The sequence below is a fragment of the Halomonas pelophila genome (assembly GCF_040196315.1).
Classification (GTDB): Bacteria; Pseudomonadota; Gammaproteobacteria; order Pseudomonadales; family Halomonadaceae; genus Halomonas; species Halomonas pelophila.
Window position 1 is genome coordinate 1 of the sequence record NZ_JBEGCI010000001.1, and the last position, 227,651, is coordinate 227,651.

General features: G+C 68.1%; 206 protein-coding genes, 1 tRNA gene, 1 other RNA gene and 1 pseudogene (1 of these 209 running past the window's edge). 111 read left to right on the plus strand and 98 right to left on the minus strand.

Annotation, left to right across the window (positions count from 1 at the left end; all coding sequences use genetic code 11):
* Both ABE957_RS00005 and ABE957_RS00010 read left to right on the plus strand, forming a co-directional pair.
* On the plus strand, window positions 1–439 hold a 439-nt coding region (locus ABE957_RS00005; protein WP_349756587.1), incomplete at its 5' end, for a transposase.
* 159 nt (window positions 440–598) lie between these two features.
* Window positions 599–1,906 (plus strand): S41 family peptidase, encoded by a 1,308-nt coding sequence (locus tag ABE957_RS00010; RefSeq protein WP_349756588.1) that lies wholly within the window; start codon window positions 599–601, stop codon window positions 1,904–1,906.
* Here the strand turns inward: ABE957_RS00010 and ABE957_RS00015 are convergent.
* The 4 genes from ABE957_RS00015 to ABE957_RS00030 form a co-directional block, all read right to left on the minus strand.
* Window positions 1,884–3,167: a UbiH/UbiF/VisC/COQ6 family ubiquinone biosynthesis hydroxylase gene (locus ABE957_RS00015; protein ID WP_349756589.1), complete on the minus strand. Its 1,284-nt coding sequence runs from the start codon at window positions 3,165–3,167 to the stop codon at window positions 1,884–1,886. The genes ABE957_RS00010 and ABE957_RS00015 overlap by 23 nt on opposite strands.
* A gap of 64 nt (window positions 3,168–3,231) precedes the next feature.
* The gene (gene ubiH, locus ABE957_RS00020) at window positions 3,232–4,476 is read right to left on the minus strand and encodes a 2-octaprenyl-6-methoxyphenyl hydroxylase (RefSeq protein WP_349756590.1); all 1,245 of its coding nucleotides are present in this window, start codon (window positions 4,474–4,476) and stop codon (window positions 3,232–3,234) included.
* A gap of 65 nt (window positions 4,477–4,541) precedes the next feature.
* Entirely contained in the window at window positions 4,542–5,879 is a 1,338-nt protein-coding gene (gene pepP, locus ABE957_RS00025) for a Xaa-Pro aminopeptidase (RefSeq protein ID WP_349756591.1), read from the minus strand.
* Between the two features lie 34 nt (window positions 5,880–5,913).
* Entirely contained in the window at window positions 5,914–6,492 is a 579-nt protein-coding gene (locus tag ABE957_RS00030) for a UPF0149 family protein (protein ID WP_349756592.1), read from the minus strand.
* 160 nt (window positions 6,493–6,652) lie between these two features.
* On the opposite strand from ABE957_RS00030, the gene ABE957_RS00035 reads away from it, so the two are divergent.
* From ABE957_RS00035 to ABE957_RS00045, 3 genes are all read left to right on the plus strand, one after another.
* Window positions 6,653–6,952, plus strand: coding sequence for a cell division protein ZapA (locus tag ABE957_RS00035; RefSeq protein WP_349756593.1), 300 nt, complete (start codon window positions 6,653–6,655; stop codon window positions 6,950–6,952).
* A gap of 53 nt (window positions 6,953–7,005) precedes the next feature.
* Window positions 7,006–7,189, plus strand: a non-coding RNA gene (gene ssrS / locus ABE957_RS00040) — 6S RNA.
* 9 nt (window positions 7,190–7,198) lie between these two features.
* Window positions 7,199–7,831 carry a 5-formyltetrahydrofolate cyclo-ligase gene (locus ABE957_RS00045; RefSeq protein WP_349756594.1) on the plus strand — a complete coding sequence of 211 codons (633 nt, stop codon included), beginning with the start codon at window positions 7,199–7,201 and terminating at the stop codon, window positions 7,829–7,831.
* 509 nt (window positions 7,832–8,340) lie between these two features.
* Here ABE957_RS00045 and ilvA read toward each other — a convergent pair.
* A complete protein-coding gene (gene ilvA / locus ABE957_RS00050; protein ID WP_349756595.1) occupies window positions 8,341–9,855 on the minus strand; it encodes a threonine ammonia-lyase, biosynthetic in 1,515 nt (504 codons plus the stop codon).
* Window positions 9,856–10,008: 153 nt separating this feature from the next.
* On the opposite strand from ilvA, the gene rpiA reads away from it, so the two are divergent.
* Entirely contained in the window at window positions 10,009–10,683 is a 675-nt protein-coding gene (gene rpiA, locus ABE957_RS00055) for a ribose-5-phosphate isomerase RpiA (protein ID WP_349756597.1), read from the plus strand.
* Between the two features lie 39 nt (window positions 10,684–10,722).
* Here rpiA and waaA read toward each other — a convergent pair whose 3' ends face one another.
* The 3 genes from waaA to ABE957_RS00070 are packed head-to-tail and all read right to left on the minus strand — an operon-like array spanning window position 10,723 to window position 14,541.
* Window positions 10,723–12,024 (minus strand): lipid IV(A) 3-deoxy-D-manno-octulosonic acid transferase, encoded by a 1,302-nt coding sequence (gene waaA, locus ABE957_RS00060; protein WP_349756598.1) that lies wholly within the window; start codon window positions 12,022–12,024, stop codon window positions 10,723–10,725.
* Complete coding sequence (gene hldE / locus ABE957_RS00065) at window positions 12,024–13,454, minus strand: bifunctional D-glycero-beta-D-manno-heptose-7-phosphate kinase/D-glycero-beta-D-manno-heptose 1-phosphate adenylyltransferase HldE (protein ID WP_349756599.1); 1,431 nt, start codon at window positions 13,452–13,454, stop codon at window positions 12,024–12,026. The genes waaA and hldE overlap by 1 nt, the downstream gene beginning before the upstream one ends.
* Complete coding sequence (locus ABE957_RS00070) at window positions 13,444–14,541, minus strand: glycosyltransferase family 9 protein (RefSeq protein ID WP_349756600.1); 1,098 nt, start codon at window positions 14,539–14,541, stop codon at window positions 13,444–13,446. Before ABE957_RS00070 ends, hldE begins: the two co-directional genes overlap by 11 nt.
* Here ABE957_RS00070 and ABE957_RS00075 point away from each other — a divergent pair.
* The gene (locus ABE957_RS00075; RefSeq protein WP_349756601.1) at window positions 14,540–15,265 is read left to right on the plus strand and encodes a 3-deoxy-D-manno-octulosonic acid kinase; all 726 of its coding nucleotides are present in this window, start codon (window positions 14,540–14,542) and stop codon (window positions 15,263–15,265) included. The two genes, ABE957_RS00070 and ABE957_RS00075, sit on opposite strands and share 2 nt — an antisense overlap.
* On the opposite strand, the gene ABE957_RS00080 is transcribed toward ABE957_RS00075, so the two are convergent.
* A complete protein-coding gene (locus ABE957_RS00080) occupies window positions 15,247–16,374 on the minus strand; it encodes a glycosyltransferase family 4 protein (RefSeq protein ID WP_349756602.1) in 1,128 nt (375 codons plus the stop codon). The genes ABE957_RS00075 and ABE957_RS00080 overlap by 19 nt on opposite strands.
* A 44-nt stretch (window positions 16,375–16,418) precedes the next feature.
* On the opposite strand from ABE957_RS00080, the gene ABE957_RS00085 reads away from it, so the two are divergent.
* From ABE957_RS00085 to ABE957_RS00095, 3 genes are read left to right on the plus strand one after another with little or no spacing between them, the layout of a single operon-like run.
* Window positions 16,419–17,516 (plus strand): glycosyltransferase family 9 protein, encoded by a 1,098-nt coding sequence (locus ABE957_RS00085; protein ID WP_349756603.1) that lies wholly within the window; start codon window positions 16,419–16,421, stop codon window positions 17,514–17,516.
* A complete protein-coding gene (locus ABE957_RS00090) occupies window positions 17,513–18,286 on the plus strand; it encodes a glycosyltransferase family 2 protein (protein WP_349756604.1) in 774 nt (257 codons plus the stop codon). Before ABE957_RS00085 ends, ABE957_RS00090 begins: the two co-directional genes overlap by 4 nt.
* Window positions 18,279–19,901: a sulfatase-like hydrolase/transferase gene (locus ABE957_RS00095; RefSeq protein ID WP_349756935.1), complete on the plus strand. Its 1,623-nt coding sequence runs from the start codon at window positions 18,279–18,281 to the stop codon at window positions 19,899–19,901. Before ABE957_RS00090 ends, ABE957_RS00095 begins: the two co-directional genes overlap by 8 nt.
* A gap of 50 nt (window positions 19,902–19,951) precedes the next feature.
* On the opposite strand, the gene waaF is transcribed toward ABE957_RS00095, so the two are convergent.
* Window positions 19,952–20,989, minus strand: a complete 1,038-nt coding sequence (gene waaF, locus ABE957_RS00100) for a lipopolysaccharide heptosyltransferase II (RefSeq protein WP_349756605.1) — start codon at window positions 20,987–20,989, stop codon at window positions 19,952–19,954.
* Window positions 20,982–21,938: an ADP-glyceromanno-heptose 6-epimerase gene (rfaD, locus tag ABE957_RS00105; protein ID WP_349756606.1), complete on the minus strand. Its 957-nt coding sequence runs from the start codon at window positions 21,936–21,938 to the stop codon at window positions 20,982–20,984. The genes waaF and rfaD overlap by 8 nt, the downstream gene beginning before the upstream one ends.
* A 92-nt stretch (window positions 21,939–22,030) precedes the next feature.
* Here rfaD and glyQ point away from each other — a divergent pair, with 92 nt between their 5' ends.
* The 3 genes from glyQ to gmhB all read left to right on the plus strand — a co-directional run bounded on the left by glyQ (window position 22,031) and on the right by gmhB (window position 26,141).
* Complete coding sequence (gene glyQ, locus ABE957_RS00110) at window positions 22,031–22,993, plus strand: glycine--tRNA ligase subunit alpha (RefSeq protein ID WP_349756607.1); 963 nt, start codon at window positions 22,031–22,033, stop codon at window positions 22,991–22,993.
* The gene (glyS, locus tag ABE957_RS00115) at window positions 22,993–25,059 is read left to right on the plus strand and encodes a glycine--tRNA ligase subunit beta (protein ID WP_349756608.1); all 2,067 of its coding nucleotides are present in this window, start codon (window positions 22,993–22,995) and stop codon (window positions 25,057–25,059) included. Before glyQ ends, glyS begins: the two co-directional genes overlap by 1 nt.
* A 512-nt stretch (window positions 25,060–25,571) precedes the next feature.
* Complete coding sequence (gmhB, locus tag ABE957_RS00120; RefSeq protein ID WP_349756609.1) at window positions 25,572–26,141, plus strand: D-glycero-beta-D-manno-heptose 1,7-bisphosphate 7-phosphatase; 570 nt, start codon at window positions 25,572–25,574, stop codon at window positions 26,139–26,141.
* Between the two features lie 113 nt (window positions 26,142–26,254).
* On the opposite strand, the gene gyrB is transcribed toward gmhB, so the two are convergent.
* The 4 genes from gyrB to dnaA form a co-directional block, all read right to left on the minus strand.
* Window positions 26,255–28,675 carry a DNA topoisomerase (ATP-hydrolyzing) subunit B gene (gene gyrB, locus ABE957_RS00125; RefSeq protein WP_349756610.1) on the minus strand — a complete coding sequence of 807 codons (2,421 nt, stop codon included), beginning with the start codon at window positions 28,673–28,675 and terminating at the stop codon, window positions 26,255–26,257.
* An 11-nt stretch (window positions 28,676–28,686) separates the two neighbouring features.
* Complete coding sequence (gene recF / locus ABE957_RS00130) at window positions 28,687–29,802, minus strand: DNA replication/repair protein RecF (RefSeq protein WP_349756611.1); 1,116 nt, start codon at window positions 29,800–29,802, stop codon at window positions 28,687–28,689.
* 55 nt (window positions 29,803–29,857) lie between these two features.
* Window positions 29,858–30,961, minus strand: coding sequence for a DNA polymerase III subunit beta (gene dnaN, locus ABE957_RS00135; protein ID WP_349756612.1), 1,104 nt, complete (start codon window positions 30,959–30,961; stop codon window positions 29,858–29,860).
* 61 nt (window positions 30,962–31,022) lie between these two features.
* On the minus strand, window positions 31,023–32,492 hold the full coding sequence (dnaA, locus tag ABE957_RS00140; protein WP_349756613.1) for a chromosomal replication initiator protein DnaA: 1,470 nt from the start codon (window positions 32,490–32,492) through the stop codon (window positions 31,023–31,025).
* A gap of 573 nt (window positions 32,493–33,065) precedes the next feature.
* Between dnaA and rpmH the strand changes: the two genes are divergently transcribed.
* The 4 genes from rpmH (at window position 33,066) to mnmE (ending at window position 37,052) form a co-directional block, all read left to right on the plus strand.
* Window positions 33,066–33,200: a 50S ribosomal protein L34 gene (gene rpmH / locus ABE957_RS00145; protein ID WP_008959105.1), complete on the plus strand. Its 135-nt coding sequence runs from the start codon at window positions 33,066–33,068 to the stop codon at window positions 33,198–33,200.
* A gap of 13 nt (window positions 33,201–33,213) precedes the next feature.
* On the plus strand, window positions 33,214–33,627 hold the full coding sequence (gene rnpA / locus ABE957_RS00150) for a ribonuclease P protein component (protein ID WP_349756614.1): 414 nt from the start codon (window positions 33,214–33,216) through the stop codon (window positions 33,625–33,627).
* Between the two features lie 207 nt (window positions 33,628–33,834).
* On the plus strand, window positions 33,835–35,526 hold the full coding sequence (gene yidC, locus ABE957_RS00155; RefSeq protein WP_349756615.1) for a membrane protein insertase YidC: 1,692 nt from the start codon (window positions 33,835–33,837) through the stop codon (window positions 35,524–35,526).
* Window positions 35,527–35,681: 155 nt separating this feature from the next.
* Window positions 35,682–37,052 carry a tRNA uridine-5-carboxymethylaminomethyl(34) synthesis GTPase MnmE gene (mnmE, locus tag ABE957_RS00160; RefSeq protein ID WP_349756616.1) on the plus strand — a complete coding sequence of 457 codons (1,371 nt, stop codon included), beginning with the start codon at window positions 35,682–35,684 and terminating at the stop codon, window positions 37,050–37,052.
* A 78-nt stretch (window positions 37,053–37,130) separates the two neighbouring features.
* Here mnmE and ABE957_RS00165 read toward each other — a convergent pair whose 3' ends face one another.
* The 4 genes from ABE957_RS00165 to rdgB all read right to left on the minus strand — a co-directional run bounded on the left by ABE957_RS00165 (window position 37,131) and on the right by rdgB (window position 40,586).
* Window positions 37,131–37,979 carry a 23S rRNA (adenine(2030)-N(6))-methyltransferase RlmJ gene (locus ABE957_RS00165; protein ID WP_349756617.1) on the minus strand — a complete coding sequence of 283 codons (849 nt, stop codon included), beginning with the start codon at window positions 37,977–37,979 and terminating at the stop codon, window positions 37,131–37,133.
* Between the two features lie 87 nt (window positions 37,980–38,066).
* Entirely contained in the window at window positions 38,067–38,747 is a 681-nt protein-coding gene (locus ABE957_RS00170; RefSeq protein WP_349756618.1) for a YiaD family glycine zipper/OmpA-like lipoprotein, read from the minus strand.
* A gap of 37 nt (window positions 38,748–38,784) precedes the next feature.
* The gene (gene hemW, locus ABE957_RS00175) at window positions 38,785–39,978 is read right to left on the minus strand and encodes a radical SAM family heme chaperone HemW (protein ID WP_349756619.1); all 1,194 of its coding nucleotides are present in this window, start codon (window positions 39,976–39,978) and stop codon (window positions 38,785–38,787) included.
* Window positions 39,975–40,586, minus strand: a complete 612-nt coding sequence (gene rdgB, locus ABE957_RS00180; protein ID WP_349756620.1) for an RdgB/HAM1 family non-canonical purine NTP pyrophosphatase — start codon at window positions 40,584–40,586, stop codon at window positions 39,975–39,977. Before rdgB ends, hemW begins: the two co-directional genes overlap by 4 nt.
* A 404-nt stretch (window positions 40,587–40,990) precedes the next feature.
* On the opposite strand from rdgB, the gene ABE957_RS00185 reads away from it, so the two are divergent.
* Window positions 40,991–41,692: a LuxR C-terminal-related transcriptional regulator gene (locus ABE957_RS00185; protein ID WP_349756621.1), complete on the plus strand. Its 702-nt coding sequence runs from the start codon at window positions 40,991–40,993 to the stop codon at window positions 41,690–41,692.
* Window positions 41,693–41,798: 106 nt separating this feature from the next.
* On the opposite strand, the gene ABE957_RS00190 is transcribed toward ABE957_RS00185, so the two are convergent.
* The 5 genes from ABE957_RS00190 to ABE957_RS00210 all read right to left on the minus strand — a co-directional run bounded on the left by ABE957_RS00190 (window position 41,799) and on the right by ABE957_RS00210 (window position 47,617).
* A complete protein-coding gene (locus ABE957_RS00190; RefSeq protein WP_349756622.1) occupies window positions 41,799–43,055 on the minus strand; it encodes a P-loop nucleotide/nucleoside kinase family protein in 1,257 nt (418 codons plus the stop codon).
* A gap of 27 nt (window positions 43,056–43,082) precedes the next feature.
* The gene (hemL, locus tag ABE957_RS00195) at window positions 43,083–44,372 is read right to left on the minus strand and encodes a glutamate-1-semialdehyde 2,1-aminomutase (RefSeq protein WP_349756623.1); all 1,290 of its coding nucleotides are present in this window, start codon (window positions 44,370–44,372) and stop codon (window positions 43,083–43,085) included.
* A gap of 177 nt (window positions 44,373–44,549) precedes the next feature.
* Window positions 44,550–45,407, minus strand: coding sequence for a bifunctional hydroxymethylpyrimidine kinase/phosphomethylpyrimidine kinase (gene thiD, locus ABE957_RS00200; protein ID WP_349756624.1), 858 nt, complete (start codon window positions 45,405–45,407; stop codon window positions 44,550–44,552).
* Window positions 45,407–45,838, minus strand: coding sequence for a protoporphyrinogen oxidase HemJ (gene hemJ / locus ABE957_RS00205; protein ID WP_349756625.1), 432 nt, complete (start codon window positions 45,836–45,838; stop codon window positions 45,407–45,409). Before hemJ ends, thiD begins: the two co-directional genes overlap by 1 nt.
* 9 nt (window positions 45,839–45,847) lie before the next feature.
* Window positions 45,848–47,617: a chloride channel protein gene (locus ABE957_RS00210; protein WP_349756626.1), complete on the minus strand. Its 1,770-nt coding sequence runs from the start codon at window positions 47,615–47,617 to the stop codon at window positions 45,848–45,850.
* A 127-nt stretch (window positions 47,618–47,744) separates the two neighbouring features.
* On the opposite strand from ABE957_RS00210, the gene argC reads away from it, so the two are divergent.
* From argC to ABE957_RS00335, 25 genes are all read left to right on the plus strand, one after another.
* A complete protein-coding gene (gene argC, locus ABE957_RS00215; RefSeq protein ID WP_349756628.1) occupies window positions 47,745–48,779 on the plus strand; it encodes an N-acetyl-gamma-glutamyl-phosphate reductase in 1,035 nt (344 codons plus the stop codon).
* A gap of 346 nt (window positions 48,780–49,125) precedes the next feature.
* Window positions 49,126–49,479: an iron-sulfur cluster insertion protein ErpA gene (gene erpA / locus ABE957_RS00220; RefSeq protein WP_349756629.1), complete on the plus strand. Its 354-nt coding sequence runs from the start codon at window positions 49,126–49,128 to the stop codon at window positions 49,477–49,479.
* A gap of 115 nt (window positions 49,480–49,594) precedes the next feature.
* The gene (locus ABE957_RS00225; protein WP_349756630.1) at window positions 49,595–50,362 is read left to right on the plus strand and encodes a transporter substrate-binding domain-containing protein; all 768 of its coding nucleotides are present in this window, start codon (window positions 49,595–49,597) and stop codon (window positions 50,360–50,362) included.
* A gap of 110 nt (window positions 50,363–50,472) precedes the next feature.
* On the plus strand, window positions 50,473–51,144 hold the full coding sequence (locus tag ABE957_RS00230) for an amino acid ABC transporter permease (RefSeq protein WP_349756631.1): 672 nt from the start codon (window positions 50,473–50,475) through the stop codon (window positions 51,142–51,144).
* 12 nt (window positions 51,145–51,156) lie between these two features.
* Window positions 51,157–51,930: an amino acid ABC transporter ATP-binding protein gene (locus ABE957_RS00235; protein WP_349756632.1), complete on the plus strand. Its 774-nt coding sequence runs from the start codon at window positions 51,157–51,159 to the stop codon at window positions 51,928–51,930.
* Window positions 51,931–52,495: 565 nt separating this feature from the next.
* Window positions 52,496–54,400: a tRNA uridine-5-carboxymethylaminomethyl(34) synthesis enzyme MnmG gene (gene mnmG, locus ABE957_RS00240; protein ID WP_349756633.1), complete on the plus strand. Its 1,905-nt coding sequence runs from the start codon at window positions 52,496–52,498 to the stop codon at window positions 54,398–54,400.
* Window positions 54,397–55,059, plus strand: a complete 663-nt coding sequence (gene rsmG, locus ABE957_RS00245; protein WP_349756634.1) for a 16S rRNA (guanine(527)-N(7))-methyltransferase RsmG — start codon at window positions 54,397–54,399, stop codon at window positions 55,057–55,059. Before mnmG ends, rsmG begins: the two co-directional genes overlap by 4 nt.
* Window positions 55,060–55,090: 31 nt before the next feature.
* Window positions 55,091–55,861: a ParA family protein gene (locus tag ABE957_RS00250; RefSeq protein ID WP_349756635.1), complete on the plus strand. Its 771-nt coding sequence runs from the start codon at window positions 55,091–55,093 to the stop codon at window positions 55,859–55,861.
* 41 nt (window positions 55,862–55,902) lie between these two features.
* Entirely contained in the window at window positions 55,903–56,817 is a 915-nt protein-coding gene (locus ABE957_RS00255) for a ParB/RepB/Spo0J family partition protein (RefSeq protein WP_349756636.1), read from the plus strand.
* A 229-nt stretch (window positions 56,818–57,046) separates the two neighbouring features.
* The gene (locus ABE957_RS00260; protein ID WP_349756637.1) at window positions 57,047–57,433 is read left to right on the plus strand and encodes an ATP synthase subunit I; all 387 of its coding nucleotides are present in this window, start codon (window positions 57,047–57,049) and stop codon (window positions 57,431–57,433) included.
* Between the two features lie 14 nt (window positions 57,434–57,447).
* Window positions 57,448–58,275, plus strand: a complete 828-nt coding sequence (gene atpB / locus ABE957_RS00265) for a F0F1 ATP synthase subunit A (protein WP_349756638.1) — start codon at window positions 57,448–57,450, stop codon at window positions 58,273–58,275.
* 58 nt (window positions 58,276–58,333) lie between these two features.
* Window positions 58,334–58,561, plus strand: coding sequence for a F0F1 ATP synthase subunit C (gene atpE, locus ABE957_RS00270; protein ID WP_138178816.1), 228 nt, complete (start codon window positions 58,334–58,336; stop codon window positions 58,559–58,561).
* A gap of 75 nt (window positions 58,562–58,636) precedes the next feature.
* Window positions 58,637–59,107: a F0F1 ATP synthase subunit B gene (locus ABE957_RS00275; protein WP_349756639.1), complete on the plus strand. Its 471-nt coding sequence runs from the start codon at window positions 58,637–58,639 to the stop codon at window positions 59,105–59,107.
* A gap of 11 nt (window positions 59,108–59,118) precedes the next feature.
* Entirely contained in the window at window positions 59,119–59,658 is a 540-nt protein-coding gene (locus ABE957_RS00280) for a F0F1 ATP synthase subunit delta (protein ID WP_349756640.1), read from the plus strand.
* A 16-nt stretch (window positions 59,659–59,674) separates the two neighbouring features.
* On the plus strand, window positions 59,675–61,219 hold the full coding sequence (atpA, locus tag ABE957_RS00285) for a F0F1 ATP synthase subunit alpha (protein WP_349756641.1): 1,545 nt from the start codon (window positions 59,675–59,677) through the stop codon (window positions 61,217–61,219).
* Between the two features lie 71 nt (window positions 61,220–61,290).
* Complete coding sequence (gene atpG / locus ABE957_RS00290) at window positions 61,291–62,172, plus strand: F0F1 ATP synthase subunit gamma (protein WP_349756642.1); 882 nt, start codon at window positions 61,291–61,293, stop codon at window positions 62,170–62,172.
* Between the two features lie 65 nt (window positions 62,173–62,237).
* A complete protein-coding gene (atpD, locus tag ABE957_RS00295) occupies window positions 62,238–63,614 on the plus strand; it encodes a F0F1 ATP synthase subunit beta (RefSeq protein WP_349756643.1) in 1,377 nt (458 codons plus the stop codon).
* A gap of 24 nt (window positions 63,615–63,638) precedes the next feature.
* Window positions 63,639–64,067 (plus strand): F0F1 ATP synthase subunit epsilon, encoded by a 429-nt coding sequence (locus tag ABE957_RS00300; RefSeq protein ID WP_349756644.1) that lies wholly within the window; start codon window positions 63,639–63,641, stop codon window positions 64,065–64,067.
* Between the two features lie 132 nt (window positions 64,068–64,199).
* Window positions 64,200–65,570, plus strand: coding sequence for a magnesium transporter (gene mgtE / locus ABE957_RS00305; protein WP_349756645.1), 1,371 nt, complete (start codon window positions 64,200–64,202; stop codon window positions 65,568–65,570).
* Window positions 65,571–65,654: 84 nt separating this feature from the next.
* Complete coding sequence (locus tag ABE957_RS00310) at window positions 65,655–66,458, plus strand: undecaprenyl-diphosphate phosphatase (RefSeq protein ID WP_349756646.1); 804 nt, start codon at window positions 65,655–65,657, stop codon at window positions 66,456–66,458.
* A gap of 1 nt (window position 66,459) precedes the next feature.
* Entirely contained in the window at window positions 66,460–67,572 is a 1,113-nt protein-coding gene (locus ABE957_RS00315; protein WP_349756647.1) for an FAD:protein FMN transferase, read from the plus strand.
* Between the two features lie 33 nt (window positions 67,573–67,605).
* Window positions 67,606–68,985, plus strand: coding sequence for a bifunctional UDP-N-acetylglucosamine diphosphorylase/glucosamine-1-phosphate N-acetyltransferase GlmU (glmU, locus tag ABE957_RS00320; RefSeq protein WP_349756936.1), 1,380 nt, complete (start codon window positions 67,606–67,608; stop codon window positions 68,983–68,985).
* Window positions 68,986–68,996: 11 nt separating this feature from the next.
* Window positions 68,997–70,832, plus strand: a complete 1,836-nt coding sequence (gene glmS, locus ABE957_RS00325; RefSeq protein ID WP_349756648.1) for a glutamine--fructose-6-phosphate transaminase (isomerizing) — start codon at window positions 68,997–68,999, stop codon at window positions 70,830–70,832.
* Window positions 70,833–70,834: 2 nt separating this feature from the next.
* Entirely contained in the window at window positions 70,835–71,698 is an 864-nt protein-coding gene (locus tag ABE957_RS00330) for a DUF72 domain-containing protein (RefSeq protein ID WP_349756649.1), read from the plus strand.
* Between the two features lie 344 nt (window positions 71,699–72,042).
* The gene (locus ABE957_RS00335; protein WP_349756650.1) at window positions 72,043–73,383 is read left to right on the plus strand and encodes a sodium-dependent transporter; all 1,341 of its coding nucleotides are present in this window, start codon (window positions 72,043–72,045) and stop codon (window positions 73,381–73,383) included.
* 95 nt (window positions 73,384–73,478) lie between these two features.
* Here the strand turns inward: ABE957_RS00335 and ABE957_RS00340 are convergent, their stop codons facing one another.
* On the minus strand, window positions 73,479–73,694 hold the full coding sequence (locus ABE957_RS00340; RefSeq protein WP_349756651.1) for a PA3496 family putative envelope integrity protein: 216 nt from the start codon (window positions 73,692–73,694) through the stop codon (window positions 73,479–73,481).
* 275 nt (window positions 73,695–73,969) lie between these two features.
* Between ABE957_RS00340 and hexR the strand changes: the two genes are divergently transcribed.
* From hexR to ABE957_RS00355, 3 genes are all read left to right on the plus strand, one after another.
* Complete coding sequence (gene hexR, locus ABE957_RS00345; RefSeq protein WP_349756653.1) at window positions 73,970–74,833, plus strand: transcriptional regulator HexR; 864 nt, start codon at window positions 73,970–73,972, stop codon at window positions 74,831–74,833.
* Between the two features lie 193 nt (window positions 74,834–75,026).
* On the plus strand, window positions 75,027–77,225 hold the full coding sequence (uvrD, locus tag ABE957_RS00350) for a DNA helicase II (RefSeq protein ID WP_349756654.1): 2,199 nt from the start codon (window positions 75,027–75,029) through the stop codon (window positions 77,223–77,225).
* Between the two features lie 181 nt (window positions 77,226–77,406).
* On the plus strand, window positions 77,407–78,495 hold the full coding sequence (locus ABE957_RS00355) for a TRAP transporter substrate-binding protein (protein ID WP_349756655.1): 1,089 nt from the start codon (window positions 77,407–77,409) through the stop codon (window positions 78,493–78,495).
* A 114-nt stretch (window positions 78,496–78,609) separates the two neighbouring features.
* Here ABE957_RS00355 and ABE957_RS00360 read toward each other — a convergent pair whose 3' ends face one another.
* Complete coding sequence (locus ABE957_RS00360; protein ID WP_349756656.1) at window positions 78,610–79,017, minus strand: acyl-CoA thioesterase; 408 nt, start codon at window positions 79,015–79,017, stop codon at window positions 78,610–78,612.
* Window positions 79,018–79,189: 172 nt separating this feature from the next.
* On the opposite strand from ABE957_RS00360, the gene ABE957_RS00365 reads away from it, so the two are divergent.
* The 6 genes from ABE957_RS00365 (at window position 79,190) to cysZ (ending at window position 85,463) form a co-directional block, all read left to right on the plus strand.
* Window positions 79,190–80,191 (plus strand): phosphate ABC transporter substrate-binding protein, encoded by a 1,002-nt coding sequence (locus tag ABE957_RS00365; RefSeq protein ID WP_349756657.1) that lies wholly within the window; start codon window positions 79,190–79,192, stop codon window positions 80,189–80,191.
* A 68-nt stretch (window positions 80,192–80,259) separates the two neighbouring features.
* Window positions 80,260–81,483, plus strand: coding sequence for an ABC transporter permease subunit (locus ABE957_RS00370; protein WP_349756658.1), 1,224 nt, complete (start codon window positions 80,260–80,262; stop codon window positions 81,481–81,483).
* A gap of 10 nt (window positions 81,484–81,493) precedes the next feature.
* On the plus strand, window positions 81,494–83,038 hold the full coding sequence (pstA, locus tag ABE957_RS00375) for a phosphate ABC transporter permease PstA (protein ID WP_349756659.1): 1,545 nt from the start codon (window positions 81,494–81,496) through the stop codon (window positions 83,036–83,038).
* A 32-nt stretch (window positions 83,039–83,070) separates the two neighbouring features.
* Window positions 83,071–83,889, plus strand: coding sequence for a phosphate ABC transporter ATP-binding protein PstB (pstB, locus tag ABE957_RS00380; RefSeq protein WP_349756660.1), 819 nt, complete (start codon window positions 83,071–83,073; stop codon window positions 83,887–83,889).
* A gap of 23 nt (window positions 83,890–83,912) precedes the next feature.
* Window positions 83,913–84,641 carry a phosphate signaling complex protein PhoU gene (gene phoU / locus ABE957_RS00385; protein ID WP_349756661.1) on the plus strand — a complete coding sequence of 243 codons (729 nt, stop codon included), beginning with the start codon at window positions 83,913–83,915 and terminating at the stop codon, window positions 84,639–84,641.
* A gap of 81 nt (window positions 84,642–84,722) precedes the next feature.
* On the plus strand, window positions 84,723–85,463 hold the full coding sequence (gene cysZ / locus ABE957_RS00390) for a sulfate transporter CysZ (RefSeq protein ID WP_349756662.1): 741 nt from the start codon (window positions 84,723–84,725) through the stop codon (window positions 85,461–85,463).
* Here the strand turns inward: cysZ and phoR are convergent.
* The 4 genes from phoR to ABE957_RS00410 form a co-directional block, all read right to left on the minus strand.
* A complete protein-coding gene (phoR, locus tag ABE957_RS00395) occupies window positions 85,451–86,761 on the minus strand; it encodes a phosphate regulon sensor histidine kinase PhoR (protein WP_349756663.1) in 1,311 nt (436 codons plus the stop codon). The two genes, cysZ and phoR, sit on opposite strands and share 13 nt — an antisense overlap.
* A 1-nt stretch (window position 86,762) precedes the next feature.
* On the minus strand, window positions 86,763–87,452 hold the full coding sequence (phoB, locus tag ABE957_RS00400; RefSeq protein ID WP_349756664.1) for a phosphate regulon transcriptional regulator PhoB: 690 nt from the start codon (window positions 87,450–87,452) through the stop codon (window positions 86,763–86,765).
* Window positions 87,453–87,539: 87 nt separating this feature from the next.
* Window positions 87,540–88,436, minus strand: a complete 897-nt coding sequence (gene ubiA, locus ABE957_RS00405; protein ID WP_349756665.1) for a 4-hydroxybenzoate octaprenyltransferase — start codon at window positions 88,434–88,436, stop codon at window positions 87,540–87,542.
* 174 nt (window positions 88,437–88,610) lie between these two features.
* On the minus strand, window positions 88,611–89,087 hold the full coding sequence (locus ABE957_RS00410) for a chorismate--pyruvate lyase family protein (RefSeq protein WP_349756937.1): 477 nt from the start codon (window positions 89,085–89,087) through the stop codon (window positions 88,611–88,613).
* A gap of 160 nt (window positions 89,088–89,247) precedes the next feature.
* On the opposite strand from ABE957_RS00410, the gene ABE957_RS00415 reads away from it, so the two are divergent.
* From ABE957_RS00415 to ABE957_RS00425, 3 genes are all read left to right on the plus strand, one after another.
* Window positions 89,248–90,408, plus strand: a complete 1,161-nt coding sequence (locus tag ABE957_RS00415; RefSeq protein WP_349756666.1) for an FAD-dependent oxidoreductase — start codon at window positions 89,248–89,250, stop codon at window positions 90,406–90,408.
* 158 nt (window positions 90,409–90,566) lie between these two features.
* Window positions 90,567–90,842, plus strand: a complete 276-nt coding sequence (locus ABE957_RS00420) for an HU family DNA-binding protein (RefSeq protein WP_089851221.1) — start codon at window positions 90,567–90,569, stop codon at window positions 90,840–90,842.
* Window positions 90,843–90,905: 63 nt separating this feature from the next.
* The gene (locus ABE957_RS00425) at window positions 90,906–91,262 is read left to right on the plus strand and encodes a hypothetical protein (RefSeq protein ID WP_349756667.1); all 357 of its coding nucleotides are present in this window, start codon (window positions 90,906–90,908) and stop codon (window positions 91,260–91,262) included.
* A 47-nt stretch (window positions 91,263–91,309) separates the two neighbouring features.
* Here ABE957_RS00425 and ABE957_RS00430 read toward each other — a convergent pair whose 3' ends face one another.
* The 3 genes from ABE957_RS00430 to ABE957_RS00440 all read right to left on the minus strand — a co-directional run bounded on the left by ABE957_RS00430 (window position 91,310) and on the right by ABE957_RS00440 (window position 95,195).
* Window positions 91,310–92,008: a pirin family protein gene (locus ABE957_RS00430; protein ID WP_349756668.1), complete on the minus strand. Its 699-nt coding sequence runs from the start codon at window positions 92,006–92,008 to the stop codon at window positions 91,310–91,312.
* Window positions 92,009–92,196: 188 nt separating this feature from the next.
* On the minus strand, window positions 92,197–94,278 hold the full coding sequence (gene recG / locus ABE957_RS00435; protein ID WP_349756669.1) for an ATP-dependent DNA helicase RecG: 2,082 nt from the start codon (window positions 94,276–94,278) through the stop codon (window positions 92,197–92,199).
* A complete protein-coding gene (locus ABE957_RS00440; protein ID WP_349756670.1) occupies window positions 94,275–95,195 on the minus strand; it encodes a hydrogen peroxide-inducible genes activator in 921 nt (306 codons plus the stop codon). Before ABE957_RS00440 ends, recG begins: the two co-directional genes overlap by 4 nt.
* Window positions 95,196–95,309: 114 nt before the next feature.
* Between ABE957_RS00440 and ABE957_RS00445 the strand changes: the two genes are divergently transcribed.
* A complete protein-coding gene (locus tag ABE957_RS00445; RefSeq protein ID WP_349756671.1) occupies window positions 95,310–96,182 on the plus strand; it encodes an SDR family oxidoreductase in 873 nt (290 codons plus the stop codon).
* Window positions 96,183–96,210: 28 nt separating this feature from the next.
* Here ABE957_RS00445 and thpR read toward each other — a convergent pair whose 3' ends face one another.
* The 5 genes from thpR to gmk form a co-directional block, all read right to left on the minus strand.
* Complete coding sequence (thpR, locus tag ABE957_RS00450) at window positions 96,211–96,726, minus strand: RNA 2',3'-cyclic phosphodiesterase (RefSeq protein ID WP_349756672.1); 516 nt, start codon at window positions 96,724–96,726, stop codon at window positions 96,211–96,213.
* A gap of 24 nt (window positions 96,727–96,750) precedes the next feature.
* Entirely contained in the window at window positions 96,751–97,140 is a 390-nt protein-coding gene (locus ABE957_RS00455; RefSeq protein ID WP_349756673.1) for a RidA family protein, read from the minus strand.
* 93 nt (window positions 97,141–97,233) lie between these two features.
* Window positions 97,234–99,378 carry a RelA/SpoT family protein gene (locus tag ABE957_RS00460; RefSeq protein ID WP_349756674.1) on the minus strand — a complete coding sequence of 715 codons (2,145 nt, stop codon included), beginning with the start codon at window positions 99,376–99,378 and terminating at the stop codon, window positions 97,234–97,236.
* 72 nt (window positions 99,379–99,450) lie between these two features.
* A complete protein-coding gene (rpoZ, locus tag ABE957_RS00465; RefSeq protein ID WP_089851239.1) occupies window positions 99,451–99,714 on the minus strand; it encodes a DNA-directed RNA polymerase subunit omega in 264 nt (87 codons plus the stop codon).
* Between the two features lie 168 nt (window positions 99,715–99,882).
* Window positions 99,883–100,497 carry a guanylate kinase gene (gmk, locus tag ABE957_RS00470; RefSeq protein ID WP_349756675.1) on the minus strand — a complete coding sequence of 205 codons (615 nt, stop codon included), beginning with the start codon at window positions 100,495–100,497 and terminating at the stop codon, window positions 99,883–99,885.
* Window positions 100,498–100,744: 247 nt separating this feature from the next.
* Here gmk and ABE957_RS00475 point away from each other — a divergent pair, with 247 nt between their 5' ends.
* Complete coding sequence (locus tag ABE957_RS00475; protein WP_349756676.1) at window positions 100,745–101,932, plus strand: MFS transporter; 1,188 nt, start codon at window positions 100,745–100,747, stop codon at window positions 101,930–101,932.
* Window positions 101,933–101,988: 56 nt separating this feature from the next.
* The gene (locus ABE957_RS00480; RefSeq protein WP_349756677.1) at window positions 101,989–103,212 is read left to right on the plus strand and encodes an MFS transporter; all 1,224 of its coding nucleotides are present in this window, start codon (window positions 101,989–101,991) and stop codon (window positions 103,210–103,212) included.
* A 73-nt stretch (window positions 103,213–103,285) separates the two neighbouring features.
* On the opposite strand, the gene ABE957_RS00485 is transcribed toward ABE957_RS00480, so the two are convergent.
* Window positions 103,286–104,149 (minus strand): YicC/YloC family endoribonuclease, encoded by an 864-nt coding sequence (locus ABE957_RS00485; protein ID WP_349756678.1) that lies wholly within the window; start codon window positions 104,147–104,149, stop codon window positions 103,286–103,288.
* A 139-nt stretch (window positions 104,150–104,288) separates the two neighbouring features.
* On the opposite strand from ABE957_RS00485, the gene rph reads away from it, so the two are divergent.
* Entirely contained in the window at window positions 104,289–105,026 is a 738-nt protein-coding gene (gene rph / locus ABE957_RS00490) for a ribonuclease PH (protein ID WP_349756679.1), read from the plus strand.
* Between the two features lie 105 nt (window positions 105,027–105,131).
* Here the strand turns inward: rph and ABE957_RS00495 are convergent, their stop codons facing one another.
* A complete protein-coding gene (locus tag ABE957_RS00495; protein ID WP_349756680.1) occupies window positions 105,132–105,899 on the minus strand; it encodes an exodeoxyribonuclease III in 768 nt (255 codons plus the stop codon).
* Between the two features lie 91 nt (window positions 105,900–105,990).
* Between ABE957_RS00495 and pyrE the strand changes: the two genes are divergently transcribed.
* From pyrE to rep, 3 genes and pseudogenes are all read left to right on the plus strand, one after another.
* A complete protein-coding gene (pyrE, locus tag ABE957_RS00500) occupies window positions 105,991–106,683 on the plus strand; it encodes an orotate phosphoribosyltransferase (protein WP_349756681.1) in 693 nt (230 codons plus the stop codon).
* Between the two features lie 121 nt (window positions 106,684–106,804).
* A pseudogene (trmL, locus tag ABE957_RS00505) lies at window positions 106,805–107,269 on the plus strand (tRNA (uridine(34)/cytosine(34)/5-carboxymethylaminomethyluridine(34)-2'-O)-methyltransferase TrmL); the annotation flags it as partial.
* A gap of 128 nt (window positions 107,270–107,397) precedes the next feature.
* Window positions 107,398–109,464 (plus strand): DNA helicase Rep, encoded by a 2,067-nt coding sequence (rep, locus tag ABE957_RS00510; RefSeq protein ID WP_349756682.1) that lies wholly within the window; start codon window positions 107,398–107,400, stop codon window positions 109,462–109,464.
* A 98-nt stretch (window positions 109,465–109,562) separates the two neighbouring features.
* Here the strand turns inward: rep and ABE957_RS00515 are convergent, their stop codons facing one another.
* Window positions 109,563–110,345, minus strand: coding sequence for a c-type cytochrome (locus ABE957_RS00515; RefSeq protein WP_349756683.1), 783 nt, complete (start codon window positions 110,343–110,345; stop codon window positions 109,563–109,565).
* Window positions 110,346–110,570: 225 nt separating this feature from the next.
* Here ABE957_RS00515 and ABE957_RS00520 point away from each other — a divergent pair.
* From ABE957_RS00520 to purU, 8 genes are all read left to right on the plus strand, one after another.
* Window positions 110,571–110,647, plus strand: a tRNA-Arg gene (locus tag ABE957_RS00520).
* 393 nt (window positions 110,648–111,040) lie between these two features.
* The gene (locus ABE957_RS00525) at window positions 111,041–112,096 is read left to right on the plus strand and encodes a GlxA family transcriptional regulator (protein WP_349756684.1); all 1,056 of its coding nucleotides are present in this window, start codon (window positions 111,041–111,043) and stop codon (window positions 112,094–112,096) included.
* 270 nt (window positions 112,097–112,366) lie between these two features.
* Window positions 112,367–113,665: a serine hydroxymethyltransferase gene (gene glyA, locus ABE957_RS00530; RefSeq protein WP_349756685.1), complete on the plus strand. Its 1,299-nt coding sequence runs from the start codon at window positions 112,367–112,369 to the stop codon at window positions 113,663–113,665.
* A gap of 48 nt (window positions 113,666–113,713) precedes the next feature.
* Complete coding sequence (locus ABE957_RS00535; protein ID WP_349756686.1) at window positions 113,714–114,964, plus strand: sarcosine oxidase subunit beta family protein; 1,251 nt, start codon at window positions 113,714–113,716, stop codon at window positions 114,962–114,964.
* 12 nt (window positions 114,965–114,976) lie between these two features.
* Entirely contained in the window at window positions 114,977–115,327 is a 351-nt protein-coding gene (locus ABE957_RS00540; protein WP_349756687.1) for a sarcosine oxidase subunit delta, read from the plus strand.
* Window positions 115,324–118,362 carry a sarcosine oxidase subunit alpha family protein gene (locus tag ABE957_RS00545; protein ID WP_349756688.1) on the plus strand — a complete coding sequence of 1,013 codons (3,039 nt, stop codon included), beginning with the start codon at window positions 115,324–115,326 and terminating at the stop codon, window positions 118,360–118,362. Before ABE957_RS00540 ends, ABE957_RS00545 begins: the two co-directional genes overlap by 4 nt.
* Window positions 118,355–119,002 (plus strand): sarcosine oxidase subunit gamma, encoded by a 648-nt coding sequence (locus tag ABE957_RS00550; protein ID WP_349756689.1) that lies wholly within the window; start codon window positions 118,355–118,357, stop codon window positions 119,000–119,002. The genes ABE957_RS00545 and ABE957_RS00550 overlap by 8 nt, the downstream gene beginning before the upstream one ends.
* Window positions 119,003–119,082: 80 nt before the next feature.
* Window positions 119,083–119,961, plus strand: a complete 879-nt coding sequence (purU, locus tag ABE957_RS00555) for a formyltetrahydrofolate deformylase (protein ID WP_349756938.1) — start codon at window positions 119,083–119,085, stop codon at window positions 119,959–119,961.
* A gap of 87 nt (window positions 119,962–120,048) precedes the next feature.
* Here the strand turns inward: purU and ABE957_RS00560 are convergent, their stop codons facing one another.
* The 3 genes from ABE957_RS00560 to ABE957_RS00570 are packed head-to-tail and all read right to left on the minus strand — an operon-like array spanning window position 120,049 to window position 122,425.
* A complete protein-coding gene (locus ABE957_RS00560) occupies window positions 120,049–120,867 on the minus strand; it encodes an EAL domain-containing protein (RefSeq protein ID WP_349756690.1) in 819 nt (272 codons plus the stop codon).
* 42 nt (window positions 120,868–120,909) lie between these two features.
* Window positions 120,910–121,596, minus strand: a complete 687-nt coding sequence (locus ABE957_RS00565; RefSeq protein ID WP_349756691.1) for an OmpA/MotB family protein — start codon at window positions 121,594–121,596, stop codon at window positions 120,910–120,912.
* On the minus strand, window positions 121,589–122,425 hold the full coding sequence (locus tag ABE957_RS00570) for a motility protein A (RefSeq protein WP_349756692.1): 837 nt from the start codon (window positions 122,423–122,425) through the stop codon (window positions 121,589–121,591). Before ABE957_RS00570 ends, ABE957_RS00565 begins: the two co-directional genes overlap by 8 nt.
* A 190-nt stretch (window positions 122,426–122,615) precedes the next feature.
* Between ABE957_RS00570 and ABE957_RS00575 the strand changes: the two genes are divergently transcribed.
* Window positions 122,616–123,824 carry an EAL and HDOD domain-containing protein gene (locus ABE957_RS00575; protein ID WP_349756693.1) on the plus strand — a complete coding sequence of 403 codons (1,209 nt, stop codon included), beginning with the start codon at window positions 122,616–122,618 and terminating at the stop codon, window positions 123,822–123,824.
* A gap of 112 nt (window positions 123,825–123,936) precedes the next feature.
* Here the strand turns inward: ABE957_RS00575 and ABE957_RS00580 are convergent, their stop codons facing one another.
* The 25 genes from ABE957_RS00580 to ABE957_RS00700 all read right to left on the minus strand — a co-directional run bounded on the left by ABE957_RS00580 (window position 123,937) and on the right by ABE957_RS00700 (window position 152,122).
* A complete protein-coding gene (locus ABE957_RS00580) occupies window positions 123,937–124,641 on the minus strand; it encodes an RNA polymerase sigma factor FliA (RefSeq protein ID WP_349756694.1) in 705 nt (234 codons plus the stop codon).
* A gap of 63 nt (window positions 124,642–124,704) precedes the next feature.
* Window positions 124,705–125,130 carry a flagellar protein FlhE gene (locus ABE957_RS00585; protein ID WP_349756695.1) on the minus strand — a complete coding sequence of 142 codons (426 nt, stop codon included), beginning with the start codon at window positions 125,128–125,130 and terminating at the stop codon, window positions 124,705–124,707.
* Window positions 125,127–125,624, minus strand: a complete 498-nt coding sequence (locus tag ABE957_RS00590; RefSeq protein ID WP_349756696.1) for a hypothetical protein — start codon at window positions 125,622–125,624, stop codon at window positions 125,127–125,129. The genes ABE957_RS00585 and ABE957_RS00590 overlap by 4 nt, the downstream gene beginning before the upstream one ends.
* Window positions 125,621–127,906 (minus strand): flagellar biosynthesis GTPase FlhF, encoded by a 2,286-nt coding sequence (gene flhF, locus ABE957_RS00595; RefSeq protein WP_349756697.1) that lies wholly within the window; start codon window positions 127,904–127,906, stop codon window positions 125,621–125,623. Before flhF ends, ABE957_RS00590 begins: the two co-directional genes overlap by 4 nt.
* A 3-nt stretch (window positions 127,907–127,909) precedes the next feature.
* Window positions 127,910–129,994 (minus strand): flagellar biosynthesis protein FlhA, encoded by a 2,085-nt coding sequence (gene flhA / locus ABE957_RS00600; protein ID WP_349756698.1) that lies wholly within the window; start codon window positions 129,992–129,994, stop codon window positions 127,910–127,912.
* Window positions 129,991–131,157 carry a flagellar biosynthesis protein FlhB gene (flhB, locus tag ABE957_RS00605; RefSeq protein ID WP_349756699.1) on the minus strand — a complete coding sequence of 389 codons (1,167 nt, stop codon included), beginning with the start codon at window positions 131,155–131,157 and terminating at the stop codon, window positions 129,991–129,993. The genes flhA and flhB overlap by 4 nt, the downstream gene beginning before the upstream one ends.
* Window positions 131,158–131,293: 136 nt before the next feature.
* A complete protein-coding gene (gene cheZ, locus ABE957_RS00610) occupies window positions 131,294–131,983 on the minus strand; it encodes a protein phosphatase CheZ (RefSeq protein WP_432765379.1) in 690 nt (229 codons plus the stop codon).
* Between the two features lie 36 nt (window positions 131,984–132,019).
* On the minus strand, window positions 132,020–132,409 hold the full coding sequence (gene cheY / locus ABE957_RS00615; protein WP_349756701.1) for a chemotaxis response regulator CheY: 390 nt from the start codon (window positions 132,407–132,409) through the stop codon (window positions 132,020–132,022).
* Window positions 132,410–132,481: 72 nt separating this feature from the next.
* Window positions 132,482–134,173 (minus strand): methyl-accepting chemotaxis protein, encoded by a 1,692-nt coding sequence (locus tag ABE957_RS00620; RefSeq protein WP_349756702.1) that lies wholly within the window; start codon window positions 134,171–134,173, stop codon window positions 132,482–132,484.
* Between the two features lie 63 nt (window positions 134,174–134,236).
* A complete protein-coding gene (locus ABE957_RS00625) occupies window positions 134,237–135,298 on the minus strand; it encodes a protein-glutamate methylesterase/protein-glutamine glutaminase (RefSeq protein WP_349756703.1) in 1,062 nt (353 codons plus the stop codon).
* 93 nt (window positions 135,299–135,391) lie between these two features.
* Complete coding sequence (locus ABE957_RS00630) at window positions 135,392–136,246, minus strand: CheR family methyltransferase (RefSeq protein WP_349756939.1); 855 nt, start codon at window positions 136,244–136,246, stop codon at window positions 135,392–135,394.
* 20 nt (window positions 136,247–136,266) lie between these two features.
* Window positions 136,267–138,453 carry a methyl-accepting chemotaxis protein gene (locus ABE957_RS00635; RefSeq protein WP_349756704.1) on the minus strand — a complete coding sequence of 729 codons (2,187 nt, stop codon included), beginning with the start codon at window positions 138,451–138,453 and terminating at the stop codon, window positions 136,267–136,269.
* A 133-nt stretch (window positions 138,454–138,586) separates the two neighbouring features.
* Complete coding sequence (locus ABE957_RS00640; protein WP_349756705.1) at window positions 138,587–140,320, minus strand: methyl-accepting chemotaxis protein; 1,734 nt, start codon at window positions 140,318–140,320, stop codon at window positions 138,587–138,589.
* 53 nt (window positions 140,321–140,373) lie between these two features.
* A complete protein-coding gene (locus tag ABE957_RS00645; protein WP_349756706.1) occupies window positions 140,374–141,993 on the minus strand; it encodes a methyl-accepting chemotaxis protein in 1,620 nt (539 codons plus the stop codon).
* A gap of 61 nt (window positions 141,994–142,054) precedes the next feature.
* Window positions 142,055–142,552 (minus strand): chemotaxis protein CheW, encoded by a 498-nt coding sequence (cheW, locus tag ABE957_RS00650; protein WP_349756707.1) that lies wholly within the window; start codon window positions 142,550–142,552, stop codon window positions 142,055–142,057.
* Window positions 142,549–144,669 carry a chemotaxis protein CheA gene (gene cheA / locus ABE957_RS00655; RefSeq protein ID WP_349756708.1) on the minus strand — a complete coding sequence of 707 codons (2,121 nt, stop codon included), beginning with the start codon at window positions 144,667–144,669 and terminating at the stop codon, window positions 142,549–142,551. The genes cheW and cheA overlap by 4 nt, the downstream gene beginning before the upstream one ends.
* A gap of 34 nt (window positions 144,670–144,703) precedes the next feature.
* On the minus strand, window positions 144,704–145,660 hold the full coding sequence (gene motB / locus ABE957_RS00660; protein WP_349756709.1) for a flagellar motor protein MotB: 957 nt from the start codon (window positions 145,658–145,660) through the stop codon (window positions 144,704–144,706).
* On the minus strand, window positions 145,657–146,529 hold the full coding sequence (gene motA / locus ABE957_RS00665; RefSeq protein ID WP_349756710.1) for a flagellar motor stator protein MotA: 873 nt from the start codon (window positions 146,527–146,529) through the stop codon (window positions 145,657–145,659). Before motA ends, motB begins: the two co-directional genes overlap by 4 nt.
* Before the next feature lie 144 nt (window positions 146,530–146,673).
* Entirely contained in the window at window positions 146,674–147,258 is a 585-nt protein-coding gene (flhC, locus tag ABE957_RS00670; RefSeq protein WP_349756711.1) for a flagellar transcriptional regulator FlhC, read from the minus strand.
* Between the two features lie 3 nt (window positions 147,259–147,261).
* A complete protein-coding gene (flhD, locus tag ABE957_RS00675) occupies window positions 147,262–147,588 on the minus strand; it encodes a flagellar transcriptional regulator FlhD (RefSeq protein ID WP_349756712.1) in 327 nt (108 codons plus the stop codon).
* A 317-nt stretch (window positions 147,589–147,905) separates the two neighbouring features.
* Window positions 147,906–148,199: an EscU/YscU/HrcU family type III secretion system export apparatus switch protein gene (locus tag ABE957_RS00680; RefSeq protein ID WP_349756713.1), complete on the minus strand. Its 294-nt coding sequence runs from the start codon at window positions 148,197–148,199 to the stop codon at window positions 147,906–147,908.
* Window positions 148,196–149,428: a flagellar hook-length control protein FliK gene (gene fliK / locus ABE957_RS00685; RefSeq protein ID WP_349756714.1), complete on the minus strand. Its 1,233-nt coding sequence runs from the start codon at window positions 149,426–149,428 to the stop codon at window positions 148,196–148,198. The genes ABE957_RS00680 and fliK overlap by 4 nt, the downstream gene beginning before the upstream one ends.
* Window positions 149,425–149,823, minus strand: coding sequence for a flagellar protein FliT (locus tag ABE957_RS00690; protein ID WP_349756715.1), 399 nt, complete (start codon window positions 149,821–149,823; stop codon window positions 149,425–149,427). Before ABE957_RS00690 ends, fliK begins: the two co-directional genes overlap by 4 nt.
* 2 nt (window positions 149,824–149,825) lie before the next feature.
* Window positions 149,826–150,245, minus strand: a complete 420-nt coding sequence (gene fliS / locus ABE957_RS00695; RefSeq protein ID WP_349756716.1) for a flagellar export chaperone FliS — start codon at window positions 150,243–150,245, stop codon at window positions 149,826–149,828.
* 194 nt (window positions 150,246–150,439) lie between these two features.
* Window positions 150,440–152,122, minus strand: a complete 1,683-nt coding sequence (locus tag ABE957_RS00700) for an HD domain-containing phosphohydrolase (RefSeq protein ID WP_349756717.1) — start codon at window positions 152,120–152,122, stop codon at window positions 150,440–150,442.
* A 267-nt stretch (window positions 152,123–152,389) separates the two neighbouring features.
* Between ABE957_RS00700 and ABE957_RS00705 the strand changes: the two genes are divergently transcribed.
* A complete protein-coding gene (locus ABE957_RS00705; protein WP_349756940.1) occupies window positions 152,390–154,078 on the plus strand; it encodes an EAL domain-containing protein in 1,689 nt (562 codons plus the stop codon).
* 42 nt (window positions 154,079–154,120) lie between these two features.
* Here the strand turns inward: ABE957_RS00705 and ABE957_RS00710 are convergent, their stop codons facing one another.
* From ABE957_RS00710 to flgA, 3 genes are all read right to left on the minus strand, one after another.
* A complete protein-coding gene (locus tag ABE957_RS00710) occupies window positions 154,121–154,570 on the minus strand; it encodes a flagella synthesis protein FlgN (protein WP_349756718.1) in 450 nt (149 codons plus the stop codon).
* On the minus strand, window positions 154,567–154,860 hold the full coding sequence (gene flgM / locus ABE957_RS00715; protein ID WP_349756719.1) for a flagellar biosynthesis anti-sigma factor FlgM: 294 nt from the start codon (window positions 154,858–154,860) through the stop codon (window positions 154,567–154,569). Before flgM ends, ABE957_RS00710 begins: the two co-directional genes overlap by 4 nt.
* A gap of 102 nt (window positions 154,861–154,962) precedes the next feature.
* Window positions 154,963–155,670 carry a flagellar basal body P-ring formation chaperone FlgA gene (flgA, locus tag ABE957_RS00720; RefSeq protein WP_349756720.1) on the minus strand — a complete coding sequence of 236 codons (708 nt, stop codon included), beginning with the start codon at window positions 155,668–155,670 and terminating at the stop codon, window positions 154,963–154,965.
* Window positions 155,671–155,830: 160 nt separating this feature from the next.
* On the opposite strand from flgA, the gene flgB reads away from it, so the two are divergent.
* From flgB to flgL, 11 genes are all read left to right on the plus strand, one after another.
* The gene (gene flgB, locus ABE957_RS00725) at window positions 155,831–156,238 is read left to right on the plus strand and encodes a flagellar basal body rod protein FlgB (RefSeq protein WP_349756721.1); all 408 of its coding nucleotides are present in this window, start codon (window positions 155,831–155,833) and stop codon (window positions 156,236–156,238) included.
* Between the two features lie 15 nt (window positions 156,239–156,253).
* Window positions 156,254–156,661: a flagellar basal body rod protein FlgC gene (gene flgC / locus ABE957_RS00730; protein ID WP_349756722.1), complete on the plus strand. Its 408-nt coding sequence runs from the start codon at window positions 156,254–156,256 to the stop codon at window positions 156,659–156,661.
* Window positions 156,662–156,665: 4 nt separating this feature from the next.
* Window positions 156,666–157,379 (plus strand): flagellar hook assembly protein FlgD, encoded by a 714-nt coding sequence (locus ABE957_RS00735; protein ID WP_349756723.1) that lies wholly within the window; start codon window positions 156,666–156,668, stop codon window positions 157,377–157,379.
* A 63-nt stretch (window positions 157,380–157,442) separates the two neighbouring features.
* Window positions 157,443–158,687: a flagellar hook protein FlgE gene (flgE, locus tag ABE957_RS00740; RefSeq protein ID WP_349756724.1), complete on the plus strand. Its 1,245-nt coding sequence runs from the start codon at window positions 157,443–157,445 to the stop codon at window positions 158,685–158,687.
* Window positions 158,688–158,702: 15 nt separating this feature from the next.
* Complete coding sequence (locus ABE957_RS00745; protein ID WP_349756725.1) at window positions 158,703–159,458, plus strand: flagellar basal body rod protein FlgF; 756 nt, start codon at window positions 158,703–158,705, stop codon at window positions 159,456–159,458.
* Between the two features lie 27 nt (window positions 159,459–159,485).
* The gene (gene flgG / locus ABE957_RS00750; RefSeq protein ID WP_349756726.1) at window positions 159,486–160,268 is read left to right on the plus strand and encodes a flagellar basal-body rod protein FlgG; all 783 of its coding nucleotides are present in this window, start codon (window positions 159,486–159,488) and stop codon (window positions 160,266–160,268) included.
* A gap of 39 nt (window positions 160,269–160,307) precedes the next feature.
* Window positions 160,308–161,003, plus strand: a complete 696-nt coding sequence (locus ABE957_RS00755) for a flagellar basal body L-ring protein FlgH (RefSeq protein ID WP_349756727.1) — start codon at window positions 160,308–160,310, stop codon at window positions 161,001–161,003.
* 34 nt (window positions 161,004–161,037) lie between these two features.
* Complete coding sequence (locus ABE957_RS00760) at window positions 161,038–162,153, plus strand: flagellar basal body P-ring protein FlgI (RefSeq protein ID WP_349756941.1); 1,116 nt, start codon at window positions 161,038–161,040, stop codon at window positions 162,151–162,153.
* Complete coding sequence (flgJ, locus tag ABE957_RS00765; protein WP_349756728.1) at window positions 162,153–163,178, plus strand: flagellar assembly peptidoglycan hydrolase FlgJ; 1,026 nt, start codon at window positions 162,153–162,155, stop codon at window positions 163,176–163,178. The genes ABE957_RS00760 and flgJ overlap by 1 nt, the downstream gene beginning before the upstream one ends.
* Before the next feature lie 63 nt (window positions 163,179–163,241).
* Window positions 163,242–165,227 (plus strand): flagellar hook-associated protein FlgK, encoded by a 1,986-nt coding sequence (gene flgK, locus ABE957_RS00770; protein WP_349756729.1) that lies wholly within the window; start codon window positions 163,242–163,244, stop codon window positions 165,225–165,227.
* 17 nt (window positions 165,228–165,244) lie between these two features.
* A complete protein-coding gene (flgL, locus tag ABE957_RS00775) occupies window positions 165,245–166,477 on the plus strand; it encodes a flagellar hook-associated protein FlgL (RefSeq protein ID WP_349756730.1) in 1,233 nt (410 codons plus the stop codon).
* A 63-nt stretch (window positions 166,478–166,540) separates the two neighbouring features.
* On the opposite strand, the gene fliR is transcribed toward flgL, so the two are convergent.
* From fliR to fliF, 13 genes are all read right to left on the minus strand, one after another.
* Window positions 166,541–167,341, minus strand: a complete 801-nt coding sequence (fliR, locus tag ABE957_RS00780) for a flagellar biosynthetic protein FliR (protein WP_349756731.1) — start codon at window positions 167,339–167,341, stop codon at window positions 166,541–166,543.
* A 64-nt stretch (window positions 167,342–167,405) separates the two neighbouring features.
* Window positions 167,406–167,675: a flagellar biosynthesis protein FliQ gene (gene fliQ, locus ABE957_RS00785; protein WP_089848004.1), complete on the minus strand. Its 270-nt coding sequence runs from the start codon at window positions 167,673–167,675 to the stop codon at window positions 167,406–167,408.
* Between the two features lie 40 nt (window positions 167,676–167,715).
* Window positions 167,716–168,444 (minus strand): flagellar type III secretion system pore protein FliP, encoded by a 729-nt coding sequence (fliP, locus tag ABE957_RS00790; protein ID WP_349756733.1) that lies wholly within the window; start codon window positions 168,442–168,444, stop codon window positions 167,716–167,718.
* 26 nt (window positions 168,445–168,470) lie between these two features.
* Window positions 168,471–168,911 (minus strand): flagellar biosynthetic protein FliO, encoded by a 441-nt coding sequence (gene fliO / locus ABE957_RS00795; RefSeq protein WP_349756734.1) that lies wholly within the window; start codon window positions 168,909–168,911, stop codon window positions 168,471–168,473.
* Complete coding sequence (gene fliN, locus ABE957_RS00800) at window positions 168,908–169,411, minus strand: flagellar motor switch protein FliN (RefSeq protein ID WP_349756735.1); 504 nt, start codon at window positions 169,409–169,411, stop codon at window positions 168,908–168,910. The genes fliO and fliN overlap by 4 nt, the downstream gene beginning before the upstream one ends.
* Window positions 169,404–170,447, minus strand: a complete 1,044-nt coding sequence (gene fliM, locus ABE957_RS00805) for a flagellar motor switch protein FliM (RefSeq protein ID WP_349756736.1) — start codon at window positions 170,445–170,447, stop codon at window positions 169,404–169,406. The genes fliN and fliM overlap by 8 nt, the downstream gene beginning before the upstream one ends.
* Window positions 170,448–170,468: 21 nt before the next feature.
* On the minus strand, window positions 170,469–170,948 hold the full coding sequence (fliL, locus tag ABE957_RS00810) for a flagellar basal body-associated protein FliL (RefSeq protein ID WP_349756737.1): 480 nt from the start codon (window positions 170,946–170,948) through the stop codon (window positions 170,469–170,471).
* Window positions 170,949–171,080: 132 nt separating this feature from the next.
* The gene (locus ABE957_RS00815) at window positions 171,081–172,496 is read right to left on the minus strand and encodes a flagellar hook-length control protein FliK (RefSeq protein ID WP_349756738.1); all 1,416 of its coding nucleotides are present in this window, start codon (window positions 172,494–172,496) and stop codon (window positions 171,081–171,083) included.
* A gap of 19 nt (window positions 172,497–172,515) precedes the next feature.
* Entirely contained in the window at window positions 172,516–172,977 is a 462-nt protein-coding gene (gene fliJ / locus ABE957_RS00820) for a flagellar export protein FliJ (protein WP_349756739.1), read from the minus strand.
* A complete protein-coding gene (gene fliI, locus ABE957_RS00825; protein ID WP_349756740.1) occupies window positions 172,974–174,365 on the minus strand; it encodes a flagellar protein export ATPase FliI in 1,392 nt (463 codons plus the stop codon). The genes fliJ and fliI overlap by 4 nt, the downstream gene beginning before the upstream one ends.
* Window positions 174,365–175,171, minus strand: a complete 807-nt coding sequence (locus tag ABE957_RS00830) for a flagellar assembly protein FliH (protein ID WP_349756741.1) — start codon at window positions 175,169–175,171, stop codon at window positions 174,365–174,367. Before ABE957_RS00830 ends, fliI begins: the two co-directional genes overlap by 1 nt.
* Window positions 175,164–176,168: a flagellar motor switch protein FliG gene (fliG, locus tag ABE957_RS00835; protein ID WP_349756742.1), complete on the minus strand. Its 1,005-nt coding sequence runs from the start codon at window positions 176,166–176,168 to the stop codon at window positions 175,164–175,166. The genes ABE957_RS00830 and fliG overlap by 8 nt, the downstream gene beginning before the upstream one ends.
* A complete protein-coding gene (gene fliF / locus ABE957_RS00840) occupies window positions 176,161–177,882 on the minus strand; it encodes a flagellar basal-body MS-ring/collar protein FliF (RefSeq protein ID WP_349756743.1) in 1,722 nt (573 codons plus the stop codon). Before fliF ends, fliG begins: the two co-directional genes overlap by 8 nt.
* 252 nt (window positions 177,883–178,134) lie before the next feature.
* Between fliF and fliE the strand changes: the two genes are divergently transcribed.
* Together fliE and ABE957_RS00850 are read left to right on the plus strand one after the other, a co-directional pair.
* Window positions 178,135–178,461 (plus strand): flagellar hook-basal body complex protein FliE, encoded by a 327-nt coding sequence (gene fliE, locus ABE957_RS00845; protein WP_349756744.1) that lies wholly within the window; start codon window positions 178,135–178,137, stop codon window positions 178,459–178,461.
* Between the two features lie 188 nt (window positions 178,462–178,649).
* Window positions 178,650–181,157 carry an EAL domain-containing protein gene (locus ABE957_RS00850; protein WP_349756745.1) on the plus strand — a complete coding sequence of 836 codons (2,508 nt, stop codon included), beginning with the start codon at window positions 178,650–178,652 and terminating at the stop codon, window positions 181,155–181,157.
* Window positions 181,158–181,249: 92 nt separating this feature from the next.
* Here the strand turns inward: ABE957_RS00850 and ABE957_RS00855 are convergent, their stop codons facing one another.
* The gene (locus ABE957_RS00855) at window positions 181,250–183,253 is read right to left on the minus strand and encodes a sensor domain-containing diguanylate cyclase (protein ID WP_349756746.1); all 2,004 of its coding nucleotides are present in this window, start codon (window positions 183,251–183,253) and stop codon (window positions 181,250–181,252) included.
* Window positions 183,254–183,479: 226 nt separating this feature from the next.
* Here ABE957_RS00855 and ABE957_RS00860 point away from each other — a divergent pair, with 226 nt between their 5' ends.
* On the plus strand, window positions 183,480–185,345 hold the full coding sequence (locus ABE957_RS00860) for a methyl-accepting chemotaxis protein (RefSeq protein WP_349756747.1): 1,866 nt from the start codon (window positions 183,480–183,482) through the stop codon (window positions 185,343–185,345).
* Window positions 185,346–185,600: 255 nt separating this feature from the next.
* Here ABE957_RS00860 and ABE957_RS00865 read toward each other — a convergent pair whose 3' ends face one another.
* The 6 genes from ABE957_RS00865 to ABE957_RS00890 all read right to left on the minus strand — a co-directional run bounded on the left by ABE957_RS00865 (window position 185,601) and on the right by ABE957_RS00890 (window position 191,130).
* Window positions 185,601–185,864: a DUF4282 domain-containing protein gene (locus ABE957_RS00865; RefSeq protein WP_349756748.1), complete on the minus strand. Its 264-nt coding sequence runs from the start codon at window positions 185,862–185,864 to the stop codon at window positions 185,601–185,603.
* 113 nt (window positions 185,865–185,977) lie between these two features.
* Complete coding sequence (locus ABE957_RS00870) at window positions 185,978–186,571, minus strand: YMGG-like glycine zipper-containing protein (RefSeq protein WP_349756749.1); 594 nt, start codon at window positions 186,569–186,571, stop codon at window positions 185,978–185,980.
* Between the two features lie 48 nt (window positions 186,572–186,619).
* The gene (locus tag ABE957_RS00875) at window positions 186,620–187,849 is read right to left on the minus strand and encodes a hypothetical protein (protein WP_349756750.1); all 1,230 of its coding nucleotides are present in this window, start codon (window positions 187,847–187,849) and stop codon (window positions 186,620–186,622) included.
* Window positions 187,846–189,273 carry a hypothetical protein gene (locus ABE957_RS00880; RefSeq protein WP_349756751.1) on the minus strand — a complete coding sequence of 476 codons (1,428 nt, stop codon included), beginning with the start codon at window positions 189,271–189,273 and terminating at the stop codon, window positions 187,846–187,848. Before ABE957_RS00880 ends, ABE957_RS00875 begins: the two co-directional genes overlap by 4 nt.
* A 38-nt stretch (window positions 189,274–189,311) precedes the next feature.
* On the minus strand, window positions 189,312–190,241 hold the full coding sequence (locus tag ABE957_RS00885) for an OmpA family protein (RefSeq protein ID WP_349756752.1): 930 nt from the start codon (window positions 190,239–190,241) through the stop codon (window positions 189,312–189,314).
* A 520-nt stretch (window positions 190,242–190,761) separates the two neighbouring features.
* Window positions 190,762–191,130 (minus strand): hypothetical protein, encoded by a 369-nt coding sequence (locus ABE957_RS00890; RefSeq protein ID WP_349756754.1) that lies wholly within the window; start codon window positions 191,128–191,130, stop codon window positions 190,762–190,764.
* A 204-nt stretch (window positions 191,131–191,334) separates the two neighbouring features.
* Here ABE957_RS00890 and fliD point away from each other — a divergent pair, with 204 nt between their 5' ends.
* From fliD to ABE957_RS00930, 8 genes are all read left to right on the plus strand, one after another.
* Entirely contained in the window at window positions 191,335–192,741 is a 1,407-nt protein-coding gene (gene fliD / locus ABE957_RS00895; protein WP_349756755.1) for a flagellar filament capping protein FliD, read from the plus strand.
* Between the two features lie 270 nt (window positions 192,742–193,011).
* Complete coding sequence (locus ABE957_RS00900) at window positions 193,012–194,586, plus strand: flagellin N-terminal helical domain-containing protein (protein WP_349756756.1); 1,575 nt, start codon at window positions 193,012–193,014, stop codon at window positions 194,584–194,586.
* An 88-nt stretch (window positions 194,587–194,674) separates the two neighbouring features.
* Complete coding sequence (locus ABE957_RS00905) at window positions 194,675–194,869, plus strand: hypothetical protein (protein ID WP_349756757.1); 195 nt, start codon at window positions 194,675–194,677, stop codon at window positions 194,867–194,869.
* Window positions 194,870–195,077: 208 nt separating this feature from the next.
* Window positions 195,078–196,043 carry an ABC transporter substrate-binding protein gene (locus tag ABE957_RS00910; RefSeq protein WP_349756758.1) on the plus strand — a complete coding sequence of 322 codons (966 nt, stop codon included), beginning with the start codon at window positions 195,078–195,080 and terminating at the stop codon, window positions 196,041–196,043.
* Window positions 196,040–197,974, plus strand: a complete 1,935-nt coding sequence (locus ABE957_RS00915; RefSeq protein ID WP_349756759.1) for a PhnD/SsuA/transferrin family substrate-binding protein — start codon at window positions 196,040–196,042, stop codon at window positions 197,972–197,974. The genes ABE957_RS00910 and ABE957_RS00915 overlap by 4 nt, the downstream gene beginning before the upstream one ends.
* 129 nt (window positions 197,975–198,103) lie before the next feature.
* On the plus strand, window positions 198,104–198,487 hold the full coding sequence (locus ABE957_RS00920) for a hypothetical protein (RefSeq protein WP_349756760.1): 384 nt from the start codon (window positions 198,104–198,106) through the stop codon (window positions 198,485–198,487).
* A gap of 117 nt (window positions 198,488–198,604) precedes the next feature.
* Entirely contained in the window at window positions 198,605–199,282 is a 678-nt protein-coding gene (locus ABE957_RS00925; protein ID WP_349756761.1) for a transglycosylase SLT domain-containing protein, read from the plus strand.
* Between the two features lie 87 nt (window positions 199,283–199,369).
* Window positions 199,370–200,368, plus strand: coding sequence for an OmpA family protein (locus ABE957_RS00930; protein ID WP_349756762.1), 999 nt, complete (start codon window positions 199,370–199,372; stop codon window positions 200,366–200,368).
* Window positions 200,369–200,419: 51 nt separating this feature from the next.
* On the opposite strand, the gene ABE957_RS00935 is transcribed toward ABE957_RS00930, so the two are convergent.
* On the minus strand, window positions 200,420–200,962 hold the full coding sequence (locus ABE957_RS00935) for a FlgO family outer membrane protein (protein ID WP_349756763.1): 543 nt from the start codon (window positions 200,960–200,962) through the stop codon (window positions 200,420–200,422).
* Between the two features lie 201 nt (window positions 200,963–201,163).
* Between ABE957_RS00935 and ABE957_RS00940 the strand changes: the two genes are divergently transcribed.
* From ABE957_RS00940 to putA, 3 genes are all read left to right on the plus strand, one after another.
* Window positions 201,164–201,391 (plus strand): DUF2835 domain-containing protein, encoded by a 228-nt coding sequence (locus ABE957_RS00940; RefSeq protein ID WP_349756764.1) that lies wholly within the window; start codon window positions 201,164–201,166, stop codon window positions 201,389–201,391.
* A gap of 160 nt (window positions 201,392–201,551) precedes the next feature.
* On the plus strand, window positions 201,552–205,535 hold the full coding sequence (locus ABE957_RS00945) for an EAL domain-containing protein (RefSeq protein ID WP_349756765.1): 3,984 nt from the start codon (window positions 201,552–201,554) through the stop codon (window positions 205,533–205,535).
* 179 nt (window positions 205,536–205,714) lie between these two features.
* Window positions 205,715–209,395, plus strand: a complete 3,681-nt coding sequence (putA, locus tag ABE957_RS00950; protein WP_349756766.1) for a bifunctional proline dehydrogenase/L-glutamate gamma-semialdehyde dehydrogenase PutA — start codon at window positions 205,715–205,717, stop codon at window positions 209,393–209,395.
* A 163-nt stretch (window positions 209,396–209,558) separates the two neighbouring features.
* Here the strand turns inward: putA and ABE957_RS00955 are convergent, their stop codons facing one another.
* Window positions 209,559–210,362 carry a ribonuclease H family protein gene (locus tag ABE957_RS00955; RefSeq protein ID WP_349756767.1) on the minus strand — a complete coding sequence of 268 codons (804 nt, stop codon included), beginning with the start codon at window positions 210,360–210,362 and terminating at the stop codon, window positions 209,559–209,561.
* Between the two features lie 312 nt (window positions 210,363–210,674).
* Here ABE957_RS00955 and ABE957_RS00960 point away from each other — a divergent pair, with 312 nt between their 5' ends.
* From ABE957_RS00960 to ABE957_RS00985, 6 genes are all read left to right on the plus strand, one after another.
* Complete coding sequence (locus tag ABE957_RS00960; RefSeq protein ID WP_349756768.1) at window positions 210,675–211,583, plus strand: beta-keto acid cleavage family enzyme; 909 nt, start codon at window positions 210,675–210,677, stop codon at window positions 211,581–211,583.
* The gene (locus tag ABE957_RS00965; protein ID WP_349756770.1) at window positions 211,580–212,536 is read left to right on the plus strand and encodes an L-carnitine dehydrogenase; all 957 of its coding nucleotides are present in this window, start codon (window positions 211,580–211,582) and stop codon (window positions 212,534–212,536) included. Before ABE957_RS00960 ends, ABE957_RS00965 begins: the two co-directional genes overlap by 4 nt.
* Complete coding sequence (locus ABE957_RS00970) at window positions 212,536–212,997, plus strand: thioesterase family protein (RefSeq protein ID WP_349756771.1); 462 nt, start codon at window positions 212,536–212,538, stop codon at window positions 212,995–212,997. The genes ABE957_RS00965 and ABE957_RS00970 overlap by 1 nt, the downstream gene beginning before the upstream one ends.
* Window positions 212,998–213,174: 177 nt before the next feature.
* On the plus strand, window positions 213,175–214,782 hold the full coding sequence (locus tag ABE957_RS00975) for a BCCT family transporter (RefSeq protein WP_349756773.1): 1,608 nt from the start codon (window positions 213,175–213,177) through the stop codon (window positions 214,780–214,782).
* A gap of 130 nt (window positions 214,783–214,912) precedes the next feature.
* On the plus strand, window positions 214,913–215,878 hold the full coding sequence (locus ABE957_RS00980) for a GlxA family transcriptional regulator (protein ID WP_349756774.1): 966 nt from the start codon (window positions 214,913–214,915) through the stop codon (window positions 215,876–215,878).
* A gap of 98 nt (window positions 215,879–215,976) precedes the next feature.
* On the plus strand, window positions 215,977–217,197 hold the full coding sequence (locus tag ABE957_RS00985; protein WP_349756775.1) for a TauD/TfdA family dioxygenase: 1,221 nt from the start codon (window positions 215,977–215,979) through the stop codon (window positions 217,195–217,197).
* A gap of 90 nt (window positions 217,198–217,287) precedes the next feature.
* Here ABE957_RS00985 and ABE957_RS00990 read toward each other — a convergent pair whose 3' ends face one another.
* From ABE957_RS00990 to ABE957_RS01005, 4 genes are all read right to left on the minus strand, one after another.
* Window positions 217,288–217,728, minus strand: a complete 441-nt coding sequence (locus ABE957_RS00990; RefSeq protein WP_349756776.1) for a DUF411 domain-containing protein — start codon at window positions 217,726–217,728, stop codon at window positions 217,288–217,290.
* Window positions 217,725–217,877, minus strand: coding sequence for a hypothetical protein (locus ABE957_RS00995; RefSeq protein ID WP_349756777.1), 153 nt, complete (start codon window positions 217,875–217,877; stop codon window positions 217,725–217,727). Before ABE957_RS00995 ends, ABE957_RS00990 begins: the two co-directional genes overlap by 4 nt.
* A gap of 77 nt (window positions 217,878–217,954) precedes the next feature.
* Entirely contained in the window at window positions 217,955–218,257 is a 303-nt protein-coding gene (locus ABE957_RS01000; protein WP_349756778.1) for a hypothetical protein, read from the minus strand.
* A 108-nt stretch (window positions 218,258–218,365) separates the two neighbouring features.
* On the minus strand, window positions 218,366–218,983 hold the full coding sequence (locus tag ABE957_RS01005; protein WP_349756779.1) for a Spy/CpxP family protein refolding chaperone: 618 nt from the start codon (window positions 218,981–218,983) through the stop codon (window positions 218,366–218,368).
* 208 nt (window positions 218,984–219,191) lie between these two features.
* On the opposite strand from ABE957_RS01005, the gene ABE957_RS01010 reads away from it, so the two are divergent.
* The 8 genes from ABE957_RS01010 to ABE957_RS01045 all read left to right on the plus strand — a co-directional run.
* Window positions 219,192–219,680 (plus strand): cupredoxin domain-containing protein, encoded by a 489-nt coding sequence (locus ABE957_RS01010; protein WP_349756780.1) that lies wholly within the window; start codon window positions 219,192–219,194, stop codon window positions 219,678–219,680.
* A 10-nt stretch (window positions 219,681–219,690) separates the two neighbouring features.
* Window positions 219,691–220,356: a response regulator transcription factor gene (locus ABE957_RS01015; protein ID WP_349756781.1), complete on the plus strand. Its 666-nt coding sequence runs from the start codon at window positions 219,691–219,693 to the stop codon at window positions 220,354–220,356.
* The gene (locus ABE957_RS01020) at window positions 220,337–221,671 is read left to right on the plus strand and encodes an ATP-binding protein (RefSeq protein ID WP_349756782.1); all 1,335 of its coding nucleotides are present in this window, start codon (window positions 220,337–220,339) and stop codon (window positions 221,669–221,671) included. Before ABE957_RS01015 ends, ABE957_RS01020 begins: the two co-directional genes overlap by 20 nt.
* 82 nt (window positions 221,672–221,753) lie before the next feature.
* Complete coding sequence (locus ABE957_RS01025) at window positions 221,754–223,577, plus strand: copper resistance system multicopper oxidase (RefSeq protein WP_349756783.1); 1,824 nt, start codon at window positions 221,754–221,756, stop codon at window positions 223,575–223,577.
* A 37-nt stretch (window positions 223,578–223,614) separates the two neighbouring features.
* On the plus strand, window positions 223,615–224,385 hold the full coding sequence (locus ABE957_RS01030) for a copper resistance protein B (RefSeq protein WP_349756784.1): 771 nt from the start codon (window positions 223,615–223,617) through the stop codon (window positions 224,383–224,385).
* A 161-nt stretch (window positions 224,386–224,546) separates the two neighbouring features.
* Window positions 224,547–225,320, plus strand: a complete 774-nt coding sequence (locus ABE957_RS01035) for a glutaredoxin family protein (protein ID WP_349756785.1) — start codon at window positions 224,547–224,549, stop codon at window positions 225,318–225,320.
* Between the two features lie 133 nt (window positions 225,321–225,453).
* Window positions 225,454–225,711, plus strand: coding sequence for a hypothetical protein (locus tag ABE957_RS01040; protein WP_349756786.1), 258 nt, complete (start codon window positions 225,454–225,456; stop codon window positions 225,709–225,711).
* A protein-coding gene (locus ABE957_RS01045; protein ID WP_349756787.1) for a heavy metal translocating P-type ATPase crosses the window boundary here: on the plus strand, window positions 225,708–227,651 show its 5' portion. It continues 372 nt past the right edge of the window; only the first 1,944 of its 2,316 coding nucleotides appear in the window; its start codon is at window positions 225,708–225,710; its stop codon lies beyond the right edge, outside the window. The genes ABE957_RS01040 and ABE957_RS01045 overlap by 4 nt, the downstream gene beginning before the upstream one ends.

Here is a 227,651-nt window from a genome sequence, read left to right on the forward strand (position 1 = left end):
CCTCCAGCAGGCGATAGAGGAGCACCTCGACCAACACGATCATCTGAAGCGTGACCGTCGGTTACTGGCCAGCATCCCCGGGATCGGTCCCTTGCTGTCCACTCGGCTGGTGGCTGCCCTGCGAAGCAGAGCGTTCAAGAGCGCTCGGCAGGCAGCAGCCTTCGTAGGCCTGGTACCCATGCACCACGCTTCAGGTCACTCGGTCGAGAAGAAGCCGCGCCTCACGAAGATGGGTAGCGCCAAATTGCGGCAGCAGCTCTACATGGGGGCTGTGGTGGCCCTACGGCACAACCCGGACATTGAAGCGCAGTACGCGAGATTACTCAGAGCGGGCAAGCCGACGATGACAGCCTTGGGGGCCGCCATGCGCAAATTGGTGCATATCGCTTTCGGCGTCTTGAAGTCACAAACCGAATATCGGCCACAACCAACTCAATGAGGGTTGCGGCCGGTCAGGAGAGACGGTATCTCCTCTTCGGCTTGTCCCCAGCGCCCCTTGATTCCCGTAACGGCGATAGCCCTGCGAACCCAGGCTATTCCATCGACGCCGGGGCGCGGGCTATGCTGGGCCGCCCGCCCCGCAACCGCGAGAGTCTGCATGCCCCTACGTCCCGCCGCCCTGCCTACCGTGTCGCGCCGCCTGGTGTCGGTGCTGCTGCCGATCGCCCTGCTGGCCATCGCGCCGCTGCCCGCCGCCGCCCAGAGCGCGCCGGAGACGGACGATGACCTGCCGGTGGCCGAGATCCAGGCCTTCGCCGAGGTGTTCGAACGCATCAAGCGCGCCTACGTGGAGGAGGTCGAGGACGAGGACCTGCTGCGCAACGCCATGCGCGGCATGCTCAGCGAGCTCGATCCCCACTCCGCCTACCTGGACAGCGAGGAGTTCGAGAGCCTGCGCGAATCCACCCAGGGCGAGTTCGGCGGCGTGGGCATCGAGGTGGGCATGGAAGACGGCCAGCTGACGGTGATCACCCCCATCGACGACACCCCGGCCTTCCGTGCCGGCCTGCAGTCACGCGACCGGATCCTGCGCATCGACGACACCCCCACTGACCGGCTCTCGCTGCAGGAGGCGGTCAACCTGATGCGCGGCGAGCCTGGCACCCAGCTGCGGCTGACCATCCTCCACCAGAACGCCAACGCGCCGCTGGAGGTCACCCTGACCCGCGAGATCATCCGCACCCGGAGCGTCAAGCACGAGCTGCTGGAGGACGGCTACGGCTACCTGCGCGTCAGCCAGTTCCAGAGCCGCACCGGGGAGCAGGTCGACGAGGCCCTGGAAAGCCTGGAGGGCGACGGGCCCCTCCAGGGCCTGGTGCTCGACCTGCGCAACAACCCCGGCGGGGTGCTGCAGGCGGCGGTGGACGTCGCCGACGCCTTCCTCGACAGCGGCCTGATCGTCTACACCGAGGGGCGCCTGGCCGACAGCGCGATGCGCTTCTCCGCGGGTCGCGAGACCGCGGCACCCGAGGTGCCGCTGGTGGTGCTGATCAATGGCGGCAGCGCCTCGGCGGCGGAGATCGTCGCCGGCGCCCTGCAGGACCAGCGCCGCGGCGTGGTGATGGGCACCCAGAGCTTCGGCAAGGGCTCGGTGCAGCAGATCATGTCGCTGGGCAACGACGAGGGGCTCAAGCTGACCACGGCGCTCTACTTCACCCCCGACGGCCGCTCGATCCAGGCCCAGGGCATCGAGCCCGACGTGGAGGTGATCCGCGGCCGCCTGGAGGTCGCCGAGGGCAATAGCCTGGACGTGCGCGAGGCGGATCTCCAGGGCCACCTGGGCGCCTCGGGAGATCCGCAGGAACGCAGCGAGATGAGCCAGCGACTGCGCGAGGACTACCAGCTCGGCGAGGCCCTGAACCTGCTCAAGGCCCTCGACGTGCTCAGCCGGCGTCGCGCCGGCTGAGCGGGCGACAGGCGGCGGGCAGCCGGCCGCGATGGCCGGTGGCCTGCTGCATCAGCAGCCGCTTGAGCGGCCCGAGCCGATCCACCCCGGAGAGCCCCAGGTTGCGCGCCAGGGTCAGGGCCGGATGGCGCGCCCCGAACAGCAGGCGAAAGCCGTCCATCAGCGCCAGCATGGCGGCGTTGTCGCCGCGGCGCCGCCGGGCATAGCGGGCCAGCACGTGCGCATCGCCGGGCGCGAGTCCCCGCCGGCGCCCCTCGACCACCTCCTCGGCCAGCACCGCGGCATCCATCAGCCCCAGATTCACCCCCTGGCCCGCCAGGGGGTGAATGCTGTGCGCCGCATCGCCCACCAGGGCGAAACCCGGGCGCACGTAGTGCTCGGCGTGGCGCTGAATGAGCGGCACCGCCAGCGCCCGGTCGACCACCGTCACCTCCCCGAGGCGATGCTCGATGGCCGCGCCCAGCGCCTGACCCAGCGCCTCCGGGGAGAGCGCCGTCAGGCGCGCGGCCTCCTCCGGCGTCGTCGACCAGACGATGGAGCAGTGGCGAGCATCGCCCTCGACGCAGAGCGGCAGGAAGGCCAGCGGCCCCGTCGACAGGAAGACCTGACGCGCCACGCCGCCGTGGTCGCGCGCCGTGCGCACCGTGGTGACCACCGCCACCTGGCCGGTATCGCGCTCGCTGGCAGCGATGCCGGCTAGCTCACGCAGCGGCGAACGGGCGCCGTCCGCGGCCACGATCAGCGGGGCCTGGAGCCGCTCGCCGTCCTCCAGCACCACCGTGCGCTGCTGGCCATCGCCCTCGATCTCGGTCTGGAGCTCGGCCACCCGGGCGCCGAAGCGCACGGCCACCGAGGGCAGCTCGGCCAGGCGCGCCTCCAGGGCCGCCAGGGTCACGTCGTTCTCGACGATGTGACCGAGCAGGGGCACCCCGGCCTGTTCCGCGGAGAAGTTCACCTCCCCGCTGCCCTCGCCGTCCCACACCTGCATGAAGCGATAGGGACTGACGCGGCGAGCGGCCATCGCCGGCCAGGCGCCCAGCCCTTCCAGCAACCGCCGGGACACCGGCGTCAGGGCGCTGACCCGCATGGAGGGCGCCCCTGTGCCCGCGGCCTGCCCGTCGAGCGGCACCTCGCGAGCGTCCAGCAGGGCCACCGAGAGCCCGGCCTGGCCCAGCAGGCAGGCCAGGGTCGCGCCCACCATGCCGCCGCCGACGACGATCGCCTCGAAAGGTCCCGTCGCGGATTGCGGTTCTGCGCTCATGGCGTCTTCTCCTCATGCTGGCCCGGATGGCCGTGACGTCTGTTCATCGTGCTCGTTTCTTCCTCTATCGTTCCAGGCCCATGGCCCGCCGCGCCAGGGTGCGGCGTAGCGGCCCCACCAGGTTCAGCCCGACGAGACCCGCCGCCCGCGCATGGGAGAGCAGCGGGTGGTCGAGGCCGAACAGCCGGATCAGGCCGTCGCTGAAGCGGATAACGTCCTGGCGATCGCCCTCGCGACGCGCCTCGAAGTCCTGCAGCACCACCGCGCTCCCCGGCGCCTCGCCGCGTTCGTCGCCGGCCTCGATGGCCGCCACCAGGTCCATCACCCCGCGCAGCGCCAGGTTGAAGCCCTGACCGGCCACCGGGTGCAGCGAGTGGGCGGCGTTGCCGAGCACGGCCAGCCCCGGGCGCACCGTCTCCCGCGCCGTGACCAGTGAGAGCGGGTAGGCGTGGCGGCGCCCGACCCGGCGGAAATGCCCGGCGCGGTCGCCGAAGGCGCGCTGCAGCTCGGCCAGGAAGTCGCCATCACAGAGCGCCAGGCGCCGCGCCTCCTCGCCGCGCGCGTGGGTCCAGACCAGCTCCATGGCCTGCCCGGGGAGGGGCAGCAGGGCGATGGGCCCCTCGGCGGTGAAGCGCTCATAGGCGATGCCGTCATGGGGGCGGCTGACCTCGACGCTGGCGATCAGCGCCACCTGGTCGTAAGGCCGTTCGCGGCTTTCGATGCCCAGCCGCTCCTTGAGCCCCGAGCGCCCGCCGTCGGCGAGCACCGTCAGGCCCGCCTGCAGCTCGCCGCCGTCGGAAAGCCGCAGCCGATGCCCCTCGGCGACGGGCTCGATCGCCTCTACGCTCGCCGGGCAGTGCCAGTCCACCGGCAGCTCGTCCAACCGGCCGTGCAGGACGCGGCCCATCCAGGCGTTGGGGACCACGTGACCCAGCGCCTCGACGCCCAGCTCCGCGGCGCGCAGCCGGGTCACGCCCAGCCGGCCCCGCTCGCTGACGTGGATGGTGCGGATCGGAGCCGCCTGGTCGGCCATCATCGCCCAGACGCCCAGGCGCTCGAAGTGCCGAGCCGAGCCGCAGGCGATGGCGCTGGCCCTCGCATCGAAGCTCGGCTGCCAGGGCTCGGCCAGCTGGCGATCCAGCGGCGCCGCCTCGATCACCGCGACCCTGAGCCCCGTCCGCTCGACCCGGGAGGCCAGGGCACAGCCCAGGCTGGCCCCCACCAGGCCGCCGCCGATGATGGCGATATCGACCCGCTCGCCCTTTTTGTCCTCTACACCCTCTACCCGCGCTTCCCGCGTCGACGTCATGCTCACCGCCTCTTTATTTCATAACGTACATTACATAAAGGAACTACTTCCCTCTCGCCGACTGATCACTCGGTGATCATCAAGGCCTCGATATCGGCCACCCGCTTGGGCACGGCCGAGGTCAGCACCTCGCTCCCCTCGGGGGTGACCACCACATCGTCCTCGATGCGAATGCCGATTCCCCGAAAGGCCTCGGGCAGGTCATCATCGGCGGGCACGTAGAGCCCGGGCTCCACGGTGAGCACCATGCCGGGGCAGAGGGGGCGAGACTCACCCTCGCGGCGATAGGCGCCGACGTCGTGCACGTCGAGGCCCAGCCAGTGGGAGGTCGAGTGCAGATAGAAGCGTCGGTAGCTGCCGTCGTCGATGCGCGCCTGGACGTCACCGGCCAGCAGCCCCAACTCGACGAGCCCGGCGGTGAGGTCGTGCACCACGCCCGCGTGGATCGTCGCCAGGGTGGCACCCGGGCGCACCGCCGCGATGGCGCGTTCCTGGGCCGCCAGCACCACCTCGTAGAGGGCCCGCTGGGCCGCCGTGAAGCGACCGTTCACCGGGAAGGTACGGGTGATGTCACCGGCATAGAGGTCGAACTCGGCGCCGGCGTCGATCAGCACCAGCTCGCCGTCCCGCAGGGGAGCGTGATTCTCGATGTAGTGCAGCACACAGGCATGGCGGCCGCCACCGACGATGCTGGCGTAGGCCGGCCCGCTGCCGCCCTGCCAGCGAAACTCGTGCTCGAGCTCCGCCTGCAGCTGGTACTCCGAGAGCCCCGGGCGACAGGCTCGCATGGCGCGCGCGTGGGCCCGGGCGGAGATCTCCCCGGCGTGGCGCATCAGCGCGAGCTCCGCCGCGCTCTTGATCAGGCGCTGCTCGTGGATCAGCCCGCTGACATCGGCGAAGGCGGCCGGGGCCTGCGCCCCACGGCGAGCGAGTGCCGTCAGCTCGCCACGCACCTCCTCGGCGAGCGCCAGGGCGTCGGCATCGTCCAGCGGCAGGTAGAGCACCTCGCGGCCCTCCAGCAGCGTAGCCAGGCGCTCGTCGCGTTCGGCATTCTCGAAGGCCTGATCGAGACCGTGGTCGCGCACCGCGCCCTCGGCGCCCAGGCGCATGCCGGTCCAGATCTCCAGCGCCGGGTCGCGATCCTGGCAGAACAGCACGCTCTCACCGGCCTCGCGGCCGGGCAGCAGCACCAGCAGCGCCTCCGGCTCGGGGAAGCCGGTCAGATAGTGGAAGTCGCTGTCCTGGCGGAAGCCAAACTCGCTGTCACGCGAGCGGGTGACCAGCGCGGCGCCGGGCAGCAGCACGGCGCTACCAGCGGGCAGCTGGGCCATCAGGGCGCCGCGCCTCGCGCGGTATTCGTCATGGGTGATCGGCGCGGGGCGGGGCAGGCTCACGGGAGGCATCGCGGCTCCTGGGTAGAAAGGTGAGGCCATCGGCTCAGTGATGGGTCGGTTCGTCGACCTGCTCGACCTGGGGCTTGCCGGGATGCTGCTCGGTGTAGAGCAGCATGGCGGCCATGCGCGCATGCTCGGTGAGGGCGAAGAGGTCGTTCTCGTTCTCGGCGCTGTCCTCGAGGTCGGTCTCGATGGAGGTCAGGCCCGCCAGGTCCTCCAGGGCCTCGCGCAGGGCCGGCGACCAGTCGCGTCGCGGGGCGTCGCCGGCATCGGCCACCACCTCGAGAAAGCCCAGGGTCCACTCCTGCAGGCCCTGGGCCCGCTCGGCCAGCGAGAACAGCTCGTCGGGCAGCAGTGGCTCGAGGTTGAGCTCGGCCGCCGACAGTGCCTCGAGGGCCTGGCGCCGCCAGCCCAGCAGGCGCTCGGCGCTGGCTTCGTCGCGGGGCTGCTCGACGCCCAGGCTCAGGCAGACTTCCTCCAGCCAGGCCTCGGGGGTGATGTCGTGCAGGGCGAGGGAGGCGCAGAGGCGACCGTCGAGGAAGGCCGGCGACTGCATGCTGCCGTGCAGCAGGAAGGTGTCGGCGATGGTCGAGAAGTCCTGGCGCTCATTGATCAGTGACATGGCAAGTTCCGCTGGTGGAGCCGGCGGGCGCGTTGACCGCCCGCGAACGGCTCTCTTATAGTGACTGGGTTTCGCTTCAGGCCTTGATGTTAACGCATCGACCCTGCATGACGCGCACCCGCTGCGCCCCCTCTGCCACTGGCCCTTGCCGGAGCCTGCCATGACCGAGCCGACACGGCCGACCACCGAGATCACCCTCCTGGAGCGCTCCTACTCCATCGCCTGCCCGCCGGAGGAACAGGACAAGCTCGAGCGGGCCGCCCGCTACCTGGACCGCGCCATGCAGGGCATCCACGCCCAGGGCCGGGTGGTCGACCGCGAGAGGATCGCCATCATGGCGGCCCTCAACATCGCCCATGAACTGCTCGAGACCCTCGACGACCAGCGCGTCGGCGAAGAGAACCTCAACGCGCTCACCGCCCGCCTCGAGAAGGCGCTGGACGCCGTCCCCACCCGCTGAGCCGAGACGCAATCGCCCCTTTGGCCCGGCCCCGGCCTCTGGTAGGATAAAGGGGTTCCCTGGGGTGTTGGCCAGTCGTTATAGTCCCTCGAGCCTATGCGCAGTACCCAGGGGGCCAATGCTAGCCGAACCCGTGTGCACGTCCGTGCGTCGGAAAGCCTGACGGTTCGGCTGCGGCCACCCACCTTGAACCACTGGGTTCAAGGGCCAGAACGACAGCGGCACTCTGGGGAACTCTGATCCGACATGACCACCATGCAGGATACCGCCGCACCCACCCCGTCCGACGATGATCGTCGCCGGCTGAGACGCGAACTGCGTCATCGCCGACGCGAGCTGTCACCCCGACAGCGCCGCGAGGCCTCCGAACGACTCTGCCGGCGCCTTCGCCGCCTCCCCGAGCTCCAGCGCGCCCGCCGCGTGGCCCTCTATCTGCCCAACGACGGCGAGATCGACCCGACCCGCCTGATCGACTGGCTCGAGCGCCGCGGCTGCCGTGTCTACCTGCCGGTCCTGAAGCCGCTCTGTGACAACCAGCTGTGGTTCGTCCACTACCATGCCGGCACGCCCATGGTGGCCAACCGCTACGGCATCCCCGAACCCGAGACCCGCCATGGGGCGCACCGCGCCCGGCGCACGCCGACCTGGGCGCTGGACCTGATCCTGCTGCCCCTGGTGGGCTTCGACGAGCAGGGACAGCGCATCGGCATGGGCGGGGGCTTCTACGACCGCACCCTGGCCTTCACCCGGCGCCCGGGACCGCGTCCGCGGCTGATCGGCCTGGCCCATGACTGTCAACGGGTGGCGCGCCTGCCCGCGGCGCCCTGGGACGTGCCGCTGGACGCCATCGTCAGCGATGCCCGCCTGATTCGCCCCTGATACGGCCACCAGGGCCACTCGCCGCACTCGCCAGGGTCAGAAACGACGACGGCCGATGCATTCGCATCGGCCGTCATCATGAGGCGGGGTCGGGCAGGGCGAGGGCCGCCGTCCTGCACGGGCTCAGCCCCCCGCCAGCGCCTGGGCATAGCCGGTGGCCACGATCCCGATGCCGAAGACCAGCACCAGTGCCATGACCAGATCGGGCTTGCGCTTCATTGTGATGGACTCCATGGGAGACAGGGACCGCGTGGGTCCGATGTAAAGAGAATAACGGCGTCACCACGGCGGCGATGACACCGCGATGACTATAGAGCCTCGTGCTTACGCATGACAACCGGCATTCTCAGTACGTTACATATCTAAACACTTGCGTGACCGAGACTGCAGGGTGAGTCAGCGCTTACTCTAGGTTCTTTTCCGAAACCCTTTCTCGAAGCCCATTCTCGGGTCCCTTATGCCAAGTCCTCTTGCTAAGCCCTCTGAAGGCCTCCGCGGCGACTCGCCCCTCAGGCCATGAACAGGCGGTAAGCCGGGTTGTCACTCTCCTTCCAGTAGCGATAGCCGATCTCATCGAAGTAGCCCTCGACGTGACTGCGATCACCGTTGGGCACCTGCATGCCGACCAACACCCGGCCATAGGCCGCGCCGTGGTTGCGGTAGTGGAACAGCGAGATGTTCCAGTCCTGGGGCAGGTGGGTGAGGAAGTTCATCAGCGCGCCGGGGCGCTCCGGGAACTCAAAGCGATAGACCTCTTCCTCGAAGTGCTCCTTGGGGCGGCCGCCGCCCAGGTGGCGGATGTGCAGCTTGGCCAGCTCGTTGTCGGTCAGATCCTCCACCGGGTACCCGGCGTCGCGGAGCCGGTCGATGACCGCCTGGCGGTCCTCGCCGCCGGGCTTCACCTGCACGCCGACGAAGATGTGGGCCTGCTCGGGCTCCGCATAGCGGTAGTTGAACTCGGTGACCATGCGCTTGCCGATGGTGCGGCAGAACTTCTTGAAGCTGCCCGGCTTCTCGGGGATGGTCACGGCGAGGATCGCCTCGCGCTGCTCGCCAAGCTCGGTGCGCTCGGCGATGTGCTGCAGCCGATCGAAGTTGGTGTTGGCCCCGGAGTTGATGCAGACCAGGGTCTCGTTCTCGGCACCGGTCTGCTGGATGTACTTCTTCAGTCCGGCCAGCGACAGCGCCCCGGAGGTCTCGGAGACCGCGCGGGTGTCCTCGAAGATGTCCTTCACCGCGGCACACATCTCGTCGGTGTTGACGGTGATGACGTCATCCACCAGGCCGCGCATCACGGCGAAGGGCGCCTCGCCGATCTGCGCCACGGCGACGCCCTCGGCGAACACCCCGACCTGGTCCAGCACCACGCGCTCGCCCGCCGCCAGCGCCGCCTTGAGGCAGGCGCTGTCCTCGGACTCCACGCCGATCACCTTGATCTCGGGGCGCAGGTACTTGATGTAGGCCGCCATGCCGGCGATCAGGCCGCCGCCGCCGACCGGCACGAAGATGGCGTCGATGGGGCCACTGTGCTGGCGCAGGATCTCCACGGCGATGGTGCCCTGGCCGGCGATGACGTCGAGGTCGTCGAAGGGCGGGATGTAGGTGTAGCCGTGCTCGGCGATCAGCTCCTGGGCATGCGCCGCCGCCTCGGCGAAGGCATCGCCCTTGAGCACCACCTTGGCGCCCCGGGCCCGCACCGCGGCGACCTTGATCTCCGGGGTGATGCGCGGCATGACGATCACCGCCTTGACGCCCATCAGCTTCGCCGCCATGGCCAGGCCCTGGGCATGGTTGCCCGCCGAGGCGGCGATCACGCCCTTGGCCTTCTGCGCCTCGTCGAGCTGGGCCATCTTGTTGTAGGCGCCGCGAATCTTGAAGGAGTAGACCGGCTGGAGGTCTTCGCGCTTGATCAGGATCTGGTTGTTGAAGCGACGGGAAAGGAAGGGGGCCGGCGAGATGGGGGTTTCCCGGGCGGCCTCGTAGACCCGGGCCTGGAGAATCTTCTTGACGGTAGCTTCGAGCATCCTGATATCCCAGAAGTGACGCGAGGGGCACCGTGACCGGCGCCGCGAGGAACCCTTATTGGTAGCATTCCCGCGACCGCGGCGTCCAGCATCCATCGGCGCCATGGCCTATAATGGCGCCGCATTTGCCCCTCATCAGACAGCGAGCACGACATGACCCAGGACGAACTCAAGGACGCCGTGGCCGCCGCCGCCATCGACGAGATCCGCCCGAACCTCGGGAACGATATCGTCATCGGCGTCGGCACCGGCTCCACCGCGAATCGCTTCATCGACCGGCTGGCCGAGCTGCGCGGCGACTTCCGCGGTGCAGTGGCGAGCTCCGAGGCCAGCGCCAAGCGCCTGCGCGGCCACGGCATCGATCTCTTCGAGCTCAACGAGGTGGGCACCTTGCCCGTCTATGTCGACGGTGCCGACGAAGTGAATGCTCACCTTCACATGATCAAGGGCGGCGGCGCGGCCCTGACCCGCGAGAAGATCGTCGCCGCCTGCGCCGAGCGCTTCATCTGCATCGCCGACGCCTCGAAGCAGGTCGCCACGCTGGGCGATTTCCCGCTGCCGGTCGAGGTGATCCCCATGGCGCGCTCCTACGTGGCTCGCGAGCTGGTCAAGCTGGGCGCCGACCCGGTCTACCGCCAGGGCGTGATCACCGACAACGGCAACCAGATCCTCGACTGCTACGAGTTCATGATCGAGGATCCGATCGCCATTGAGGCGCGGATCAATGCCATCGTCGGGGTGGTCACCAATGGGCTCTTCGCCGCCCGGGGCGCGGACCTGCTGCTGCTCGGCGGCGAGCAGGGCGTGGAGCGACTGATGCCCGCCTGACGTTCGAGGGGGCAGGGAGAAGGGGGGCGGAGTGAACGCCTACTCCGCCGGTAGAAGCCTTTCCAGGCCGACCAGAGTGCCCTCGAGGGCGCCGCGATTGGCCGCCACCACGCCGCGCCCGGCCTCGGCCAGGCGCCGGCGCTCGGGTTCGTCGTCGAAGAGTCGCCCCAGGGCCTCGCTCAGCGCCTCGCCATCGGCCACCTCGATCAGCGCCTCGGCCTCGCGCATCACCTCGGCCACATCGAGGAAGTTGGCAAGCTCAGGCCCGGTGAGCACCGGCACGCCCAGCGCCGCCGGCTCCAACAGGTTGTGGCCGCCGATGGGCACCAGGCTGCCGCCCACGAAGGCCAGATCCGCCGCGCCGTAGAGCGCCAGCAGTTCGCCCATGGTGTCGCCGAGATAGACGGCCGTGTCATCGCCGGGCCATTCGCCGCGGGAGCGACGCGACACCGAAAGACCCGCCCGGGCACTGAGCTCGGCCACGGCCTCGAAGCGCCGGGGATGGCGCGGCACCAGCACCAGCAGCGCCCCGGGAAGATGCGTCCTCAGCCGCGCGTGGGCCGCCAGCAGCTGCTCGTCCTCCCCGGGATGGGTGGAACCGGCGACCCAGACGGGCCGGCGCCCCAGACGGGCACGCAAGCGCTCACTCACCTCGCGGGTCTCGTCATCGACGGCGAGGTCGAACTTCAGGCTGCCCACCACCTCGCTGCACTCGGCGGGCATGCCCAGGGCGTGGAAGCGCTCGGCATCCGCCGCGGACTTGGCCGCCAGCCAGCGCACATGGCTCAGGGCGTCGCGCATCAGCGGCCCCAGGCGGCGATAGCCGCGGAAGGCGCCGGGCGAGAGCCGGCCGTTGACCACCGCCACCGGCACCGCGGCCCGGTCGCAGGCGGCCAGCAGGTTGGGCCACAGCTCGGTCTCGAAGAAGATCGCCAGCGCCGGACGCAGCCGGTCGACGAAGCGACGCGCGGCGCCGGGGAAGTCCAGCGGCACGAAGTGATGACTCACTTCGCCTGCAGTCCTTTCTTTACCTGGGCTGCCTGCCAGCGCCAGCACCCGCTCGGCGCCGGTGGCGGTCATGGTGGTGACCACTAGGCGGTAGTCGGGCCAGCGCTCGCCCAGCGCCGCGATCAACGGACGGGCGGCCTGCACCTCCCCTACCGAGGCGCAGTGCAGCCAGATGACCCTCTCTTCCCCGCGGGTGGGCGGAATGAGTCCCAGCCGCTCGCGGCGAGGGCGGCCGGAGAGCTGCTCGCGCCAGACGCGTTTCCAGATCAGCGGGGCGAGCAGGTAGAGGGCCACCGTGTAGGCGCGGCGGGCCCAGGCGAGAGAGCGCCCCATCAGGTCTCGCGATCGAGGATGGTGGAGATCATCGCGGTGGTGGAGACGCCGTCCTCGAAGCCCAGCACCCTCACCTCGCCGCCGGCCTCGCGCACGGCGGCGCCGCCGGCGATCTCCTCGGGCCGGTAGTCGCCGCCCTTGACCAGCACGTCCGGCAACACTGTCTCGATCAGCCGCTGGGGGGTGTTCTCGCCGAAGGGCACCACCCAATCGACGGCGCCGAGGCCGGCCAGCACCTGCATGCGCCGCGCCAGGGGATTGATCGGGCGCTTGGGACCCTTGAGACGACCGATGGAGGCGTCGTCGTTGACCGCCACCACCAGACGGTCGCCGAGCCGGCGCGCCTGCTCCAGGTAGGCGACGTGGCCGGCATGCAGGATGTCGAAGCAGCCATTGGTCATAACCACCCGTTCGCCGCGGGCCTGGGCGGCGCGCACCGCCTCGACCAGGGGCGCCTCTTCGATGACGCCGAACTCGGCCAGCTTGTCGCCGTGCAGGGCGGTGTAGAGCTCGGCGATGGAGAGGGTCGCGGTGCCGGGCTTGGCCACCACCAGGCCGGCGGCCAGGTTGGCCAGGGTCATCGCCTCGGCGAAGCCGTGCCCGGCGGCGAGCGCCAGGCCCAGCACGCCGATCACGGTGTCGCCGGCGCCGGTGACGTCGTAGACCTCGCGGGCCCGGGTCGGCAGGTGCAGCGGCTCATGATCCTCACGAATCAGCGTCATGCCCTTCTCGCTGCGGGTGATCAGCAGCGCCTCCAGCTCGAGCTCGGCGCGCAGGGTCTCGCCCTTGGCGGCAAGCTCGGCGTCGTCGCGGCAGTGGCCCATGACCGCCTCGAACTCGCCGAGGTTGGGCGTGATCACGCTGGCCCCGCGGTAGCGGCCAAAGTCGCTGCCCTTGGGGTCGACCAGCACCCGCTTTCCGGCGCCGCGGATCATGCGGATCAGTTCCTCGACGCGATTCAGGGTGCCCTTGCCGTAGTCGGAGAGGATCACCAGGTCACAGCCGGGCAGGGCCGCCTCGACCTGCGCCAGCAGCCCCGAGGTATCCACCTCGCCGAGCCCCTCCTCGAAGTCCAGGCGGATCAGCTGCTGGTTGCGGCTCATCACGCGCAGCTTGGTAATGGTCGGAATGCCGGGGCTGCGCGCGAAGCGAGTGCTCACTCCGACATCTTCGAGCCGGGTCACCAGCCGGTCGGCGTTGTCGTCGTCTCCCACCAGGCCGGCCAGGGCGGCATGGGCCCCAAGGGAGGCGATATTGAGGGCCACGTTGGCGGCGCCGCCTGGACGGTCCTCGGACTCGTCGACCCTGACCACCGGCACCGGGGCCTCCGGCGAGATACGCGAGGTGCCGCCATGCCAGTAGCGGTCGAGCATCACATCACCCACTACCAGCAGGCGGGAATGCTCCAGGGCGGTCAGGTCAAGCTTCATCGGGGGACTCCGTCTCGATGGGGGACTCGGGGTGGGTCAGCAGTGCCTCGAGGCGATCGATCACGTCCTCGGCACGAATCAGCGACATGGCATCGGGATGGCGGACCCGCTGGCCCCAGGGCAGCGTCTCGGGATCCTTGTGCAGGTAGGTGCGCACGGCGTCCGGGTAGCGGTCGACCACGAACTCCCGCCACCGATAGGGGCCCGCCCGATCGGGATTGGTGGTGGCGTAGAGCCCGACCACCGGGGCGCCCAGGGCGTTGGCCATGTGCACCGGCCCCGAATCCGGGGCGATCACCGCCCGGGCGCCCCGGATCAGGGCCAGCAGGCCCTTGAGCGAGGTCTCGCCGATGACGTCGATCACCACCTCGTCGGGGCAGAGGGCCTGGATGCGCTCGCCGAGCTCGCGCTCCTGGGTGCTGCCGCCGCCGGTCAGCACCGTCTTCAGGCCGCGCTGGCGCCAGGCGTGCTCGATCACCGCCGCATAGCCCTCGGCGGACCAGTTGCGGAAGTTGCGCAGCCGGGGATTGGCGCAGGGGCTGATCAACAGATAAGGCGCCTCGCCCGTGATGCCGCGCGCCTCCTCGACGGCGGCCTCGGGCACCGGCAGGTCCCAGCTCAGCGAGAGATCCTCGACGCCCAGCAGGCGCGCGAAGTCGAGGTAGGACTCGAGCACGTGGGCGCGGGGATGTGGTGTCAGCTGACGCTGGGTGAACCAGTGCTGCGCATCCTTGGCGCGCGCCTTGTCATAGCCCACCCGCAGGTCGGCCTTGAGGCCCAGCGAGAGCACGCTGGCGCGCAGCGCCTGCTGCATGTGCAGCAGCACATCGAAGCGCGTATCAGACAGCTGCCGCCACAGGGCCCGCATGCCCGCCAGGCCCGTCGCCTTGTCGTAGACGACGAACTCGACCCCGGAGAGGCCCGCCAGTAGACTGTGCTCGCCCTTGCCGACGATCCAGGTGATCCGCGCCGCGGGCCACTGACGCTGCAGGGCACGGACTGTCGGCACCAGGTTACAGACATCGCCCAGGGCGGAGAGTCGCAGCACGCAGATGTGCTGGGGTCGATCGGGCAGAGGATGCTTCATGCGGTTGGCAACGTATCGAGCGGGAAAGAGTTGCATTCTATATGATGCGGACAGTTTATGTGACGCCGACCGGGCGCCACAAACCGCGCCGCGGCTCACGCTCGAGGGCTTCGACCCCGCCTGGTGGCGCGACGCCGGCCGGGTTACCGGCGAGGCGCCGGGGCGCGGCGCCAGCCTCTTCCTGGACGCCGGCGAGAACCTCGAGTGGGTGCTGCGCCCCTATCGCCGCGGCGGCCTGATCGCCAGGGCGAGCGACGTCCGCTACCTCTGGACCGGCCTGGAGCGGACCCGCGCCTATCGCGAGCTGCGCCTTACTGCCCGCCTGCACGACCTCGGACTGCCGGTACCCCGCCCGGTGGCCGCCCAAGTGACCCGCCACGGCCTCAGCTACGAGGCGGCGCTTATCACCGTGCGCATTCCCGGCGCTCGCGCCCTGGCCGATCTGATCACCCGGCAGCAGGCCGATGACGCCCTGCTCGAGCGGGTCGGCGCCACCGTGCGTCGCTTCCACGACGCCGGCCTCGACCACGTCGACCTCAACGCCCGCAACCTGCTGATCGACCCCGAGGGCCGGGTCTGGCTGATCGATCTCGACCGCTGCCGGCTGCGCCGTCGCGGACGCTGGCAGGCGGCCAACCTGGCGCGCCTGCAGCGCTCCTTCGAGAAGTTCGGCGCCCCCGACGCCATGGCGGCCGTGCGTCGCGGCTACGACGCCTCGGCGTAGGCGGCCACGAGCCCCGTCACATGCTTCTCGAGGGTGAAGTCGCGCTCGACGCGCCGGCGAGCCGCCTCTCCCAGCGCCTCCCTCAGGACCGCATCGTCCGCCAGCTCGGCCAGGGCCCGGCCCCAGGCCGCGGGATCGTCGGGGGCGGCGAGACGCCCCGTGGCGGGCTCGATCAGCTCGGGAAGGGCGCCGCTATCGCTGCCGACCACCGCCTTGCCGGCCGCCATGGCCTCGATCACCGTCAGCCCGAAGGCCTCGTTGCGCGACGGCACGCAGACGATATCCATCGCCTCGAACAGTCGCGGCAGGTCGCGGCGAAAGCCGACAAAGGCGATCCGCCCCTCCAGGCCGAGCGCGCGGACCCGCTCGTGCAGCTCGGCCACGAAGGCCTCGTTACTGCCCTCGGCGGCGGTCAGCCCACCGACCAGCAGGCCCTGCCAGGCCAGGTCCGGCCGCTGCTCGGCCAGCCAGGCCAGCGCCTCGATCCATACCCGCTGCCCCTTTCCCGGGGTCAATCGCCCCGCCAGGCCGATCGCCACGGCGCCCGGCGCCACGCCGAGCTCCTCGCGCAGCGCCGACCGCTCGGCGCTCATGAGACGCGGCACGTAGGGCGCCGGGTCGATGCCCAGATAGAGCCGCTGGATGCGCTCGGCAGGCAGGGGGAAGGCCGCCAGGTTGCGCCGGCGGGTCGTCTCGCTGATGGAGAACACCCGGGTGACGCGGCCGTAGGCCCAGCGGTGGTAGGGATCCTTCTTGGGGCGGGTGACGCCCATGTGGTCGGTGAAGAAGAGCAGCAGCGACGGTCGCAAGCTCACCAGCAGGGCGCCCAGGCGCAGGTCGCTGGACTTGTGGCAGTGCAGCACGCGGATCTCGTGGGTCTTCAGGTAGGCCAGCAGCCGGCCGAGCCCCAGCAGCGCGCGGCCTCGCGAGGGCACCGTCAGCGGCGTGATGCCGGCCTCGGTGAGGCTCTCGGCCACCCGGGAGCCGGCCAGGGCCAGGCCGTGGGCCTCCCACCCCTGTCGGCTCAGCTCGGGTATAATGCGCGACGGATACATTTCCAGTCCGCCCCAGCCGTTCGAGAGGCAGATATGCAGGACCTTGCGAGACAAGGCGCTCTCCTTACTTGCGATTGCGGGGCCCGGGAGCCCGGATGATGACACTTTCTCCTGCCAGGGACGGCGGCCGCCCTCGCCTGCTGGTCGTTCGCAACGACAAGCTCGGCGACTTCATGCTGGCCTGGCCGGCGCTGGCCTGCCTCAAGGCGGCCGACCCGGCCCCGCATGTCAGCGTGCTGGTGCCGGCCTACACCGCGCCGCTGGCCCGGCAGTGCCCATGGATCGACGAGGTGCTGCTCGACCCCGGCGCAGACACCGGCCGCGAGGCGCAGCGCGAGCTGCTGAGCACCCTGCGCGCAGGCCGCTTCGATGCGCTGCTGACGCTCTTCTCCACCCCGCGCATCGGCTGGCTGGGCTGGCGAGCCGGTATCCCGCTGCGCCTGGCCCCGGCCACCAAGTGGGCGCAACTATTCTACAACCGCCGGGTCACCCAGCGCAGATCGCGCTCCGAAAAACCCGAGTACGTCTATAACATGGAGCTGGCCGAGGCCCTGCTCGACGCGCTGAGCCTCGCCGTACCGCCGCGCCCCGAGCCGCCCTACTGGCCGCTGCCGGCCGGCACCCGGGACGCCGAGCGGGCGCGACTCGTCGACGAGCTCGGCCTGGACGCCTCGTCGCCCTGGGTTTTCCTGCACCCCGGGAGCGGCGGCTCGGCGGTCAATCTCACTCTCGAGCAGTATGCGGGCCTGGTGCGCGACGTCGACGCGCGCCTCGACGCCGCCGGCGCCGCCCCGCCGCGCTGGGTGCTGACCGCGGGCCCCGGCGAGGAGGCCGCGGCTGACCGTCTTCGGCAGCGGCTCGCCGAGGCTTCGATCACCGCCCACCGGCTGCCCGCCCGTCGCGGCATCAACGACTTCGCCCGAAGCCTCTCGGCCGCCGACCTGTTCATCGCCGGCTCCACCGGCCCGCTGCACATCGCCGGCGCCCTGGACCGGCCGACGGCGGGCTTCTATCCCTCGCGCCGCTCGGCCACCCCGCTGCGCTGGGAGACCTGCAACGCCGAGGCTCATCGCCTGGCCTTCTGCCCCCCGGAAGGGGCGGATGAGCGCGACATGTCGAGCATCGACCTCAACGCCGCGGCGCGTTGCATCGCCGAGTGCCTGTTGCCCCTCACGATCCGCGAGACGACCCCATGACGCCCATCACCGGAATCATCATCACCCTCGACGAGGCACAGAACATTGCCGACTGCATCGCCTCGCTGCGACCGGTCTGCGATGAGATCATCGTCGTCGACTCGGGCAGCCGAGACGATACCGTGGCCCTCGCCGACTCGCTGGGCGCCCGAGTCATCCACCAGCCCTATCTCGGTGACGGGCCCCAGAAGGCCTTCGCCGTGCCCCAGGCGCGGCACGACTGGATCCTCGCCCTCGATGCCGACGAGCGCCTGGACGAGGATGCGGTCGCGGCGATCCGCGCGCTGCCCCTGGACGACCCGAGCCAGGCGTACCGCTTCAATCGCCGCAACTTTGCCGGGCACCACTGGATCAAGGCCGCCGGGTTCTACCCTGACCCCGTCACGCGACTCTACAACCGTACCACCTCGGGTTACCTGCCGAAGAAGGCGCACTCCTCGGTGCAGGCCCCGACCGTCGTGGATACCCACAGCCATATCCGGCACTTCACCTATCGCGACCTGTCGCACTGGATCACCCGCATCGACCAGCTCTCGAGCCGCGATGCCTGGGCGATGAAGGAGCGGGGCAAGGGCCCCTCGCGCTGGCGCCCCACCCTGCATGCCACCAGCGCCATGCTGCGCAAGCTGATTCTCAAGGGCGGACTCTTCCAGGGCGCGGACGGCATGACGGTGGCGATCACCACGGCGTTCCATGCCTACATGAAGTACGCCAAGCTGAACGAACTCCATGAGAACGAACGAGCCGACGCGCCCTCACGCCATGCTTAGGGCGGCGCGCCGACTCCATCATCCGCGCTGGTGGGCCCTGCTGGTGCTGGGCCTGTGGCTGGGCTATGCCCTGGCCATGCTGACCCGGCTGCCCACCTGGGCTTTCCCCGTCGTCACCGGTGCCTGGCTGCTCCTGGCGCGCTGGCGGCGCTGGGGGGCCCCCGCAAATCCCCGGCCGACGACCCGGGTATGGCCCTGGTCGCTCGCTCCCCTGGCCCTGTGGGGCTTCTATGTCTACCTGGCCGCCAGCTTCGGAGAGGTCGACCTCGGGGCGGTGTTCTTCCACCTCCAGGCCGGCATCTCGGAGCACGGCGGCAGCGGGCGGATCGTCTCCGCCCTCCTCCACACCCTGGGCATGCTGCTGCTGCTCGCCGCCTTCACCTGGCTGGTGCGGGTCGATCGCCGCTGGCGCACGACGGAGCGCCTGCTGGCCGTGATGCTGCTGGCCGGCAATCCCATGCTCTACGGCCTCGGCCAGCGGGGCGCCGCCATCGTCACCGATGACGGCGCCTGGCTCGATCGGCAGTACGTGGAACCGGTGATCCTCGATGCGCCCCGCTCACCGCCCAACCTGCTGCTGCTCTACCTGGAGAGCCTCGAGCGCACCTACGCCGACCCGGAGCGCTTCGGCAATGCCTACGAGCCCCTGGCGGCGCTGGGCGAGCGGGCCATGGTCGTCGAGGGCGTGCGCCAGCTCGACAACACCGGCTGGACCATGGCCGGCATGATCGCCAGCCAGTGCGGCACGCCCCTGATGCCGGCCGGCCTGCTCCACGACAGCCAGTTCGAGCCGCTCGGCCGAGTCGTGCCGGGGGTCGACTGCCTGGGTGACCTGCTCGCCGAGCGCGGCTATGCCCTCTCCTACCTGGGCGGGGCCAGTACCCGCTTCGCCGGCAAGGGCGTCTTCTACCGCGATCACGGCTTCGCGCGGGTGATGGGGCGCGAGGAGCTGGAGCCGCGGCTTCCGGATCCCGACTACGTCAACAGCTGGGGCCTCTTTGATGACACCCTCTATGACCTCACGGTCGAGGAGATACGCCGCCTGGAGCGCCAGGGCGAGCCCTGGGGGCTGGTCAACCTGAACCTCGCCGCCCACGCCCCCCACGGCTATCCCGCGCGCGCCTGCCGCGAGCGTCAGGGCGAATTCGACGGCACCGACATCCTCTATTCGGTGGAGTGCTCGGCCTGGCTGGCGCGCCGCCTGGTGGAGCGGCTCGAGGCGGAGGGGCTCTTGGAGAACACCCTGGTAGTGGTCGCCAGCGACCACCTGACCATGCGCGTCTCGGCCTGGGAGCAGCTGGTCGCGGGCGAGCGGGAGAACACCCTCATGCTGCTGGGCGAAGGCATCGAGCCGCGCCGGCTCAGGGTCGAGGCATCGACCATGGACGTCCTGCCGACGGTGCTCGAGGCCATGGGGTTCGTCATCGACTGGCACCGGGCGGGGCTCGGCGTCTCGCTGCTCTCCGACCAGCCGACGCTGATCGAGGCGCACGGGCTGGAGACCCTGAACGCCCGCCTGCGGGAAGAGACGGCCCTCCAGGAGCGGCTGTGGGAGGGCCTGGCGCCCTCGCAGCGCACCTCGGCGCCCGACGCCGTCGTCGCGCCTCGGGGCTGATCCGCCAGGCCCCGAGACGCAACTCTGACGCTCGACTCTGAGGCGCGGCCCTAGGGCGTCGCCGCCAGCACCGCCTTGAGGACACGCTCGGGGGCGAGTCGCTTCAGGCAGTCGGTGTGCCCCAGCGGACAGGTGCGCTGGAAGCAGGGCGAGCAGTCCAGGGCCAGATGATGGATCTCGGCGTTCTCGGTCAGCGGCGGCGTGTAGGCCGGCGACGAGGAGCCATAGAGCGCCTGGACGCGGGTTCCCACCGCCGCGGCCACGTGCATTAGCCCGGAGTCGTTGGTCACCACCTGTCGACAGTCACCCAGCAGGTCGACGGCATCCGCCAGCCGGGTCCTGCCGCAGAGGTTGTGGGTGTGGGGCAGCCCGTCGGCGATCACCTCGCCGGCGTCGACATCCTTGGGCCCGCCCAGCACCCGCACCTCGAACCCCTCCACCACCAGAGCCCGGGCCAGCTCGCGGAAGTGAGCGAGGGGCCACTGCTTGGCGGGGCCGTACTCGGCGCCCGGCATCATGCCGATGGCCGGGCGAGACGACAGCCCCAGCGCGACCCGCTGCTCGACCAGGTTGTCGATATCCAGGCGCAGCGAGGGCCGCGGAAGCGCGAAGTCGCCGGCCTCGGCCTCCTCGCGGGACAGGCCCAGCGCCACGAAGCGCTTGACGGTCTGATTCAGCGTCGCCTTGTCGAGGGCGCGGCGATCGTTGAGCAGACCGAAGCGCTGCTCGCCGGTGAAGCCGGTGCGCCGGGGGATGCGCGCCAGGAAGGGCACCAGCGCGGACTTCCAGGAGCGCGGCAGCACGATCGCCCGATCGAAGCGCCCCCTGAGAGAGGCGGCCAGCTGCCGACGGGTCGCCAGACCGAACTCACCGTGGCCCACCTCGAGCCCCGCGATCTCATCGACCTCGTCCATGCGCTCGAGGATCGGCCGCGACCAGCCGGGCGCCACCACGCCGATGCGACAGCCCGGGCGACGCGCCTTGAGGGTCTTGAACAGGCTCTGGGCCATGACCATGTCGCCGACCCAGGAGGGGCCCACCACCAGGAAGCGCTCCCCCGCACCGCCGAGCCCTGCGGCCTTAGCCATTCAGCCACTCCAGGTAGGCACTCACGCCCTGGGCCACGGTGCGGAACTCGCGGTCGTAGCCGGCGTTGCGCAGCCGCGAGATGTCGGCCCGCGTATAGCTCTGGTAACGGCCCTTGAGCTCGTCGGGAAAGTCGATGTACTCGATTTCGCCCTTGCCATAATGCTCGATGACCGCCTCGCCGATGGCCTTGAAGGGCTCGGCCCGGCCGGTGCCCAGGTTGAAGATGCCGGAGGCCTCGGGGTGGTCGAGGAACCACAGGTTCACATCCACCACGTCGCCCACGTAGACGAAGTCGCGACTCTGCATGCCGGCCTCGTAGCCGTCCCAGGCGCCGAACAGCTTGAGGTCATGGCCATCGCGAATCTGGGTATGGTGATGGTAGGCGACGCTGGCCATCTTGCCCTTGTGCTGCTCGCGGGGCCCGTAGACGTTGAAGTAGCGAAAGCCCACTACCTGGCTCTCGAACTCGTCGTGACGGGCCCGCACGTACTGGTCGAACAGCAGCTTGGAGTAGCCGTAGACGTTGAGCGGCTTCTCGTGCTCCGGCGCCTCATAGAACACCTCACTGCCGCCATAGGTGGCGGCCGAGGAGGCGTAGATGAAGGGGATGCCCTCGCGCTGGCAGAAGTGCAGCAGCACCTTGGAGTACTCGAAGTTGTTCTCGAGCATAAAGCGGCCGTCCCACTCGGTGGTGTCCGAGCAGGCGCCCTCGTGGAAGATCGCCTCGATGGGCGGCAGATGCGACTCCTCGCCGTTCATCGCCGCCTTCACCCGGGCCAGGAAGTCATCCTTGTCCAGGTAGTCGCCCAGCGTGCAGTCGGCCAGGTTGACGAACTTGGTGCCGTCACTGAGGTCGTCGACCACCAGGACGTCGTCGCGGCCACGGGCATTGAGCGCCTTGACCAGATTCGAGCCGATGAAGCCGGCTCCGCCTGTTACTACGATCATGGGAATCCTCTTCTCCGGGCCTGCGCCTATAACCGATCTGCCAGTAATTGTATACTTGACGGCTCGTGAATTCATGGCCAACGGTGCTTCCAATGACACAGTCGACGCCAGACGTGACAACCTTCCAGGGCCTGATCCTCGCCCTGCAGCAGTACTGGGCCGAACAGGGTTGCGTGATCCTCCAGCCCCTGGACATGGAGGTCGGTGCCGGCACCTTCCATACCGCCACCTTCCTGCGCTCCATCGGGCCCGAGACCTGGAACGCAGCCTACGTGCAGCCCTCCCGCCGCCCCACCGATGGCCGCTACGGCGAGAACCCCAACCGCCTGCAGCACTACTACCAGTTCCAGGTGGTGATGAAGCCCTCCCCCGCCGAGTTCCAGGAGCTCTATCTGGGATCGCTCAAGCGCCTGGGGCTCGACCCGCTGGTCCATGATATCCGCTTCGTCGAGGACAACTGGGAGTCGCCGACCCTGGGCGCCTGGGGACTCGGGTGGGAGATCTGGCTCAACGGCATGGAGGTGACCCAGTTCACCTACTTCCAGCAGGCCGGCGGCCTGGAGTGCTACCCGGTCACCGGCGAGCTGACCTACGGCCTCGAGCGCATCGCCATGTACCTGCAGGACGTCGACAGCGTCTACGACCTGGTGTGGACGGTGGCCCCGGACGGCACCAGGGTGACCTACGGCGACGTCTACCTGCAGAACGAGCGCGAGCAGTCGGCCTACAACTTCGAGCATGCCGACGTCGACTTCCTGTTCGCCTCCTTCGACCACCAGGAGCGCGAGTGCACCAAGCTGCTGGAGGCCCAGCTGCCGCTGCCCGCCTACGAGCAGGTGCTGAAGGCGTCTCACACCTTCAACTTGCTGGATGCCCGCCACGCCATCTCGGTCACCGAACGCCAGCGCTACATCCTGCGCGTGCGCACCATGGCCCGGAGCGTGGCCCAGGCCTACTACGACTCACGCAAGGCCGCCGGCTTCCCGCTGGCCACCGAGGCCCTGCGTCATGAACTGCTGGCCGACGCGCCGCTTGCCGAACAGGGAGAAGTCTGATGGCTGCCAACACCCTACTGGTCGAACTGGGCGTCGAGGAGCTGCCGCCGGGCGCCATCGATGAACTTTCCGACGCGCTGGCCGAGGGCATCCGTCGCGGCCTGGTTGATGCCGATATCGACGCCGGCGAGGTGCTCGCCTATGCGAGCCCACGTCGCCTGGCCGTACAGATCCGGGAGCTGGCCGACAAGCAGCCCGACCGCGAGGTCGAGCGCCGCGGCCCGGCACTCGCCGCCGCCTTCAAGGAGGGCCAGCCGACCAAGGCCGCCGAGGGCTTCGCCCGTTCCTGCGGCGTCAGCGTGGATCAGCTGATCCACCTGGAGACCGACAAGGGCACCTGGCTCGGTTATCGGGAGCACCAGCCGGGGGAGGCCACCACCGCCCTGCTGCCCGCCATCGTCGAGAAGGCCATCGGTGCCCTGCCGGTACCCAAGAACATGCGCTGGGGCGCCTCGCGGATCGAATTCTCCCGCCCCGTGCACTGGCTGGTGATGCTCTACGGCAACCAGGTGGTTGAGGCCAGCGCCCTGGGGCTTGAAGCCGGCCGCACCACCCGCGGCCATCGCTTCCATGCCCCCGCGCCCATCGAGCTCGCCCATGCCGACGACTACCTCGCCGCTCTCGAGGGCGCCTGGGTGCTGGCCGATCGCGATCAGCGCCGCGAGCGCATCCGCGAGCAGGTGCTGGCCGAGGCCGAGGTCCAGGAGGCCACGGCGGTGATCGACGAGGACCTGCTGGTCGAGGTCAGCGGCCTGGTGGAGTGGCCCGTCGCCCTGACCGGCAGCTTCGACGAACGCTTCCTCGAGGTCCCGCCCGAGTGCCTGATCTCGTCGATGAAGGCCAACCAGAAGTACTTCCACCTGCTGGATGAGGCGGGCCGGCTCAAGCCGCTGTTCATCACCGTCTCGAACATCGACAGCGCCGATCCCGACCAGGTGATTCAGGGCAACGAGCGGGTGATCCGCCCGCGTCTGGCCGATGCCGCCTTCTTCTACGACACCGACCGCAAGCAGACCCTGGCCGAGCGCGCCCCGGCGCTGGCCGGCGTGGTGTTCCAGAAGCAGCTGGGCAGTCTGGCCGACAAGGCGCACCGCAATGCCGCGGTGGCCGCCTTCATCGCCGGCCGCATCGACGGCGACGTGCACGATGCCCGGCGCGCCGCCGAGCTCGCCAAGTGCGACCTGGTTACCGAGATGGTCCTCGAGTTTCCCGAGCTGCAGGGCACCATGGGCCGCTACTACGCGCTCAATGACGGCGAGCCCGACGAGGTGGCCCTGGCGCTGGAGGAGCAGTACCTGCCGCGCTTCGCCGGCGACGCCATCCCCCAGGGCCGCACCGGCCTGGCGCTGGCGCTGGCCGACCGCCTCGACACCCTGACCGGTATCTTCGGCATCGGTCAGCGGCCCAGCGGCACCAAGGATCCGTTCGCCCTGCGCCGTGCGGCCATCGGCGTGATCAACATCCTGGTCAAGGGAGAGCTCAGCCTCGACCTGCGAGAGCTGCTCGAGCTATCGGCCGCCCAGCACCAGGAGCTGCCCTACGCCGAGGGCCTGGTCGACGAGGTCCTCACCTACATGCTCGACCGCTTCCGCGCCTGGGCCAGCGACGAGGGCATTGCCACCGAGGTCTATCTCGCCGTGCGGGCTCGCCCGGTCACCGAGCCCCTCGACTTCGCCCGCCGCCTGCGCGCCGTGCAGGGCTTCGCGCGTCGCGAGGAGGCCGCTGCCCTCGCCGCCGCCAACAAGCGCGTCTCCAACATCCTCGCCAAGCAGCAGCACGACGGCGACCTCAGTGTCGATGCCGACCAGCTGCAGGAAGCCGCCGAGAAGACGCTCTTCGAGGCGCTGGAGGCGTGTCGGGGCCAGGTCATGCCGCTGTTCGCCGAGGCGCGCTACAGCCAGGCCCTGGATACCCTGGCGACCCTGCGCGAGCCGGTAGACCGGTTCTTCGACCAGGTGATGGTCATGGCTGAAGACCCCGCCGTGCGTCGCAACCGCCTGGCGCTGCTGGCCGGACTGCAGGCGCTGTTCCTGGAGGTGGCCGACATCGCCCTGCTCCAGCAGTAGCGATACCCCCTCTCGGGGACCCCAAGGGCCGGCGAGCGATCGCCGGCCTTTTTCATGCCCGGGGTTTCATGCCCGGCTTTCCCCAGGCCGGCCATGACATGTTTCACGTGGAACATCGAGGGTATCGACTACGGTGCAGCCGGTGTTGCCTGTCAGCCGGGGCTATCGCAGTTCGCGTTGTTGCTCGGGCTGATCCGTCGACAGGTCTGCGAGGAGGAGCTGTCGACCCGTCCCTGGGCGCCACCTTTGCCCTGCTTCGCTCTCGCATCCCGCTCCGCTTGCAGGTCCGGTGCTGGCCATCCTTGGCCAGCCCGTTCGGAGGAATCCTCCTCACCCCTGGCAAAAGACCTCCTCTTCGACCTGTCCCGGCGCTCCTCATCATAACCAACTGCAATTGCCCTGCCCTGTCAGTTCCAAGAGCCAGCTGAGAGCAAAAGGGACGGCCCTTGGCAGACGATGTTCCACGTGAAACACTCCCGCCATCCCTTGGCTGCTACCGACCGGATCCACCCATGCCCCATCCCTCGAAGCTCGTGATCCTCGATCGCGATGGCGTCATCAACCACGATTCCGACGCGTACGTGAAATCCCTGGACGAATGGGTCCCCTACCCCGCCGCCATCGAGGCCATCGCCAGGTTGAGCCAGGCCGGATGGACCGTGGCCGTCGCCACCAACCAGTCCGGCATCGCCCGGGGCTACTTCAGCGAAGCCGTGCTGGAGAGCATGCATCAACGGTTGCGCGAGCTGGTTCGCCAGGCCGGCGGAGAAATTGCCCACATCGCCTACTGTCCTCACGGGCCGGACGATGGCTGCGACTGCCGCAAGCCGCTGACGGGGCTGCTCGAAGAGATCCGCCAGGCGCTCGGCCTGGAGACCCTGGCCGATAGCTGGATGGTCGGCGATAGCCTGCGCGACCTGCAGGCGGGCGAACCGATGGGCTGCCGGCCGGTGCTGGTCAGGACCGGCAAGGGGCGTCGCACGGAGGCAAAGGGACAAGGCCTGGCGCAGGCGATGATCTTCGACGACCTGGCCGCCTACGTGGACTGGTTGCTGGCCGCGGGGGCGGATAGCGGCGACTGAAGCGACACCCGTCACTCCCCGAACGCAACAAGGCCGGCGTGATAGCCGGCCTCGTCGTTGATAGCGCTGGTCGCGAAAGCCGCGATGTTCCACGTGGAACATCGCGTGGACGGTCAGATGTCCAGGTTCGCCACCAGGGCATTGCGCTCGATGAAGTCGCGCCGCGGCTCCACCTCGTCGCCCATCAGGGTGTTGAACATCATGTCGGCGGCCACCGCGTCCTCGATGGAGACCCGCAGCATGCGCCGGGTCTCGGGGTTCATGGTGGTCTCCCAGAGCTGATCCGGGTTCATCTCGCCGAGCCCCTTGTAGCGCTGGATGGAGAGGCCTCGCTGCGCCTCGGCCATCAGCCAGGCCAGCGCATCGTAGAAGTTCGTCACGGGGCGCTTGCGCTCGCCGCGCGCCACGTAGCTGCCCTCTTCCAGCAGACCGTCCAGGGTCTCGCCCAGCGTCGCCATGGCACGGTAGTCGGCGCTGGTGAAGAACTCGACGCCCCACACGTAGTCGGTGGTGACACCGTGCGCGGTCAGCGTGACCGCCGGCAGGAAGAAGCCGCGCTCGCCGTCCTCTTCGAGGCGGAAGGTATAGCGCGGCCCGCCCTCATAGGAGACCAGGGCGTCCATCTCCTTCTGCAGGTAGTCGACCCAGTTCTGCATGGTGCCGCGGTCACGCAGGCTCTGCTCGCCATCGAGATGGGCGGCATGCACGATCTTGCGCAACACGACATCGGGATAGACGCGCGACAGGCGATCGATGCGCTTCATCACGTCGCGATACTGATTGACCAGCTCCTCGAGGTGGGCGCCGGCGATGCCGGGGGCGTCGGCATTGACGTGCAAGCGCGCGCCGTCCAGGGCGGTCGTCGTCAGGTAGTCGACCATCGCCTGCTCATCCTTCAGGTAGAGCTCTTGCTTGCCGCGCTTGATCTTGTAGAGCGGCGGCTGGGCGATGAAGACGTTGCCACGCTCGATCAGCGCCGACATCTGACGGAAGAAGAAGGTCAGCAGCAGCGTGCGGATGTGCGAGCCATCCACATCGGCGTCGGTCATGATGATGATCGAGTGGTAGCGCAGCTTGTCGGGATTGAACTCCTCGCGCCCGATGCCGCAGCCCAGGGCCGTGATCAGCGTGCCGACCTCGGCCGATGAAAGCATCTTGTCGAAGCGCGCCTTCTCCACGTTGAGGATCTTGCCCTTGAGCGGCAGGATCGCCTGGGTGCGGCGATCGCGCCCCTGCTTGGCACTGCCGCCGGCCGAGTCACCCTCGACCAGGAACAGCTCGGAGAGGCTGGGATCCTTCTCCTGGCAGTCGGCGAGCTTGCCCGGCAGGCCGGCGATATCCAGCGCGCCCTTGCGGCGCGTCATGTCGCGCGCCTTGCGTGCCGCCTCACGGGCTCGGGCCGCATCCAGCATCTTGTTGACGATGGCCTTGGCTTCGTTGGGCTTCTCGATCAGGTAGTCCGAGAACAGGCGACCCATCTCCTGCTCCACCGCGGTCTTGACCTCCGAGGAGACCAGCTTGTCCTTGGTCTGGGCCGAGAACTTGGGGTCCGGCACCTTGACCGAGATGATCGCGGTGAGGCCCTCACGGGCATCGTCGCCGGAGGTGTTGACCTTGGCCTTCTTGAGCAGCCCCTCGGCCTCGATGTAGTGATTCAGCGAGCGCGTGAGCGCGGCACGGAAGCCGGCCAGGTGGGTGCCGCCATCGCGCTGCGGAATGTTGTTGGTGTAGCAGAAGATGTTTTCCGAGAAGGTGTCGTTCCACTGCATCGCCACCTCGACGCCCACGCCGTCTTCGCGTTCGGCGTTGAAGTGGAACACCGGATTGAGCACCGTCTTGTTGGTGTTCAGGTGGTTGACGAAGGCCTTGAGGCCGCCCTCGTAGTGGAACAGCTCTTCCTTGCCGCTACGCTCGTCGATCAGGCGGATCGCTACGCCGGAGTTGAGAAAGGAGAGCTCTCTCAGTCGCTTGGCGAGAATATCGTAGTGGAACTCGATGTTGTGGAAGGTCTCGGGCGAAGGCCGGAAGTGCACGCGGGTGCCGCTTTTCTCGGTCTTGCCGACCACCGCCAGCGGCGCATCGGGCACGCCGTGATGATAGAGCTGCTCGAACACCTGCCCGGCGCGCCAGATGGTCAGCTTGAGCTCTTCGGAGAGGGCGTTGACCACCGAGACCCCGACGCCGTGCAGACCGCCGGACACCTTGTAGGAGTTGTCGTCGAACTTGCCGCCGGCGTGCAGCACGGTCATGATCACCTCGGCCGCCGAGACCCCCTCTCCCTCGTGGATATCGGTGGGCACACCGCGGCCGTTGTCGGTCACGGTGATCGACTCATCGGGGTGAATGATCACCCGGATCTCGCTGCAGTGTCCGGCCAGCGCTTCATCGATGGAGTTGTCCACCAGCTCGAACACCATGTGATGCAGGCCCGTGCCGTCGTCGGTGTCGCCGATGTACATGCCCGGCCGCTTGCGTACGGCATCCAGGCCCTTGAGAACCTTGATGCTCGATGAGTCGTAAGCCTGTTCGCTCATTGACTACTCCGTCATGAAGTCTGTCTGTCCATTGGCAGCAGCTGCCCCTGGCCTGATTCGGAATGTTCCACGTGGAACATCGTCAACTGGGTGTCCGCCTGCCACAGGCCCGCCAGGGCATCGGGGTCGACGCTGGTGATGAATACCTGGCACTGCATGCGCTCCAGCCACTGGCAGAAGACGCGCCGGTGGTCGCTATCCAGCTCGGCAGGCAGGTCGTCGATCAGGTAGAGGCAGGTCCGCCCGGTCAACTGCTCGAGCAGGCGCCCCTGGGCCAGCTTAAGTGCGCTCACCACCAGCTTCTGCTGGCCGCGCGAGAGCACCTCCACCGCCGGACGCTTGCCGAGCCGTATGCCCAGTTCGGCGCGCTGTGGCCCCTGCTGGGTGAAGCCCATTTGGTGGTCGGTGTGGCGCGCCTGGCGAAGGATGTCGCTCAGCTCACGCTTGCGGTCCCAGCCCCGCGCGTAGCGAACGGCCAGGCCGGGCAGCGTGATAAGCTCCTGCAGGGTGTCCTCGAACACCGGCAGGAACCTGTCGATCCATTCACGGCGCATGCCGTCCAGCAGCCCGCTCCAGTGCACCAGCTCCTGTTCCCAGGCATCCAGTGAAGCATCCGACATTCTACCATGCCTGAGAAGGGCATTCCGATGTTTCAGCGCGCGCCGGAAGCGTCGCCAGGCGTCGAGAAAATCGTGTTTCACGTGAAACACGCCCCAGTCCAGGAACTCGCGACGGCCGGCCGGAGGACCTTCCAGCAGGCGAAAGGCATCGGGATTGATCAGCTGCAGCGGGAGAGTTTCCACCAGCCGCGAGACCCGGTCGAGACGCTCCCCGGAGAGGCGCATCTCGAGCTCCGCGGCGTCACGCTGGCGACGCACGCCAATGGTCACGGCCGGATCGCCGGCCAGCCGCGCGTGCAGCGTCATGGCATCGGCCTCGTGGGCGATGGCGTGGCGCAGCTGGCGTGCCCGGAAGGAGCGCCCCATGCCGAGGACGTGAATGCCCTCCAGCAGGCTGGTCTTGCCGCTGCCGTTGGCTCCGGTGAGGAGGTTGATGCGTGGACCCGGCGTGACGTCGATGGCCTGCAGGTTGCGCAGGCCTTGGAAGGTAAGGCGTTCGAGAGGCATTAGACAGGTTCGACAGCGTCGGCAGCACCCTCGTCAGGCACCGCCGGACGGCGTCTCAGAGGCGCATGGGCATGACGACGTACATGGCGTCGCCGCCACCGGGTTCTTCCATCAGCGCGCTGCTGTTGGGATCGGCCAGGGTCATCTGCACGCGATCCTCGTCCAGCACGCTGAGCACGTCGACGAGGTAGCCGACGTTGAAGCCGATCTCCATGGCCGGGCCGCTGTATTCGATGGCCACGTTCTCCTCGGCCTCCTCCTGCTCGGGGTTGTTGGCCATGACCCGCAGGTTGCCCTCCTCGAGGTGCAGGCGCACGCCGCGGTACTTCTCGTTGGAGAGGATGGCGGTACGCGACAGCACCTGGCGCAGCTCGGCACGATCGGCGATGAAAACCTTGTCACCGCCGCGCGGCACGACCCGCTCGTAGTCGGGGAACTTGCCGTCCACCAGCTTGGAGGTGAAGGTGAAGTCGCCGGTGTGGGCCCGCACGTGGGTGGCGCCGAGGGTCAGGCTGACCGGCTCCTCGCCGTCGTCGAGCAGACGCACCAGCTCCATGATCCCCTTGCGCGGCACGATCAGCTTCTGGGACGGCTCCACCTGGATGTCGGCGGAGCGCGAGCAGACGGCCAGGCGGTGGCCGTCGGTCGCCACGGTGCGCACCAGGTTGGGGCCCATCTCGAGCAGCATGCCGTTGAGATAGTAGCGCACGTCCTGCTGGGCCATGGCGAAGGAGGTGGCATCGATCAGGTGCTTGAGCGTGCCCCGCGGCAGGCTCAGCTCCACGGTGCCCTGGTCGTCCTCGATGTTCGGGAACTCGGCCACCGGCAGGGTCGAGAGCGTGAAACGCGAGCGACCGCTGCGCAGCACGGCCCGACCCTCTTCGAGCGTCAGCTGGATCTCCGACTGATCGGGCAGCGACTTGCAGATATCCATCAGCTTGCGGGCCGGCACGGTGGCGGATCCCGGCTCCTCCACGAGGCTGGCCGCGGTGCGCCCGATCAGCTCGACCTCGAGGTCGGTGCCGGTCAGCGAGACCTGATCCTGGTCGACCTGAATCAGCACGTTGGAGAGTACCGGCAGGGTCTGGCGGCGCTCCACCACGCCGGCAACCAGCGTCAGCGGGCGCAGCAGCGCTTCTCGGGAGATGGAAAATTTCATGTCGACTCCACTACTTGTCCTGGAGGGATTGAGGCCGGCGTCCCGACCGCTGGTGTTCCGTTCAGCTGGTCAACAGCCTCAGCAGATTCTTGTAGTCCTCGCGGATGTCCGCGCTCTCCTCCTGCAGCGATTTCACCTTGCGGCAGGCGTGCAGCACCGTGGTGTGATCGCGGCCGCCGAAGGCGTCGCCGATCTCGGGCAGGCTATGGTTGGTCAGCTCCTTGGCCAGCGCCATGGCCACCTGGCGGGGACGGGCCACCGAACGCGAACGGCGCTTGGAGAGCAGGTCGGAGAGCTTGATCTTGTAATACTCGGCCACGGTGCGCTGGATGTTGTCCACCCCGACCTGCTTGTCCTGTAGCGCCAGCAGGTCCTTGAGCGACTCGCGGATGAAGTCCTGGGTGATCGTCTTGCCCATGAAGTGGGAGTCGGCGATCACCTTCTTCAGCGCGCCCTCCAGCTCGCGGACGTTGGAGCGGATCTTCTGGGCGATGAAGAAGGCGGCGTCATGGGGCAGGTCGACCTTGGCCTGATCGGCCTTCTTCATCAGGATGGCCACGCGCGTCTCCAGCTCCGGCGGCTCGATGGCCACCGTCAGGCCCCAGCCGAAGCGAGACTTCAAGCGCTCCTCTACCCCACTGATTTCCTTGGGATATCGGTCGGACGTCAGGATCATCTGCTGGCCGCCCTCGAGCAGCGCATTGAAAGTGTGGAAGAACTCCTCCTGGGAGCGCTCCTTGCCGGCGAAGAACTGGATATCATCGATCAAGAGGGCATCGACGCTGCGGTAGAAGCGCTTGAAGTCGTTGATCGCATTGAGCTGCAACGCCTTCACCATGTCGGCCACGAAGCGTTCCGAATGAAGGTAGACGACGCGGGCGTTCTCGCGCCGGGTCGCCAGGGCATTGCCGACGGCATGCATCAGGTGCGTCTTACCCAGGCCGACACCGCCGTAGAGAAACAGCGGGTTGTACGCCCCGCCGGGGTTCTCGGAGACCTGACGGGAGGCGGCGCGAGCCAACTGGTTGGACTTGCCCTCGACGAAGGTCTCGAAGGTGAAGTTGGGGTTGAGGCCGCTGTTATGCTTGAGGCTGCCCTCCACCTGCACCTGGCGCTCACCGCCACGCCGCTGGCCGGCCCCCTCCTCGCGCAGCTGATCGATCTCGCGCTCGTCACCCACGTCTCCCCGGGGGGGCACCTGCACGGCGGGCGCCGCCGGCGCCCGGGGGGCGGCCGAGACCGGGTTGCCCAGTTCCCGAGGCTGCGGGGTCGGCGCCGCGCTGCGCCGACTGCCCACGGTCAACACCACCTTGGGCGGCTTGGCCGGCGAGAGCTCGCGCATGAGCTCGCTGATCCGCTTGGCATACTTGTCGCTGACCCAGTCACGCACGAAGCGATTCGGCGCCAGCAGGCGCAACTGGTTGGACTCCCCTTCCTCCGCCTGCAGCGGACGAATCCAGGTATTGAACTGCTGCGAATTCAGTTCATCCTGCAGGGTATCCAGACATTGTTGCCAGAGAGCCAGTGACACGCGACCTCACCTTTGCGTAGAAAACGACCGCCTATTGTATCGTTCGGGCCCGAGGTTATCCACATGACCGCCTAACGCTTCATCCTGTGGAAAACCCGGCCGCCGTGACCGCCGGCTCCCGGCGGGACGCGGCCAGCAGGGAAAGGCGACGACACCTCAGACGCCGCAGGCCTTCGCGCCGGACTTGTCACGACGCCATCACGATAGGCATCGTCACCTCACTTCCCACCCCATCCCCACTTTGTCCACAGCAGACGCACACGCCCAAGATGCTGATATATATAAATTAAACCACCTTATTCACAATACCCATCCCCAGGAGTGACCACAGGGCCTGACAGGTCACGGCATGCCGAGGGGGCGAACGGGTAGCGGAGAGTGGTCAAACGACCGGGCGGGAGACCGCGCCAGCAGGGCGCTCGAGGGGCCGCAAAACGCAGGTAAGAATTGCACCGCAGGGCTGGAATCACTACAATTTCCGGTCTTGAGTTGAATACCCCCGGATCCGCCCGCGGCTTCCGGATATCTACGAGTGATCAAATCATTCAGAAAACCACGTGGGAATAACGAGTTATGAAACGTACTTTTCAACCCAGCGTCCTCAAGCGCAAGCGCGCACATGGTTTCCGTGCTCGCATGGCCACCAAGAACGGTCGTGCCGTGCTGGCTCGCCGTCGCGCCAAGGGCCGCAAGCGCCTGAGCGCCTGATCGCGGCCCTCGCGTGTCAGATCAGGGCTATCCCCGGCAGCTGAGACTGCTGACTGCCGGGGACTATCGTCGTGTCTTCGAAACGGCGGCTTTCAAGGTCCATGGCAGGGGGTTGATGGCTCTGGCCTCGCCCAACGCGCTCGGCCACCCGCGACTCGGCCTGATCTTCAGCAAGAAGAACGTGCGCCGGGCCGTCGATCGCAACCGTCTCAAGCGCATCGTGCGTGACTCCATCCGGCTCCGGCAGCAGCGTCTTCCCGCCGTGGATATCGTGGTTCTGGCAAGACGGGGGGTTCACGAGCTGGACAACGCCACCGTGCATCGCCAGCTCCAGGGTATGTGGCGCCGCCTCGAGCGCGAGGCGAGCAAGTCCGCCCATGAGTCGGAGCATCACGCAAGGCGGAGCGAAGACACGCAGCGCACATGATGACCGGCCCTCCTGAGCGCCAGCGCATCCCGGAGCCCGCATGAGCATGATCACCTCGCTCTTTGCCGCGTCTCTCCACGCCGACGCGTCGGATGCCGCCGGCCAGCGTGCGTTTCCCAGCCTGCCTCCGGCAGGCTTTCGTGTATCTCGGGTGTGCGACCTGCGTTGCGCCATCGGAATGTTCACTACCCATCGGGCAGACCCCTCATGGACGTAAAACGACTACTCCTGCTGATTCCCCTGGCGGTACTCGCCTACCTGTTGATGGTCCAGTGGAATCAGGATTACGGCCAGGTTCCCCCTGAGCCGCAAGCCCCCGCCATAACCAGCAGCGCGTCGGACGGCACCCGCTCGTCGACCGACGGCAGCGATGATCTTTCGGTCCCCACCAGCGCCTCGTCGTCGAGCGACATGGCCAGCGGGATTCCCGGTGAGGCCGAGGCGCCGACGGGCAGCCGCGACCTGGTGGCCGTGGTCACCGACGTGCTGGACGTGCGCATCGACCCCCAGGGCGGTGACATCGTCTATGCGGCGCTGCCTGATCATCGCTTCAGCCTCGATTCCGAACGTCCCTACGTGCTGCTCTCCGACAGCGAGGCCCGCAGCTACGTGGCGCGCTCTGGGCTGCAGCTCGAAGGCCATGAAGGTCGTATCACCTTCACCCCCGAGGCGACCGAATACCGGCTGGGCGAGAACGACGACCGGCTCGAGGTCGACATGACCGCCGAGGTCAACGGCGTCGAGGTGATCAAGCGCCTGACCTTCGAGCGTGACAGCTACGCGGTCGACGTGAACTACTTCCTGGCCAACAACACCGAGGAGCCGGTCACCGCCCGCTTCATCGGCCAGCTGGTCCGCGACAACAGCAGCGATCCGTCCAGCGGCCCGAAGATGGGCATGCGCTCCTATCTGGGTGCCGCCTACTCCACGCCGGAGGACCGCTACCTCAAGGTCGACTTCGAGGAGATCCAGGAAGGCGCCTTCAACAACCGCGACGTCGAGGGCGGCTGGGTCGCCATCATCCAGCACTACTTCACCTCGGCCTGGGTCCCCGCCCAGAACCAGCAGAACCTCTACTACGCCACCACCGATGCGCGCGACCGCAACGTGGCGGCCTTCGCGGGCCCGACCAGCAACCTGGCCGGCAACGGCGAGGCGACACTGGGCGCGACCCTCTACATGGGTCCCAAGGTGCAGGACCGCCTCGAGGCCGTGGCGCCCAACCTGGAGCTGACGGTGGACTTCGGCTGGCTGTGGTTCATCGCCAACCCGCTGTTCTGGCTGCTCGACCATATCCATGACCTGATCGGCAACTGGGGCTGGTCCATCGTCCTGCTGACCATGCTGGTGAAGGCGGCGCTGTGGCCGCTCTCCGCCAAGGCCTACAAGTCCATGGCCCGCATGCGCAAGCTGGGCCCGGAGATGCAGCGCCTCAAGGAGCAGTTCGGCGACGACCGCCAGAAGATGTCCCAGGAGATGATGAAGTTCTACCAGAAGGAGAAGATCAATCCTCTGGGGGGCTGTCTGCCGATCCTGGTGCAGATGCCGGTGTTCATCGCCCTGTACTGGATGCTGCTGGAATCCGTCGAGCTGCGCCACGCGCCCTTCATGTTCTGGATTCAGGACCTGTCGGTGAAGGATCCGTTCTTCATCCTGCCGATCCTGATGGGCGCCTCGATGTTCGTTCAGCAGATGCTCAACCCGACGCCTCCGGACCCGATGCAGGCGAAGATCATGAAGATGCTGCCGATCGTCTTCACCTTCTTCTTCCTGTGGTTCCCGGCGGGCCTGGTCATCTACTGGGTGGTCAACAACTGCATCTCGATCATTCAGCAGTACACCATCACCCGCAAGATCGAGGCCGATCCGAGTATCGGCAAGGGCATGAAGACCAAGTAGTAAAGGTCTCATCCCGCTCTTCCAGACCCCCGCCTCGGCGGGGGTCTGGCGTTTGGGGGCCAGGTTTTGAGGGGCTGGTCATTAAGCGCCCCGCCCCGGACAATGTCCCCTTTCAGGCCCCATGATCACTCGCTTTTAGACCACAGGAACCGTCCATGGCCGCCAGCCTCTACGATCAGGACACCGTCGCCGCCCTGGCCACGCCGCCGGGACGCGGCGGCGTGGGGATCATCCGCGTCTCCGGGCCCGCCTGCACGACGATCGCCCAGGCGATGCTCGGCCACTGCCCCGCCCCGCGCCAGGCCCACTACGGCCCCTTCCGGGGCGCCCGCGAGGTGATCGACGAGGGCATCGCGCTCTACTTCGAAGGCCCCCACTCCTTCACCGGCGAGGACGTGCTGGAGCTGCAGGGACATGGAGGGCCGGTGATTATGGACCTGCTGCTCGAGCGCTGCGTGCAGCTTGGCGCCCGACTGGCCCGGCCCGGCGAGTTCTCCGAGCGGGCCTTCCTCAACGACAAGCTGGACCTGGCCCAGGCGGAGGCCATCGCCGACCTGATCGAGGCGAGTTCCCGAGGGGCCGCCGAGAACGCCCTGCGCTCCCTGCAGGGCGAGTTCTCGCACCGCGTCCAGGCGCTGGTCCAGCGGCTGGTCGAGCTGCGCATCTACGTGGAGGCGGCCATCGACTTCCCCGAGGAGGAGATCGACTTCCTCGCCGACGGGCACGTCGCCGGCAAGCTCGCAACGATCCAGGCGGACCTGGCCGAGGTGCGAGCCGCCGCCGGTCAGGGGGCGCTGATGCGGGAGGGCATGAGCGTGGTGATCGCCGGACGCCCCAACGCCGGCAAATCGAGCCTGCTCAATGCCCTGACGGAGCAGGAGACGGCCATCGTCACCGACATCGAGGGCACCACCCGGGACGTGCTGCGCGAGCACATCCACCTGGACGGCATGCCGCTGCACGTGATCGATACCGCCGGCCTGCGCGATACCCCGGACGCCGTCGAGAAGATCGGCGTGGCGCGCGCCTGGGAGGAGATCGAGAAGGCCGACCGGGTGCTCTTGATGGTCGATGCCGCCACCACCGAGGCGGTGGACCCAATGGCCATCTGGCCGGAGTTCGTTGCGCGCCTGGCCGACCCCTCCCGGCTGACCCTGGTGCGCAACAAGATCGATGCCAGCCACGAGACGCCCGGGCTCGATACCGGAAGCGAGCGCCCGGTGATCCGGCTGTCGGCCAAGAGCGGCGCCGGGATCATGAGTCTCAAGGAGCACCTCAAGGCGGTGATGGGCTTCGCGGCGACCCCCGAGGGCCGCTTCTCGGCGCGCCGGCGCCACCTGGACGCCCTGGACCGCGCCGATGCGGCCCTCTGCAACGGCGAGGCGCAGCTCGCCGGCTACGGCGCCGGCGAGCTTCTGGCCGAGGACCTGCGCGATGCCCAGCAGGCGCTGGGCGAGATCACCGGGGAGTTCAGCGCCGATGACCTGCTGGGCGAGATCTTCGGCAGCTTCTGCATCGGCAAGTAGCGGGATATCAGCGCCGACTCACCCTGAACGGCGAGACGAGGGCGTCAGCCGCGTTGCTATTGGCAAATCGCCAGGCTCCTATTCTCCCACCCACCAGTCGCCGCGATGGCGGCTGGTCTCGCCCAGCAGTGGCAGGACCTTCGCCATCCCAGCCTCCAGTCGCTCATCGAGCCCCCAGGGCGCGTTGATCACCAGCATGCCGCTGCCGACCATGCCGCGCTCGCCCTCCTGAGGCTCGCGCAGGCGCAGTTCGCTGCGCCAGATCTTGCGCACCCCACCCTCGCGCAGCCCCTCCAGCAGCTCGCGATGGCGGCCCGCCGGCAGCAGCGGGTACCACACCAGCACCACCGCATGGCGCGCCTTGCGCATGGCCTGACACACGGCCTCGGCCACCTCGGCGTATTCCGCCTTGCGCTCGTAGCTGGGATCGACCAGCACGCAGAGCCGCGGGGAGGGTACCGGCAAACGCTTCACCAGCCCCTGGAGCCCGTCACCATGGATGCGCTGCACGTTGTCCGGCAGCGTCTGCTGGGCCAGATGGCCATGCTCCCCGGGGTGGAGCTCGAAGAGCATCAGCCGGTCCTGCACGCGCAGGCGCGCCGACAGCCACCAGGGCGAGCCGGGATAGTGATCCAGCCCGCCCGCACGGGACTGCACGCGGCCCAGGGCGGTCAGCCAGTCGCCGAGCAGCGAGTCATCGCCGAGGCGCTGACGGGCCTGCCAGAGCCGGGCGACCCCCTCACGATACTCCTGAAGCCTCGCCGTCTCCTCGGCCGCCAGGGGATAGAGGCCACGACCGGCATGGGTATCCATGTACGTAATGGATGATTTCTTACGTAACAAATGATCGATAACGGCAAAGAGCGTCAGATGCTTGTGAACGTCGGCGAAATTGCCCGCATGGTAGGCATGCTGATAGGAGAGCATGGGAGGGATCCGTGGGTCGTCGAGACAGAAGGGCCCGCCACTTCAGCAGTGGCGGGCCCGGGGTAGATGGTGTCAGGCCACCAGCTACTACTGCTGGAAGCGCTCCTGAATCGGCGACAGGGTGATCTCCACCCGGCGGTTCTGGGCGCGGCCCTGCTCGGAGTCGTTGCTGGCGACGGGTTGGTTCTCGCCATAGCCGCTCATGTAGAGACGGTTGCGCGTCACCCCGGACTGGGCCAGGTAGTTGCCCACCGCATTGGCCCGACGCTCGGAGAGCCGCTGGTTGTAGCCGGCATCGCCGGTGCTGTCGGTATGGCCGGCGATGTTGACTCGCGTGTCCGGGTACTGCTGGAGCACCGCGGCCACGTCATTGAGGGCATTGCGCGCATTGGGGGTCAGGTCGCTGGAGTCGAAGGCGAAGGTCACCTCACTCGGCATGTTGAGCACGATGTCGTCGCCGCGACGATCGACCCCGATGCCGGTGCCCTGGGTGCTCTGCCGCAGCTGCTCTTCCTGCTTGTCCATGTAGGCGCCGATGCCACCGCCGGCGGCCGCACCCACGGCGGCACCGATCAGGGCCCGATCGCGCCGGCTGGTGCTGCCGTCGCCGCTAAGTGCACCGGCGGCCGCGCCGATGGCCGCGCCGATGGCGGCACCGGTGCCGGTCTGGCTGCGCTGGGTCTGACCGCTATAGGGGTCGGTCGTGGTGCAGCCCACCAGCAGCGCCGAAGCGGCCAGGGGGGCCATCCATCGCATTGCTTTTCTCATCGTGTCCTCTACTCCTTGGGTGATCAGGGGTCATCCTTCACTGGCCGACATCGTCCACCATGGCCAGCAGTTCGTTCAAGAATAATAGACCCTGGGCCGAGGCCCCAAGCCTGTCGGCATCTTCCACAAGAAGTCCTTTTTCCCGTGCCTCGACCAGCCTGGACAACAACACCTGCGAGGGGCGCCCGGTATGGGCCTGCCATGTCGAGAGCGGCACGCCCTCCACCAGACGCAGGGCATTCATGGCGAACTCGAGGGGCAGCTCCCGCTCCTCGATGAGGCCACGGCCGGCCACGAAACCGCGGGGGTCGTTGGCGCGGCGCAGGTAGTCTTCGGGCCGCCGGGACTTCCAGCGACGCTCGATCTCAAGCCCCTCGGGGCCCGGCACGCTGAGCTTGCCGTGGGCGCCGGCGCCGATGCCCAGGTAGTCGCCGAATTGCCAGTAGTGCAGATTATGACGCGACGCCCGGCCGGGACGCGCGTAGGCGGAGATCTCATAGCGCGCGAGACCGTCGGCCTCGAGACGCTCGTGCCCGTGATCCTGGATGTCCCACAGCACCTCCTCCTCCGGCAGGACCGGCGGGAAGGAGTGGAATTCGGTGTTGGGCTCCAGGGTCAGCTGGTACCAGGAGAGATGCTCGGGGGAGAGGGAGAGGGCCTGCTCCAGATCCGCCAGCGCCAGCTCCGGCGTCTGGCCGGGGAGCCCGTGCATCAGGTCGAGGTTGAGGTTGTCGAAGCCGGCCCGGCGTGCCTCGTCGAAGGCCGCTCGGGCATCGTCGCCGCCATGGATGCGCCCGAGGGCCGACAGCTGGGCATCCTGGAAGCTCTGCACTCCCAGCGACAGACGATTGATACCCGCCGCCCGATAGCCGGCGAAACGCCCGCGCTCGAGGGTGCCGGGATTGGCCTCCAGGGTGATCTCGATGTCCCGGGCCAGGGGAAGGCGATCCGCCACGGCCTTCAGCAGCCGCTCGTAGAAGCCGGCCGACATCAGGCTCGGGGTGCCGCCACCAATGAAGATGCTGACCAGCTCGCGCTGCGCGGCGAGCGGCAGGTCGGCCTCGAGATCGGCGATCAGCGCCTCGAGATAAGCCGCCTCCGGAAGCTCGGCCCCCCGCCCGACACCATGGGAGTTGAAGTCGCAGTAGGGGCACTTGCGCACGCACCAGGGCACATGAAGATAGAGCGACAGCGGCGGCAGGCCGGTCGTGGTCGGTCGCGACTCGCTCATGAGCGAGCCGGCTCCGGCGCCATGGCGGCCACCAACGCCTGCAGGGCCCGGCCGCGATGGCTGAGGCGATTCTTCTGCTCGGCATCGAGTTCGGCGGCGCTGGCCTGCTGGTCGGGGAGCCAGAACAGCGGGTCATAGCCAAAGCCCCCCTCGCCGCGGGGCGCCTGCAGAATCTCGCCCTCCCAGCTGCGCTGGACGATCAGCGGCACCGGATCCTCAGCATGACGCAGCAGCACCAGCACGCACCAGTAGCGCGCACGACGACGCCCCTCCGGCACCTCGGCCAGGGCCTCGAGCAGCCTGGCATTGTTGCGGGTATCGCTCTTGGGCTCGCCGGCATAGCGGGCCGAATAGATACCGGGCGCCCCCGCCAGGGCATCCACCTCCAGGCCCGAATCATCGGCCATCGCCGGCAGCCCGCTGAGGCGGCTGGCTTCCCGGGCCTTGAGCAGGGCGTTCTCGACGAAGGTCAGGCCGGTCTCCTCGACGTCGGCCACGCCGTAATCGGCCTGGGCATGCACCTCGAAACCCAGCGGCGCGAGCAGCTGGTGAAACTCGCGCAGCTTGCCGGCGTTGCCGCTGGCCAGGACCAGCAGGGCTGGACTCATGATCGACTCTCCATGACATCAGGGAACCCCCATTCTACGAGCCCGCCTTCCGCCAGGGAAACGCACGCATCATGCGCTAAACGCATGACATGCCAAGTGATGACTTTTTTCATTGTTACGAATGAGATATCCGTTGGGAAATGACGAGCGATGGGGTGAATTTCCTTGAAGATTGATCCCGATGACGGGGCTACCGATTCCTTGAAGAGGCAAAAACCCGTTGTTTGTAAGGCATTAAGTCTCGCCACCGGGCAATAAGGAATAAGAGAAGATAATCACATAACCAAAAGTTAGTAACTAAAACTTACATTATGACCAAGACTTACTCCCAGTGTGGCAAAGCTGCCACGTTCGGCTGATTGCGTATCTGAAACGTCATCGCACGTACGAAGGGGGTCGGGATCATGGAGCAGGGGCAGCGCCTGGTGTTGCTGGTCACCGCCAACAACCCTCAGTCACAACTCTTCATCGACTACCTGCACCAGCAGCTCGACTGTCAGGTCTCGGTCGTCGCCCCCGCCGCGGAGTGGAAGGGCAAGGAGGCCTCGCCGACGGTGGTCCTGCTCGATGCGGATCATATCGACGAGGCCACCATGCAGAAGTGGCACGTCAAGGCGGCCGAGGCCGACGACATGTCCCTGGCCGCCTTCAACCTGCGCGATGAAGAGCATGCCGTCGAGATCCTCTCGGCCATGAACCTGCAGGGGGTCTTCTATCGCAGCGATTCGCTGGAGATGATCTGCAAGGGGCTGACCATCCTGCTGGAAGGCAACCTGTGGATGTCTCGCTCACTGATGACCCGGATGATCCAGTTCTTCCGTCGCCAGCAGCTCAACTCGTATCGGCCGGTCTGCGGCCTGACGCACCGGGAGCTGGAGATCATCGCCATGCTCGGCACGGGCGCCTCGAACATCGAGATCGCCGATCAGCTCTTCGTCAGCGAACACACCGTCAAGTCCCACCTCTACAACATCTTTCGCAAGATCAAGGTGCATAACCGCCTGCAGGCGGTGAACTGGGCCCGTCAGAACCTCGGCGCCCCGCCACCGCTGGTGGGACGGCGCCATCGGGACAACCCGCCACCGGGCGCCTCTCCCCACTCCTGATCGCTCCGTCCTGAGCCCTTCCCCTTCGACGACCCGGCCGGGCCCTCTCCCTCCGGCCCTCTGTCTCCCGCACGAGTCACCTCGAGTCAGGTCGCTCCAGGTTCGTTCAGGTCAGGCGCACGTGCTCCTGGATCAGCCCCGCCAGGGTCTCGGCGGCGTTGTCGGCGGTGGTGTCCAGGCGCAGCAGGTGCAGGCGCTCCTCGTCGCCGATCGCCTCGAAGCCGGCCTGCTGGGCCTCCAGTATCGCCAGGCTCTCCCGCGCCTCGACGCCCTGACGCCCGGCCCGCTTCTCGATGCGACGGCGCAGGGTGGCCTCATCGGCCTCGAAGCTGACCAGCAGCACCGGCAGGCCTCGGGCCTCGGCCTCCTGGCGCAGCAGATCGCGCTGCTCACGTTTCAGGAAGGTGCCGTCGACACAGGCCGGGAAACCGGCCTCCAGCAGCATGCCGGCGCACTCGGCCATCCGGCGATAGGTCTGCGCGGTGGTCTCTCGGCTGAAGATATCCACAGCCGGTGGCGTCGAGGGATCCTGTGGATCGAGGCCATGGACGCGCCGCCGCTCCACGTCGGAACAGATCCGCACGGCGCCCAGTCCTGATACCAGGGTGCGCGTGAAACGGCTCTTGCCGCTGCCGGAGACCCCGATGCCGATCACCAGCGGAGGAAAGCGGAACTCGGCATAGGCCTCGGCCAGGGTCAGATAGCCATGACACGCCCGCATGGTCTCGGCCAGCAGCGCCGGACGCTCGGCGTCCTCCCCCGCCGCGCGCCGACGCGCCAGGGCACGCCGCGCACCGGCGAGGGCCTCGACGACGCGAAACACCGAGAGCAGCCGGGCCATGCCGTAGTCGCCGGAGAGACGCAGATAGCGATCCAGCGCCTGGCGGGCCAGGCCGGCCTCGCCCCGGGCGTCCAGCCCCACCAGCAACGCGGCCAGATCGCTGCCGGGATCGAGAACGCCCTCGGCGCCGGGCCCCTGCAGGTCGCGGCCGATGGCATTGACGAGCAGCACTCGGCCCTCATCGCACAGCCGACTCTCGGGATGCTCGACGGCCCAGCTCGCCGCCAGCAGTCGATCCCGACGCTTGAGGAAGACCGGGGCCAGGCGCTGCACGTCCTGATCGAGCCACTGGAGAAGCGAGGCGAGGCGATGCCGATCCTCCTCGCCGATCAGCAGCGGCTCGAGGGCCGCCACCTCGCCCTCGATGCGCTCCCGGAAGGCCACCAGGCCGGCATCATCGGCATGGTCGGCAAGCGACGCCACGCTTTCGCGAGCGTGGAAGGCCACCAGTCGATCGATCACTGCCTCCAGCGGCAGAGCGTCCTCGCACGCAGCCTGGTGTTGCGCATCTCTCTGGCCCATCTCGGGTCTCCCGGTCGGTGAAGGGGATCAGCTACGCTGCATTGCCGCAAAGGCGCGCTCGGCGGCATCCAGAGTCAGCTGGATGTCCTCCGGGGCGTGGGCGCTGGACATGAAACCGGCCTCGAAGGCCGAGGGTGCCAGGTAGACCCCCTCGTCGAGCATCGCGGTGAAGAAGCGACGGAAGGCGTCCCCGTCGCAGGCGGTGGCCTGGGCGAAGTTGTCGACCCGGCTCTGGCCGGTAAAGAAGAGCCCGAACATGCCGCCGGCGCGCTGGGTGATCATGTCGATGCCCGCCGCCTCGGCACGCGCCTCGAGACCCTGGCAGAGCGTCTCGACCCGCTGAGCCAGGGCGTCGTGAAAGCCAGGCGCCTGCAGCTTTTTCAGCAGGGTGATGCCCGCCGTCATGGCCAGCGGATTGCCCGAGAGGGTACCGGCCTGATAGACCGGCCCCAGCGGCGAGACGATCTCCATGATCTCGCGACGCCCGCCGAAGGCCCCCACCGGCATGCCGCCGCCGACGATCTTGCCCAGGCAGGTCAGGTCGGGGGTGACGCCATAGTGCGCCTGAGCCCCGCCCAGCGCCACGCGGAAGCCGGTCATCACCTCATCGAAGATCAGCAGGCTGCCGAACCGATCGCAGACCTTGCGCAGGGTCTCCAGGAAGTCCGGCTGGGGCGGAATGCAGTTCATGTTGCCGGCCACCGGCTCGACGATGATGCAGGCCACCTCGCTGCCGATCTCCTCGAAGCACTGCTCCACGGCATCGGGATCGTTGAAGGAGAGCGTCACGGTATGTTCGGCCAGGGACGCCGGCACCCCGGGAGAGCTCGGCTCGCCGTGGGTCAGGGCGCCGGAACCGGCCTTGACCAGCAGCGAATCGGTGTGGCCGTGGTAGTTGCCCTCGAACTTGACGATCTTGTCGCGGCCGGTGAAGCCGCGCGCCAGGCGCACCGCCGACATGGTGGCCTCGGTGCCGGAGTTGACCATGCGCACCATCTCGATGGAGGGAATCATCTCGCAGATCAGGTCGGCCATGGTGGTCTCGACGGCCGTGGGGGTGCCGAAGGAGAGGCCGGCATCGAGGCGCTCACGCACCGCGCCCAGCACCTCGGGATCGGCATGCCCGGTGATCATCGGCCCCCAGGAGCCGACGTAGTCGACATAGCGCTTGCCTTCCACATCGAACAGGTAGGCGCCCTTGGCACGCTCCATGAACACCGGGGGACGATCCATGCCCTTGAAGGCGCGCACCGGCGAGTTGACCCCGCCGGGGATATGCCGGCAGGCCTGTTCGAAGAGCTGTGCGGATGTGGTCATGTCAACCTCTTGCCCTGTTGAGGCCTGCCCGTCGGGCAGGCTGTGGATAGTTCTCTGGATAACCCTGTGGCGGGCGGTGAAAAGCCGGTGAATGTCGCCAAACGAAGCGCGACCGGCGTGGCCCGAATTCGTCCCTATTCTCGTCTGCCGGCGGGGCGATGACCAGCCCGTCCGGCCTCAGCTCCCGCTCGGCGCTCCGGGAGCGAGACCGGCGGGCAGCGCCGGCAGCTCCCAGAGACGACGCGGCAGGCGCTGATCCTTGCCGGGCTGCCAGCCATGGGCCAGCGCCTGCCAGGTGAAGGCCTGGGCCTGTTCGCAGGCGGTGACCAGCGACTCTCCCGCGGCCAGACGCGCCGCCAGGGCGCTCGCCAGGGTGCAGCCGGAGCCATGGAAGACGCCGGCCAGGCGCGGCCAGGTCCACTGGCGGCTGGTGTCCGGAGCATGCAGGGTATGCTCCACGCGATCGGCCGGCACTCGCCCCTCGGGGTCGTCGGTGCCGGTGACCAGCAGCGCCTGGCAGCCCAGCGAGATCAGCGTCACCGCCCGCTCGGTATCGTCGCCGCAGTCGGGGTCGGCCAGCCGAGCCAGCTCGCGACGATTAGGCGTCAGGATATCCACAAGCGGTAGCAGATGATGGCGGATGGCGTCGATCAGCTCGATTGTGGACAACTCGCTGCCGCCGCCGGCGCTGAGCACCGGATCCATCACCACCGGCACGCCAGGACGCCGCCGCACGATGTCCACCACGGCATCCAGCACGGCCACGTCAGGGATCACGCCGATCTTGATGGCGGCGATCTCGAAGTCGTCGAGGGCCGCCGCCATGGCACGCAGGTCATCGGCGGGCACGGGGCGCACCGCGCTGACGTCGCGACAGTTCTGCACCGTCAGCGCCGTGGGCAGGGTCAAGGCCCAGCCGCCGCAGGCGGCCACCGCCTCGCTGTCGGCGACAAGTCCGGCGCCGCCGGTGGGATCGTGGCCGGCCAGCACCAGCACGGTCGGAAGGTGGGGAGTCAGTTCCGCGCTGTCGGCCATCAGAAGGGCTTCATCACGGCGAGGAAGATGATCAGCAGCAGGGCGATCACCGGCAGCTCGTTGAACCAGCGGAAGAAGACGTGGCCGCGGGTGCAGCGCGCCGCGGCGAACTGCTTCAGGTAGATCAGGCAGACATGGTGATAGGCCACCAGCAGCACCACCAGCGCGAGCTTGGCGTGGAGCCAGCCCTGGCCGAGCCAGGCGGGATTGAGCGCCAGCATGGCGCCGCCGAAGAGCAGCACGGCGATCATCGACGGCGTCATGATCCCGCGATAGAGCTTGCGCTCCATGACGAGGAAGTGGTCGATCGCCTGCTGCTCGCCGCGGTCACGGGCCTGGGCGTGGTAGACGTAGAGGCGCGGCAGATAAAAGAGAGCAGCGAACCAGGTCACCATGGCCACCAGGTGCAGGGCCTTCATCCACAGGTACATGACGACTCCTCAGCCGTTTGATGAATCGGAAAAACGATAATGTCGCTCAATGGCGTCGCGGGTGATGATACCGGAAATCCGCTTGTTCTTCGGCCGATGGCCGTGCTCCACATAGAGGGCGTCGACCGCCTTGTCGTTGAGCCGGTCGAAGGCCTCGGTGAGCGTCGCCTGCAGATGGATCGGCGCCATGTCCAGGCGCTGGCCGGGGATCTCGACCAGATCCAGCAGCGCGCTGTCATCGGCACTCTCCTCGTCGTGTTCCAGCAGCCAGCGCGCCAGGTCGGCGGCCTTGAGCGCCAGCAGCGGCTTGTCGGCGGAGGAGCGCTCGATCAGCACCCAGACGGGATTGGCCTCGAGCAGGGCCCGGGCCTGGTCGCGGGTCACCAGGCGCGCGCTGCGGACCAGGCTGCGCTCCATGACCGCCGGCACCGACACCCGGGAGAGCGCCTGCATCAGCGGCTGCTGTAGCGGGTGCATGCCGTGTCGGGTGACGCTGATGAAGAAGCCATCGCAGCGACACAGCTGACGGGAGGTCAGTCCCGCCACCACCACCGCCAGCATGCCCGGCAGGATGATGTTGGGGTTGCTGGTCAGCTCGAGCAGCGCCATCAGCGCGGCCAGCGGCGCCTGCAGCACCGCCCCCATCATGGCGGCCATGCCGAGCATGCCATAGATCTCGGGACCGGCGGCCAGGCTCGGCATCAGCTGGGCGCCGAGCAGGCCCAGCAGGGTGCCGGCCGCGGCGCCCACCACCAGTACCGGCCCGATGATGCTGACCGGAATGCCGCAGGCCACGGCGCCGGCGGTGAGCAGCAGCTTGCCGATGGCCACCGCCAGCAGCACGTCCAGCGGCAGGCCTCCCGAGAGGGTCAGGGCCAGGGTGTCATAGCCCATGCCCTGCACCTGGGGGTACCACCAGGCCACGCCGCCCACCACCAGCCCGACCAGCGCACAGCGCACGCCCCAGGGCAGCCGTTCCAGGCGGTGCCCGGAGCGCGCCACCCGTACGAAGAGCCCGGCCAGCAGCCCGATGACCAGCGCGCAGACCACCAGCCACGGCAGATTGACCAGCGAGCCCAGCGCCACGTCGGTGGCCTGGAAGGCGCGCTCGGTGCCGAAGACCAGCTGGGCCACCACCGCGCCCATGGTCGAGGCCAGGATCACCGGCATGAAGCCGACGATGGTGTACTCCATCATCACCACTTCCATGGCGAAGATGACCCCGGCGATGGGGGTGTGGAAGGAGGCCGAGATGGCCGCCGCGGTACCGCAGGCTACCAGCACCCGCAGGCTGTTGTGGGGCAGCTTGAGCCGCTGGCCGAGGCCGCTGACGGCCGCGGCCCCCAGGTGGATGGCCGGCCCCTCGCGCCCGGCGGAGAGGCCGCCGAGCACCGAGATCAGCCCGACCCACCACTGGGTGATCCAGTTGCGCAGCGGGAAGCGCCCCTGGTGGTAGGTCAGCCGCTCGATCACGTGGGCCACGCCGATCTTGCGGTTGGCCACCGGCTGGCGCCACAGCCACAGGCCGATCAGCGTTACCGCCAGCAGCGGCAGCAGGGCGCGCCCCCAAGGCGGGAGCTGCTCGAAGGCCTCGGGGTTGCCGTCGGGCATGAAGGCCAGGGCACCGAGGGTGAGCAGCAGCCGGAACGCCACCATCAGCCCCCCGGTGATCAGCCCCGAGACCACGCCCAGCACGCATAGCTGGGGCAGGGCATCCACATTGGCGAGCTGGCGACGGAAGCCATCCAGGCTGAAGTCGGGTAGCGAAAAGCGTGGCACGGCGACGTTCCTGTTCGGCCTGAGCATCGGGATCCCCCGTCTGGGTGGACCCTGCCCTCTTGTGTATCATATCCAGACACGGAGGTCTCAGCGCTTCCCCTCCCAGCCCCGTTCCCAGGAGTCCATCGTGATCAAGGTCGGAATCGTCGGCGGCACCGGATACACCGGCGTCGAACTGCTCAGGCTGCTGGCTCGTCATCCGGACGTGGAGGTGGATGCCATCACCTCGCGCTCCGAGGCGGGCATGGCCGTCAGCGAGCTGTACCCCAACCTGCGTGGCCACTACGACGAGCTGGTCTTCAGCCTGCCCGATGCCGAACGGCTGGGGCGCTGCGACGCCGTCTTCTTCGCCACCCCCCACGGCGTGGCCCACGCCCTGGCCGGCGAGCTGCTCGAGCGCGGCACCCGGGTCATCGACCTGTCGGCCGACTTCCGGCTGCGCGATGCCGAGGAGTGGGCACACTGGTACGGCCAGGCCCACGGGGCGCCTGCGCTGCTCGGCGAGGCGCTCTACGGCCTGCCGGAGGTGCGTCGCGAGCGCATCCGCGAGGCCCGGCTGATCGCGGTACCCGGCTGCTACCCCACCGCCGTGCAGCTCGGCCTGCTGCCGCTGCTGGAGGCCGGCCTGATCGATGTCGAGCACGTGATCGCCGACTGCAAGTCCGGCGTCACCGGCGCCGGGCGCGGCGCCAAGGTGCCCTCGCTGCTGGCCGAGGCCAGCGAGTCCATGAAGGCCTATGGCGCCTCGGGCCATCGCCACCTGCCGGAGATTCGCCAGGGGCTCGGCGATGCCGCCGGCGGCCCGGTAGGCCTGACCTTCGTGCCGCACCTGACGCCGATGATCCGCGGCATCCACGCCACCCTCTACGGGCGCCTCACCGGCGAGCCGGGCGATCTCCAGGCGCTCTTCGAGCGCCGCTTCGCCGCCGAGCCCTTCGTCGACGTGATGCCCGCCGGCAGCCACCCCGAGACGCGCAGCGTCAAGGGCGCCAACGTCTGCCGGCTGGCGGTGCACCGCCCCGGTGACGGCGACACCGTGGTGGTGCTCTCGGTGATCGACAACCTGGTCAAGGGCGCCTCGGGCCAGGCCGTGCACAACCTCAACCTGATGTTCGGCCTCGACGAGACCGCCGGCCTCGATGCCCCGGCCATCATGCCCTGATATAAAGAGGCGGAGGGCGATCAGAATGGCGCGTTGCGAGGAGCGCCGGGGGAAGGCCTGAGAGGAGGTCCTACGCCAGGGGTGAGAAGCATTGCTTCGAACGGGCGGGCCATGGATGGCCAGCACCGGTCCTGCAAGCGAAGCAGGATGCGAGAGCGTCGCAGGGCGTCGGTAGCGCCCAGGGATGGGTTTACAGCGCCTCCTCGATGGCCTGCCCATGGATCGCCTCCGAGCTCTCCTGCCACCTGCAATCGCCCTGCCCGCCTCGATAAAGTTGACCCTTTTGCTGGGGAATGGGGATAATCGCCTGCTGTCACGCCATTCATCGATCCAGGGGAGGTCACCCATGAGCGGTGCCGAATCCTTCGTTCCCACCCCCTTGATGCTCTCCGACGGCGCCCGGTCTCGACTCGCGGCGCTGATCGAGGAACTGGGCAACCCCCGGCTCAAGCTTCGGGTCTACGTCACCGGCGGGGGCTGCTCAGGCTTCCAGTACGGCTTCGACTTCGCCGAGGAGACCGCCGAGGACGATACCCTCGTCGAATTCGGCGCCGTGTCGCTGGTGGTCGACCCGCTCTCCTACCAGTATCTGGTCGGCTCCACCGTCGACTACGAGGAGGGCCTCGCCGGCGCCCGTTTCCTGGTCCAGAACCCCAACGCCACCACGACCTGCGGCTGTGGCGCCTCCTTCATGGTCTGAGCGCCAACGTTGGCTCAGCGGCCAAAGGCCGCCTTGCCGGTCACTTGACGCTTCTCCGGGAACTCGCCATCGTTGATGGCGCGAATGAATAAGAAATCCTTCCACGGGGAATGCTATGAAACCGCAACTGAAGAGAGCCACACTGGCCGCCAGCATCGCCATCGGACTGGGTGCCGCCTCGCTGGCCAACGCCGATGAGCACGTGCTCGAAGTCGTCACCGACCCGAGCTTCGTGCCCTTCGAGATGATGGATCAGGAATCCGGCGAGATGGTCGGTTTCGACATGGACATTATCAGCGAACTGGCCGAGCGGGCCGGCTTCGAATACAACCTGCGCACCATGGACTTCAACGGCATCATTCCCGCCGTGCAGACCGGCAACGTCGACATCGCCATCGCCGGCATCACCATCACCGAGGAACGCGCCGAGATCGTCGACTTCTCCGATCCCTACTACGACAGCGGCCTGCGCATCCTGATCGGCGCCAATGACGACAGCGTCCAGGAGCTCGAGGACCTGAACGGCAAGAAGATCGGCACCAAGGTCGGCTCCACGAGCTACGACTTCCTCCAGGAAAACCTCGGCGACGAGGCCGACATCACGCCGTATCCCGGGACCAGCGACATGTACATGGCCCTGCTCGGCGGCAGCGTCGATGCCGCCTTCTACGATGCGCCCAACGTCGGCTACTTCTCCAAGACCAAGGGCGAGGGCCGCGTCAAGGTCGTGGGCGACCTCCACGAGGGCCAGCAATACGGCATCGTCTTCGTCAAGGGCAGCGAGTGGGTCGAGCCCGTCAACGAGGCCCTGGCCGAGATGAAGGCAGACGGCACCTACGACGAGATCCACGCCAAGTGGTTCGGTAGCGCCAGCGGCGAGTGATGCCCGGCGACGTCCGTCAGCGGGGTCGGGTCATGTGGCCCGGCCCCGCTGCGTTGCGCCCCCGGTACCTTCCCCTGTCGTCATTCACCGCGTCTTGACGGAGAAACCTAGTGGACGTCACCTTCCAATTCGACTGGCAGGCGGCCTTTGCCTCCATTCCCTTCCTGCTCAAGGGTATCCCCTATACCCTGCTGATCTCCTTCGGCGGCCTGGCCATCGGTTTCCTGATCGGTATCCTCTTCGGCCTGCTGCGCATCAGCCGCCTCGCCTGGCTGAAGATCCCGGCCGTGGCCTACATCGAGATCTTCCGCGGCACCCCGGTGCTGGTGCAGGTGCTGTTCATCTTCTATGGCCTGCCGCAGCTGCTCGGCGGCCCGATCAACGCCCTGGTGGCCGGTATCGCCGCCATCGCCGTCAACTCCGGCGCATATATCTCGGAGATCGTGCGCGGCGGCGTGCAGTCCATCGAGCGCGGCCAGCGCGAGGCCGGCCTGTCGCTCGGCCTGTCACGCCGCCAGACCTTCCGCTACGTCATCTGGCCCCAGGCCTTCCGGCGCATGATCCCGTCACTCGGTAACCAGGGCATCATCAGCATCAAGGACACCTCGCTGTTCTCGGTGATCGGGGTCGGCGAGCTGGTCCGCCAGGGCCAGGTCTACATCGCCACCACCTTCAATGCCCTCGAGGTCTACCTGATGGTCGCCCTTCTCTATCTGGCGATCACCCTGACCCTCTCGCTCTTGCTGCGCCAGCTCGAGCTCAGAGGCCTGGTCGGACAATAAGGAACGCGCGACATGACACACGAGAAGTCCACGTCCGGCAGCGATCCCATCGTGCGCATGGACAAGGTCAACAAGCATTTTGGCAGCCTGCACGTGCTCAAGGACATCGACCTGTCGGTCTCCCCCGGCGAGGTGGTGGTGATCATCGGCGCCAGCGGCTCGGGCAAGTCGACGCTGATCCGCTGCATCAACGGCCTCGAGGAGTTCCAGCAGGGCTACCTGGAGGTCGATGGCAGCCCTCTGGTGCCCCACGGCAAGGCCACCAAGGCGCTGCAGAAGATCCGCACCGAGGTCGGCATGGTCTTCCAGCAGTTCAACCTCTTCCCCCACCTGAGCGTGCTGGACAACGTGACCCTGGCGCCGATGAAGGTGCGCGGCTGGAGCCAGGAGGACGCCACCGAGACCGCCGAGCGCCTGCTCGAGCGGGTCGGCATCAGCGACCAGGCCGCCAAGCATCCCGGGCAGCTCTCCGGCGGTCAGCAGCAGCGCGTGGCGCTGGCCCGTGCGCTGGCCATGGAGCCGCGCCTGATGCTGTTCGACGAGCCCACCTCGGCGCTGGACCCGGAGATGATCGGCGAGGTCCTGGACGCCATGCGCGAGCTCGCGCGGGAAGGCATGACCATGCTGATCGTGACCCACGAGATGGGCTTTGCCCGTGAGGTCGCCGATCGGGTGATCTTCATTCACAAGGGCGAGATCACCGAGGAGGGGCCGCCCGAGGAGGTCTTCGATTCGCCGCAGAACGAACGCACCCAGAGCTTCCTCTCGCGGGTCCTCAAGCACTGATCTCACCTGCTCGGCTCCCCTCGGGAGCCCTCCAGAAGCCCCTCTGAAGCCCCTCAAAAAAGGCCCTGTCGTTATCGACAGGGCCTTTTTTTGCCTGTGGATAGAAAAATTCCGATACCTGCCTGGATCCGTCTGCAGGCCCCGTCATGCGGGGCGATAGACGCCCGGCAGCCGAGTGTTCACAGTCGCGGTAACAAGCCTGGTAGGGAGCGGTGGACAAGCGGTGTTCGTTTTCGCGTGTGGACAAGGCGCCATTCCATCCACAGTCTCCGGACACCTCGTCCGCAGGCAGTCACGCCTTTCTCCCGCGAGGGATCAACAATACAAGCTGTTGATAAAAAAGGGCTTTACCTCCTTATCCACCAAAAATGTCCACACCAGTAGTTACAACCACAACAGAACTTCTCTTTTATATTCTGTTTTATTGTATATGAAGAGCGATGACCGCCGCGGGGATGGAATTCGGGTGTGGAAAACCCTGACGATTACCCACAGGGGGTTTATACTGCCCCGCTGATTTCCACCCCTGACTGCCACATCGGCGCGCCGCGCCAAGAGGTGACCCTTGGAGTATCCCGACCGCTTTGACGTCATCGTCATCGGCGGCGGCCATGCCGGAACCGAAGCCGCCCTGGCCTCGGCCCGCATGGGCTGCCGGACCTTGCTGCTGACCCATAACATCGAGACGCTCGGCCAGATGTCCTGCAATCCCGCCATCGGCGGGATCGGCAAGAGTCATCTGGTCAAGGAGATCGATGCCCTGGGCGGTGCCATGGGCCTGGCAACCGACCTCGGCGGCATCCAGTTTCGCGTGCTCAATGCCCGCAAGGGGCCGGCGGTACGGGCCACCCGGGCTCAGGCCGACCGGGTCCGCTACAAGGCCGCGATCCGCACCATGCTGGAGAACCAGGCCAACCTGACCCTGTTCCAGCAGGCGGCGGGGGACCTGATCGTCGACGGCGATACCGTGCGCGGGGTGGTCACCGAGACCGGCATCCGCTTCCTCGCCGAGACGGTGGTGCTGTGCACGGGCACCTTCCTCGGCGGGGTGATCCACATCGGGCTCGACACCAGCCGCGGAGGTCGCGCCGGGGATCCCGCCTCCAACGGCCTGGCCGAGCGGCTACGGGCGCTGCCGTTCCGGGTCGATCGCCTGAAGACCGGCACGCCGCCGCGTCTCGATGCCAAGAGCATCGACCTCGCCTCGCTCGAGGAGCAGCCCGGCGACACGCCGACCCCGGTGATGTCCTACCTGGGCAGCCGCGAGATGCATCCGCGCCAGGTGAGCTGCCACATCGCGCACACCAACGAGCGCACCCACGAGATCATCCATGCCAATCTCGATCGCTCGCCGATGTACTCGGGGGTGATCGAGGGCGTCGGGCCGCGCTACTGCCCGTCGATCGAGGACAAGGTGCACCGCTTCGCCGACAAGGCCAGCCACCAGGTGTTCGTCGAGCCCGAGGGCCTCGATACCCATGAGCTCTACCCCAACGGCATCTCCACCTCGCTGCCCTTCGACGTGCAGCTGCAGGTCGTGCGCTCGATCAAGGGCTTCGAGAACGCCCATATCACGCGCCCGGGCTATGCCATCGAGTACGATTTCTTCGATCCGCGTGACCTCAGGCACTCGCTGGAAACCAAATTCATCCACAACCTGTTCTTCGCCGGCCAGATCAACGGCACCACCGGCTACGAGGAGGCCGGCGCCCAGGGCCTGCTCGCCGGGCTCAATGCCGCCCGCCGGGCCCGCGGCCAGGAGGCCTGGTCGCCGCGTCGCGACGAGGCCTACCTCGGCGTGCTGGTCGACGACCTGATCACCCTGGGGACGAAGGAGCCCTACCGGATGTTTACCTCCCGGGCCGAGTACCGCCTGCTGCTGCGCGAGGACAACGCCGACATGCGCCTCACCGAGCTCGGCCGCGAACTCGGCCTGGTCGACGACGCCCGCTGGTCGGCCTTCGCCACCAAGCGCGACGCCGTGGAGCGCGAGAGCGCCCGCCTCAAGGCCAGCTGGGTGCAGCCGGGCAGCCCCGCGGCGGCGCGGGTCGAGGCCAAGACCGGCGCGCCGCTGCCGCGCGAGTACCGCCTGATGGACCTGCTCAAGCGCCCCGAGCTCGTCTACGCGGACCTCGCCGACCTGCCCGGCATCGAGGGCGAGCCCGTCGAGGACGAGGCGGTGGCCGACCAGGTGCAGATCCAGGCCAAGTACCAGGGCTACATCGACCGTCAGCAGCAGGAGATCGACAAGCTCAAGCGTCACGAGGCGACCCCGCTGCCGACCGACCTGGACTACCAGCGCGTCGAGGGCCTCTCCAACGAGATCCGCCAGAAGCTCGAGGCGGCACGCCCCGAGACCCTGGCACAGGCGTCGCGCATCTCCGGCGTCACGCCGGCCGCGGTGTCGATCCTGCTGATCCATCTCAAGAAACGGCGCCTGCTCGACGACAGCCGGGCGGTCAGCGCATGACGGACGTGGACGCGACCGTCGAGGCGCGCCTCGACCGCGGCCTGGCCGCGCTGGAGATCCCCGTGGACGCCGAGCAGCGCCGTCGCCTGCTGGCGCTGGTGGGGCTGTTGCACAAGTGGAACCGCGCCTATAACCTCACCGCGGTACGCGCGCCGGAGGAGATGGTCAGCCGCCATCTGCTCGACAGCGCCGCGGTGCTGCCCTTCGTCGAGGGACCGACGCTGCTCGACGTGGGCTCGGGCCCGGGGCTGCCCGGGCTGGTCCTGGCGATTCTCAGGCCGACGCTTGCGGTCACGCTGCTCGACAGCAACGGCAAGAAGGTGCGCTTCCAGCGCCAGGCCGTGATGGAGCTTGGACTGACCAACGTCACCCCGGTGCAGGCGCGGGTCGAGGCCTTCCAGCCTCCCGCCGGCGGCTATGCGCAGGTGATCTCGCGGGCCTTCTCGAGCCTCGGGGATTTCGTCGCGCTGACCCTGCCCCTGGTGGCACCCGCCGGCGAGTGGCTGGCCATGAAGGGCCCCGCCGTGGATGATGAGCTGGCCGGCCTGCCCGAGCAGGTCGGCGTGGCGGCCCGTCATGACCTCGCGGTGCCCTTCGCGTCCGGCAGCCGACCGCTGGTGGTCCTGCGCCACCGGGCGTCCGTCGAGGCCTGCCCCTGAGGCGTCTGTTTCCCCAGCAAGGGAGTTGCACGTGACCAAGATCATTGCCTTGACCAACCAGAAGGGCGGCGTGGGCAAGACCACGACCGCCGTCAACCTCGCCGCCAGCCTGGCGGCGCTGGATCGCCGCGTGCTGCTGGTCGACCTGGATCCCCAGGGGCATGCCACCATGGGCAGCGGCGCCGACAAGCATGACCTGGACGGCAGCGTGCTCGACGTGGTGCTGGGCGACAAGAAACCCACCGAGGTGATCCTCGACTGCCCCCAGGCCGGCTACGCCCTGCTGCCCGGCAACGGCGACCTGACCGCCGCCGAGGTGGAGCTGCTCGCTGGCGGCGACGGCCGGGAGCGCAAGCTGGTCACGGCCCTGGCGGAGCTCTCCGGCGAGTACGACGTGGTGCTGATCGACTGCCCACCGTCGTTGAACATGCTCACCGTGAATGCCCTGACCGCGGCCGACGGGGTGCTGATCCCGCTGCAGTGCGAGTTCTATGCCCTGGAAGGGCTTTCGGCGCTGCTCGATACCGTTGAGCAGATCAAGGACAGCGTGAACCCGCAAATCGAGATCTTCGGTATCCTGCGTACCATGTTCGACGCCCGCAACAGCCTGACCCGGGACGTCAGCAAGCAGCTGCGCGACTACTTCGGCGATGCGCTGCTCAAGACCACCATCCCGCGCAACATCCGGGTCGCCGAAGCCCCTAGCCACGGGCTGCCGGTGACCAAGTACGCGCGCTTCTCGCGAGGCAGCCAGGCCCACCGGGTGCTGGCCAAGGAACTGATCCGACGCCTGTCGCTGTAGGCCGGCCGTCGAACACCGCTGGTAGTGATGAGGGAATGTCGATGACGCGTAAACGCGCCCTGGGACGTGGCCTGGATGCCCTGATTGGTGCCAACGCCCGCCGTCGTGAAAGCCTGGACCTGCCCGAGGTCGATATCGAGAAGGGGGTCGAGAGTATCGCTCCACAGGCGGCCGCCCCCGAAGAACGCCTCGAGCGCCTGCCGCTGGGGCAGCTCTCTCGCGGCAAGTACCAGCCGCGTCGCGACATCCAGCCCGAGGCCCTCGAGGAACTCGCCGACTCGATTCGCGCCCAGGGCGTGATGCAGCCGATCGTGGTGCGCCCCGTGGGCGAGGCCCGCTACGAGATCATCGCCGGTGAGCGCCGCTGGCGGGCCGCCCAGCTCGCCGAGCTCGACGTGATCCCCGCGGTGATCCGCGAGGTGAGCGACGAGGTGGCGCTGGCGCTGGCGCTGATCGAGAACATCCAGCGCGAGGACCTCAACCCGGTCGAGGAGGCGATGGCGCTGAAGCGGCTGCTCGAGGAGTTCTCGCTGACCCAGCAGCAGACCGCCGATGCGGTGGGTCGCTCCCGCGCCCAGGTGGCCAACCTGCTGCGCCTGCTGACGCTGGACCCCGAGGTGCAGACCCTGCTCGAGCGCGGCGACCTGGACATGGGGCACGCCCGGGCGCTGCTGGCGCTGTCGGGCGCCAAGCAGCGCAAGGCCGCCCACGAGGTGGTCAACAAGGACCTCACCGTTCGCGACACCGAGGCGCTGGTCAAGCGCCTGGCCAACGGCGAGCCGGCGAAGCCCGCTCCCGAGGCGCCGTCCGCCGACGTGGCCGGCCTCGAGACCCGCCTCGCCGAGGTGCTGGGCGCGCCGGTGAAGATCCAGCACGGACGCGGCGGCAAGGGGCGCGTGACGATCCGCTATGCGAGCCTCGACGAGCTCGACGGGATCCTCGAGCACATCCGCTAGCGGGCCGTCGGCGAGGTGATGCGGCAGTTAGCCGGCTAAACATACTGGGCGAATTTATCGACTTTTAGTCGTAGAGCAACGAGATATCGCGCCCAATGGCGGCTCTCTCGGTTGAAGCCTGGGTGGGGCTTCCCTATAATCGCGCCGGACCTTTCGTTGATCCGCGCGCGGCAGAGGATCAGCGAAGCAGACGGGTCGCCGACCATCGGTAGCGTGAACGGAGACCCTCATGGCAGCCAGGATCAGGCGTCCCAGCCTGCGGCCACTGTGGCTTTTACAGCTCGCCGCCATGGCGGTCATGGTCGGGCTGGCGGCCGGGTTCAAGGGCCCCGCCGATGCTGTCTCGGCCCTGGTGGGAAGCGCTGTGGCGCTGCTGCCGAATATCTACTTCGCCTGGCGCGTATTTCGCCACCGCGGCGGTCGCCAGGCACGCCGAGCGGTCCACGGCCTCTACCGCGCGGCGGCCGGAAAGTTTGGTTTGACAGTGGCACTCTTCGCACTGGTATTCATGACAGTGCCCCTCTCAAATCATGCTTTATTCTTTGGCGCTTATGTGGTGACCCTGTTCGCGTACTGGCTGGCCTCCTGGCTGATGACGCGACAGACACCCAACTGAAATCGAGGCAGCTCATGGCAGGCAACAACTCGACTCCCACGGAGTATATCCAGCACCACCTGCAGAATCTGACCTACGGCTATCACCCCGAGAACGGCTGGTCGCTGGCCCACTCGGCCGCGGAGGCCCAGGACATGGGCTTCTGGGCGATCCACCTGGACACCATGGGCTGGTCGCTGGCGATGGGCGCGCTGTTCATCTGGCTGTTCCGCACCGTCGGCAAGGCCGCCACCACCGGTGTGCCCGGCAAGCTGCAGTGCGCCATCGAGATGATCTTCGAGTTCGTCGAGGGCACGGTGCGCGGTGCCTTCCTGCACGGCAAGAACCCGGTGATCGCCCCGCTGGCGCTGACCCTGTTCGTCTGGATCTTCCTGATGAACCTGCTGAAGCTGGTGCCCGTGGACCTGATGCCGGAGCTGTTCGCCAAGTTCGGCGTCGAGTACATGAAGCTCGTGCCGACCACCGATCCCAACATCACCCTCGGCATGGCGCTGGGCGTGTTCTGCCTGATCATTTACTACAGCATCAAGGTCAAGGGCGCCGGCGGCTTCATCAAGGAGCTCTCGTTCACCCCGTTCAATCACTGGCTGCTGATCCCCTTCAACCTGATCATGGAGCTCATCGGCCTGCTGGTGAAACCGCTGAGCCTGGGCCTGCGACTCTTCGGCAACCTGTTCGCCGGCGAGGTCATTTTCCTGCTGATCGCGCTGCTGCCGTTCTGGGTCTCCTGGACGCTGAACGTGCCCTGGGCCATCTTCCACATCCTGGTCATCACCCTGCAGGCGTTCATCTTCACCGTCCTGACGGTGGTCTACCTGAACGCGGCACATGAGCATCACTGAATCACGTAACACCCGCTAAACCCTTGAACCTAAACGTAAACTCGATAGGAGCATCACCATGGAACTCATCTACATTGCTGCCTCTCTCATGATCGGCCTGGGCGCACTGGGTACCGGCATCGGCTTCGCCCTGCTGGGTGGCAAGCTGCTCGAAACCACCGCTCGCCAGCCGGAGCTGGGCGACCAGCTGCAGACCAAGACCTTCCTGATGGCGGGCCTGCTGGACGCCGTGCCCATGATCGGCGTCGGCATCGCGATGTACCTGATCTTCGTCGTTGCCGGTTAACGTTTGGCACACCGGGCGCACCGCGCTCGGTTTGCTTGTTTCCGGACGCCACGAATCTGTCAGAGGTACGTCCCTGTGAATATCAACATGACGCTAATCGGACAGATGATCGCCTTCGCGATCTTCGTCGGATTTTGCATTAAGTTTGTGTGGCCGCCGATCAGCAACGCGCTCCATGAGCGTCAGAAGAAGATCGCCGACGGCCTGGACGCGGCCAGCCGCGCCTCGCGTGACCTGGAGCTGGCCGAAGAACAGGCCGGCGAGACGCTGCGCGAGAGCAAGGATCAGGCCGCCGAGATTCTGGAGCAGGCCCACAAGCGCTCCAGCCAGATGATCGAGGAGGCGCGTGACCAGGCGCGCCAGGAAGGCGAGCGGATGATCGCTCAGGCCAAGTCCGAGATCGACCAGGAAGTGAATCGCGCGAAGGAAGATCTGCGGGTGCAGGTGTCGCGTCTCGCCATCGTGGGTGCGGAGCGGATCCTGGAAGCCTCCATCGACGAGAAGAAGCACGGCAAGCTCGTCGACAAACTCGCCAACGAGCTTTGAGGAGGTGACCCATGGCGGAAACGTCTACCGTCGCACGACCCTACGCCAAGGCGGCCTTCGAGTACGCCGTTGAGCAGCAGGCACTGGATGACTGGGCCGGGATGCTCGAGACCGCGGCGCGTGTCGTCCTTGACGACGACATGCGCAGCCGCGTGCTCGGCAACCCGCAGCTGTCGAGCACCCAGAAGGCCGAGGTGGTCGTCGACGTCTGTGGCGACGCCGTGAGCGACGCCGTCCGCAATTTCCTGCGCCTGGTCGGCCAGAAGGGTCGCCTGGCGACGCTTCCGGCCATCGTCGAGCAGTTCACCATGCTCAAGGCCCAGCAGGAGAAGCGCATGGACGTGAACATCGTCTCCGCCTTCCCGCTGGACGACAAGCAGCAGGACAAGCTCGCGAGTGCACTGGCCAAGCGTCTGAACCGCGAAATCTCCATTACCACTCAGGTGGATTCCACCCTCCTGGGAGGCGTCATCCTGCGTGCCGGCGATACCGTCATCGACGGCTCGGTACGCGGTCGACTGAATCGCCTCCACGAGGCCCTTTCCGCCTGAGTCTGAGGGACATGGCATGCAGCAACTGAATCCTTCCGAGATCAGCGACATCATCAAGCAGCGTATCGAAAAGCTGGATGTCGCATCCGAAGCCCGTAATCAGGGCACCATCGTCAGCGTGTCTGACGGTATCGTGCAGATCCACGGCCTGGCCGACGCGATGTTCGGCGAGATGATCGAGTTCCCCGGCGGCGTCTACGGCATGACGCTGAACCTCGAGCGCGACAACGTCGGCGCCGTGGTGCTGGGCGACTACCTGAAGCTCGAAGAGGGCATGACCGCCCAGTGCACCGGGCGCATCCTCGAGGTGCCGGTGGGTCCCGAGCTCGCCGGCCGCGTGGTCGACGCCCTGGGCAACCCCATCGACGGCAAGGGTGATCTCAACACCAAGCTGACCGACGCGGTGGAAAAGGTCGCCCCCGGCGTCATTACCCGTCAGTCCGTCGACGAGCCGATCCAGACCGGCTTCAAGTCCATCGATGCCATGGTGCCGATCGGCCGCGGCCAGCGTGAGCTGATCATCGGCGACCGCCAGATCGGCAAGTCGGCCATCGCCATCGATGCGATCATCAACCAGAAGGGCAAGGGCGTCACCTGCGTCTACGTGGCCATCGGCCAGAAGCAGTCGACCATTGCCAACGTGGTGCGCAAGCTCGAAGAGCACGGTGCCATGGAACACACCATCGTGGTCGCCGCCGGCGCCGCCGATCCGGCCCCGATGCAGTTCCTCGCCGCCTACTCCGGCTGCACCATGGGCGAGTACTTCCGCGACCGCGGCGAAGACGCTCTGATCGTCTACGACGATCTCTCCAAGCAGGCCGTGGCCTATCGTCAGGTCTCCCTGCTGCTGCGTCGCCCGCCAGGCCGCGAAGCCTTCCCGGGTGACGTCTTCTACCTCCACTCCCGCCTGCTCGAGCGTGCCGCTCGCGTGAACGCCGACTACGTCGAGAAGTTCACCAATGGCGAAGTGAAGGGCAAGACCGGCTCACTGACGGCCCTGCCGATCATCGAGACCCAGGGCGGCGACGTCTCCGCGTTCGTGCCGACCAACGTGATCTCGATCACTGATGGTCAGATCTTCCTCGAGACCGACCTGTTCAACTCGGGCATCCGTCCGGCCATCAACGCCGGCCTCTCGGTGTCGCGTGTCGGCGGCTCGGCCCAGACCAAGATCATCAAGAAGCTCGGCGGCAGCGTGCGTCTGGCCCTGGCCCAGTACCGCGAGCTGGCGGCCTTCGCCCAGTTCGCCTCCGATCTGGACGAGGCCACTCGCAAGCAGCTGGAGCACGGTCAGCGCGTCACCGAGCTGATGAAGCAGCACCAGTATGCGCCGATGTCCGTGGCCGAGATGGCCGTCTCCCTGTATGCCGCCAACGAGGGGCATCTGGAGCAGGTCGAGGTCAACAAGGTGCTGGACTTCGAGCGCGCGCTGCAGGACTACATGAAGTCCGAGCACGCCGATCTGCTCGAGACGATCAACCAGACCGGCGACTATAGCGACGAGATCAAGTCGGGCCTCAAGGCCGGTCTCGAGAAGTTCAAGGCCACTCAGAGCTGGTAATGCCGACGGCCCGCTCCTCCGGGGCGGGCCCTGGAGCTTTCTGAGGGCCACGAACGATAAGGTAGATCGCTATGGCAGCTGCAAAAGAGATTCGCACCCAGATCGGGAGCATCAAGAACACGCAGAAGATCACCAGCGCCATGGAAATGGTGGCTGCGTCGAAGATGCGCAAGGCACAGGACCGGATGAAGGCCAGCCAGCCCTATGCCAAGCAGATCCGCAACGTCGTGGGCCACGTCGCCGATGCCAACCCGGAGTACAAGCATCCGTGGATGGAAGAGCGCGAGGTCAAGCGGGTCGGCTACATCGTGGTCTCCTCCGACCGCGGACTGTGCGGGGGCCTCAACGTCAACCTGTTCAAGTCCGTGGTGAAGGATGCCAAGGCCCAGCGTGAGCAGGGCGCGGAGCTCGACTTCTGTGCCCTGGGCAGCAAGGCCACCGGCTTCTTCCGCAAGTTCGGCGGCAGCCTCGTCGCGGCCAAGAGCGGCCTGGGTGAGGCGCCGGATCCGGAGGACCTGATCGGCAGCGTGAAGGTCATGCTGGATGCGTACGATGAGGGCCAGCTGGACCGCCTCTACGTGGTGTTCAACGAGTTCGTCAACACCATGACCCAGAAGCCGGTGGTTCGTCAGCTGTTGCCCCTGTCGGCCGAGATGGGGACGGAAACGTCCACCGAAGAAACAAAGCGTCCCGGTAGCTGGGACTACCTGTATGAGCCGGATGCCAAGGCGCTGCTGGATAGCCTGCTCGTGCGTTTCGTCGAGGCGCAGGTCTATCAGGCGGTGGTCGAGAACGTGGCGTGCGAGCAGGCCGCTCGGATGATCGCCATGAAGAGTGCCACCGACAACGCCGGCAATCTGATCGACGACCTGGAGCTGGTGTACAACAAGGCCCGTCAGGCGGCCATTACCCAGGAAATCTCCGAGATCGTCGGTGGCGCCGCCGCCGTTTAGCGTCGGGGAGGGCAGTGCCCTCCCGGCAAGCAGGTTTCATTTGCAGGTATTTGAGAGGAACCAAGATGAGCGGACGTATCGTACAAATCATCGGCGCGGTGATTGACGTAGAGTTTCCGCGGGACAATGTGCCCAAGGTCTACGACGCGCTGAATGTCTCGGACACCGGGACCGTTCTCGAGACCCAGCAGCAGCTGGGTGACGGCGTGGTGCGCACCATCGCCATGGGCACCACCGAAGGCCTCAAGCGCGGCCTGAACGTGGTCGGCACCGGTGCTCCGATCTCCGTGCCGGTCGGCAAGGCGACCCTGGGTCGCATCATGAACGTGCTGGGCGAGCCCATCGACGAGGCCGGCGACATCGGCGAAGAAGAGCGCATGCCGATCCACCGCAAGGCGCCGGGCTACGCCGACCAGGCGGCCTCCAGCGAGCTTCTGGAGACCGGCATCAAGGTCATCGACCTGGTGTGCCCGTTCGCCAAGGGCGGCAAGGTCGGCCTGTTCGGCGGCGCCGGCGTCGGCAAGACCGTCAACATGATGGAGCTGATCCGTAACATCGCCACCGAGCACAGCGGCTACTCCGTGTTCGCCGGCGTGGGTGAGCGGACTCGTGAGGGTAACGACTTCTATCACGAGATGACCGAATCCAACGTCATCGACAAGGTGTCGCTGGTCTACGGTCAGATGAACGAGCCGCCCGGCAACCGCCTGCGTGTGGCCCTGACCGGCCTGACCATCGCCGAGAAGTTCCGCGATGAAGGCCGCGACGTGCTGCTGTTCGTCGACAACATCTACCGCTACACCCTGGCCGGTACCGAGGTCTCCGCACTGCTGGGCCGTATGCCGTCCGCGGTGGGCTACCAGCCGACCCTGGCCGAGGAGATGGGCGTCCTGCAGGAGCGCATCACCTCCACCAAGGATGGCTCGATCACCTCCGTGCAGGCCGTCTACGTGCCCGCGGATGACCTGACCGATCCGTCTCCGGCGACCACCTTCTCGCACCTGGATGCGACCGTGGTACTGGCGCGCTCGATCGCCGAGCTGGGTATCTACCCGGCCATCGATCCGCTGGACTCCACCTCGCGCCAGCTCGACCCGCTGGTCGTCGGCGACGAGCACTACGGCACCGCTCGCGGCGTGCAGGGCGTGTTGCAGCGCTACAAGGAGCTCAAGGACATCATCGCGATCCTGGGCATGGACGAGCTGTCCGACGAGGACAAGCTGGCCGTCTCCCGGGCGCGTAAGATCCAGCGCTTCCTGTCGCAGCCGTTCTTCGTGGCCGAGGTCTTCACCGGGGCGCCCGGCAAGTACGTGTCCCTGAAGGACACCATCCGCGGCTTCCAGGGTATCCTCGACGGCGAGTATGACGAGCTGCCCGAGCAGGCCTTCTACATGGTCGGCACCATCGACGAGGCCGTCGAGAAAGCCAACCAGATGAAGTAATCCCTCCACCTGGGAGACGTCATCATGACGAAAAGCTTCAAGTGCGAGATCGTCAGCGCCGAGGCGTCGATCTACTCCGGGTCCGCCGAGCAGGTCGTGGCGGCCGGTACCATGGGGGATCTCGGGATCCTGGCCGGGCACACGCCACTGCTCACCGAGCTGGCGCCGGGTCCGATACGGATCGTCCATGGCGGAGGTGAGGAAGATCACTTCTACGTCTCGGGCGGTTTCCTCGAGGTGCAGCCCAATGTGGTCACGGTGCTGGCGGATACCGCCGTGCGCGCCGACGACCTCGACGAGGCCGCCGCCGAAGAGGCCCGTCAGCACGCGCTGAAGGAGATGGGCGACAAGTCGGCGGAGCTCGACTACAGTCACGCCGCCGCAGAGCTGGCCGAGGCCATGGCTCAGCTGCGTACCATCCAGCAGGTGCGTCGCAAGGCCGGCCGCGGCTAACGCCCGACTCGTGTCTCGACCTCGACGCCCTCCGGATCCTGTCCGGGGGGCGTCGTCGTTTCCGGGCTCTCGAGGCGCCACCGTTCTCTTCCCGCCGGTCCCCGGGCCGGCCTCGCCGCCGGGAGGCCCTGGATGTCACTGAGCGATCCCCTGCAGACGCACAAGGCGACGCTGCTCTCCGCCCTGGAGGGCGATGACGCGCGCCTGCGGGGCCTGCTGCCGGAGCTGCGCTCCGCCGATATCGCCGAGATCCTCGAGACCCTGGTCGAGGACGATCAGGACATGCCGCGAGCCCTGGTACTCTTCTCGCGGCTGCCGCTGGAGCGCCGCGCCAGCGTGCTCGGCCACCTGCCGGGCGACGAGCAGCGGGCGATCACCGAGGCGCTGGATGACGAGGTGCTGCTGGCGATCCTCGAGGAGATGGGCGCCGACGAGCGTGCGGATCTCTTCAAGACGCTGGGCGATGATCGTCGCGAGGCCCTGCTGAGGCGCATGGCCCGACAGGAACGGGAGGCGCTCAAGCGCCTGGCGAGCTACGCGGAAGGCACCGCCGGCGCGCTGATGACCTCGGACTACGTGGCGATCCCCGCCGGCCTGACGGTGTCCCGGGCGATGATGCGGGTGCGCCAGACCGCCCCGGATGCCGAGACGGTCTACCAGCTCTATATCGTCGATCCCGACGGTCGTTTGGCCGGCACTCTGTCGCTGCGTCAGCTGATGGTGGCGCGGCCCGGGGCGCGGGTCGACGACCTGATGATCCATGAAGTTATCCACACCCGGGTGGACGTGCCCCAGGAGGAGGTCGCGCGCATCGTCGCCCGCTACGACCTGCTGGCGCTGCCGGTGGTCGACGCCGAGCGGCGGCTGATCGGCATCGTCACCCACGACGACGCCATGGACGTGGTCGAGTCCGAGGCCACCGAAGATATCCACAAGGGGATGTCGATCGGCGCCCTGGAGGGGGGCGTGCGCCGGGTGCCGCTGTGGAGCCTGTACCGCAAGCGGGTGCTCTGGCTGGTGCTGCTGGTGTTCGGCAACCTCTTCTCCGGGGCGGGCATCGCCTACTTCGAGGAGACCATCGCCGCCCAGGTGGCGCTGGTGTTCTTCCTGCCGCTGCTGATCGGCGGCGGCGGCAACGCCGGCGCCCAGGCGGCCACCCTGATGGTGCGCGGCATGGCCACCGGGGACGTGGGCATCAAGGACTGGGGCAAGCTGCTCGGTCGCGAGCTGCTGGTGGCGGGCGCCCTGGGACTGACCATGGCCCTGGCGGTGGCGCCCATCGGGGTGATCCGCGCCGGCGAGGCGGTGGCGCTGGTGGTGGCGGTGAGCATGATCGCCATCGTGCTGTTCGGCAGCCTGCTCGGCATGTGCCTGCCCTTCGTGCTCGACCGCCTGGGCTGGGACCCGGCCACCGCCTCGGCGCCGCTGGTGACGACCCTGATCGATGCCTCGGGGGTGGTGATCTACTTCGGCTTCGCCACCGCCATGTTGTCGACGCCCTGAGCCGCCGGCGGCGGACAGGCAGCCTGCACGGGTGTATCCTCTGGGGCCGCCCGAGCTGCCTTATTCCACCACACGGACCGTTTCATGGACTGGCTACAGATCTTCGTCCTCTCCATCGTTCAGGGATTGACCGAGTTCCTGCCGATCTCCAGCTCCGCCCACCTGATCCTGGTGCCGGTCTTCACCGACTGGGACGATCAGGGCCTGGTCTTCGATGTCGCCCTGCACATCGGCAGCCTGAGCGCGGTGGTGCTCTACTTCCGCCACGAACTGGTCGGCATGACCACCAGCTGGTGTCGCAGCGTGGCGGGGCGCGGCACCGACGACGAGGCGCGTCTGGCCTGGTGGGTGATCCTGGCCACCATTCCGGTGGGGCTGGCGGGGCTCGCCTTCGAGGACGCCATCCAGGGGATCATGCGCTCGCCGCTGGTCATCGCCGGGGGGCTGATCGGCTTCGGGCTGCTGCTGGCCTATGCCGACTGGCGCCATCGTGGCACCCGCAACGAGTATCGCCTGAGCTGGCGGGATGCCCTGTGGATCGGGCTGGCCCAGGCGCTGGCGCTGATCCCGGGCACCTCGCGCTCCGGCATCACCATGACCGCCGGCCTCCTGCTGGGCCTGAGCCGGGAGGGGGCGGCGCGCTTCTCCTTCCTGCTCTCGATCCCGGTCATCGTGCTCGCCGGCGGGCTGGAGATCCTCCATCTCGCCGACGCCAGCGTGCCGGTGGACTGGGGCGCCCTGATCATGGGAGCCGTGCTCTCGGGTATCAGCGCCTACCTGTGTATCCACTTCTTCCTGGTCTTCATCAAGCGGATCGGCATGCAGCCCTTCGTGGTCTATCGCCTGGTGCTGGGTGTCGCCCTGCTCTGGCTCTTCGGAGGCGCCTGACATGACGATACTGCGTTCGCTTCTTGGGTCTCTGCTGCTCGGCCTGCTGCTGTCGGGCTGTTCCGAGCGCGATCGCCCGCTTGAGTCCCCGGTGACCCTCGAGGGGGAGATCTTCGGCACCTTCTATCAGGTGAGCATCGCCGACCCCCTGACCCAGGGCGAGGCCAACGAGCTCGAGGCGGGGCTGCTCGCCGAACTCGAGGCGGTGGACGCCGCCATGTCCACCTGGCGCGACGATTCGGAGCTGATGGCCTTCAATCGCGCCCCCCTGGGCAAGTGGCAGCCGCTCTCCGACCCGCTGATCGAGGTGCTGGCCATCGGCCAGTCGGTGGCCGAGGCGAGCGGCGGGGCCTTCGACATGACCATCGGCGACCTGGTCAACCTGTGGAGCTTCGGCCCCGAGGCGCGTCCCCGGGAGGTGCCCGACGACGCGCTCCTGGCCGAGCGACTGGCCGAAGTCGGGCCCGACAGCCTGGAGGTCGACGCCGAGGCCCGGCAGGCGCGACGCCTGCGCGACGTCTTCGTCGACCTTTCCGGCGTGGCCAAGGGACACGCCACCGACCGGGTCGCCGCCTACCTCGCCCGCGAGGGGCTCGACCACTACCTGGTCAACCTGGGCGGCGAGCTCAAGGTGAGCGGCCATCGGGACGCCGAGTCCGAGCCCTGGCGGATCGGCATCGAGGTGCCTCGCGACGGCCGCCCCGAGGCCCGCCACGTGCTCGCCCTGGAGCGCATCGCGGTGGCCACCTCCGGCGACTACCGTAACTACTTCGAAGAGGACGGCCAGCGCTACTCCCACACCCTGGATCCGCGCACCGGTCGCCCCATCGAGCACCGCCTGGCCTCGGCGACCGTCGTGCACCCCTCCGATGCCTGGGCCGATGCCTGGGCCACCGCGCTGATGGTGCTGGGCGAGGAGGCGGGCATGGCGCTGGCCCGGGAGCGGGGGCTCGCCGTGCTGATGCTGGTGCGCCAGGGCGAGGGCTGGACGAGCCTGGCGAGCCCGGCCTTCGCCGAGCGCTTCGGCCGCGCGGCCATCGACGCGCTGGGCGTGACGGTGGTCGACGGCCCGTCGGACGACATGGCGGCAGAACCCTCACGCCCCCTAGAATAGAAGCCAAGAAATGAACGCGGACAAGGAGTCATGATGACGCTCGACGTGGTGATACTGGCAGCCGGGCAGGGGACCCGGATGCGCTCGACCCTGCCCAAGGTGCTGCACCGCCTGGCCGGCAAGCCGATGGTGCGACACGTGATCGATACCGCCGAGGGACTCGCGGCCGAGCGCACCCACCTGGTGGTCGGCCACGGCGCCGAGCACGTGCGCGAGGCCCTGGCCGAGGCCCCGACCGAGAGTCGCGTGCGCTTCGTCCTGCAGGCCGAGCAGAAGGGCACCGGCCATGCCGTGGCCCAGGCCCTGGACGGCCTCGGCGAGGGCAAGGTGCTGGTGCTCTACGGCGACGTGCCGCTGATCCGTCGCGAGACGCTGGTCGAGCTGCTGGCGCGAGTCGACGAGCAGCACCTGGGCCTGCTCACCGTCACCCTCGACGACCCGGCCGGCTACGGGCGCATCCTGCGCAACGCGGATGACGAGGTGGTGTCCATTGTCGAGCACAAGGACGCCTCCGAGGCCGAGCGGGCCGTACGAGAGTGCAATACCGGCATCATGGCGATGACCGCTACCCAGCTGCGTCGCTGGCTGCCGAGCCTCTCCGCCGACAACGCCCAGGGCGAGTACTACCTCACCGACGTCATCGCCATGGCCGCCGCCGAGGGCGTGAGAATCGCCACCGTCCAGCCGGCGCGCCCCCAGGAGGTCGAGGGCGTCAACAATCGCGCCCAGATGGCCCGCCTGGAGCGCGCCCTCCAGCACGACATCGCCGAGCGTCTGATGGAGCAGGGCGTGGCGCTCGCCGATCCGGCGCGGCTCGACGTCCGCGGGCGCCTGACCTGCGGCCACGATGTCGAGATCGATGTGGGCTGCGTCTTCGAGGGCGACGTCGAGCTCGGCGAGGGGGTGCGGATCGGCCCCCACTGCGTGATCCGCGACAGCCATGTCGGCGCCGAGTCGGTGATCGAGGCTCATAGCGTCCTCGAGGGCGCCGTGGTGGCCGGCCACAACCGCGTCGGGCCCTTCGCCCGGCTGCGGCCCGGCTCTCGCCTGGCGGTCGGCGCCAGGGTCGGCAACTTCGTCGAGACCAAGAATGCCGAGGTGGGCGAGGGTAGCAAGATCAACCACCTGAGCTATGTCGGCGACGCCCGGTTGGGGCGCGACGTCAACGTCGGCGCCGGCACCATCACCTGCAACTACGACGGCGCCAACAAGCACCATACCGAGATCGACGACGGGGCCTTCATCGGCTCCAACACCGCCCTGGTGGCCCCGGTGATCGTCGGCCGCGGCGCCACCGTGGGGGCCGGGTCGACCATCGCCAAGGACGTGCCCGATAACGCCCTGGCGGTCACTCGCGGCCGCCAGATCAGCAAGCCCGATTGGCCGCGGCCGACCAAGCGCCAGGAATCCTGAGGAGACTTCGTATGTGTGGAATCGTCGGCGCCGTTGCCGAGCGCAACGTCCAGGGCATCCTGCTGGAGGGCCTGAAGCGCCTGGAATACCGCGGCTATGACTCGGCCGGGATGACGATACGCTCGCCCGAGGGGCGCCTGCAGCGCCAGCGAGCGCTGGGCAAGGTGGCCGCCCTTGAGGAGCGGCTGGTCGCCGAGCCCCTGCCGGGGCAGAGCGGCATCGCCCATACCCGCTGGGCGACTCACGGTCGCCCCAGCGAGGCGAACGCCCATCCCCACCAGTCGGGTGAGCGCCTGGCGGTGGTGCACAACGGCATCATCGAGAACCACGAGGCCCTGCGCCGCGAACTCGAGGCCGAGGGCTACGCCTTCACCTCCGAGACCGATACCGAGGTGATCGCCCACCTGCTGGAGCGCGAGAGCCGCCGCGAGGGCGACCTGCTGAGCGCGGTGCAGGGGGTGCTGGCCCACCTCGACGGGGCCTATGCCCTGGGCGTGATTCATGCCGACGAGCCCGATGTGATCATCGGCGCCCGCAAGGGCAGCCCGCTGGTGGTCGGCGTGGGCATCGACGAGGCCTTCCTCGCCTCCGACCCGCTGGCGCTGCTGCAGGTCACCGACCGCTTCGTCTATCTGGAGGAGGGCGACGCGGTGCGTCTCTCCCGCGGCGGCGTGATCGAGGTGGTCGATGCCGATGGGTACGTGGTCGAGCGCGAGGTGCAGACCTTCGAGCACGGCGACGGGGCGGCCAGCAAGGGCGACTATCGCCACTTCATGCTCAAGGAGATCCACGAGCAGCCGACGGTGATCGCCGCCGCCCTGGAGGGGCGCCTGGGCGAGCGCTCGGCGCTGGTGGAGAGCTTCGGTCCCGAGGCCGAGGCGCTGTTCGGCCGAGTCAAGCAGATCCACATCGTGGCCTGTGGCACCAGCTACCATGCCGGCATGGTGGCCCGCTACTGGCTGGAGCGCTATACCGGGTTGCCGGTGCAGGTGGAAGTCGCCTCGGAGTACCGCTATCGCCAGGTGGTGGTCCCCGAGGACACCCTGTTCGTGACGCTCTCCCAGTCCGGCGAGACCGCCGACACCCTGGCGGCGCTGCGCTTCGCCAAGGAGCGTGGCTACCTGGGCAGCCTGGCGATCTGCAACGTGCCGGGCAGCTCCCTGGTGCGCGAGTCGGACCTGACCCTGATGACCCGCGCCGGGCCCGAGATCGGCGTGGCCTCCACCAAGGCCTTCACCACTCAGCTCACCGCTCTGATGCTGCTGACCCTGGCGCTGGGCCGGGTCAGGGGCCTCGCGGCCGACGAACAGGCGAGCCTGGTCGAGGCGCTGCGTGGCCTGCCGGGTCTGGTGGCGCGGGTGCTGGCGCTGGACCCGGCCATCGAGGCCCTCGCCACGGCCTTCGCCGAGAAGCACCACGCGCTCTTCCTGGGGCGCGGGGCCCACTTCCCCATCGCCCTGGAGGGGGCGCTGAAGCTCAAGGAGATCTCCTACATCCACGCCGAGGCCTACCCGGCGGGCGAGCTCAAGCACGGCCCCCTGGCGCTGGTCGACAGCGAGATGCCGGTCATCTCGGTGGCACCGAACGACGACCTGCTCGACAAACTCAAGTCCAACCTCCAGGAGGTGCGGGCCCGCGGCGGCGAGCTGTTCGTCTTCGCCGACGCGAAGGTGGGGCTGGTTGAGGAGGAGGGCGTGCAGGTGCTGCACCTGCCCGGCGTGCACGAGGCGCTGGCGCCGATCCTCTACACCGTGCCGCTGCAGCTGCTCAGCTATCACGTGGCGGTACTCAAGGGCACCGACGTCGATCAGCCGCGCAACCTCGCCAAGTCCGTCACCGTGGAGTGACGATGTCGCCGCCGCGCCTGCACCTGGGCCTGCCCATGTGGGCCAATCCCGACTGGCGTGGCGGCCTCTACCCGCCCCACGGCGGCAGCGATGACTGGCTCGGCGACTATGCCCGGGTGTTCTCCACCGTAGAGGGCAACACCACCTTCTACAGTGGGACCCCCAGGGAATCGACGGTGGCCGCCTGGGCCCGCCAGGCGCCGCCCTCTTTTCGTTTCTGCTTCAAGCTGCCGGCGAGCCTGACCCACGAGAAGCGCCTGGAGGGCATCGAGGCCGATCTCGATGCCTTCTTCGCGGCGCTCTCGCCCCTGCACGACCGGCTAGGGCCGACCATGGTGCAGCTCCCCCGGGACGTCGGTCCCGAGGCGCTGCCCCGGCTCGAGGCATTGCTGAAACGCTGGCCGGCGGGGTTGCCCTGCGCCGTCGAGGTCCGTCACCGGGAATTCTTCCACAAGGGGGAGGCCGAAACGGCCCTCAACCGATTGTTGATAACTCAGGGTGTCGATCGGGTGATGCTCGATGTTCGCCCGCTCTTCGCCACGCCTCCCGAGGCCCGTGCCGGGCTGGCTCGCGCCCAGGCCGAGAAGCCGCGACTCCCATTACACGTGCTTTCCACGGGAGACTTCCCGCTGGTGCGCTTCATCGGGCACCTCGAGGATGCCGTCAACGAGCACGCCTTCACCCCCTGGGTCGAGCGCCTCTGCCTGTGGATAAAACAGGGGAAAAGCCCTTTTCTGCTTGTGCATACGCCGGATAACCGGCAGGCGCCCGAACTCGCGCGACGCCTGTATGCGCGGATCACCGAACGTGTGGCGCTCCCGCCCCTAAAGGCCTTCGTCGGAGAGGCCCAGGCCTCGCTGTTCTGATCCCCATCGGTCGACGCCACACGTTGCCCATGGTTTTTCCCGGATGACTGGTCAACAAGCGTATGATCGGATACTTTTACGGGTCGATCGTCACTTGCCATCGGATCTTGTGGGGTTTCGTACGTATCCCGTGTGATTCCTCGTCGTGATCCATCAGGAGGTGTCCGCGGCGCGCCTCGGGTAGGCCCCGCGGAAGTTGTACCGGCAGCGATCCTGTCTGGCATCCGTAATGCCCTTGAAAGCGGCATCCCGTGATCCGGGATGACGTGGACGTGGCGACTACAACCACAACGCCGTCATCGCATCCGATCGATCGATGACGACACGTACCATCAGGGTGATTTATGTCTAACAAGCAACACGCACACTGGTCTTCCCGACTGACCTTCATTCTCGCGGCCACCGGCTCCGCCGTCGGCCTGGGGAATATCTGGAAGTTTCCCTACATGGTGGGCGACAGCGGCGGCGCCGCCTTCGTGCTCATCTATCTGCTGTGTATCGGCCTGGTCGGCCTGCCGATCCTGGTGGCCGAGTGGCTGGTGGGCCGTCGAGGCCAGAAGAACCCGGCCAACGCCATGGCCGACCTGGCCAAGTCTGCCGGGGCCTCGCGCGGCTGGATGATCGTCGGCATCAGCGGCATCCTCGGTGCCTTCCTGATCCTCTCCTTCTACAGCGTGATCGGCGGCTGGTCGCTCTACTACACCCTGAGCTCGGTCACCGGGGCCTTCAGCGGCCAGGACGCCGACGGCATCAGCGCGCTGTTCAGCGGCATGCTGGCGAGCCCCGGCCTGCTGCTGGTGGGCCACTCGGTGTTCATGCTGCTGGTGATCGGCATCGTCGCCCGCGGCGTGACCAAGGGCCTCGAGGGCGCTGTGCGCAGCCTGATGCCGGCGCTGGGCGTGCTGCTGGTGGTGCTGGTGGGCTACGGCATGACTACCGGCTACTTCGGCGAGGCCTTGAGCTTCATGTTCAACCCCGACTTCGCGAAGGTGGACGGCGGCGTGGTCCTGGCGGCCATGGGTCAGGCCTTCTTCACGCTGTCGCTGGGCATGGGCATCATGATGGCCTATGGCTCCTACCTGAACGAGGAGATCAACCTGCTCAAGACCGCACGGACCGTGATCATCCTCGATACCCTGGTGGCGCTGGTCTCCGGCCTGGCGATCTTCCCCATCGTCTTCGCCAACGGCCTGGATCTCAGCTCCGGCCCGGGCCTGATCTTCGTCACCCTGCCGCTGGCGTTCGGCAATATGGGCGGTGGTGTCATCCTCAGCCTGATGTTCTTCCTGCTGCTCACCTTCGCGGCCCTGACCTCGGCGATCTCGCTGCTCGAGCCGGTGGTGGAGTTCGTCGAGGAGCGCACCCCGCTGTCGCGCTTCGCCTCCACCCTGGTGGCCGGCGCGGCGACCTGGGCGCTGGGCATCGCCGCGCTGCTGGCGTTCAACGTCTGGAGTGACGTGCTGATCTTCGGCCTGAATATCTTCGACCTGCTCGACACGGTGACCAGCAAGTTCCTGCTGCCGCTGACCGGCCTGCTGGCGATCGTCTTCGTCGCCTGGGTGCTGGATCGCGAGGGCGTGCGTCGGGAGCTGGGTCTCGGCGAGACCGGCGCGAAGGTGTGGACCGTGATCTCCCGCTTCATCGCGCCCATCGGCGTGATCGCGGTGTTCGTCTCCAGCCTCTGAGCATGATTCGCCGGCTCGCGCCGGCGCGTCACGTCTCCTACGAGCCCCGCCCTGCGGGGCTCGTTGCGTGAGGGGAGATGCGCCGCGCTTGGCGGTCAGTGCATCTCGTCTTCCACCAGCGCCTCCTCGGGGAGCGGGGCGATGTCCTGAGACAGGCGCTTGAATTCGTTGTGCAGCTCGATGCCGCGGCGGGCGCGCAGGTTGCGCTGGGCGGCGGTGCGGGACCGCTGCTCGTGCTCGACGACTTCCATGCTCATGAAGATGTCGAGGAGTTCACTCTTGAGGGAGGATAACCGTTCGACATTACGCATGATCGACTCTCCTTTCTGCAGTGAATGTGCCGGCATCAAGGACGCTGCGCGACACTGCATAGTCTTACTATATCTCACTTGACAAAATCATGACGGCTCATGTTGCAAACGCACAACGCGCCGTCAACGCAGCGCGGCGCGCCTGTCGCCGAGCCTTCGTGCCCGACGGGGTGCGCATCGCTTCTTGGCTTGGGGCATACTGTGATCATGAACCTGCCCATCGTTTTGCCGCCTCGCCCTCGCCGTGAGGCGGCCCGCCAGCAAGGAGTCCCCGCGTGAGCCGTGCCCTGTTCGATGAGATGAGACGTCGCATGGAGCACTTCCGCCGCTCCGAGCAGAAGGTCGCGCGCTTCGTGCTGCGCAACCCCGAGGAAGTGATCCACATGCGCATCGTCGACCTGGCCACCGAGGCCAAGGTCAGCGAGCCCACCGTGGTGCGCTTCTGCCGCGCCCTGGGCTGCAACGGCTTCCAGGACTTCAAGCTCCAGCTGGCACAGATGCTGGCCTCCGGCAGCCAGTTCGCCCAGTTCTCGATGAATGACAGCGATTCGGTAGCGGAATTTTCCCACAGCATCTTCGACTCCACCGTGGGCACCCTGCTGTCGGTGCGCGACCGGCTCGACAACGAGGCGCTGAGCCAGGCCATCAACGCCCTGGCCATGGCCAACCGGGTGGAGTTCTACGGCTTCGGCGCCTCGGGGGCCGTGGCCGCGGATGCCCAGCACAAGTTCTTCCGCCTGCAGATCTCCACCGCCGCCTACACCGACCCGCACATGCAGAACATGTCGGCGGTGACCCTGAAGGAGGGCGACGTGGTGGTGGCCATCTCCCAGACCGGCCGCACCCGGGCGCTGGTGGCCAGCGTACGCCTGGCGCGCGAGGCCGGGGCGACGGTGATCGGGCTCTGTCCCAGCGGCTCGCCGCTCGCCGAGGAGGTCACCCTGCCGCTCTACATCGATGTCCACGAGGACACCGAGATCTACACCCCCATGAGCTCGCGCATCGCCCATCTGGTGCTGGTCGACGTGCTGGCGGTGGGCGTGGCCAAGACGCGGGGGCCCAAGCTCGCCGAGCAGCTGCGCGAGGTGAAGAAGAGCCTTACGCCGCTGCGCTTCCCTGAGGCTGACGGCAAACCGTAGCCGCGCGAAAACGCGGCTGTCCCGACGACAGGTCTATGCGGAGGCGCTGTGGACCCATCCCAGGGCGCTACATCCTTCAGTCCTGAAGGATGACCTCCGCGTCGACCTGTCACCGGCGCCGCTCGCCTCGATGATTGGGCTGGCCAATATGCTAAGCTGGGCCTCCATTTTTTGACCCGGCTTTCCCTGCGCTATGGACGACGTCACGGCGATTCTCGACCACATGAACCCGGCCCAGCGCGAGGCCGTCAGTGCCCCCCAGGGCAACATGCTGGTGCTGGCCGGGGCCGGCTCGGGCAAGACCCGAGTGCTGGTTCACCGCATCGCCTGGCTGATGCAGGCCGAGGGGCTCTCGCCCTATGCGCTGCTCGCCGTGACCTTCACCAACAAGGCGGCCCGGGAAATGCGCACCCGCCTGGAGGCGCTGCTTGGCATCTCGCTGCGCAACGTCTGGGTCGGCACCTTCCACTCCATCGCCCACCGCCTGCTGCGCACCCACTGGCAGGATGCGCGCCTGCCCCAGCACTTCCAGATCATCGACAGCGACGATCAGCTGCGGCTGGTCAAGCGGCTGCTCAAGGACCACAACGTCGACGACGAGCGCTTCCCGCCGCGCCAGGTGCAGTCGTTCATTTCCGGCTGCAAGGAGGAGGGGCTGCGCCCCCACCAGGTCGATGCCCACGGCGATGCCTACATGGCGCAGATGGTCGAGCTCTACGAGCGTTACCAGCTCACCTGCGAGCGCGGCGGCCTGGTCGACTTCGGCGAGCTGCTGCTCAGGAGCCTGGAGCTCCTGCGCGACAATCCCGCGCTGCTGGCCCATTACCGGGAGCGCTTCGGCCATGTGCTGGTCGACGAGTTCCAGGACACCAACACCCTGCAGTACGCCTGGCTCAAGCTGCTGACCGGCATGACAACCCCGATGACCGTGGTCGGTGACGATGACCAGTCAATCTACGGCTGGCGCGGGGCGCGCATCGAGAACATCCGCCGCTTCGAGCAGGAGTTTCCCGGCACCAAGACCGTGCGCCTGGAGCAGAACTATCGCTCCACCAGCGCCATCCTCGACGCCGCCAACGCCCTGATCCGCCACAACAGCGAGCGCATGGGCAAGGAGCTGTGGACGGCCGGCCATCGCGGCGAGCCGATCTCGGTGTACGCGGGCTTCAACGACCTGGACGAGGCGCGCTTCATTGTCGACACCCTGCGCGAGAAGGTCGACGAGGGCGTCAACCGCCGCGAGATGGCGATCCTCTATCGCTCCAACGCCCAGTCGCGGGTGCTGGAGGAGACGCTGATCCGCCAAGGGGTGCCCTACCGCATCTACGGCGGCCAGCGCTTCTACGAGCGCCTGGAGATCAAGAATGCCCTGGCCTACCTGCGCCTGCTGCTCAACCGCGACGACGACGCCTCGCTGGAGCGGGTGATCAACGTCCCGGCCCGGGGCATCGGCACGCGCACCGTGGAGGTGCTGCGCACCCGGGCGCGGCAGACCGACGTCTCGCTGTGGCAGGCGCTGCACGATGCGCTGCTGGACGCCTCGCTCAAGGGCCGCGCCGCTACGGCGGTGCGCGCCTTCGCCGACCTGATCGAGCGGCTCGACAACGACACCGCGGGCCTGGCGCTCCACGAGATCATCGATCACGTCATCACGACCTCCGGGCTGATCGAGCACCACCGCAGCGAGAAGGGCGAGAAGGGCCAGGCGCGGGTTGAGAACCTCGAGGAGCTGGTCACCGCCGCCAAGGCCTTCACCCAGGGCGAGAGCTTCGAGCCGCCCGAGGCCGGCGAGGGCGGGGCGGCGCTGGAGGCCTTCCTCTCCGAGGCGGCGCTCAATGCCGGCGACCACGAGGCCGACGAGTTCGAGGACTGCGTGCAGCTGATGACCCTGCACTCGGCCAAGGGCCTGGAGTTCCCGGTGGTGTTCATCGCCGGGGTCGAGGAGGGGCTCTTTCCGCACAAGATGTCCATGGAGGAGCCGGGCCGCCTGGAGGAGGAGCGTCGCCTCTGCTACGTGGGTCTGACCCGCGCCATGCGCAAGCTCTACCTGACCCACGCCGAGCTGCGCCGGCTGCACGGCAAGGAGACCTTCCAGCGGCCGTCGCGCTTCCTGCGCGAACTGCCCGAGGAGTATCTGGAGGAGGTGCGCCTGCGCGGCCAGATCTCGCGGCCGGTGACCGCCTCGCGCCCCGGGCCGCGCCAGGAGAGCGTCGACGGCGGCGCCGACCTGCCGTCCCTGTCGCTGGGCCAGCGGGTCAACCACCCGGTCTTCGGCGAGGGAGTGATCCTCAATGCAGAGGGGGAAGGGGAGCGCGCCCGGGTGCAGGTCAGCTTCGAGGGTGAGGGCGACAAGTGGCTGGTGCTGGGCTTCGCCAAGCTGACGCCGCTGTGACTCGCCTCCCCTGATTCACACCGCCGATCCCTTCCGCTGATCCCCCTCTCGGAGCGCTGTGCCCCGCCCTCAGGGTGGGGGCGGTGCTTGCCGGGTAATTCAGCCGTGACGCATACTTGAGGCGGACACGCCATCGCCCGCCCACCTCGCGGGAATAACAAGCCTCCGGAGTCATGCTCGCATGCAACGCCGTCAGTTTATCAAGACCCTGGGCGTCGGTGCCGCCGCCGGCGCCACCGCCCCCTTTATCGCCACGGCCAGCGCCCAGGAGACCATCACCTGGGACATGGTGACCTCCTGGCCGAAGAACTTCCCGGCGCTGGGGACCGGGGCCAACGACTTCGCCGCGCGCATCGAGCGGATGTCCGGGGGCCGCATGAAGATCCGCGTGCACGGCGCCGGCGAGCTGGTCCCGGCCCTGGAGGTATTCGATGCGGTGGGCGAGGGAACCGCCGAGCTGGGTCACTCCGCCTCCTACTACTGGCGCGGCAAGACCCTGGCCGCCCAGTTCTTCACCGCCGTGCCCTTCGGCATGACCACTACCGAGACCAATGCCTGGCTCTACCACGGCGGCGGTCAGGAACTCTGGGACGAGGAGTACGCCAAGTACAACCTCAAGCCCTTTCCGGTGGGTAACACCGGTACCCAGATGGCCGGCTGGTTCAAGAAGGAGATCAACTCGCTGGACGACATGCAGGGCCTCAAGCTGCGGCTGCCGGGACTGGCCGGCGAGGCGATGAACCGCATCGGCGTGACCACCGTGAACACCCCCGGGTCCGAGATCTTCACCTCCCTGCAGACCGGCGTGCTGGACGCGGCCGACTGGGTCGGTCCCTACAATGACCTCGCCTTCGGCCTGCATCAGGTGGCCCAGTACTACTACACCTCGGCCTGGAACGAGCCCAGTGCCGTGCTCGAGGGGATGGTCAACCTGGACGCCTGGAACGCCCTGCCCGACGATCTGAAGGCGGTGGTCAGCGAGGCGGCGATGGCCTCCAACCTGGCGATGACCAGCGAGTTCGCGGTGCGCAACGCCGAGGCCCTCGAAACCCTGGTCGACGAGCACGGCGTCGAGCTGCGCACCTTCCCCGAGGAGGTGCTGGTGGCGCTCCACGATGCCGCCCGGCAGGTCCTCGCCGAGCAGGTGGAGAAGGACGAGGCGTCGCGCCGGGTCTACGACTCCTACACCGTCTTCCAGCGTAAGGTGCGTCGCTTCACCGACGTGGGCGAGTTCGCCTACCTGAAGACCCGGGAGCGGGTCGGCGCCTGACGCCGCGCTCCATCGCCCGCGGCCAGGTATCAGACGCACAGCTCGGAGGCGCCCAGGTGGCGCCTCCGAGCCCTTTTCGCCGAGGGACGGCGAGGGTCGATCCGCGAGAGGTGATCAGTCTTGCTGGCGCACGCCGCGGATCCGCCCGTTCTCGTCCAAGGCGACCATCACGAAGCGTGCCTCGGTGACCTTGTGCAACTCGTGGGGGTCGCGCTCGTGGGGCGCGCGGATCCACACCTCCACGTCGATCTTGATCGAACTGTGGCCGATCTCGCTGACGCGGGTGAAGATGTTCACCATGGAGCCCACCCGCACCGGGCAGAGGAAGTCCATGGCCTCGATGGCCACGTTGGCCGTGCGGCCCAGGGCCTCCCGGCCGGCGGCCACCTCGGCGGCCTCGTCCATGCGGGCGACCAGCCAGCCGCCGGGAATGTCGCCGTGCAGATTGGTATCCTGGCGGCTGGCCAGCAGCTTGAGGGTCAGCTGACCCTGGGGGGCGGGGGTATCGTCGATGTCTGTCATGGCGGGCGTTACGACTCGCATTGTTGTTGTGGGGGGCATCGATGTGGTGAAGGGGTTCATCGGTGCTCCATGGTATACGTCGAGGGCCCGCGTTCACCACCTTGGCGGCGCGACATCCTGCCGCCGGCCGCGATCTCCTTTCTTCTTCACCTTCGCGCTTCGAGGAGCCGTCATGCCCGTCGTCCTGTCCCGCCGCCTGATCCCCTGGCTGCTGCTGATCGCATCCGGCGTGCCCATGATTCAGGCCCAGGCCCAGGCCCAGGCCCAGGCACAGATCCAGGATCGGCCCGGGGCGCGCGGCCAGATCGAGGAGATCGCCGGGACTCTGGGGGCGATGGGCTCCGATACCATGGCGGAGCTGATGCTGCGTTGGGGAGAGGCGCTGGCACGTCGCCATCCCGGCGTTCGGCTGCAGCTGCAGGCCAGCGGCTCGGCCAGCGCGCCACCGGCGCTGGTGGCCGGGACCACCCGGCTGGGGCCGATGTCTCGCCCCATGGGCGACATCGAGCGCCGCGCCTTCGTCGCACGCCACGGTTATCCGCCGCGGGAGCTGGTGGTGGCCCGCGACGCCCTGGTGGTGGTGGTGCACCGTCACAACCCGCTGGCGGGCCTGGGGCGCCGCGAGCTGGATGCCGTCTTCTCCGACACGCGGCGCTGCGGGGCGCCGGCCGCGATCCGCGACTGGCAGGCGCTGGGGCTCGCGTGGCCCGAGGGGCGCATCCGCCTCCACGGCCGCAACGCGGCCTCCGGCACTCAGGCGCTGTTCCGGCGGGTGGCGCTCTGTGACGGATTCTTCCGCCCGGCGGTCAACGAGCACCCCGGCTCGGCCGCGGTGGTGGCGGCGGTGGCCGAGGATCCGCGGGCCATCGGCTACGCCGGCCTCAATCACCTGACACCGGGCGTGAAGGCCCTGGCTCGCCGCGACGACGACGGGATGCTCCATGCGCCCGATCCCGAGGCGGTGCGCCGCGGCGAGTATGCCCTGTCGCGGGACCTCTACCTCTACCTCAACCTGCCGCCCGGCGAGGCGCTGCCGGCGCCTGAACGCGCCTTCGTCGACCTGGTGCTCTCGCCAGCGGGTCAGGCCATCGTCGAGGAGCTCGGCTTCGTCGCCCTGCCCGAGGCGCAGCGACGGCGCCAGCGCCGCGCGCTGGCGCCCGACGGCGGCAGTTGACGCTGTCATCCCTCTGTCATCACCTTGTCGTACTCTTTCGTTAGCCCTCGTCTCTCACAGGTCCGGTCATGCTCGACTCCCCCCCGCCGACTGCCGTGCGACGCCGCCTGCGTCAGGGGCGCGATCGCCTGGCCACCGCGCTGATCACCGCGGGGGGGATCGGCGTGATCGCCGCGCTGCTGGCTATCGGGCTCTTCCTGGCGGTGGAGGTCGTGCCGCTGTTCTGGCCGTCCGGGGAGTCGAGTGCGATCCCCCCCGAGGCGCTCTGGGGAGCCGGCGAGGCGGCCGATGAGGCCAGCCGCCATCGTTGGGCGCCCACGGCCAGCCTGGCGCCGGACGAGGCGCCGCGGATCAGCCTGGTGCCGCTGGCCTGGGGCACCCTGGAGGCGGCGGCCTGGGCGCTGGCGATCGCCGTGCCCCTGGCGCTGGGGGCGGCGGCCCACTCTTCGCTGTTCATGTCCCGGCGCCTGCGCAGCCGCCTGAAGCCGACGCTGGAGCTGATGGAGGCACTGCCGGGGGTGGTCGTCGGCTTCGTCGCCGGCCTGGTGCTGGCGCCCTGGGTCGAGCGTCACCTGGCCGAGGTCGCCGCCTGCCTGTTGCTGCTGGCGCCGGGGCTGCTGCTGGCCGGCGGGCTCCGCTCGCGGCTTCCGCCTCGACTGCAGCAGTCGTTGCCGCTGGGCTGGGCCGGCCTGTGGCTGGTGCCCTGGCTGGCGCTGGTGCTGGCCGCGTCGGTGTGGCTCGCTCCCTGGCTCGAGGCCGTGGCGTTCGACGGCGACCTTCGCCGCTTCCTGGAGCAGCGTCTGGGGTTCGATATCGCCGTGCGCAACGCGCTGATCGTCGGCGCGGCGATGGGCTTCGCGGTGATGCCGAGCGTCTATGCGCTGGCCGAGGACGCCCTCTCGGGGGTGCCGGCGAGCCTGGCGGAGGGCGCCCAGGCGCTTGGAGCGACCCGCTGGCAGACCCTCTGGAAGGTGGTGCTGCCCGCGGCGTCGCCGGGCATCTTCTCGGCGGTGATGATCGGCGCCGGGCGGGCCGTGGGCGAGACCATGATCGTGCTGATGGCCAGCGGCAATGCCGCCGTGATGACCCTCAATCCCCTGGACGGCCTGCGCTCCCTGGCGGCGACCATCGCCATCGAGCTGCCCGAGGCCGGCCCCGGGGGCGTGCACTATCAGCTGCTGCTGCTGGCGGCCCTGGCGCTGTTCGTCTTCACCTTCCTGGTCAATACCCTGGCCGAGCTGGTGCGCACGCGCCTGCGCCGGCGCTACCGGCGGCTGGGAGGCGGTTCATGAGGGCCGGATCATGACGGAAGCGTCATCTCGCCGCCTGCGCCTGCCCCGCGGTGAAGGCGCCGGTGCCTGGCTCTGTGCGGGCAGCGTGGCGCTCTCGCTGCTGGCCCTGCTGGCGCTGCTGGCGCTCTTGACGGTGCGCGGCCTGGGACACTTCTGGCCGTCGCCCGTCGAGCTGGTGGTGCTCGAGGATGGCCGGCAGCTCGCCGGCGAGCGGGTCCGCGAGGTGCCGCTTGCAGAGGGCGACGGCGTCGAGCGGCTCTATCGCACCGGCAACCGCGACCTGGATGGCGATCGCTGGGCCTGGGTGCGGGTCTCGGCCATCGAGGCGGTGAGCCATCCGGCGGATATAGTGGTGCTGGAGCGCCGCCGCTGGGGGCAGGCGATCGGCCGACTGGCGGCGTTTGAGGCCGCCGGTGGCGAGCGGCTCGAGGGGGAGGCCGCCTGGCCGGCGCTCGAGGCGCGGCTCGACGAGCTCGACGCGCTGCGCGACGCCCGCGACCGCCTGCGCGAGGAGGTGATCCTGCCGCTCGCCGGGCAACGCGTCGAGGACTCGGCGGAGCGTACGCTCGACGCGGCTCACGCCCGGCTGCGCGAGCTGCAGGCGGCCATGGCGGGCGGGCGCCTGAGTCTGGCGACCGCCGATGGCGAAACGCTGTCGGTGCCCCTGGAACAGGTGCTGGGCGCGCGTCGACCCAATGCCATGTCGCCGCTCGACAGGCTCGCCGTCTGGGGTGACGGCGTCTGGCGCTTCCTCTCCGAGGGGCCGCGGGCGGCCAACACCGCCGGCGGGGTCTGGCCGGCGATCTTCGGCACCGTGCTGATGGTCATGCTGATGTCGATCCTGGTGACGCCCTTCGGCGTGCTGGCGGCGATCTACCTCAACGAGGTCGCCCATCAGGGGCGGCTGACGCGGCTGGTGCGCATCGCCGTGCGCAACCTCGCCGGGGTACCCTCCATCGTCTATGGCGTCTTCGGGCTTGGGGTCTTCGTCTACGGGATCGGCGGTCGCCTGGACAGCTGGTTCTTCGAGGCGGCGCTGCCCTCGCCGACCTTCGGCACCGGCGGGCTGCTGTGGGCCTCCCTGACCCTTGCGCTGCTGACCCTGCCGGTGGTGATCGTGGCCACCGAGGAGGGGCTGGCGCGGATTCCCGACCAGCAGCGCGAGGGCGCCCTGGCGCTGGGCGCGACCCGGCTGGAGATGCTCTCCCGGGTGGTGCTGCCGATGGCCGCCCCGGCCATGCTTACGGGGGTGATCCTCGCCGTGGCCCGGGCCGCCGGCGAGGTGGCGCCGTTGATGCTGGTGGGGGTCGCCAAGCTGGCGCCCCAGGTGCCGGTGGACGGTGACTTCCCCTTCCTGCATCTTGAAAGGAAGTTCATGCACCTGGGTTACCACATCTTCGATGCCGCCTTTCATGGCGGCGATGTCCAGGCCGCGATGCCGCTGGTGTATGCCACGGCGCTGCTGCTGGTGCTGGTGATCCTGGTGCTTAACCTGACCGCAATATTTCTGCGTCATCATCTCAGTACGCGTCATGGGGCGCTCACGCGCCGATGAGGTCTGATGCGCGGCGCCACCCGGGAGTCTCGATGCCACTCGTGAAGGATCAGCGTTCGTCGCCCGACCCGGCGGCGATCATCGACTTTCCCCCCGAGGCCAGCAGCCTGGCCATCCGGGGGCTGAGCCTCGCCTATGGCGACAAGACCGCGCTCAGGAACCTCACGCTGAGGGTGCCGCGCCACCGCGTCACCGCCTTCATCGGGCCCTCGGGCTGCGGCAAGTCGACCCTGCTGCGGGTGCTCAATCGCCTCCACGATCTCAACGACGAGGTGGTGCGCGAGGGCGAGGTGACCCTCGAGGGCGAGGACATCCATGCCCCCGAGGTGGCGGTGGCGGAGCTGCGGCGACGGGTGGGCATGGTGTTCCAGTCGCCCAACCCCTTCCCGATGTCGATCCACGACAACGTGGCCTTCGGGCTGCGCCTGCAGGGCGGGCTCAGCAAGCGCAAGCGCGACGACATCATCGAGTGGGCGCTGCGCTCGGCGGCGCTGTGGGACGAGGTGAAGGATCGGCTTCGCGCCTCAGCCTGGTCGCTCTCCGGCGGCCAGCAGCAGCGCCTGGTGATCGCCCGCACCCTGGCGGTGGGCCCCGAGGTGCTGCTGCTCGACGAGCCGGCCTCGGCGCTGGACCCGATCTCGACGCTGAAGATCGAGGAGCTGATCCGCAACCTGAAGTCGCACCTGACCCTGGTGCTGGTCACCCACAACATGCAGCAGGCGGCGCGGGTGTCCGACTACACCGCCTTCCTGCAGCACGGGGAGCTGGTCGAGTACGCGCCCACCGACACCCTGTTCACCAATCCGCGCCTGGCGCGCACCGAGAACTACATCACCGGGCGCATGGCCTGATGGCCGGCCCAAGGAGAGATCCCATGGACATTACCAGCGATAGCCACAGCCAGCATATCTCGCGGCAGTTCAACCAGGAGCTCGACGAGCTCAAGACGCACCTGATGGCCATGGGCGGCCTGGTCGAAAAGCAGGTCCAGGACGCCGTGGGCGCCCTGCTCGACCGCGACTCGGAGCTCGGCCAGCGGGTGGTCGACAACGATCGCGCCGTCAACGACATGCAGATCAAGATCGACGAGGAGTGCACCCAGGTGCTGGCGCGGCGCCAGCCCACCGCCTCGGACCTGCGCCTGGTGCTGGCGGTGATCCGCGCCGCCTCCGACCTGGAGCGCATCGGCGACGAGGCGAGCAAGATCGCGCGCAACGCCATCGACCTGATCGAGTCCGACAGCGGCAACCGCGGCTTCGTCGAGGTGCGCATGATCAGCGAGCACGTGCGCCGCATGGTGCGTGACGCCCTGACCTCCTTCGCGCGCCTCGATACCGAGCTAGCGCTGAAGCTGGTCCACGAGGACGACGAGGTCGACAACGAGTACGGCAGCGCCATGCGCTCGCTGATGACCTTCATGATGGAGGACGCCCGGGCAATCTCGCCGGTGCTCAGCGTGATGTGGATCCTGCGCGCCCTGGAGCGCATCGGCGATCACGCCAACAACCTGGCCGAGTACGTCGTCTACCTGGTCAAGGGGCTCGACATCCGCCATACCGACCCCGAGGATCTCGACAAGGACATCTTCGAGCGCAACGCTTGACCTCGTCCCCCGCTTGACCCTCAATGCGCAGGCCGCCGCCCCTCGGGCGGCGGCCTTCACGTGATGATGAGGACGCTCCGGATGCTCGATGCCTTCACCGCGCTGACCCGCGGCACCCGCCTGGTCTACTCCCGCGGCCTGCGCCGCTACGTGTTCCTGCCGATACTGGTCAACCTGCTGGTCTACGGCGCCATGCTCGGCTACGTGGTGGGCAACTTCGGTGGCTGGCTCGACGGCTGGATGGCCATGGTGCCCGAGTGGCTCTCCTGGCTGTCGTGGCTGATCTGGCCGCTGTTCGTGGTGAGCCTGGTGCTGATCGTCTTCTTCACCTTCACCCTGGTGACCCACCTGATCGCCGCGCCCTTCTACGGCTTCCTGGCGGCCCGGGTCGAGGTCGAGGTGACCGGGCGGCCGCCGCTGGACGACCGGGGGCTTACGAAGACCGCCGTGGATGCCATGGGCCGCGAGCTGGTCAAGCTGGCCTACATCCTGCCGCGCATGGCGCTGCTCTTCGTGCTCAGCTGGATCCCGGTGCTCAACCTGATCGCGCCGCTGCTGTGGGCGGCCTTCACGGCCTGGATCATGGCGATCACCTACCTCGACTACCCGATGGACAACAACAAGGTCAGCTTTCGCGACATGCGCCAGCGCCTGGGCGCGCGCCGCTGGCCGACCCTGACCTACGGCGGCTGGGTGACCCTGATCACCTGGCTGCCGCTGGCCAATCTCTTCCTGCTGCCCGGCGCCGTGGCCGCCGCGGTGCTGATGTGGGATCGCCACTACCGCGGCCTGGAAACCGTCACCCCGCCTCAGGCGCGCTGAGGCTGCGGCGCCTCCTGCAGGCGGCCGGCGGGGAAGACGCAGCGGAAGGTGGCGCCGCGGCCGGGGCGCGAGTCGATCTCCAGCCGGGCGTCGTGGCGCAGCAGCACGTGCTTGACGATGGCCAGCCCCAGGCCGGTGCCGCCGGTGGCGGTGCTTCGGCCCTTGTCGACGCGATAGAAGCGCTCGGTGAGGCGTGGCAGGTGCACCGGATCGATGCCCTCGCCGTCGTCCTGCACCTCCAGGCAGGCACCGTCTCCCCGGGCCCGCCAGCGCAGCACGATATGGCAGCCGTCGCCCGAGTAGCGCACGGCGTTGAAGGCCAGGTTGGAGAGCGCGCTGCGGATCTCCTTCGCGTTGCCGATCAGCGTGCGGGTGGCGGTGTCTTCCACCGAGATGACCTGGCGTCCGCCGGAGAGCGCCTCGGCATCGTGGCGCACCGCCTCGAGCAGCGCCGCCATGTCGAGCGGGCCGTCGTGCCGGCCGCCCCGATCGATCTCCAGGCGCGACAGCAGCAGCAGGTCGTCAACCAGGTTCTGCATGCGCTCGGTCTGGGCCTGCATCGAGGACAGGCCGCGGCCCAGCCGGGGCGGTAGCTGATCGGCCATGTCGGTGTAGGTCTCGAGGTAGCCGGCGAGCACCGTCAAGGGCGTTCTCAGCTCGTGGGAGACGTTGGCCACGAAGTCGCGGCGCATCTGCTCCAGGCGGTGCAGGCGAGTGATATCGCGGGCCATCACCAGGCGCTCGTCGTCGCCGTAGAGGGTGATCTGGAACTGCAGGATCCGCGACTCGTCGATGGGTGAGGTCAGGGTCAGCGGCTCACGGTAGTCGCGGCCGTGGAAGTAGTCGACGAAGCGCGGGTCGCGCAGCAGGTTGGTGATGTGCTGGCCGCGGTCCTGCTGGGGCTGGAAGCCGAGCATCTGTTCGGCGGCGCTGTTCCACCACTCCAGGTCGCCGTGACGGTCGAGCATCACCACGCTGTCGCGCATCGCCTCCGACGACTCCTGGATGCGCTGCAGGGTCGAGCGCAGGCGCTGCTGGGTGATCCGCTGGCTCTTCTGGTAGCGATAGAGGCGGTCGAACAGCTCGCCCCACAGGCCGCTGGCGGCGGGCGGCTCCTCTTGGGGGCGGTGGGTCAGCCACTGGTAGAGGGCATTGAGCTGGCGCAGGTGGAAGGCCAGGCAGAGCGCGAGGCCGACGGCGATGCCGGTCGGGATGGCGGCGAAGGGCCAGCCGAGCAGGGCGCCGGCGGCGACCAGGGCCGCCAGGCGCCAGCCCTCGCGTCTCCAGAGGCGACCCACGTCAGCCCTTGGCGGAGAACCGGTAACCGGTGCCACGGACGGTCTGGATCAGCTGCTGGTGAGGCTCGCCCAGCGCCTTGCGCAGGCGGCGGATGTGCACGTCCACGGTGCGCTCCTCGACATAGACGTTGCCGCCCCACACCTGATCGAGCAGCTGGCCGCGGGTGTAGGCGCGTTCCTGGTGGGTCATGAAGAACTGCAGCAGCCGGTACTCGGTGGGGCCCATCTCCAGCGACTGGCCGTCGACGCTGACCCGATGGCTGACCGGGTCGAGGATCAGGCCGTCGATCTCCACCGCGTCCTCGACCCCCTGGGGGGTGGCGCGGCGCAGCACCGCCTTGAGGCGTGCCACCAGCTCGCGCGGCGAGAAGGGCTTGGTGATGTAGTCGTCGGCCCCGGCCTCGAGTCCCTGGATCTTGTTGTCCTCCTCACCCTTGGCGGTGAGCATGATAATCGGCAGGTCGGCGGTGGCCTCCTCACGCTTGAGGCGCCGGGCCAGCTCGATGCCGCTGGTGCCGGGCATCATCCAGTCGAGCAGCACCAGGTCGGGCTGGTGATCGACTACCATGGCGTGGGCTGCCTGGGCACTGTCCGCCTCGAGGACGCGATAGTCGGCCATCTCCAGCGCTACCGCGATCATCTCGCGGATCGGCGCCTCATCGTCGACGATCAGTACGGTCTTGGCGCTCATCCCGAAGCCTCATGGTCAATGTCAGGTCGATGACGATGACAACACGTCATGATGACAATAGCGTGACAGGGGCGGCCTGTCGCCGGCTCAGCCCCCCTGCACCGCGGGCCACAGCGAGAGCGCGATGCCGGCGAAGGCGACGAGGCCCGACCAGTGGTTGTTGAGGAAGGCCTGGAAGCAGCGGTCGCGATCGCGTTCGCGGATCAGCCGCTGCTGGTGCACGAAGGTCGCCGCCATGGCGGCGAGTCCCAGCCAGAAGAAGCCCCCCAGCGCGAGCAGCACCCCGGCCCAGGCCAGCAGCGCCAGGGTCAGGCCCTGAAGCAGGCCGATCATCAGCCGGTCGGCGCGCCCGAACAGCACCGCGGTGGACTTGATGCCGATCCTCAGGTCGTCGTCGCGGTCGACCATGGCGTACTCGGTGTCGTAGGCCACCGTCCAGGCCACGTTGGCGGCGAACAGCAGCCAGGCCACCGGCGGCACCGTGCCGAGCACCGCCCCGAAGGCCATGGGGATCGCCCAGGAGAAGGCCGCGCCGAGAAAGGCCTGGGGCAGGTGGGTGTAGCGCTTCATGAAGGGGTAGATGGCGGCCAGCAGAACGCCGACCACCGAGAGCATCACCGTGAAGAGGTTAGTGAACCAGACCAGCACGAAGGCGGCCATCACCAGGATCGCGAACAACCCCTGGGCCTCCCCCTCGGCGATGCGGCCGGTGGCCAAGGGGCGATTCCGGGTGCGCTTGACGTGGCCGTCGAGGTGGCGGTCGGCGTAGTCGTTGACCACGCAGCCGGCGGCGCGCATCAGGTAGACCCCGGCGATGAAGATCAGCAGCACCCGGCGCCCGGGCAGCCCCTCGGCGGCGATCCACAGTGCCCACAGGGTGGGCCACATCAGCAGCCAGGTGCCGATGGGGCGGTCCAGCCGGGTCAGGTGCAGGAAGTCGGGCACCCGGGCAAGTCCCTCGGGGCGCATCAGGGAACGGTCCATCTCTACCTCATGAGAGTCGTTGAGCGGTCTGGGGAGGCTGAACCGGTGACAAGCCGTCTAGGAGGCGCTGTGAATACCTCCCTGTACGCTACCGACGCCATCCTTGGCGTAGGACCTCCTATCCGGCTTGCCCCCGGCGCCGCCTGATATGGGCATCGGGAACTGGACCAGAGCCTAGCGTGAAGGAAGCTCGAGGTCATCCGTCATGGTGGCCAGGAAGGACTCCTGGACCAGCACCGCGAAGCGCCGGTGGCGAAATACCGAGCGGCGCGCCCAGGGGCCATCGGCGGCCTGGAAGAGCAGCGGGTCGGCGGTGACCTCCAGGGGGCCGCGCATCAGGTCGGGCTGGCGGAACAGCCAGTGGCCCAGGGAGCGCTCGCCCAGGCCCTCGAGGCGCTGGCCATGGAGCCCGTCCAGGGGCACCACCGAGCGGGCCATGACCCAGGGGCGCTCGTCCAGGCACAGCGCCACTTCGCGCAGCCAGGCCACGCGGCCATGGGGCAGCCCCAGGGCCAGGGCCTCGTCGCGGTGGGGGCGGCCGAGGCGCTGATCCAGCAGGCGCACCCGGAAGGCGCGCCGGCCCCCGGCGGCGATCAGCCGGGCGGTGAGCGAGTCGCGGGACGCCACCCAGCGCCACCAGTCGGGACTCATGGCGGGGCGTGCCGCCGCCAGGGGACGCCAGCGAGGATCGCGTGCCGAGCCGTTGCTCACCGTGTGTCTCCGCGTCGATTTCGAGGGCGGCTAGTGTACCATGTCGGTGCGACACGCTTTCCCGTGACGGGCCGCCCCGGCCCCCACATCGAGGAGTTCCATGACCGCCCCCCTGACCATCATCGGCTCCGGCATGGCGGGTCTCGGACTGGTGCGTCAGCTACGCCAGCTCGACCCCGCGCGACCGATGACCCTGATCACCGCCGACAGCGGCGACGACTACTCCAAGCCGCTGCTCTCCACCGGCTTCGCCAAGCGCCTGCCGCCGTCGCGCCTGGCGGCGCGCTCGGCCCTCGAGGTGGCCGACGAGCTCGACGCCGTGGTGCGCACCCATACCCGGGTCGAGGCGATCGACGCCGCGGCCCGGACCCTGACGATCGGCGCCGAGACCCTGCCCTGGAGCGAGCTGGTGCTGGCCACCGGCGCGGCGCCGGCGTGGCCCTTCACGCTGCCCGAGGCCGTCGCCGAGCGCATCTTCAGCGTCAACGACCTGGACGATTACCGCGCCTTCCATGTGGCCCTGGAGGCGCTCGGCCGGCCGGCGCGGGTGGCGGTCATCGGCCTCGGCCTGGTGGGCTGCGAGTTCGCCAACGACCTCGCCGCGGGTGGGCACGCGGTCGAGCTGGTGGCTCCGGAACCGGCGCCTTTGCCGCGGCTGGTGCCCGAGACACTCGGCCACGCCCTGGGCGAGGCCTTCCGCGAGGCCGGCATGCGACTTCACACCGGGCGCCAGCTGGCCCGGCTCGAGGCCGAGGGCGATGGGGTCGCGGTGGGGCTCGACGACGGCGCGTCGCTCTCGGCCGACCTGGTGCTGGTTGCTACGGGGCTCAGGCCGCGCACCGCGCTCGCCGAGTCGGCCGGGCTCACGGTCAGCCAGGCGGGCATCCACACCGACCGCCGGCTGGCGACCTCGGTGCCCGGCATCCATGCCCTGGGCGACGTGGCCTGCGTCGATGGGGTCAACGCCATGTACGTCCAGCCGCTGCTGGCCAGCGCCAAGGCCCTGGCGCGAACCCTGACCGGCACGCCCACCTCGGTGGCCTACGGCCCCTGGCCGGTGCTGGTCAAGACGCCGCTGCTGCCGGTGGTGGCGCTGCCCCCCGCCCGGGCGCCGGCGCGCTGGCGAATCGAGGGCGAGGGTCGCGACCTGATCGCGCTGGCTGAGAACGAGGCCGGAGAGCTGATCGGCTTTGCGTTGACAGGGCGCGCGGTGCGTCGGAAAGTCGAACTGGCGCGAGCCGCGCCGCCGTTGCTAGGCTAGATTCGTCAACCACCGGGCCTCTCGCGGTCATCGGGTCGCGGCGCCATCGTCTTTAGTACGATGGAGGGTAGGCGCGTGATGCGCTGACGGGTCGTATGAAATAATCATCCAGTCGGCGACGAACGCCGGCATTTCGATGCCAATATCAGGAGGGCTGTATGCGCAAGCCAGAACTCGCCGCGGCGATTGCCGAGCGTGCTGATCTATCCAAGGACAAGGCCAGCCAGGTGCTCAACGTCATTCTCGACGAGATCACCGGGAGCGTTTCTCAGGGACAGGATGTTTCGCTGATCGGCTTCGGCACCTTCACCGTGCGCGAGCGTGCCGCGCGCACCGGCAAGAACCCCCAGACCGGCAAACCGCTGACCATACCGGCCAGCAAGACCGTCGCCTTCAAGCCAGGCAAGGGCCTCAAGGACGCCGTCGGCAAGTAAGGCGCTGCGGCCCGCTCAACGCGGGCCGCGTGATTCCCCCCTCCCTCCGGATCCGGAGCCAATATGAAGCTGCGACTGATGCTGTGGCTGCTCGGGCTGATGCTCAAGCGCGCCCTGCGCCGCCAGGCGCGGTTTCGCGAATTGCTGGGAGAGATGCGCGGCCTGGACTGGGGCATCGCCACCGAGGATCTGTCCATCGCCCGGCACTACCGCATGTCTCCCGGCGGCATCCGCGCGGGCCACGGCCTGCCGGTGGATCTCGACCTCGAGCTGCGCTTCGCGGACGAGGCCACGGCGCTCAAGGTCCTCAAGAAGCCCACCCAGCAGGCCTTTCTCGATGGCATGATGGAAGGCACCGTGCGCCTTGTCGGCGACTCCGGTGATCTCAAGAAGCTGCAGCGCCTGCTCAAGCATCTGTAGCCCTCGCCGAGGTATTGCCCTCAACCACCATGACGGCCACGACGTGATCAGGGCAGGTCGAAGACCAGGACCTCGGCCTCCTGGCCCCGTTCAAGGATGACGCCGGCTTCCTGTTCCAGCCTGAGCCCGTCGCCGGCGCGCATCGGCTGGCCGTTGACCACCAGGCTGCCTCGGGCGACGTGGACATACCCGCGACGTCCGGGGGCCAGCGGCAGCTCGGCACGCTCTTCGCCATCGATGAGGGCGGCGTAGATGGCGGCGTCCTGCTGGATCACCAGGGAGCCGTCGCGGCCGTCCGGGGTGATGATCGGCTGCAGCCCGCCGCGTTTGTCCGCCTCGCTGAACTCCGTCTCCTGGTAACGCGGCGTGAGCCCCGCTTCCCGGGGGATCAGCCAGATCTGCAGGAAATGCACCGGCCGCTCGTCGGAGCCGTTGAACTCGCTGTGCAAGACTCCGGTGCCGGCACTCATCAGCTGCACCTGGCCGGGGCGGATGCTGGAGTCGTTGCCGAGGGTGTCGCGATGGGCCAGCTCACCGTCGAGCACATAGGAGAAGATCTCCATGTCGCGATGCCCGTGACGACCGAAGCCCCGACCGGGGACGACCCGGTCCTCGTTGATCACCCGCAGCACGCTGAAATGGAGGTGCTCCGGGTCGAAGTAGTCGGCGAAAGAGAAACTGTGACGGCCTTTGAGCCAACCGTGGTCGGCATAACCACGTTCCTGAGCGGGACGAAGGGTCAGCATGTGGGCACCTCCTGCATGAGCTCTGGTCTGCCTGAGAGCGGGTGTCTGGGGATGCCAACCAGCTTATCGTCGATTTATACGAGCAAAAGCGGATTATTGTCCCAGATCCATTCGACTAAATAGAACGAATGCCTCTCCCGCCCCTGCTCCCGGGCACCGTCGAAGGCGGCGCTACGTGCTGCCGGACGCTATACCTGTCCGTACCGCCCCGCCTGCTCGCCCAGCCAGCGGCGGATCAGCGGCCGGCTGGCCTCGGGGTGGCTCGCCAGCAGGGCCTCGGCCAGGGGGGCGACGCGATCGAGCAGGTCGGCGTCGCGTTCCAGATCGGCGATCTTCATCTGCGCGAGCCCTGTCTGGCGGGTGCCCAGCACCTCACCGGGACCGCGGATCTCCAGGTCCTTCTCGGCGATGCGAAAGCCGTCGGTGGTCTCGCGCATCACCGCCAGCCGCTCCCGCGAGTGAGCGGAGAGGGGCGGGTGGTAGAGCAGCACACAGAAGCTCTCCACGGCGCCGCGCCCGACCCGGCCGCGCAGCTGGTGCAGCTGCGAGAGCCCGAGTCGTTCGGGGTTCTCGATGATCATCAGGCTGGCGTTGGGCACGTCGACCCCCACCTCGATCACCGTGGTGGCGACCAGCAGGTCCAGCTCGCCGGCCTTGAAGGCCGCCATCACCTCGGCCTTGTCGGCGGGCTTCATGCGGCCGTGGACCAGGCCGATGGCGAGCTCCGGCAGCGTCTCGGTAAGCTCGTCGCGCGTGGCCTCGGCGGCCTGGCACTGCAGCGCCTCGGACTCCTCGATCAGCGTGCAGACCCAGTAGGCCTGGCGCCCCTCGGCGCAGGCGTGGCGGATGCGCGCCATCACCTCGGGGCGGCGCTCGTCGGGCATCACCACCGTCTTCACCGGGGTGCGGCCGGGGGGCAGCTCGTCGATCACCGAGACGTCCAGGTCGGCGTAGGCGCTCATCGCCAGGGTGCGCGGGATCGGCGTGGCGGTCATCACCAGCTGGTGGGGCGTGAGGCCGCCGGCCTCGCCCTTCTCGCGCAGCGCCAGGCGCTGATGGACGCCGAAGCGGTGCTGCTCGTCGATGATGGCGAGCCCCAGGCGCTGAAAGTGCACGTCGCCCTGGAAGAGCGCGTGGGTGCCCACCACCATGCGCGCCCGGCCATCGCTGATCGCCGCCTTGGTGTCCAGGCGCGCCTTGCCCTTGAGCTTGCCCGAGAGCCAGGCCACCTCGATGCCCAGCGGCTCGAACCAGGCGCTGAAGGTGCGGTAGTGCTGCTCGGCCAGTATCTCGGTGGGGGCCATCATCGCCGCCTGGCAGTCGGCGGCGATGGCCGAGAGCGCCGCCATGGCGGCGACCACCGTCTTGCCGGAGCCCACGTCGCCCTGCACCAGCCGCAGCATCGGCACCTGGCGCGCCAGGTCCGCGGCCAGCTCGTCGAGCACCCGGCGCTGGGCGCCGGTCAGCGAGAAGGGCAGCTGGGTCAGGAAGCGCGCCTGCAGGCCGCGCCCGCCGTGCAGCGCCGGGGCACCGTCCTCCTGGATGCGCTGGCGCACCTCCTGCAGGCTGAGCCGATGCGCCAGCAGCTCCTCCAGGGCCAGGCGGCGACGCGCCGGATGATGGCCGCCGGCCAGCTGTTCCGGGTCGGCCTCCGGCGGCGGCCGGTGCAGGGTGTCCAGGCAGTGGTGAAGCGCGGGCAGGCCGAAGCGCTGGCGCAGCGGCTCGGGGATGCCGTCCGGCAGGGCGTCCGGGTCGGCGTCCAGGCGCGCCAGGGCCTGGTCGATCAGCGCCCGCAGGCGGGTCTGGTGCAGCCCCTCGGTGGCCGGGTAGATGGGCGTCAGGTGATCCTCCACCGGGGCGTCGCCGCCGCTCAGCAGGCGATACTCCGGATGGTAGAGTTCGAGCCCGGTGGCGCCGGCGCGGGCCTCGCCGAAGGCGCGCACCCGGGCCCCGGCCTGGAACTGCTGCTGCTGGGCGGGGGAGAAGTGGAAGAAGCGCAGGCTGAGGATGCCGGAGCCGTCGCGCAGGCGCACCAGCAGGCTGCGCCGCCGCCCCTGCACCACCTCACCGGCCACCACCTCGCCCTCCACCACCGCCTCGTGCCCGGCACTCAGGGTGCCGATGGGGGTGATCCGGGTGCGGTCCTGGTAGCGCAGCGGCAGGTGGAACAGCAGGTCGGCGACGCGCTCGATGCCCAGCCGGGCGAGCTTTCCGGCCAGCGCCTCGCCGACCCCCTTGAGGTCCGTGACGGGGGCATCGAGCTCGCTCATGCCGGGTCGAGCTCGGCCTGCCGGCAGTGCGCGATGGCGTCGGTGACGGCATCGATGGCCCGGGGCCGCGGGAAGCTGGCGCGCCAGGCGATGGCCACGGTGCGCGAGGGCGCCGGGGCGGTGAAGGGGCGGCTCACCAGCATGCCGCGCTCGTAGTGCCCGGTGCCGATGGCCGAGCGAGGCAGCACGGTGATGCCGAGCTTGGAGGCCACCATGTGGCGGATAGTCTCCAGTGACCCCCCCTCGGCGGTGAGGGTATTGGAGGGGCTGTTGAGCTGGTGGCTGATGGCCGGACAGGCCTCGAGGATCTGGTCGCGGAAGCAGTGGCCCTCGCCGAGCAGCAGCAGGCGCTCCTCCAGCAGGTCCTCCTTGTCGATGCTCTCGCGCTCTGCCCAGCGGTGGTCGGCCGGCAGCAGCACCTCGAAGGCCTCCTCGTAGAGCGGCTTGGTGACCACGTCGGTCTCGGTGAAGGGCAGCGCGATGATGATGGCGTCCAGCTCACCGCTTCTGAGCTTGCGGCGCAGGTTGCCGGTGAAGCCCTCCTCGATGTAGAGCGGCATCTGGGGGGCCTGCCGGGAGAGCTCCGGGATCAGGTACGGGAAGAGGTAGGGGCCGATGGTATAGATGGCACCGATGCGCAGGGGGCTCGCCAGCTGGTCGCGGCCGGCGGTGGCCAGCTCCTTGATCACGCTGCTCTGCTCCAGCACGCGCTGGGCCTGCTCGACGATCCGCTCGCCCATGGGGGTGACCTGAACGGTGGATTTCGAGCGCTCGAACAGCGCCACACCGAGCTCCTCCTCGAGCTTCTTGACGGCCACCGACAGGGTCGGCTGGGAGACGAAGCAGCGCTCCGCGGCGCGTCCAAAGTGGCGCTCCTGAGCCAGTGTCACGATATAGCGGAGTTCTGTTAGAGTCATGTGGTGCCGGCAGGCATCCTCTTCTAAAGCGGGTGACGGTCGAAGGCGATCATGCCCGATACGATAGGACACAATAATGCCAATAGGGACTTTTTATCAGGGGGTGAGGGAAAGGTGAAGACGACGACACTGATTCTCGGTTGCGGCGACATCGGCATGGCGCTGGGCCGCGAGCTGCTCGAGGCGGGCCACCGCGTGGTCGGGGCGCGCCGCCATCCCCAGGCGCTGGACGGCAGCGGCCTCGAGGCCGTGGCGGTCGACCTCGCCGACCCGGCCACCCTCCCCGGGCTGCCCGACGCCGACACCCTGGTCTACGTGGTCAGCGCCGACCGCTTCGAGGAGGAGGCCTATCGTGCCGCCTATCCCGACGGCCTGAAGGCGGTGCTCGAGGAGTTCGCAGGCCGCGACCGGCCCCCAACGCGCGTGTTCTTCGTCTCCTCGACCAGCGTCTATGCCCAGCGCGACGGCGAGCTGGTCGACGAGACGAGCCCCGCCGAGCCGTCCGGCTTCTCGGGCACCCTGATGTGCGAGGCCGAGCAGGCGCTGATCGACCACGACCTGCCCGGCACCGTGGTGCGCTTCTCGGGGATCTACGGCCCCGGTCGCGACCGCCTGATCCGCCAGGTCGGCGAGGGGCGCATTGCGCCGGCGAGCCCCGTGATGTACTCCAACCGTATCCACCGCGACGACTGCGCCGGGGCGCTTGCGCACCTGATCGGCCTGTCGCTCGCCGGCACCCCGCTCGAGCCGCTCTATCTGGGCAGCGACTGCGAGCCGGCGCCGCTCAACGAGGTGATGGCCTGGCTCGCCAAGCAGCTCAAGGTCGAGGCCACCGAGAATATCCAGTCGCCCCTGCGTCGCCGCGCCAGCAAGCGCTGCGACAACGCGCGCCTGCTCGAGAGCGGCTATCGCTTCCGCTATCCGAGCTATCGCGAGGGCTATGCCCAGGTACTGAAGGCAGGCGGCTTCCTGCCCGCCAAGGCGTGACGGAACGCCTGAGCGCGGAGTGCCGCGTTCAGGGCGCCGGCGAGCGGGCGAGGGTCTGGTAGCGGGCGCCGTCCTGCTCGGTGAAGGAGCGCAGCAGCGCCACCTGCCGGTAGGGCCAGACGAGATCCGGGAGGGGCAGCCCGTCGCTCTCCAGCCGACGGGCCCGACGCAGCAGCGTCACGTGGGGGATGAAGCGCGACGGTCGTCCCGTGAAGCCCTGCCGTTCGAGGTCTCGCCACAGCGACGCCTGAAGATTCACCATCGCCCTGTCGGGCGTCTGGCTTCCCACCCAGAGGATGCCCGGGCGGCGAAACGCACCCCAGCCGTCCAGGCGCCACTCCCCTCCGGGCACGTCCAATCCCTCTACCCAGGTCGAGAGCCCCTCGGCCTTCTCCTCGCTGACCTCGCCGATGAAGGCCAGGGTCAGGTGCAGGCTGTCATCGGGCACGCGCCGCCCGCCGCAGCGGGCATGGGCCCACTCGGCGAGTTCGCCGAGCCGCCGGCGCAGGGCCGGCGGCGGCATCAGGGCCAGGAAGAGGCGCATGCCGGCAAAGTCAGGCGGAAGGGATCAGTCGCCGATGACCAGCACGGCCTCCGCCTCGACCAGCGCGCCCTTCGGCAGCGCCTTCACGCCCACCGCGGCACGTGCGGGGAAGGGGGCCTTGAAGAACTCCTCCATCACCTGATTGACCACGGTGAACTGGCCCAGGTCGACCAGGTAGAGGTTGACCTTGACCACGTCCTGCAGGGTGCCGGCGGCCTCCTCGCAGACGGCCTTGAGGTTGGCGAAGACCTGGCGCGCCTGGGCCTCGAAGTCGTCGGAGACGATCTCCATGCTGGTCGGGTCCAGCGGGATCTGGCCGGAGATGTAGACGGTGTTGCCGGCCTTGATGGCCTGGGAGTAGGGGCCGATGGCGGCGGGCGCCTGGTCGGTGTTGATCACGGCCTTGTTGCTCATGGTGGTGCTCCTTGTGGCGTTGTTGGTGTTCTGCGTGTCGATAACATCAACGCCCCACCCGCCGCCGTCGGCGACGGGTGGGGCGTTGGTGGATCAGTTGCCGAGTCGGGTGATGCGGCCGACGTGGGACAGGTTGCGCAGGCGCTTGATGATGCGCGCCAGGTGCACGCGATTGCGGACCGAGAGGATCAGGTTGACGATCGACAGCCGAGCGTCGCGCTCCTCGATATCGATGCGCTCGATGTTGGCCCCGGCGTCGGTGATCAGGGCGGCGAGCTCCGCCACCAGCCCCCGGCGACTCTCCATCTCCAGGCGCAGGGCCGCGGGGAAGTCCTCGTCGATGTCGTCGGACCACTCCAGGGCGAACAGCTTGTCGGGATCGTCGCGCAGGTCGCCCAGATTGCGGCACTCGGCGCGGTGCACGACGATGCCCTTGCCCACCGAGAGGTGGCCGATCACCGGGTCGCCGGGCAGCGGTCGGCAGCAGCGTGCGAACTTGATCACCATGCCCTCCGCCCCGTTGATCATGATCGGCTGATGCGTGGGCGGCGGCTGCCCCGCGGGCGTGCCGGACTCGCCGGGTTCGCCCTGTAGCAGGCCGACCAGCCGGCGGGCCACCACGTGGGCGACACGGGTGCCGAGCCCGATGGACTCCAGCAGCGGCGCCTGATGCTTCAGCGAGTGCTCCGCGAGCAGGCTGTCGAGTACGCCCTCGGGCAGCTCCTCCAGGCTGGTCTCGAACTGGGCCAGGGCCTTGTTGAGCAGGCGGCGGCCGAGCTGGACCGCCTCGGTCTGCTGCTGGTGCTTGAGGGCATGGCGGATCGCCGAGCGTGCCTTGGCGGTGATCACGAAGTTGAGCCAGGCCAGGTTGGGCCGCGCTCCGGGGGCGGTGATGATCTCCAGGGTCTGGCCGCTCTCTAGCCGGGTGGAGAGCGGGGCCAGATGGCGGTCAATGCGACAGGCGATGCAGCTGTTGCCGATGGCGGTGTGCACGCTGTAGGCGAAATCGATAACCGTGGCGCCCTGGGGCAGCTCCATGATGTCGCCCTTGGGCGTGAAGACATAGATGTCGTCGGGGAAGAGGTCGTTCTTGACGTGCTCGATGAACTCCAGCGAATCCCCGGCGTGGCGCTGCATCTCCAGCAGCCCCTTGACCCAGGCGCGCGCCCGGGCATGGCTGCCCTGGGCGATGGGGTGGTCGGTCTGGCCGGCCTTGTAGAGCCAGTGGGCGGCGACGCCGTTGTTGGCCAGGGCCTCCATCTCGCGGGTACGGATCTGTACCTCGATGGGCATGCCGCCGCGGCCGAACAGGGTGGTGTGCAGGCTCTGGTAGCCGTTGGCCTTGGGGATGGCGATGTAGTCCTTGAAGCGCCCCGGTACCGGCTTGTAGAGGTTGTGCACCACGCCGAGGATGCGATAGCAGCTGTCGACGTCCTCGGCGATGATGCGAAAGCCGAAGACGTCCATGATCTCGGCGAAGGACTTCCGCTGATCGCGCATCTTGCGATAGATCGACAGCAGGTGCTTCTGGCGGCCGATCACCGTGCCGGTCAGGCCCTCGTCGTCGAGGCTCTGCTGCAGGTTGGTCTGGAGCTGGCGGATCGTCGAGCGACGATGGCCCCGGGCGCTGGAGACGGCGCGCTTGATGCGCTCGGCGCGCATCGGGTAGAGGGCCTGGAAGGAGAGGTCCTCGAGCTCGATGCGGATGGTGTTGATGCCCAGCCGGCTGGCGATGCGGGCGTAGATCTCCAGCGTCTCGCGGGCGATGCGGCGCTTCTTCTCGGGACGCAGGGCGCCCAGGGTGCGCATGTTGTGCAGCCGGTCGGCGAGCTTGACGATGATCACCCGGATGTCTCGCGACATCGCCAGCACCATCTTCTGGAAGTTCTCGGCCTGGGCGACAGCCTTGTCCTCGAAGGTGATCTGGGTCAGCTTGGAGACGCCGTCGACCAGCTCGGCCACCGGCTGGCCGAACTGCCGAGCCAGGGCCTTCTTGGCGACGCCGGTGTCCTCGATCACGTCGTGCAGCATGGCGGCCATCAGGCTCTGATGGTCCATGTGCATGTTGGCGAGGATGTTGGCGACCGCCAGGGGGTGGGTCACATAGGGCTCGCCGGAGCGACGGCGCTGGCCGTCGTGGGCCTGCTCGGCATAGTAGAAGGCACGCCTGACCTGCTGGATCTCGTCCTTGGGAAGATAGCCGCCGAGTCGATCGGCCAGGTCATCGATGGTGAACATGCGGCGCGCCCTGAATGCTGCGTGATGGCTCTGCGGACAGAGGTAAAGCGCTCCTACGCCGGAGCGGCAGGATCACTCCTCGGGGTGGCTGCCCGGCTCGAACTCGGGGCGCACGCGCACCGGTGCCGCCTCGACGGGCTCGTCGAGCACGCTGGAATCGACCTTGCCGGCGGCGATCTCGCGCAGCGCCATCACGGTGGGCTTGTCGTTTTCCCAGGGCAGCAGGGCGTCGCGGGAGCCGCGGGCCAGCTGGCGGGCACGGTGAGTGGAAATCATCACCAGCTTGAAGCGGTTTTCGACGTTTTCGAGACAGTCTTCGACGGTGACACGTGCCATGGATGCCTTCCTGAAAGGTAAGAATAAGGGACCGACGGGCAATACCCGGGCGACGTAGAAACGCCCCGGGACATCCACCGACAGGTAGACCGGATAGATTACTCGACGCCCGGTTGCCCTGACAAGCGCCTCGGCCAGGGCCCGGAGGCTCCGCGGCGGAGCGGGGACTCAGTCCAGCAGGGCCGCCAGCAGCGGAGCGTGATGCTCGCTGACCCGCTCGAGGGTCAGGCGTCGCGCGATCACCAGCGACTGCAGCTCGCGCAGGGCCGTGGTGAAGTCGTCGTTGATCACCAGGTAGTCGTACTCGTCGTGGTGGGACATCTCGTCCACCGCGTCGCGCATGCGCCGGGCGATGATGGCGTGCTCATCGGTGCCGCGGCCGGCGAGGCGGCGCTCCAGTTCTTCCCGGGAGGGCGGCAGGATGAACACCGAGACCGCGTCGGGCAGCTGCTGGCGCACTTGGCGGGCGCCCTGCCAGTCGATCTCCAGGATCACGTCCTGGCCGGCGGCGAGCATCGCCTGCACGGCGCTGCGCGAGGTGCCGTAGTAGTTGTCGAACACCCGGGCGTACTCGAAGAAGTCGCCCTGCTCGACCATCGCCTCGAAGCTCGGCACCTCCACGAAGTGGTAGTTGACGCCGTCGACCTCGCCCTCGCGGCGCTCGCGGGTGGTGTGCGAGACCGAGACCTGGATGCCGTCGAGGCTTTCGATCAGTTCGCGCACCAGGCTGGTCTTGCCGGCGCCGGAGGGAGCGGAAACGATGAAGAGCGTACCTTGGGCCATGAGCGGTGGTCCCTGACGTTGAAACGACGCCTTGGCGGCGACTGAAAAGGCGCAGTATCGCACACAATGACGCCGCGCCTGTAGCCGGTGAGGTGCGATGGGCGGGATCGGCTCGATCGGCAGCGTGAGCGCGACCGCGCCGCCCTGCCGCGATGCGGGTAGCGCATGCCACGCCGTCCTCTGGAATAATGGCGCCCCTTCGCGCGCCGCCCGAGGGTGGCGCCATCACTGCCCCAGGGAGCGCGGCATGCCAACGGACGCCTTTCGTCCCCGATCGACCCCTCGCCTGGCCGAGCTGGCCCTGGCGCTGGGAGGCTTCGCCATCGGCACCACCGAATTCGTGATCATGGGGCTGATGCCGCGCATCGCCGATGACTATGGCATCGCGGTGCAGGACGTGGGACTCGCCATCAGCGCCTATGCCCTGGGGGTGGTGGTCGGCGCGCCGCTGATCTCGGCGATCGGCGCGCGGATTCCCCGCCGCCGGCTGCTGATCGGCCTGATGGTGCTGTTCGCCGCCAGCAACCTGCTGACCTTGCTGGCGCCCTCCTTCCAGGGCTTCGTCGCCCTGCGCTTCATCGCCGGGCTGCCCCACGGGGTCTATCTGGGGGTGGCGGCCCTGGTGGCCGCCAACGTCGCCGAGCCCCACGAGCGGGGCCGCGCCGTCGGCCGGGTGCTGGCGGGCCTGACCCTGGCGATACTGGCCGGGGCGCCGCTGGCCACCTGGATCGGGGGCCTCGCGGGCTGGAAGGCCGCCTTCGTGCTGGTCGGCGCCCTGGGACTCGCCACCGCGCTGCTGGTGCGGCTGTGGGTGCCGGTGCAACCGCCGAATGATGGCGCCTCCTTGCGCTCGGAGCTCTCGGCGATCACCCGGTCGCGGGTGCTCTATACCCTGGCCGTGGCCTGCATCGGCTTCGCCGGCATGTTCAGCGTGTTCAGCTATGCGATGCCGACCCTGACCCATCAGGCCGGCATGCCCGAGGCGCTGGGGCCGCTGGTGCTGGCGACCTTCGGGGTGGGCGCGGTCATCGGCAATTACGCGGGCGGGCGGTTGGCCGACCTCCACCAGAGCCGGGCCATCGGCGGCGCCCTGGTCTGGGCGGCGCTTTGTCAGCTGGGCTTCTTCCTGGCCGCCGATCAGATCTGGAGCGGCATGCTGTTCGTGGGCCTGGTGGGCACCTGTGGTGCCCTGGTCCCGCCGCTGCAGACGCGCCTGATGGATGTGGCCGGCGATGCCCAGACCATGGCCGCGACCCTCAACCATGCCGCCTTCAACATCGCCAATGGCCTCGGCGCCTGGCTGGGGGGCCTGGCGGTGACGGCGGGGCTGGGTTGGTCGGCCACCGGGCTGGTGGGCATGGCCATGGCGCTCGGCGGCCTTGCGATCTTCCTGATCGCCCTGGCGCGGGAGCGCGCCACCCTGACCCTGGCCTGATTCGATAACGGCCCGATGTGGCCCGATGTGGCCCGATGTGGCCTTAGGAGGACCCGATGACGACGGCTGACGATCGCCGCACGCCGGACTCGGCGCTGCCCTTTCTGGGGGTGGCGCTGGCGTTTCTGATCACCATGCTGGGCACCACCCTGCCCACGCCGCTGTATCCGGTCTATCAGGCGCGCTTCGATTTCTCTGCGCTGACCATCACGGTGATCTTCGCCGTCTACGCGCTGGGGGTGATGGGCGCCCTGGTGGCTACCGGACGCTGGTCGGATCAGCTCGGGCGTCGCCCGATGCTCCTGGCCGGGCTGGCGGCGGCGGCGGCGAGCGATGTGATCTTCCTGTCGAGCGACGGCCTCTCGAGCCTGCTGGTCGCCCGCTTCGTCTCGGGGGTGTCTGCCGGCATCTTCACGGCGACCGCCACGGTGGCGGTGATGGAGCTGGCGCCTTGGGCCTGGCCGCGACGGGCGGCCTTCGTGGCCACCGCGGTCAACATGGGCGGGTTGGGGCTGGGGCCGATCCTGGCCGGCCTGCTGGTCGAATATCTGCCCTGGCCGCTGCGCCTGGCCTATGGGGTGCATCTGGCACTGGCCGCGCTGGCGGTGGGGGTGATGCTCAAGGTGCCCGAGACCGTGACCCGCCCGGCGCGGCCGAGGCTCAGCCTGCAGCGGCTGCAGGTGCCGGACGAGGTCCGCGGGCTCTTCTTTCCGGCGGCGATCGCCGGGTTCGCCGGCTTCGCCCTGCTGGGCTTCTTCACTGCCACGGCGCCGGCCTTCATGATCGGCGTGCTCGGGCATGACAGCCTGGCGCTGTCGGGGCTGGTGGCGGGTTCGGTGTTCTTCGCCTCGACCCTCGGCCAGCTCCTGCAGGAGCGCTTCCCGGCGCCCTGGCGGCTACCGCTCGGCTGCGTGGGGGTGATTCTTGGCGCCTCGCTGGTGGGCGTCGGCATCGGGCTTGGCTCGCTGGCCGTCTTCCTGCTCGGGGCGCTCGTCGCGGGCATCGGCCAGGGCATGGCCTTTCGGGCCGGCCTGGGCGCCGTCGTGCAGGCCAGCCCCGCCGACCAGCGCGGCGGCGTCGCCGCGACCTTCTTCATCGTCGCCTACATCGCCCTGTCGATCCCGGTGGTGGGCATTGGGCTGGCGGTCCGCGCCTTCGGCCTGGCGCCCGCTGGCATGGCCTTCGCCGGCGGTGTCGCGCTGCTGGCGGCCACCTCGCTTGCGAGCCTGTGGTGGATCAGGCGTCTCGCGCCGAAGACTGACAGGAAGCGTCCGGCCTGAACGCATCACGCCGGGCCAAGGGCCCGGCGTGATGAATTAAGTGCCATGGCGCCGCGAGGCGCCTTGCGCGGCGCTACTCGATGTTCTGGATCTGCTCGCGCATCTGCTCGATCAGCACCTTGAGCTCCACGGCGCAGCGGGTGCTCTCGGCGACCACCGACTTCGATGACAGGGTGTTGGCCTCGCGATTGAGCTCCTGCATCAGGAAGTCCAGGCGGCGCCCCACCGGGCCTTTCTGGCCGAGCTGGCGCTCCACCTCGGCGACGTGGGTGGCGAGGCGATCGAGCTCCTCGTCGACGTCGGCCTTCTGGGCGAGCAGCAGCAGTTCGGCCTCGAGCCGCTGGGGATCGAGCTCGGCGCGGATCACCGCGAGCCGCTCCAGCAGCTGGGCCCGCTGGCGCTCGAGGATACGGGGCATCAGCCGGCGCACCTCGGCCACCTGCTCGTTGACCGCGACCAGTCGCTCGCGGATCAGCGCGGCGAGCTTCTCGCCCTCCCGGGCGCGGCCGGCGATCAGGTCGTCCAGGGCGGCCTGGAAGAGCGTCAGGGCCTGCTGCTTGACGGCCTCCAGGTCCGGGTCGCGGCGCTCGAGCACGCCCGGATGGTCGAGCAGGCGGAGGGCATCGGGCATGGCGGCCCCGGGCACGCGGTGGCGCACCTCCTCCAGGGTGGCGGACAGGGCCGCCAGGCGCGCCTGGTCGATGCTCGGCTCGGCCTCCTCGCCGCCGGGCTCGAAGCGCAGGGTGCACTCGACCTTGCCGCGGGCCAGGCGCGTGCGCAGCGCCTCGCGGAAGGCCGGCTCCAGGTCGCGCAGCGCATCGGGCAGCCGGAAATGGGGTTCCAGGTAGCGCTGGTTGACCGAGCGCAGCTCAAGCTGCAGGCGGCCGGCCTCGCCGTCGTGCTCCTGACGTGAAAAGGCGGTCATGCTGTGAACCATGGTGCCTCCCGATGACGCGTGGTGTGCAGGGGGCGCAGTGTACCCGATTCCGCGGCCAGACCGTGTAGACCAGAGCGTGTAGAATGGCCGCCATTCTACGGGTGTCTTCCCGTCATCTTCCCGATTCAAGAGAGCTGCCATGACCTCGGAGATCCGGCGTCCCAGCGGACGCGCCGCCGACCAGTCCCGCGATATTCGCCTCACCCGTGACTACACCCGCCACGCCGAGGGCTCGGTGCTGGTGGAGTTCGGCGACACCAAGGTGCTGTGCAACGCCAGCGTTGAGGCCGGCGTGCCGCGCTGGCTGCGCGGCAAGAAACAGGGCTGGGTGACCGCCGAATACGGCATGCTGCCCCGCGCCACCCACTCCCGCAGCGGCCGCGAGGCGACCCGCGGCAAGCAGGGCGGCCGCACCCTGGAGATCCAGCGGCTGATCGGCCGCTCGCTGCGCGCGGCGGTGAACCTGAAGAAGCTCGGCGAATACACCATCACCGTCGACTGCGACGTCATCCAGGCCGACGGCGGCACCCGCACTGCCGCCATCACCGGCGGCTGCGTGGCGCTGATCGACGCCATCCGCTACCTGCAGCGCGAGAAGCTGATCAAGGGCGACCCCTTCCACCAGCTGGTCGGCTCGATCTCGGTGGGGCTCTACAAGGGCATCCCGGTGGTCGACCTGGACTATCCCGAGGACTCGAGTGCCGACACCGACATGAACGTGGTGATGGCCGAGGGCGGCGAGCTGATCGAGGTGCAGGGCACCGCCGAGGCCGGCACCTTCAGCCGCGCCGAGCTCAACGCCATGCTCGACCTGGCCGAGAAGGCCGGCGCCGAGCTGTTCGCCCACCAGCGTGAGGCGCTGGGCATTCGCGGCTGAGCGGCAGAAGCCTGTCGGCGGCTCAGCCCTATAACGCAACGCGCCGGCCCTCGGGCCGGCGCGTTGCGTTCCGGTCGGGCCGGAACGGCGACGAAGGGAGCGAGATCAGAGCGTCAGGTCGTACTCGACGATCACCGGCGCGAACTCCGAGAAGGTCGCGTCGTAGTCGATCCAGGCGTCCACCACGTGGCGGCGGAAGTTCGGCCCGACGATCTGGTAGTCGATGCGCCAGCCCTCCTGGCGGGAGCGCGGCACCTCCTGGTCGAGCTTCGGCCACCAGGTGTACTCACCGGCGTCGCGGTTGATCTCGCGGAAGGTGTCGATGAAGCCCGTGGGGCCGAAGACCTGATCCATCCAGGCACGCTCCTCGGGCTTGAAGCCGGGCGTGGTCTGGTTGTCGGCCCAGTTCTCCAGGTCGATGGTCTTGTGGGCGATGTGCCAGGAGCCGCAGATGATGTACTCGCGGCGCTTGCGGGCCATCTTCGACAGGTACTCCTGATACTGGGCCATGAAGGCCTGCTTGGCGGCATAGTCGCTGCCGTCGGGCATCAGGAAGCTGGCGATGCTGAAGCGATCGTAGTCCGCCTGTAGGAAACGCGCCTCGTGGTCGCACTGGGGGAAGCCCAGGCCGTACATGATGGCCTTGGGGATCTGGCGACAGTAGAGGCCGACCCCCGAGAAGCCGTCCTGCTCCGCATCGAGGAAGTAGCCCTCGTAGCCTTCCGGGTAGAGGATACTATCGTCCAGCTCGAAGCTCTTGGCCTTGAGGTTCTGCACGCAGACGACGTCGGCATCCTGGTTGGCCAGCCAGTCGAGGAAGCCCCGTCCGACCGCTTCGCGGATGCCGTTGACATTGATGGTGGCGATTTTCATACGTGGTCCCTTTTGCGTCGCGCGTGTATGATACCCGACGTTTCGACGTTTGGGTAAATGGCGTCAGTCGATAAACGTGATAGGAGGCTCCGTGGCGGACCCGCGCACTACATCGTCCCTGCAACCCTACCAGCAGGCATTCATCGAGTTCGCCATCGAACAGGGCGTGTTGCGCTTCGGCGAATTCACCCTGAAGTCCGGCCGCGTCAGCCCCTATTTCTTCAACGCCGGCCTGTTCCGCACCGGCCGCGCCCTGGCCGAGCTGGGCCGCTTCTACGCCCAGGCCATCGCCGACAGCGACCTCGAGATCGACGTGCTCTTCGGGCCCGCCTACAAGGGCATCCCGCTGGCGGCCACCACCGCCGTGGCGCTGGCCGATCACCACGACCGCGACCTGCCCTACGCCTTCAACCGCAAGGAGGCCAAGGCCCACGGCGAGGGCGGCAACATCGTCGGCGCCGAGCTCGCCGGGCGCATCCTGATCATCGACGACGTGATCACCGCCGGCACCGCGATCCGCGAGGTGATGAGCCTGATCGACGAGGCGGGCGCCAAGGCGGCGGGCGTGGTGATCGCCCTGGATCGCCAGGAGCGCGGCCGCGACGAGCACGATCCGCGCAGCGCCATCCAGGAGGTCGAGGCCACCTACGGCATGCCGGTGGTCAGCATCGTCACCCTGGACCTGGTGCTCGAGTACCTCGAGCAGCACGCCGGCGAGGCGCTCAAGGGCCACGCCGAGGCGATCCGCGCCTACCGCGACCGCTACGGCGTGTCCGGCGACTGAGGCCGCCACGGCGTGCGCGCCGATGGGGGGCTGGCGGTATGATGCCCGCCCTAGCCGATCGTCTTTCGGGCCCCGCACGGGGCCCGAGTGCGTTGTACGCCCTTCCTATCAGGAGCCGCTGATGCTTGACGTGGTGCTCTACCAGCCCGAGATTCCGCCCAATACCGGCAACCTGATCCGGCTCTGCGCCAACACCGGCTTCCGGCTGCACCTGATCGAGCCGCTGGGCTTTACGCTCGACGACAAGCGCCTGCGTCGCGCCGGCCTCGACTACCACGAGTGGGCCCGGGTGCGCGTGCATGCCGACTGGGACGCCTTCCTCGCCGCCGTTTCGCCCGTGCGGGTCTTCGCCGTCTCGACCCGCGGGCGCACCGGCTATCACGAGCCGGCCTATCGCGAGGGCGACGCCCTGGTGTTCGGCCCCGAGACCCGCGGCCTGCCCCAGGCGCTGCTCGATGCCCTGCCCGAGGCCCAGCGCCTGCGCATCCCCATGTTGCCCGACAGCCGCAGCCTGAACCTCTCCAACGCCTGCGCGGTGGTGGTCTTCGAGGCCTGGCGGCAGCTCGAGTTTGTGGGCGCCGGGCTTCCGGGGTCCGGCCTCCCGGGGTCCGGCCTTCCGGGGGCCGGCCATCCGGGGTCGGCCCCTTCCGAGACCGGCACCTTCGAGGCCGATCATCCGGCCATCGACCCCCACGCGTCTGCGAGGAATGCCTGATGTCCACGTCCATCAAAACTCGGGTCGCCGGCCTCAATCCCCGTCAGCAGGAGGCCGTGCGCTACATCGATGGCCCCTGCCTGGTGCTCGCTGGGGCGGGCTCGGGCAAGACCAGCGTGATCACCACCAAGATCGCCTACCTGGTGCAGGAGTGCGGCATGAGTGCCCGGCGCATCGCCGCCGTGACCTTCACCAACAAGGCCGCCCGGGAGATGAAGGAGCGCGTGGGCAGCATGCTAAAGGGCAAGGAGGGGCACGGGCTGACCGTCTCCACCTTCCACACCCTCGGGCTCAACATCATCCGCAGCGAGCTCAAGGCGCTGGGCTACCGGCCGGGCTTCTCGCTCTTCGACCCCGAGGATGCCAAGGCGCTGCTGCGCGACCTGATGAACAAGGACGCCCAGGTCGACGCAGACCAGATCAACGCCGTGCAGCAGCAGATCTCCCAGTGGAAGAACGACCTGCTGCTGCCCGGCCAGGCGCTCTCCCACGCCGAGGACGACGACGAGCAGTACGCCGCCCGGGTCTACGAGGCCTATGTGCGCCACCTCAAGGCCTACAACGCCGTGGACTTCGACGACCTGATCCTGCTGCCGGTGGTGCTGCTGCGCGACGATCCCGAGGCGCTGGCCCGCTGGCGGCGCAAGATCCACTACATGCTGGTGGACGAGTACCAGGACACCAACATCAGCCAGTACCTGCTGGTGCGGCTGCTGATGGGTGAGCGCTCGACCTTCACCGTGGTCGGCGACGACGACCAGTCGATCTACGCCTGGCGCGGGGCGCGCCCCGAGAACCTGGTCACCCTGGGCGAGGACTTCCCGCGCCTGAAGGTGATCAAGCTCGAGCAGAACTACCGCTCTACCGGTACCATCCTGCGCGCCGCCAACACCCTGATCGCCAACAACCCCCACGTCTACGACAAGACCCTGTGGTCGGAGATGGGCGAGGGGGCGGCGATCCGCGTGGTGGTCAACCGCCACGAGGAGGCCGAGGCCGAGCGGGTGGCCAGCGAGATCCTCACCCGGCGCATCAAGGAGTCCGCCGAGTGGCGCGACTTCGCGGTGCTCTATCGCGGCAACTTCCAGGCTCGGCTGCTGGAGCTCAAGCTGCAGCACTACCAGATTCCCTACAAGCTATCCGGCGGCACCTCCTTCTTCTCGCGCAACGAGATCAAGGACGCCATGGCCTACCTGCGCCTGCTGATCAACCCGGCCGACGACAACGCCTTCCTGCGCATCGTCAACGTGCCGCGCCGCGAGATCGGCCCGAGCACCCTGGAGAAGCTCGCCAACTACGCCAACGACCAGGTCAGCGGGCGCTCGATCTCGCTGTTCGCCGCCTGCCACGAGCTGGGCCTCGCCCAGCAGCTGCCGGAGCGGGCCATGGATCGGCTGTCGCGCTTCACCCACTTCATCGACGGGGTGCGCCGGCGCATGGATCAGGGCGACGCCCTGGAGGCCATCCGCGGCATGCTGCACGAGATGGACTACGAGGCTTGGCTCTACCAGAACGCCAGCGCGCCGACCATCGCCGAGCGGCGCATGGCCAACGTCTGGATCCTGATTGATCAGCTCGAGAAGTCCATGAACCGTGACCCCGAGGACACGGCCAGCGAGGAGACCGAGGCCGACGACGTGGAAGCGGCGATCTCCCGGCTGGTGCTGCGCGATATCCTCGAGCAGCAGGCCGAGGAGGACGACTCCGACCGGGTGCAGCTGTTGACCATGCACGCCTCCAAGGGGCTGGAGTTCCCGCATGTCTACCTGATGGGCCTGGAGGAGGATCTTCTGCCCCACCGCAACGCCGTGGAGGCGGGCACCGTGGAGGAGGAGCGTCGCCTGGCCTATGTGGGCATCACCCGGGCGCGACGCACCCTGACCATGACGCTGGCGCGTCAGCGCAAGACCTATGGCGAGATGATGGACTGCACGCCCAGCCGCTTCCTCGACGAGCTGCCGGAGGGCGATCTCGAGTGGGAGGGGCGCGCCGACCGGGAGGATCCGGAGAAGAAACAGGCGCGGGGCAAGGACGCCCTGGCGGGGATTCGCTCGCTGCTGGGATGAGACCGGGTGGAGAGGCGGCGGCCGGCCACAGACGGTCGGTCCTCCAACGCAAGCGGGGCGCCCTAGGGCGCCCCGCTGGCCTTTCCGTGATCGGAGGTTTACTGAACGGAGCCGACCATGTGGTCGACCGCCGCCTTGACCTCGTCATCGGAGAGCGACGCGTTGCCGCCCTTGGCGGGCATGGCGTTGAAGCCGTTGATGGCGTGGCTGTAGAGGGTCTCGGTGCCCTTCTCGAGGCGCGGGGCCCAGGCCTCGGCGTCGCCCTTCATCGGCGCGCCGGCCGCGCCGGTGTCGTGGCAGGCCATGCAGGCGGTATTGTAGATCGCGGCGCCGTCGATGCCGGCCGTGGCGGCCTCGGCGCTGGCGCTGGACTCGCTCGCCTCGCCCTCGGCACTGGCCTCGGCGGAGTCGCCGCCGCCGCTCTCCTGAGCGGGCACGTCCATGACCGGCTCGACCAGGTGGGCCACCGCGGCCTGGACTTCCTCGTCGGAGAGGTTGGGGTTGCCGCCCTTGGCGGGCATGGCGTTGAAGCCGTTGACGGCGTGGCTCACCAGGGTCTCGAAGCCCTTGCCGGTGCGCTCGCTCCAGGCAGCCTCGTCGCCGCGCACCGGCGCGCCGGCGGCGCCGGTGTCGTGGCAGGCCATGCAGACGTTGTTGTAGATGCCGGCCCCATCGATGGCGCCGCCCGAGGAGGCGCTGCTGTCGCCGCCGCTGGCGGCGGCCATGGCGGTGCCGCAGTCCTCGCCCTGCAGGCAGAGTTCACCCACCGGTTTCAGGCGTTCCGCGATGGCATCGTGCGCCGCGTCGTCCTGTGCAACGGCCAGGCCTGTGCTCAGGCCCAGGGTGGCCAGGCACCCCATGATCAGCTTGCTGGATTTCACTCTCACCACCTCTCGACGGTCCTGTCATCGGAATCACGCTCGGCATCACGTCAGACGGTGGACGCCACGGCGCGCATATATAGTGGGCGACAGTATACCGGCATCGCCAACGCCTGGAAAATCCCCTGGGATCAAACCATGCTCGGGGCCGGACGGGGTGGCGGCTGGACAGCGCCCTGGTGGGCGGGTAGGATAGCGCCCGCCTGGCACCCATCGCCAGGCCGTGCGCCCGTAGCTCAGTTGGATAGAGTATCGGCCTCCGAAGCCGAGGGTCGCAGGTTCGAATCCTGCCGGGCGCGCCACGAATTCAAGGGCCTACGACACCGTCGTAGGCCCTTTTCGTTGTGTGTCACCGGTGACGAGTCTGGCCAGACCCCCCTTGGATCGCCTGGCGACGCCTTTTCATGGATTGCGCACCGGTGACCTTGACCGGCTGTGCCGCGTCCACGGGGTGTTTCGTTGGGGCGTTGTTGATGCGAACACCATGCCCTCGCGAGGCAACCCTTCGAAGCGTGCTCTTTCCTCGCCCGTTCCACGCCCGGGACACGGCGGGCGTGATCAATGTCCGCTTCAGGAACACCTAGGGTCGATGTGCATGGCATGGCATGACGGGATCGGCGTGAGTGGTGCTGAAGCGGGCGAGGGGATAGTGTAAAGGTCCTTGAGAGGTACAGAGACATGCAAGAATGTCCGCCATGATGTCAGCCACTACGGTCGGTCCGCTTCACAGGAGTGAGCCTCTGGCGGTGGGCTTCGTGCTGCTCCACCGCTTCACGCTGCTGCCCTTCGCCGCCTTTCTCGACTGCCTGCGTCTGGCGGCGGACGAGGGCGATCGCTCGCGGCAGGTGCGTTGCCACTGGACCTTCATGGCCAGTGCCGGGCATGAGGTGCTGTCCAGTTGTGGTGCCGCTATCTCCCCCTGCCTGCCGTTTCAGGATCCCGGCGCGTTCGATTACATCGTGGTCGTGGGGGGGGTACAGGATGATCATGACCGCATGGATACCGGCGCCCATGCCTACCTTCGCCAGGCCGCGGAGGCCGGAGTGCCGCTGGTGGGGTTGTGCACCGGGGTGTTCGCCCTGATTCAGGCGGGCCTGATGAAGGAGCGGCGCTGCTGCGTCAGCTGGTACCACCATCGCGACATGATACAGCGCTTCCCCGCCATCCAGCCGGTGGCCGATCGCCTGTTCATCGATGACGGGGACCGACTCACCTGTGCCGGCGGGGCGGCGGCGGCAGACCTGGCCGCCTACCTGGTCGAGCGCCATCTGGGCAAGGCCTGGGCGATGAAGAGCCTGAATATCATGCTCCTCGATGAGGCCCGTGCCGGCACCCACCCCCAGCCTCAGCCGGTGGTCTTCGGCAAGATCGAGGATCGCGTGGTGCGTCGCGCCATCGCCGTGCTCGAGCAGCACCTGGGCGAGGCGATCACGATGGACGCGCTATCGGAACGGGTGGGAACCTCCCGCCGCAACCTGGAACGGCGCTTTCGCGCGATCCTGGGCGTTGGCCCCCAGAAGTTCGCCCGTGACCTGCGCCTGCGCTACGGGCTATGGCTGTTGCACTATACCGGCAAGAGCATCACCGAGATCGGCGAGCGCTGTGGCTTCGCCGATACGGCCCACTTCTCCCGCCACTTCCGCAGCGCCTTCGGCGCGACACCGTCGGAAATGCGCAAGCGCGCCAGCGAACCCGGTAGCGACCGGGTCGATCCCTTCTTCCTGCATATCGACGGCCGGCCGACGCTCTGATCCCTCGGCCATCCCTAATGAAGGCGTGCCCTCATGCGTGCCATCAGCCCGGCGCGTTCCGCGGGTAGACACCTTTCGTGTGTCCCGGTGTTCAGGAATCCTGTCGCATCTGTTCAATCCCTTTTCATCGCCGTCGCCTTTAATCGACGTGTGAGCTGGATGAGCTGCGCGACGGTTGCCCGCGCCTAAGGATGGCCATTTTCCCGCTGGCAGGTTGCCGAGGGCTTCCAGCAACTCCCTGCCCGCTAACGATAACAAGAGGAGTCAGTCATGAATCAGGTTGGTCTCGCCACTTTCGATTCCCAGATCGCCGCCGCCATCGCCGACGAGGTAGTGCGCCAGGAGGCCCACGTCGAGTTGATCGCCTCCGAGAACTACGCCAGCCGCGCGGTGATGGAGGCCCAGGGCACCCAGCTGACCAACAAGTATGCCGAGGGCTACCCGGGCAAGCGCTACTACGGCGGCTGCGAGCATGTCGATGTGGTCGAGCAGCTGGCCATCGATCGCGCCTGTGACCTGTTCGGCGCCGACTATGCCAACGTCCAGCCGCACTCCGGGGCCCAGGCCAACGCCGCGGCCTTCATGGCGCTGATCCAGCCGGGCGATACCGTGCTGGGCATGAGCCTGGCCCATGGCGGCCATCTGACCCATGGCGCCGCGCCCAACTTCTCCGGCAAGCACTACCATGCCGTGCAGTACGGCCTCAATCCGGAGACCGGCGAGATCGACTACGAAGAGGTCGAGCGCCTGGCCAAGAGCCACAAGCCCAAGCTGATCATCGCCGGCTTCTCGGCCTATTCGCGTGTCGTGGATTGGCGGCGTTTCCGCACTATCGCCGACGCCGTGGGTGCCTGGCTGCTGGTCGACATGGCCCATGTGGCCGGCCTGGTCGCCGCCGGCCACTACCCGAGCCCGATTCCCCACGCCCACGTGGTCACCACCACCACCCACAAGACGCTGCGCGGTCCGCGCGGCGGCCTGATCCTCTCCGCGCATGGCGATGCCGCGCTGTACAAGAAGCTCAACGGCGCGGTCTTCCCGGGCCAGCAGGGCGGCCCGCTGATGCATGTGATCGCCGCCAAGGCGGTGGCCTTCAAGGAGGCCATGAGCCAGGACTTCGTGGCCTACCAGCAGCGGGTGATCGACAACGCCCAGGCCATGGCCGGGGTGTTCATGGAGCGCGGCTTCGATGTGGTGTCCGGCGGCACCGACGACCATCTCTTCCTGGTCTCGCTGATCAAGCAGGAGGTGACCGGCAAGGATGCCGATGCGGCGCTGGGGCGTGCGCACATCACCGTCAACAAGAACGCCGTGCCCAATGATCCCCAGAGCCCCTTCGTCACCTCGGGCCTGCGCATCGGCACCCCGGCGGTGACCACTCGCGGCTTCGATGCGGCCGAGTGCAGCGATCTGGCCGGCTGGATCTGCGACATCCTCGATGTGCTGGCCGAGCGTGGCAATACCGATGCCGTCGAGGCCGAGGTGCGCGACAAGGTGACCGAGCTGTGCGAACGCCACCCGGTCTATGCCCAGGCTTCCATCGAGGCGGCCGAGACCGCTATCGCGTGAGCCCGTTCCCGCCGGCGCCTCGGCGGGGCCCTTCGAGGAGAAGACCCTATGCAACGCTATTCAGGCTTCGGGCTGGCCAAGCACGCGCTGAGCCATCATGAGAACTGGGAGCGCCAGTGGCGCAATCCCGTGCCCAAGAAGCAGTACGACGTGATCATCATCGGCGGCGGCGGCCATGGTCTGGCCACCGCCTACTACCTGGCCAAGGAGCATGGCATCACCAACGTGGCCGTGGTGGAGAAGGGCTGGCTGGGCGGCGGCAACACGGCGCGTAATACGACGATCGTGCGCTCCAACTACTTATGGGACGAGTCCGCCGCGCTCTACGAGCACTCCATGAAGCTCTGGGAGGGGCTCTCCCAGGACCTCAACTACAACGTGATGTTCTCCCAGCGCGGCGTGCTCAACCTCGGGCACACGCTGCAGGACATGCGCGACATCCAGCGTCGGGTCAACGCCAACCGCCTCAATGGCATCGACGGCGAGGTGCTGGATACCCAGGGCGTGCAGGAGATCGTGCCGATCATGGACTGCTCGAAGAACGCGCGTTATCCGATTCTCGGCGCCTCCTGGCAGCCGCGGGCCGGCGTGGCGCGCCACGATGCCGTGGCCTGGGGCTTCGCCCGGGCGGCCGATGCGCTTGGCGTCGACATCCTGCAGCAGACCGAGGTCACCGGCTTCAAGATCCGCGACGGCCGCGTCTACGGGGTGCACACCAACCGCGGCGACATCGAGGCCAGGACCGTGGGCTGCGTGGCCGCGGGCAACTCCGGCGTGCTGGCCAGGATGGCCGGCTTCACGCTGCCGCTGGAGTCCCATCCGTTGCAGGCATTGGTCTCCGAGCCGCTCAAGCCGGTGCTCGACACCGTGGTGATGTCCAACCACGTGCACGGCTACATCAGCCAGACCGACAAGGGCGACCTGGTGATCGGCGCCGGCATCGACGGCTACAACGGCTACGGTCAGCGCGGCAGCTACTCCACCGTGGAGCACACCCTGCAGGCCATCGTCGAGATGTTCCCGATCTTCTCGAGGGTGCGCATGAACCGCCAGTGGGGCGGCATCGTCGATACCTGCCCGGATGCCTGCCCGATTCTCTCCAAGACACCGGTCCAGGGACTCTTCTTCAACTGCGGTTGGGGCACCGGGGGCTTCAAGGCCACTCCGGGCTCCGGTCACGTCTTTGCCGCCAGTCTCGCCAAGGGCGAGATGCATCCCATCGCCGCGCCGTTCTCCATCGATCGCTTTCACACCGGCGCCCTGATCGATGAGCATGGTGCGGCCGGCGTGGCCCACTAAGGAGGCAACCCCATGTTTCATATTTACTGCCCCCACTGCGCGGAGCACCGCGAGGAAGACGAATTTCACCCCAAGGGCCAGGCGCATATCGCGCGGCCCGCGGACCCCGAGGCCTGCAGCGACGAGGCCTGGGGCGACTACCTGTTCTTCCGCGACAACCCGCGCGGTATCCATCACGAGCTGTGGGTGCATGCCGTGGGCTGCCGCAAGTTCTTCAACATCACCCGTAACACGGTGAGCTACGAGATCCTCGAGACCTACAAGGTGGGCGAGCAGCCCCGCTTCACCGCCGAACATCCCGAGGGTCGGCCGTCCACGGACGACGTCGAACAGGCATCGCTTCTTGAAGGAGTCCGCGCATGAGTCAGTGCAATCGTCTTCGCGAGGGCGGACGCGTCGATCGTTCCCGCGCGCTCACCTTCACCTTCAACGGCAAGCGCTACCAGGGCCATGCCGGCGATACCCTGGCGTCGGCGTTGCTCGCCAACGGGGTGGACATCGTCAACCGCAGCTTCAAGTACTCGCGGCCGCGCGGCATCGTCGCCGCCGGGGCCGAGGAGCCCAATGCCCTGGTCCAGCTGGGCAGCACCGAGGCGGCCCAAGTGCCCAACGTGCGTGCCACCCAGCAGGCGCTGTTCGACGGCCTGGTGGCACGCAGCACCAACGGCTGGCCCAACGTCCAGCGCGACGTCATGAGCCTGGTCGGCAAGCTGGGCGGGCGCTTCATGCCGCCGGGCTTCTACTACAAGACCTTCATGGCCCCGGCCTCCATGTGGATGACCTATGAGAAGGTCATTCGCAAGGGGGCGGGCCTGGGCTCGAGCCCCATGGAGTCGGATCCGGACAGCTACGATCACCTCCACCAGCACTGCGACCTGCTGGTGATCGGCGCCGGCCCGGCGGGTCTCGCCGCGGCGCTGACCGCGGCCCGCGGCGGCGCCCGGGTGATCCTGTGTGATGAGCAGGAGGAGATGGGCGGCTCGCTGCTGGATAGCCGCGAGCGGCTCGACGACCGGCCGGCCGCCCGCTGGGCCGAGCAGGTGATCGCCGAGCTCGGCGAATGCGACAACGTCACCCTGCTGCCGCGCACCACCGCCAACGGCTATCACGATCACCACTTCGTGACCCTGCACGAGCGGCGCACCGAGCACCTCGGCGAGACCGCACCGACCATCGACGGCGTCCGACCCTGCCGCTCGCGGATGCATCGCGTGCGTGCCGGCCAGGTGCTGCTGGCCACCGGCGCCCATGAGCGGCCGCTGGTCTACGCCGGCAACGACGTGCCGGGCAATCTGGTCGCCGGTGCCGTATCGACCTATATCCGCCGCTACGGCGTGGTGCCGGGCAACCGGCTGGTGCTCTCCGTCAGCAACGATCACGCCTACCGCGCCGCCCTGGACTGGAGCGATGCCGGACGCGAGGTGGTGGCCATCGTCGATGCCCGTCAGGCGCCCGACGGTGAGCTGGTGGAGCAGGCCCGGGCCCGCGGGATTCGCATCATCGAAGGCTCGGCCGTGCTCGAGGCCCAGGGCAGCAGCCGCGTCAGCGGCGCCCGGGTCGCCACCATCGACGCCGAGGCCTTCACGGTCACCGGCCGGGCCGAGACCCTGGAGTGCGACACCATCGCCAGCTCCGGCGGTTACAGCCCGGTGATCCACCTGGCCTCCCACACCGGCGCGCGGCCGACCTGGAACGACGAGATCCTCGGCTTCGTGCCGAGCCTGGTCAAGGGCGTGCACGCCGCCGGCAGCGCCCGGGGCATCCACGATCTGGCCGAGGGGCTGGCCGATGGCAGCGCCGCGGCCGCCCGGGCACTGGCGGCGCTGGGCCGGTCGGCAGGCTCGGTGGAGTTGCCCCAGGTCGAGGCCCGCCGGGAAGGCACGGCCAGCGCGCTCTACCAGGTCCCCCACGAGAAGGCGACCCTGCGGGCGCCGAAGCAGTTCGTCGACCTGCAGAACGACGTCACCGCGGCGGCCATCGAACTGGCCACCCGGGAGGGCTTCGAGTCCATCGAGCACGTCAAGCGCTACACCGCCATGGGCTTCGGCACCGATCAGGGCAAGCTCGGCAACATCAACGGCATGGCCATCGCCGCGCGCTGCCTCGGCAAGTCGATCCCCGAGGTGGGCACCACGGTGTTCCGCCCCAACTACACCCCGGTCACCTTCGGCGCCATCGCCGGGCGCCACTGCCGCGAGCTGTTCGAGCCCGAGCGCTACACCGCCCTGCACCAGTGGCACGTGGAGCACGGCGCCGAATTCGAGGACGTCGGCCAGTGGAAGCGTCCCTGGTACTTCCCGAAGCGCGTCGATGGCAAGCAGGAGACCCTGGACGAGGCGGTGGCGCGGGAGTGCCTGGCCGTCCGCCAGGGGGTCGGTATCCTCGATGCCTCGACCCTGGGCAAGATCGACATCCAGGGCCCGGATGCCCGTGAGTTCCTGGGGCGGGTCTATACCAACAAGTGGGCCAAGCTGGCTCCCGGTCGCGTCCGCTATGGCCTGATGTGCAAGGACGACGGCATGGTGATGGACGATGGGACCACCAGCTGCCTGGCCGAGAACCACTTCCTGATGACCACCAGCACCGGTGGCGCGGCGGCGGTGCTCGAGTGGCTGGAGATCTGGCACCAGACCGAGTGGCCCGAGCTGGATGTGTACTTCAACTCGGTGACCGATCACTGGGCGACCATGACCGTCACCGGCCCGGAGGCGCGCAAGCTGCTGGCCGAGATCACCGATATCGATCTCGACCGCGAGTCCTTCAAGTTCATGGACTGGCGCGAGGGTCAGGTGGCCGGCGTGCCGGCCCGGGTCTTCCGCATCTCCTTCACCGGCGAGCTCGCCTACGAGATCAACGTCCAGGCCAACTATGCGCTGCACGTCTGGAAGACCCTGTTCGCCCATGGCGAGAAGTATGACCTGACGCCCTACGGCACCGAGACCATGCACGTGCTGCGGGCCGAGAAGGGCTTCATCATCGCCGGTCAGGACACCGATGGCTCGGTGACCCCGGAGGATCTGGGCATGCACTGGGCCATCGGCTACGACAAGCCGAACTCCTGGATCGGCAAGCGGGCGCTGACGCGTCCCGACACCCAGCGCAGCGACCGCAAGCAGATGGTGGGCCTCAAGCCCCGGGATCCCAAGGTGGTACTGGAGGAGGGGGCGCAGATCGTGCTCGATCCGAACCACGCCATCCCGATGCCCATGGTCGGCCACGTGACCTCCAGCTACTACAGCCCGACCCTGGCGTCAGGCTTCGCCCTGGCCGTGGTCAAGGGCGGCCACCAGAAGATGGGCGACACCGTCTATCTGCCCATGGTCGACGGCCAGGTCCATGAGGCCGAGATCGTCAGCCCCATCTTCCTCGATCCCAAGGGAGAGCGTCAGAATGTCTAACGCACAGCAGTTCGATACGCGCCCCGTCGTTGGAAATGACAGCGAGATCGCCGTAGAGTCGCCGCTGGCCTACAGCGTGCATCGCTCGGGGGCCCCGGCCGCCAAGGCCAATACACGCGTGACCGTGCGTGAGCGTGCCTTCCTCGGTCACCTGGTGCTGCGTGGCGGTGCCATCGTGCTCGATGAGGCCCTGCGGGAGGCGGTCGGCCTGGGACTTCCCGGCGAACCGCTGGGTCTGGTGCAGGACGAGGGTGGCGAGCGCTCGATCCAGTGGATATCGCCGGACGAGTGGCTCCTGATCGTGCCCGGTGGCGAGGAGTTCGACATCGAGCGTGGTCTGCGCGAGTCGCTGGGTGATGCGCACTTCAGCATCAGCAACGTCGGCGGGGGCCAGACCGTACTGGAGCTTTCCGGCGAGGCGGCCCGTGAGGTGCTGATGAAGTCGGTGAGCTATGACGTCCATCCGAGTCACTTTCCGGTCGGCAAGGGCGTGACCACGGTATTTGCCAAGGCGACCGTCGTCCTGCGCCGCCCCAGCGAGGATCGCTGGGAGCTGGTCATCCGGCGCAGCTTCGCCGACTACCTCTATCGCTGGCTGCTGGATGCCGGCGAAGAGTTCGGCATCGGCGTCGAGCGCTGATACCGCCCTTTTCCTTCACATGCGTTTTCAGGCCGGGGCTTGCCCCGGCCTGCTTCGTCAGGAGATATCCCATGAGCGCCATGAATCGTAGTGTCGATAAGAGCGCCGATACCTGGATCCTCACGGCCCAGTGCCCCAGCCGCCTGGGGTCCGTGGACGTGGTCACCCGCTTCCTCAAGGAGAGTCGCTGCTATATCACCGAGCAGCACACCTTCGACGATCGGCAGAGCGGGGGCTTCTTCATCCGCACGGAGTTCCGGCCCGAGGCCGAAGGCTTCGATGCCGAGGCCTTCCAGGCCGGCTTCGAGGCGCGCGCCGCCGAGTTCGAGATGAGCTTCGAGCTGACCGCCCCGGATACGCGGATGCCGGTGGTGATCATGGTCTCCAAGGCCGATCACTGCCTCAACGACCTGCTCTACCGCTACCGTGTCGGCCAGCTGCCCATCGACATCCGCGCCATCGTCTCCAACCACCCCGACCTGGCGACCCTGGCGGAGTGGCACGGCATTCCCTACCACCACTTCCCCATCACGGCCGAGACCAAGGCGCAGCAGGAGGCGCGGGTCTGGGCGGTGGTCGAGCAGACCGGCGCCGAGCTGGTGATCCTCGCCCGCTACATGCAGGTGCTCTCGAGCGACCTGTGCGAGAAGCTCAGCGGCCGCGCGATCAATATCCACCACTCCCTGCTGCCGGGCTTCAAGGGGGCGCGGCCCTACCATCAGGCCTACGAGAAGGGCGTCAAGCTGGTCGGCGCCACGGCTCACTACATCAACGACGACCTGGACGAGGGGCCGATCATCACCCAGGGCGTGGCGCCGGTGAGCCACACCGACTACCCGGAAGACCTGGTCGCCAAGGGGCGCGACGTCGAATGTCTGACGCTGTCCCGGGCCGTCGCGCTGCACGTGGAACGGCGGGTCTTCCTGCACGCCGGTCGCACGGTGGTGTTCGATCGCTAAGTGATCACGGGGCGCGACGTCGGGTGCCGCTTTCCCTGATCACCGGCCCGGGCCGTCGCTCTGCACGCGGAGCCTTGGTCAAGACGATCAACGCCGCGCAGATGGCGCGGCGCGGCGATGGCGGACGCCCTCGCTCTCCTCGCGCAGCGCGATCAGCATGGGCCCGAGGTCCTCGCCCAGCGACTCGACGGCGGGCCGCGCGAAGTAATAGCCCTGCTGGCGGGTGATGCCGAGGCGCGCCAGCCAGAGGGCCTCGGCACGCGTCTCGACCCCCTCGGCGATCAGCAAGAGGCCCAGGGCGTCGCCCAGCCCCTTCATCGCGCGGATCAGCGCCTGTCGTCGCGTGTCCCGGTCGCAGCCCATCAGCAGCTCGCGGTCGATCTTCAGGCGGTCGGGTTTGAGGTCGGTGAGCAGGTCCAGGTTGGCATAGCCGTTGCCGAAGTCGTCCAGCGCCGTGGTGAAGCCCATGGAACGGTAGCTCTCGATGATCCGATGCAGGTGACGCCGGTCGCTGACGCGTTCCGTCTCGGTGAACTCGAAGACCAGCCGCTCGGTGGGCCACCCCACGCGCCGGCACACCTCGAGGGTGGCCTGGATGCACGCCTCGGGCTCGTAGACCGCATTGGGCAGGAAGTTGATCGACAGCTTCTGGCGCAGGCCGAGTCGGCTGGCAAGCTCGATGGCGCGCACGCGGCAGGCCTGGTCGAAGCGGTAGAGCAGATCGTCGCTCACCTGGGAGAGTACGCTCCAGGCCGACTCTCCCCCGGGGCCGCGCACCAGCGCCTCATAGGTGGTAACGCGCGCCTCACGGATATCGACGATCGGCTGGAACGCCATGGTGAAGTCGAAGGGGAGCTCCCCCTCGCAGCGGCCGCAGTGCCCCTCGACTCTTGCGCAGTGACTCATGTGTCGTCCTTGGTGTCTGGTGCCTGGTCGATGCCCGAGTCGTCAGGCATCGCGGGTGAGCAGCAGCTCGACCCGGCGGTTGGCGGCGCGTCCCTCGCGGCTGTCGTTGCTCTCCAGGGGTAGGGTATCGGCGTAGCCGATGGCCCGCAGGCGCGACTCGGACAGGCCGCTCTTGACGAGGTGGCGAAGCACCGAGATCGCGCGGCCGGTGGAGAGCTCCCAGTTGGAGGGGAAGCGGCGCGTGGCGATAGGCACGTTGTCGGTGTGGCCCTCGACGGAGATGCGCCCGTCGAACGACTGGAGCGTCTCCACCAGGCCTTGCAGCACGCGTTCTCCCCGAGCGGTCAGCCGCGCCTGGCCGCTGGCGAACAGCAGGTTGTTGTCGATGCGCAGCGTGATTCCGCCCTCGCCCTCAGCGACGCTGACGCCCTCCATCTCGAGGCCCTTGAAGCGCGGCTGCAGGCCGTCGTGGCGGGGCTTCAGGCCGGCAGCCTGGGGCGCCACGCCACCGGCGACCGCGAGGGACGCCGAGTACGCCGCGGGCGACACCGCCTGGCCCGCGTATTGGCTGCCGCTTTCGGCCTGGCCGTTGCCCGCCATCGAGAGCAGTAGCACGAAGAGGGTGATCAGCAGGGTCAGCACGTCCAGATAGCTGGTCAGCCAGCCATCTCCGTCGCCCTCATCCTGGCCGGAGGGAGCGAGCGCCTCGCTGATGTCCCGGTTACGCATGCTGGCCCTTCTCGTCCTGATCCGGCTCACCGCTGTCGCGCCGCTCGGCGGGAGACTGAGGGTCGCGGATCTCGTCGTGGTAGTTGGCGACGAAGGAGTTGAGGGTCTCCTCGATGAAGGAGGGCAGGCGCCGCTTGGTGATCAGCGAGATGCCCTCGAGCACCATGTTCATGGCGATCAGTCGCTCCTCGGTGCGCCGTTCGAGCTTCACGGCGATCGGCTTGAACACCAGGTTGGCCAGCAAGATGCCGTAGAAGGTGGTGAGCAGCGCCACCGCCATGCGCGGGCCGATCACGTGCAGGTCTCCCGCCTCCATGACCTCCAGCATGTTCACCAGCCCCACCAGGGTGCCGATCATGCCGAAGGCCGGCGCGTAGGTGGCCATGGTGCGAAAGATCTGGGCCTCGGCATGCTCGCGGGCCTTGAGTCGGGAGATCCGCCAGCGCAGCAGGTCGAAGATCTCCTCCTCCTTGGTGTTGGCGATCACCAGCTGGATGCCGGTGCGCAGGAAGGGGTTGCGGGTGTGCTCCAGGGCGTTCTCCACCGAGCGCACGTCCCCCTTGAGCCACAGCCGGGAGAGGTCGACCAGCTCCGTGATGTCGTCGCGGATATAGGTGTTCTCGCGCCGGAAGACGATGGCGACCAGGCGCACGACCCGCAGCACCTCCTTGAGGGGGTAGCTGATGAAGGTGGCCGCCAGGGTGCCGGCCACGACGATGGCGAGTCCCGGCAGGTTGATGAAGCTCTGCGGGGACTCGGCGGTGAAGAACAGGACGCTGGCGAGGAGCACGCAGCTGGCCAGTATGCCGATCAGTGTCGAAGGGTTCATTCACGGCTCCGGACCGTAGGTGGTGGGGGAAATAGAGGGTTTATCGGACGCCGCGCAGGATACTTTAATCTTGCCGCATCCGGGCGCGGACACTCCTCGGGCAGGGTGATACCCTTGGCATCATAAAATCTGCTGACTATCGTTCTCCACCATACGTATGACAGGCATCAGTCGCAGGGAGTGATACCGCATGACAGCTCAGGGCGTGACGGAGCGCTTCACCATCGCACTGCATCCGATCCACGATGCCGACTATCGGCACGTCGCCGATCGTCTCGTCTACCAGCACGATGATGACGATGACGAGGACCCGGTCGGCCACCTGGCGAAGGCGCTGAGCGCCGTGCTCTACGAGCTGGACGAGCATCAGCGACCGGGTTCCCGGGCGCTGCTCATCGAGCTGCCCGGCGAGTGGCTGATGCGCCCGGAGCTGCTGCCCACGCCGCCCGAACAGGTGATCATCGGTGTGCCGGCACGGCTTGCGATCACTCCGGCGGTGATCGATCGCCTCGAGCGGATCGCCGAGCGGCACTACCGCATCGCCGTGCCCGACCCTCTGGACCATCCCATGGAGGCCGAACTGCTGGCCGTGGCCGACATCGTCGAGATCGATGCCGCCGGCCCGCTCGATCTCGAGCGCCTGCACGCCCTCAAGGCGCGCGGCCACCGGCTGCTCGCGGAGCACATCCAGGACCACGAGCGCCTCGAGCAGTGCCGCGAGCTCGGCTGCGACTTCATCAATGGGCGCTATCTGTCCCGGCCGCACTACCAGGCCTCCCGGCCGCGGGGCCGCCACGGCAACCGTGCCGCCCAGATGCGGCTGATCAACGAGCTCTATCGCGAGGACGCCGACCTGCTGCGCCTCCACGACCTGCTGCTGCAGATGCCCCATCTGCACGTCGCCATCCTGCATCGCGCCAACTCGAGCCATTTCGGCCAGCGTCAGCCATCGTCGGACCTCAGGCGGGCGATGCAGGTAATCGGACTCAACGAGCTGCGCCGGCTGGTGATGACGATGTCGCTGGCCAGCAACCTGCCGTCATCGCGGATCACGGTGCGCCTGGCGCTGATCCGCGGCTACATGTGCCAGAACCTGGCCGAGCCCTTCCGCAACATCGATCCCGAGGACGCCTTCACCACGGGCCTGTTCTCGATGATGGGGGCCCTGCTCGAGGAGGATCAGGCGACGCTGCTGGCCCAGGTGCCGCTCTCCGGGGTCATCCAGCGCGCCCTCGAGCGCCACGAGGGGCCCCTCGGCGCCATCCTGGCGCTCTGCGAGGAGCATGAGCAGCATGAGCGAAAGCCCCGGGAACATCCCCCCGAGCACCCCGCCGAACGGCTGCAGGCCTGCTACCTCGATGCCCTGGAGAAGACCGCGGCGCTGATGGGGCGCCTCTAGCGCCCCGACGCTCTTTTTCGGCTCTCGTTGTCGTTACCCGCTTGCTGTCTCGTCTCGCTCTTGTCTCGCCTTGCCCTGGCTCTCGCCCCCTGTCTTTCACTGAAGGGCGGCGTCAGCCGGTCTCGGCGAGGCGCCCGCGCAGGCGGCTGACCGCCTGGCTGTGCAGCTGGCAGACCCGGGATTCCGATACGCCGAGCACCGCGCCGATTTCTTTCAGGTTGAGCTCTTCCTGGTAGTAGAGGGCCATGAGCAGCTTCTCGCGCTCGGGCAGCGCCTCGATGGCCTCGACCAGCTGCTGGCACCTCTCCCCGTCCAGCAGCTGCGCGAAGGGGCTTTCCAGGGCGCGGCTCTCGAGCCGCGACTCGCCGCCCTCGGCCATCAGCTCCTCGAAGGGCAGCAGCTGGCCGCTGTTGGTGTCGTTGAGCAGGCGCCGGTAGTCGGCCAGGGGCATCTCGAGGGCCGTCGCGATCTCCGTCTCCTCGGGCGCGCGCCCCAGCTCCTGCTCCAGCCGACGCACGGCCGCGTCCACGGCGCGGGCGCTGCGCCTCACGCTGCGCGGCAGCCAGTCCCGGCTGCGCAGCTCGTCGAGCATGGCGCCGCGGATCCGCTGGTTGGCGAAGGTCGCGAAGCTGGCGCCCTGTCCCGCATTGAAGCGGCCCATGGCCTCGAGCAGCCCCACGGTGCCGGCCTGGATCAGGTCGTCCAGCTCGATGCTGGCGGGCAGCCGAACCTGCAGGGCGAGTGCCTGGCGGCGCACCATCGGCAGGTACTCCGTCAGCAGCGCGCCCTGATCGATCTTCCCTTGTGCGGTATACATCCTCGTGCCTCACAGCTGGTTCGCAGCCACCCGCGCTCCGGGGTGGCGTTGCCGGATTCGGTTTTACCGATGGTTCACGATCACCTGCAGCCCGCCGACCCTGACCGGACGCTCTCCCCGGGGCAGCGAGAAGCGAAACGTCAGCGGCGCCTCGGCCACCTGCCCAGCCAGCGCGCGGGTGGTGCCGCGCTGGGCGGGCAACGCCACGCAGCCGGACGGATGGCAGAGCCGGGCGTTCAGGGCGCGGCCCGGCGGCAGCCGGTAGCGCCAGGTGATGCTGGTGATGGCCTCGCCGTTTGCCTGCTTGCCGCCCGGTTGCAGGGCGGCGGACGCCGTGTCGCGCCCGGCCACGCTGACGCGCAGCGCGGGGGCCTCGGCGACCCAGCTGCCGGCGGCCTGAAGCTCGCCGGCGGCGAGCGCCAGCAGCAGCGCCACGGCCGGCCAGTGTCTCCAGGCGGGACACGGAGTGCGACGCGTGAAGGCCTTCATGCCGCCATCACCAGCAGGTCGATGCCCAGGCAGCCCCAGGCCGCCTGGCGCAGGTTGTTCAAGAGCCCCTGGCGGGGCAGCTCGGGGGCGTGCACGGCGAGCAGCCGACGCGGCCCCTGTCGCTCGTGGAGCCGCCTGAGCACCGCGAAGGCCCGGCGAAAGGCGTCCGGGTCGCTGCCCACCCACAGCGCCCAGCGCGACTGCTGATCCAGCAGCGCCGGCAGATGCGGGCTGGTGACCGCCAGGGGCACCACCCGCCACCGGGCGGGGTCGCTCACCCAGCGCTGCCCCCGGGCCGCCCAGTGCTCGAGCAGCGTCACGACCCGGCGCGCCTGGTCGGGGGAGGCGCCCGGCAGGCCGACCACCACCAGGGTTCTCGGCGGCGCCCCGGCGGGGGTGCCACGGGAGGGGGCGGCATGCGCGCGAGGCGCCTCGGGGGTGCACTGCGTGCCGGCCCACTGGCGCAGGCCCGCGGCCTGGTCGACGGCGCTCACGCGAGTTCCTCCCGGCTGGCCGCGCCGAGCTGGCGCATGGCGTCCCGGGCGCTGAACAGGCTCAGCAGCGCCTCGAGCAGGGCGGCGTCGCGGCGCCGGCGGCGGCCGCCCACCAGGCCCAGCAACTCCGCGCGCAGGTCCCGGCCGGCCTCGTCGTCGGCGTGGTCGAGGTGGCTCGCCTGGGCGGCGAGGCCGGCGGCCAGCAGCAGGCGCAGCTCGGGGCGCGCCTGGGCGGGCAGCAGCGCCGCCAGGCGCTCCTCGGTGCGCTTGGTCTGCCGGGTGATGCCCTCCGCCTGGAGGTGGCTCAGCAGCAGCGGCACGGCATCCTCGGGGTGATCACAGGTCGTCAGCCAGTAGCGCCGCCCCTGTGGCTTGCCGCTCTCCGGGTCGCGCAGCTCGGCGAACCAGGCCGCCAGCGTGGTCTCCTCGCCGGCGTCTCTGGCGCGGTTCGGCGCGGCCGTGACGCCAAGGCGCGACAGCACGACGCGACAGGGTCGGCCGGCCAGGCGGGCGTCGATCTGGGTGACGGGGCTCGCCAGCGCGGCGAGCTCGGAGAGCGCGTGTCGCTCGCTGCCGTGGCGCACCCGCTGGCCGGCGCGGACCTGACTCGACCAGATGGCCTCGCCCTCGGTGAGCCATTGCCAGGTCTCCGCATCCGGCAGGCCGGGCAGCAGGTGCACCCGGACGCCCTGCGTCGCCTCGGCCCGGGCCAGCCGATTGAGCTGGCCGGCGCCCTGCCGGTGCTGCAGGTCCGGCAGCGCCAGCCAGTGGCCCTGGGCATCCAGGCCCAGGTCGGGCATCGCCCAGTCGCGGCCGCTCACCGGGCGCCGCGGGGCCCAGACCGTGGCCACCCGCGCCTGTCGCTCGACGGCTCGTTCGAGCAGGGCGTCCAGGCGCGGCGCCTGCAGCTCCTCGGGCAGTGCGGTGAGGTCCCAGGCCGCCTCAAGGTCGGTGAACCCGGCCAGCCCACGACGCAGCCCGCTCAGGGCGGAAGAGAGCCGCCGCCCCTGTCCCAGCAGGTCACCGGTCATCGCCCGGGGCGGCGGGGCCGCCGGCGCCTCGTCGAGCGCCAGGGGCGCGCGGGTGGCGAGCGCCTGGATGGCCAGCGCCCGGGGATCGGCCAGCGAGAGATCCTCGGGGACGCGCTGGCCGTGGGAGACGAAGGCCAGACGCAGGCCATGGCGCAGGATCGTCTCGAGGGCGGGCGCCAGGCGGCCGGCCTCGTCCTGCTTGGTCAGCAGGCAGTCGTCGAGCGTCGCCCCGGCGGCGTGGGCGGCCTGGCGGTAGCGAGTCGCCACCTCCTCCAGGGTCTCCGGCTGGCTGGCCGCATTGAGCAGCAGCACCATCCGCACCCGGACGCGCCCGCCCTGCAGCTGGGCGATCTGCTCGATGATGCGCCGATCGCGCTGGCTCATCCCCACGGTGTCGATGATCACCCAGCGCCGCCCCCGGAGCAGCGGGGCCAGGCTGTCGATCGAGTGGTCCGGGGCCAGGGCGTGCATCGGGATGCCGAGGATCTCGGCATAGATGCGCAGCTGTTCGTGGGCGCCGATGCGGAAGCTGTCGGTGGTGATCAGGGCGACTTGGTCGGCGCCGTGGCGCTGCACGAAGCGCGCCGCCAGCTTGGCCGTGGTGGTGGTCTTGCCCACCCCGGTGGGGCCGACCAGCGAGAGGATCCCGGGCGGCGCGAAGAAGGCATCCTCCTCCTCGAGGACCGCGAGTCGCGACGCCAGCCGGCGCTGCAGCCAGGCCAGCGGGCGCTCGTCGTCCTGGGCGCTACCCTCGGCATCGTCGAGCTCGGCCGGCAGGGCGGCGAGCAGGTCATCGGCCAGGGCCTCGCCGAAGCCGGCTTCCCGCAACAGGCGCTTCAAGCGCGTGCGGCCGTCACGGGACGGCGCGTGACGCGTTTTCTCCCGGGCCAGCAGGGTGCGCATGTCCTGCATCTCGCGCAGCAGCTGCTCGCTCATGGTGTGCAGGGCCTGGCCGTCGACCGCCGCCTCGCCGGCCGGCAGGGCGGGCGAGGCGGCCGGTGACGCGTCAGGGGGTGCCGGCGCAGGGGAGGACGAGGGCTCGGGAGCCGAGGCGCTCGCCAGGGCAGGTGTTGGCGCGTGCGGCGCCGGCGAGGCGGTCATGCCCTCCACGGCATCGTCGGCCATGGCCAGGATCTCGACGCCCTGCTCGGTGTGCCGATTGGCCAGGATCAGCGCGTCGTCGCCGAGCGACTCGCGCACCTGGCGCATGGCCTCTCGGCTGGTCTGGCCCACGAAGCGAATGACGCTCATCTATCAGCGACCTCCTACCAGGGTGGTGACGCGCAGGGTGCGGTCGTCGGGAATCTCAGCCTGGGACATCACCACCAGGTGGCGCAGGCGGCGGCGCAGGAAGCGCGCCAGCATCGCCCGCAGGTTGTGCTGTACCACCAGCACCGGCGGCTCGCCGCTGGCCTCGTGGCGCTCCAGGGCCTGTTCGGTCTGGGTCATCAGGGTCTCGGCCAGGCCAGGCTCCAGGGCGCCGTTGCCGTTCATCGCCTGGGTCAGGATCTGCTCGAGCTGGCTGTCCAGGCCGATGACCTTGAGCTCGTCACGGCCGGCGAACCACTGCTGGGTGATGCCGCGACCCAGGGCGACGCGCACCAGCGCGGTGAGCTCGTGGGGATCCTGCTGCTGCGGGGCGTGCTCGGCCAGGGCGTCGAGGATGGTGCGCATGTCGCGGATCGAGACCTCTTCCTCGAGCAGGTTCTGCAGCAGGCGCTGCAGCACCGTGAGGGAGATGGCCTTGGGCACCACATCCTCCACCAGCCCCGGCTGTTCCTCCTTCAACTTGTCGAGCAGCTTCTGCACCTCGGCGCGGCCGAGCATCTCGGCCGCGTGCCGGTGGAGCAGGTGGTTGAGGTGGGTGGCCACCACGGTGCTGGCGTCCACCACGGTGTAGCCGTAGACCTGGGCGTGCTCGCGCTGGCTGGTGTCGACCCAGACGGCCGGCAGGCCGAAGGCGGGGTCCTGGGTCGTCACACCCTTGAGCTCGCCGGTCACCTGGCCCGGGTCGATGGCCAGCCACTGGCCGGGGAAGGCCTCGGCGCGGCCGATCTCGGCGCCCTTCAGGGTCAGCAGGTAGGCGTTGGCGCCGAGCTCCAGGTTGTCGCGGATGTGGACCACCGGGGGCAGGAAGCCGACCTCCTGGGCAAACTTCTTGCGCACGCTCTTGATGCGGCCGAGCAGCTCGCCCTGCTGGCGGGCATCCACCAGGGGGATCAGCCGGTGGCCGACCTCGAGGCCCAGGGTGTCGACCAGCTGCACGTCCTCCCAGCTGGCCTCGGGGGCCTCGGGCGCGGGGGGCGCCTCGGTGGCGATCTCCTGCTCGACCAGGCGGCGCTCCTTCTGGCGCATCAGCCACCAGGCCAGCCCGCCCAGCAGCGCCGTGAAGATCAGGAACACCAGGTTGGGCATGCCCGGCACCAGCCCCAGCAGGCCCATCACCGCGGCCGCCAGGATCAACACCTGCGGATTGACGAACAGCTGGCTGATCATCTGCTGCCCGACGTCCTGGTCGGTGGTGACGCGGGAGACGGTGACGCCGGCGGCGGTGGAGATCACCAGGGCGGGAATCTGGGCGACCAGGCCGTCGCCGATGGTCATCAGGGTATAGGTGCGCGCGGCGCTTCCGAAGCCCATGTCGTGCTGGAGCATGCCGATCAGCAGGCCGCCGATCACGTTGACCACCATGATCACCAGGCCGGCCATGGCGTCGCCGCGCACGAACTTGCTGGCGCCGTCCATGGAGCCGTAGAAGTCGGCTTCCTGGGAGACGTCGCTGCGTCGCTGGCGCGCCTCGTCCTCGCCGATCAGTCCGGCGTTGAGGTCGGCATCGATGGCCATCTGCTTGCCCGGCATGGCGTCGAGCATGAAGCGGGCGCCGACCTCGGCGATGCGCCCGGCGCCCTTGGTGATGACCATGAAGTTGATGATCACGAGGATCAGGAACACCACCAGGCCCACGGCGAAGTTGCCGCCGACCAGGAACTCGCCGAAGGCCTCGATCACCTTGCCCGCCGAGTCGCCGCCCTGGTGGCCCTCCATCAGGATAATGCGGGTCGAGGCGACGTTCAGCGACAGCCTCAGCAGGGTGGTGAACAGCAGCACGGCCGGGAAGGCGGCGAAGTCCAGGGGCTTCTGGGTGAACATGCTCACCAGCAGCACCATGATCGCCAGGGCGATGTTGAACGTGAACAGCAGGTCCAGGATGAAGGGCGGCAGCGGCAGGATCATCATGGAGAGGATCATGAGGATCAGCAGCGGGCCCGCCAGCAGCTTCATGGGCACGTGGGCCATCCAGTCGCGCTGGCCCAGGTATTGGTTCATCAAGGCCTTCATGGACGTGCCTCGTCAGTGTCGGCGTCGCGTGCCGGGACCTCGAGAGAGGCCGGCACCGGAAGATTCTCGGGGGAGGGGGGCGCCTCGCCGCCCTCCGTGGCTGCGCGTTTCAGGCCGAAGGCCCAGGCCAGGACCTCGGCCACGGCGGTGAACAGGTCCGCCGGGATCTCGTCGTCGAGATCCACGTGGTGATACAGGGCCCTGGCCAGAGGGGGCGCCTCCAGCCGGGGCACCCCGTGCTCCTCGCCGAGCTCGCGGATGCGGGCGGCCACCTCGTCGGCGCCCTTGGCGACGACCCGGGGCGCCGACATGCCGGTCTCCTGATACTGCAGCGCCACGGCGTAGTGCGAGGGGTTGGTGATGATCACGTCGGCCTCCGGCACCTTGCTCATCATCCGGCCGCGGGCCATCGCCTGCTGCTGCTGGCGGATGCGCCCCTTCACCTGGGGGTCGCCCTCGGACTCCTTGTGCTCGCGCTTCACCTCGTCCTTGCTCATTCGCAGCTTCTTGGCATGGCTCCACAGCTGGTAGGGCACGTCGATCAGGATCACCACCAGCAGGGTCAGCACCATCAGGCCGCAGGCCTCGGCGGCCATCCCCATCGCCTTGGCCAGCGCCTGCTGGATCGGCTGGTCCATCAGCGCCATGAAGTCGCCGCGGTTCAGGTAGAGAAACGTCACGGCCACGCTGCCCACCAGCAGCGACTTGGCGATCGCCTTGGCCAGCTCCACCAGTGCCTGGACGCCGAACAGGCGCTTCAGGCCCTTGGCGGGATTGAGCTTCGATAGCTGCGGCTTGAGCGACTTGGCCGAGATCAGCCAGCCGCCGAGCAGCGCCGGGGCGACCAGGGCCACCACCGTCAGCAGCAGGAACAGCGGCATCAGGGCGTAGAGCGTGCGCTCGCCGAGGTTCAGCGCATTGGTGAGCATCGGTGTGGTTTCCAGCGCCTGGCGCCGCTCGAACAGGAAGGCCTGCTCCATGACCACACCCAGCTGGTCGTAGAGCAGGCCGCCCATCGACCAGAGCCCGGTCACGCCGGCCAGCAGCAGCATGAAGGTGGCCAGCTCCCGGGAGCGGGCGACCTGGCCCTCCTCGCGCGACTTCTCCAGTCGTCGTGGGGTGGCCTCCTCGGTCTTTTCCTGGTCGCTGTCTTGGTCGGCCATGGCCATTCACCGGGCAGTCGTTCGGACCCTGGCCATTGTGTCGCTGAGGGGGAAGGGGTGATGCGTCAAAAAGGGCCGCTAATCGCGGTCTTATCCGCGACTCTCGGCCTCATCGGGAGCAGGGGTGGTGGGGGTGTTAGAAGCCGAGCTCGTCCAGCAGGTCGTCGACCTGATCCTGGCCGGTGACGATGCCTTCCGACTCGGGCTTGATCTGGGGGCCGTTCAACAGTCCCTCATCGCGCCGCCGCTCGTCGCTCTGCCACTGGTGCGTGGCGCGCTTCTGGAGATCCTCGCGGGCCTTGCCCTGGGGCACGGCGTCGATCAGTACCTGCACCAGCTGATGCTCGATCTCGCGGATCACGTCCATCATCTTCTTGATCACCTGGCCGGTCAGGTCCTGGAAGTCCTGGGCCATCATGATCTCGAGCAGCTCCTGCTGGGTCGCCCGGGTGCGCTGGGGCACGTCGCCCAGGTACTGCCGGGTGTCCTGCACCAGCTCGCGGGCCTCGTCGAGCGCCTTGGGCTCGGCAAACCACTCTGCCCAGCGCGCGTCCAGCGCCTCGGCCCGTTCGCTGAGGTCGTCCTGCAGCGGCTGGGCCCGGTCGATGGCGTTGAGCGCCCGCTCGGCGGCCTGCTCGGTCATGGTCGCCACGTAGCTGAGGCGATCACGGGCATCGGGGATCGCCTCGGCGGCCCGTTCGATCTCCTTGTCGAGTCCCAGCTCGCGCATGCTCTCGCGCAGCATGCGCGTCAGCTGCCCGATCCGCTGTACCAGCTCGTCGCTGGACTCCTGCGGAGGGTCCTGCGACGGCATCTCGTTGCTCATCATCCTCGCTCCTTGGTGCCGGACCTGCCGGCCGCCTTACATGCCCAGTTTTTCGAAGATCTTGTTGAGTTTTTCTTCCAGGGTGGCCGAGGTGAAGGGCTTGACGACATAGCCGTTGGCGCCCGCCTGGGCCGCCGCGATGATGTTCTCCTTCTTGGCCTCTGCGGTGACCATCAGCACCGGCAGGTCCTTGAGGCCGTCGTCGGCACGGATCTGCTTGAGCATCTCCAGGCCGTCGAGGTTGGGCATGTTCCAGTCCGAGACCACGAACTCGAAGCCGCCCGCCTTGAGCTTGTTCAGGGCGTCCTGGCCGTCCTCGGCCTCCTCCACGTTGGTGAAGCCGAGCTCCTTCAGCAGGCTGCGCACGATGCGGCGCATGGTCGGGAAATCATCCACCACCAGGATGCTCATGTTCTTGTCTGCCATCGGATGTCCTCTTTCAGTCATGGCATATGCGGGGCCGACACGTCGGTGCCGGCCGCTTTTCAATCAGACGAATCAGAATGCTTCCCACTCTTCCTCAACGGCCCGCCCGCCAGGCGGCCGCCGAGGGGCGGGGGTGCTCTGCCGGGGAGCGGCGGCGGGTGCCTCGGCACGCGGGGCGGGCCCGGCCGGCGCAGCGGCTCGTTCGCCCTCCGTCAGCTTGAAGACCGCCACCGCCTGCTCGAGGCGATCGGCCTGCTCCTCCAGCGAGGCGGCGGCCGCCGAGGCCTCCTGCACCAGCGAGGCGTTCTGCTGGGTCACCTGGTCCATCTGACCCACGGCCTGGCTGACCTGCTCGATGCCGTCGCTCTGCTCCTGGGAGGCCGCCGAGATCTCGTCCATGATGTCGGTCACCCGGCGCACCGAGTTGACCACGTCCTGCATGGTCGTCCCGGCCTGCTCGACCAGCGCCGAGCCCTCCTGCACCTGGGTCACCGAGCCATCGATCAGGCCCTTGATCTCCTTGGCGGCGTCGGCGCTGCGGCTGGCCAGGTTGCGCACTTCCTCGGCCACCACCGCGAAGCCGCGGCCGTGCTCGCCGGCCCGGGCCGCCTCCACCGAGGCGTTGAGCGCCAGGATGTTGGTCTGGAAGGCGATGGAGTCGATCACCCCGGTGATGTCGGCGACCTTCTGGGAGCTGCCGGCGATGCCGTGCATGGTCTTCACCACCTGCTCGACCACCTCGCCGCCCCGCTCGGCGGTCTGGGTGGCCTCCTGGGCGAGGCCGTTGGCCTGGCGGGCGTTGTCGGCGTTCTGGCGCACGGTGGCGGTGAGCTCCTCCATGCTCGAGGCGGTCTCCTCCAGGGAGGCGGCCTGCTGCTCGGTGCGCGAGGAGAGATCGGCATTGCCGCCGGCGATCTCGCGGCTGCCGACGTGGATGGAGTCCGTGCCGTCGCGCACGTCGCTGACGATGCGCGTCAGGCTCTGCTGCATGTCGCGCATGGCGGTGAAGAGCTTGCCGATCTCGTTGCGGCTCAGCACCCGGATCGGGCGCGACAGATCGGCCCGGGCGATGGTCTCCAGGGTCTCCACGGCGACCTGCAGGGGGATGATGATGATCTTGCGCAGGCCCACATAGATCATGCCGACCAGCAGCGCCACGAGGGCCAGGAGGGCCAGCTCGATGCGCTGGAGCAGGGTCTCGGTGTCGTGGTATTCGGCCAGCATCGTGTCGCCGCGCTCGTCGGCATAGCGCACGAACTCGGTCAGGGTGTCGTCCTGGGCCGCTGCCGGTTCCACCATCCGTTCACGCAGCGCGTTGAACCCGGGCGTGTCCCACTCACCGAGGGCCTCATACTGTCGGCGGGCCAGCGTCAGCAGCGCGCCGAAGGTCGACTCGACTCGGCCGCCGAGCTCGCTGCCCTGGGCAGTGCGCGGCACGCTGGCGAAGGCCTCGAAGCGCGCCTCGGCGCGTTCGAGCTGATCGCCTGCCGAGGCCCGGCGCTGGCGGGCCTTGTCCGGCTGGCCCAGCGTGAAGAGGCTCGACGCCGCCTCCAGGTCGACCAGGGCACCGCTCAGCAGGGCGTCGGCCCGGCCGATCTCGTTGAGCTGGGCCACGTTGATCTGATCGAGGGTCTCCAGGGTGTCGTTGGCCGAGCGGCTGGCCAACTGACCCATGATGGCCACCGCGGCGATGAACGCCACGAAGCAGACCAGGACGGCCACCATGGCCGCGTGAATGCTGATGTTGCGCAACAGACGTGTCATGCCGGCGTTTCCTTCTGTGTTGGCACCGGGCATCGTGCCCGATGACGATGTGCGTGCTGTCGTCTAGACCCGCTGGGCGCGCCCCGAGGCCGCCGACAGGGAGAGCAGGCGAGGCGCGATCTCTTCCAGCGGCAGCACCTCGGCCGCCGCGCCCAGGGCGACGGCCTCGCGGGGCATGCCGTAGACCACGCAGCTGGCCTCGTCCTGGGCGAGGGTGGCCGCGCCGGCCTGGCGCATCTCCAGCAGGCCGGCGGCGCCGTCCTTGCCCATGCCGGTGAGCAGCACGCCGATGGCGTTGCGGCCCGCCTGGCCGGCGGCGGAGTGGAACAGTACGTCCACCGAGGGGCGGTGCCGGTTGACCGGCGGACCGTCGTCGAGACGGGCGACGTAGTTGGCGCCGCTGCGCGCGAGCTTGAGATGGGCATCGCCGGGGGCGATGTAGGCGTGGCCGGGCAGGATGCGCTCGCCGTCGGCCGCCTCCTTGACGCTGATCTGACACAGGCGGTCGAGGCGCTCGGCGAACGAGCGGGTGAAGCCTCCCGGCATGTGCTGGGTGATCAGGATCGCCGGGCTGTTGGCCGGCAGCGGCTCGAGCACCTGGCGAATCGCCTCGGTGCCCCCGGTGGAGGCGCCGATGATGATCAGCTTCTCGCTGGAGACGATGGGCGCCTTGAGCGGCTGGGGGCCGGGCGCGTTCGGACGGCGCGCCTGGCGGGGGCGCGAGCGCGCCGCGGCGCGGAGCTTCTCGGCGATCTCCGTGGCGTACTCAAGCATGCCGTGGCGGATGCCGAGCGACGGCTTGGCCACGAAATCCACGGCGCCGAGTTCCAGGGCGCGCAGCGTCACCTCGGAGCCCGACTGGGTCAGCGAGGAGACCATCAGCACCGGCATGGGGCGCAGGCGCATCAGGCGCTCGAGGAAATCGAGGCCGTCCATGCGCGGCATCTCCACGTCCAGCGTCAGCACGTCGGGGTTGTGGCGCTTGATCAGGTCGCGCGCCACCAGGGGGTCCGGGGCCACGGCCACGACCTCCATGTCCGGCTGCTGGTTGATGATATCCGTCAGCAGGTCGCGTATCAGCGCCGAATCATCGACACACAGCACCTTGATGGGGTTGGCGCTCAAGGGGTTGTCTCCTGTTGTCTTGGCGGCCCGCGGGGCGGCCGCACGGGACGACCATGCAACGTCTATCGGCCAACGGCGGCGAGACTTTAGCGGTCAGCGCGTGGATGAGCGGACGTAGACGGTCTGGCCGCGCAGCCGAAAGGCGTCGGTGATGTAGGAAAAGCTCTCCGAGTGGCCGGCGAACAGCAGGCCGTCGGGCTTGAGCAGCGGAGCGAAGCGCTCGAGGATCCGGGTCTGCGTCGCCTTATCGAAGTAGATCATGGTGTTGCGACAGAAGATCGCATCGAAGGGGCCGCTCACCGGCCACTGGGGCGCGAGCAGGTTGAGCGACTGGAAGTCGATCATGTCCGCCACCTCCGGACGGATCCGCGCGAAGCCCTTGTGGGCGCCCTTGCCGCGCTGGAAGAAGCGCTTGATCCTCGACTCCTCGAGCTTGCACACCTGCTCCAGGGGATAGATGCCGGCCCGTGCCCTGGCCAGGGCATCGGTATCGATATCGGTCGCCACGACCTCGGCCTGACTGGCCCGTGAGCCCAAAGCCTCCGTCAGGGTCATGGCGATCGAGTAGGGCTCCTCGCCGGTCGAGGAGGCGGCGCACCAGACGCGCACCTTGCCCGGGCGCGAGCAGGCGTGATCGGCGAGCAGCGGGAAGTGGTGCGCCTCGCGGAAGAACGCCGTGAGGTTGGTGGTCAGGGCGTTGGTGAAGGCCTCCCACTCGCGGGCCTCGGGCTGTCGCTCCAGGCGCGCCAGGTAGTCGGCGAAGCGGGTCAGGCCGTGGTGGCGCATCCGCTTCGCCAGGCGGCTGTAGACCATCTCGCGCTTGTGCTCGGCGAGCACGATGCCCGCCCGCTGATAGATCAGCTGGCGGATCCTGGCGAAATCGGCATCGGTCAGCTCGAGATCACGCTCGAGCCGGCCACCTCCCCAGCCGCTCTCCTCCGCCGGCATGTCGACGCTGCGGGTCTCGTTCAAAATTCCTCCCACTCCTCGACGGTCTCGGGCTGGCGGGACGGACGCCGGTGTGTGGCCGGCTCCGCCTCATGGCCAGAGGCTGGTGACGATGGGGGCGTGGCGGCGGAGGCCACGGCGCGCTCGCGGCGCTCTGCCAGGGAGGGCGCTCGTTCCATGCCCGCGCCGCGCAGGCGGAAGGCGGAGATGGCGTTGCCCAGCAGGTCGGCCTGCTGTTCGAGCTCGCTGGCGGCCCGCGCCGAGGCCTGGACCCGCGCGGCGTTCTGCTGGGTCACCTGATCCATCTCCACCACCGCCTGGTTGATCTGGCCGATCCCGTTGCTCTGCTCCTCGGAGGCGGCCGTGATCTCGCCCATGATGTCGTTGACCCGGGTGGAGGCTTCCAGGACGGCATTGAGGGAGGTCTCCGCCCGGCGCACCAGCTCGGCGCCGTCGTCGATCTGGCGCGCCGAGCCATCGATCAGCTCGCGGATCTCGCTGGCGGCGTCGGCGCTGCGGCCGGCCAGCTTGCGCACCTCGCCGGCCACCACCGCGAAGCCGCGTCCCTGCTCGCCGGCCCTGGCCGCCTCCACCGAGGCGTTCAGCGCCAGGATGTTGGTCTGGAAGGCGATGGAGTCGATGACGTTGATGATCTCGGTCATCTTGCGCGAGCCGGCGGTGATCTGGCCCATGGTCTCCACGACCTGGTGCATCAGTTCGCCGGTCTCCTGGGTGCGCTCGGCGTTCTCGGAGGCCAGGCCGCTGGCCTGGCGGGCGTTGTCCGAGTTGTGCTGCACGGTGGTGGTCATCTCCTCCATGCTCGAGGCGGTCTGCTGCAGCGAGGCGGCCTGTTGTTCGGTGCGCGCAGAGAGATCCTCGTTGCCCGAGGCGATGTCCCGCGCGGCTGGCGTCACCACGCGAATGCCGCCGTTGACGTCGCCGACGATGCTGCCGAGGCTCTTGCGCATGATATCCAGCGCCTCCATCAGGCGGCCCAGCTCGTCGCGGCGACGCGGCGGCACGTCGGCGGCGAGGTTGCCGGAGGCGATCTGCAGGGTGAAGGCCTGGGCGTCGCGCAGCGGGCGCAGCATGGCGCGCAAGGTCAGCGCGCCGATCACGATCAGCGCCAGCAGGCCGATGGCCAGCATGCCGGCCTGGGCGATCAGCATCTGGCGCTGCCCCTCCCGGGCCTCGTTGGCCAGCAGGGCCGCATCGGTCTGCTTGCTCTCGATCAGCGCGTTGACCTCGCCGGAGAGGGCCTCGCCCATCGCCTGCATCTCCTCGATGTGTGGCGGCAGGCTGGTGAACATCTCGAACTTCTCTTCAGTCTGGAAAAGCGCGATGGCGCGCCCCAGCCCCTCCTCGAGGTAGCGTGTCAGGTCCTCGTTGAAGGCGTCGGCAGCGCCGCCCTGGTTGACCTCGCGGGCCCGGTAGTTGCGCCACAGCGTCGCCAGCGACGCCTGAGTCTCCTGCAGTGTCGCGGCGTGCTGCTCCTTGTTCTCGATCAGCTCGAAGCGCTTGCCGCGGGAGAGCGTCTGGTGGGCGCGGGTCGCGAGCTGGTCGATCTGCTGCAGGCGTGCCACGTCCTGCAGGCCGTCGCGATCCAGGGTCTGCAGGCGCTCGCCGGAGACCTGCAGCCCGAAGAGCCCCATGGCGCCGCTGGCCGAGAGCAGCAGGCCGGCGATGACCACCATGGTCACGACGCGGGCCCGCAGGCTGCGCAGGTTGAGACGCGCCAGGCGGCCGGTCAGGCCGCGGCGACGCAGCTGGCCGCGATCCAGGACGTAGCGGCGACCCTTGCCCTCGCGGATGAGGGCGTAGGCCTTTTCGGCCTTCTCGATGGCCTCGGTCGTGGGCTTGACCCGCACCGAGGCGTAGCCGACGACCTTGCCGTTCTCGACCACCGGCGAGACGCTCGCCTCCACCCAGTAGTGGTCGCCGCACTTGTGCCGGTTCTTGACCAGACCCTTCCAATGCTCGCCGGCCGTCAGCGTCTCCCAGAGGTTCTGGTAGGCTGCCTCCGGCATGTCCGGGTGGCGCACCAGGTTGTGGGGTGCGCCGATCAGCTCCTCCTGACTGAAGCCGCTGACCTCGATGAAGGCCGGATTGGCATAGGTGATACGGCCCTTGAGGTCCGTGCGCGAGATCAGGAAGTGCTCATCGTCGAGCGGGCGTTCCCGCTGGGTGACGGGCTGGTTGTTTCGCATGCGATATCCCCTGCTGAGGTAATTGGCTAGGCCTGTAGATTGTTATCGCGTGCCGCCGCGGCATCGGGCGGCCTCGTCTGGCGCGAGGTGTCGGATGGCTTGAGGCGTCGGGCCGCTCGAGACGTCGGACCGCCTAGAACGACTCCCACTCGTCGTCGCGCGCTTTCCGCCCGTCATGGTCCTGTTTCGTCGCGGGGCGCTCCGGCCGTTGAGCCTGCATCAGCGACGGCATCCAGCGCGCCAGGTCGCTGGTCGCGTCGTCGTCTCGCGAATCATCGTTCTCGATGTGGGCGGCCTGCTGGCCGATCCGAAAGCGCGTGACGGCGACCTTGAGCCGGCTGGCCTCGGCTTCCAGCTGGTTGGCGGCGCTGGCCGCCTGCTGCACGAGCTCGGCATTCTGCTGGGTGACCTGATCCATCTGGGTGACAGCCTCGTTGACCTGGGAGATGCCGTTGCTCTGCTCGCTGGAGGCGGCGGCGATCTCGTCCATGATGTCGCTGACCCGCTGCACCGCCTGGACGACCTCCTGCATGGTCTGGCCGGCCTGGTCGACGCTGGCGGTGCCGGCATCGACCTGCTGCACCGAGGCCTTGATCAGGCCGCGGATCTCGCTGGAGGCATCGGCGCTGCGACTGGCCAGGCTGCGCACCTCCTGGGCCACCACGGCGAAGCCGCGGCCGTGCTCGCCGGCCCGCGCCGCCTCCACCGAGGCGTTGAGCGCCAGGATGTTGGTCTGGAAGGCGATGGCGTCGATGGTGCCGATGATCTCCGCCACCTGGTGGGAGCCCGTGCTGATCCGATGCATGGTCTCGACCACCTCGCTGACCACCTCGCCGCCCTGTCTCGCGGTGCGGGTAGCCTCGGCGGCCAGCTGGCTGGCCTGCTGGGCGTTCTCGGCGTTCTGCCCCACGGTGGAGGAGAGCTCCTCCATGCTGGAGGCGGTCTCCTCCAGGGAGGCGGCCTGCTGCTCGGTACGCGAGGAGAGGTCGTTGTTGCCGCTGGCGATGCTCTGGGAGCCCCGGTAGATGGTCTCGCCGCTGGTGCGCACCTTGCCCACCGTGTCGGCGAGGCCGTACTGCATCTGCGCAAGCGAGGCGTAGAGCCGGCCGATCTCGTTGTTGCCCAGGCGCGGAATCGTCTGGGCGAGATCGCCCTGCTCCATGCGTTCGAAGTAGCCGACCAGCTGCCCCAGCGGGCGGGTGACGTTGACGGTCACGCCCCACAGCACGCCGACGATGGTCAGGGCGGCGATGATCAGGGCGGCGATGATCAGCAGCTGCAGGAGGCCGGCCTGGTCGAAGAAGTCGGCGTAGCGCGAGGCACCGCTCTGCTCGGCATCGCGGAAGAAGGCCACCGCGTCGCCGTAGAAACGCTGGGTGAGCGTCTCCACCTCGCCGTGCAGGTTGGAGAAGGCCTCGGCGCTGCCCTCGGTCAGCGCCTGCTGCTGGGGCCGCAGCCCCTCGTTCATCAGCGCCGTGAAGCTCTCCTCGACGGCAGCGATCCTCGGCTGCTGTTCCGCCTGGCGCGGCAGGGCCAGGAACTGCTGGAAGCTCGCCTCGACCGCGTCGAGGTCCTCGCTCAGCGCCTCGGCCTCGGCCTTCACCGTCTCTCGCTCGTCAGGCCAGACGGCCTGTGACAGGCGCGCCTGGAGGTTGCGCAGCTCCATCTGCGCGAACAGCATCTGCGCATTGGCCCGGTTCAGCGTGGAGGCCTGGTCGACGTTGACCTCGTTGAGAGTCTGCAGCGAGTCCTCGCTGTAGCGCACGGTATAGAGCCCGAGACTGCTCAGGACCAGGATCAGGGCGGCGAAGAGCGCGAGCACCAGGCTCCAGCTGACCCTGACGGTCATGTTGTCGAGAAGCTTCACACGGTTCTCCTGTTGTCGGGCGACCCTGGCCGCCCCGGTGATCGAAGGGCGGGTCAGGCCTCGGCCGGCTCGCGGGTCTCGCGCGTTCGCTCGGCGGGCAGGGCGCTTGGCGTGGCCTCCTCGCCGCCGGCGAGGTCGACGCGGAAATGCGCCACCCGCTCGCGCAGGTGCTGCGCCTTGGCCGTCAGGCGTCGGGCGGTGTCGGTGCTGCCCTCCACCAGGCCGGCGTTCTGCTGGGTCATGCGATCCATCTGGGTAACGGCCACGCCGACCTGCTCGATGCCCTGACTCTGTTCCCGGGTGGCGGTAGAGATCTCGTTCATCAGGCCGCTGAGCTGGCCGATGTCCCGGGCCATGCCGGCGATCAGCTCGTCGGTCTCCTTGACCCGCCGCGTGCCCTCGACGACCTTGGCGTCGGAGCGCTCGATCAGCGTCTTGATCTCTCGGGTCGCCGTGGCCGAACGGCTGGCCAGGTTGCGCACTTCCTCGGCGACCACGGCGAAGCCGCGGCCGTGCTCGCCGGCGCGTGCCGCCTCCACCGAGGCGTTGAGCGCCAGGATATTGGTCTGGAAGGCGATGGCGTCGATGGTGTCGACGATGGTGTTCATCTGGGTGGCGCTGTCGTTGATCTCGGTGATCGCGCCCACCACGTCTTCCATCGCTGCGCGGCCGCGGGCGGCGTTCGCGGAGGTATCGCCGGCCAGGGTACTGGCCCGCTCGGTGTGCTCGGCGTTGTGCTGCACCGTGGTGGTCAGCTCCTCCATGCTGGAGGCGGTCTCGGCCAGGGCCGCGGCCTGCTGCTCGGTGCGTGTGGCCAGCTCGTCGTTGCCGGCGCCGAGCGCTACCACCTCGCTGTTCACGTCGTCGCTGTCGCGATGAATCTCGCCGATGGTGGTGGCCAGGGCACGGCGCATGCGCTCGATGTCGAAGAGCAGGCTGCCGGTGTCGCCGTCGTGCAGCCGCACCTCCCGAGTGAGGTCGCCGTCGGCGATGGTGCCCACCGCCTCGGCGGCATAGCGCGGGTCGCCGCCCAGGGCGCGCGTCACGCCGCGGATCACCATCACCATCAGCAGGCTCACCGGCACGCCGATGACCAGCAGGGCCAGCAGGGTGCGGGTCAGCGAGGCGATGAAGGCGGCATTGATGTCGTCGATGTAGACGCCGGTGCCGACGATCCAGCCCCAGGGGGCGAAGCGCTCGTGGTAGGAGGACTTCGGTACGGACTCGCCTCCTTCCTCATGGGGCCAGAGGTAGTCGACGTAGCCGTCGTCCTGGGCGACGTCCTCGGCGAACTCGCGGAACAGGTAGCGGTCCTCGACGTTCTGGAAGTCGCCCACCTCGGTGCCCACCGGCAGGCGGGGGTGGCTGAGCAGGGCGAAGTCGTTGTTGAAGATATAGAAGTAGCCGCGCCCCTCGTCGTAGCGCATGGCCTTGATCATCGACGCGGCCTGCGTCTGCGCCGCCTCGCGGTCGATCTCGCCGGCGGCGACCCGCTCGGCCTGGCCTTCGAGGGTCGACATCGCCAGGTCGATGTAGACCTCGAGCGCCGCGCGTCGCTCCTCGAGCATGGTCTGGCGGGTCTCCCAGGCGCTCCAGCCGACCATCAGCAGCATGGCCAGCCAGATGAGTCCGAGCGATCCCCACAGCTTTTGTGTTGTTGTCAGTTGCCGCATTGTGCCGTCCCCTCGCGGGTCGTTGGGTCATCGAGTCGTGGGTGGATGAGTCGGGCGTGACTCAGTCGCCGACGGATTCGACCAGGGCCATCTCCTCGCTGGTCAGCAGCTTGTCGATGTCGACCAGCACCAGCATGCGGTCCTCGAGGCTGCCCAGGCCGCTCAGGAAGTCGGAGGAGAGCGTGACGCCGAACTCCGGGGCCGGCTTGATCTGCTCGGGGGTGAGGGTCATGACGTCCGAGACGCCATCCACCACGATGCCCACCACCCGCTCGCCGACGTTGACCACGATCACCACGGTCTGGCCGCCGTACTCGACGGTGTCGAGGTGGAACTTGATGCGCAGATCGACGATCGGCACGATGATCCCGCGCAGGTTGGTCACGCCCTTGATGAACTCGGGGGCGTTGGCGATGCGCGTGACGTTCTCGTAGCCACGGATCTCCTGCACCTTGAGGATGTCGATGGCGTACTCTTCCTCGCCCAGCGAGAACACCAGGAACTCGCGGTTGTGGGCCTCGGAAGCGGCGTGGTCGGCGTTGCGTGTCAGGCTGGTCATGATGCTTCTCCCTCCTTGCGGAACAGCGTTGAGTGATCGGTGGCGACGCGCTGCGGGCGTCGCGCCTCCTTCTTGGCCCGGTTCAGGCGGTGCAGGTCGGCGATGTCGAGGATCAGCGCCACGCTGCCGTCGCCCAGGATGGTCGCCGCCGAGACGCCCGGCACCTTGCGATAGTTGGTCTCGAGGTTCTTCACCACCACCTGCTGCTGGCCGATCAGGTCGTCCACCAGCAGGGCGTAGCGGCGCCCCTCGCCCTGCACGATCACCGCGATGGTCTCGTTGAGCTCGGTCTTGGCGCCCTCCACGTCCAGCGCCGAGTGCACGGCGACCACGGGCAGGTACTCGTCGCGGACCTTGAGCACCACGTCGTCGCCGGCCATGGCGTAGAGGTCCTCGCGGGAGGGCTGCAGGGACTCGAGCACGGTGGAGAGCGGCAGGATGAAGACCTCGCTGCCGACCTTGATCGACATGCCGTCGAGGATCGCCAGGGTCAGCGGCAGCACGATGCGCGTGGTGGTGCCCTGACCCTTGCGGGACATGATCTCGACGTGACCGCCCATGCCCTGGATGTTGCGCTTGACCACGTCCATGCCCACGCCGCGCCCGGAGACGTCGCTGACCTCCTTGGCGGTGGAGAAGCCGGGGGCGAAGATCAGCTGCCACACCTCGTCGTCGCTCATGGTGTCGGAGACCGACAGGCCGCTGTCCCGCGCCTTGGCGAGCAGCCTGTCGCGATCCAGGCCGGCGCCGTCGTCGATCACCTCGATGAGGATGTTGCCGCCCTGGTGCTGGGCCGAGAGGGTCAGGCGCCCGGTGCGCGGCTTGCCGGCTGCCTCGCGGGTCTCCGGGTCCTCGATGCCGTGATCCAGGCTGTTGCGCACCAGGTGGGTGAGCGGGTCGATGATGCGCTCGGTGAGGCTCTTGTCGAGTTCGGTGGACTCGCCCTCGGTGACCAGCTCCACGTCCTTGTCGAGCTTGCCGGCGAGATCGCGCACCAGGCGCGGGTAGCGGCTGAACACGTAGTCCATGGGCACCATGCGCACCGACATGACGGCTTCCTGGAGGTCCCGGGCGTTGCGCTGCAGCAGGCTCATGCCGTTGAGCAGGCCGCCGTGGGTGACGCCGTCCAGCTCGCTGACGGTCTGGTCGAGCATCGACTGGGTGATGATCAGCTCGCCCACCAGGTTGATGATCTGGTCGACCTTGTCCACCGAGACCCGGATCGAGCTGGACTCGCCGCCCGTCTTGGCCTTCTTCGCCTTGGGCTTGCCGCCCTCTTGCTTGCTCTCTTCTTTCTTAGCGTCGTTGGTAGGCGTGCCGGGTGCCTCCGCGGTTGCCGGCGTATCGGAGGGTGTCGCCGAGGCGGGTGTGGCGGCCTCTGCTGGCGCTGGCGCTGGCGCGGCGGGCTGGACCTGCAGCTGCTCGGGCTCGACGATGAAACACATCACCGCCTCGATGTCGTCACTGCCGGTCGCGGTGAGCAGCGTGACCTCGTAGCGGGCCTCGTCGCCGTGCTGCTCCTCTACCGTGCCGAGCTGGCCCAGCTCCTCCACCAGCAGGCCGCGATCCTTCTCGCCGACGTTCAGCAGGGCCACGGTCAGCCGCTGCTCGCCCGAGGGGGGCTCGGTCGACTCGCTCTGTGCCGCGGGGGCGCTTGTCGATGCCGGTTCCGGAGCGGCCGCGGAAGCCGCGGCGGCTGGCGTGCCGCTGGCCGCCTCGAGCTCCTGGCCGATCTCCTCCAGCGCCAGCTGCTGCAGGGTCTGGCAGATCCGCGCGAAGGCCTCCTGGTCGGGGACTTCCTCGTTGCGATAGGCGTCCAGCTGGTCGTGGAGCATGTCCTTGGTTTCCAGAAAGGTATCGACGATGTCCCGGCGAAGCGTCAGCTCCCCGCGGCGCGTGTGATCGAGCAGGTTCTCGAAGAGGTGCGTGGTCTTCTGCAGCACGTCGAAGCCGAAGGTGCCGGCGCCCCCCTTGATCGAGTGCGCGGCGCGGAAGATCGCGTTGAGCTGCTCGGCGTCCGGCGCCTCGAGGTCGATCTCGAGCAGGTGGCGCTCCATGTCCGCCAGCAGCTCCTCGGCCTCCTCGAAGAAGGTTTCATAGAAATCGGTGATATCCATGTGCGTGTCCCCACCCAGGAATGGTTATCGCCCCTCAGGGCCGTGGTTGTTCTGTGCCGAGGGCCTGTTGCAGGCTTCGGGTGAATCGCTCCATCGGCGCCTCATCGCTTCCGCTTTCCGGCTGACGGCCGAGCGGCGACGGCGTGCCGGCCCCGTTGAGCAGGCCCGGCGAGCGGATGCGCTCGGCGACCTCGCGGAACAGCACCAGCAGCTCGATGCGCCGGTTGACGGGGTCGCTGGCCTCGGTGCCGGGCATCACCACCCGATCGGCGAAGCCGGAGACCCGCAACAGCTTGGCGGGATTCAGGCCTCCGGCCACTAGCTCGCGGCGCGAGGCGTTGGCCCGGTCGCTCGAGAGTTCCCAGTTGCTGTAGCCGCGATAGCCGTTGAGGTAGGCCAGGCCATCGGTATGGCCGCCGATGCTGAGGTCGTTGGGCAGCTCGTTGAGCAGCGGGGCCATGGTGCGCAACAGGTCGCGCATGTAGGGCGCGACCCGGGCGCTGCCCAGCTCGAACATCGGGCGCTGCTCGGTGTCGAGCAGCTGGATGCGCAGTCCCTCGGGGGTCATGTCGAAGCGCAGCTGCTTCTGAAGTTGGCGCAGGTCCGGATCCGCGTCGATGGCGCTCTCGATGCGCTGCTGGAGATCGCGAAAGGCGTGGCGCTGCTGATCGCTGGGGCGGGTCTGGGTGCGCAGGTCGATGCGTGCCCGCTCGCCGTCGGCATGCACCGGATCAGGACCGCCGCCGGGAATCACGTTGGCGCTTCGCGCCGTGCCGTCGCCGCCGGTGATGGCGGTCAGCAGGGGGGTGCGAAAGTACTCGGAGACGGCTTCGCGCTGCTGTTGGTCGGATTGCGACAGGATCCACATGACCAGGAACAGCGCCATCAGCGCCGTCATGAAGTCCGCCAGGGCGATCTTCCAGCTGCCCCCGCTATGCCGATGGATGACCTTCTTGCGGCGGATGATGATGGGTCTGCGATTCGGGGTCATGCGCCGCCTTCACCTGCCTTGGCACTGCGGATGTACTCCTCCAGCTCGCTGAAGTCGGGACGCTCCTCGGTATGCAGGGCCTTGCGTCCGAACTCCACGGCGAGCTGAGGGGCATAGCCGTGCAGGCTGGCCAGCAGGGTGACCCGCATGCACTGGAGGATCTTCTCCACCTCTTTCGTCTGCCGCTCGACACGACTGGCCAGCGGGTTGATGAAGCCATAGCCGGCCAGGATGCCCAGGAAGGTGCCGACCAGGGCGTGGGCGATCATCCGTCCCATCTCATCCGGCGCGCTATCAGCCGCGCTCAGCGCCTTTACCACCCCCATCACCGCGGCCACGATGCCGAAGGCCGGCATGGCATCGCCCACCTTGGCGATGGCATCGGCGGGGATATGCGCCTCCTGTTCGAAGGCCTCGATCTCGTGGAGCATCAGTTCGTCGAGCTCCATGGGATCCATGCTGCCGCTGACCATCAGGCGCAGGTAGTCGGTGAGAAAGGCCATGATCAGCGGGTCGGCGAGCACGCGCGGGTGTTCGTTGAACAGGACGCTTTCCTTCGGATTATCGATGTCGCGTTCGATGCCCAGCATGCCGTCGCGGCGGATCTTGGTGAGCATCTTGTACTGCAGCGCCAGCAGATCCATGTAGAGCGCCTTGTCGTACTGGTTGGAGCGGCGCAGCCGGCCGAAGATGCGAAAGGTCGCCTTGATGGCCTTGCCGTTGTTGGCGGCGATGAAGGCGCCGATGCCGGCGCCGCCGATCATCAGGAACTCCGTCGGCTGGAAGAGCGGGCCCAGGTGGCCGCCCGCCAGGGCGAAGCCCCCGAACACGGAGAGGATGACGACGAGGTATCCGATGGGTATCAACACGGCCGGTATCCCTAGCGAGGCGATGAATGATGATCACCATCGGATATCGGCGGTCTCGGGCGAGACTTGAGGAAGGCGGTCGAAACTTGTCGCTAAAAAGGGGTGGGAGCGTCGGTTGCCTGCGCTATCGGGCCTGAGGGGGCGTCAGGCCATGCGGTGATCGAGGGTCGCCGGCGACGCCTCGGTGGGGTTCCGGTCTGCCATGCCCTGCTGGCGCTTGCGAGTCTTGCCGGCGCGTGAGGGGGGCTGGCAGATGCCGCAGACATAGTCGTGGGTCGGGCTGTGGGCGTGCGCCACGAAGTGGCCGGCACAGCGTGTACAGGCCGAGAGCTGCAGCAGGTCGCTCTCGAAGAAGCGTACCAGGGTCCAGGCGCGAGTCAGGCCCAGCACGGTCTCGGCGCCGTCGGTCTCCACCTGCTCGGCATAGAGCCGGTAGGCCTTGATGAAGGCCTCCATTCGCTCGCAGCCCTGATCTTCCTGCAGGCGCAGGAAGATGTTGTAGAACAGCGATGAATGGATGTTCGGCATCCAGGTGATGAACCAGTCCGTGGAGAAGGGCAGCATGCCCTTGGGCGGCGACATGCCGCGTATTTCCTTGAACAGGCGAATCAGGCGGGCGCGACTCAGGTCGGTTTCGGTCTCCAGCACCTGCAGGCGTGCGCCAAGCTCGATCAGGTCGATCGCCAGCTGCACCTGTTGCATCTCCGCTAGCAGACTCTTGCTGGTCATCCCTCAGCGCTCCGTGGCGGTCGCGGCCGCCGGCTGGGATGCCATCAACAGCGAGGCATGGAATTGGGTCAGACCCTGCTCGCGAGGGTTATGGGTCAGCTGGCGAAGCTGCTCGGCGCTATCGTGACCAAAGTGACACAGCAGCTGATTGACGCGTGATAGTTTCATCAGCTGACGAGCGTTGAGCTCCTGCAGAAGATCCGCCATCTCATCGTCGATCTTGAGACGAAACTTGGCTGCGACCCGATCCTCGCTGATCAGTCGCTGGGCGAGCAGGAGATAGGTGAGATTCAGCTCATGGATCTCGTCGATTACGTTGCTGATGTCCATTTTTCCCGTCGGCTTTCCATCGTTCTGGCATGGTCGCTGCCCTCGTGAGGCAGCCCTTCCGCCGTGCGCCCGCAGCAGGTCATCTGGCGGTACGCTCTTACCCTCAAGGGACCGCATTGTCAGTGGCTGAGCCATGGATGCAATCGGCCTTCCGGGTCGAAGAAGTCAGGTTGGGCGGGTTAATTGGCAATGACTAATAAAAAAGATGAGAAAAATCATGCCTCTCTGAGTGTATCTCATCTATTAAATAAAACTTAGGCTTTTACAAATATTTACATAGACTATCGCTATGACACCCATGGCGGTGGCTTATCACGCTAAGGCTTATCCGTTTCCGTTGATGTCTCCGGGGCTCGCTCATATACCCAGACCAGCAGCTCCGCGATGACCTGGTAGAGTCGCGGAGGAATCGCCTCGTCCAGGTCCAGCTGCATCAGCAGGCCGACCAGCTCCGGCGCATCGTGGACGTGAACGTCCTGGCGTCTCGCTTCCGCAATGATATGCTCGGCCAGCTCGCCATATCCTTGCGCAATGACACGTGGCGCATCATTCGCGTCGTGATAGGCCAGGGCCACTGCCTGGCGACGCCCCTCGGAACCCTTGCCGTTCATGGCGTTGATCCCTCATCGAGTCGACCGAGGTCGATCTGGATCGTCTCGAAGCCGTGCCCGGCCAGCCGGGAGCGCAGGATCTCCAGGTCGCGCTCGAGTCGCTGTCGGGTCGACTCGTGGGCCAGGCGCAGGTCGATCTCCACCCGGTCCGCGTCCATCCACAGCGAGGCCTTCAGGCGTCCCAGGCCAGCGACGTCCAGGTCGATCTCCGAGCGCCAGCCGCGCTGTTCGCCGTCCCGGCGCTGCGATTCGGTCTCCTCGCTCCCCGGGCGCTCCTGGTGTCCAGGTGGTAGCGGAACCATCAGCGCCATGAACAGCCCGCTCCAGACGTCGCCCTCCCAGCGCAGGGTCGGGGTCACCAGCATCTCGAGCTGGTGGCGGACGATGCCCTGCAGGCTCTCGTGCACCGGTGCGCTAGCAGGGGCGCGCGGGAGCGCCTCGGCCAGCGACTCCCGCGCGGCGGTGCTGCCGCCCTGCTCGGTGCCGGCGACCGATGGCGTTGGGCCGGCAGCTGCCGCCGCGGGGGATAGGCTGACGGCGTTGGCCGGGGGCGGCGAGGACGCCGAGGCGGGTGGAGTGCCGGCCGGCAGGGCGAGCGGCGCGGAGCCTGCCCCGCGGGGCAGCGGCGCTCCGGGAAGAAAGGGCAGGTCGCGAGGACCAGCGAGCCCGCTAGGGGCGGCGTCGCCCTGTCGCGTGCCCGCGAGTGCGAACTGCAGTGAACGCCACATCTGGGGCTCCCGCTCGAGCTGCTGGCGAGGGAGTTCCCCCTTGTACCAGCGGGCCAGGTGCGACTCGTAGAAGAGCCCACTATGGCGGATGCTCTCTTCCAGGCGGACGGCCACGTTAGCCGGGTCCGGTGCCTGTCCGGCGGCCATCAGTGGCATCGGTGGCCTCACGAAGGAGGGCGGGGCGGGAAAGCGCATCAGCAGGTCGGCGATGGTGAGGGCCGAGCGGCTGAAGTGGGTCTGGGCCGAGGCGGGGGGCTGGCCTGGGGTGGGGAGCGGCCGCGAAGCGCTATCCGACGCGGCTCCTGGGGTACGTCCCAGCCCCGGCAGGGGTGCGGGTTGGCTCCGTGCATCGAGCCGCGAGTCGCTGTGCAGGGCCTTCGGTGCGTCGGCGGGCGAGGTCGGCTTGACCGGTTGGTTCAGGTCCTGGGGGGGTGGGGTGTCGACACGCTTGCCCAGCACCTGGTGCAGCAGGGTATCCAGCAGCGGGGTGATGCCGCTCACGGGGCGTTCGTGCCGCGGCCCGGCGCGACAGACGGCGGGGGAGGCTGCGCTCCGACGTCATAGGCATGGCGCAGCTTGCGCTGACGCTGCGTGGTGCCGATCAGCTCGCCCAGCTCGTCGCGGCGCTCGATCAGGCGCTCGCGGATCTCGAGATCGTTCTCCAGGATCTCCTCGAGCAGCGTCGCCTTGCGGGCCCGGTGCGCGGCATCCAGCTGGCGCTCGGCTTCGAGCATCGCTAGCTGGTCGACCTGCAGGAGGTAGCTCTCCTGCTGGTCGATCAGCGTCGGCCAGTCGGCCTCGCGTGCCGAATCCAGCATCCGGCGGGTGCGCCAGCGCAGCGCTTCATACTTCTCGACCAGTGCCTGCTGGCCGGTTGGCTCCCCACCGTGTTCCATGATCAGCTCCCTGATGCCTGGCCGTCGATTTCCCGCCAGGCCGAGGCGATGTCGCTCAGCAGTGTCTCCGCCTGGTTGAGGCTCTCGACGTCGTCATGCCGGTTGGCCGACAGCAGCAGGCGTGCCACGTAGTCGTAGAGCGAGGCGAGGCGCTCGGCGATCTCGCCGCCGCGTTCCGCGTCCAGGGCCGCGAGCAGGCCGTTATTGACGATATCCAGTGCCTTGGAGATCGCCTTGCCCTTCTCGGCGACGTTGCCATCCTGGAGGTGGATGCGCGCGGTGCGGATGGACGCCAGGGCGCCATCGAACAGCATCACGATCAGCTGATGGGGGCTCGCGGCCATCACGGCACTTTCCACGCCGACCTTGGCATAGGCACTGGCCCCGCGCCCGTAGGCGGCGGCTCCTCGCATGGCGCTCATGGGTTGCTTGCTCCTGTCGTTAAGGCCTCGATGTATGGCCGGAGTGGGAGAATCAGGCGTTGTTCCATGCTGAAACGGCCGTCATGATGCCTCCCCTGCACTGCGATAGTCTGACAAGCCCCACGCCCCGCGTTGCCATGAACAGGGCTTGTCAGCCGTGTTATTTCTGTTTATCGGCCGGTCGGGCTGCGACTTTAGCTCGATACCGGCAGCTCCTCCTGGATGCTGCCGAGATGCTGGAGGGCGGTTCCTCGGAGGATCTCGCCCAGAGCCGGGCCGGGGGGCCCGTGAGCATCGGTCAGCTGAACCTGGTCGGGCTGTCCCTGTGCATCGAGGCTCCGGACCCAGGCCAGCTGACCGCCGTGGAAGCGGACCAGCGAGCCGATCGGATAGAGACCGAAGCGTTGGAGGTGGCGCTTTACCCAGCGCTGGTCGAACTGTTCGGGGTGGTTCAGCAGGTGGCGGTAGATGGCGTCGATTCGCCAGGCGGGTCGATCCGGGCGGTCCCGCCGCATGGCATCGACGGCGTCCACCACCGCGGCGGCGCGCGCCAGCTCATGCAGATCGCTGGCGGTCAGGCCGCGGGGGTAGCCACTGCCGTCCAGGCGCTCGTTCGCGTTGCCTGCCACCGAGTCGAGGATGTTGGCGGAGAGCCAGTGGCAGCGCTCCATGCGGTGCATCAGCTCTTCCACGTGGCCGTGCATCTGGCGCTGCTGCTGTTCGTCGGGATGGCGCACCTGCCACAGCTCGGGGCTCCATCGGGCCTTGCCCAGGTCGTGCACCATGGCGCTGGCCACCATGGCCTTGCTCAGCTCGCGAGGGATGGGCGGTTGCCCGGCCAGGTCCAGCAGGTGAACGCTCATTCCAAGGCAGTGGCGCACCAGCCGAGGCTCGTGTTGCAGGCAGCGGGTGGCGAAGAGCAGGCCGTCCCGATCCTCGTCGTGAAGCAGCAGAAGGCGATCGGCATGGCGCGATAGCTGCACCGGGTCCACCTCTCCGCCCTGCTGCAGCTCGAGAAGCTGGGCATCCAGGTAGCCGGCAATGCGCGCCAGCCGCTTGGCCATGGGCGTGGGATAGGGCTGGCTAGTGCGTCGGCCCACCGCGGGAGGTGTTGAGGCCTGCGCCTGGAAGAGCAGTGACGGCAGGCGTGATGCCTCGCTGCCTTCGGCATAGCGGGCGGCCTCGCGTTCGATCTCGCGCACGAAGTACCAGAGTTGCCGTTCCTGCTCGCCGTTGATGGCGTCGAACCGAAACCCGGCCAGGATGATCTGGCGCTCGGTGTCGACCGCCTGGTGGCGCGGCGCGGCGCGCACCACGAACCGGGTATCGTTGGGAAAGCAGAGTTCCACCTCCAGGGGGCGGTCGGCATTCGCCAGCAAGGCGCCGGCGGAGAGCGCCAGCTCCAGCTGGCAGCCCTCCAGCGAGAGGTCTTTCAGGTCCCCCTGGGCCGACCCGTCCTGTTCGTCGCGCAGGATGGCGCCCACCTCCATGCCCAGACGCAGCCGGGCGCGAAAGGAGGCGCGACGCTGCAGGACCTCCAGATGAGGGGGGAAGGGGCAGGTGCATACCAGGCGACCCTCGCTCTCGTGACATTCATTCATCACCAGGGACGGGGTTCTCAGCATCTTGCCCTGCGTCTGACCCAGCAGGCGGAACGCCTGGCCGCGCTTCAGCTCGCCGGCGATCTCGCGAATGGCGCTGATGTCCAGCGCCAGCAGCGTACCGGGCTGCTGCTCCATGACCAGCACGGGGAGTGGCTTGCTGCCCGAGGTGGTCACCTGAAGCGATGCGCCGCCGGGCTCGGTCAATGTCTCCAGCAGCGTCTCGATCTCTGCGGGACTCTCCACGCGGGTATAGCTATCCTGTCGCTGCGACATCCTTGCCTCTTGCTCGCCGATTTCTCCTGAATCCCCTATCGGCCGTTCGGCGGTCATCTTGAGGCGGGAGGCCGCCAGGCGTCTCAAGTCTGGGGGGCGCTGGTCGATATTTGTCTGGCGATGGTCCTGACGGTGGCCCTAACCTTCGATAGGCTACGAGTCATCGAGGCTCATTATCCTTAACGGGAGTTTCCCATGTCACACGATGGTGCTGGATCACCGCCACAGGCGCCTTCCGGAAAGGGAGAGGAGGGGGCAGTGACGTTGATGCAGCATCCGGCCCTGCTGTTCCGACTGCTCCTCGAGCATACGCCGATGGCCCTGGTGATGCTCGACGTGCAGGACGAGGTGCTGTGGGCAAACGCCGGCTTTCTGGGCTTGCTTGGCACGGAGGAGGATGACCTCGTCGGCAAGCGGCTGACTGACATCATGCGGATGGTCTCCTGGCGGCCGGTGCAGCGAGAGGTGGAGGTTCACTCGGAGGGGCATCGTTGGCAGCGCATCTGGCTGGCCAGCGAAGGGCTCGAGGCATCGAGAATGGTGCTGATGTCCGAGGTGATCCCGGAGGGCGCGCCGGCGGGCGTGGCCAAGCTGATGGCTTTCGTGGATCTCCCGGGCGGCCAGGCGGAAGAGGTTCCGCCCTTCTCGGACCCGCATACCGGCCTGGCCAGCCAATGGGTCTTCGAGGACCGCTTGCGTCATGCCATCGAGCGAGCGGATCGCCACGACCAGCCGTTGGCCGTGCTGCTGGTTCGGCTCGATCGTGCCGATGAGGTGCGTCACGCCTATGGCGAGCCGGCGATGCAGACCCTGCTGGCGCAGGTCAGCCGCCGGCTGACGGGCACCCTGCGCGGTGAGGACAGCATCGCCTCTTTGGGCGGTGATCGCTGGGCGGTGCTGATCGAGCATCCTGTCTCCCCGGAGAGCCTGCAGGCCGCCGCGCTGCGCTGTATCGAGGCCATGGAGGCGCCATTCACGCTGGGGCGACCGCCGCTATTGCTGACCCTGTCCATCGGCATCGCCATCTATCCGGAAGATGGCACCTCCTCCGAGCAGTTGATGGGCCGTGCCGGTCAGGCTCTGGATCAGGCCTTTCCGGCCGGCCATGCCTTCTTCGACCGGGGCCTCAAGCAGATGCTCTCTCAGCGTATGGCGATTCGGCACCGCTTGCAGGAAGCCCTGCTCTGCCCCGATCGTCACTTCGTCGTGGTCTACCAGCCTCAGGTCGACCTGGCCACCGGCGGCTGCGTCGGCGTCGAGGCCCTGGTGCGCTGGCGACATCCCGAGCGGGGTATGCTGCCGCCGCACGAGTTCCTGCCGATGGTGGTCGAGATGGCGCAGATGGTCAGGCTCGACCGCTGGGTCATCGAACAGGTCATTGCCCAGCATCAGCGCTGGCAGGCAGCCGGTGTCCCGCTCTCGGGCCTGAAGGTATCGGTCAATCTCGATGCCAGCCTGCTCGAGCAGAGCGTCTTCGATGGGCGCCCCCTGGATCGCTTCCTGCGTCAGCACTGCAGCGAGCTTGGCTGGTTGGCGCTGGAGATCGACGGGCAGGTGCTCTCCAGCCAGGCCGATGCCCATAGTCTGCTGCTGCGCCGCCTCTCCCGCATGGGGGTGCAGCTGGTGGTCGATAACCTCGGCGGGGCTCCGGTGGATTTGATACGCCTGGCGATGCTGCCGGTCTCCGAGGGAAAGATCGGCCGTGAGCTGGTGCACGGCCTGGCCGATAGCAGCCCCTTTGCTCGCCAGGCCTTGAGCGCGCTGTCGCAATGCCTGAAGGCGCTGCAGCTGGGCAGCACGATGGTCGGGGTGGAGACGGCCGACGAGCTTGCGGCGGCGCGAAACAAGGGGATCGATCGGGTCCAGGGGAACCTGCTGGGCACGCCGATGGCGAGCGACGCCCTGGCCGCGTGGCTGGGAAATCATCCGGAGAGGCGGGTGCCCGTACAGCCTTGAGGCCAGGGGCGGGAGGTCGGCGAGCGAGCAGGGCGCCGGCCGTCAGGCGGAGGTGTTCAGCCGTCGCTGTCCCATGGTCGCGCGCCCGTCGGAGGCGTACACGGACTTCTCGGCGATGCGATGGATGTAGTCGAGCATCTGCTGGTTGTGCGTCATGCGCAGACCGATCAGGCGTCCGTTGCGCTCGTTCAGTCGGCCGGTGTCTGCCGCCATGTCGAGGGTGGCCTGCCACTGATCGAGACAGCCCGCGTCCTCTGCGGCCTGGCGTGCGCCGTTGCCGTCGGTGGAGTAGCCGAGCTTGCGCTGTACCCTCGCCCGATTCGTCTCGGTCTCCTCGAGGCTCAGCAGCAGACGGAACTTCTCCTGCGCGATCTTCTCCAGCCGCGCGCCATCGATCGTGCCGTCCAGCAGCTGCTCCTGCTCATGTTCGAGGAGGCGAGTCAGCGTCGTGAGTCGAGACTGCTGCTCTTCGAGCAGGCGATGCAGGCTCATTCGCCGCGCTCCTCTCCGTTAAGCAGGTCCTGGACGCTGGCGATCAGGCCGTCGGCGATGCGCTTGGCCCGCACGTCCAGTCGACCCTCGCGAATCGCCTCGCGCAGCTCTTCCACGCGCGCGGTGTCGATGTCCTGGCTGGCATCCGTGGCGCCCTGGCTCAGGTGGGTTGTGGCCGATGGGCCGGCGTCCTGCCGAGGGGCGCGGTCCGCTCCCTGAGCCTTGCGGCTCTCGTCACGCGGCTCGACCTGGCCGGGACGCGGCAGGGGATGGAGGTTGTCGATTTTCACGGTGATGGCCTCGTGACCGATGTGTTGATGAAGGGTATCGGCCGTCGATTCGCTAACTTTAGCGCGGCATGTCGCTGTGCGGCGAGTGTGTGAGCGGGGCGCTTAAAAGTCCACGGCCATGCGTCCCTCGCCGATGACCCTCGCCTCGAGGATCTCGCGATCGGGGAGGCGCACGCGTATCCGCTCTCCCTGGCCGCCCGGCGCCAGCGCCTCGGCGCTTCTCGTCACACGAAATCCCGCCCCGCGCGCCTCGACCACCACCTGCTGCCCCCGCCTGACCAGCGGGCGAGGGCGCAGATGGTAGCGCTGCAGCGTCACGCCGGCCGCCAGTTGTCGGGTCGCCTCCTGGCCGATCGCCCGATCCGGGTCGAGCACGGCCTGGCGGGGCAGTCGATCCAGGCGGCCGGCGACCTCGGTCAGGTCTTCCGGGCGGATCGTCTCGCCGGCACGCACGTCCCGGGCCAGTTCCACATGGTGTCCGGTGACGTGGATCTCGGCCTGGAGATAGCGCACCCGTTGCCCCTGGTCGCCGCAGCGCACCCCCACCGAGACGCGCCCGACCGGCCTGTCGGCGGCACGGGGCAGAAAGATATCGGGTCGTGCGCAGGCGGGCAGGTCGGCTCGGGGCGGATGCACCTCGATGGCGACCTCGTCGCCCGATCCCGCGGCCCGCTCGTGAAGGAAGGCGTGCACCTTCGCCAGCATGGCGTCCTCGTCGGCGTGGCTCGGTCCCGCCAGCAGCAGGAGAGCTATCGCCAGCAGGCAGGCGATATGCCGGGAAAGACGACGCGATAGGCGGTTGCGGAGCATGTCGAGGCCAGGACGGGAACGGATGCCACGATTCTAGCGGTCGTCGTCGCGGCGAAATACGTGAATTGGCTATCCGAATGCCGGCTGTTCGAGCCTTTGTCATGACAGGGGCTTGGCTATTCTCCACCGTCGACTCATACCTTTTGCGGGGAGCGCCGAGATGATCGATCGGCTCGAAGCCTCTTTGAACTTCCATCAGCAGGCCCTGGGACTGCGCCAGGAGCGCCAGAAGGTGCTGGCCAGCAACATCGCCAATGCGGATACGCCGGGCTACAAGGCCCGCGACATGGACTTCGCCAGCGAACTCAACAAGGCCGTCCAGCAGGGCGGGAGCGACGGCCTGTCGCTGTCGCGGACCTCCTCGCGCCATCTCGAGGGCCAGGGGCCGCTGTCGGGCTCTCGCGACCTGCTCTATCGGGTGCCCGCCCAGCCTAGCCTCGACGGCAACACCGTGGACATGGATCGCGAGCGCACCCAGTTCGCCGACAACTCGGTGCGCTACCAGGCGGCGCTGACGATGCTCAACAGCCGTATCCAGGGCCTCAAGAAGGCCATGCAGCCCGAATAATCCAGGAGTGACCCTATGTCGATGTTCTCCATCTTCGATATCTCCGGCTCGGCCATGAGCGCCCAGTCGCAGCGCATGAACGTCACCGCCAGCAACCTGGCCAACGCGGACAGCGTCTCGGGGCCCGACGGCGAAGCCTACCGGGCCAAGCAGGTGATGTTCGAGACGCGCGCCCAGTCACGCGATGGCATCGGCGGCGTCGGCGTGCGAGAGGTGGTGGAGGACCCCTCGCCCATGCGGCAGGAGTATCGCCCCGGGCATCCCCTGGCCGACGACGCGGGCTACGTCACCATGCCCAACGTCGATCCGGTGGGCGAGATGGTCAACATGATCTCCGCCTCGCGCTCCTACCAGGCCAACGTCGAGGTGATGAACACCAACAAGCAGCTGATGATCAAGACACTGACCCTGGGCGAGGGATAAGCAGATGGCGACTTCCATCGATAGCGGCGTGATCAACGCCACGAACGGCGGGGCCGCGGGCGGCGCGAGCCTGAGTGCCCGCCAGTCGGACGAGCTGCGCAACAACTTCATGACCATGCTGGTGACGCAGCTGCAGAACCAGGACCCGCTCAGTCCGATGAAGAACGAGGACATGACCGCCCAGCTGGCGCAGATCAACACCGTCAGCGGCATCGAGAAGCTCAATGAGTCGATGGCGGCGATCACCGGCCAGATCGATGCCGGCCAGGCCCTGCAGGCCACCGGGCTGATCGGCAAGGGCGTGCTAGTGCCCGGCGATCGCGTGCTGCTGAGCCAGGGCGAGGCGGCCGAGGGCGAGCAGGCTCAGGTGACCACCACGCCGTTCGGCATCGAGCTGAACCAGCCCGCCGACAACGTCATCGTCACCATCACCAATCAGTCCGGCCAGGTGGTGAATCGCTACGAGATGGGCGCGGTGAAGGCCGGCGTGGAATCGTTCAGCTGGGACGGCCAGACCAGCGACGGCCAGACGGCCGTCGACGGTGCTTATAGCGTCAGCGTCGAGGCCACCCGAGGGGGCGAGGCGGTGCCGGTCGAGACCCTTAACTACGCCGTGGTCGGCAGCGTCACGCCGGCGACCGATGGCGGACAGGTGCAGCTCGATCTGGGCGCCGTCTACGGCCGGGTCGGGCTCTCGGATATCAAGCAGATCCTTTGATGGCGGGCCGCTCGATCACGAGCCGTTTTCCGTTCGATACTCAGCTAACGCAGGGACAGTGACATGGGTTTCTCACAAGCACTCAGCGGCCTGAATGCCGCCTCCTCCAGCCTCGACGTGCTGGGCAACAACATCGCCAACTCTCAGACTGTGGGCTACAAGAGTGCCGGCGCCCAGTTCGCCGACGTCTTCGCCGGCTCCACGGGCCTCGGCACCAAGGTCTCCCAGGTGCTCCAGGATTTCGGCGCCGGCAACATCGAGGCCACCGGCCGTGAGCTCGACCTGGCGGTGAGCGGTCAGGGTTTCTATCGCTTCCAGCAGAATGGCGAGGTGGTCTACTCGCGCAACGGCCAGCTCTCCATGACGCCGGACGGCTACCTGCAGAACGCCCAGGGCGCGCGGATCATGGGCTACGGCCTTAACGCGGCCGGCAATGTCGAGACCGGTGGCCAGCCCCAGGTGCTGCAGGTGCCATCCGAGGAGATGCCCGCCAGCGCCACCACCGACGTGTCCACGACCCTCAACCTGGATGCTCGGGAGGTCGACGGCGAAGACCGTAGGCAGACCACGCTGAGTGATGTCGCCGGCAATGATGTGGCCATCGATTACCACTACTCCAACAACTTCACCGTCTACGACTCCCTGGGCAATCCCCGCAACATCACCGCCTACTACGAGAAGACGGGCGCCAACGAGTGGACCTCGCGTATCGCCATGGACGGTCAGGTGCTGATGGACGCTGCTACACCCACGGCAGTGGACGAGAGGACGCTGACGTTTACCCAGGATGGCCAGCTGGAAACCGGCGGCGACCAGACCTACACCTTCGCCACCGACGACTTCCTGGATGGCGAGCCGCTGGATCTGACCTTCGACATGAACCTGGCGGGCTCCACCCAGTTCGGCAACAACTCCCGGGCCAGCGACCTGACCCAGAACGGCTATACCTCCGGCGCCCTGGTCGGCATCACCATCGAAGACGACGGCACCGTGACGCGCAACTACACCAACGAGCAGTCGCGCCCCGCCGGCCAGATTACGCTGTCCAATTTCCGCAACCCGGAGGGCCTCCAGTCGGTCGGCGACAACGCCTGGACCTCCACCGCGGCCTCCGGCCAGGAGCTGCTGGGCGAGGCCGGCACCGGCGTGCTGGGCAGTATCCAGTCCGGCGCCATCGAGACCTCCAACGTGGACCTGGCCAAGCAGCTGGTCGACATGATCGTCACCCAGCGCGCCTACCAGGCCAACTCCCAGACCATCAAGACCCAGGACGAGGTCCTGCAGGCCTCGATCAACCTGAGTCGCTAAGGCGGGAGTTGAGCCATGGATCGCATCCTCTACACCGCCATGAGCGGCGCCCGGCAGAGCATGGAGCAGCAGTCGGTGGTCAGCCACAACCTCTCCAACGTGGATACCGTCGGCTTTCGCGCCCAGCTGCACGCCATGCGCGCCGTGCCGGTGCAGGGCGACGGCGCCCTGCCCACGCGAGTCTCGGTGGCCGCCTCGACGCCGGGGGCGGACTTCGCGCCCGGCCCCATGAACCGCACCGGCCGGGCGCTCGACGTGGCGATGGAGGGCGATGCCTGGCTCGCCGTGCAGGCGGCGGACGGCAGCGAGGCCTACACGCGCCGCGGCGATCTCCAGGTCGACAGCGACGGCCTGGTGACCAGCGTCGGCCGCCCGGTGATCGGCGAGGGCGGCCCCATTCAGGTGCCGCTGGGCGCCCAGCTCTCGGTGGGCAGCGACGGCACCCTGAGCGCCATCGCCCAGGGCCAGGGCGCCGATGCCCTGGTCGCCGTGGGTCGTCTCAAGCTGGTCACGCCGGGCGAGGCGGGCGTGGTCCGCGGCGACGACGGGCTCTTCCGGGCCCCGCCAGCCGGCGAGGGCGCTCCGGCGGCGCTGCCCGCCGACGATGATGCCCGGGTGGTCAGCGGCGCCCTGGAGGGCAGCAACGTCGGCGCCGTGGACGCCATGGTCTCGATGATCGACGTGGCGCGTCGTTACGAGATGCAGACCAAGGTCATCAGCACCGCCGACGAGAACGCCCAGCGCGCCAACAGCCTGCTCTCCCTGAGCTGAGATGCCCCGAACACGAGGAATGCCTAGATGATCAAGTCACTGTGGACGGCCAAGACCGGCCTCGAGTCCCAGCAGGTCAAGCTGGACGTGATCTCCAACAACCTGGCCAACGTCAACACCAACGGCTTCAAGCAATCCCGGGCGGTGTTCGAGGACCTGCTCTACCAGAACCTGCGCCAGCCCGGCGCCCAGAACGACGTCCAGAACCGCCTGCCGTCGGGCATGCAGGTCGGCACCGGCGTGCGCCCGGTGGCCACCGAGCGCCTGCATACCCAGGGGGGGCTCGAGAACACCGGCAACTCCCGCGATCTCGCCATCAACGGCAATGGCTTCTTCCAGGTGCTGATGCCGGACGGCGCCACCGGCTATACCCGGGACGGCAGCTTCCAGCTGGATGCCAACGGCCAGATGGTCACCGCCAACGGCTATCCACTGGAGCCGGCGATCATCATCCCCGAGAACGCCCTCTCGGTGAGCATCGGCGAGGACGGCATCGTGTCGGTGAAGCAGCCGGGCAGCACCCAGTCCAACGAGGTGGGCCAGATCACCGTCTCCACCTTCGTCAATCCTACCGGGCTCGAGAGCATCGGCGGCAACCTCTACACCGAGACGACCGCTTCAGGCCCCCGCAACGAGGGTATCCCGGGCCTGGACGGCGCGGGGCGCCTCTCCCAGGGCTACGTCGAGACCTCCAACGTCAATGTGGTGGAGGAGATGGTCAGCATGATCCAGACCCAGCGGGCCTACGAGATCAACAGCAAGGCCGTGAAGACCAGCGACGAGATGCTGGCGCGCCTCGCCCAGCTGTAACGACGACGGGGGAGCGAGGTTGAGAGAAGGAGAGTGGTCATGAATGCCGGAATTCTCGACAGCGGGTGGCGCCTGGGCGGGCTCTGTGTCCTGGTGCTGTTGCTGCTGGGCGGTTGTGCTCAGGTGCCGCGCGCCTCGGTGGTCGGCGAGCAGGAGCAGATCATGATCCCGGACCGGCCGGCCCCGCGGGCCAACGGCTCCATCTACCAGGCGCACCGGGGCTATCAGCCGCTCTTCGAGGACCGCCGGCCGCGCATGGTGGGCGACATCCTGACCATCGTGCTGGACGAGGAGGTCAGCGCCAGCAAGAACGCCCGCTCCAATGCCGATCGCAACGGCTCCGCAAGCCTGGGCTTCGACCAGCAAGCCGATGCCATCGAGCAGCTGGCCGAGCTCGGCTTCGACATCTCCGCCTCCGGCGAGAGCGACTTCGAGGGCGGCGGCGGCTCCGAGGCCAACAACTCCTTCACCGGCACCATCACCGTCTCGGTGGTCGAGGTCATGAACAACGGCAACCTGCGGGTGCGCGGCGAGAAGCAGATCGCCATCAACCAGGGCACCGAGTTCATCCGCTTCGCCGGGGTGGTCAATCCGCGCACCATCACCGGTCAGAACACCGTGCCCTCGACCTCGGTGGCCGATGCCCGCATCGAGTACGTCGGCAACGGCTACATCAACGAGGCGCAGCACATGGGCTGGCTGCAGCGCTTCTTCCTCAACGTCACGCCCTTCTGATGGTGATCGCATGAACTTCGGCACCGCTCGCACGATGTCTCGCCGCGCGTCGCTGATAGCCCGCTTGCTGGCGCTGATCCTGTGCTGCCTGGTCGCGCTGCCGGCCCAGGCCGAACGCCTGCGCGAGCTGGCCGGCTTCGCCGGGGTGCGCGACAACGCCCTGGTGGGCTACGGCCTTGTGGTCGGCCTGGACGGCAGCGGCGACCAGACCATGCAGGCGCCCTTCACCGGCCAGAGCCTGACCAACATGCTCTCGCAGCTGGGCATCACCGTGCCCCCCGGCACCAACATGCAGCTGCGCAACGTGGCGGCGGTGATGGTCACCGCCGACTTGCCGCCCTTCGCCCGCCCGGGGCAGCGTTTCGACGTGGTGGTCTCCTCGGTCGGCAATGCCGACAGCCTGCGCGGCGGCACCCTGCTGATGACGCCGCTCAAGGGCGCCGACGGCGACACCTATGCCATCGCCCAGGGCAACCTGCTGGTCGGCGGGACGGGAGCCTCCGCCGGCGGCGCCAGCGTGCAGATCAACCAGCAGGCTGGTGGGCGGATTAGCGGCGGGGCGACCGTGGAGCGCGAGGTGCCGGTGGCACTGGGGGCCAACGGCGGCCTGCTCGAGCTGCAGCTCGACAGCAGCGACTTCGGCACCGCCCAGCGGGTGGTCAGCGCCATCAATCGCGAGTTCGGGCGCTCGGTCGCCGCCGCCCGCAACGGTCGGGTGATCGCCCTGGACGGCCCCCAGGATGCCAATGCCCGGGTCAACTTCATGGCGCGGATCGAGAACATCGAGGTCACGCCCACCCAGGCGCCGGCGCGGGTGGTGTTGAACTCCCGCACCGGCTCCATCGTGCTCAACGGCGCCGTCACCCTGCGCCAGGCCGCGGTGGCCCATGGCAATCTCTCCATCGTCATCGATACCGAGGTGGGCGTCAGCCAGCCCAATCCCTTCGGCGGCGGCGAGACCGTGGTGGTGCAGGACACCGAGATCAGCATCGAGCAGCAGCCCGGTACCCTCAAGGTCGTGGAGGGCGCCGACCTGCTCGAGGTGGTGGATGCCCTCAACTCCCTGGGTGCCACGCCCAATGACCTGATGTCGATCCTCGAGGCCCTCAAGGCGGCCGGATCGCTGCGCGCCGAGCTGGAGATCATCTGATGAGCCTGAACGCTCCCGACACCATGAGCGGGCAGTTCGCCCTCGACGTCCAGGGCCTCGAGCGGATCAAGCACAGCGCCCGCCAGACCCCGGGTGAGGGCCTGGACGCCGCAGCCAAGCAGTTCGAGGCGCTGTTCGTGCAGATGATGATGAAGAGCATGCGCGACGCCGTGCCCTCCTCGGGGCTGCTCGACAATCGCCAGACGGAGTTCTTCCAGGAGCTGCTCGACAAGCAGTGGTCCCAGGGCATGGCCGAGCGCGGCGTGGGCCTGGCCGAGCGGCTGACGGCGCAGCTCGACGGTCGCAGTGGCGGCGCGCCGCCGGCCCGCGACGGCGAGATCGAGGCGCTGATCGCCGGTATCCCCCGGGGCACGCCGCGGCCCCTCGAGAATGCGCTGCGCCCGGAAGACGACGGCGACACGGATGCCGCGTCGATGCCGAGCTCCTTTCTCGACGCGCTGCAGACGAACGCTCCTTCCGAGGCCGTCTCTCGGCCTCGCGACGAGCGGCCCGCCCATGTGCGTGACTTCCTCGAGCGCCTGGAGACCCCTGCCCAGGCGGCCAGCCGCGCCTCCGGCGTGCCGGCCGAGCTGATCCTGGCCCAGGCGGCGCTGGAGACCGGCTGGGGCCGGCATGAGATCGCCACCGCCGGCGGCGGCAACAGTCATAACCTGTTCGGCATCAAGGCCGGCAGCGCCTGGCAGGGCGAGACCACCGAGATCCTTACCCATGAGGTGATCGACGGCCGGCGCCGGGCCGTGCGCGATGACTTCCGGGTCTACGGCTCCTTCGAGGAGGCCTTCACCGACTATGCCCGGCTGATCGGTGACAATCCGCGCTACGCCGGCGTGGTTTCGGCGGGCAGCGCCGACCAGGCCGCCCGCGCCCTGCAGCAGGGCGGCTATGCCACCGATCCGGCCTACGCCGACAAGCTGATCGCCGTGATGGATACCCTCGGGCCGCTGGCCGGCGACACGACGCTGGCGAGTCGCGGCTCGGCCGGCGGATTCGACGCTTCGTTCTGACGCGGCCTCAAGAGTGCCGCCGTACTGCCGATAAGAGTGCTATCGGCCTAAGGAAACCACGCCATGAGCATCTTCTCCACGGGACTGAGTGGCCTCAACGCGGCACAGAACGCCCTGGCGACCACCAGCAACAATATCAGCAACGTCTTCACTCCGGGTTACAACCGCGAGGTGGCGATTCTCGGCGAATCATCGACCGGCGGCGGGGGCGTGCAGGTCAACGATATCCAGCGCCAGTTCAACGACTACGTGGCCTCGCAGCTCAACGCCGCCACCAGCAAGTCCAGCGCCCTTGCGACCTACGCCAATCAGGTCGGCCAGATCGACAGCCTGCTGGCGGATCGCGAGGCCGGTCTGGCGCCCTTGATGCAGAACTTCTTCTCCTCCCTGGAGGATCTGGCCAGTGCGCCCTCGGACCCGGCGGCCCGACAGGGCGTGCTCGGCTCGGCCGATACCCTGAGCGCGCAGTTTCGCTCCTTCGATGGCTACTTGCAGGACATGCAGGAGGGCATCAACGGCCAGATCGCCGACGAGGTCACCCAGATCAACAACACCACCGAGCAGCTCGCCGGTCTCAATCGCGAGATCGCCCTGGCCCGGGCGCGCAGCGGCGAGGCGCCCAACGGCCTGCTCAACCAGCGTGACCGGCTGGTCAACGAGCTCAGCGAACGCATGGACGTGCGCCTCAACATCCAGGACGGCAAGACCTACAACGTCAGCCTGCCCAACGGCCAGCCGCTGGTGGCCGGCACCCAGCAGTTCACGCTCGAGGCGATGGACTCCCCCGCCGATCCCCAGCGCACCGTGCTGGGCTATCGCGACTCCGGCGGTAGCCTGGTGGCGCTGGACGAGGACACCGTCACCGGCGGCACCTTGGGCGGGCTGATGGCTTTCCGTACCGAGACCCTGGACAAGACCCAGAACCAGATCGGCCAGATGGCCGTCTCGATGGCCGTGGCGTTCAACCAGCAGCACGCCAACGGGGTGGACCTCGACGGCGAGCAGGGCGGCGCCTTCTTCGATATCGGCAAGCCCCGGGCCTTCTCGGCGGAGGGCAACGACGGCAGTGCTCAGGTAGCGGAGACGGCCTTCGATACCGCCAATATCGGTCAGCTCGAGGCGAGTGACTATCGGATCCGGGTGACGAACGCGCCGCCTTCCGGCCCCTCAGACTTCGAGGTGACGCGCCTCGACGGCGGCGGCAAGCTGGATGCCGCTGAGCTCTCTTTCGAGGACCCGAACGGTAACGGCACGCAGGCCACGCTGAGCTTCGGCGGCGTGACGCTGACCTTCGACGATACCGCCAAGATGGCGCAGAACGACCGCTTCGAGGTCCAGCCGGTGCGCCGCGCCGCCGGCAACCTGGAGAGCGCCATCTCCGACCTGGACAAGATCGCCGCGGGCGCACTCTTCGCGACCAGCGGCGACATGCCGGTCGAGAAGGTCCAGGCCCATGAGGGAGCGTTTCAGGATAGTGCCAGTTACGAGCTCGAGCTGGACGAAAACGGCGTGCTGAGCTTTACCGATGCCATTCCCGGTCAGGTGGAGGTCAACGGGGAGGTTCGCGTTGTCGATGGTACCAGTGGCAATGTTCGAAACTCGGATAATGATGCTGATGCCGAGCTGAAGGTGGGGGACGTGGTGACGGTCGATGGCGTGAGCTTCACGATCGGCGACCTGCCGACGACCGGCGAGACCTCAAGCCTGACCCTCGAGAAGGATGCGGCGGGCAGCGGCGACAACCGCAACGCCCTGGCCCTGCAGGACCTTCAGGACGAGAGCATCGTGGGCGACTCGGCCAGCCTGAGCGGCGCCTACGGTGCCATGGTCAGCGATGTCGGCAACCGCACCAACATCGTGCAGGTCAACCTGGATGCCCAGCAAGGGCTGACCGATCAGCTCAAGGCCGTGCAGCAGTCCGAGTCCGGCGTGAACCTGGACGAGGAGGCGGCCAACCTGATCCGCTACCAGCAGTTCTACCAGGCCAATGCCAAGGTCATCGACACGGGGAAGACGGTCATCGACACCATCCTCGGTCTGCGTAACTGATTGTCGGAGAGTCCTAGATGCGTATCAGCAGCGTCACCATGTTCGAGCAGAGCGTCTCGTCCATGAATCGCCAGCAGAGCGATTTCCTCAAGGTCAGCCAGCAGATTGCCAGCGGCCGTCGCGTGGTCAACCCCTCCGACGACCCCCAGGCCGCGTCTCGTGCCGTGGGTGTCGACCAGGCCCGGGCGGTCACCCAGCAGCATGCCGATTCCCGGGTCAGCGCGCGCAACTCCCTCGCCCAGACCGAGAGCGTGCTCAACAGCGTCAGCGATGCCGTCACCAGCGCCAAGACGCTGATGATCCAGGCCTCCAGCGACACCCTGAGCGATGCCGACCGTCAGTCGGTGGCCTCGGAGCTGCGCGGCGTCTACGAGACGCTGATCGGCCAGGCCAATGCCACCGACGGCAACGGGCGCCACCTGTTCGGCGGCTATCAGGACAGCACCGAGCCCTTCGTCAAGAAGGAAGGCGGGGTCGAGTACGTGGGCGACACCAACAGCCGTGAGCAGCGCATCGACGCCTCGCGGCTGATGAAGGTCAGCGACAACGGCCAGGCGATCTTCCAGAGCGTGCCCAGCGGTGCCGGCCACGTGGCCACCGCGGATAGCGGCAACGCCGGTAGCGTGACCTTCAAGGGCCCGCAGGTCGTCGACCAGGAGAGCGTCAAGCCCAACCAGGCCTACACCATCAGCTTCACCGGCGATGCCGCATCTGGATACGGGTATGAGGTGCAGGATGGCAGCGGCGGCTCTTTCACCCCCGCCATCACAGGCTCCTACGATCCCGATAGTGAAGAGCCGGTCCGCATCGAGTTCGATGGCCTCGCCCTGGAGCTCGAGGGCGAGCCCGCCGCTGGCGACAGCATCGCGGTCAACCCCGCCGATCAGGGCAATACCGATCTCTTCGCGACCCTCGAGAATGCCCTCTCCGCGCTCGAGAATCCGGCCGAGAACGCCGCCGACAAGGCCGCCCTGCGCAACACTCTGAGCACCTCGATGCGCGAGCTCGACAACAGCCTGGACAACGTCCTGACCACCCGCGCCTCGGTCGGTGCGCGCCTCAACGAACTGGATGTGGTCGACTCCGTCGGCGGCAATCGCATGATCAACTACGAGCAGACCCTCTCCGATCTGGTCGACCTCGACTACGCCGAGGCGATCGGCGAGTACAGCCTTCGCCAGGTGGGCCTGCAGGCCTCCCAGAAGGCCTTCGCCGACATGAAGGGCATGTCGCTCTTCCAGTTCCTCTAGGCCTCTCCAACGTCCTCCAGGCCACTACGCCCCGCTGCCGGTCCCGGCCGGGGCGTTTTCCTGTCAGCCGGCGATCGGCAGTGGCGCCAGGGTTTCCAGCAGGTTCTGCAGGAAGGCCAGCCCCTGACTGAACAGCCGTTCCAGGAAGCTCGCCAGGTCGGTCATCAGCACCATCAGTAGGATCAGGCCGACCGTCAGCGACGTCGGGAAGCCGATATTGAAGACGGTGAGCTGCGGGGCCGAGCGATTGAGGATGCCCAGCGACAGGTTGATGATCAGCAGCGAGGCCACCAGCGGCAGGGCCAGCAGCAGGCCGGCGGTGTAGATGGTGCCGCCGTAGCGGGCCAGCATGATGAAGGCCTCCGGGTTGAAGCGGCCGATGCCGATCGGCAGGGTCTCGAAGCTTGATACCAGCACCTGCAGCACCATCAGGTGGCCGTTGAAGGCCAGGAACATCAGCAGCGTGACCATATAGAGGATGCGCGACAGCACCACCATGTTGGTGCCGCTGGAGGGATCGAAGAAGGTGGCGAAGGCCAGGCCCATCTGCAGGCCGATGAAGTCCCCCGAGGCCTGCACCACGACGAGCATGACCCTGACCGTGAGTCCGATGGCGGCCCCGATCAAGAGCTGCTCGACGAGGATGCCGAAGCCCGCCCAGGAGAACAGCGGCACCTCGGGCATCGGCGGCAGCACCGGCGCGATCACCACTGCCACCGCGCCGGCCAGGCCCAGCTTGGCCTGGCGCGGGATGCTGGAGTGGCCCCACAGCGGAGCGCTGAGCATCAGTGCGGTGATGCGCGCGAAGGGCCACAGGAAGGCGACCAGCCAGCCATGCAGCTGCGCGAAGGTGACCTCCACCATCAGCGGGCATTGCCCTTCACAAGACGGCTCTTCACAAGACGGCTCTTCACAAGGTCATCGAGTGTCACGAGATCATCGCGGGGATGTTGCCGAACAGCTCACGGGTGAAGTTCATGATCAGGGTCAGCAGCCAGGGGCCGGCCAGCACCAGCACCGCGAACACGGCGAGGATCTTGGGGATAAACGACAGGGTCATCTCGTTGATCTGGGTGGCGGCCTGGAACAGGCTGACCAGCAGGCCCGTGGTCAGGGCGGTGAGCAGCAGCGGACCGGCCAGCAGCAGCGTGACGCGCATGCCCTGGTAGGCGATGTTCATCACCTCTTCCGGTGTCATCGTGGTCTCCTCGCGAAAGTGCGCATCAAGGAATGACGGGTCATAGATAGAAGCTCTCGGCCAGCGAGCCGATGATCAGCTGCCAGCCATCGACCAGCACGAACAGCATCAGCTTGAACGGCAGCGAGATGGTGATCGGCGGCACCATCATCATGCCCAGCGACATCAGCACGCTGGCCACCACCAGGTCGATGATCAGGAAGGGGATGAAGATGGTGAAGCCGATCTGGAAGGCGGTCTTCAGCTCGCTGGTGACGAAGGAGGGCACCAGGATGCGCATCGGCACGTCCTCGGGCCCCTGCAGCTCGCCGATATCGGCCAGGCCGGCGAACATCGCCAGGTCGGGCTCGCGGGTCTGGGCCAGCATGAATTCGCGGAAGGGACCCTGGGCACGGGCGAGAAACTCGTCGAAGCCGATGGCGTCGTTGGCCAGCGGCACCCAGGCCAGCTCGTGCACCTGGTCGAGCACCGGCGACATGATGAACAGGGTGAGAAACAGCGCCAGCCCCAGCAGCACCTGGTTGGGCGGCGTGGCCTGGGTGCCCATGGCGGTGCGCAGCAGGCTCAGCACGATGATGATGCGCGTGAAGCAGGTCATCATCAGCAGTACCGCCGGCAGGAAGGCCAGCGAGCTGAGCAGCAGCAGGGTCTGCAGCGACAGCGACCACTGCTGTCCTCCGTCCTCCATCGGCTGGCTGGCGATGCCGGGGATCTGCTGGGCCAGGGCCAGTGCGGGCATGGCCAGCAGCACCGCGAGGAGCAGCGTCATCACACCCCGTCTCGTGACGACGCGCCTCACGCCCTGCCCCCACGGTTGAGGCCGGCATTGTGCCGGATCGCCTTGGCCAAACGTGTGGCGAAGGCGTCGCCCGCCTCGAAGTCCGGTCCGTTTGCCGGCTCGGACGCCCGCGGCTCGGCCGGCGCCGGCAGGTCATGCAGCTTGTTGACCTGGCCGCCGCCGACGCCGAGCACCAGCCAGGTCTCCTCCACCTCGACGATCACCACGCGCTCCTTGGTGCCCACCGCCGCGCTGCCGACCACCCGCAGGTGACGGCCGTGGCGCTGGTGGGGCAGGCCCCAGCGGCGCAGCACGGCGGCGGCCACCAGGATGATGACCAGGATCAGCCCCAGCGCGGCGGCGGTCTTGCCAAGTGTGGCCATGCCGATCAGCGATTCGCCGCCGCTGACGGCGGCGTCCAGGCCGGCGGAAGAGGTGTCGGTCGCGCCCGCGCTCATCGGTTGAGCTTCTGCACCCGCTCGGAGGGGGTGATGATCTCGGTGATGCGGATGCCGTACTTGTCCTCGACGACCACCACCTCGCCCTGGGCGATCAGGTAGCCATTGATGAGGATGTCCATGGGCTCGCCCGCCAGGCCATCCAGCTCGATCACCGAGCCCTGCGCCAGTTCCAGCAGCTGCTTGATGGTCAGCTTGGTGCGGCCGAGCTCGACGGTGAGCTTGACCGGGATGTCCATGATCATCTCGAGATCGCGACCGGAAGCCGTGCCCTGGCCTGCCTCGAGAGGCTGGAAGACGCTGCTGCCGGCAGGCCGGGCGGCAGGCGCGGGGGCCTCGGCCTGTGGTTCGGGCTCGGCGGAGTCCGCGGCCGCCTGCTCGGCCATCGCCTCCGCCCAGGGGTCATCGTCGGCGGCGGGCGCCTCGTCCTGCTGCTCCGACATGGCGGCGGCCCAGTCGTCGTCGCTGATGTTCTGATCGGGCGTGTTGGGATCAGTCATGGGAAGGTTCCTTGGATTTCGGCCTGGAGCCTTTCACGAAGGCGTCGGTCGGCGCATGGTCGGCGGCATGATCGAAGATGCGCAGCACGCGCAGGGCGTGCTGCTCGTTCTGGCTGCCGTATTCACACTCCATCACCGGCACGCCGTCCACGCTTGCCGTCACCGTCTCGGGAAGCTCCATGGGCAGCACATCGCCGGCCTTGAGGGCCATGACATGGTCGATGCGGCTCGGGATGTCGATGAAGTCGGCGACCAGCTCGATCTCGGAGTGACGGATCTCACCGGCCATGCGCCGGGTCCAGGTACCGTCCTGGTCCTTGCTGCCGTCGCTCAGGGGATTGGTCAGCAGGTCGCGCAGCGGCTCGATCATGGCGTAGGGCATGCAGATCTGGAAGTTGCTGGCCAGGTTGCCCACCTCGAGATTGAAGCTGGTATTGACCACGATCTCGTTGGGCGAGTTGGTGATGTTGGCGAACTTCGACTGCATCTCCGAGCGCAGGAAGCTGATCTCGAGGGGGTAGACGGACTTCCAGGATTCGCTGTAGGCGTCGATGGCGAGATTCAGCAGGCGCTGGATGATGCGCTGCTCGGTGTTGGTGAACTCGCGGCCCTCGGACTTGGTCACGAAGCGCCCGTCGCCGCCGAACAGGTTGTCCACCACCATGAACACCAGGCTCGGGGGAAACACGATCAGGGCCGAGCCGCGCAGCGGCTTCATGGCGATCATGTTGATGTTGGTCGGCACCGGCACGTTGCGGGAGAACTCGCTGTAGCTCTGGTAGCGGACCGAGTCCACGGTGATGTCGGCGCTGCGGCGAATCAGGTTGAACAGCCCCATGCGGAAGTGCCGCGCGAAGCGCTCGTTGATGATGTCCAGGGCATGCAGGCGCTCGCGGATGATGCGGTGCTGCGAGGCCGGGTCATAGGGGCGCACGCGCGCGGTCCCGTCGCCATGGGCTTCGGGTTCGTCATCACCGCTGACGCCCTTGAGCAGGGCATCGATCTCATCCTGGGACAGCAGGTCGTCTTGGGACATGGTGTGTTGGCTACCCCCAGCCTATTGCACGATGAACTCTGTGAAGAGCACGTCGTCGATGGCCAGTTCCGGCTGCGTGTCCGACATGGGCGCCTCGAGGGCGGCGATCACCTGCTCGGCCAGGCGCTGCTTGCCGCCCGGCGAGGTCAACTCATCGGCCTGCTTGCCGGAGAACAGCATCAGCAGGCGGCTGCGCACCTGGGGCATGTGCTGCTCGAGGACCGCCTGGCTCTGCTCGTTGCCGAGTTTCAGCGACAGGCCGGTGTAGAGCAGGCGAGGCCCGTACTGGTCGTCGGCCAGGTTGACGGTGAAGGGCGTGATCGGCAGGAAGATCGGCGCCTGGGGTTCGGATTCCGCCTGGACGTTGAGTGCCGAGCGCGCCTCGCCGTCGGGCTGGCTGAGCACCATGTAGAGCGCCACCGCCGCCGCCGAGCTCGAGAGGATCAGCAGCACCATCATCGTCCACAGGAGCGTGCGGGAGCCGCCGCTGGATTTCGCCATTCTCATTCCTAGGTTGCAGTAAGTTGCCGACACTGACGCCGCAGTATGCGGGCCGTGACGGAGGCATGATGATCCGAACAGGCCCGAAGATGGCGCCTATCTTGCCCGTTTGGCGCCCGACCGCGGCGCGGTTCAGGCATAGAGGTCCACGCGCCCGTCCAGGGGAACCTCGCGGGCCCCGCGCTCCTCGAGGGCGCTGTGCGTCCCGTCCTCGGCGGCGTCGCCCCCGGCCGAGGCCAGCAGCTCGCCGGGTCGAGCGGAGGCGCCGTCACCCTCGCTGCCGCCCTGGCGCTGCTCGCCCACCGAGGTTTCGCCCAGGCTGATGCCCTGCTCGGCCAGCGCCTCGCGCAGCTGCGGGATCGCCTGCTCCAGCGCCTGGCGCACCTGGGCATGGGCGGAGACGAACTGCGCCTGGGCGCCGTGGTCGCTCATCTTCAGCGAGACCGACAGCGGGCCGAGCTCCGCCGGGTGGAGCTTGAGCTCGACTCGCTGATCGCCGCCCTGCTGGCTCAGGCGCACCAGCTGCTGCCCGAGCTGCTGGGACCAGGCGGGGCTCGATACCGGTGCCTGAATGCTGGCCTGGGCCATGGCGGACGCGCCCGACGCCCCGGTCGTTGTGTTGGCCATTGCGCCGGTCATCGCATTCGCCGCGCCCTGGCCGGCCAGCTCGCTGCCGCCGGCGGCCCGCGACGTCTCGCCGCGCTGGGCCAGCAGGGCGTCGCCGGCGGCCGCAAAGCGCAGCGCCTCGTCGCTCGTCGCGGTGGCCTGGCCGCTGCCGGCGGCGGGAGCCGCGAGGCGCTCGGCGGCGGCAGCGATCGCCGCCGCGTTCGACTGAGGCTGTCCGGTGGGGGCGCGCCGATCGGCGGCGATCGCCTCGAGCAGCGGGTTGGTTCGTCCCTGCTGACCGGCCCCGAGCGACGCGGCGGCGAGGGCCTCGCTCGCCGGGCCGGCCGGGCCCGCCATGGGCAGCACCGCGAGGACGTCATCCGCCTCGGGACGGCCGGCCTGCTCGATCAGGGCGAGGCGCTCCTGCAGCGCGTCCCAGATGCCCTGGCCCTGGGCCGTCTCGCTGCCGCCTGGTCGCGGGGCGCCCTGCTCGAGCGACTGAAGGGCCGCCTCGACGTCTTCGGCCGAGAGTTGGGTCCAGGCGGCCTGCCCTTGTTGTGACAGACGCTGGGCTTGCTGATCCGGCGCCCCGGCGCCGAGCAGCGTCGCCAGCAGGGCGGCTGGGCCGGCATTCTCGCCCTTTTTCCCCGTCTCGCCCGAGGCCTTGGCCAGCAGGGCCTCGAGTGCCTCGCGCCGCGTGGCGGCGTCGGTGGGCGCCTCGCCCTGGCCGTGTGTCGCGGCCAGCGGCGTCAGCGACGCATCGGCCTGCCGTGACGACGCCTGGGGCGTCGGGGCGGCGGTCTTCCCGGCGCCGTCTCCCTGGGCCTGGCTCGCTCCGGCCAGCTGGCGGGCGAACTCGCTCCCCGGGGCCTTGGCGTCCCCGGCGGCGGCGCGGTGTCCGGCGGCATTTCCGGGGGCGTTGATGAGCAGCTGGATATCCATCGACAGTCTCCTTGTCGGCTCAGTGCTCGGAGTGGGACGAGCGCTGGCGGACCAGTCGGTTGTTGACCAGGTCATCACTGACGTGCTGTTCCCGGCGTTGTTCGTCGCGGCGCCTGACCGCCTCCCGGCGCTCGGCCAGGGTGTCGTAGGAGGAGAGGCGCTGCTGCTGTTGCTGCCAGTGCTGGCGGGTGCGTTCGACCCGCTGCTGCTGGGCGGCCAGGGCCTGGCGGGCGCGCACCAGGGCGTCGTCCAGCGAGGCGAGGAACTGCTGATAGTTGCGCATGGTGGCCGGGTCGATGCCGTCGCGCATCGCCGCGTTCAGCTTGTCGGCGTACTCCTGGCGATAGCGGTGCAGCGAATCCAGCTGCTGGCGGACCTGGCTCGAGGTGCGCTGCTCGCCGGCCAGATTCTGGCCGGCCTGATCCCGGGCCTCCCGGGCGAGCTCGACGAGGGTGTCGAGCGAGGTGCGATCACGGCTCATGACGGTCCTCCGAGGACGCCGGCCAGGGCCTGGCGGGCGTCGTCCATGCTGCTGTTCTCCTCGATGCGCTGCTGCAGGAAGCCCTCGAGCTGGGGATAGCGCCGCACCGCCTCGTCGAGCTGCGGGTCGTTGCCCGGGTGGTAGGCGCCGACGCTGATCAGGTCGCGATTGCGCTGGTAGCGCGAGAAGAGCCCCTTGAACTGCTGGGCCTGGCGCTGCTGCTGCGGGTCGACGACGGCGGTCATCACGCGGCTGATGGAGGCCTCGATATCGATGGCCGGATAGTGGCCCGCCTCGGCCAGGGTCCGCGACAGCACGATGTGGCCATCGAGGATGGCGCGGGCCGAGTCGGCAATGGGGTCCTGCTGGTCGTCGCCCTCGGTGAGCACGGTATAGAAGGCGGTGATCGAGCCGCCGCCGCGCGCGGCGTTGCCGGCGCGCTCGACCAGGTTCGGCAGCTTGGCGAAGACCGAGGGCGGGTAGCCCTTGGTCGCCGGCGGCTCGCCCACGGCCAGGGCGATCTCGCGCTGGGCCATGGCGTAGCGGGTCAGGGAGTCCATGATCAGCAGCACGTTGCGCCCCTGGTCGCGAAAGCCCTCGGCCAGCCGCGTGGCATAGGAGGCACCCTGCAGGCGCTGCAGCGGCGAGGTGTCGGCGGGGGCGGCCACCACCACGGCGCGGCGCAGGCCCTCCTCGCCGAGGATGTTGTCGATGAAGTCCTGGACCTCGCGGCCCCGCTCGCCGATCAGGCCGACCACGATCACGTCGGCGCGGGTGTAGCGCGCCATCATGCCGAGCAGCACCGACTTGCCGACGCCGGAGCCCGCGAAGAGCCCCATGCGCTGGCCGCGGCCGACGCTCAGCAGGGCGTTGATGGCGCGGATGCCCACGTCGATCTGCTCCTCGATGGGGGCGCGCGCCAGGGGATTCAGCGGCGGCGTGGAGAGCGGCGCGCGGGGCGCCTCATCGAGCGGCGCCAGGCCATCCAGGGGGGTGCCGTTGCCGTCGACCACGCGCCCCAGCAGGGCCTCGCCGAGGGGGAAGCGTCGCGCGCTGTCGTTCGCCCCGTCGGAGAGCGCGAAGACCCGGGCGCCCGGCATCAGGCCGGTGATCTCGGCCAGCGGCATCAGGTAGAGCCGGTCGCCGGAGAAGCCCACGACCTCCGCCTCGGCGAAGCGACGCTGCTCGCCGTGGCCGGCCGGCAGCTCGATGCGACAGGCGTTGCCGAGCGCCACCTGCAGGCCGACCACCTCGATCACCAGGCCCGTGGCCCGCACCACCCGGCCGCTGGTGCGGCAGGGCGGCAGCGGCGCCACCCGGGCGCGCACGCCGCGCAGGGCGCGCTGCCAGTGGGCCTGGTGCGAATTGGCGGACAGCGACTCGGCCACTACTTGGCGTCCTCCGATTTTTGGGCGGCGGGCCGCCGGTGGCGGACCTGGGCCTTTACGGCCTGCCAGCGGCTCTCCCAGGTGGCGTCGAGCTCACCGTTGGCGCTGGTGACCCGGCAGCCGCCGCGGCTGAGCTGGTCGTCCGGCTGCAGCGTCCAGCCGGCGGCCGAGAGCTCATCGCCCAGGTGCGTCTTCACCAGCTTGTGATCGAGGGGGTGCAGCCAGAGGCGCTGCTGGCCGACCAGCGGCGGCTCGGTGTGCAGCAGCGCGCGAACCAGCTCCAGCACCTGGCGGGGCCTCGACTTGAGGGCCTCGCCGGCGAGCTGGTGCCCGGTGGCCAGCGCCAGGTCGACCAGGTCCTCGGCGACGCTCTCGTCGAGGGTCTCCAGGGCCTCACCGAAGGCACCGGCGAGCTCGGCCAGCGGCGTCAGCGTCTCGGCGAGGCGCGCGTCGAGCTCCTCCTGCGCCTGTCGGCGCCCCTCCTCGAGCCCCTGGGCCAGTCCCTCGGCATGGCCCTGTTCGCGGCCCGCCGCGAGGCCCTCCTCATGGGCCTCGCGACGGACCCGCTCGCGCAGCGCCTTGAGCTCGGCCTGGCGGCGCTGCGCGTCGCGCCGCTCGGCGGACTGCGGCGCCTTCTCGGGGTGCTGGGCCTCCTCGGGGCGCTGGGCCTCCTCGGGGCGCTGGGCCTCCTCGGGGCGCTGGGCATGGCTCGATGCCTGGCGCGGCGAGGCTTTGAGCTCGCCCATCTGCCAGCGGCGCCAGGGCGAGCGGTCGTCGTCCCTGTCGGATGCACCGGGCTTAGACATAGGTGTCGTCTCCGCCGCTCAGCACGATCTCGCCGCCGTCGGCGAGGCGTCGCACCACCTGCAGGATGGTCTTCTGCTCGGTCTCGACCTGGGAGACGCGGATCGGGCCGCGGGCCTCCATGTCCTCGCGCATCAGATCGGCGGCGCGCTGGGACATGTTGCGCATGAACTTGTCCATGAGCGTCTCCGGCGCCCCCTTGAGGGCCACCACCAGCGAGTTGGTGTCGATCTCCTTGAGGATCATCTGGATGCTGCGGTCGTCGAGGTCGATGAGGTTCTCGAACAGGAACATCTCGTCGATGATCTTCTGCGCCAGGTCCTCGCTGTGGGAGCGCACCGTCTCGATGGCGGCCTCTTCCTGGTTGGAGTTCATCAGGTTGAGGATCTCCGCCGCGGTGCGGGCGCCGCCCATCTTGCTGCGCTTGAGGTTCTGGCCGTCGAGCATGTTGGTCAGCACCTCGGTGAGCTCCTGCAGGGCGGCGGGCTGCACGCCGCTGAAGGTCGCGATGCGCAGCACCACGTCGTTGCGCAGCTTGTCGTCGAACAGCGCCATCACGTCTGCCGCCTGGTGACGATCCAGGTGGATCAGCACGGTGGCGATGATCTGCGGGTGCTCGTCGCGGATCAGCTCGGCCACCATCGAGGCTTCCATCAGGTTCAGGGCATCGATGCCGGAACCCGTACCGCTGGTCTCCAGCACGTCCTCGATCAGGCTGGAGGCGCGGTCGCTGCCGAGCGCCTTGGTCAGCACCGAGCGGATGTGCTCGCTGGAGTTGAGATTGAGCGCAATGAACTCTTCGGTCTCGTCGCTGAAGGCCTGCAGCACCAGGCGCATCTCATCGTGGGAGACCTGGTCCAGGCGGGCCATCTCCGTGCTGATTTCCTGGATCTCGGAGGGCGAGAGGTACTTGAACACCTCGGCCGCGCTGTCCTCGTCCAAGGCCAGCAGCAGGATCGCGCTGCGCCGCGCACCGCTTATTTCCTGACGCTTACTCATGCTTGTTCATCCAGCTGCGAACGATCATCGCCACCATGCGCGGATCCTCCTCGGCCATCTCGCGAAGGTCTTTGAGGTTGTCCTCGTAGGCCGAGGCCTTGCGCGTGCGTCGCGGCTTGTCGTAGGTGGTGTCGTCTTCCCGGCCGTCGGCAGGCGTGCGCGGCTCGTCTTCCTCGCCGACCCTGGCCTGGAAGGTGGGAGCGGGCTGCGCGGCCGGCTGCGGCGCCTGGCTGGCGCGCTTGACCAGCGGTCGCAGGATCAGCAGGTAGAGCAGCAGGATCGCCAGGCCCACCAGCAGGTAGCGGCCCAGGCTCAGCGCCAGCTGCTGGACATCGGGCTGCTGCCACCACTCGAGGGGCTCGATCTCCGGGCCCGTCCGCGTGAAGGGGCTGTTGACCACGGCGATCTCGTCGCCGCGGGCCTGGGAGAAGCCCATGGCCTGGCGCACCAGGCGCTCGATCTGATCGATCTCGTCCTCGCTCAGCGGGGTCGGCTGCATCACGCCCTGCTCGTCCGGGATCGCCCGGTAGTTGACCACGACCGCGGCCGAGAGCCGTTCCACCTGGCCGCGGCGGTGCTGGACATGGGAGATCTGGCGATCGACCTCGTAGTTGATCACGTCGTCGCGATTGAGGTTGCGCGTCCCCGGGGCGTCCTCGCCGGCCTGTTGGCCCTCGGCGTCCGCTCCCTCCTCGCCTTCGGGCGGGTTCTCCACCGGTGACGGCGCGGCGCCGGGGGGCGTATTGCTCAGGGCGCCGGGGATGCCGCCGGCCAGGTCGTCGCTGCCGCTGTAGTTGACGCTGCTCTGGCGGCTGCGCACCGCGGCCTCGTTGGGCGGCTGGTTGGGCGCGTAGCGCTCCGAGGTCTCTTCCCGGCGGGCGAAGTCCACCTGGGCGGTGACCTGCGCCTTGACGTTCTCGTCGCCGAGAATCGGCGCCAGGATCGACTCGATGCGCTGCTGGTAGGAGCGCTCCACCTCGGCGATGTACTCGAGCTGGGTGCCGTCCATCCCCAGGCCGTTGCTCTCGGGGGTGGTCAGCAGGCGGCCGTCCTGGTCGACCACGGTCACCGCCTCGGCGGCCAGGTCCGGCACGCTGCTGGAGACCATGTGCACGATGGAGTTGATCTGCCCCTCGCCCAGCACGCGCCCGGGATGCAGGGTCAACACCACCGAGGCCTTGGCCGGCTGGCGGTCGCGCACGAACACCGAGTCCTTGGCCAGGGCCAGGTGCACGCGGGCGCCATTGACCGGCCCCAGCGACTCCATGGAGCGCGACAGCTCGCCCTCCAGGCCGCGCTGGTAGTTGATCTGCTCGGCGAACTGGCTGATGCCGAAGGCCTGGTTCTCCATCAGCTCGAAGCCGACGTTGCCGCCCTTGGGCAGCCCCTGTTCGGCCAGCTGCAGGCGCAGGGTATGCACCCGCTCGCCGGGCACCAGCAGCGCCTGGCCGCCCTGGCTGAAGCGGTAGGGGACGCCGCGGGTATCCAGCTCGTTGATGATGCTGCCACCGTCCGCCTGGCTGAGGTTGCTGTAGAGCACGCGGTAGTCGGGGCTGCGCGCCCACATCAGCAGCGCGACGACGATCGCGATCGCGGCGGCGCCCGCGATCAGCAGGACGACCAGCGGGTTGCCGCGCAGCTGCTCTTTCAGGCGCGCGAGCCCCGCCGAGCCCTGGCCGGCCTGTGGATTGGTGGCGGAGGCGCCACTGCTCATGCGGGCCTCCCGGCGCGGCGGGAGGCGTTGGCGAAGTTCGTCAAGGCAGAAGACATCGAGTGCTGTCCGTCCATCGCGGTTGACCGCCCCTGGAATGGGCGGAATTCTGATGGCGGCCATTATCCGCCCCCGCTGTCACCCTAAAGGCCAGAAAAGCCCCGTTTTTATGAGGCATTTGGCCGCTTGGCCGCGAGCGCCGGGCTGGTAGCCTGCCTGTCCTTTTCTCGTGTCCTACAGGCCAAGGTGGTTGTGATGAGCGCGCCCGCGATCGAGTCGATCCTCTCCCAGATGCAGTCGTTGTCCAGCCAGGCGGCGTCGCAGCCATCCAGCGGCCAGCGGGTCGATACCCAGGTGGGCGGCGGCTTCACCGGCGAGCTGCAGTCGGCCATCCACCGCATCAACGAGCTCAAGCTCGAGGCCGGGGCCAAGGCCGAGGCGTTCCAGGCCGGCACGCCGGGTGTGGAACTCAACGACGTCATGGTCGACATGCAGAAGGCGAGCGTGGCCACCGAGATGGGCATCCAGGTGCGCAACCGCCTGGTCACGGCCTACAAGGACGTCATGAACATGCAGGTGTGATCCACGGCCACTTCTCGCTGCTGCCCTGCTTTCCCGGCGGGGTGGGGGTCGCGACTTCATTGATCTGCATCAAGAAACCGGCACGGCGCCTGGTTCCCTCTTCCGGCCAGCTGGCCTAAAGTACATCGCATTTTATTGATATGGATCAACTGGCCCCTGGGCATAGCGCCTCCTCAAAGCGAGACACCATGACGCAAGAGTTTCCGGTAGAGCGCATCATGCAGACGGGTCTGCTGACCTGCACGCCGGATACACCGCTGCGCGAGGCCGCGGCCCGCATGGCCGAGCGGCGCTTCAGTGCGATGCTGGTGGTGCAGGACGATCAGGCGGTCGGCATCTGGACCGAGCACGACAGCCTGCTCGTCGACTTCGCACGCCCCGAGGCCCTGAAGCTGCCGATCGAGCGGGTGATGAGCCATCCGGTAGCCAGTGTCCACCAGGCTACTCCGGTCGGGGCGGCGGCCCTGCGCTTCGGTGCCGAGCGCTGCCGCCACCTGCTGGTGGTGGACGATGCCGGCAACCCGAAAGGCATCCTCTCCCAGACCGACATGGCCCTGAACCAGGGCATCGAACCCTATCTGCGCCTGCGTGAGGTGGGCGATGCGATGCGCCCTCGTCCCCTGCTGCTGGGAGGCGCGCTGTCGCTGAACGACGCCGCGCAGCAGATGCACCGGGCCGGCTGTGATGCCGCCGTGGTGACATGTGACGGCGAAGAGCTCGGCATCCTCACCGAGCGCGACCTGGTTCGGTTCGTGGCCCGCCATCCCGGTGATACCGCGGTCGGCGAGCTGGCCAGCCGGCCGCTGCTCACGGTCGGGGTCGAGGAGGCGCTGATCCATGCCCGGGACCTCTTGATCGACCGGCGCGTGCGTCACCTGGGCGTTCTCGACGACGAGGGCGGCGTCGTCGGCCTGCTGGAGTTCCAGGACCTGCTGGCCGGCGCCGAGCACTTCTACCTGGAGGATCTGCGCGAGGCGCTGGAGCAGCGCGACCAGGCCCTGGCCCAGTCACGCCGCAACCTGCAGCTGGCGGAGCGGGTCATCGACTCCTCCCTGGAGGGCATCATCATCACCGATGCCGAGACCCGCATCGAGTTCGTCAATCCGGCCTTCACGCACCTGACGGGCTACAGCCTGGAGGAGGCGGCGGGGCGCACGCCGGCGCTGCTATCCTCGGGGCGCCACGGCGCCGATTTCTACCAGCACATGTGGCAGACCCTGCAGGAGCACGGCTACTGGCGCGGCGAGGTCTGGAATCGGCGCAAGAACGGCCAGCTCTTCCTGGAGCTGCTGACCATCACCGCCATCCGCGACGACGCGGGCGAGATCCGCAACTATGCGGCGCTGTTCAGCGACATCACCCATATCCGCGAGAACGAGGAGCAGGTTCGCCGCCTGGCCTATTACGATCCCCTGACCCGGCTGCCCAATCGACGCCTGCTGGAGGATCGCCTGGAGCTGGCGATACGCCACGCCCATCGTCACCAGCAGCGCCTGGCCGTGGTCTTCCTCGATCTGGATCACTTCAAGCAGGTCAACGACGCCCTGGGCCATACGATGGGCGACGAGCTGCTGCTCAAGGTCTCCCAGCGACTGCGCGCCCAGCTTCGCGAGGACGATACCCTGGCCCGCCAGGGCGGCGACGAGTTCATCGCGCTGCTCAACGAGGTGGCCGAGGTCGACGAGGTCACCCGGGTGGCGCGCCGCCTCATCGAGTCGGTGAGTGCACCCTTCGAGGTGGGCGGGCAGGTGTTCCGGGTCGGCTGCAGCCTGGGCATCAGCCTCTATCCGGATGACGGGGTCGAGGTCGAGACCCTGGTGCGCCAGGCCGATGCCGCCATGTATCGCGCCAAGAAGGAAGGCCGCAACACCTACCGGCTGTTTCGCGCCGAGATGCACCGGCAGGATCACGGTCTGCTGAAGATGGAGACCGCGCTGCGCAATACCGCCGAGACCGGCGCGGGGCTGGGCGTGCACTATCAGCCGCTCTTCGACCGTGACAGCGGCGAGGTGCATGGCGCCGAGGCGCTGCTGCGCTGGCATCATCCGACCTTCGGCCACGTCTCCCCCGGCGACTTCATTCCCCTGGCCGAGCGCTCGGGGCTGATCCTGCCGCTGGGCGAGCGGCTGATGCACCTGGTGGCCGCCCAGATGCGCGACTGGCTGGCCGCCGGCCTCGCGCCGCCCCGCGTCGCCGTCAACCTGTCGGCGCGCCAGTTCTGGCAGAGCGACCTGGTGGCCCAGGTGCGCGCGCTCTACGCGGCCTATGAGCTGCCGCCGGGCCAGATCGGCTTCGAGCTCACCGAGAGCATCCTGCTCGACAAGCAGCAGCAGGCGATCCATACCCTGCAGGCGCTGCGCGAACTGGGCTGTCGCATCGCCATCGACGACTTCGGCACCGGCTACTCCTCGCTGAGCTACCTGCAGGACCTGCCGGTGACCACCCTCAAGATCGATCGCAGCTTTATCCAGCAGCTCGGCGAGAGCCGAGGCAGCTCGGCCATCGTCGCCGCGGTGACGGGCCTTGCCAAGGAGCTCGGCCTGCGGGTCGTGGCCGAGGGCGTGGAGACCGAGGACCAGCTGCAGGCGCTCTCCCGCTACCACGTCAACCTGATCCAGGGGTTTCTCACCGGCCGTCCGGCGGACGCCGCGACCTTCGCCGAGCGCTACCTCATCCGCGACGGCGCCCCGGCCTGAGTCGCTCTCGAGGCGTTAAGCGAGCGCCAGGTGCCGCAGCCCGAGGTCCATCATCCGGCGTGGCGTGATCTCACGGCCGTGACAGTGCGGGATCATGCGCTGATCACGGCATTGCGACCCTGTGACTTGGCGCGGTAGCTCGCGGCGTCGGCGCGACGCAGCGCGTCCTCCACGGCCTGGTCGCCGTGCTGGAAGGTGCTCACGCCGATGCTGACGGTGACCCGCCAGGTCCTGCCGTGCTGTTCGAGGCCGTTGGCCTCGATCCGCGCCCGCAGCGCCTCGGCGATGCGCATGGCCCGGGGCCACTCGCAGCCGGGCAGCAGCATGGCGAACTCGTCGCCACCCTGGCGGGCGGCGTGGTCGCTGCTGCGCGTCACGGCCCCCATGGCGTCGGCCACCTGGCGCAGCATGCTGTCGCCCAGGGCATGGCCGCCCTCGTCGTTGATGGGCTTGAAGTGGTCCAGGTCGAACAGCATCAGCGCCGAGGGGGTGTCGGCCTTCTCCCAGGCGGCGAAGGCCTCCTCCAGGCGGCGCTCGAAGCCGCGGCGGTTGAGCAGGCCGGTCAGCGGGTCGTGCTCCGCCTCCCAGCGGCGCAGCGCGTCCTCGTGCTGGCGCTGGGTGATGTCGCGCACGGCCCCCACCAGGCCGATGAATTCGCCATCCACGTGGATCGCGTTGGTATGCACGTCGAGCCACAGCGTCTCGCCGTGCTCGTCGATATAGCGGAACTGGCGCACGACGTCCTGATGCTCGAGCAGGCTGGCCCGCCAGGCCTCGACCATCGGCGTGCGATCCTCGTCATGAATGCGCCGCGCCCAGGCCGCGAGGCGGATCGGTGGAGCGATGTTCAGCAGGGCCTTGAGCGCCTCGTTGACGAAGGTCAGCCGGCCGCGGGTGTCGGTCACGAACATGCCCTGGGGCGAGGCGTCGAGGATTCCCCGCAGGAAGGCCTCGCGCTGCTCGAGGTCTCCCAGGCTCTGCAGCCGCTGCTGTTCCAGCTCGTTGAAGACATCGACCACGCGGCGCAGCTCCGTCATCCGGGTGGGAATCACCAGCTCGCGTCGGCGACCGAGACTCAGCTCCTTGATCTGCTGCGCCAATCGCGTCAGCGGTCGCAGGGTCAGCCAGATCAGCGCGCCCATCAGCGGCAGCAGCAGGCCCAGGGCCCACCAGGCCCGCTGCGTGATGCGCTGCATCACGCTGGCCAGCGGCGCATAGGCCTGCTCCATGGGCAGGTAGATACCCACCACCCAGTCGGCGGGCCAGATCTGACGATAGGCCTTGAGGGCCTCGCGCTCCTGGCCGGTCTCCCCGAGGGTCTCGCCCTCCCAGCCCAGCAGGGCGAGGTCGAGCCCGGGGTCGTTCAGCGCGTCGACAGAGCCCGGCAGGTCATCGCGCTGGCCGGGATGATAGAGCAGACGGCCCGAGGCCGTGGCCACCACCACGTGGCCGTCGTCCCCCAGCCGCAGGCGCTTGAAGTCCTCGAACAGCTCGCTGCGCTCGATCTCCACCAGCCCGCCGAGGAAACCGGCGTAGCGGCCCTGGGCGTCCCGGCGGGGCACCAGCATCATCACCATCGGCTTGCCGGAGACGATGCCGATGAAGGGGTCGCTGACGTGGGGTCGCTGCACATGGCGCATGAAGCGGGCGTAGGCCCGATGACTGATGTCGAGGCCGTTGCGGCCCGCGATCGTCGGCCAGTTGTCGACGACGACGTTCTCGGCATCGACCAGCGCCAGGCCTTCGAAGAGGGTCAGCATCTCGTCGTGGCCGCCCTCGGCCAGAGCGCCGGAGGTGGCGCGAGGAAACTGCTTGGCCAGGCGCTCCAGCGCCTCCAGGCGCTGCTCGATCTTCTGCGTGATGGCATTGCGGACGAGCTCCGCCTCGTAGCGCAGGTGCACCCGGTTGGACTCCTCGACCAGCAGGCTGCCGGACTGCCAGCCGAAGGCCAGCAGCATCACGCACAGCAGGCCCCACACCGCCGCGACGCCCAGCAGCAGGCGTCCGCGCAGGGAAAGCAGATGTCGCCGCAGGGCGGCTGTCAGGGGCTCGACGATCGTCAGGTTGGCTACCACTCGGGTTGCTGTCGTCTTCACGACCGAGACGACACCGTTCGGGTATATATAAGCATGTTGCCAGCCCGAAGCGCGGGCTCCAATCCCCCAGCCCTCTATTTATTAGGTATCTCTTTTGTTTTTCGCGGCGGCGTCGAGTTTGTTGATCTCGCTCAAGTCTTGGCGACACAGGCCGATAGGTCGGATCGCCGGCACCTGGCACCCGGGGTCGGCCAATAAAAAAACTCCCCTACCCATGAGAGTGTCCATGCTGAGTTCCCTGAGACTGCGAATCCTCGTCGCCACCCTGGTGGTGATCGCCGTGGCGCTGATCGCCAACGGCGCGGCGAGCTACTCCACCGTCCAATCCCATAACGATCGACAGATCGCCCAGCAGCTCGATGCCGTGGCCGACGGCAACGCCCTGGCCATCGAGGAGTGGATCGGCGCCCGTGCCAGCATGGTCGAAGCGGCCCGTAAACCGGTCACCGGCGAGGCCTCGACACAGGCGCTGATCCAGCTGGCCGAGTCCGGCGGCTTCCTGTCGGCCTACTTCGGCCGCCCCGATGGCAGCCTGACGTCCTCCGACGGCTGGGTCCCGCCCGAGGACTACGACCCGCGCCAGCGCGGCTGGTACCTCGCCGCCACCGAGCGCGATGAGACCATCGTCTCGCTGCCCTACGTCGACGCCAACACCGGCGGCATGGTGGTCACCGTGGCCACCCCGGTCGAGCGTGATGGCCGGCTGGTGGGGGTGATCGGCGGCGACGTGGTGATCGATAAGCTGATCGAGCAGGTCGCCGCGATCCGCCCCACGCCCGCGAGCTTCGCCTTCCTGAGCAGCCAGGGCGAGACCCTGATCGCCCATCCCGATGGCGACCTGACCCTCGAGCCGTTGACCCGGATGAGCGCGGCGATGACGCCCGGCTTCATCGCCACGCTGGGCGGGGCCGAGGAGGCCTGGCAGCCGGTGGTCGTCGACGGGGCCGACAAGCGCCTTGCCGTAACCCCCATCGCCGGCAGCAACTGGGAGCTGGGCGTGGTCCTCGACGAGCACGAGGCCACCGCCGGGCTGCGCGGGGTGATGAGCGCCTCCGCCACCACCCTGGTGGTGGTCGGCCTGCTGGCGGCGCTGCTGCTGGGCGCCCTGCTCAAGGTGGTCTTCCGCCGGCTGTTGGCGGCGCGCGATGCCATGGAGAGCGTGGCCAGCGGCAGCGGTGACCTGACCCGGCGCCTGCCCGAGGAGGGCAACGATGAGGTGGCGCAGATCGCCAACGCCTTCAACCGCTTCGTCTCGCGCATGGAGACGGTGATGCTGACCATCCGCGACAGCAGCGAATCGGTGCACGTGGCGGCCACCGAGATCGCCCAGGGCGGCCAGGACCTGTCGCGGCGCACCGAGAACGCCGCCTCCAGCCTGCAGCAGACCTCCGCCTCCATGGAGGAGATCACCAGCACCGTGGAGCATACCGCCGAGTCCTCCCGCCAGGCCAACGGTCTGGCCGAGTCGGCCGCCGACACGGCCAAGCGCGGCGGCGAGGCCGTCGATCAGGTGGTGACCACCATGCAGGGCATCACCGACTCCTCCCGGGAGATCAGCGAGATCGTCGGCGTGATGGACGGCATCGCTTTCCAGACCAACCTGCTGGCGCTCAATGCCTCGGTAGAGGCCGCTCGGGCCGGCGAGCAGGGCCGCGGCTTCGCGGTGGTCGCCGGCGAGGTGCGCCAGCTGGCCAGCCGCTCGGCCGACGCCGCCAAGCAGATCAAGGCGCTGATCGATACCTCCGCGGAGCGCACCGAGCAGGGCGCCAGCCAGGTGCGCCAGGCCGGTGAGACCATGGCCGAACTCGTGGCGAGCGTGACTCGTGTCGCCGACGTGCTTGGCGAGATCACCGCCGCCACCGGCGAGCAGAGCGATGGCATCGGCCAGGTCAACGTGGCGGTCAGCGAGCTCGACCGCATGACCCAGCAGAACGCCGCCCTGGTGGAGGAATCCACCACCGCCGCGGAGCAGTTGAAGGAGCAGGCCAACCGTCTCGCCCAGACGGTGGGCGGCTTCACGCTGACGCAGCGCTATACGGCGGGCATGGGCGGCTCGGCCGCCCAAGCTGAGAAAGAGGCCGAGCGGGCCTGAGGTCATTCGTCGATATTCTTCGGGGCCAGGGAAGGCCTCGGGCAGAGGATTGAAACGGCCTCAATGATCAACGGCAACAGTGATACTCGGCGAGGAGCGCTGGAGATTGCGGTGTACTTTGCCTTGCCGAGAGTTAAAAAACTACATCGCCGTCTCATAGGACGGCTTGGATAACCGTAATTAATCCCGGGATCACTGTGAGGTTTGAGAATCCCGGGTTTTTTAGGTGGAGAGTTTCTTTATTTGTTTCAAGTGTTACTGATGGGGGCGTTCCGCGATGACTTTCAGGTTATCGTGAATCTTGAACAGCACGATAAGAAGTTCACACCAGATGCGTGCACTCAGAATGCCGCCCGCAATAGTGACCAGCCCGATGAAGATAGTGCCTGCCGAAGGGCCGCGGTAACCGGAAAACATCAGGCCAATTCCGCCAACCACGGCTCCGAAGCACAGGAGCCAATAGATAATCGTGATGATCTTGGGAGTGACCATGGTGTTGAAGGTCAAAAGCTTCTTCATGTGATAAAGCATCCTTGCGTTACAGGTATCAGTAATGTCTGAAAAGCAGCCCTCCGATACTTCTCAATGAGGTGGAAAAGACGGAGGGCACTATCTTATCTGGTGGCGTGAAACTATGCGGCCATCATATTCAGAGGCATGTAATCGCCTTTGGCTGTACGGCACCAGATAGCGCCGTCGGCAACGTCGCGATCCTCAACGGAGAGAGAGGTACGGGTGGCACGGCATTGGGTGCCCGTGGAGAGGCTGGCCATCTGAGCTTTCTCCTGGGCCGTCAAGTCATCGCCGCGTGCCGCAGCGAGCGTCTGGCTTGCCCGGCCATCGTCCACCGAAACGGGCTGCCCGAAGTGAATCTCTCCAGCTACGTTCGAGCGTTGATCGCTGGCCCACTCTATGCTCCCTGAGCGCCCCTCGTTGGCACGCAGTGCTTTCTTGGTCGAAAGCGCCAAGGATTGTTGCTCTTGCTGGTTGAGATAGTCGGCAAACTGGTTGCCGACATAGCCACCGATCGCGGCACCCAGAGCCATCGCGACAGTGCGGCCGCTCCCATCGCCGAGCTGGGAGCCCACAAGGGCGCCCGCCACTGCGCCGACTGATGTGCCTAAGGCGGCGCGTTGCTGGGGTGACAAGGCCTGGCAGCCACTCAGGAAGAGAGCAGATGCCAACAGGGCCGCGATAAGAAAAGTGGGGCGAAAGATCTTCTTCATCTTTTTTTTCCTGCGTTACGTGGTTATGGTTCTTTTGAGTTACCAATCTCAGGGCCGAGCCTTGGCCTCGAGTGGCAAGAGTGCTGGGTTATCGCTATCCGCCAGGCGATCATTACGGAACCCAAGATGACCGGAAAGCACGTCGCGGCTGCCTTCCAGGAAGATATTCTCGGGATCTTCGAACAGCAGCTTCGTCGCGAGCTTTCCCTCGAGCTGGCACTGGTCGTCCTGGCTGCATACCAGGCGCCCATTGTCGAAGTGCGCGCTACGGTTTCCGGTGCCAAGATCCAGATGGCTGTCGGTCAGGCGGCCGTCGGCATCGGACATCAGAAGCATGCGGCCTTTCAGCTCACGCTCCTCGACCTCGAGTGTCATGTCGTAGCTCGTGGCGGATGAGGGGCGGATGGGGCGAACAGCCAGCTCGCGAGAGAACGCCACCGGATAGCCGTTGGCCAGGTAGACGGCCTGTTGCATGAACTCGCCCAGCGCATCGGTCGCCGAGGGATTCTCCAGAGTGGCGCCGGTGCCAAAGCCATAGACCATGGCGCCCTGAAAATCGAGACGGGGTAAGTTTTCCAGGGCCTCGGTGGCCTGAGCTAGGCGCTCTTCGCCGGATGCGTCCAGGATCGACGGCAGTTCGGTCAGATCCGAGTTCTCGATCATGCTCGAGTAGATGATCACGCGAGTGGGCAGGTCGCTGACGAAGCGTGCGGAATCCGCCTGCAGGGCGCGCAATAGATAGCGCTTGTCCACACGCTCGGGAGATAACTGGCTGCGCGTGTCCGGGGCCCCAACATAGCCTTGAGCGATCAGGTCCTGCATCTTCACCTGGACTTCCTGCTGAAGGTCGGGCAGTTGATCAATCAGGTCGTTGGTCAACAAACTACCGATACCTGAGCTTTTAAAATGCTCCTGATATCGCTCTTCAATAACCGGATAGCAGATTCTCTGGCCATAGGACTTTGCCGTACCTTCAGCGCTATCCATGACGATCATTTCCAGCGGCTCGGCGGTCGTCATGGTCTGTTGAAGGACCTGGTTGAGTGCATTGAACCAGCCCTGATCGTTGCGTGAAAGCGACAGAGATTGCTTGTCGACATATACGAGCGTACGCCGCATCGGCTCTAGTCCAGCCGCCTCCGCCTGTTCGCAGATAGAGCCGGAACTGCTGCGAAACAGCCCCTGGGCCTGAGCATCGCTTACACCACCGAACATCGCGACACTGGTCAGCGCCATGGCGCCAAACAGGAGGTTCGTGTTCCCTGAGACCTTTCTCATGCGACCACCTCCTCGGACTTGCGATGCTTTGAGGCACGACGCTCGATGAGAGGGCCGAACTCCATCCGCTTCTTGAGGAACTCTCCCGGCATCTCCACCGGATAGGACTCGTACTCCAGCGACTTAAGCTCTCCTTTCTCCATATCGAGGAACGATACGGATAGGTTTTCCGCCTTAATCAGGCCGAGCAGGGCACGGCGGTAGGTCTTCAGATTCTCGTCGACCACTTCCTTGAGGCGGCCGAACAACATCTTTTCTTGTTCTTGTACCTGCTCGCTCATGTCCACCAGCAGGCGGCCCTGCTTCATGCGGGAGTTGAGGGTGTTCTCCACCTCCTCGATCTGCATGGTCAAGCGTTGCTCACGTTCACGAATCGCCTTTTCCATGCGACGCGACCAGGTTTCAAAAATCTTGCTGGCCTTCAGGTGACGTTCCCGTGCCTCTGCGAAGCCAGGGTCACTATCGTGGAACCAGTAGGCCACCATGGCTCCCAGCAGCCAGACGATCAGGTTGCCCATCAGGGTCATGGCAACCGCGGTATAGACCTCGCCGATGGAGCCCCGCGCGCCGAAGGGATTGTCACCGCCGAAGGCCGAAGCGCCGACCAGGTCATTGAAGGCCAGCTTGTAGCGCATGTAACCGACGAGGGTCATGGCTGCGATAAACAGCAAGGTGGTGAACCCCAACGCTGTATAGTTGCGGCTACGAATACCGGGGGGAGCCGCAAAACCGCAGCGGTGACTCCACTGCTTTGCCAGGGTCCCGTGTTCATGGGAGGCGGCAGCCACTGCCATGGCTACCACGATGACGATGCCGGCCGCGAGGTAAGGCTGGGCGAAGAGCGCATTCGCGGCTTCCCAGTTGATCAGCCATTCCACCATGCCGATCAGCGCCAAGGTAGGAAGATAGATGCCCAGTTTTACGATCTTGGCGTGACGGTTGCCGTGGCGTTCGTAAAGTTTCTCGTACTCATCCTCGGCGTTGGCGGCCTCCCTGCGAGCGGCCTTGAACTCACTCTTCGTCTCTTCCCACTCGGCCGTCAGGCTCTGCTTCAGGTTCACTCGCTGATCCTGCAGTGAGGCTTTCTCTTCCTTAAGGTTGGCAGTCTCTTCGAGCAGCTTGCTGTGCGGCGCGAGAATGTTAGTGAAGGCTGTCTTTACCTCTACCCAGCCGGCAGTCTGCCGGAGGAGGCGAGAAAAGATGAGCCCCTCCATCTCAGGAGTATGCCCATGCTCGGTAAGCACGATCTGTCCCTGGGCAGTGCGTGCTTCCTGAGCAGCCGTCTCCCTTAGCTCATTGCGAAAGGCAGCTTCATCGGGGAAAGACCAGCGAAAGGCCAGGCACTTCTCAGCCACTTTCCTGACTTCTGCGTCATCGATGGTGACGGCATCGTCACGATATTTATCTTTTTCCTTGCTCTGCATTTTAGCGACCCCCTGCATGACGATTTAAGGTTCGGAATTCAGAATCCACTTTGACGGCTGCCGATGGCCGGCTCGCGATAGACGATGGCCGGCAGGTCCAGTGTGCGTTCACGGCCACCGATAGTGATCTCTCGTGATGTCGGCTCGCCGGCGTCTACCTGTCGACTCTTGCGTTTTGTATCGGCCTGACGGGTCTCGCCGGAACTATCAGGCTGACGCGTTGCAGGAGCATGAACGGTAACGGAGCGCTCACGACCTACCGACGAGACTTTGCGTTCGCGTGATGGCGCTTCCGCCAGGCGTCGATGAGCTTCGTTTATCGGTACGCGGCTTACTGCTTCCAGCGTGATCTCTGAGTAGGCGCCCAGGAAGAACTCCACTCGACGATTCTTGGCCATGCCCAGACTCGTTCTGTTGGGTGCCACCGGCTGCAATTCACCCATGCCGATGTAATCGACCTGTTCAGGGCGGACTCCGAGTTCAATCAGCCGTTGAGTCACGTTTTTCGCGCGCTCCAGGCTCAACGCATCGTTGTAGGCTTCGCTGCCCCGTGCGTCGGTATGTCCAACCACCACCAAATGAGTATCGGGAAGGTCGCCCCTCATCACGCCGGCAAGGGTGCAAATCATGGGACGAGAGGTGGACAGCGGTGTGGCTTGATCGGTAGCAAAGAAGATTCGGTCGCTCCACGCCACACGAATGACCGGCAGGTCTCGGTCGGTGCTGAAGAGCTCCTTGGGCAGCAACAGCTGCTGATCCACGCTGGGAGGCGGCACGTCGCACTGCTCGGCCAGCCGGCGAATTCGCTGAATCCGATCGAGGTGTTCCTGTTCGATCAGTGCGCCGGGGCTCATCATGACGGCACCGGCGGAGGAGGGTGAGGACGAGACAGGTGGCGCCAGCATGGTGGTCTTACAACCAGCCAGCAGCCCGGCGCACAGTAGCGCCACGGTGGCAAACCGCTTCATCATGACTCCGTTTCTGGTTGGAGTAGGCAGGAGTGATTGGCGCCCCCTGAACAGGGGGCGGCATTGTGATGTGGCCTGAACGGCAGGTAGGCGTGCGCAACGACGAGCGTCGCCACGGCGGACATGTGGTAAGTCATGTGCAGTTCCCTTGCGCTCTGTTGCGAAGCCCATCAGGGCGGACTGCCAGGCGGCATTTTTGCTCGTCTCATGGCAGCTTCGCGATGACGCTGTTCAAGCGCCTAATATTAATATATTACTAATCAATGATTAAGTAAAGTATTTAAATGGCTCTGACGATACAAGACAATGCTGGAATGGATGGGCTCACCATGCAGCCAAAATATGAAGGCTTGGTGATGGCTTCATATTGGGTAACGTTGTGCGGACTATAAGCCTCTGTCAGAAGCTCTCTCGGCATTTCCGCCGGGGTCTTTACTAGACCTTCGTCGCAATTTTGTCACGATTTCTCGTGCCACATGAGAATTCGGCGTATTGCTCATGGCGCCAGGCGCAACGACCATCAAGTGGCCAGGGCCAGCGTCTGGGCACGGCGGTAGAGGGTGCGTGCACTCTCGATGGCGACGGCCTCGTGAGCGTCCAGCGTCAGCTTCGCCCCCTGGCGCGATGCGCCATCTTGGACGGCCTCCTCCAGCTGGCGTGAGTAGCGCCGCATCAGATGCTCCAAGTTCATGCGGATCATCGAGATTTCCAGCTCGAACTCGACCTTCAGTTCTTGAAGCCTGGCCTTCTCGTCCGCATCGGCGCAGCGCGTGATCCGGCCTTGAAGCGTGCTGTCCACAAGGCGTTCGGTGGTCTTGAGCTTGGGGATAAGGTCGTAGACGACGTCTCGGGCATGAAGGGTGGCGGCGTGTGGGCTCGGTTCAGGCAAGGCGCTTCGACTCCAGGCGGCGTTGGGTAACTACAGGCAGGAATATCGCCCGCTATGCGGCAGGCTTGAGGGCCGTCAGGAAAAGTCGCGGTAGCTTGCCTATTGAATGCCCATCGGCACTGCGCCTTTCTTGTTAAAGTTTGCCTCGTCACGGTCGATATCCTGTGGCAGACATCTTATGGGCGCTCATGGAGGGGCTTTCACATGGCCAGCATCTCATCTCTCGGCATCGGTTCCGGCCTGGATCTCAACGGTCTGCTCGACCAGCTGCGCTCCGCCGAGCGTGAGAAGCTGGCGCCGTTGACGGTGCAGAGGAGTCAGGAGCAGTCAAAGATCTCCGCCTTCGGACGCCTGCAGTCTGGCTTGAACAAGTTCCAGGACGCGGTGGCGGCGCTCAACGACCCCTCGCTCTTCGAGGGGCTGTCCGCCAAGGTGCAGGGCGATGGCCTGAGCGCTATCACCAGCGCCGAGGCGAGCCCGGGACGTTACGAGGTCAGCGTCAATCGGACCGCGACGGCCGGTACGCTGGCGACCAAGTCTACCGACGCGACCTATTCGCCGGACGAGGCGCTGTTCACCGAGGCCACTACCCTCACCCTGGACTTCGGTGCCGCTTACAATGCCGATGGCACCCTCGACGATGCCCAAACACCAAGCGGCGACAGCGTGACGATGGAATTCGCCGCTGGTAGCAGCCTGGAAGAGGTGCGCGATGCCATCAATGCCGACGAGGAGGCCGGTGTGGACGCCTCTATCGTCAATGACGGCACCGGCTATCGCCTGGCGCTGAGCTCTCGACAGACAGGGAAAGAGGCGTCTCTCGTAGGCCTCTCCTTCGATAGCGGTCCGCTGAGCGAAGACGCCACGACCCTGCGCCCTGGCAACGATGCCGAGCTGGGCATCAACGGCATCACTATCACCAGCCCCACCAACACCGTAGAGGGCGCCATCCAGGGCGTCACCTTGGAGCTGGATCCCTCCTACGCCGGGGAGACGCTCAGCCTGGAAGTGTCGCGCGATACCGGCGGGCTCAAGAAGGCCGTGGGTAAGTTGGTGTCGTCCTACAACGAACTGCAGTCTACGATCGGTCGCATGACGGCCTACGGCGGCGATGACAGTGCCTCCGGGGAGCTGATCGGTGATCGCACTGTGCGCAACATTGAATCGGACCTGGTGCGCGACTTGACCGGCAGCGTGGCAGGCGGTGAGCTTTCGGTCATGTCGCAGTTCGGCGTATCGCTGAACGAGAAGGGGCGCCTGGAGCTGGACGAGGAGAAGCTCGGCGAGGTCGTCGCGGCGGATCCCGATCAGCTGGCCGACTTCTTCGCCGGGGCCGACGAGGAGGGCGGTCTAGCCGGGCGTGTAGACGCCACCCTGGGACGTTTCCTGGATGATGATGGGTTGATCGCCAGTGCGATAGAGGGATCGGAGAGCCAGGTGGAGAGTCTTGATCGCCGCTATGCGCGGATGGAACAGAGCGTGGAGAGCACCGTCGCGCGATACCGCGCCCAGTTCGGTCAACTTGATGCCATGATCGCCAACATGAACCAGACCAGCAGTTATCTTACCCAGCAGTTCGCCTCTCTGGACGCTCAGCTCGGCCGCGACTGATCCTCTTGCGGCCTTTTCATCCTCTTGAAGCGGTTCGTCTTGCGCCCCGGCTCTTGCGGTCGGGGCGCTGTCGTGATGGCCGGCTTGCCCCGGCGCGCGGCATGTCAAGCAAGCTGTACCAAAAAAATCGCATCGAATACTAAAGTTCGTCCGCGGACAGTCGTTATAGAGAGTAACGGCCAACGGCGCCGTTGTGGCAGGCCCGCTGGGCCTCGGTAACTCGCAGCGGGCCCGCCAATGGAGCCCCCCGAAAATAGGAAGGACATTACGATGGCAATGGGAATCAACACCAACATCACCGCGATGATCGGTCAGCAAAACCTGAACGAGTCGAAGAACGCCCTGACTACCAGCATGGAGCGCCTCTCCTCTGGCTCGCGTATCAACAGCGCCAAGGACGACGCCGCCGGTCAGGCCATCGCCAACCGCATGAGTAGCCAGATCACCGGTCTGGGTCAGGCACAGCGCAACGCCAACGACGGTATTTCCGTCGCGCAAACTGCTGAAGGTGCACTCAATCAGGTGAACGATAACCTGCAGCGCGTTCGTGAGCTGAGTGTTCAGGCACAGAACGGTACCAACTCTCAGGAAGATTTGAACTCCATCCAGGCGGAGATCGGTCAGCGTCTTAATGAGATTAACCGTATTTCTGAACAGACCGACTTCAACGGTACTAAAGTCCTGCAGCAAGACGGTGCTCTAAAAATTCAGGTGGGTGCCAACGACAACGAAACGATCAGCATTGATTTGCAAAAAATCGATGCCACATCACTTGGCCTGAATAACTTTACTGTGAGCGGTGATAAAGCGGCCGACTTGCAAACAATGGTCGACGAATTCGGTGCTGAAGGTACTTCCAACTACACTGTAGGTATCGTAGATGATACAGGTACATCAACTTCTACCGCTGGCAATGTTGAGGTTGACGTGGTCAGCGGCAAGGTGACAGACGGTACCAACCAGCTGTACGTGAGCCAGACCACCGGCAACATTACCAGCGATGCCGCTAACACCAGCGTCACTGATGGAGCTGCTGGTACATTGGCTCAAGATGTGGCAAATGCTTTCGGTGCTGCGTTTGAGACTTCTGCTCAAGGCGACAGCGCTACGGTAGGCGGTGTTTCCTGGACCCGTGATACGGCTGCAACAGCTACTCAAGGTAACGGTACTTACTCAGCGACGATTGAAGGCCAAGACGTTACAGTGACGCTGTCAGGTGCTGGCGCTGGCGGTGCTGGCGGCACCCTATCAATCGATGAAGGCTCTTTGTTCGCTGATGACAGCACCTTTGGTGGGGCTAATACTTACGATGCAGGCACCAACTTCACTACCTTCGGTACTAATGAAGTAGCCCGTGAAGTGGACGTAAAAGATGCCGGTGGTAGCTCCGTCGGTGCTTCTCTGACGCTGGATGGAAACAACTACTCTGTGGATGCCGGTGGTCAGGTAACATCTGATGCTGCTGTTACCGTTGAAGGTAATGACCTCGCCCTTAATGAAGTGGTTTACGTTAAAGATGCGGGCCAGGCAAGCCAAGCGTTGGTTGGGCAGTCCGATGCACAAGAAGCGTCGCGTAATCCGCTGGAAAAGCTGGATACTGCGCTGGGTACGGTTGACTCCCTGCGCTCCGACTTGGGTGCCATCCAGAACCGTTTCGAGTCTGCCATCACCAACCTGAGCACCAACGAAACCAACCTGTCTTCTGCTCGTTCGCGCATCGAAGATGCCGACTACGCGACCGAAGTGGCCAACATGACCAAGAACCAGATCCTGCAGCAGGCAGGTACCTCGGTTCTGGCTCAGGCCAACCAGCTCCCGCAGAGCGTGCTGTCTCTGCTGGGCTAAGGCTTGCGCTAGGGGAAGCAGCTTTCCCTATGGCAATGCCACCGAACCGGCCCCTTCATGGGGCCGGTTTTTTATTTCTGGAGGCGACATGACACCGGATGACCACCAGCAGGTGATCGATAAGCTTCAGGCGGTGATCGACGATACCCACCAGACCCTCGAGCGCTTCGACGCGACCGGCATGGCATCGGAGATGCCGGAGGACGTCGAGCAGCTTCACGCCATTCTCGATCGCGCCGTCAGGGACCAGAAGGCGCACACGCTGCGCATGCTCGAGCAGTGAGGCCGCACGAATGCTCAAGAATTCGGTCCGTCGGCCGTTCTATGACATGTAACTTCTCGCTCCTCCCCCCTTGCCGAGATGGCGATCCATCGGGAAGGCGAGATCACATATTGGTAATATTTTGCGGCGCGTTCGGTGACCCTCTGACCGACGCAGGCTCGAGTGGACAAGGCGGCTCAAAACTACGGCGCTCCGCGGATGACCTTCCATGCATCGACGTGACCTTTTGATCGCCATGGCCGCCTTGGCAGCGGCCCCGCTGGGTCTGGCGGGGTGCTCGCCCGGCGGGCCGCTGGCCATCGGCCTCCATCCCTGGCCGGGCTACGAGCCGCTCTACCTGGCGCGGGCCTTCGGCTGGCTGTCGGACGAGGTGGTGCTGCGCGAGGGCGGCAATGCCGGAGATTCCCTGGCCGGGCTGCGTCGCGGAGAGCTCGACGGGGCCGCCCTGACCCTGGACGAGGTGCTCGTGGCGCGTTCGGAAGGGATTCCGCTGACGGTGATCGCGGTCTGCGACGACTCGGTGGGCGCCGACATGGTGCTGGCCCGGCCGGGCATCGCGTCCCCAAGAGGGCTCGCCGGTCGGCGCATCGCCGTGGAGGGGACGGCCGTGGGTAACCTGGTGCTGTCGCAGTTCCTCGCCGCCGCCGGCTTGGCTCGCGACGACCTGGAGGTGGTCGATATGGCGCCCAACGAGCAGCTCGCGGCCTGGAAGACTGGAACCATCGAGGCGGCCATCACCTATGAGCCCACCGCCAGCCGGCTGCTGCGCGAGGGGGCGGTGCGCCTCTTTGATAGCAGCCAGTTCCCTGACGTCATCCTCGATGTGCTGGCGGTGCGGCGTGATCGCCTGCGCTGGCGAGGCGGTGCGGTAAGCGCGCTGGTGGCCGGCCACTTCCGCGGGCTCGATCACCTGCGGATCAGCCCCCAGGATGCCATGCGCCGCATCGGCGCATGGCGCGGGCTCGGCTTCGATGAGGTGCGCGCCTCCTACGCCGGGCTGGAGCTGCCGGGGCCTAGCGGCAACCTGGACTATTTCGGCCCGAAAGGTGATCTGGTGAGGGCCGCGCGGCTGCTCAACGAGGTCATGGTGGCCAACGGGCAGCTGATTGGGCCGGATGACCTGGAGGCACTCTCGACTCCGCGCTATCTGCCCGATAGGGGAGAGAGCTCATGAGCCTCTGTCGCCTGCTGCTGCTCGGTGTGCTGCTGCTGCCCGGCTCGATCCTGGCGGAGGGGACGCTGACGCTTGGCGTCTTCGCCTATCGCCCCGAGGCGGTAATGGAGGCGCGCTATCGCCCGCTGGCCGAGTACCTCGGCGCGCAGCTGCCGGATCACCGCGTCGAGCTCGAGGTGATGACGCTGGACGAGATCGAGGAGGCGATTTCCCATCGGCGCCTCGACCTGCTGATGACCAACCCCAGTCACTACATCGAGATCCGCAGCCACAACAGCCTGACCGGAGCGCTGGCGACCGTCATCAACGCCCAGCACGGCCAGCCCGTCAGCAGCCTGGGGGGTACAATGATCAAGATGGCGGGCAACGACGAGATTCAGCGCCTGGAGGATCTTGCGGGGCGGCGTATCGCCATGCCGGGTCGGCGCTTCCTGGGCGGCTACCAGACTCATGCCCTGGAGCTCATGGACGCCGGCATCGACCCACGGCGCGACATCGAGCCCGTGATCACCGGCAGTCATGATGCCGTGGTGGCGGCGGTGCTGGCGGGTGAGGCGGAGGTCGGCTTCATTCGCACGGGCATCCTCGAGCGGCTGGTCATCGAGGGGCGCCTGGCCTCTGGGCAGCTGGAGGTGATTCATCCGCAGCGGCTAGTGAGCTTTCCGTTCGCCGTCTCCACGCGTCTCTATCCCGAGTGGCCCTTCGTCGTCATGCCCCAGGTGCCGGCCGAGACGGTGCGGCGGATTGCCGTGGCATTGTTCACCCTCGAGCCCGAGCATCGTGCCGCCCGGACGGCGATGATCGCTGGCTTCGCCCCGCCCCAGGACTACCTGCCGGTGGAGAACCTGGCGCGTCGCCTGCGCCTGCCGCCCTTCGAGGCCGTGCCCGACTTCACCTGGCACGACATCTGGCAGCGCTACGCCGGCTTCCTGCTTGGCCTCGCGGCCGCCGGCTTGCTGGTCGTGGTGCTGCTGGTGATGCTGGCCCGACGCAACCGGCAGCTTCGCCAGCAGCAGGATCGCCTGAGCCTGCTCGCCGGGGTCTTCACCCACTCCCACGAGGGCGTGATGATCACCGCGCCCGGCGGTGAGCTGCTGGAGGTCAATGATGCCTTCAGCCAGATCACCGGCTACGCCCGTGACGAGGCGGTGGGGCGCAACGCCAGCCTGCTTGGTGCTGGCCGACATCCCTCGGCCTTCTATGCGGACTTCTGGCAGCACCTTCATCGCACCGGCCACTGGGACGGCGAGGTCTGGAATCGCCGCAAGAACGGCGAGGTCTATCCCCAGCGGCTGACCATCAGCGCCGTCACCGATGCCGCAGGGGCGGTGCAGCGTTACGTGGGCCTGCTCTCCGACATCACCCGCCTCAAGGAGCATCAGCGCGCTTTGACCCATGCCGCTCAGCACGATGCCCTCACCGGCCTGCCCAACCGCGCCCTGCTCGCCGATCGGCTGCGCGTGGCGATGGCCCAGGCCGACCGCAGTGGTCAGCGCCTCGCCGTGGTGTTCATCGACCTGGATGGCTTCAAGGCGGTCAATGACACCCACGGCCATGCCATCGGCGATTGTCTGTTGGTCGCGCTGGCCGAACGCATGCAGGACGAGCTGCGCGCCAGCGATACCCTGGCGCGCCTGGGTGGCGATGAGTTTGTCGCCGTGTTGATGAACCTGGCGAGCACGGAAGAGGCCGAGCAGGTGCTCCATCGATTGCTGGCGGCCACGGCGGCGCCCGTGGAGATCGAGGGGCGTTGCCTCGAGGTCTCCGCGAGCCTGGGGGTGGCCTACTACGACGCGGCTGAAGGCGGCGATGAGGACCAGCTGCTGCGCCACGCCGACCAGGCCATGTATCTGGCCAAGGAGGCCGGCAAGCAGTGCTTTCGTGTGCATGGGACGAGGGAGCAGCAGGAGGACCGGCTGACCACGGAGTAAGCATGTGTCGTTGATGCTACGCGGCTGCGACGGGAAGGCCGGATCGGAGGTAAAGAAAACGTGTTGCCCGCCGATGGTTCACTTGCCCGACGGAAGCGGGCATTCCACTCATCGCAACGGAAACCCATCATGTTCAGAAACGCACTTATTGCGCTCTCCCTGCTGCTCCTTGCCGGCTGTGCCTCCAGCGGCAACCAGTCCCTGAGAGATCAGGATGAGGCCACCGTCTCTCGCGTGATTACCGAGGGCGTCACGACTCAGACGCAGGTTCGGGACACCTTCGGCTCGCCGATGGAGACCAGCTTCACCGACGGCGGCATGGAGATCTGGGAGTACAGCCTCTCCGAAGTCTCGGCGGACGCCATCAACTTCGTGCCGGTGATCAACCTGTTCGGCTCCTCGGCCTCTGGTCAGAAGAAAGAGCTGACGATCCTCTTCAATGAGGAGGACGTGGTGCGGCGCTACTCTATGACGAGCTCCGACGTCAGCCACAAGACCGGGCTATTCCGCTAGGGTCGGGATGGTCACGAGCGGGGTCGCGGCGAGCGGCCCCGCGCTTTTTCGCGCACCGGGAGGATGCCCCGGTGGCGCTGCTATCATCGGACTGTTCTCCAAGGTATAGCGGACATCATGGCCCATCTTCGTCTTCTCGATTTCCTCTCCCAAGCTCGTGAGCGTCGTCTCTCGCTTCGCTTCCTGGCCGCGACCCTGCTGCTGGCACTGCCCGGCTGCGCCATGCTGGCGCTGGCGCCGCCCGACAACCAGTCGAACGTCTGCGAGATCTTCCGCGAGCAGCCCGACTGGTACGACTATGCTCGGGCCTCCGAGGAGAAGTGGGGTACGCCCATCGCTACCCAGATGGCCTTCATCCAGCGGGAATCCAGCTTCCGCAGCCACGTGAAGCCACCGCGCCAGACGCTGCTGGGCTTCATTCCCTGGACCCGGCCGTCTTCGGCCTACGGCTATGCCCAGGCCCAGGACCCGGTGTGGGGCGAATACGAGGCGGACGCCGGGCGGCTGTTCGCGCGGCGCACCCACATGAAGCACGCCACCGACTTCATCGGCTGGTACAACGCCCGCACCCGGCGCATGACCGGCGTCTCCCTGCATAATCCCCGCCACCTCTACCTGGCCTATCACGAGGGCCAGGGCGGCTATCGCCGCGGCTCCTGGCGCGGCAAGCCCGCCGTCCAGCGTGCGGCCGGCCAGGTCGAGCGCACCGCCACCCGCTATCGCAGTCAGCTGGCCGCCTGCGAGGCGGAGTTTCGCTGCGACGGGCTGCTCGAGGTCTGGCCCTTCTGTCGCTGATGGCGCGAACGGTTGTGTCCGCCGCGGCCCGAGCCTAAGGTTGGCGGCTTTCTGCAATCCGCCACAGGAGCGCCCGGAGGTGACCCCATGATCGACGAGCACCGCGGGCGAGGCCGCCACGATTCCCTGATGCGCCCCCTGTCGGCGGATGACGACGCCAGCGGCTGGATGGTCAGCTATGTCGACATCATGACCCTGCTGGTGGCCCTGCTGGTGCTGATCATCACACTGGGTGAACTGGGCTCGGGGTCGGCCACACCGGAGGCCGCCGGGATTGAGGCGCCCATCGCGCCGGCGGCGACGCTCGATCTCGGCGTGCCGCTGCCCGAGCCGCTGCGGTGGGTCGTGGCCGAACGCGAGACGCTGGCCGCCGCGCGCGGTGACCTGTCGGCCCGGGCCATCACGGCGGCCCTCGGCGTGGCCGGCCTGCCGGGGGCGCGTCCCGCGCCGCCTCCGCCGCTGCTGGTGCTCCCGGGCATCCTGACGACACAAGACGAGGCGCAGAACGGGGCCGGCGCCGAGGGGCCGCAGTGGCTGATGTCGGCCGGTGTCGATCTCACCCGGCCGCTCTCCGACTACCTGGTGGTGCTCACCGACCGCCCCCCGGTCAGGGTCGAGGAGGTCGACGAGGCTGCCATCGCGGGCGCGCGTTTCGTGACCGAGGCGCTGGCGGAGGCTCCGTATCTGGCGGATCTGGACGGCATGGAGGTGTCGCGGATTCCCGAAGGCGTGCGGCTCAGAGTGGAGGACCGCCTGCTATTCCCGACCGCGGAAGCCGAGCTGACCGACGAGGGGCGTGCCCTGGTGGCCAAGCGGCTCTTCGAGATGGTCCGGCGTCACCCGGGAGAGGTGGCGGTGGAGGGGCACTCCGACAGCCGCGCGATCAGCACCGAGCGCTTCCCCTCCAACTGGGCGCTCTCCAGCGCTCGGGCCATCGCCATCGTCGAGGCGCTGGTAACGGCCGGCGTCGACCCGACCCGGCTGCGCGCCGTGGGCCTGGCCGATACCCGGCCCCTGGCCAGCAACGACAGCGCCGAGGGGCGCGCGCGAAATCGCCGGGTCGAGGTGGTGATCCAGGCGCGCTGATCCAGACTCGGCGCCGGCTCAGCGCGGGCTTTGCGTGGGTTTAACGAGGGTTTAACGAGAGCGCAGCAGCCGCTGCAGGTCGCCGTCGAGACCCAGCGAGAGGCCGCGGCTCGCCAGCACCCGATCAGTGCGCAGCTCCACCACGCGAAGTGCCAGGAAGAGACGCTCTTGGCCGTGGGCATAGGTGCCGAGCAGCATCGTCCGAGCGCCCGCGCTGGCCCCCAGGCGCCTCACCCGGCGCGTCAGCAGGCCGTCGTTGCCCTCCATGATCAGCAGCTGTCCGCCGTCGAGCAGCACCTCGCGCACCGTCATGCCGGCCCGCGCCAGCGCCGCGGCCGAGAGCTCCGCGGCGATGCGATCGAACGCCGTCGAGCCCCCCGTGCCTTTCACGTCGATGAACGAGGCCATGATCATCGGGCCCTGCTCGGTGAGCTCGGGAAACGTCTCGACCATCTCTTGCATGGCCACATCGAGGGCCTCGTCCAGCCCCGGGGCGGGCGGCGCGTTGTAGAGCGCGCGCTCATGATGGGCGCAGCCGGTCAGGCTCAGCAGCAGGAGCAGCAGCAGGCAGGCCAGGCGCAGGGGGTTGAGCATGATCAGGCATCTCCCGAGAGGATATCGCTCCCTTCTTCGGCGGATCACCCGGGAACTTGAAGGCGATCGAAGGAGAGGCCATGGCTCATGCCCGGCCCTCCGGCTGGCCTCGCGGGGCGATCAGGCGCCAACGTCGCTGGCGGGGCAGGAGTGGTAGAGTATTAGTAAACCCAGTGTGAGCGACACGCCAGCGGAACCCCCATGCCCAGTATCGACGTGGTGATCGAGCTTTCCCATGACGCCTGTCTGGCGCACTACACCGGGCAGGTGGCTCAGGTGCAGACCCGCAGCCTGGACGGCCGCCGGGTGGTGTTTCCCGCCGAGGCGCTGCGGCGCGTGGTGACTCGCGACGGCGTGCACGGGCGCTTCCGGCTGACCTTCACCGAGGCCGGGCGCTTCTGCGCGATCCACCGGCTTGGGGCGCCCTGAGCAGCCAGCGCTGCCGAACAGCGGTGTCTTCTCCCAATGAATGAGGCCGGAAACTGGTACCCCGGCGAAAATCCCCTCATCCTTTGAGTCATCAGGACAGGGTGGCGATGGATGGCGCCACGCCAGGCCAATCGTTGCCACGTGCAGGGAGCACACCGCCATGCCCTTCAAGACCCGCGATATCGCCCTGGATAGCTGGCTGCTGATGGTCTCGGCGGCCTTCGTGCTGATGGGGCTGGTCGGAATGGTGCAGTGGTGGCTCGCCCTCACGCCCACCCTGCTGATGCCGGATGCCGCCCTGGCCACCCTGCTCGGTGGTGGCGGCCTGCTGGGCGTGGTGCAGCAGTGGCGGCGAGTGCGCCTGGTCGCCGGTGTCGCGCTGCTGGCCCTGATGCTCTACACCCTGGCGCACAACCTCATGCTTGGCGGCAGCCAGGTGGGCGTCTCCTGGCTGTCGGGTGGCGCACGCGTCTCCTCCTGGTCGGCCGCCATGATGGCGATGGCGGCCTTTTGCGTCTCAGTGGGGGGCGGACGCCCCGAGCTGCGGCGGCTATGGCGGATGGCCGGGCTGCTGCTGCTGGGCTATGGCCTGTTGGTGCTCGGCGTGAGGCTTCTCGCGCCGGCCGGTGGCTTGGGCCTGCGGGAGATCAGCGCCTCTCCCTGGCTGGTGGTGCCGTTCGCGCTGCTCTATGGCACGGCCATGCTGGCGGTCAGCGCCAGGCGGGACTCGTCGCCCCTCGAGCTGGGGCGCTCGGCGGTCATGGCCGGCCTCGCCGGTGTCCTGGTCAGCAGCCTGGCGTGGTATCTGCTCAGCGGTCAGCAGCAGCAGCGCGTGCACCAGCAGGCGGAGCATCTGCTCGACAACGTCCGCCTCAATGCCGATCAGCTGATGCACTCTCACCTGAGGTTGATGCAGCGCATGGCCGAGCGCCTGGATGCCTCGGCAGCGGGGCATGAGGCCGCCGCGCCGATCCGCGACGCGGCCAACTACCTGCGTGACATCCCCAGCCTCGAGGTCATCGGTCTGCTGGATGAGCGTCGTGGTTGGCGCTGGCAGCAGGCGCGCAGCGACGAAGCGCGGCGCTGGTTGACGCGGCGGACCCAGGACGAGCGCGTCGGCGACTGGCTGAGCCTGCCCTTTCCCGAACCCCGCATGATGGTGCCCGACCAGGCGGCGCCGGGGTTGGCGATCCTGGCGATCGCCCTTCCGCGCCGCGACCAGCAGCTGGTGGCGGTGATGGACATGGCCACCCTCCTGGATCGCGAGCTGCGCGTCCAGCTGGATGACTTCCAGCTGAGCCTCGCCCGCGACGGCGAGGTGCTCACCGCCCTGGCCGGAACGGGGCGGGTCGCGGGCGAGGTGGCAGACGCGCCGGCCCTGGCGGCCCGCCACATGGGGCTTCCGGGGGGGACGATGCTCAGCCCCTCCGTGCAGGTCTGGCCCGGAATGAAGGGACTGCAGGCCGGCATGATGCCCTCGGCCGTGGCGATGGGCGGATTGACGCTGAGCTATCTGCTGGTCTTCAGCCTGGGCATGGTGCGCCTGGTGGTAGGGCGCTCCCGGGCGCTGATGGCGGCGCGGGAACAGCTCGAGCAGCAGCAGACCATCCAGGCGATGATCGTCGAGGAGGCGCCCCTCGACCAGACGCTCGAGGCCATCTGCCGGATGCTGGAAGCCCAGCTACAGGGCGGGATCTGCTCGATCATGCAGGCCGACGACGAGGGGCGCTGGCTGCATCTGGTCGCGGGCCAGCGCCTCTCGGCGGCCTACCGACAGGCGATCGCCGCGGTGGCCATCGGCGCGGATATCGGCGCCTGCGGTAGCTCCGCCCACCGCCGTGAGCTGGTGATCTGCAAGGATCTCGCCCGGGATTCCCGCTGGGCGAGATTTATCGATCTGGTCGAAAGCGAGGGGCTCAGGGCCTGCTGGTCCTACCCGGTGCTCTCCCGGGATGGTCGGCTGCTGGGCACCTTCGCCACCTACTACCGACGCCCGGCGGCGCCGGGCAGCAGCGAGCTCGAGCGCATCGTCCAGGCCGTGGACCTGGTGGCCCTGGCCATGGAGCGCGCCCAGGATCGGCGCTCGTTGTGGGAGAGCGAGCAGCGTTATCGGTCGCTGTTTACCTACAACCCGGAGGCGGTGTTCTCCATGGACCTGCAGGGCCACTTCGTCACCGCCAACGACAACTGCGCGGCCCTGACCGGCTATGCCGTCGACGCGCTGCTGGGCAGCCACTTTTCCGAATTCCTGCAGCCCCAGGACCTGACGGAGTTGCGGCAGACGTTCACGCTCGCGGAGGCCGGAGAGCCCCGCCGCTTCGAGCTGCAGGTGCCCCACCGCGACGGCACGCTACGTTGGCTGGATCTCACCACGCTGCCGGTGGTGGTCGATGAGCGCATCACGGGCATCTACGGCATCGCCAAGGACGTCACCCAGCGGCGGGAGTACGAGACCCGACTGAGGATCCTGGAGCGCGGCGTGGAGGCCAGCGTCAACGGCGTGTTGATCGCCGATGCGGGCGTGCCCGGCCTGCCGATCATCTATGCCAACGACGCCTTCCAGCGCATGACGGGCTATGCCCGGGAAGAGCTGATCGGCCGGAATGCGCGCTTCCTGCAGGGCAGTGAGACCGATCCGGCAGCCGTGCAGAAGATTCGCCGCGAACTGGCGCAACAGCGCGAGGTGCACGTCACCCTGTGCAACTATCGCAAGGACGGTACGCCGTTCTGGAACGATCTCTATATCTCCCCGGTGCGCGACGAGCAGGGGCGCGTCACCCACTACGTGGGCATCCAGCACGATATCTCCGAGCAGAAGGCCTACGAGGCGCATCTAGCCTATCACGCCGGCCATGATGCCCTGACGGGACTGGTCAATCGCACGCTGCTCGAGGACCGGCTGGTTCACGACGTCGAGCTGGCCAGGCGTCAGGGCAAGCGGCTGGCGGTGCTCTTCCTCGACCTCGACGAGTTCAAGCCAATCAACGATAGCCTTGGGCATGCCGTCGGCGATGAGCTGCTGCGCGGGGTCTCGCAGCGCCTGTCGGAGGCGATGCGGCCGGGCGATACCTTGGCGCGCCTGGGCGGCGACGAGTTCGTGGTGCTGCTGCCGGACCTGCACGACGGCGGGCAGGCGATGGAGGTGGCCAATCGCCTGCTGTCGATCGTGGCTCGCCCCTATCGGGTCGGCGAACATGAGCTCTCGCTGTCGTGCAGCATCGGCATCGCCGTCAGCAGCGCCGAGATTGCCCAGCCCCTCGAACTCATCCAGCAGGCTGACATGGCCATGTACCGGGCCAAGCAGCAGGGGCGCAACGCCTGCCAGTGGTTCACCCCCGAGATCATCCACCGAGCGGGCGATCGCGTAGCGCTGCGTAACGAGCTCCAGGAAGCGATCGAGGCACAAGCCTTCGAGCTCCACTATCAGCCGCTGATCGATCGCGATGGGAAGGTGGCGGGCGTGGAGGCGCTGCTCCGCTGGCCCCACCCCGTGCGCGGCTATGTCTCACCCGCCCAGTTCATTCCCCTGGCCGAGGAGACGGGACAGATCATCCCGATCAGCGAGTGGGTGCTGGCCAGGGCCTGCCGGGATCTGCGCCAGCTCGACGGGGTGGGGCAGGGCAGCCTGAACGTCGCGGTCAACCTCTCGCCGCTGCAGTTCCACCGCGCGAGCTTTCTCGGCAACCTGCGCGAGACCCTGGCGGTCATCGGATTGCCGGCGCCCAAGCTGTCGCTGGAGCTGACCGAGGGCATCCTGATGGACGATACCGAGGGCGCCATCGCGACCCTGCATGCCCTGAGGACGATGGGCGTGGGCGTCGCCATCGACGACTTCGGCACCGGCTTCTCCAGCCTCAGCTACCTCAAGAACCTGCCCATCGACCGGGTCAAGATCGATCGCAGCTTCGTCAGCGAGGTCGCCAACAGCGCGGAGGACGCGGCGATCATCCAGGGCATCATCTCCATGGCCCATCATCTCGGGCTCAAGGTGGTCGCCGAGGGTATCGAGCATGAGCAGCAGCATCAGCTGCTGTCGGCCCATGGCTGCGATCTCTTCCAGGGATATTACTTAGCCCGTCCCATGCCGCTCGAGTCGCTCATCGGCTTTCTCGCCGAGCATCGTCCGCTCTCGGTCGACCACTAGCCGGGGCCCGCGGAGGCGCCGCCTCCTCGCGAGCGTTAACTCAGTGTCGATACGCGCCTTGCGGTGGCTTATGCAAGGCGCGTCATGACGCCTACGCTTAAGGGATGGCTTTCAACAATGGCGACGGCCGCCGGGCCGGGATACCGGCCGCGAGTCCCGTCGCAGCGGCAGGAGAATTGATGGTGAATGAAGCAATCAGAGGTCTAGACGGCAATGACCATGGCAACCTGAGCGAGCTGCGCGAGCGGATCCGCGCCCACTATGCGGCCGACGAGGCCGAGGTGCTCAAGGCGCTGGTCGAGCGTATCCAGCTGTCGGACGAGGAGCGCCGACGGGTGGCCGAGGCCGGCGCCAACTACGTGGCGCGGGTGCGCAAGGAAACCTCGCCGAGCATGATGGAGTCGTTCCTGGCCGAATATGGGCTCTCCACCGCCGAGGGCGTCGGCCTGATGTGCCTGGCCGAGGCGCTCTTGCGCGTGCCCGACGCCGAGACCATCGACGACCTGATCCACGACAAGATCGAACCCTCCGACTGGGGCGCGCACCTCGGCAAGTCCTCCTCGTCGATGGTCAACGCCTCGACCTGGGCGCTGATGCTGACCGGCAAGGTGCTCGACGACGATCCCAAGGGGCCGGTGCGCGCGCTGCGCGGCCTGGTGCGTCGCATGGGCGAGCCGGTGGTGCGCACCGCGGTGGGCCAGTCGATGAAGATCCTCGGCCGCCAGTTCGTGCTCGGCCAGACCATCGACGAGGGCATTAAGAACGCCCGCGAGCTCGAGAAGCAGGGCTACACCTACTCCTACGACATGCTGGGCGAGGCGGCGCGGACCGATGAGGATGCGGTGCGCTACCATGAGGCCTATGCCAAGGCGATCGCCGCCATCGCCAAGCAGGCCAAGGGCGACGTGCGCGGCAGCCCCGGCATCTCGGTGAAGCTCTCGGCGCTGCATCCGCGCTATGAATACACCCACCGCGACACCGTGATGAGCGACCTCGTGCCGCGCGCCCGGGAGCTCGTCAAGCAGGCGGCCAAGGCCAATATCGGCTTCAACATCGATGCCGAGGAGCAGGACCGCCTGGACCTCTCGCTGGACGTGATCGAGGAGCTGCTCTCCGATCCGAGCCTCGCCGGCTGGGACGGCTTCGGGGTGGTGGTGCAGGCCTACGGGCGCCGCGCCGCGCCGATGATCGAGGCCCTCCATGAGATGGCCGAGCGCTTCGACCGCAAGATCATGGTGCGCCTGGTCAAGGGCGCCTACTGGGACACCGAGATCAAGCTGGCCCAGGAGATGGGCGTCGAGACCTTCCCGGTCTTCACCCGCAAGGTCAACACCGACGTCAGCTACATGGCCTGCGCGCAGATGCTGCTCGACCGGCGCGATCGCATCTACCCGCAGTTCGCGACCCACAACGCCCATACCTGCGCCGCCATCATCGCTATGGGGGGCGACGACAAGGACAGCTACGAGTTCCAGCGCCTGCACGGCATGGGCGAGTCGCTGCACCATATCGTCAAGCAGTCGGAGGGCACGCACTGCCGCATCTATGCCCCGGTCGGCGCGCACCGCGACCTGCTGGCCTACCTGGTGCGCCGCCTGCTGGAGAATGGCGCGAACTCCTCGTTCGTCAACCAGGTGGTAGACGACACCATCCCGCCGAGCGAGGTCTCCAAGGATCCGGTGGCCGAGATGCAGCGCCTGGGCGATGCCATCGCCAGCCCGTCGATCCGCCAGCCCGGCGAGCTGTTCGCCCCGGAGCGCAAGAACTCCCGGGGCTATCGGATCAACGAGCCGGCCTCGATCCGGCCGCTGCTGGCGGCGCGGGAGACCTTCGCCGATACCACCTGGACGGCCGGGCCGATGCTCGCCGGAGGGCCTGCTCCCCAAGGAGCCGCGCGCGATGCCCTGTCGCCCGCCGACACCTCGCGGGTGGTCGGCCAGGTCCATGAGGCGACCACGGAGGAGGTGACCGCCGCGCTGGATGCCGCCGAGGATGGCTTCAAGGAGTGGTCGGCGCGCCCGGCCGCCGAGCGCGCCGAGGTGCTGCGCCGCACCGCCGATCTGTACGAGGAGCACATCGCCGAGCTGACCGTGATCGCCACCCGCGAGGCCGGCAAGATGATGTTCGACGGCATCGCCGAGGTGCGCGAGGCGGTGGACTTCCTGCGCTACTACGCCAACGAGAGCGAGCGGCTCGAGGCCGAGGAGCCCGGCAGTGCCCGCGGCCTCTTCGTCTGCATCAGCCCGTGGAACTTCCCGCTGGCGATCTTCACCGGCCAGATCGCCGCCGCCCTGGGGGCCGGCAACGCCGTGCTCGCCAAGCCCGCCGAGCAGACCCCGCTGATCGCCGCCCGGGCCGTCGAGCTGATGCGCGAGGCCGGCCTGCCCGAGGCGGCGCTGCAGCTGCTGCCCGGCGACGGGCCGACGGTGGGTGGTCCCTTGACCAGTGACCCGCGCATCGCCGGCGTCTGTTTCACCGGTTCGACCGAGGTGGCGCAGATCATCCACAAGGCCCTCGCCAAGAACGCCGGCCCGGATGCGGTGCTGATCGCCGAGACCGGCGGGCTCAACGCCATGATCGTGGATTCGAGCGCGCTGACCGAGCAGGCGGTGCGCGACATCCTGATCTCCTCCTTCCAGTCGGCCGGCCAGCGCTGCTCGGCGCTGCGCATGCTCTACGTCCAGGAGGAGGCGCGCGAGCGGCTCCTGACCATGCTCGACGGCGCCATGGACGCGCTGGTGATCGGCGATCCGTGGAACACCGACACCGACGTCTCGCCGGTGATCGACGCCGAGGCCCAGGCCGATATCGACGCCTACGTGGCGAAGGCCCGCAAGGCCGGCAAGCTGCTCAAGACCCTGCCCGCGCCCAAGGAGGGCACCTTCGTCACCCCAGCGGTGGTCGAGGTTGGCGGCATCGATGACCTCGAGCGCGAGATCTTCGGGCCGGTGCTGCACGTGGCCACCTTCAAGGCGCGCGAGATCGACGAGGTGGTCGATGCGATCAATGCCAAGGGCTACGGCCTGACCTTCGGCCTGCATACCCGCATCGACGATCGCGTGCAGCAGATCGTCGAGCGGATCCACGTCGGCAACGTCTACGTCAACCGCAACCAGATCGGCGCCATCGTCGGCTCCCAGCCCTTCGGCGGCGAGGGGCTCTCGGGCACCGGACCCAAGGCCGGCGGGCCGCTCTACGTCACCCGCTTTCGCCGTACCGCCGAGGCCGAGCGCTTTGATGCCCCGACCGGCGATGCCGTGTCGCTCGGTGATCTGCAGTCGGCCCTCGACGGGCTCGATTCGCGCAACTGGGCGGCGCGGCCCGATCGGGTCGAGGTGCTGCGCCGGGCGCTCTCCGGCAAGCGCGGCGTGATCCGCAAGGCGCTGGCCGAGGCCGCGTCCTTGGACATGACGCCGCAGACGCTGCCGGGACCGACCGGGGAGAGCAACCGGCTGGCGATGTATCCCAAGGGGCCGGTGCTCTGCCTCGGCCCGACGCTGGAGATCGCCGTCGCCCAGGCGGTGCAGGCGCTCGGCGCCGGCTGCCCGGCGCTGATCGTCGCCCCGGGGGCGGCCGAGGCCGTACAGCCGTTGCAGGGTGCCGGGGCGCCGGTCGCCGGGCTCGATGGTCGCGTCTCGGCCGATACGCTGACCGCGGTCGAGGGCATCGTGGCAGTGGCCGCCGCCGGCAGCAGCGACTGGACCCGCGAGCTGCGCCTGGCGCTGGCCGAGCGCGAGGGGGCCATCGTGCCGCTGGAGACCCAGACCGTCGCGCCGGAGCGCTACGCGGTGGAGCGCCACCTCTGCATCGACACCACCGCCGCCGGCGGCAACGCCAGCCTGCTGGCCACGGCCGAGTAGGCTCACGGATCGACCGGTAGGAAATCGAAAGGGCCTGCGACATCGTCGCAGGCCCTTTTTTTGGATGTTTCGCAGCCCCTGGTGACGCCAGCGATGTGTGGGAGCGATGCTCGCCATCGCGAACCGCCGCGCAGCGGCGGCATGCGGCGTGCCGCTGACGCCGTCAGCCCCGCTTGAGCTTGAGCACCTCGGCCACGGCGTGGCTGCCCTGGTAGCGCGTGAACGCGGGCTCTTGCTGGTCGGCGCCGTACATCGCCATCCGGTCGGCCAGCTCGTTGCCCTCTACCCCGGCGTGGCCCTTGACGTGGGCGATGGCGACCTTCGCCTTGAGACGCTCGAAGAGGGCGTGGGTTGGCTGGATGATCTCCGGGTTCTTGATCGGCTGGCCGTCGGCCTTCTTCCAGCCGCGCTTCTTCCAGCCGCCGGCCCACTTGGTGATGGCGTTGATGGTGTAGGTGGAGTCGCAGTGGATGCGCACCGAGGCGCCCCGGGCGATCTCCTGTTCGGCCACTCGCAGCGCCTGATGAAAGGCATTGAGCTCGGCGGTGTTGTTGGTGCCCTGGGGGTTGTGCAGCCCATACCAGAGCTCGGCCAGCGCCCCCTCGCGGTAGACCACCATGCCCGAGCCGGCATCGCCGGGATTGGGCTCGCAGGCGCCGTCGCAGTAGATCTCGATATCGAAGCGCTGGGCCGGCTCATCGCGGGCCGGCGCCGCCTGGCGCGGGCGCGCAGCGCCCCTCGATGGCGTCGAGGCGGCCTCGCCCGAGGCCTTGGGCCGCTTGGCGGGCGCGGCGCCGCCCGGCCCCTTGGCGAAGGCGGCCTCGGCCTCCTCGCGGGAGGGGAAGGACTTGTAGCGGGCCTTGGGGTAGCCCTTCACCTGGCGACTGCACTCGTCCCAGCTGCTGAAGATGCCGGTCTGTCGCCCGACCCAGACGACATAGGACTTGGGGCCTTTCCGTGCTGCCATGCGGCGCTCCGTGGTGGTGTGGCTCGGTATCGATAAGGGCTGAGGCTGGCCGCACGCGATCCAGAAGGACCGTCGTTCGCCCTCGCTCGGCATGACGATCGGCACGCGGCGAGTCGCGCCGTCGCGACGCCGCTCATTCTACGGGAGGGGCGCGCGAGCTGCCGAGCTCGCTGCGCCGCCCTGGCTCTGGCGGGTGATTTTCGGGCAGTAATGTCGCTTTGTGTGTATTTAATGTCGCTTTAAGTCGAATCAAGCGGGTGGGATGCCCCCACACTGTCGCCATTCCCATCCTATAACCCCTGGAGGTCGACCATGAACCGCAACGTCATCCTGACCTGCGCCGTCACCGGCGCTGGCGACACCGCCGGCAAGAACCCCAATGTCCCGGTCACGCCGCAGCAGATCGCCGACAACTGCATCGAGGCCGCCCGCGCCGGCGCCAGCGTCGCCCACATCCACGTGCGCGACCCCGAGACCGGCGGCATCAGCCACTCCACCGAGCACTTCCGCGAGGTGATGGAGCGCGTTCGCGAGGCCGACGTCGACATCGTCATGAACATCACCGCCGGCGGCGGCGGCGACTGGGTGCCGGACGTCGAGGATCCGACCCGCGGCGGCCCGGGCACCGACATCCAGACCCCGGCCGAGCGCCATGCCCCGGTGGGCGAGCTGCTGCCCGAGCTCTGCACCCTGGACTGCGGCAGCCTCAACTTCGGCGACATGGTCTACGTCAACACCGCCGACTGGCTGCGCGAGCATGCTCGCCTGGTGCAGGCCGCCGGCGTCAAGCCCGAGCTCGAGTGCTTCGACCTGGGCCACGTCTGGTTCGCCCGCCAGCTGCAGCAGGAAGGCCTGCTCGACGGCGACCCGCTGTTCCAGCTCTGCCTGGGCATTCCCTGGGGCGCCGAGGCCGACACCGAGACCATGCTGGCGATGCGCAACAAGCTGCCCGAGACCGCCAACTGGGCGGCCTTCGGCATCGGCCGTCACCAGATGCCGATGGTCGCCCAGGCGATGCTGCTCGGCGGCCACGCCCGGGTCGGCCTGGAGGACAACCTCTACCTCGAGAAGGGCGTGATGGCCACCAACGGCGGCCTGGTCGAGAAGGCCGGCACCATCATCGAGAACCTCGGCGGTCGCATCATGACCCCGGCCGAGACCCGCGCGCACCTCAAGCTGCGCGACCCCAAGACCGGCAAGATCATGGGAGGTGAAGCATGAGCCAGCAGCTGACCGTCATCGGCACCGGCGTCATCGGTAACGGCTGGATCGCCCGGGCCCTGGCCCGCGGCTGGGACGTGGTCGCCTTCGATCCGGCCGAGGGCGCCGAGGCGCGCACCCGTGCCTTCGTCGACAACGCCTGGGGCTCGCTCGAGAAGCAGGGCCTGGCCGAGGGGGCGAGCCCCGAGCGGCTGCGCTTCGCCGCGAGCCTCGAGGCCGCCGTGGAAGGCGCCGACCTCATCCAGGAGAACGTGCCCGAGCGCCTCGAGCTCAAGCGCGAGATCCTCGCTGCGCTTGACGCCGCGGCTGCGCCGGACACGATCATCGGCTCCTCCACCTCGGGCTTCAAGCCTACCGATCTGCAGCGCGACTGCGCCAAGGTTCCGGGCCGGGTGATCGTCGCCCACCCCTTCAATCCGGTCTACCTGCTGCCGCTGGTCGAACTGGTGGGCGGCGAAGCCACCACCAGCGCGACTACTGACGCCGCCCAGGCGCTCTACCAGGGGCTGGCGATGCGCCCGCTGGTGGTCAAGCGCGAGATCGAGGGGCACATCGCCGACCGCCTGATGGAGGCGCTGTGGCGCGAGGCGCTGCACCTGGTCAACGATGGCGTGGCCACCACCGAAGAGATCGATGCCGCCGTGGTCTACGGCTGCGGCCTGCGCTGGTCGCTGATGGGCACCTTCCTGACCTTCCACCTGGCCGGCGGCGAGCAGGGCATGCGCCACATGCTCGAGCAGTTCGGCCCGGCGCTGAAGCTGCCCTGGACCAAGCTCGAGGCCCCGGAGCTCACTGATGAGCTGATCGACAAGGTGGTCGAGGGCTGCGAGTACCAGGCCGCCGGCCGTCCGGTCGCCGAGCTCGATCGCCGCCGCGACGACTTCCTGGTCGAGCTGCTCGGCCTGGTGCAGAAGTACTGGCCCGAGGCCGAAGGCCTGGAAGGGCGCATCTGATGGCCCTGATGGAAGTCCGCGTCGCCCCGGAGTGGGTCGACTACAACGGCCACATGAACGACGCCGAGTACGCGCGGGTGTTCTCGCTGGGCGTGGAGGCGCTGATGGACGCCATCGGCCTCGACGAGGCCGGTCGGGCGCGCCATGGCTACACCCTCTACACCCTGGAGACGCACCTCTGCTATCGCCGCGAGGTCCACGAGGGCCAGCCGCTGTCGGTCGAGGTGACGGTGCTGGCGCGCGATGCTAAGCGTCTGCACGTGTTCTTCACGATGCACGACAGCGAGGGCACGCTGCTGGCCACCAGCGAGCAGATGCTGATGGGCATCGACAGCGACGCCGGCCGCCCGGCGCCCTTCCCGGAGGCCGTGGCCGGCGTCATCGAGACGCTGCCCGCCGCCGCCGAGGGCGACTGGCCGGAACTCGCCGGCCGTCGCATCGGGCTGCCCGCCAAGCGCTGAGCGTCTTCGGCACCGACGCCAAGAATAACAATGAGGTACCGCCCGGCCGACGCCGGGCGGTTAACGGGATCGCCGGCCCGAGGCCCGGCTCAAGAGGACGACGTTATCACTACTCCAACTCCCCCCACTCCGCCGACACGCCGTGCCAGCCATGAGGTCGAGACCTCCACCGACTACATGGTCACCGAACTGTCCCAGGACGGCTTCTTCAGCGGCATGCACAAGGGCATGACCATCACCGCCGCGCTGCTGGTGCTCGGCTTCGTGCTCTTCACCGGCGTGATGCCGGACCTCGCCAGCGGCCTGTTCGGCACCACGCGTGCCTGGATCGAGACCACCTTCAGCGGCTACTACCTGATCACCGTGATGCTGCTGCTGGTGGTCTGCGCCTATATCGTGCTCAGCCGCCATGGCAGCGTGCGCCTGGGACCCGATGACAGCCGGCCCGACTTCAGCAACTTCGCCTGGTTCTCGATGCTGTTCTCCGCCGGCATCGGCATCGGCATCCTGTTTTTCGGCGTCGCCGAACCGATCTTCTACTTCGACAACACCGGTGCCTTCGGCTACCCCAACAACCCCCATGCCGACATGGCCGGCGCCGCCGCCATGAACCACGAGCGCGCCATCGATGCGCTGCGCGTCTCGGTGTTCCACTGGGGACTGCACGGCTGGGCGATCTACGTGATCGTCGGCATGTCGCTGGCCTACTTCGCCTACCGCAAGGGCCTGCCGCTGGCGCTGCGTTCGGCGCTCTATCCGTTCATCGGTGAGCGTATCTTTGGCCCCATCGGCCACGCCGTGGATATCCTCGGCGTGCTCGGCTGCGTGTTCGGCGTCGCCACCTCGCTGGGGCTCGGCGTCAGCCAGATGGCCGTGGGCCTGGAGCGCCTGGTCGGCACCGACCCGGGGCTCAATACCCAGCTGGTGCTGATCGCCGCCATCTCGGCGGTGTCGGTCATCTCGGCGGTCTCCGGGGTCCAGCGCGGCATCAAGATCATCTCGGAGATGAACATCTGGGTCTCGGTGGCCGTGGTCGCGACCTTCCTGATCGGCGGCCCGACCCTGTGGCTGATCGGCGCCTTCGGCGAGACCGTGCTCGACTACGCCATCAACTTCATCCCCATGGGGCTGTGGTTCGCCGACGACCCCGGCACCACCGAGTGGCAGCAGGGCTGGACCATCTTCTACTGGGGCTGGTGGCTGGCCTGGGCGCCGTTCGTTGGCATCTTCATCGCGCGTATCTCGCGCGGCCGTACGCTGCGTGAATTCGTGCTCGGCGTGCTGCTGGTGCCGACGATGATCATCTTCGTCTGGCTGATCATCTTCGGTGGCAACGCCCTGCACCAGGAGCTCACCGCCGCCGGCGGCCCGGGCAGCGGCGGCATCATCGAACTGGTCAACGCCTGGAACCTGCCCGCCGCGCTGTTCGCCAGCGCCGACGGCATCGCCGGCACCGGGGCCTTCGGCTGGGTGCTCTCGGCGCTGATGGTGTTCCTGCTGATGAGCTGGTTCGTCACCTCCTCGGACTCCGGCACCCTGGTGCTGACCACCATCCTGTCGCTGGGCAACGAGGAGCCGCCGCAGCGCTTCCGCGTGTTCTGGGGCGTGGTGATCGGCCTGGTGGCGGCGGCGCTGCTGATGGCCGGCGGCCTCAAGGCGCTGCAGACCGCGCTGATCGCCGCGGCCCTGCCGCTGAGCGTGGTGATCCTGGTGATGACCGCGGGCGTGCTGGTCTCGCTCTTCCGCGAGTCGCGTCGCCGCATCGGGGCGACCCAGCACCGGTAACCCGACGCCGCGTTCACGCGCGGGTCGAAGAAGGCGGCCGAGATCCCCCGGGATCTCGGCCGCTTTCGTTGCACCGTCCCGGCCGCCTACAATCGGCGCTCGATCCCGATTCCCTCTTGCCAGGTACTCCATGCGACTGAAGCCCCCCGCGTCCTCCCCGGAGCGTCTCGGTTTCCTGCTGCTGCCGCGCTTCGCCATGGTGGCCTTCTTCTCGGCCATCGAGCCGCTGCGCATTGCCAACCGCATCAGCGGGCAGACGCTCTTCCAGTGGGACCTGGTCAGCCGCGACGGCGGGCCGGTCGAGGCCTCCAACGGCATGACCCTGGCGGTCGACGTTAGCCTTTCGAACGCGCCGTTGGCACCGAGCCTGGCGGTCTGCGCGAGCTTCGCCCCGGACGCCGCCGTCGACGCCGCGCTGCTCGACTGGCTGCGCGAGCGGTCCGCGCACGGCGTCACCCTGGGCGGCATGGACACCGGCTGCTTCGTGCTGGCCGCCGCCGGCCTGCTCGCCGACCAGACGGTGACCCTGCACTGGGAGAGCCTGCCGGAGTTTCGCGAGCGCTTCCCCGACATCGAGGCGGTGGAGTCGGTCTTCGAGGTCACGCCGAGCGGCTTCTCCTGCGCCGGCGGCAGCGCGGCCATCGACATGAGCCTCGACCTGATCCGGCGGCGACACGGCGACGACCTGGCCGATCGGGTCCGCGAGCAGCTCGTCCACCACCAGGGCCGCCGGCCGGCGAGCCGCCAGCGCGGCCTGCCTGGCCAGGGCCTCGACCCGCTGCTCCATCGCGCCATCGTGCTGATGGAGGATCACCTGGAGGCGCCGCTGAGCATCCGCGCGCTGGCCGACGAGCTGGGGCTCGGCTGGCGCCGCCTGGAGCGCCTCTTCGAGCGGGACCTGGCCTGTTCGCCCCAGCGCTTCTACGTGGAGCGCCGCCTGGCCCACGCCCACCGGCTGCTGCGCGAGACGCGCCACCCGGTCACCCAGATCGCCCTGGCCAGCGGCTTCGCCTCTGCCTCGAGCTTCACCCGCGCCTTCCGGCGCCACCATGGCGTGACGCCCAGCCAGCTGCGCCGCGGCCTCGAGCCGAGCTGACTGTCGAATCCTGCACAGTGGGTGTCGAATCGGGTCGCATCGCGTCCCGCTTCGGCTGTCATCCTGTGGCCATGCTCAACGCCAACGGGAGTCACCCCATGACCACGCTACCGCTTACCCCCGATTACGACGCCTGGCCCATCGAGGCCGATCTCGAGAGCGTCTCTTTCACGCCGCGCCTGGTGACGGTGCAGTGGAGCGACGGCCGGGTCAGCCGCTACCACAGCGTCTGGCTGCGCGAGAACGCCGCCGACGACACCACCGTCAACCCGGCGACCCGCGAGCGCATCCTGGACCTCTCCACGCTGCCCGCCTGGCCGGAGGTCGAGGGCGCCGAGATCGACGCCGCCGGCGCGCTCTGCGTGGACTTCGCCGTGGAGGATCGCCGCCTGCGCTTCCACCCCGGCTGGCTGCGCGCCCACGACTACGACAACCTCCACGACGCCGACGCGCCGCTGGTGCCGGTGACTCACTGGCAGGGCGGCCCCGAGGCCGGCCCGGATACCCTCTCCGCCGCCGGGCTGCTCGACACCGCACCGGACAGCGAGGCCGAGGAGGCGATCCTCGCCCCGGCGCTCGAGAGCGTGCTCGCCAAGGGCCTGGTGCGCCTGCGCGACCTGCCCACCGAACCCGGCTCCCTGGAGGCCATCGCGCATCGCATCGGCCCGATCCGCGATACCAACTTCGGCGGCCTGTTCAACGTCCAGGCCAAGCCGGACCCGGATTCCAACGCCTATACCTCCATTGCCCTGCCGCCGCATACTGACCTGCCGACCCGCGAGTACCATCCCGGCCTGCAGATGCTGCACTGCCTGGAGAACAGCGTCGAAGGTGGCCAGGCGGTGATGCTCGACGGCTTCGCCGTGGTCGAGGCGCTGCGCGACCGCCACCCCGAGGCCTGGGCGACCCTGACGCGGGTGCGCTGGTGCTACGCCAACACCGCCAAGACCAGCGACTACGTCTGGTTCGAGCCGATGATCCGCCTGGATGCCCGGGGCGAGCTGCTCGAGGTGCGCATCGCCGACTTCCTGCGCGGCCCGTTGCAGACCGCCTTCGAGGACGTCGAGCCGGCCTACGAGGCGCTGATGACCCTGCAGCGCCTGCTGAGCGACCCGGCCTTCGCGATCCGCTTCACCTACCATCCCGGGGACCTGGTGATCTTCGACAACCGCCGCCTGCTGCACGCCCGGGACGCCTTCGAGGGCAGCACCGGCAGCCGCTGGCTGCAGGGCTGCTACATGGAGCGCGACGAGATCCGCTCGCGCTACCGCATGATCCAGCGCGCCCGGCGCCGTCGGCGGGTCACCGCCGAGGCCTGAGCCCCCCGGTGAACGCGAAAACGAGATCGCCCCGGCACTTGCCGGGGCGATCTCGTTGGGTGGCTGCTAAGAGTGGCGTTAAAGGCCGCGTCAGAGCGTCATGAAGGGCGCGTCCTGGCGGTCGGTGAACTGGTAGACCTCGTAGGGCGAGCGCTGGGGGCCGGGCATGCCGGGGGTACCGACGGGCATGCCCGAAAGGCCAATGCCGTCGATCGCCGGGCGCTCCTCGAACAGCCGCTCCACGGCCGCCATCGGCACGTGGCCCTCGATCACGTAGTCGCCCATCGTGACGGTGTGGCAGGAGCCGAGCCCGTAGGGCACGCCGGTGGCCTGCTTGACCTGGCCGAGCGGCCGGTCATCGACCACCGTGACCTCGACGCCCAGCGCCTCGAGGTGCCGGGCATAGCCGTCGCAGCAGGCGCACTGCGGGTTCTTGTAGAGCGTGGCCTGGGTCGGCAGGGCGGCCTGGGCGGTGCCGGCACCCAGCAGCAGGGCGGCGGACAACAGCAGCGGCGGGGTGAGGCGGCTCATGAGCGATCCTCCCGGGAACGGTGCGACGTGAACAGGTACTTGGCGAGGGAGGCGATGCCGAGGCCCAGCAGCAGCAGGACGGCGAGCGGCATCAGCCAGCCCATCCAGCCCATGGAGCCCATCAGGGCGAAGCAGTCGGTGGTCATCATGGTGTGACTCCTGACGAGAGTGCGGAAAGGTCCGGTGGCGGGCGAGAGGCCGGCGTCACCGAGGCGCGAAGGTGCCGTCAGGGTCTGGGAGGGGGCCGGGCCGGCAGGGGAATGAAGTCGACCAGTGCCGGGCCGGCGGTGTCGGCCAGGGTGTCGGCCGCGCTGGCGGCGATGAGAGGCACGGCGGCCATGGCCGCGCAGGCGCCGCAGTCGGCGTCACCGCCCGCCAGCATCTCGGCCTGGGGCACCGAACAGTCGTTGGCGCAGGCGTCCATCGCCGCGTGGCCCGAGAGGCTCGCCACCGACAGCAGCACCGCGAGCAGCAGCGCCAGCAGGCGTTGGCCTCGTCGGGGATGCGGGTGTCGAGCCGGTGCGGTCATGGGTTACCTCGTCGTGGTCGCCTCATTGTGGGCCCAATGGGCGACCGGCCATCTTGATCCAGCGCAAGGGATGGCCGCGTCGCCGGCGGGGCCCGCCGAGAGGCGGGATCAGGGCTGGCGCTGCTGGCCGGGGGTGCGCTGCTTGAGCTGCTCACGCTGCTCGTCGGTCAGCAGATCCTGCAGCTGATTGTGCAGGCGCACCTGGTCCGCCATCATCTCGCCCTGCAGCTCGGCCATCTGGCGTTGGAGTGCCTGGAGTTCCTCGGGATCCGGGCGCTCTGCGCGCATCAGCAGCGCCATGTCGTCGCGCAGGTTCATCATCTCGCCCATGTGCGCGAAGTGGGTGGTGCGATGCTGCTGACGCATCTCGCGCAGGGTGCCCAGCTGCTCCTCGTCGAGCAGGTCGGCCATGCCGCCCATCATCATGCCGGGGCCCATGCCGCCCTGGCCGCCCATCATCATGCCGGGGCCCATGCCGCCCTGGCCGCCCATCATCATGCCGGGGCCCATGCCGCCCTGGCCGCCCATCATCATGCCGGGCCCCATGCCGCCCTGGCCGCCCATCATCATGCCGGGGCCCATGTAGCCCTGGCCGCCCTGCATCATGCCGGGTCCCATGTAGCCCTGGCCGCCCTGTGGCGTGCCCTGGGCGGAAGCGGCACCGCTGGCGGCAATGCTCAGGCCGGCGGCCAGGGCGATGGCGATGACTCGTTGGTATTTGACCATGATCGTTCTCCTCATCGTGCGTATGGTAGGAACGTCGACTCCCCCTGAGGGGAAGACGCTGGCAACTTTCGTTATGAGCTTACAACCATTGGGTCGCCCAGAGGTCAAGGATCTCGCGGGGGCCCGATATCGATACCCGGTTTCAGTCTCGTTTCAGGTTGCTAGGGTACAACGGACACTCCCCGATACGACGCGAGAGGTACCCGCGATGCGCAAGACGCTACTGGCCCTGACCCTGGGGCTCGTCACCAGCACCGCCTTCGCCGCCGGCGAGCACGGTGGTTCCCATGCGCCGGCCGGCAACGCCGAGATCGACCGCACCATCCGCCTCGAGGCGGGCGACATGTGGTTCGACGCCGAATCGCTGGACGTGGCGCCCGGTGCCACGATCCGCTTCGAGATCACCAACACCGGTAATCTAGCCCATGAGTTCGTGATCGGCGATGCCGAGGCGCAGGCGGCTCACCGCGAGATGATGCAGCAGATGAGCGGCGGCCATGGCCACGAAGGGCATGGCGGTCACGACATGGCCGAGGGACAGCACGGCGGCCAGATGCCCGCCGTGACCCTCGCCCCGGGAGAGCGCGCCGAACTCGTCTGGACCGCCCCCCAGAATGTGGATAGCCTCGAATACGCCTGCAACATCCCCGGCCACTACGAGTCCGGCATGTCGGGTAACATCGATCTCCAGGGGTGATGCACCATCCATGAAACTGTTGCTTCTCGAAGATGACGACCTGCTGGCCGAGAGCCTGGTCGAGTGCCTCAGGGACAACGGTTATCGCACGGATCTGGCCACGTCATTGCACGTGGCCGGCTCGCTCATGGCCACCGAGCAGTACGAGCTCGCGATCCTCGATCTCGGCCTGCCGGACGGTTCGGGACTGGCGCTGCTGAAGCAGTGGCGCCAGGCCGGCCATGACCTGCCGGTGCTGATCCTCACCGCCCGCGACACCTGGGAAGACAAGGTGATCGGCCTCGAAAGCGGCGCCGACGACTACCTGACCAAGCCCTTCCACGACGCCGAGCTCATCGCCCGGATCATGGCGCTGCTGCGCCGCAAGTCGGGGCGACTCTCCCAGCAGCTGACCCAGAGCGGCGTCTCGCTGGACGAGGCGAATCGCTGCGTGCGCCTCGACGACGGCCCCTGGCAGTCGCTCACCGGCACCGAGTTCCTGCTGCTGCGCTACTTCATGCACCACCCCGGGCGGGTGCTCTCCAAGGAGCAGCTGCTCCATCAGCTCTACGCCCTGGAGCAGGACGCCGCGGCACCCAACCTCATCGAGGTCTACATCGCGCGGCTGCGGCGCTACCTCGGCAAGGCGATCATCCAGACCCGACGCGGCCAGGGCTATGTCTTCGTGGCGCGTTGATCGGCGCAGTCTGCGCGTTCGGCTGCTCGCCTGGCTGTCGGGCATCGCCCTGGTGGTGACCGGGATGACCTGGCTCCTGCACGGCATCCTGCTCAACGACCTGGCCCGCGACTTCCTCGGCGCGCGCCTGGAGCGCGAGGCGGCCCACGCCATCGAGCAGCTGCGCCGCGAGGAGCGCGGCATTGCCGGCGTGCTGGAGTCGGCCAGTCGCGGCTTCCAGGTCTTCCACCATCTCTACGTGCTGCGCCTCGGTGACGAGCTGTCGGCCTCCGACCCGCACTGGCAGGCGGCGCTGGAGCCGCTGCTCGAGACCTCGACCAGGCGCCTGGTCGAGGTGCGGGAGGATGGCCAGCATCTGCTGGTCCATCGTCAGGCGTTCATGCTCGACGGCGAGCCCGGCGTGCTGCTGATCGGCGAGGACTTCTCCCAGGTCGAGGCGGGCCTCCACCGGCTGCATTGGTGGGTCGGCGGCATCGCCGCGGCGGTGCTGGTGATGCTGGTGGCGCTCAACCTGCTGGCGGTCAATCGGGGGCTGATCCCCCTCACGCGGCTGCGCGACCAGCTGGGGGAGCTGCGCCGCGGCGAGCGCGAGCGGCTCTCCCCGGACGTGCCCTCCGAGCTGGACGGCCTGGTCGTCCAGCTCAACCACTTCATGGACGAGATCGACGCCCGCCTGCAGCGCTCCCGCGACTCGGTGGCCAACCTCTCCCACGCCCTCAAGACGCCGCTGGCGGCGGTCACCCAGGTGCTGCGCGGCGCGCGCCCCATCGACGATACCCGTCGCCGGCGGATGGTGGAGCGGCTCGAGGCGGTGCACGGCCAGCTGGATGCCGAACTGCGCCGCGCGCGAATCGCCGGCCCCCAGGCCGGGCAGATGGCCGAGCTTCGCCGCGACGGCACGCGGCTGGTCGAGATGTTCCGCACCCTCTATCCCGACACGCGCTTCGACCTGCACCTGCCCGCCCAGCGGGATCTTCGGGTCCCGATCGAATCCCAGGATCTCTCCGAGATGCTCGGCATCGTGCTGGACAACGCCGGCAAGTGGGCCGCCGGCGAGGTCCACTGCCGGCTGTGCCTGGCGCAGGGCCTCACCCTGCGCGTCGAGGACGACGGGCCGGGGGTGGCCGAGGCGGACCTGGCGCGCCTGGGGCAGCGCGGCACCCGCCTGGACGAGCGCCGTCCCGGCTACGGCCTGGGGCTCTCGATCCTGCACCAGCTGCTGGCCCGCTACGCGGGGCGGGTCGACTTCGCGCCGAGCCCCCTGGGCGGGCTGCGCGTGACGATCAGGGTGCCGCTCGAGGCGAGCCCGCCCTGATCGTCTCGTCGCGCGCGATTCAGCGGCGATTCAGCTTGGTCCGTCAGGATGGCGGCATCAGCCATCGACGGGAGTTCCCCCCATGCCAGGTTCCGGAGTCATCCATCACCCGCTGACGCGTCGGCAGATCCTCAAGGGCGGGGCGGCGCTGGGCCTGGGCTCGGCCGCCGCCCTGGGGGTTGGCCCCAGCTGGGCCGACCCCTGGGGGCGCAGCAGCGTCTATGCCCAGGGCGCGGAGGAGGGGCCCGAGGTGGCGCTGGCCATCCGCCAGGAGACGCTGCCGATCGACGGCCGCTCGGCCCGGCCGATGACCATCAACGGCACCAGTCCCGGGCCGCTGATTCGCCTCCGGGAGGGGCAGGAGGCGGTGCTCAAGGTCACCAACCTGCTCGAGGAGCCCACCTCCATCCACTGGCACGGCCTGATCCTGCCGCCCGGCATGGACGGCGTGCCGGGGGTGAGCTTCGCCGGCATCGCCCCCGGCGAGACCTTCACCTACCGCTTCCCGGTACGCCAGAACGGCACCTACTGGTACCACAGCCACTCCGGCCTGCAGGAGCAGCTGGGCCATGCCGGTCCGCTGATCATCGATGCCGCGAAGCGCGAGCCGTTCCGCTACGACCGCGAGCACGTGCTGCTGCTCACCGACTGGACCTTCGAGGACCCGATGGCGGTCTTTCGCAACCTCAAGACTGCCGAGGGCTACTACAACGACCAGGAGCGCACCGTCGCCGACTTCTTCGCCGACGTGCGCGAGCAGGGCTTCGCCGCCACCGCCGAGATGCGCAGCATGTGGGCGAAGATGCGCATGAGCTCCCGTGACATCGCCGACGTCACCGGCAGCACCTACAGCTACCTGCTCAACGGCCACGCCCCCGAGGAGAACTGGACGGCGCTGTTCAAGGCCGGCGAGCGGATCCGCCTGCGGGTGATCAACGGCTCGGCGATGTCCTACTTCGATGTGCGCATCCCGGGACTCAAGATGACCGTGGTGGCGGCCGACGGCCAGCCCGTGCAGCCGGTCCCCGTCGATGAGTTCCGCATCGGCGTGGCCGAGACCTACGACGTGCTGGTCGCCCCCGAGGACGACACGGCCTACACCATCTTCGCCGAGACCATGGATCGCAGCGGCTACGCCCGTGCCACCCTGGCGCCCCGCGAGGGCATGAGCGCGCCACTCCCCGAGCGTCGCACCATCGCCGATCGTGGCATGGAGGCGATGGGCGCCCACGCCATGCCGGGCATGGATCATGGCGCCATGGCGGGCATGGAGGATTCTGGCGTCGAAGGGATGGCGGGGATGGACCACGGCGCCATGGCGGGCACGGGCACCGCCGGCGCCCAGGGCATGCCGGGCATGGATCACGGCACCATGGCGGGCATGGCCGGGGAGCGCCGCCGGCTGGGCGCCAACGGCCTGCTGGCGGCCGGCACGGCACAGCCGGGCTCGCGCTATGGCCAGGCGGGCATCGGCATCACGCCGGGTGAGCGCCGCACCCTGGTCTACGGCGATCTCAAGGCCTTCACCCCCTGGCCGGACCGCCGCGAGCCCGAGCGCGAGCTGGAGCTTCACCTCACCGGCAACATGGAGCGCTACATCTGGTCCTTCGACGGCAAGACCTTCAGCGAAATGACCGGGCCCCTGCACTTCCGGCACGGCGAGCGCCTGCGCCTGGTCCTGGTCAACGACACCATGATGGAGCACCCGATCCACCTCCACGGCATGTGGATGGAGCTCGAGAACGGCCACGGCGCGCTCATCCCCCGCAAGCACACCCTGAACGTCAAGCCCGGCGAGCGCGTCTCGGCGCTGATCACCGCCGATGCCGAGGGCAGCTGGGCCTTCCACTGCCACCTGCTCTACCACATGAAGGCCGGCATGTTCCGGGTCGTCCAGGTCTCGTGAGCCCGCTCTCGTCCATCAGGTTTCGCAAGGAGAACGCATGAACACCAGACACCTCATGATCGCGACCGGCGGCGCCCTGGCCCTGCTGGCGCTGCCCGCCGCCCAGGCCGAGGATGGCTATGCCGCGCCCGCCGACTGGCCGCCCCCCATGGTCAAGCATCCCCTGGGCATGGTGCTGGTCGACCGCCTCGAGTATGCCCTGCCCGATGAGGGGCCGCAGGCCCTGGTATGGGATCTGCAGGCCTGGTACGGCGGCGACGTCAACCGGGTCTACCTCAAGTCGGAGGGCGAGAACGTCCAGGGCGACGGCGAGGACGCCGAATTCGAATCGCTGGAGCTGCGCTACAGCCGGCTGATCGCCGACTTCTGGGAGCTGCAGGGCGGCCTGGGCTATCAGGGCGGGGTGGTCTCGGACGACCACGCCGAGCGCGGCTATGGCGTGGTCGGCCTGCAGGGGGTGATGCCCTACGGCATCGAGACCGACGCGGCGCTGCGCCTCAGCGACGCGGGCGATCTCTCGGCGAGCCTCGAGGGTGAGTACGACCTGCACCTGACCCAGCGCCTCAGCCTGCAGCCGCGCACCGAGATCCTCCTGGCCGCCAGCGAGGTCGAGGAATTCGGCGTCGGCGAGGGGCTCAATTCGGTGCGTCTCGGCCTGCGCCTGGGCTATGCGGTGACACGACGCGTCACGCCCTACCTGGGGGCCTACTGGGAGAAGCAGTATGGCGATACCGCCGACCTGTCCCGGGCCGACGGCGATGCCACCGAGGACAGCGGCGTCGTGGCCGGGGTCCGGCTGCTGCTGTGACCCGCCGCGGCGCGCTCCGCCTTGACCCTTGGGTCACGCAAGGGTTCTAGGCTAGGGATATCGTGACGGGCGCCGCTCTTGCCGGGGGCGAGTCGTGCCCCCTGGTGGCGAGAAGCGCGCGCCCCGTCGAGCACTTCGTGTTGGCAAGGAGACCGATGATCATGAGCCACGCTACTTCGGCATCGTCTTCCACGCTCGAGACCGCGCACCTCTACCGCATGCAGACCGACGAGCACCTCTGCCCGTTCGGCCTGAAGACCCTGGACCTGCTCCAGCGCAAGGGCTACCGGGTCGAGGACCATACCCTCGACTCGCGCGAGGCGATCGAGGCGTTCAAGGAGGAGGCCAGCGTCGACACCACGCCCCAGGTCTACATCGGCGAGACGCGGGTGGGGGGCTACGAGGAGGTCCGCGAGTATCTCGGCATGCGCGTGCCCGGCGAGCAGGAGACCAGCTACCAGCCGGTCATCGCCATCTTCGCGACCGCCCTGCTGATCGGCCTGGCGGTGAGCTGGACGGCCGACGGCACCCTCGTCTCGGGGCGCATGGTGGAATATGCGGTCGCCACCGCCATGGCCCTGCTGGGGCTCCAGAAGCTGCAGGACGTCGAAAGCTTCAGCACCATGTTCCTCAACTACGACCTGCTCGCCCAGCGCCACGTCCGCTACGGCTACGTCTACCCCTTCGCCGAGACCCTGGCCGGGGTACTGATGCTGGCCGGCGCCTTTATCTGGCTCGCCGCGCCCCTGGCGCTGTTCATCGGCACGGTGGGCGCCGTCTCGGTCTTCAAGGCCGTCTATCTCGACAAGCGCGAGCTGAAGTGCGCCTGTGTCGGCGGCAACAGCAACGTTCCCCTGGGCTTCGTCTCGCTGACCGAGAACCTGGTCATGATCGGCATGGGGCTGTGGATGCCCCTGAAGTCGCTCATCCTGTGACGCGAAGCAGCCCCGGTCGTCGATGATGGGAGGTGCCGCATGTCGAGGTGGGAACATCGCCCGGGCGTGTCGGCGGCCAAGAGGTTCACCCGGACGCGGGCGGTGCCGCGTCCCATGACGAGATGAGGTGCGCATGGATAGATTGCCCGAGTATCAGGCCAACAGCCTCTCGCTCACCGGGGCCATCGCGCTGGACCTGGTCGTGCTGAGCGGCTTCCTCTGGGTGAAGGCGATCACCGATCCCCTGGTGCTGCTCGTCGCCGCGGGTGCCATGGCCGTCATTCTGGTCGCGGAATACGTGTTTCTTTCCGGGCGTCCCGCACAAGACGCCGACCACCATGCTCCTTCGCATGAGGCGAAGGGGTATAGCAACAGGGAGGATGGAACATGACTCAGGAACACGCGCATGAGGTGACGGATCCCGTATGCGGTATGAAGGTCGATCCTCACCAGGCCGAACACCGCGCCTCCCACGAAGGGAAGACCTGGTACTTCTGTTCTGCCAGGTGCCGGCAGAAGTTCGAAGGAGACCCTGACGCCTACCTTCAGGGCGACGATGCGCCCTCCGAGCCGGCGCCGCCCGGCACGATCTACACCTGCCCGATGCATCCCGAGATTCGTCAGGAGGGCCCCGGCGACTGCCCCATCTGCGGCATGGCGCTGGAGCCCGAGACGGTCAGCGCCGATAGCGGACCTTCCGAAGAACTGAAGGACATGACCCGGCGCTTCTGGATCGGCCTGGTGCTGGCCCTGCCGGTGCTGGTGCTGGAGATGGGCGGGCACCTGGTCGACCTCGATCCGTTGATCGCCCCGCAGGTGTCGAACTGGATCCAGCTGGTGCTGGCCACGCCGGTGGTGGCCTGGGCGGGCTGGCCCTTCTTCGTTCGTGGCTGGCGTTCCCTCGAGCGGCGCAGCCTCAACATGTTCACGCTGATCGCCATCGGCACCGGAGCGGCGCTGGTCTACAGCCTGCTGGCGACGATCGTGCCGGGCATCTTCCCCGCGACCTTCCGCCAGGCCGATGGCTCGGTGGCCGTCTACTTCGAGGCATCGGCGGTGATCGTGGTGCTGGTGCTGCTGGGCCAGGTCCTGGAGCTGCGCGCCCGGGAGAAGACCTCGGGGGCGATCCGTGCGCTGCTCGACCTGGCCCCGGCCACCGCCCGACGCCTCGACGAGGGGGGCCAGGAGGAGGAGGTCTCCCTCGACCAGGTCCAGGTGGGGGATCACCTGCGGGTGCGTCCCGGCGACAAGGTGCCGCTGGACGGCGAGGTCCTGGAGGGGCGCTCCAACATCGACGAGTCGATGGTCACCGGCGAGCCGCTGGCGGTGCGCAAGGCCGCCGGGGACGGCGTGATCGGTGGCAGCATCAACGGCCAGGGCGCCTTCATCATGCGCGCCGACAAGGTGGGCCGCGACACCATGCTGTCGCAGATCGTGCAGATGGTGGCCAACGCTCAGCGCAGCCGCGCGCCCATCCAGGGGCTGGCCGACAAGGTGGCCGGCGTCTTCGTGCCGGTGGTGATCCTGGTCGCGGTGGTGGCCTTCATCGCCTGGTCTCTGTGGGGGCCGGCACCGCCCATGGCCTTCGGCCTGATCGCTGCGGTCAGCGTGCTGATCATCGCCTGCCCCTGTGCCCTGGGGCTGGCGACGCCGATGTCGATCATGGTGGGCGTGGGACGTGGGGCCCAGGCCGGGGTGCTGATCCGCGACGCCGAGGCGCTGGAGCGCCTGGAGAAGGTCGACACCGTGGTGGTCGACAAGACCGGCACCCTGACCGAAGGCAAGCCGCGGGTGACCGAGCTGCGGCCGGTCGCGGGCGGCGACGACGCCGAGCTGCTGCGGCTGGCCGCGGGGCTGGAACGCGGCAGCGAGCACCCCCTGGCGCAGGCGATCGTCGACAGGGCCAAGGAGGAAGGGCTCGCGCTCTCCGAGGCCACGGACTTCGATTCGCCCAACGGCAAGGGCGTGGTGGGCCGGGTCGAGGAGCGGCGTGTCGCCCTCGGCAATCGCCTGCTGATGGAGAGCGAGTCGGTGGATCTGGCCGAGCTGGAGGACGAGGCCGAGCGGCTGCGGGGCGATGGTGCCACCGTGATCTTCGCCGCCGTGGATGGGCGTCTGGCCGGCCTGGTGGCGATTGCCGATCCGGTCAAGGAGACCACCGGCGAGGCCATTCGCGCGCTGCAGGCCGACGGACTCCGCGTCGTCATGCTCACCGGCGACAACCGCACCTCCGCCGAGGCCGTGGCCCGCCGCCTGGGCATCGACGAAGTGCAGGCCGAGGTGCTGCCCGAGGACAAGGGGCGCGTGGTGCAGCGGCTGCGCGAGGAGGGA

Coding starts and splice junctions, on each gene's coding strand:
- ABE957_RS00010 (WP_349756588.1), top strand. CDS start 599: ATGCCCCTACGTCCCGCCGCCCTGCCTACCGTGTCGCGCCGCCTGGTG.
- ABE957_RS00015 (WP_349756589.1), bottom strand. CDS start 3,167: ATGAGCGCAGAACCGCAATCCGCGACGGGACCTTTCGAGGCGATCGTC.
- ubiH (WP_349756590.1), bottom strand. CDS start 4,476: ATGACGTCGACGCGGGAAGCGCGGGTAGAGGGTGTAGAGGACAAAAAG.
- pepP (WP_349756591.1), bottom strand. CDS start 5,879: ATGCCTCCCGTGAGCCTGCCCCGCCCCGCGCCGATCACCCATGACGAA.
- ABE957_RS00030 (WP_349756592.1), bottom strand. CDS start 6,492: ATGTCACTGATCAATGAGCGCCAGGACTTCTCGACCATCGCCGACACC.
- ABE957_RS00035 (WP_349756593.1), top strand. CDS start 6,653: ATGACCGAGCCGACACGGCCGACCACCGAGATCACCCTCCTGGAGCGC.
- ABE957_RS00045 (WP_349756594.1), top strand. CDS start 7,199: ATGACCACCATGCAGGATACCGCCGCACCCACCCCGTCCGACGATGAT.
- ilvA (WP_349756595.1), bottom strand. CDS start 9,855: ATGCTCGAAGCTACCGTCAAGAAGATTCTCCAGGCCCGGGTCTACGAG.
- rpiA (WP_349756597.1), top strand. CDS start 10,009: ATGACCCAGGACGAACTCAAGGACGCCGTGGCCGCCGCCGCCATCGAC.
- waaA (WP_349756598.1), bottom strand. CDS start 12,024: ATGGGGCGCTCTCTCGCCTGGGCCCGCCGCGCCTACACGGTGGCCCTC.
- hldE (WP_349756599.1), bottom strand. CDS start 13,454: ATGAAGCTTGACCTGACCGCCCTGGAGCATTCCCGCCTGCTGGTAGTG.
- ABE957_RS00075 (WP_349756601.1), top strand. CDS start 14,540: ATGCGGTTGGCAACGTATCGAGCGGGAAAGAGTTGCATTCTATATGAT.
- ABE957_RS00070 (WP_349756600.1), bottom strand. CDS start 14,541: ATGAAGCATCCTCTGCCCGATCGACCCCAGCACATCTGCGTGCTGCGA.
- ABE957_RS00085 (WP_349756603.1), top strand. CDS start 16,419: ATGACACTTTCTCCTGCCAGGGACGGCGGCCGCCCTCGCCTGCTGGTC.
- ABE957_RS00090 (WP_349756604.1), top strand. CDS start 17,513: ATGACGCCCATCACCGGAATCATCATCACCCTCGACGAGGCACAGAAC.
- ABE957_RS00095 (WP_349756935.1), top strand. CDS start 18,279: ATGCTTAGGGCGGCGCGCCGACTCCATCATCCGCGCTGGTGGGCCCTG.
- waaF (WP_349756605.1), bottom strand. CDS start 20,989: ATGGCTAAGGCCGCAGGGCTCGGCGGTGCGGGGGAGCGCTTCCTGGTG.
- rfaD (WP_349756606.1), bottom strand. CDS start 21,938: ATGATCGTAGTAACAGGCGGAGCCGGCTTCATCGGCTCGAATCTGGTC.
- glyQ (WP_349756607.1), top strand. CDS start 22,031: ATGACACAGTCGACGCCAGACGTGACAACCTTCCAGGGCCTGATCCTC.
- glyS (WP_349756608.1), top strand. CDS start 22,993: ATGGCTGCCAACACCCTACTGGTCGAACTGGGCGTCGAGGAGCTGCCG.
- gmhB (WP_349756609.1), top strand. CDS start 25,572: ATGCCCCATCCCTCGAAGCTCGTGATCCTCGATCGCGATGGCGTCATC.
- gyrB (WP_349756610.1), bottom strand. CDS start 28,675: ATGAGCGAACAGGCTTACGACTCATCGAGCATCAAGGTTCTCAAGGGC.
- recF (WP_349756611.1), bottom strand. CDS start 29,802: ATGCCTCTCGAACGCCTTACCTTCCAAGGCCTGCGCAACCTGCAGGCC.
- dnaN (WP_349756612.1), bottom strand. CDS start 30,961: ATGAAATTTTCCATCTCCCGAGAAGCGCTGCTGCGCCCGCTGACGCTG.
- rpmH (WP_008959105.1), top strand. CDS start 33,066: ATGAAACGTACTTTTCAACCCAGCGTCCTCAAGCGCAAGCGCGCACAT.
- yidC (WP_349756615.1), top strand. CDS start 33,835: ATGGACGTAAAACGACTACTCCTGCTGATTCCCCTGGCGGTACTCGCC.
- mnmE (WP_349756616.1), top strand. CDS start 35,682: ATGGCCGCCAGCCTCTACGATCAGGACACCGTCGCCGCCCTGGCCACG.
- ABE957_RS00165 (WP_349756617.1), bottom strand. CDS start 37,979: ATGCTCTCCTATCAGCATGCCTACCATGCGGGCAATTTCGCCGACGTT.
- ABE957_RS00170 (WP_349756618.1), bottom strand. CDS start 38,747: ATGAGAAAAGCAATGCGATGGATGGCCCCCCTGGCCGCTTCGGCGCTG.
- hemW (WP_349756619.1), bottom strand. CDS start 39,978: ATGAGCGAGTCGCGACCGACCACGACCGGCCTGCCGCCGCTGTCGCTC.
- rdgB (WP_349756620.1), bottom strand. CDS start 40,586: ATGAGTCCAGCCCTGCTGGTCCTGGCCAGCGGCAACGCCGGCAAGCTG.
- ABE957_RS00185 (WP_349756621.1), top strand. CDS start 40,991: ATGGAGCAGGGGCAGCGCCTGGTGTTGCTGGTCACCGCCAACAACCCT.
- ABE957_RS00190 (WP_349756622.1), bottom strand. CDS start 43,055: ATGGGCCAGAGAGATGCGCAACACCAGGCTGCGTGCGAGGACGCTCTG.
- hemL (WP_349756623.1), bottom strand. CDS start 44,372: ATGACCACATCCGCACAGCTCTTCGAACAGGCCTGCCGGCATATCCCC.
- thiD (WP_349756624.1), bottom strand. CDS start 45,407: ATGGCCGACAGCGCGGAACTGACTCCCCACCTTCCGACCGTGCTGGTG.
- hemJ (WP_349756625.1), bottom strand. CDS start 45,838: ATGTACCTGTGGATGAAGGCCCTGCACCTGGTGGCCATGGTGACCTGG.
- erpA (WP_349756629.1), top strand. CDS start 49,126: ATGAGCGGTGCCGAATCCTTCGTTCCCACCCCCTTGATGCTCTCCGAC.
- ABE957_RS00225 (WP_349756630.1), top strand. CDS start 49,595: ATGAAACCGCAACTGAAGAGAGCCACACTGGCCGCCAGCATCGCCATC.
- ABE957_RS00235 (WP_349756632.1), top strand. CDS start 51,157: ATGACACACGAGAAGTCCACGTCCGGCAGCGATCCCATCGTGCGCATG.
- rsmG (WP_349756634.1), top strand. CDS start 54,397: ATGACGGACGTGGACGCGACCGTCGAGGCGCGCCTCGACCGCGGCCTG.
- ABE957_RS00255 (WP_349756636.1), top strand. CDS start 55,903: ATGACGCGTAAACGCGCCCTGGGACGTGGCCTGGATGCCCTGATTGGT.
- ABE957_RS00260 (WP_349756637.1), top strand. CDS start 57,047: ATGGCAGCCAGGATCAGGCGTCCCAGCCTGCGGCCACTGTGGCTTTTA.
- atpB (WP_349756638.1), top strand. CDS start 57,448: ATGGCAGGCAACAACTCGACTCCCACGGAGTATATCCAGCACCACCTG.
- atpE (WP_138178816.1), top strand. CDS start 58,334: ATGGAACTCATCTACATTGCTGCCTCTCTCATGATCGGCCTGGGCGCA.
- ABE957_RS00280 (WP_349756640.1), top strand. CDS start 59,119: ATGGCGGAAACGTCTACCGTCGCACGACCCTACGCCAAGGCGGCCTTC.
- atpA (WP_349756641.1), top strand. CDS start 59,675: ATGCAGCAACTGAATCCTTCCGAGATCAGCGACATCATCAAGCAGCGT.
- atpG (WP_349756642.1), top strand. CDS start 61,291: ATGGCAGCTGCAAAAGAGATTCGCACCCAGATCGGGAGCATCAAGAAC.
- atpD (WP_349756643.1), top strand. CDS start 62,238: ATGAGCGGACGTATCGTACAAATCATCGGCGCGGTGATTGACGTAGAG.
- ABE957_RS00300 (WP_349756644.1), top strand. CDS start 63,639: ATGACGAAAAGCTTCAAGTGCGAGATCGTCAGCGCCGAGGCGTCGATC.
- mgtE (WP_349756645.1), top strand. CDS start 64,200: ATGTCACTGAGCGATCCCCTGCAGACGCACAAGGCGACGCTGCTCTCC.
- ABE957_RS00310 (WP_349756646.1), top strand. CDS start 65,655: ATGGACTGGCTACAGATCTTCGTCCTCTCCATCGTTCAGGGATTGACC.
- ABE957_RS00315 (WP_349756647.1), top strand. CDS start 66,460: ATGACGATACTGCGTTCGCTTCTTGGGTCTCTGCTGCTCGGCCTGCTG.
- glmU (WP_349756936.1), top strand. CDS start 67,606: ATGACGCTCGACGTGGTGATACTGGCAGCCGGGCAGGGGACCCGGATG.
- glmS (WP_349756648.1), top strand. CDS start 68,997: ATGTGTGGAATCGTCGGCGCCGTTGCCGAGCGCAACGTCCAGGGCATC.
- ABE957_RS00330 (WP_349756649.1), top strand. CDS start 70,835: ATGTCGCCGCCGCGCCTGCACCTGGGCCTGCCCATGTGGGCCAATCCC.
- ABE957_RS00335 (WP_349756650.1), top strand. CDS start 72,043: ATGTCTAACAAGCAACACGCACACTGGTCTTCCCGACTGACCTTCATT.
- ABE957_RS00340 (WP_349756651.1), bottom strand. CDS start 73,694: ATGCGTAATGTCGAACGGTTATCCTCCCTCAAGAGTGAACTCCTCGAC.
- uvrD (WP_349756654.1), top strand. CDS start 75,027: ATGGACGACGTCACGGCGATTCTCGACCACATGAACCCGGCCCAGCGC.
- ABE957_RS00355 (WP_349756655.1), top strand. CDS start 77,407: ATGCAACGCCGTCAGTTTATCAAGACCCTGGGCGTCGGTGCCGCCGCC.
- ABE957_RS00360 (WP_349756656.1), bottom strand. CDS start 79,017: ATGACAGACATCGACGATACCCCCGCCCCCCAGGGTCAGCTGACCCTC.
- ABE957_RS00365 (WP_349756657.1), top strand. CDS start 79,190: ATGCCCGTCGTCCTGTCCCGCCGCCTGATCCCCTGGCTGCTGCTGATC.
- ABE957_RS00370 (WP_349756658.1), top strand. CDS start 80,260: ATGCTCGACTCCCCCCCGCCGACTGCCGTGCGACGCCGCCTGCGTCAG.
- pstA (WP_349756659.1), top strand. CDS start 81,494: ATGACGGAAGCGTCATCTCGCCGCCTGCGCCTGCCCCGCGGTGAAGGC.
- pstB (WP_349756660.1), top strand. CDS start 83,071: ATGCCACTCGTGAAGGATCAGCGTTCGTCGCCCGACCCGGCGGCGATC.
- phoU (WP_349756661.1), top strand. CDS start 83,913: ATGGACATTACCAGCGATAGCCACAGCCAGCATATCTCGCGGCAGTTC.
- cysZ (WP_349756662.1), top strand. CDS start 84,723: ATGCTCGATGCCTTCACCGCGCTGACCCGCGGCACCCGCCTGGTCTAC.
- phoB (WP_349756664.1), bottom strand. CDS start 87,452: ATGAGCGCCAAGACCGTACTGATCGTCGACGATGAGGCGCCGATCCGC.
- ubiA (WP_349756665.1), bottom strand. CDS start 88,436: ATGGACCGTTCCCTGATGCGCCCCGAGGGACTTGCCCGGGTGCCCGAC.
- ABE957_RS00410 (WP_349756937.1), bottom strand. CDS start 89,087: ATGAGTCCCGACTGGTGGCGCTGGGTGGCGTCCCGCGACTCGCTCACC.
- ABE957_RS00415 (WP_349756666.1), top strand. CDS start 89,248: ATGACCGCCCCCCTGACCATCATCGGCTCCGGCATGGCGGGTCTCGGA.
- ABE957_RS00420 (WP_089851221.1), top strand. CDS start 90,567: ATGCGCAAGCCAGAACTCGCCGCGGCGATTGCCGAGCGTGCTGATCTA.
- ABE957_RS00425 (WP_349756667.1), top strand. CDS start 90,906: ATGAAGCTGCGACTGATGCTGTGGCTGCTCGGGCTGATGCTCAAGCGC.
- ABE957_RS00430 (WP_349756668.1), bottom strand. CDS start 92,008: ATGCTGACCCTTCGTCCCGCTCAGGAACGTGGTTATGCCGACCACGGT.
- recG (WP_349756669.1), bottom strand. CDS start 94,278: ATGAGCGAGCTCGATGCCCCCGTCACGGACCTCAAGGGGGTCGGCGAG.
- ABE957_RS00440 (WP_349756670.1), bottom strand. CDS start 95,195: ATGACTCTAACAGAACTCCGCTATATCGTGACACTGGCTCAGGAGCGC.
- thpR (WP_349756672.1), bottom strand. CDS start 96,726: ATGCGCCTCTTCCTGGCCCTGATGCCGCCGCCGGCCCTGCGCCGGCGG.
- ABE957_RS00455 (WP_349756673.1), bottom strand. CDS start 97,140: ATGAGCAACAAGGCCGTGATCAACACCGACCAGGCGCCCGCCGCCATC.
- ABE957_RS00460 (WP_349756674.1), bottom strand. CDS start 99,378: ATGTTCACCATCGATGACCTGGCCGATCGACTCGGCGGCTATCTTCCC.
- rpoZ (WP_089851239.1), bottom strand. CDS start 99,714: ATGGCACGTGTCACCGTCGAAGACTGTCTCGAAAACGTCGAAAACCGC.
- gmk (WP_349756675.1), bottom strand. CDS start 100,497: ATGGCCCAAGGTACGCTCTTCATCGTTTCCGCTCCCTCCGGCGCCGGC.
- ABE957_RS00475 (WP_349756676.1), top strand. CDS start 100,745: ATGCCAACGGACGCCTTTCGTCCCCGATCGACCCCTCGCCTGGCCGAG.
- ABE957_RS00480 (WP_349756677.1), top strand. CDS start 101,989: ATGACGACGGCTGACGATCGCCGCACGCCGGACTCGGCGCTGCCCTTT.
- ABE957_RS00485 (WP_349756678.1), bottom strand. CDS start 104,149: ATGGTTCACAGCATGACCGCCTTTTCACGTCAGGAGCACGACGGCGAG.
- rph (WP_349756679.1), top strand. CDS start 104,289: ATGACCTCGGAGATCCGGCGTCCCAGCGGACGCGCCGCCGACCAGTCC.
- ABE957_RS00495 (WP_349756680.1), bottom strand. CDS start 105,899: ATGAAAATCGCCACCATCAATGTCAACGGCATCCGCGAAGCGGTCGGA.
- rep (WP_349756682.1), top strand. CDS start 107,398: ATGTCCACGTCCATCAAAACTCGGGTCGCCGGCCTCAATCCCCGTCAG.
- ABE957_RS00525 (WP_349756684.1), top strand. CDS start 111,041: ATGATGTCAGCCACTACGGTCGGTCCGCTTCACAGGAGTGAGCCTCTG.
- glyA (WP_349756685.1), top strand. CDS start 112,367: ATGAATCAGGTTGGTCTCGCCACTTTCGATTCCCAGATCGCCGCCGCC.
- ABE957_RS00535 (WP_349756686.1), top strand. CDS start 113,714: ATGCAACGCTATTCAGGCTTCGGGCTGGCCAAGCACGCGCTGAGCCAT.
- ABE957_RS00540 (WP_349756687.1), top strand. CDS start 114,977: ATGTTTCATATTTACTGCCCCCACTGCGCGGAGCACCGCGAGGAAGAC.
- ABE957_RS00545 (WP_349756688.1), top strand. CDS start 115,324: ATGAGTCAGTGCAATCGTCTTCGCGAGGGCGGACGCGTCGATCGTTCC.
- ABE957_RS00550 (WP_349756689.1), top strand. CDS start 118,355: ATGTCTAACGCACAGCAGTTCGATACGCGCCCCGTCGTTGGAAATGAC.
- purU (WP_349756938.1), top strand. CDS start 119,083: ATGAATCGTAGTGTCGATAAGAGCGCCGATACCTGGATCCTCACGGCC.
- ABE957_RS00560 (WP_349756690.1), bottom strand. CDS start 120,867: ATGAGTCACTGCGCAAGAGTCGAGGGGCACTGCGGCCGCTGCGAGGGG.
- ABE957_RS00565 (WP_349756691.1), bottom strand. CDS start 121,596: ATGCGTAACCGGGACATCAGCGAGGCGCTCGCTCCCTCCGGCCAGGAT.
- ABE957_RS00570 (WP_349756692.1), bottom strand. CDS start 122,425: ATGAACCCTTCGACACTGATCGGCATACTGGCCAGCTGCGTGCTCCTC.
- ABE957_RS00575 (WP_349756693.1), top strand. CDS start 122,616: ATGACAGCTCAGGGCGTGACGGAGCGCTTCACCATCGCACTGCATCCG.
- ABE957_RS00580 (WP_349756694.1), bottom strand. CDS start 124,641: ATGTATACCGCACAAGGGAAGATCGATCAGGGCGCGCTGCTGACGGAG.
- ABE957_RS00585 (WP_349756695.1), bottom strand. CDS start 125,130: ATGAAGGCCTTCACGCGTCGCACTCCGTGTCCCGCCTGGAGACACTGG.
- flhF (WP_349756697.1), bottom strand. CDS start 127,906: ATGAGCGTCATTCGCTTCGTGGGCCAGACCAGCCGAGAGGCCATGCGC.
- flhA (WP_349756698.1), bottom strand. CDS start 129,994: ATGAAGGCCTTGATGAACCAATACCTGGGCCAGCGCGACTGGATGGCC.
- flhB (WP_349756699.1), bottom strand. CDS start 131,157: ATGGCCGACCAAGACAGCGACCAGGAAAAGACCGAGGAGGCCACCCCA.
- cheZ (WP_432765379.1), bottom strand. CDS start 131,983: ATGAGCAACGAGATGCCGTCGCAGGACCCTCCGCAGGAGTCCAGCGAC.
- cheY (WP_349756701.1), bottom strand. CDS start 132,409: ATGGCAGACAAGAACATGAGCATCCTGGTGGTGGATGATTTCCCGACC.
- ABE957_RS00620 (WP_349756702.1), bottom strand. CDS start 134,173: ATGACACGTCTGTTGCGCAACATCAGCATTCACGCGGCCATGGTGGCC.
- ABE957_RS00630 (WP_349756939.1), bottom strand. CDS start 136,246: ATGCCGGCGGAGGAGAGCGGCTGGGGAGGTGGCCGGCTCGAGCGTGAT.
- ABE957_RS00635 (WP_349756704.1), bottom strand. CDS start 138,453: ATGCGAAACAACCAGCCCGTCACCCAGCGGGAACGCCCGCTCGACGAT.
- ABE957_RS00645 (WP_349756706.1), bottom strand. CDS start 141,993: ATGCGGCAACTGACAACAACACAAAAGCTGTGGGGATCGCTCGGACTC.
- cheW (WP_349756707.1), bottom strand. CDS start 142,552: ATGACCAGCCTGACACGCAACGCCGACCACGCCGCTTCCGAGGCCCAC.
- cheA (WP_349756708.1), bottom strand. CDS start 144,669: ATGGATATCACCGATTTCTATGAAACCTTCTTCGAGGAGGCCGAGGAG.
- motB (WP_349756709.1), bottom strand. CDS start 145,660: ATGACCCCGAATCGCAGACCCATCATCATCCGCCGCAAGAAGGTCATC.
- flhC (WP_349756711.1), bottom strand. CDS start 147,258: ATGACCAGCAAGAGTCTGCTAGCGGAGATGCAACAGGTGCAGCTGGCG.
- flhD (WP_349756712.1), bottom strand. CDS start 147,588: ATGGACATCAGCAACGTAATCGACGAGATCCATGAGCTGAATCTCACC.
- ABE957_RS00680 (WP_349756713.1), bottom strand. CDS start 148,199: ATGAACGGCAAGGGTTCCGAGGGGCGTCGCCAGGCAGTGGCCCTGGCC.
- ABE957_RS00690 (WP_349756715.1), bottom strand. CDS start 149,823: ATGGAACACGGTGGGGAGCCAACCGGCCAGCAGGCACTGGTCGAGAAG.
- fliS (WP_349756716.1), bottom strand. CDS start 150,245: ATGAGCGCCATGCGAGGAGCCGCCGCCTACGGGCGCGGGGCCAGTGCC.
- ABE957_RS00700 (WP_349756717.1), bottom strand. CDS start 152,122: ATGTCGCAGCGACAGGATAGCTATACCCGCGTGGAGAGTCCCGCAGAG.
- ABE957_RS00705 (WP_349756940.1), top strand. CDS start 152,390: ATGCAGCATCCGGCCCTGCTGTTCCGACTGCTCCTCGAGCATACGCCG.
- ABE957_RS00710 (WP_349756718.1), bottom strand. CDS start 154,570: ATGAGCCTGCATCGCCTGCTCGAAGAGCAGCAGTCTCGACTCACGACG.
- flgA (WP_349756720.1), bottom strand. CDS start 155,670: ATGCTCCGCAACCGCCTATCGCGTCGTCTTTCCCGGCATATCGCCTGC.
- flgB (WP_349756721.1), top strand. CDS start 155,831: ATGATCGATCGGCTCGAAGCCTCTTTGAACTTCCATCAGCAGGCCCTG.
- flgC (WP_349756722.1), top strand. CDS start 156,254: ATGTCGATGTTCTCCATCTTCGATATCTCCGGCTCGGCCATGAGCGCC.
- ABE957_RS00735 (WP_349756723.1), top strand. CDS start 156,666: ATGGCGACTTCCATCGATAGCGGCGTGATCAACGCCACGAACGGCGGG.
- flgE (WP_349756724.1), top strand. CDS start 157,443: ATGGGTTTCTCACAAGCACTCAGCGGCCTGAATGCCGCCTCCTCCAGC.
- ABE957_RS00745 (WP_349756725.1), top strand. CDS start 158,703: ATGGATCGCATCCTCTACACCGCCATGAGCGGCGCCCGGCAGAGCATG.
- flgG (WP_349756726.1), top strand. CDS start 159,486: ATGATCAAGTCACTGTGGACGGCCAAGACCGGCCTCGAGTCCCAGCAG.
- ABE957_RS00755 (WP_349756727.1), top strand. CDS start 160,308: ATGAATGCCGGAATTCTCGACAGCGGGTGGCGCCTGGGCGGGCTCTGT.
- ABE957_RS00760 (WP_349756941.1), top strand. CDS start 161,038: ATGTCTCGCCGCGCGTCGCTGATAGCCCGCTTGCTGGCGCTGATCCTG.
- flgJ (WP_349756728.1), top strand. CDS start 162,153: ATGAGCCTGAACGCTCCCGACACCATGAGCGGGCAGTTCGCCCTCGAC.
- flgK (WP_349756729.1), top strand. CDS start 163,242: ATGAGCATCTTCTCCACGGGACTGAGTGGCCTCAACGCGGCACAGAAC.
- flgL (WP_349756730.1), top strand. CDS start 165,245: ATGCGTATCAGCAGCGTCACCATGTTCGAGCAGAGCGTCTCGTCCATG.
- fliR (WP_349756731.1), bottom strand. CDS start 167,341: ATGGTGGAGGTCACCTTCGCGCAGCTGCATGGCTGGCTGGTCGCCTTC.
- fliQ (WP_089848004.1), bottom strand. CDS start 167,675: ATGACACCGGAAGAGGTGATGAACATCGCCTACCAGGGCATGCGCGTC.
- fliP (WP_349756733.1), bottom strand. CDS start 168,444: ATGACGCTGCTCCTCGCGGTGCTGCTGGCCATGCCCGCACTGGCCCTG.
- fliO (WP_349756734.1), bottom strand. CDS start 168,911: ATGAGCGCGGGCGCGACCGACACCTCTTCCGCCGGCCTGGACGCCGCC.
- fliN (WP_349756735.1), bottom strand. CDS start 169,411: ATGACTGATCCCAACACGCCCGATCAGAACATCAGCGACGACGACTGG.
- fliM (WP_349756736.1), bottom strand. CDS start 170,447: ATGTCCCAAGACGACCTGCTGTCCCAGGATGAGATCGATGCCCTGCTC.
- fliL (WP_349756737.1), bottom strand. CDS start 170,948: ATGGCGAAATCCAGCGGCGGCTCCCGCACGCTCCTGTGGACGATGATG.
- ABE957_RS00815 (WP_349756738.1), bottom strand. CDS start 172,496: ATGGATATCCAGCTGCTCATCAACGCCCCCGGAAATGCCGCCGGACAC.
- fliJ (WP_349756739.1), bottom strand. CDS start 172,977: ATGAGCCGTGATCGCACCTCGCTCGACACCCTCGTCGAGCTCGCCCGG.
- ABE957_RS00830 (WP_349756741.1), bottom strand. CDS start 175,171: ATGTCTAAGCCCGGTGCATCCGACAGGGACGACGACCGCTCGCCCTGG.
- fliG (WP_349756742.1), bottom strand. CDS start 176,168: ATGAGTAAGCGTCAGGAAATAAGCGGTGCGCGGCGCAGCGCGATCCTG.
- fliF (WP_349756743.1), bottom strand. CDS start 177,882: ATGAGCAGTGGCGCCTCCGCCACCAATCCACAGGCCGGCCAGGGCTCG.
- fliE (WP_349756744.1), top strand. CDS start 178,135: ATGAGCGCGCCCGCGATCGAGTCGATCCTCTCCCAGATGCAGTCGTTG.
- ABE957_RS00850 (WP_349756745.1), top strand. CDS start 178,650: ATGACGCAAGAGTTTCCGGTAGAGCGCATCATGCAGACGGGTCTGCTG.
- ABE957_RS00860 (WP_349756747.1), top strand. CDS start 183,480: ATGCTGAGTTCCCTGAGACTGCGAATCCTCGTCGCCACCCTGGTGGTG.
- ABE957_RS00865 (WP_349756748.1), bottom strand. CDS start 185,864: ATGAAGAAGCTTTTGACCTTCAACACCATGGTCACTCCCAAGATCATC.
- ABE957_RS00870 (WP_349756749.1), bottom strand. CDS start 186,571: ATGAAGAAGATCTTTCGCCCCACTTTTCTTATCGCGGCCCTGTTGGCA.
- ABE957_RS00875 (WP_349756750.1), bottom strand. CDS start 187,849: ATGAGAAAGGTCTCAGGGAACACGAACCTCCTGTTTGGCGCCATGGCG.
- ABE957_RS00880 (WP_349756751.1), bottom strand. CDS start 189,273: ATGCAGAGCAAGGAAAAAGATAAATATCGTGACGATGCCGTCACCATC.
- ABE957_RS00885 (WP_349756752.1), bottom strand. CDS start 190,241: ATGAAGCGGTTTGCCACCGTGGCGCTACTGTGCGCCGGGCTGCTGGCT.
- fliD (WP_349756755.1), top strand. CDS start 191,335: ATGGCCAGCATCTCATCTCTCGGCATCGGTTCCGGCCTGGATCTCAAC.
- ABE957_RS00900 (WP_349756756.1), top strand. CDS start 193,012: ATGGCAATGGGAATCAACACCAACATCACCGCGATGATCGGTCAGCAA.
- ABE957_RS00905 (WP_349756757.1), top strand. CDS start 194,675: ATGACACCGGATGACCACCAGCAGGTGATCGATAAGCTTCAGGCGGTG.
- ABE957_RS00910 (WP_349756758.1), top strand. CDS start 195,078: ATGCATCGACGTGACCTTTTGATCGCCATGGCCGCCTTGGCAGCGGCC.
- ABE957_RS00915 (WP_349756759.1), top strand. CDS start 196,040: ATGAGCCTCTGTCGCCTGCTGCTGCTCGGTGTGCTGCTGCTGCCCGGC.
- ABE957_RS00920 (WP_349756760.1), top strand. CDS start 198,104: ATGTTCAGAAACGCACTTATTGCGCTCTCCCTGCTGCTCCTTGCCGGC.
- ABE957_RS00925 (WP_349756761.1), top strand. CDS start 198,605: ATGGCCCATCTTCGTCTTCTCGATTTCCTCTCCCAAGCTCGTGAGCGT.
- ABE957_RS00930 (WP_349756762.1), top strand. CDS start 199,370: ATGATCGACGAGCACCGCGGGCGAGGCCGCCACGATTCCCTGATGCGC.
- ABE957_RS00935 (WP_349756763.1), bottom strand. CDS start 200,962: ATGCTCAACCCCCTGCGCCTGGCCTGCCTGCTGCTGCTCCTGCTGCTG.
- ABE957_RS00940 (WP_349756764.1), top strand. CDS start 201,164: ATGCCCAGTATCGACGTGGTGATCGAGCTTTCCCATGACGCCTGTCTG.
- ABE957_RS00945 (WP_349756765.1), top strand. CDS start 201,552: ATGCCCTTCAAGACCCGCGATATCGCCCTGGATAGCTGGCTGCTGATG.
- putA (WP_349756766.1), top strand. CDS start 205,715: ATGGTGAATGAAGCAATCAGAGGTCTAGACGGCAATGACCATGGCAAC.
- ABE957_RS00955 (WP_349756767.1), bottom strand. CDS start 210,362: ATGGCAGCACGGAAAGGCCCCAAGTCCTATGTCGTCTGGGTCGGGCGA.
- ABE957_RS00960 (WP_349756768.1), top strand. CDS start 210,675: ATGAACCGCAACGTCATCCTGACCTGCGCCGTCACCGGCGCTGGCGAC.
- ABE957_RS00965 (WP_349756770.1), top strand. CDS start 211,580: ATGAGCCAGCAGCTGACCGTCATCGGCACCGGCGTCATCGGTAACGGC.
- ABE957_RS00970 (WP_349756771.1), top strand. CDS start 212,536: ATGGCCCTGATGGAAGTCCGCGTCGCCCCGGAGTGGGTCGACTACAAC.
- ABE957_RS00975 (WP_349756773.1), top strand. CDS start 213,175: ATGGTCACCGAACTGTCCCAGGACGGCTTCTTCAGCGGCATGCACAAG.
- ABE957_RS00980 (WP_349756774.1), top strand. CDS start 214,913: ATGCGACTGAAGCCCCCCGCGTCCTCCCCGGAGCGTCTCGGTTTCCTG.
- ABE957_RS00985 (WP_349756775.1), top strand. CDS start 215,977: ATGACCACGCTACCGCTTACCCCCGATTACGACGCCTGGCCCATCGAG.
- ABE957_RS00990 (WP_349756776.1), bottom strand. CDS start 217,728: ATGAGCCGCCTCACCCCGCCGCTGCTGTTGTCCGCCGCCCTGCTGCTG.
- ABE957_RS00995 (WP_349756777.1), bottom strand. CDS start 217,877: ATGATGACCACCGACTGCTTCGCCCTGATGGGCTCCATGGGCTGGATG.
- ABE957_RS01000 (WP_349756778.1), bottom strand. CDS start 218,257: ATGACCGCACCGGCTCGACACCCGCATCCCCGACGAGGCCAACGCCTG.
- ABE957_RS01005 (WP_349756779.1), bottom strand. CDS start 218,983: ATGGTCAAATACCAACGAGTCATCGCCATCGCCCTGGCCGCCGGCCTG.
- ABE957_RS01010 (WP_349756780.1), top strand. CDS start 219,192: ATGCGCAAGACGCTACTGGCCCTGACCCTGGGGCTCGTCACCAGCACC.
- ABE957_RS01015 (WP_349756781.1), top strand. CDS start 219,691: ATGAAACTGTTGCTTCTCGAAGATGACGACCTGCTGGCCGAGAGCCTG.
- ABE957_RS01020 (WP_349756782.1), top strand. CDS start 220,337: ATGTCTTCGTGGCGCGTTGATCGGCGCAGTCTGCGCGTTCGGCTGCTC.
- ABE957_RS01025 (WP_349756783.1), top strand. CDS start 221,754: ATGCCAGGTTCCGGAGTCATCCATCACCCGCTGACGCGTCGGCAGATC.
- ABE957_RS01030 (WP_349756784.1), top strand. CDS start 223,615: ATGAACACCAGACACCTCATGATCGCGACCGGCGGCGCCCTGGCCCTG.
- ABE957_RS01035 (WP_349756785.1), top strand. CDS start 224,547: ATGAGCCACGCTACTTCGGCATCGTCTTCCACGCTCGAGACCGCGCAC.
- ABE957_RS01040 (WP_349756786.1), top strand. CDS start 225,454: ATGGATAGATTGCCCGAGTATCAGGCCAACAGCCTCTCGCTCACCGGG.